The 173,588-nt window shown below is 62.0% G+C and carries 162 protein-coding genes and 1 pseudogene; 89 read left to right on the forward strand and 74 right to left on the reverse strand.

Features of this window, described 5'->3' with window-relative positions; translation table 11 throughout:
* From AC3WK8_RS14020 to bfr, 31 genes are all read left to right on the forward strand, one after another.
* Positions 1-465, forward strand: a 465-nt coding sequence (locus tag AC3WK8_RS14020) for an EF-Tu C-terminal domain-related protein (RefSeq protein WP_492574070.1), incomplete at its 5' end; no start/stop codon positions are given.
* Between the two features lie 140 nt (positions 466-605).
* Positions 606-917 (forward strand): 30S ribosomal protein S10, encoded by a 312-nt coding sequence (gene rpsJ, locus AC3WK8_RS14025; RefSeq protein ID WP_003186070.1) that lies wholly within the window; start codon positions 606-608, stop codon positions 915-917.
* 80 nt (positions 918-997) lie between these two features.
* Positions 998-1,633, forward strand: coding sequence for a 50S ribosomal protein L3 (gene rplC, locus AC3WK8_RS14030; protein ID WP_022641381.1), 636 nt, complete (start codon positions 998-1,000; stop codon positions 1,631-1,633).
* Positions 1,634-1,645: 12 nt separating this feature from the next.
* Positions 1,646-2,248, forward strand: a complete 603-nt coding sequence (gene rplD, locus AC3WK8_RS14035) for a 50S ribosomal protein L4 (protein ID WP_068577550.1) — start codon at positions 1,646-1,648, stop codon at positions 2,246-2,248.
* Positions 2,245-2,544: a 50S ribosomal protein L23 gene (gene rplW / locus AC3WK8_RS14040; protein WP_002555488.1), complete on the forward strand. Its 300-nt coding sequence runs from the start codon at positions 2,245-2,247 to the stop codon at positions 2,542-2,544. Before rplD ends, rplW begins: the two co-directional genes overlap by 4 nt.
* Positions 2,545-2,558: 14 nt before the next feature.
* The gene (rplB, locus tag AC3WK8_RS14045) at positions 2,559-3,383 is read left to right on the forward strand and encodes a 50S ribosomal protein L2 (protein ID WP_083456946.1); all 825 of its coding nucleotides are present in this window, start codon (positions 2,559-2,561) and stop codon (positions 3,381-3,383) included.
* A 16-nt stretch (positions 3,384-3,399) separates the two neighbouring features.
* Complete coding sequence (gene rpsS / locus AC3WK8_RS14050; protein WP_002555486.1) at positions 3,400-3,675, forward strand: 30S ribosomal protein S19; 276 nt, start codon at positions 3,400-3,402, stop codon at positions 3,673-3,675.
* Positions 3,676-3,688: 13 nt separating this feature from the next.
* Complete coding sequence (gene rplV / locus AC3WK8_RS14055; RefSeq protein ID WP_003304070.1) at positions 3,689-4,021, forward strand: 50S ribosomal protein L22; 333 nt, start codon at positions 3,689-3,691, stop codon at positions 4,019-4,021.
* A 13-nt stretch (positions 4,022-4,034) separates the two neighbouring features.
* The gene (gene rpsC, locus AC3WK8_RS14060) at positions 4,035-4,721 is read left to right on the forward strand and encodes a 30S ribosomal protein S3 (protein WP_007924192.1); all 687 of its coding nucleotides are present in this window, start codon (positions 4,035-4,037) and stop codon (positions 4,719-4,721) included.
* Between the two features lie 12 nt (positions 4,722-4,733).
* Positions 4,734-5,147 (forward strand): 50S ribosomal protein L16, encoded by a 414-nt coding sequence (gene rplP, locus AC3WK8_RS14065; protein ID WP_003228729.1) that lies wholly within the window; start codon positions 4,734-4,736, stop codon positions 5,145-5,147.
* The gene (gene rpmC, locus AC3WK8_RS14070) at positions 5,147-5,338 is read left to right on the forward strand and encodes a 50S ribosomal protein L29 (protein ID WP_002555481.1); all 192 of its coding nucleotides are present in this window, start codon (positions 5,147-5,149) and stop codon (positions 5,336-5,338) included. The genes rplP and rpmC overlap by 1 nt, the downstream gene beginning before the upstream one ends.
* A gap of 2 nt (positions 5,339-5,340) precedes the next feature.
* Positions 5,341-5,607 carry a 30S ribosomal protein S17 gene (gene rpsQ / locus AC3WK8_RS14075; RefSeq protein ID WP_003194644.1) on the forward strand — a complete coding sequence of 89 codons (267 nt, stop codon included), beginning with the start codon at positions 5,341-5,343 and terminating at the stop codon, positions 5,605-5,607.
* A 23-nt stretch (positions 5,608-5,630) separates the two neighbouring features.
* Positions 5,631-5,999, forward strand: coding sequence for a 50S ribosomal protein L14 (rplN, locus tag AC3WK8_RS14080; protein WP_002555479.1), 369 nt, complete (start codon positions 5,631-5,633; stop codon positions 5,997-5,999).
* An 11-nt stretch (positions 6,000-6,010) separates the two neighbouring features.
* Positions 6,011-6,325: a 50S ribosomal protein L24 gene (rplX, locus tag AC3WK8_RS14085; protein WP_010443924.1), complete on the forward strand. Its 315-nt coding sequence runs from the start codon at positions 6,011-6,013 to the stop codon at positions 6,323-6,325.
* Positions 6,326-6,345: 20 nt separating this feature from the next.
* Entirely contained in the window at positions 6,346-6,885 is a 540-nt protein-coding gene (rplE, locus tag AC3WK8_RS14090; protein ID WP_022641376.1) for a 50S ribosomal protein L5, read from the forward strand.
* Positions 6,886-6,898: 13 nt separating this feature from the next.
* Positions 6,899-7,204 carry a 30S ribosomal protein S14 gene (gene rpsN / locus AC3WK8_RS14095; RefSeq protein WP_022641375.1) on the forward strand — a complete coding sequence of 102 codons (306 nt, stop codon included), beginning with the start codon at positions 6,899-6,901 and terminating at the stop codon, positions 7,202-7,204.
* A 203-nt stretch (positions 7,205-7,407) separates the two neighbouring features.
* Positions 7,408-7,800: a 30S ribosomal protein S8 gene (gene rpsH, locus AC3WK8_RS14100; RefSeq protein ID WP_011063773.1), complete on the forward strand. Its 393-nt coding sequence runs from the start codon at positions 7,408-7,410 to the stop codon at positions 7,798-7,800.
* A gap of 12 nt (positions 7,801-7,812) precedes the next feature.
* Positions 7,813-8,346, forward strand: a complete 534-nt coding sequence (gene rplF / locus AC3WK8_RS14105) for a 50S ribosomal protein L6 (RefSeq protein WP_022641374.1) — start codon at positions 7,813-7,815, stop codon at positions 8,344-8,346.
* Between the two features lie 10 nt (positions 8,347-8,356).
* A complete protein-coding gene (rplR, locus tag AC3WK8_RS14110) occupies positions 8,357-8,707 on the forward strand; it encodes a 50S ribosomal protein L18 (protein WP_022641372.1) in 351 nt (116 codons plus the stop codon).
* Positions 8,708-8,710: 3 nt separating this feature from the next.
* Complete coding sequence (gene rpsE, locus AC3WK8_RS14115; protein ID WP_022641371.1) at positions 8,711-9,211, forward strand: 30S ribosomal protein S5; 501 nt, start codon at positions 8,711-8,713, stop codon at positions 9,209-9,211.
* Between the two features lie 2 nt (positions 9,212-9,213).
* The gene (gene rpmD, locus AC3WK8_RS14120) at positions 9,214-9,390 is read left to right on the forward strand and encodes a 50S ribosomal protein L30 (RefSeq protein WP_003176408.1); all 177 of its coding nucleotides are present in this window, start codon (positions 9,214-9,216) and stop codon (positions 9,388-9,390) included.
* A 3-nt stretch (positions 9,391-9,393) separates the two neighbouring features.
* Entirely contained in the window at positions 9,394-9,828 is a 435-nt protein-coding gene (rplO, locus tag AC3WK8_RS14125; protein ID WP_007924183.1) for a 50S ribosomal protein L15, read from the forward strand.
* Complete coding sequence (gene secY / locus AC3WK8_RS14130; protein WP_022641370.1) at positions 9,829-11,157, forward strand: preprotein translocase subunit SecY; 1,329 nt, start codon at positions 9,829-9,831, stop codon at positions 11,155-11,157. It abuts the gene before it with no gap.
* Positions 11,158-11,181: 24 nt separating this feature from the next.
* Entirely contained in the window at positions 11,182-11,298 is a 117-nt protein-coding gene (rpmJ, locus tag AC3WK8_RS14135) for a 50S ribosomal protein L36 (protein WP_002555468.1), read from the forward strand.
* A gap of 130 nt (positions 11,299-11,428) precedes the next feature.
* Complete coding sequence (gene rpsM / locus AC3WK8_RS14140) at positions 11,429-11,785, forward strand: 30S ribosomal protein S13 (RefSeq protein ID WP_022641369.1); 357 nt, start codon at positions 11,429-11,431, stop codon at positions 11,783-11,785.
* A gap of 30 nt (positions 11,786-11,815) precedes the next feature.
* The gene (gene rpsK, locus AC3WK8_RS14145) at positions 11,816-12,205 is read left to right on the forward strand and encodes a 30S ribosomal protein S11 (protein WP_007924177.1); all 390 of its coding nucleotides are present in this window, start codon (positions 11,816-11,818) and stop codon (positions 12,203-12,205) included.
* A gap of 18 nt (positions 12,206-12,223) precedes the next feature.
* Positions 12,224-12,844: a 30S ribosomal protein S4 gene (gene rpsD, locus AC3WK8_RS14150; RefSeq protein ID WP_011063772.1), complete on the forward strand. Its 621-nt coding sequence runs from the start codon at positions 12,224-12,226 to the stop codon at positions 12,842-12,844.
* A gap of 22 nt (positions 12,845-12,866) precedes the next feature.
* Complete coding sequence (locus AC3WK8_RS14155) at positions 12,867-13,868, forward strand: DNA-directed RNA polymerase subunit alpha (RefSeq protein ID WP_007970428.1); 1,002 nt, start codon at positions 12,867-12,869, stop codon at positions 13,866-13,868.
* A gap of 42 nt (positions 13,869-13,910) precedes the next feature.
* Positions 13,911-14,297 carry a 50S ribosomal protein L17 gene (rplQ, locus tag AC3WK8_RS14160; RefSeq protein WP_007955635.1) on the forward strand — a complete coding sequence of 129 codons (387 nt, stop codon included), beginning with the start codon at positions 13,911-13,913 and terminating at the stop codon, positions 14,295-14,297.
* Between the two features lie 175 nt (positions 14,298-14,472).
* The gene (locus AC3WK8_RS14165; RefSeq protein ID WP_103325225.1) at positions 14,473-15,921 is read left to right on the forward strand and encodes a catalase; all 1,449 of its coding nucleotides are present in this window, start codon (positions 14,473-14,475) and stop codon (positions 15,919-15,921) included.
* 155 nt (positions 15,922-16,076) lie between these two features.
* A complete protein-coding gene (bfr, locus tag AC3WK8_RS14170; protein WP_022641324.1) occupies positions 16,077-16,541 on the forward strand; it encodes a bacterioferritin in 465 nt (154 codons plus the stop codon).
* Positions 16,542-16,625: 84 nt separating this feature from the next.
* Here the strand turns inward: bfr and uvrA are convergent, their stop codons facing one another.
* Entirely contained in the window at positions 16,626-19,460 is a 2,835-nt protein-coding gene (gene uvrA / locus AC3WK8_RS14175; RefSeq protein WP_085596895.1) for an excinuclease ABC subunit UvrA, read from the reverse strand.
* Positions 19,461-19,637: 177 nt separating this feature from the next.
* On the opposite strand from uvrA, the gene AC3WK8_RS14180 reads away from it, so the two are divergent.
* The 3 genes from AC3WK8_RS14180 to AC3WK8_RS14190 all read left to right on the forward strand — a co-directional run bounded on the left by AC3WK8_RS14180 (position 19,638) and on the right by AC3WK8_RS14190 (position 22,115).
* The gene (locus AC3WK8_RS14180) at positions 19,638-21,032 is read left to right on the forward strand and encodes an MFS transporter (RefSeq protein ID WP_022641322.1); all 1,395 of its coding nucleotides are present in this window, start codon (positions 19,638-19,640) and stop codon (positions 21,030-21,032) included.
* A gap of 9 nt (positions 21,033-21,041) precedes the next feature.
* Positions 21,042-21,548 carry a single-stranded DNA-binding protein gene (locus AC3WK8_RS14185; protein WP_022641321.1) on the forward strand — a complete coding sequence of 169 codons (507 nt, stop codon included), beginning with the start codon at positions 21,042-21,044 and terminating at the stop codon, positions 21,546-21,548.
* Positions 21,549-21,773: 225 nt separating this feature from the next.
* Positions 21,774-22,115 (forward strand): hypothetical protein, encoded by a 342-nt coding sequence (locus tag AC3WK8_RS14190; protein WP_085596896.1) that lies wholly within the window; start codon positions 21,774-21,776, stop codon positions 22,113-22,115.
* Positions 22,116-22,348: 233 nt separating this feature from the next.
* Here AC3WK8_RS14190 and AC3WK8_RS14195 read toward each other — a convergent pair whose 3' ends face one another.
* From AC3WK8_RS14195 to AC3WK8_RS14255, 13 genes are all read right to left on the reverse strand, one after another.
* Positions 22,349-23,401: a hypothetical protein gene (locus tag AC3WK8_RS14195; RefSeq protein WP_103325224.1), complete on the reverse strand. Its 1,053-nt coding sequence runs from the start codon at positions 23,399-23,401 to the stop codon at positions 22,349-22,351.
* A 14-nt stretch (positions 23,402-23,415) separates the two neighbouring features.
* Positions 23,416-25,236, reverse strand: a complete 1,821-nt coding sequence (locus AC3WK8_RS14200; protein WP_103325223.1) for a hypothetical protein — start codon at positions 25,234-25,236, stop codon at positions 23,416-23,418.
* A 3-nt stretch (positions 25,237-25,239) separates the two neighbouring features.
* The gene (locus AC3WK8_RS14205; protein ID WP_103325221.1) at positions 25,240-26,532 is read right to left on the reverse strand and encodes a hypothetical protein; all 1,293 of its coding nucleotides are present in this window, start codon (positions 26,530-26,532) and stop codon (positions 25,240-25,242) included.
* A 13-nt stretch (positions 26,533-26,545) separates the two neighbouring features.
* Positions 26,546-27,490 (reverse strand): hypothetical protein, encoded by a 945-nt coding sequence (locus tag AC3WK8_RS14210; protein ID WP_103325220.1) that lies wholly within the window; start codon positions 27,488-27,490, stop codon positions 26,546-26,548.
* A gap of 74 nt (positions 27,491-27,564) precedes the next feature.
* Positions 27,565-29,991: a hypothetical protein gene (locus AC3WK8_RS14215; protein ID WP_103325218.1), complete on the reverse strand. Its 2,427-nt coding sequence runs from the start codon at positions 29,989-29,991 to the stop codon at positions 27,565-27,567.
* 10 nt (positions 29,992-30,001) lie between these two features.
* On the reverse strand, positions 30,002-31,177 hold the full coding sequence (locus AC3WK8_RS14220) for a hypothetical protein (protein ID WP_103325217.1): 1,176 nt from the start codon (positions 31,175-31,177) through the stop codon (positions 30,002-30,004).
* Entirely contained in the window at positions 31,156-32,601 is a 1,446-nt protein-coding gene (locus AC3WK8_RS14225) for an alkaline phosphatase family protein (RefSeq protein ID WP_103325215.1), read from the reverse strand. Before AC3WK8_RS14225 ends, AC3WK8_RS14220 begins: the two co-directional genes overlap by 22 nt.
* On the reverse strand, positions 32,591-33,829 hold the full coding sequence (gene eboE / locus AC3WK8_RS14230; RefSeq protein ID WP_103325214.1) for a metabolite traffic protein EboE: 1,239 nt from the start codon (positions 33,827-33,829) through the stop codon (positions 32,591-32,593). Before eboE ends, AC3WK8_RS14225 begins: the two co-directional genes overlap by 11 nt.
* Complete coding sequence (locus AC3WK8_RS14235; RefSeq protein WP_022641311.1) at positions 33,826-34,710, reverse strand: TatD family hydrolase; 885 nt, start codon at positions 34,708-34,710, stop codon at positions 33,826-33,828. The genes eboE and AC3WK8_RS14235 overlap by 4 nt, the downstream gene beginning before the upstream one ends.
* 49 nt (positions 34,711-34,759) lie before the next feature.
* Positions 34,760-35,524: an EboA domain-containing protein gene (locus AC3WK8_RS14240; RefSeq protein ID WP_085596905.1), complete on the reverse strand. Its 765-nt coding sequence runs from the start codon at positions 35,522-35,524 to the stop codon at positions 34,760-34,762.
* A complete protein-coding gene (locus AC3WK8_RS14245; protein ID WP_053134916.1) occupies positions 35,521-36,405 on the reverse strand; it encodes a UbiA family prenyltransferase in 885 nt (294 codons plus the stop codon). The genes AC3WK8_RS14240 and AC3WK8_RS14245 overlap by 4 nt, the downstream gene beginning before the upstream one ends.
* Positions 36,402-38,285, reverse strand: a complete 1,884-nt coding sequence (locus tag AC3WK8_RS14250) for a 3-dehydroquinate synthase (RefSeq protein WP_103325212.1) — start codon at positions 38,283-38,285, stop codon at positions 36,402-36,404. The genes AC3WK8_RS14245 and AC3WK8_RS14250 overlap by 4 nt, the downstream gene beginning before the upstream one ends.
* 583 nt (positions 38,286-38,868) lie before the next feature.
* A complete protein-coding gene (locus AC3WK8_RS14255) occupies positions 38,869-39,420 on the reverse strand; it encodes a cysteine hydrolase family protein (RefSeq protein ID WP_085596908.1) in 552 nt (183 codons plus the stop codon).
* Between the two features lie 158 nt (positions 39,421-39,578).
* Here AC3WK8_RS14255 and AC3WK8_RS14260 point away from each other — a divergent pair, with 158 nt between their 5' ends.
* Positions 39,579-40,505 carry a GlxA family transcriptional regulator gene (locus AC3WK8_RS14260; RefSeq protein ID WP_219738404.1) on the forward strand — a complete coding sequence of 309 codons (927 nt, stop codon included), beginning with the start codon at positions 39,579-39,581 and terminating at the stop codon, positions 40,503-40,505.
* A gap of 75 nt (positions 40,506-40,580) precedes the next feature.
* On the opposite strand, the gene AC3WK8_RS14265 is transcribed toward AC3WK8_RS14260, so the two are convergent.
* Positions 40,581-41,789, reverse strand: coding sequence for an MFS transporter (locus AC3WK8_RS14265; protein ID WP_085596910.1), 1,209 nt, complete (start codon positions 41,787-41,789; stop codon positions 40,581-40,583).
* A 200-nt stretch (positions 41,790-41,989) separates the two neighbouring features.
* Here AC3WK8_RS14265 and AC3WK8_RS14270 point away from each other — a divergent pair, with 200 nt between their 5' ends.
* A complete protein-coding gene (locus AC3WK8_RS14270; RefSeq protein WP_085597070.1) occupies positions 41,990-44,095 on the forward strand; it encodes a mechanosensitive ion channel family protein in 2,106 nt (701 codons plus the stop codon).
* 65 nt (positions 44,096-44,160) lie between these two features.
* Here the strand turns inward: AC3WK8_RS14270 and AC3WK8_RS14275 are convergent, their stop codons facing one another.
* Positions 44,161-48,450: a DEAD/DEAH box helicase gene (locus tag AC3WK8_RS14275; protein WP_207245061.1), complete on the reverse strand. Its 4,290-nt coding sequence runs from the start codon at positions 48,448-48,450 to the stop codon at positions 44,161-44,163.
* A 284-nt stretch (positions 48,451-48,734) separates the two neighbouring features.
* Between AC3WK8_RS14275 and AC3WK8_RS14280 the strand changes: the two genes are divergently transcribed.
* Positions 48,735-49,619, forward strand: coding sequence for a sugar nucleotide-binding protein (locus AC3WK8_RS14280; protein WP_085596912.1), 885 nt, complete (start codon positions 48,735-48,737; stop codon positions 49,617-49,619).
* Positions 49,612-50,541, forward strand: a complete 930-nt coding sequence (locus AC3WK8_RS14285; protein ID WP_022641300.1) for an NAD-dependent epimerase/dehydratase family protein — start codon at positions 49,612-49,614, stop codon at positions 50,539-50,541. Before AC3WK8_RS14280 ends, AC3WK8_RS14285 begins: the two co-directional genes overlap by 8 nt.
* 57 nt (positions 50,542-50,598) lie before the next feature.
* Here the strand turns inward: AC3WK8_RS14285 and AC3WK8_RS14290 are convergent, their stop codons facing one another.
* The 5 genes from AC3WK8_RS14290 to AC3WK8_RS14310 all read right to left on the reverse strand — a co-directional run bounded on the left by AC3WK8_RS14290 (position 50,599) and on the right by AC3WK8_RS14310 (position 54,665).
* Positions 50,599-51,297 carry an OmpW/AlkL family protein gene (locus AC3WK8_RS14290; RefSeq protein WP_085596913.1) on the reverse strand — a complete coding sequence of 233 codons (699 nt, stop codon included), beginning with the start codon at positions 51,295-51,297 and terminating at the stop codon, positions 50,599-50,601.
* A 174-nt stretch (positions 51,298-51,471) separates the two neighbouring features.
* Positions 51,472-52,005, reverse strand: a complete 534-nt coding sequence (locus AC3WK8_RS14295) for a DUF3299 domain-containing protein (protein ID WP_103325208.1) — start codon at positions 52,003-52,005, stop codon at positions 51,472-51,474.
* A 10-nt stretch (positions 52,006-52,015) separates the two neighbouring features.
* Positions 52,016-53,281: an ABC transporter permease gene (locus AC3WK8_RS14300; protein WP_103325206.1), complete on the reverse strand. Its 1,266-nt coding sequence runs from the start codon at positions 53,279-53,281 to the stop codon at positions 52,016-52,018.
* Between the two features lies 1 nt (position 53,282).
* On the reverse strand, positions 53,283-53,993 hold the full coding sequence (locus AC3WK8_RS14305; protein WP_053134898.1) for an ABC transporter ATP-binding protein: 711 nt from the start codon (positions 53,991-53,993) through the stop codon (positions 53,283-53,285).
* A gap of 72 nt (positions 53,994-54,065) precedes the next feature.
* On the reverse strand, positions 54,066-54,665 hold the full coding sequence (locus AC3WK8_RS14310) for a DUF2796 domain-containing protein (protein WP_085596917.1): 600 nt from the start codon (positions 54,663-54,665) through the stop codon (positions 54,066-54,068).
* 136 nt (positions 54,666-54,801) lie between these two features.
* On the opposite strand from AC3WK8_RS14310, the gene AC3WK8_RS14315 reads away from it, so the two are divergent.
* On the forward strand, positions 54,802-55,164 hold the full coding sequence (locus tag AC3WK8_RS14315) for a hypothetical protein (RefSeq protein WP_103325205.1): 363 nt from the start codon (positions 54,802-54,804) through the stop codon (positions 55,162-55,164).
* A gap of 57 nt (positions 55,165-55,221) precedes the next feature.
* On the opposite strand, the gene trxA is transcribed toward AC3WK8_RS14315, so the two are convergent.
* From trxA to AC3WK8_RS14330, 3 genes are read right to left on the reverse strand one after another with little or no spacing between them, the layout of a single operon-like run.
* Positions 55,222-56,094: a thioredoxin gene (gene trxA, locus AC3WK8_RS14320; RefSeq protein WP_085596919.1), complete on the reverse strand. Its 873-nt coding sequence runs from the start codon at positions 56,092-56,094 to the stop codon at positions 55,222-55,224.
* 31 nt (positions 56,095-56,125) lie between these two features.
* Entirely contained in the window at positions 56,126-56,836 is a 711-nt protein-coding gene (locus AC3WK8_RS14325) for a class I SAM-dependent methyltransferase (RefSeq protein WP_103325203.1), read from the reverse strand.
* Positions 56,833-57,291, reverse strand: coding sequence for a hypothetical protein (locus AC3WK8_RS14330; RefSeq protein ID WP_031320604.1), 459 nt, complete (start codon positions 57,289-57,291; stop codon positions 56,833-56,835). The genes AC3WK8_RS14325 and AC3WK8_RS14330 overlap by 4 nt, the downstream gene beginning before the upstream one ends.
* 129 nt (positions 57,292-57,420) lie before the next feature.
* Between AC3WK8_RS14330 and nrdR the strand changes: the two genes are divergently transcribed.
* From nrdR to AC3WK8_RS14390, 12 genes are all read left to right on the forward strand, one after another.
* Positions 57,421-57,885, forward strand: a complete 465-nt coding sequence (gene nrdR, locus AC3WK8_RS14335; protein WP_031320603.1) for a transcriptional regulator NrdR — start codon at positions 57,421-57,423, stop codon at positions 57,883-57,885.
* A complete protein-coding gene (gene ribD / locus AC3WK8_RS14340) occupies positions 57,882-59,015 on the forward strand; it encodes a bifunctional diaminohydroxyphosphoribosylaminopyrimidine deaminase/5-amino-6-(5-phosphoribosylamino)uracil reductase RibD (RefSeq protein WP_103325200.1) in 1,134 nt (377 codons plus the stop codon). Before nrdR ends, ribD begins: the two co-directional genes overlap by 4 nt.
* 47 nt (positions 59,016-59,062) lie before the next feature.
* Positions 59,063-59,725: a riboflavin synthase gene (locus AC3WK8_RS14345; RefSeq protein WP_103325198.1), complete on the forward strand. Its 663-nt coding sequence runs from the start codon at positions 59,063-59,065 to the stop codon at positions 59,723-59,725.
* A gap of 31 nt (positions 59,726-59,756) precedes the next feature.
* Positions 59,757-60,851 (forward strand): bifunctional 3,4-dihydroxy-2-butanone-4-phosphate synthase/GTP cyclohydrolase II, encoded by a 1,095-nt coding sequence (gene ribBA, locus AC3WK8_RS14350; RefSeq protein WP_022641272.1) that lies wholly within the window; start codon positions 59,757-59,759, stop codon positions 60,849-60,851.
* A 91-nt stretch (positions 60,852-60,942) separates the two neighbouring features.
* Entirely contained in the window at positions 60,943-61,419 is a 477-nt protein-coding gene (ribH, locus tag AC3WK8_RS14355) for a 6,7-dimethyl-8-ribityllumazine synthase (RefSeq protein ID WP_022641271.1), read from the forward strand.
* Positions 61,416-61,916, forward strand: coding sequence for a transcription antitermination factor NusB (gene nusB / locus AC3WK8_RS14360; RefSeq protein ID WP_022641270.1), 501 nt, complete (start codon positions 61,416-61,418; stop codon positions 61,914-61,916). The genes ribH and nusB overlap by 4 nt, the downstream gene beginning before the upstream one ends.
* Before the next feature lie 18 nt (positions 61,917-61,934).
* Positions 61,935-62,900 carry a thiamine-phosphate kinase gene (gene thiL / locus AC3WK8_RS14365; protein WP_103325196.1) on the forward strand — a complete coding sequence of 322 codons (966 nt, stop codon included), beginning with the start codon at positions 61,935-61,937 and terminating at the stop codon, positions 62,898-62,900.
* Entirely contained in the window at positions 62,897-63,400 is a 504-nt protein-coding gene (locus AC3WK8_RS14370; RefSeq protein WP_022641268.1) for a phosphatidylglycerophosphatase A family protein, read from the forward strand. Before thiL ends, AC3WK8_RS14370 begins: the two co-directional genes overlap by 4 nt.
* A gap of 10 nt (positions 63,401-63,410) precedes the next feature.
* The gene (locus AC3WK8_RS14375) at positions 63,411-64,166 is read left to right on the forward strand and encodes a substrate-binding periplasmic protein (protein WP_103325194.1); all 756 of its coding nucleotides are present in this window, start codon (positions 63,411-63,413) and stop codon (positions 64,164-64,166) included.
* Positions 64,167-64,279: 113 nt separating this feature from the next.
* Positions 64,280-64,897 carry a GTP cyclohydrolase II gene (gene ribA, locus AC3WK8_RS14380; RefSeq protein ID WP_022641266.1) on the forward strand — a complete coding sequence of 206 codons (618 nt, stop codon included), beginning with the start codon at positions 64,280-64,282 and terminating at the stop codon, positions 64,895-64,897.
* The gene (locus AC3WK8_RS14385) at positions 64,894-65,313 is read left to right on the forward strand and encodes an MFS transporter (protein ID WP_103325193.1); all 420 of its coding nucleotides are present in this window, start codon (positions 64,894-64,896) and stop codon (positions 65,311-65,313) included. Before ribA ends, AC3WK8_RS14385 begins: the two co-directional genes overlap by 4 nt.
* The gene (locus tag AC3WK8_RS14390) at positions 65,313-66,110 is read left to right on the forward strand and encodes a helical backbone metal receptor (RefSeq protein ID WP_103325191.1); all 798 of its coding nucleotides are present in this window, start codon (positions 65,313-65,315) and stop codon (positions 66,108-66,110) included. Before AC3WK8_RS14385 ends, AC3WK8_RS14390 begins: the two co-directional genes overlap by 1 nt.
* A gap of 7 nt (positions 66,111-66,117) precedes the next feature.
* Here the strand turns inward: AC3WK8_RS14390 and AC3WK8_RS14395 are convergent, their stop codons facing one another.
* The 4 genes from AC3WK8_RS14395 to AC3WK8_RS14410 form a co-directional block, all read right to left on the reverse strand.
* A complete protein-coding gene (locus tag AC3WK8_RS14395) occupies positions 66,118-68,010 on the reverse strand; it encodes a TonB-dependent receptor domain-containing protein (RefSeq protein ID WP_103325190.1) in 1,893 nt (630 codons plus the stop codon).
* Positions 68,011-68,116: 106 nt separating this feature from the next.
* Complete coding sequence (gene dxs, locus AC3WK8_RS14400; RefSeq protein WP_103325189.1) at positions 68,117-70,018, reverse strand: 1-deoxy-D-xylulose-5-phosphate synthase; 1,902 nt, start codon at positions 70,016-70,018, stop codon at positions 68,117-68,119.
* A 112-nt stretch (positions 70,019-70,130) separates the two neighbouring features.
* A complete protein-coding gene (locus AC3WK8_RS14405; RefSeq protein ID WP_022641261.1) occupies positions 70,131-71,018 on the reverse strand; it encodes a polyprenyl synthetase family protein in 888 nt (295 codons plus the stop codon).
* Complete coding sequence (locus tag AC3WK8_RS14410; protein WP_022641260.1) at positions 71,015-71,257, reverse strand: exodeoxyribonuclease VII small subunit; 243 nt, start codon at positions 71,255-71,257, stop codon at positions 71,015-71,017. The genes AC3WK8_RS14405 and AC3WK8_RS14410 overlap by 4 nt, the downstream gene beginning before the upstream one ends.
* Positions 71,258-71,693: 436 nt before the next feature.
* Between AC3WK8_RS14410 and AC3WK8_RS14415 the strand changes: the two genes are divergently transcribed.
* The 7 genes from AC3WK8_RS14415 (at position 71,694) to nirK (ending at position 83,256) form a co-directional block, all read left to right on the forward strand.
* Positions 71,694-72,485 (forward strand): YfaP family protein, encoded by a 792-nt coding sequence (locus tag AC3WK8_RS14415; protein ID WP_085596929.1) that lies wholly within the window; start codon positions 71,694-71,696, stop codon positions 72,483-72,485.
* A 37-nt stretch (positions 72,486-72,522) separates the two neighbouring features.
* Positions 72,523-74,235, forward strand: coding sequence for a DUF2138 domain-containing protein (locus tag AC3WK8_RS14420; protein ID WP_103325187.1), 1,713 nt, complete (start codon positions 72,523-72,525; stop codon positions 74,233-74,235).
* A complete protein-coding gene (locus AC3WK8_RS14425) occupies positions 74,220-74,879 on the forward strand; it encodes a DUF1175 domain-containing protein (protein ID WP_103325185.1) in 660 nt (219 codons plus the stop codon). The genes AC3WK8_RS14420 and AC3WK8_RS14425 overlap by 16 nt, the downstream gene beginning before the upstream one ends.
* 155 nt (positions 74,880-75,034) lie before the next feature.
* Positions 75,035-79,597 carry an alpha-2-macroglobulin family protein gene (locus AC3WK8_RS14430; protein ID WP_103325184.1) on the forward strand — a complete coding sequence of 1,521 codons (4,563 nt, stop codon included), beginning with the start codon at positions 75,035-75,037 and terminating at the stop codon, positions 79,595-79,597.
* A 1-nt stretch (position 79,598) separates the two neighbouring features.
* Positions 79,599-81,242 carry a DUF2300 domain-containing protein gene (locus tag AC3WK8_RS14435; protein ID WP_103325182.1) on the forward strand — a complete coding sequence of 548 codons (1,644 nt, stop codon included), beginning with the start codon at positions 79,599-79,601 and terminating at the stop codon, positions 81,240-81,242.
* A gap of 3 nt (positions 81,243-81,245) precedes the next feature.
* Positions 81,246-82,061 carry a YfaP family protein gene (locus tag AC3WK8_RS14440; RefSeq protein ID WP_103325181.1) on the forward strand — a complete coding sequence of 272 codons (816 nt, stop codon included), beginning with the start codon at positions 81,246-81,248 and terminating at the stop codon, positions 82,059-82,061.
* 103 nt (positions 82,062-82,164) lie between these two features.
* The gene (nirK, locus tag AC3WK8_RS14445; RefSeq protein WP_103325179.1) at positions 82,165-83,256 is read left to right on the forward strand and encodes a copper-containing nitrite reductase; all 1,092 of its coding nucleotides are present in this window, start codon (positions 82,165-82,167) and stop codon (positions 83,254-83,256) included.
* 60 nt (positions 83,257-83,316) lie between these two features.
* On the opposite strand, the gene AC3WK8_RS14450 is transcribed toward nirK, so the two are convergent.
* The 3 genes from AC3WK8_RS14450 to AC3WK8_RS14460 all read right to left on the reverse strand — a co-directional run bounded on the left by AC3WK8_RS14450 (position 83,317) and on the right by AC3WK8_RS14460 (position 85,356).
* Positions 83,317-84,399, reverse strand: a complete 1,083-nt coding sequence (locus tag AC3WK8_RS14450; RefSeq protein ID WP_085596936.1) for a dienelactone hydrolase family protein — start codon at positions 84,397-84,399, stop codon at positions 83,317-83,319.
* Between the two features lie 125 nt (positions 84,400-84,524).
* Positions 84,525-84,974 carry a DUF3828 domain-containing protein gene (locus AC3WK8_RS14455; protein WP_103325177.1) on the reverse strand — a complete coding sequence of 150 codons (450 nt, stop codon included), beginning with the start codon at positions 84,972-84,974 and terminating at the stop codon, positions 84,525-84,527.
* 10 nt (positions 84,975-84,984) lie between these two features.
* Positions 84,985-85,356, reverse strand: a complete 372-nt coding sequence (locus AC3WK8_RS14460; RefSeq protein ID WP_103325176.1) for a cytoplasmic protein — start codon at positions 85,354-85,356, stop codon at positions 84,985-84,987.
* 764 nt (positions 85,357-86,120) lie between these two features.
* On the opposite strand from AC3WK8_RS14460, the gene AC3WK8_RS14465 reads away from it, so the two are divergent.
* Both AC3WK8_RS14465 and AC3WK8_RS14470 read left to right on the forward strand, forming a co-directional pair.
* The gene (locus AC3WK8_RS14465; RefSeq protein WP_178088021.1) at positions 86,121-87,101 is read left to right on the forward strand and encodes a glycosyltransferase family 2 protein; all 981 of its coding nucleotides are present in this window, start codon (positions 86,121-86,123) and stop codon (positions 87,099-87,101) included.
* Between the two features lie 407 nt (positions 87,102-87,508).
* Positions 87,509-88,714, forward strand: a pseudogene (locus AC3WK8_RS14470) (ISL3 family transposase).
* 576 nt (positions 88,715-89,290) lie between these two features.
* Here the strand turns inward: AC3WK8_RS14470 and AC3WK8_RS14475 are convergent.
* From AC3WK8_RS14475 to exaC, 20 genes are all read right to left on the reverse strand, one after another.
* The gene (locus AC3WK8_RS14475; RefSeq protein WP_103325172.1) at positions 89,291-90,643 is read right to left on the reverse strand and encodes an ABC transporter ATP-binding protein; all 1,353 of its coding nucleotides are present in this window, start codon (positions 90,641-90,643) and stop codon (positions 89,291-89,293) included.
* Entirely contained in the window at positions 90,633-91,472 is an 840-nt protein-coding gene (locus AC3WK8_RS14480) for an ABC transporter permease (protein ID WP_103325229.1), read from the reverse strand. The genes AC3WK8_RS14475 and AC3WK8_RS14480 overlap by 11 nt, the downstream gene beginning before the upstream one ends.
* A 302-nt stretch (positions 91,473-91,774) precedes the next feature.
* Complete coding sequence (locus AC3WK8_RS14485; protein ID WP_103325170.1) at positions 91,775-93,202, reverse strand: hypothetical protein; 1,428 nt, start codon at positions 93,200-93,202, stop codon at positions 91,775-91,777.
* 28 nt (positions 93,203-93,230) lie between these two features.
* Positions 93,231-94,499 carry a glycosyl transferase gene (locus tag AC3WK8_RS14490; RefSeq protein WP_103325168.1) on the reverse strand — a complete coding sequence of 423 codons (1,269 nt, stop codon included), beginning with the start codon at positions 94,497-94,499 and terminating at the stop codon, positions 93,231-93,233.
* Positions 94,496-96,145: a glycosyltransferase gene (locus tag AC3WK8_RS14495; protein WP_178088020.1), complete on the reverse strand. Its 1,650-nt coding sequence runs from the start codon at positions 96,143-96,145 to the stop codon at positions 94,496-94,498. The genes AC3WK8_RS14490 and AC3WK8_RS14495 overlap by 4 nt, the downstream gene beginning before the upstream one ends.
* 55 nt (positions 96,146-96,200) lie before the next feature.
* Positions 96,201-97,955 carry a sulfotransferase family protein gene (locus AC3WK8_RS14500; RefSeq protein WP_146043262.1) on the reverse strand — a complete coding sequence of 585 codons (1,755 nt, stop codon included), beginning with the start codon at positions 97,953-97,955 and terminating at the stop codon, positions 96,201-96,203.
* A gap of 200 nt (positions 97,956-98,155) precedes the next feature.
* Positions 98,156-99,055 carry a glycosyltransferase family 2 protein gene (locus tag AC3WK8_RS14505; RefSeq protein WP_103325228.1) on the reverse strand — a complete coding sequence of 300 codons (900 nt, stop codon included), beginning with the start codon at positions 99,053-99,055 and terminating at the stop codon, positions 98,156-98,158.
* A gap of 2,525 nt (positions 99,056-101,580) precedes the next feature.
* The gene (gene cysC, locus AC3WK8_RS14510) at positions 101,581-103,488 is read right to left on the reverse strand and encodes an adenylyl-sulfate kinase (RefSeq protein WP_103325164.1); all 1,908 of its coding nucleotides are present in this window, start codon (positions 103,486-103,488) and stop codon (positions 101,581-101,583) included.
* 2 nt (positions 103,489-103,490) lie between these two features.
* The gene (locus tag AC3WK8_RS14515; protein WP_103325162.1) at positions 103,491-104,912 is read right to left on the reverse strand and encodes an FAD/NAD(P)-binding protein; all 1,422 of its coding nucleotides are present in this window, start codon (positions 104,910-104,912) and stop codon (positions 103,491-103,493) included.
* Positions 104,912-106,366 carry a sulfate adenylyltransferase subunit CysD gene (gene cysD, locus AC3WK8_RS14520; RefSeq protein WP_103325161.1) on the reverse strand — a complete coding sequence of 485 codons (1,455 nt, stop codon included), beginning with the start codon at positions 106,364-106,366 and terminating at the stop codon, positions 104,912-104,914. Before cysD ends, AC3WK8_RS14515 begins: the two co-directional genes overlap by 1 nt.
* Positions 106,367-106,891: 525 nt before the next feature.
* Positions 106,892-107,419, reverse strand: a complete 528-nt coding sequence (ppa, locus tag AC3WK8_RS14525; protein WP_103325159.1) for an inorganic diphosphatase — start codon at positions 107,417-107,419, stop codon at positions 106,892-106,894.
* Positions 107,420-107,590: 171 nt separating this feature from the next.
* On the reverse strand, positions 107,591-108,403 hold the full coding sequence (locus tag AC3WK8_RS14530; RefSeq protein WP_103325157.1) for a M90 family metallopeptidase: 813 nt from the start codon (positions 108,401-108,403) through the stop codon (positions 107,591-107,593).
* A 5-nt stretch (positions 108,404-108,408) separates the two neighbouring features.
* On the reverse strand, positions 108,409-109,065 hold the full coding sequence (locus AC3WK8_RS14535) for a DedA family protein (RefSeq protein ID WP_022641230.1): 657 nt from the start codon (positions 109,063-109,065) through the stop codon (positions 108,409-108,411).
* 371 nt (positions 109,066-109,436) lie between these two features.
* Positions 109,437-109,895 (reverse strand): GNAT family N-acetyltransferase, encoded by a 459-nt coding sequence (locus tag AC3WK8_RS14540; protein WP_031320590.1) that lies wholly within the window; start codon positions 109,893-109,895, stop codon positions 109,437-109,439.
* Positions 109,896-110,001: 106 nt separating this feature from the next.
* Positions 110,002-110,826, reverse strand: a complete 825-nt coding sequence (eutC, locus tag AC3WK8_RS14545; protein WP_022641228.1) for an ethanolamine ammonia-lyase subunit EutC — start codon at positions 110,824-110,826, stop codon at positions 110,002-110,004.
* A gap of 11 nt (positions 110,827-110,837) precedes the next feature.
* Positions 110,838-112,232, reverse strand: a complete 1,395-nt coding sequence (locus AC3WK8_RS14550) for an ethanolamine ammonia-lyase subunit EutB (protein WP_022641227.1) — start codon at positions 112,230-112,232, stop codon at positions 110,838-110,840.
* 51 nt (positions 112,233-112,283) lie between these two features.
* Positions 112,284-114,479 (reverse strand): ethanolamine ammonia-lyase, encoded by a 2,196-nt coding sequence (locus AC3WK8_RS14555; protein WP_103325156.1) that lies wholly within the window; start codon positions 114,477-114,479, stop codon positions 112,284-112,286.
* Positions 114,480-114,507: 28 nt separating this feature from the next.
* Positions 114,508-115,944: an ethanolamine ammonia-lyase reactivating factor EutA gene (locus AC3WK8_RS14560; protein ID WP_085596950.1), complete on the reverse strand. Its 1,437-nt coding sequence runs from the start codon at positions 115,942-115,944 to the stop codon at positions 114,508-114,510.
* Between the two features lie 25 nt (positions 115,945-115,969).
* Complete coding sequence (gene eutH / locus AC3WK8_RS14565; RefSeq protein ID WP_085596951.1) at positions 115,970-117,250, reverse strand: ethanolamine utilization protein EutH; 1,281 nt, start codon at positions 117,248-117,250, stop codon at positions 115,970-115,972.
* A 196-nt stretch (positions 117,251-117,446) separates the two neighbouring features.
* Positions 117,447-118,967, reverse strand: coding sequence for an acetaldehyde dehydrogenase ExaC (gene exaC / locus AC3WK8_RS14570; RefSeq protein WP_022641222.1), 1,521 nt, complete (start codon positions 118,965-118,967; stop codon positions 117,447-117,449).
* A 383-nt stretch (positions 118,968-119,350) separates the two neighbouring features.
* Here exaC and AC3WK8_RS14575 point away from each other — a divergent pair, with 383 nt between their 5' ends.
* From AC3WK8_RS14575 to AC3WK8_RS14590, 4 genes are all read left to right on the forward strand, one after another.
* Entirely contained in the window at positions 119,351-121,273 is a 1,923-nt protein-coding gene (locus AC3WK8_RS14575) for a sigma-54-dependent Fis family transcriptional regulator (RefSeq protein WP_085596952.1), read from the forward strand.
* A 118-nt stretch (positions 121,274-121,391) separates the two neighbouring features.
* Positions 121,392-122,741 carry a UDP-N-acetylmuramate:L-alanyl-gamma-D-glutamyl-meso-diaminopimelate ligase gene (gene mpl, locus AC3WK8_RS14580; RefSeq protein WP_022641220.1) on the forward strand — a complete coding sequence of 450 codons (1,350 nt, stop codon included), beginning with the start codon at positions 121,392-121,394 and terminating at the stop codon, positions 122,739-122,741.
* Entirely contained in the window at positions 122,738-123,370 is a 633-nt protein-coding gene (gene ubiX / locus AC3WK8_RS14585; protein ID WP_022641219.1) for a flavin prenyltransferase UbiX, read from the forward strand. The genes mpl and ubiX overlap by 4 nt, the downstream gene beginning before the upstream one ends.
* Positions 123,363-123,650 (forward strand): YceK/YidQ family lipoprotein, encoded by a 288-nt coding sequence (locus AC3WK8_RS14590; protein ID WP_103325155.1) that lies wholly within the window; start codon positions 123,363-123,365, stop codon positions 123,648-123,650. The genes ubiX and AC3WK8_RS14590 overlap by 8 nt, the downstream gene beginning before the upstream one ends.
* A 7-nt stretch (positions 123,651-123,657) precedes the next feature.
* On the opposite strand, the gene AC3WK8_RS14595 is transcribed toward AC3WK8_RS14590, so the two are convergent.
* The 3 genes from AC3WK8_RS14595 to AC3WK8_RS14605 form a co-directional block, all read right to left on the reverse strand.
* A complete protein-coding gene (locus AC3WK8_RS14595) occupies positions 123,658-124,299 on the reverse strand; it encodes an oxidoreductase (protein WP_103325227.1) in 642 nt (213 codons plus the stop codon).
* Between the two features lie 28 nt (positions 124,300-124,327).
* Entirely contained in the window at positions 124,328-126,046 is a 1,719-nt protein-coding gene (locus AC3WK8_RS14600; RefSeq protein ID WP_085596954.1) for a C13 family peptidase, read from the reverse strand.
* Between the two features lie 102 nt (positions 126,047-126,148).
* Positions 126,149-126,604 (reverse strand): MaoC family dehydratase, encoded by a 456-nt coding sequence (locus tag AC3WK8_RS14605; RefSeq protein WP_085596955.1) that lies wholly within the window; start codon positions 126,602-126,604, stop codon positions 126,149-126,151.
* Positions 126,605-126,782: 178 nt separating this feature from the next.
* Here AC3WK8_RS14605 and AC3WK8_RS14610 point away from each other — a divergent pair, with 178 nt between their 5' ends.
* The 3 genes from AC3WK8_RS14610 to AC3WK8_RS14620 are packed head-to-tail and all read left to right on the forward strand — an operon-like array spanning position 126,783 to position 128,459.
* Positions 126,783-127,145, forward strand: a complete 363-nt coding sequence (locus AC3WK8_RS14610) for a CidA/LrgA family protein (RefSeq protein WP_085596956.1) — start codon at positions 126,783-126,785, stop codon at positions 127,143-127,145.
* Positions 127,142-127,858, forward strand: coding sequence for an LrgB family protein (locus AC3WK8_RS14615; protein WP_103325153.1), 717 nt, complete (start codon positions 127,142-127,144; stop codon positions 127,856-127,858). The genes AC3WK8_RS14610 and AC3WK8_RS14615 overlap by 4 nt, the downstream gene beginning before the upstream one ends.
* Before the next feature lie 10 nt (positions 127,859-127,868).
* Positions 127,869-128,459 (forward strand): LON peptidase substrate-binding domain-containing protein, encoded by a 591-nt coding sequence (locus AC3WK8_RS14620; protein ID WP_103325151.1) that lies wholly within the window; start codon positions 127,869-127,871, stop codon positions 128,457-128,459.
* Between the two features lie 18 nt (positions 128,460-128,477).
* On the opposite strand, the gene AC3WK8_RS14625 is transcribed toward AC3WK8_RS14620, so the two are convergent.
* Entirely contained in the window at positions 128,478-129,794 is a 1,317-nt protein-coding gene (locus tag AC3WK8_RS14625) for a bifunctional DedA family/phosphatase PAP2 family protein (RefSeq protein WP_103325150.1), read from the reverse strand.
* Positions 129,795-129,833: 39 nt separating this feature from the next.
* Entirely contained in the window at positions 129,834-130,520 is a 687-nt protein-coding gene (locus tag AC3WK8_RS14630) for a DNA-3-methyladenine glycosylase (RefSeq protein ID WP_022641209.1), read from the reverse strand.
* Between the two features lie 165 nt (positions 130,521-130,685).
* Here AC3WK8_RS14630 and AC3WK8_RS14635 point away from each other — a divergent pair, with 165 nt between their 5' ends.
* The 13 genes from AC3WK8_RS14635 to AC3WK8_RS14695 all read left to right on the forward strand — a co-directional run bounded on the left by AC3WK8_RS14635 (position 130,686) and on the right by AC3WK8_RS14695 (position 143,106).
* Entirely contained in the window at positions 130,686-131,951 is a 1,266-nt protein-coding gene (locus AC3WK8_RS14635) for a glutamate-5-semialdehyde dehydrogenase (protein ID WP_103325148.1), read from the forward strand.
* Positions 131,951-132,595, forward strand: a complete 645-nt coding sequence (gene nadD / locus AC3WK8_RS14640) for a nicotinate-nucleotide adenylyltransferase (protein ID WP_022641207.1) — start codon at positions 131,951-131,953, stop codon at positions 132,593-132,595. Before AC3WK8_RS14635 ends, nadD begins: the two co-directional genes overlap by 1 nt.
* Before the next feature lie 60 nt (positions 132,596-132,655).
* Positions 132,656-133,078, forward strand: coding sequence for a ribosome silencing factor (gene rsfS / locus AC3WK8_RS14645; RefSeq protein WP_031320587.1), 423 nt, complete (start codon positions 132,656-132,658; stop codon positions 133,076-133,078).
* A 9-nt stretch (positions 133,079-133,087) separates the two neighbouring features.
* Positions 133,088-133,555 carry a 23S rRNA (pseudouridine(1915)-N(3))-methyltransferase RlmH gene (gene rlmH / locus AC3WK8_RS14650; protein ID WP_011063671.1) on the forward strand — a complete coding sequence of 156 codons (468 nt, stop codon included), beginning with the start codon at positions 133,088-133,090 and terminating at the stop codon, positions 133,553-133,555.
* A 13-nt stretch (positions 133,556-133,568) separates the two neighbouring features.
* Positions 133,569-135,464 carry a penicillin-binding protein 2 gene (gene mrdA, locus AC3WK8_RS14655; protein ID WP_103325146.1) on the forward strand — a complete coding sequence of 632 codons (1,896 nt, stop codon included), beginning with the start codon at positions 133,569-133,571 and terminating at the stop codon, positions 135,462-135,464.
* A gap of 31 nt (positions 135,465-135,495) precedes the next feature.
* On the forward strand, positions 135,496-136,599 hold the full coding sequence (rodA, locus tag AC3WK8_RS14660; RefSeq protein ID WP_085597071.1) for a rod shape-determining protein RodA: 1,104 nt from the start codon (positions 135,496-135,498) through the stop codon (positions 136,597-136,599).
* A 17-nt stretch (positions 136,600-136,616) separates the two neighbouring features.
* On the forward strand, positions 136,617-137,627 hold the full coding sequence (gene mltB, locus AC3WK8_RS14665) for a lytic murein transglycosylase B (protein WP_103325145.1): 1,011 nt from the start codon (positions 136,617-136,619) through the stop codon (positions 137,625-137,627).
* On the forward strand, positions 137,627-138,622 hold the full coding sequence (locus tag AC3WK8_RS14670; RefSeq protein WP_022641203.1) for a septal ring lytic transglycosylase RlpA family protein: 996 nt from the start codon (positions 137,627-137,629) through the stop codon (positions 138,620-138,622). The genes mltB and AC3WK8_RS14670 overlap by 1 nt, the downstream gene beginning before the upstream one ends.
* Positions 138,623-138,805: 183 nt before the next feature.
* Entirely contained in the window at positions 138,806-139,963 is a 1,158-nt protein-coding gene (locus tag AC3WK8_RS14675; protein WP_022641202.1) for a D-alanyl-D-alanine carboxypeptidase family protein, read from the forward strand.
* Between the two features lie 81 nt (positions 139,964-140,044).
* Positions 140,045-140,320, forward strand: a complete 276-nt coding sequence (locus AC3WK8_RS14680; RefSeq protein WP_025129297.1) for a DUF493 domain-containing protein — start codon at positions 140,045-140,047, stop codon at positions 140,318-140,320.
* A complete protein-coding gene (gene lipB / locus AC3WK8_RS14685) occupies positions 140,320-140,967 on the forward strand; it encodes a lipoyl(octanoyl) transferase LipB (RefSeq protein ID WP_022641200.1) in 648 nt (215 codons plus the stop codon). Before AC3WK8_RS14680 ends, lipB begins: the two co-directional genes overlap by 1 nt.
* A 1-nt stretch (position 140,968) precedes the next feature.
* Positions 140,969-141,994: a lipoyl synthase gene (gene lipA / locus AC3WK8_RS14690; protein WP_022641199.1), complete on the forward strand. Its 1,026-nt coding sequence runs from the start codon at positions 140,969-140,971 to the stop codon at positions 141,992-141,994.
* 164 nt (positions 141,995-142,158) lie between these two features.
* Positions 142,159-143,106: a S66 peptidase family protein gene (locus AC3WK8_RS14695; RefSeq protein ID WP_022641198.1), complete on the forward strand. Its 948-nt coding sequence runs from the start codon at positions 142,159-142,161 to the stop codon at positions 143,104-143,106.
* 42 nt (positions 143,107-143,148) lie between these two features.
* Here AC3WK8_RS14695 and AC3WK8_RS14700 read toward each other — a convergent pair whose 3' ends face one another.
* From AC3WK8_RS14700 to leuS, 5 genes are all read right to left on the reverse strand, one after another.
* Positions 143,149-144,471 carry a lytic murein transglycosylase gene (locus tag AC3WK8_RS14700; RefSeq protein WP_103325143.1) on the reverse strand — a complete coding sequence of 441 codons (1,323 nt, stop codon included), beginning with the start codon at positions 144,469-144,471 and terminating at the stop codon, positions 143,149-143,151.
* Positions 144,472-144,534: 63 nt separating this feature from the next.
* Positions 144,535-144,696 carry an alternative ribosome rescue factor ArfA gene (gene arfA, locus AC3WK8_RS14705; RefSeq protein ID WP_103325142.1) on the reverse strand — a complete coding sequence of 54 codons (162 nt, stop codon included), beginning with the start codon at positions 144,694-144,696 and terminating at the stop codon, positions 144,535-144,537.
* Between the two features lie 99 nt (positions 144,697-144,795).
* Positions 144,796-145,833, reverse strand: coding sequence for a DNA polymerase III subunit delta (gene holA, locus AC3WK8_RS14710; RefSeq protein ID WP_103325141.1), 1,038 nt, complete (start codon positions 145,831-145,833; stop codon positions 144,796-144,798).
* Positions 145,834-145,876: 43 nt separating this feature from the next.
* On the reverse strand, positions 145,877-146,482 hold the full coding sequence (locus tag AC3WK8_RS14715; RefSeq protein WP_022641194.1) for an LPS-assembly lipoprotein LptE: 606 nt from the start codon (positions 146,480-146,482) through the stop codon (positions 145,877-145,879).
* 88 nt (positions 146,483-146,570) lie between these two features.
* Positions 146,571-149,177 carry a leucine--tRNA ligase gene (leuS, locus tag AC3WK8_RS14720; protein ID WP_085596966.1) on the reverse strand — a complete coding sequence of 869 codons (2,607 nt, stop codon included), beginning with the start codon at positions 149,175-149,177 and terminating at the stop codon, positions 146,571-146,573.
* A gap of 260 nt (positions 149,178-149,437) precedes the next feature.
* Here leuS and AC3WK8_RS14725 point away from each other — a divergent pair, with 260 nt between their 5' ends.
* Positions 149,438-149,758 (forward strand): hypothetical protein, encoded by a 321-nt coding sequence (locus AC3WK8_RS14725; protein WP_103327043.1) that lies wholly within the window; start codon positions 149,438-149,440, stop codon positions 149,756-149,758.
* A 126-nt stretch (positions 149,759-149,884) separates the two neighbouring features.
* A complete protein-coding gene (locus tag AC3WK8_RS14730) occupies positions 149,885-150,646 on the forward strand; it encodes a YdcF family protein (RefSeq protein WP_103327040.1) in 762 nt (253 codons plus the stop codon).
* A gap of 31 nt (positions 150,647-150,677) precedes the next feature.
* Here AC3WK8_RS14730 and lnt read toward each other — a convergent pair whose 3' ends face one another.
* The 5 genes from lnt to miaB all read right to left on the reverse strand — a co-directional run bounded on the left by lnt (position 150,678) and on the right by miaB (position 156,226).
* The gene (gene lnt / locus AC3WK8_RS14735) at positions 150,678-152,213 is read right to left on the reverse strand and encodes an apolipoprotein N-acyltransferase (protein WP_404942592.1); all 1,536 of its coding nucleotides are present in this window, start codon (positions 152,211-152,213) and stop codon (positions 150,678-150,680) included.
* Positions 152,214-152,386: 173 nt separating this feature from the next.
* The gene (locus tag AC3WK8_RS14740; RefSeq protein ID WP_022641189.1) at positions 152,387-153,226 is read right to left on the reverse strand and encodes a CorC family transporter; all 840 of its coding nucleotides are present in this window, start codon (positions 153,224-153,226) and stop codon (positions 152,387-152,389) included.
* 41 nt (positions 153,227-153,267) lie between these two features.
* Entirely contained in the window at positions 153,268-153,726 is a 459-nt protein-coding gene (ybeY, locus tag AC3WK8_RS14745) for an rRNA maturation RNase YbeY (protein WP_103327039.1), read from the reverse strand.
* Complete coding sequence (locus tag AC3WK8_RS14750; RefSeq protein ID WP_103327037.1) at positions 153,719-154,738, reverse strand: PhoH family protein; 1,020 nt, start codon at positions 154,736-154,738, stop codon at positions 153,719-153,721. Before AC3WK8_RS14750 ends, ybeY begins: the two co-directional genes overlap by 8 nt.
* Positions 154,739-154,897: 159 nt before the next feature.
* Positions 154,898-156,226, reverse strand: a complete 1,329-nt coding sequence (gene miaB, locus AC3WK8_RS14755) for a tRNA (N6-isopentenyl adenosine(37)-C2)-methylthiotransferase MiaB (RefSeq protein ID WP_178088072.1) — start codon at positions 156,224-156,226, stop codon at positions 154,898-154,900.
* A gap of 134 nt (positions 156,227-156,360) precedes the next feature.
* Between miaB and AC3WK8_RS14760 the strand changes: the two genes are divergently transcribed.
* Positions 156,361-156,687, forward strand: a complete 327-nt coding sequence (locus AC3WK8_RS14760; protein ID WP_022641185.1) for a DUF1820 family protein — start codon at positions 156,361-156,363, stop codon at positions 156,685-156,687.
* A gap of 72 nt (positions 156,688-156,759) precedes the next feature.
* On the opposite strand, the gene AC3WK8_RS14765 is transcribed toward AC3WK8_RS14760, so the two are convergent.
* The 4 genes from AC3WK8_RS14765 to AC3WK8_RS14780 form a co-directional block, all read right to left on the reverse strand.
* Positions 156,760-157,314 carry a tetratricopeptide repeat protein gene (locus AC3WK8_RS14765; protein ID WP_022641184.1) on the reverse strand — a complete coding sequence of 185 codons (555 nt, stop codon included), beginning with the start codon at positions 157,312-157,314 and terminating at the stop codon, positions 156,760-156,762.
* 221 nt (positions 157,315-157,535) lie between these two features.
* Positions 157,536-158,819 carry a glutamate-1-semialdehyde 2,1-aminomutase gene (hemL, locus tag AC3WK8_RS14770; protein ID WP_022641183.1) on the reverse strand — a complete coding sequence of 428 codons (1,284 nt, stop codon included), beginning with the start codon at positions 158,817-158,819 and terminating at the stop codon, positions 157,536-157,538.
* Between the two features lie 20 nt (positions 158,820-158,839).
* Complete coding sequence (gene thiE, locus AC3WK8_RS14775) at positions 158,840-159,463, reverse strand: thiamine phosphate synthase (RefSeq protein ID WP_085596969.1); 624 nt, start codon at positions 159,461-159,463, stop codon at positions 158,840-158,842.
* A gap of 18 nt (positions 159,464-159,481) precedes the next feature.
* Entirely contained in the window at positions 159,482-160,279 is a 798-nt protein-coding gene (locus AC3WK8_RS14780) for a hydroxymethylpyrimidine/phosphomethylpyrimidine kinase (protein ID WP_031320583.1), read from the reverse strand.
* A gap of 291 nt (positions 160,280-160,570) precedes the next feature.
* Between AC3WK8_RS14780 and AC3WK8_RS14785 the strand changes: the two genes are divergently transcribed.
* From AC3WK8_RS14785 to AC3WK8_RS14800, 4 genes are all read left to right on the forward strand, one after another.
* Complete coding sequence (locus AC3WK8_RS14785) at positions 160,571-162,937, forward strand: hybrid sensor histidine kinase/response regulator (protein ID WP_103327034.1); 2,367 nt, start codon at positions 160,571-160,573, stop codon at positions 162,935-162,937.
* Between the two features lie 74 nt (positions 162,938-163,011).
* A complete protein-coding gene (locus tag AC3WK8_RS14790) occupies positions 163,012-164,664 on the forward strand; it encodes an acyl-CoA dehydrogenase family protein (RefSeq protein WP_103327033.1) in 1,653 nt (550 codons plus the stop codon).
* Positions 164,665-164,772: 108 nt separating this feature from the next.
* Positions 164,773-166,236 carry an AMP nucleosidase gene (gene amn, locus AC3WK8_RS14795; RefSeq protein ID WP_085597073.1) on the forward strand — a complete coding sequence of 488 codons (1,464 nt, stop codon included), beginning with the start codon at positions 164,773-164,775 and terminating at the stop codon, positions 166,234-166,236.
* Between the two features lie 146 nt (positions 166,237-166,382).
* Entirely contained in the window at positions 166,383-166,949 is a 567-nt protein-coding gene (locus tag AC3WK8_RS14800) for a pseudouridine synthase (protein ID WP_164485066.1), read from the forward strand.
* Here the strand turns inward: AC3WK8_RS14800 and AC3WK8_RS14805 are convergent.
* Together AC3WK8_RS14805 and AC3WK8_RS14810 are read right to left on the reverse strand one after the other, a co-directional pair.
* The gene (locus AC3WK8_RS14805) at positions 166,944-167,153 is read right to left on the reverse strand and encodes a DUF2788 domain-containing protein (protein WP_022641176.1); all 210 of its coding nucleotides are present in this window, start codon (positions 167,151-167,153) and stop codon (positions 166,944-166,946) included. The genes AC3WK8_RS14800 and AC3WK8_RS14805 overlap by 6 nt on opposite strands.
* Positions 167,154-167,277: 124 nt before the next feature.
* The gene (locus tag AC3WK8_RS14810) at positions 167,278-167,757 is read right to left on the reverse strand and encodes an Lrp/AsnC family transcriptional regulator (RefSeq protein ID WP_022641175.1); all 480 of its coding nucleotides are present in this window, start codon (positions 167,755-167,757) and stop codon (positions 167,278-167,280) included.
* 418 nt (positions 167,758-168,175) lie between these two features.
* On the opposite strand from AC3WK8_RS14810, the gene AC3WK8_RS14815 reads away from it, so the two are divergent.
* A complete protein-coding gene (locus AC3WK8_RS14815) occupies positions 168,176-169,243 on the forward strand; it encodes a DUF6515 family protein (protein ID WP_103327031.1) in 1,068 nt (355 codons plus the stop codon).
* Here the strand turns inward: AC3WK8_RS14815 and AC3WK8_RS14820 are convergent.
* A complete protein-coding gene (locus AC3WK8_RS14820) occupies positions 169,237-170,133 on the reverse strand; it encodes a cation diffusion facilitator family transporter (RefSeq protein WP_022641173.1) in 897 nt (298 codons plus the stop codon). The genes AC3WK8_RS14815 and AC3WK8_RS14820 overlap by 7 nt on opposite strands.
* Positions 170,134-170,155: 22 nt before the next feature.
* Positions 170,156-170,575 carry a hypothetical protein gene (locus AC3WK8_RS14825; protein WP_022641172.1) on the reverse strand — a complete coding sequence of 140 codons (420 nt, stop codon included), beginning with the start codon at positions 170,573-170,575 and terminating at the stop codon, positions 170,156-170,158.
* A 129-nt stretch (positions 170,576-170,704) separates the two neighbouring features.
* Between AC3WK8_RS14825 and hrpB the strand changes: the two genes are divergently transcribed.
* A complete protein-coding gene (hrpB, locus tag AC3WK8_RS14830; RefSeq protein WP_103327029.1) occupies positions 170,705-173,227 on the forward strand; it encodes an ATP-dependent helicase HrpB in 2,523 nt (840 codons plus the stop codon).
* Positions 173,228-173,588 lie beyond the last annotated feature (361 nt).

Genomic DNA, 173,588 nt, shown 5'->3' on the forward strand with positions numbered 1-173,588 from the left:
GAAGAAGTTGAGATCGTGGGTCTGCGCGATACTCAGAAAACTACCTGCACCGGCGTTGAAATGTTCCGCAAGCTGCTGGACGAAGGTCGTGCTGGTGAGAACTGCGGCGTTCTGCTGCGTGGCACCAAGCGTGACGACGTTGAGCGTGGCCAGGTTCTGGTTAAGCCAGGTACCGTTAAGCCGCACACCAAGTTCACTGCTGAAGTTTACGTTCTGAGCAAAGAAGAAGGCGGCCGTCATACTCCGTTCTTCAAAGGCTACCGTCCACAGTTCTACTTCCGTACTACTGACGTGACCGGTAACTGCGAGCTGCCAGAAGGCGTTGAAATGGTAATGCCAGGTGACAACATCCAGATGACTGTCACTCTGATCAAAACCATCGCGATGGAAGATGGTCTGCGTTTCGCTATCCGTGAAGGCGGTCGTACCGTCGGCGCTGGCGTCGTAGCCAAAGTCATCGAGTAATCGACGACTCATGAAAAAGCCCCCGCTTGCGGGGGCTTTTTTATTGGGTTGACACTCTGTGGGGCCGTCTATAGAATTGCGCCTCCTTTTAACGGGCGTATTGCGCCCGGTGGGAATAGCAGCCTGGAGTCTGAAATCCAATGCAAAATCAGCAAATCCGTATCAGGTTGAAGGCTTTCGACCATCGCCTGATCGACCAATCCACCCAGGAAATCGTGGAAACCGCGAAACGTACTGGTGCTCAAGTGCGTGGTCCAATTCCACTGCCTACTCGTAAAGAGCGGTTCACCGTTCTGGTCTCCCCGCACGTCAACAAAGACGCGCGTGACCAGTACGAGATCCGTACTCATAAGCGCGTGCTGGACATCGTTCAGCCAACGGATAAAACCGTTGATGCACTTATGAAGCTTGATCTTGCGGCAGGTGTGGAAGTGCAGATCAGCCTCGGCTAAGACTCGGTCTTGGTCGTGTAACGCTCTGAAATGGGCGGCCATAGCGGGTGAAAGCCCCGTACACTCATGAGGTTTACAACATGACTATTGGTGTAGTCGGTCGTAAGTGCGGTATGACCCGCATTTTCACCGAAGAAGGTGTCTCCATTCCGGTCACGGTCATCGAGATCGAGCCGAATCGTGTCACCCAGTTCAAAACTGAAGAAACCGATGGCTATCGTGCAGTGCAAGTCACTGTAGGTGAGCGTCGTGCTTCGCGCGTGACTGCTGCTCAGGCAGGTCACTTCGCTAAAGCAAATGTTGCTGCTGGTCGTGGCGTTTGGGAATTTCGTCTTGAAGAAGGCGAGTACCAAGCTGGCGATCTGATCAGCGCAGAAATCTTCGCAGCTGGCCAACTGGTAGATGTTACCGGTCAGTCGAAAGGTAAAGGCTTCGCCGGTACCATCAAGCGTTGGAATTTCCGCGGTCAAGATAACACCCACGGTAACTCCGTTTCCCACCGCGTCCCGGGCTCTATTGGCCAGTGCCAGACTCCTGGTCGTGTATTCAAGGGCAAGAAAATGTCCGGTCATATGGGCGCTGAGCGCGTGACCGTGCAGTCCCTCGAAGTAGTGCGCGTCGACGCTGAACGCAATCTGTTGTTGGTCAAGGGCGCTGTTCCTGGCGCTACTGGCGGCAACCTGGTTGTGCGTCCGGCGGCCAAGGCTCGCGGTTAAGGGGAAGCTGACATGCAATTAAATGTAAATGACGCTCAAGCGATCGAAGTTTCCGAACTGACATTTGGCGGCGAATTCAACGAGACGCTGGTTCACCAAGCAGTCGTGGCCTACATGGCTGGCGGCCGTCAGGGTAGCAAGCAGCAAAAGACCCGTTCCGACGTTTCTGGTGGCGGTAAGCGCCCATGGCGTCAGAAAGGTACTGGCCGTGCTCGTGCTGGTACTATCCGCAGCCCAATCTGGCGCGGCGGCGGCACCACTTTCGCAGCTCGTCCTCAAGATCACTCCCAGAAGCTGAACAAGAAGATGTATCGCGCAGCAATGCGCTCCATCCTTGCTGAGCTGGTGCGCACTGATCGTCTGGTCGTGGTTCAGGATTTCGCTGTCGAAACTCCGAAAACCAAAGATCTGCTGGGTAAGCTGAACGGCATGAGTCTGACCGACGTTCTGATCGTGTCTGACGCTGTTGATCAGAACCTGTACCTGGCTGCTCGTAACCTGCCTCACGTTGATGTTCGTGATGTGCAAGGTTCCGATCCAGTTAGTCTGATCGCATACGACAAAGTGTTGATCACTGTGTCGGCCGTGAAGAAATTCGAGGAGCTGCTGGGATGAACCAGGAACGCGTATTTAAAGTTCTGCTTGGCCCGCATGTTTCCGAGAAGGCTACGGTTCTGGCAGACAAGAAAGGCCAGTTCGTTTTCAAGGTTGCTACCGATGCAACCAAGCTGGAAATCAAGAAGGCCGTCGAAAGCCTGTTCAGCGTGAAAGTGGAACGCGTTACTACCCTGAACGTTCTGGGTAAGAGCAAGCGTACCGCACGTGGTCTGGGCAAGCGTAATGACTGGAAGAAGGCAGTTATCTCCCTTCAGCCAGGCCAAGATCTCGATTTCAGCAGCAGTGCTGAGTAAGGAAGGGGCGCATCATGGCAATCGTTAAATGCAAACCGACTTCCCCTGGCCGCCGTTTTGTGGTCAAGGTGGTCAACCAGGAGCTGCATAAAGGCGCTCCTCACGCACCGCTGATCGAGAAAAAATCGAAGTCTGGTGGTCGTAACAACAATGGTCGTATCACTACTCGTCACGTTGGTGGTGGTCATAAGCAGCATTATCGTCTGGTCGACTTCCGTCGCAACGACAAGGATGGCATCGCTGCCACCGTCGAGCGTATCGAATACGATCCAAACCGTACTGCTCACATCGCTCTGCTGTGCTACGCCGATGGCGAGCGTCGCTACATCATCGCCCCTAAAGGCGTGAGCGCTGGCGACCAGCTGATCGCAGGTGCCCTGGCACCGATCAAGCCGGGCAACTCTCTGCAGCTGCGTAACATTCCAGTTGGTAGCACCGTACACGGCATCGAACTGAAGCCAGGTAAAGGCGCGCAAATCGCTCGTTCGGCTGGTGCTTCGGCTCAGCTGGTCGCTCGTGAAGGTGTCTACGTGACCCTGCGTCTGCGTTCTGGTGAGATGCGTAAAGTGCTGGCTGAATGCCGTGCGACCCTGGGCGAAGTCTCGAACTCCGAGCATAGCCTGCGTTCGCTGGGTAAAGCTGGTGCCAAACGCTGGCGTGGCGTTCGCCCAACCGTTCGTGGTGTTGCCATGAACCCGGTTGACCACCCGCATGGTGGTGGTGAAGGTCGTACCTCCGGTGGTCGTCATCCGGTATCGCCATGGGGCTTCCCGACTAAGGGCGCGAAGACTCGTGGTAATAAGCGTACCGACAAAATGATCGTCCGTCGTCGCAAGTAAATAGAGGGATACGACAGTGCCACGTTCTCTGAAAAAAGGTCCTTTTATTGATCTTCACCTACTGAAGAAGATCGAAGTGGCGGCGGAAAAGAACGATCGCAAACCAGTTAAGACCTGGTCGCGCCGTTCCATGATCCTGCCGCAAATGGTCGGTCTGACCATTGCTGTGCATAACGGTCGTCAGCATGTTCCAGTTCTCGTGAACGAAGACATGGTCGGCCACAAACTGGGCGAGTTCGCCGGTACCCGTACATATCGCGGGCACGTGGCTGACAAGAAAGCCAAGCGTTAAGGGGTAAGGAACGATGGAAGTAGCCGCTAAGCTGTCGGGCGCTCGAATCTCCGCCCAGAAAGCCCGCTTGGTCGCCGACCAGATCCGCGGGAAGAAGGTGGGCGACGCGCTCAACCTGTTGGCTTTCAGCAGTAAGAAAGCCGCCGAGATCATGAAGAAAGTGCTGGAGTCGGCCGTAGCCAACGCCGAGCATAACGAAGGCGCAGACGTTGATGACCTGAAGGTCTCCACCGTTTTCGTCAACGAAGGGCGTTCGCTGAAGCGCATCATGCCACGTGCCAAAGGCCGTGCTGATCGCATCGTCAAGCGGTCTTGCCATATCACTGTCAAGGTTGCTGACAAGTAACGGAGTCGAAGAGATGGGTCAGAAAGTACATCCCATTGGCATTCGCCTGGGAATCGTCAAGGAGCACACCTCCGTCTGGTACGCAGACGGTCGGACTTATGCGGACTATTTGCTCGCAGATCTGAATGTGCGTGAGTATCTCCAAGACAAACTAAAAAGCGCGTCCGTAAGCCGTATCGATATCCATCGTCCGGCTCAAACTGCACGCATCACCATCCACACCGCTCGTCCCGGCATCGTGATCGGCAAGAAAGGTGAAGATGTTGAAAAACTGCGTCAGGACCTGACCAAGCAAATGGGTGTGCCTGTGCACATCAATATCGAAGAGATCCGCAAGCCGGAACTCGACGGTATGCTGGTTGCGCAGAGCGTAGCTCAGCAGCTGGAGCGTCGCGTAATGTTCCGTCGTGCCATGAAGCGCGCCGTACAGAACGCCATGCGCATTGGTGCCAAAGGCATCAAAATCCAAGTGAGCGGTCGTCTCGGCGGTGCTGAAATCGCACGTACTGAATGGTATCGCGAAGGTCGTGTGCCACTGCACACCCTCCGTGCCGATATCGACTATGCCACCTACGAAGCTCACACCACCTACGGTGTGATCGGTGTGAAGGTTTGGATCTTCAAAGGCGAAGTAATTGGTGGTCGCCAAGAAGAGCTGAAGCCGCAAGCACCAGCGCCTCGTAAAAAAGCTGCTAAGTAAGGGGTACGCCAAATGTTGCAACCAAAGCGTACGAAGTTCCGCAAGCAGATGACCGGCCACAACCGTGGTCTGGCACTGCGCGGTAGCAAGGTCAGCTTCGGCGAGTTCGCGCTGAAGTCTGTTGCTCGTGGTCGTCTCACCGCTCGTCAGATCGAGTCGGCACGTCGTGCCTTGACCCGTCACGTAAAACGTGGCGGCAAGATCTGGATCCGTGTATTCCCGGACAAGCCTATTTCCAAGAAGCCACTCGAAGTTCGGATGGGTAAAGGTAAGGGTAACGTCGAATACTGGGTTGCCCAGATTCAGCCAGGCAAAGTCCTGTATGAAATCGAGGGTGTTTCTGAAGAGCTGGCGCGTGAGGCTTTCGCCCTGGCTGCTGCAAAGCTGCCTCTCGCCACCTCCTTTGTTAAGCGGACGGTGATGTGATGAAAGCGAATGAACTTCGTGAAAAATCCGCACAGCAGCTGAACGAGCAACTGCTCGGCCTGCTGCGCGACCAGTTCAATCTGCGCATGCAGAAAGCAACTGGCCAGTTGGGGCAGTCTCATCTGCTCTCGCAAGTTAAGCGTGACATCGCTCGCGTGAAGACTGTGCTCAACCAGCAGGCAGGTAAGTAATCATGGCTGAAGCCGAAAAAACTGTCCGTACGCTGACTGGCCGTGTTGTCAGCGACAAGATGGACAAGACCATCACCGTTCTGATCGAGCGTCGCGTTAAGCACCCTATCTACGGTAAATACGTTAAGCGTTCGACTAAGCTGCACGCGCACGACGAAACCAACCAGTGCCACATCGGCGACAAGGTCACTATCCGTGAGACTCGTCCGATGGCCAAGACCAAGTCCTGGGCCCTGGTTGATGTTCTCGAACGCGCTGTGGAAGTCTAAGGGCTAGGGGTCGGAGAAATTATATGATTCAGACTCAATCCATGCTCGATGTGGCCGATAACAGCGGCGCTCGCCGCGTTATGTGCATCAAGGTGCTGGGTGGCTCCCATCGTCGTTACGCTGGTATCGGTGACATCATCAAGGTTACCGTCAAGGAAGCAATTCCTCGCGGTAAGGTGAAAAAAGGCCAAGTGATGACTGCTGTCGTAGTCCGCACTCGTCACGGCGTTCGCCGTGCAGATGGCTCGATCATCCGCTTTGATGGCAACGCTGCTGTTCTGCTGAACAACAAGCAAGAGCCGATCGGCACCCGTATCTTTGGGCCAGTGACCCGTGAACTTCGTACTGAGAAGTTCATGAAGATCGTCTCGCTCGCCCCAGAAGTGCTGTAAGGAGATCCGACATGCAAAAGATTCGTCGTGACGACGAGATCATCGTGATCGCCGGCAAAGACAAAGGTAAGCGCGGTAAGGTGCTTAAGGTTCTGGCTGACGACCGTCTGGTTGTAGGTGGCCTGAACCTGGTCAAGCGTCATACCAAGCCTAACCCGATGTCGGGCGTACAAGGCGGTATCGTCGAGAAAGAAGCGCCACTGCACGCTTCCAACGTTGCTATTTTCAACAGCGAAACCAACAAGGCTGACCGCGTTGGCTTCAAAGTAGAAGACGGCAAGAAAATTCGTGTCTTCAAGTCGACCCAAAAAGCGGTTGATGCTTGAACACTGCTAGGTAGAAGACCATGGCACGACTCCAAGAGATTTACCGGAAGGAAATCGCCCCGAAGCTTAAGGAAGAACTTAAGCTTTCGAACGTGATGGAAGTTCCGCGCGTTACCAAGATCACCCTGAACATGGGTCTGGGCGAAGCGATCGGCGACAAAAAAGTCATCGAGCACGCTGTTGCTGACCTGGAAAAGATCACCGGCCAGAAAGTCGTTGTGACTCACGCTCGTAAATCCATCGCTGGCTTCAAAGTCCGCGAAGGATGGCCGATCGGCGTCAAAGTGACCCTGCGCCGTGAGCGTATGTACGAGTTCCTGGATCGTCTGCTGTCGATCTCCCTGCCTCGGGTTCGCGACTTCCGCGGCCTGAATGCCAAGTCCTTCGATGGTCGTGGCAACTACAGCATGGGCGTGAAAGAGCAGATCATTTTCCCGGAAATCGATTACGACAAGATCGATGCTCTCCGCGGTCTGGACATTACCCTGACCACCACTGCCAAGAACGATGATGAAGGCCGCGCTCTGCTGCGTGCTTTCAAATTCCCGTTCCGCAACTGATTGGAGTAGGAAAATGGCCAAGAAGAGCATGAAGAACCGTGAGCTGAAGCGTCAGCTCACCGTTGCCAAGTACGCCGCCAAGCGTGCAGCGCTGAAAGCGATCATCGTGGATCTGAACGCAAGTCCAGAAGCCCGTTGGGAAGCTACCGTAGCTCTGCAGAAGCAACCACGTGACGCAAGCGCTTCGCGCATGCGTAACCGTTGCCGCCTGACCGGTCGTCCGCATGGCGTTTACCGCAAGTTCGGCCTGGGCCGTAACAAGCTGCGTGAAGCCGCAATGCGTGGTGACGTTCCAGGTCTGGTAAAAGCCAGCTGGTAATGGCTACAGGCTCATGGTGATGGGGATAAAATCCCGATCACCGGTGAGTTCGAGCATGAATCAAGCCCCTTTTGGGGCTTGATTCATTTCTGGGGTGTGTCTAGAATGACCGGCTCGCCTGAGCCCGTGTTTTTTGCCCAGGTTTCTTTGGCGAAAGCTGTAGCCGCAAGGCTAATTCTTTTTGTATCAGGAGCATCTAGCCCATGAGTATGCAGGACCCGTTAGCGGACATGCTAACTCGAATCCGTAATGCCCAGATGGCTGAAAAGTCCGTCGTGAGCATGCCGTCTTCCACTTTGAAGGTGGCTGTAGCAAAAGTCCTGAAGGACGAAGGTTACATTGCGGGTTATCAGATCAGCAGCGAAATCAAACCTCTGCTGTCCATCGAGCTGAAGTACTTCGAAGGCCGTCCGGTCATCGAGGAAGTGAAGCGCGTTAGCCGTCCAGGCCTGCGTCAGTACAAGTCCGTTGAAGAGCTGCCGAAAGTACGTGGCGGCCTTGGCGTGTCTATCGTCTCCACCAACAAAGGTGTGATGACTGATCGTGCTGCGCGCGCTGCCGGTGTCGGCGGCGAAGTTCTTTGCACTGTGTTCTAAGGGGGGATAAGCATGTCTCGCGTCGCTAAGAACCCCGTTAAGCTGCCAGCTGGCGTCGAAGTAAAATTCGCCGGCCAACAGCTTTCGGTGAAGGGTGCCAAGGGTACTCTCGAACTGAACGTACACGCCTCCGTTGAAATTGTTCAGGAAGCCGGTGAGCTGCGTTTTGCTGCTCGCAATGGCGACCAGCAAACTCGCGCAATGGCCGGTACTACTCGTGCACTGGTTAACAACATGGTCCAGGGCGTAAGCCAAGGCTTCGAGCGCAAGCTCCAGCTGGTCGGTGTTGGTTACAAGGCACAGGCAAAAGGCACAGTGCTGAACCTGGCCCTCGGCTTCTCGCATCCAGTGGATTACGAACTGCCGGCAGGCGTCACCGCTGAGACTCCTAGCCAGACCGATATCCTGATCAAGGGCATCGACAAGCAGCTGGTAGGTCAAGTGGCCGCTGAGATCCGCGACTTCCGTCCACCAGAGCCTTATAAAGGTAAAGGTGTGCGCTACGCGGACGAAGTCGTCCGTCGTAAAGAAGCCAAGAAGAAGTAGGGCATAGCAAATGACCGACAAAAAAGTTACTCGACTGCGTCGCGCTCGCAAAGCACGCCTGAAAATGCACGAACTCGAAGTCGTGCGTCTCTGCGTGTTCCGCTCTTCGCAGCACATCTACGCCCAGGTCATTTCGGCCGACGGCAACAAGGTCCTGGCAAGCGCCTCGACTTTGGATAAAGAACTGCGTGATGGCGCCACTGGCAACATCGACGCGGCTACTAAGGTTGGCCAGCTGGTCGCTACGCGTGCAAAAGCCGCTGGTGTCTCGCAAGTGGCTTTCGACCGTTCCGGCTTCAAGTACCACGGCCGCGTCAAGGCGCTGGCTGAGGCTGCTCGTGAAGCTGGGCTGGAGTTCTAAGTTATGTCCAATAACGACCAAAAGCGCGACGAAGGCTACATCGAGAAGCTGGTTCAAGTTAACCGCGTAGCCAAAACCGTAAAAGGTGGCCGTATCTTCACTTTCACCGCGTTGACCGTGGTTGGTGATGGTAAGGGCCGTGTTGGCTTCGGCCGTGGCAAGTCGCGTGAAGTGCCTGCTGCGATCCAGAAGGCAATGGAAGCTGCTCGTCGCAACATGATCCAAGTTGATCTGGACGGCACTACTCTGCAGTACGCAATGAAGTCTGCTCACGGCGCTTCCAAGGTGTACATGCAGCCTGCTTCTGAAGGTACCGGTATCATCGCTGGCGGCGCTATGCGTGCTGTCCTCGAGGTTGCTGGCGTTCAGAACGTTCTGGCCAAGTGCTACGGCTCGACTAACCCAGTAAACGTGGTTCACGCCACTTTCAAGGGTTTGAAGGCGATGCAGTCCCCTGAATCCATTGCCGCCAAGCGTGGCAAAAGCGTCCAGGAGATCATCTGATCATGGCTACCGTTAAAGTAACGCTGATCAAAAGCATGACCGGCCGTATCCCTAACCACAAACTGTGCGTTAAGGGTCTGGGCCTGCGTCGCATCGGTCACACTGTAGAAGTCCAGGATACTCCCGAGAATCGCGGGATGATCAACAAGGCTTACTACATGCTGCGTGTCGAGGGTTAATCGATGAAACTCAATGATCTGAGTCCAGCGCCGGGTTCCCGTCGCGAAAAGCATCGTCCGGGCCGTGGTATCGGTAGTGGTTTGGGTAAGACTGGTGGCCGTGGTCACAAAGGTCAGACTTCCCGCTCCGGTGGCACCATTGCTCCAGGCTTTGAAGGCGGTCAACAGCCGCTGCATCGTCGCCTGCCGAAGTTCGGTTTCGTTTCCCTGAAGGCCATGGATCGCGCAGAAGTGCGTCTGTCCGAACTGGCTAAAGTGGAAGGCGACATCGTCACCGTGCAGTCCCTGAAAGATGCCAACGTGATTAACCAGAACGTTCAGCGTGTGAAAATCATGCTGTCCGGTGAAGTTACTCGCGCTGTGACCATCAAGGGCATCGCAGCCACCAAAGGTGCGCGTGCGGCTATCGAAGCAGCTGGCGGCAAGTTCGAGGAATAAATGGCTAAGCAAGGTGCTCTCTCTGCGCTCGGCAAAGGCGGTATGTCTGAACTCTGGGCTCGTCTGCGTTTTCTGTTCATGGCGATTATCGTCTATCGGATAGGTGCGCACATCCCGGTTCCAGGTATCAACCCTGATCGACTCGCAGACCTGTTTCGACAGAATGAGGGGACCATTCTTAGCTTGTTCAACATGTTTTCCGGTGGTGCGCTGGAGCGCATGAGTATCTTTGCACTGGGGATCATGCCGTACATTTCGGCATCGATCATCATGCAGCTCATGACCGCTGTCAGCCCACAGCTGGAGCAGTTGAAGAAGGAAGGTGAAGCTGGCCGTCGCAAGATCAGCCAGTACACCCGCTACGGCACTGTCGTCCTTGCTCTGGTTCAGGCTATCGGCATGTCCGTTGGTCTGGCCGGGCAGGGCGTTGCGTTCACTGGTGACTTTGGCTTCCATTTCGTCGCGGTATCCACTTTCGTGGCTGGCGCGATGTTCATGATGTGGCTGGGTGAGCAGATTACTGAGCGTGGTGTTGGCAACGGTATCTCGATGTTGATTTTCGCAGGTATCGTCGCCGGTCTTCCGAGAGCGATCGGGCAGTCTTTCGAGTCTGCACGTCAGGGTGATATCAACATTTTCGCCTTGGTTGCGATCGGTTTGCTGGCAGTAGCGATCATCGGTTTTGTGGTGTTCATTGAGCGTGGTCAGCGTCGTATTGCTGTTCACTACGCGAAGCGTCAGCAGGGCCGTAAGGTGTTTGCTGCGCAGACCAGCCACTTGCCGCTGAAAGTGAATATGGCCGGTGTTATTCCTGCTATCTTCGCGAGCAGCATTTTGCTGTTTCCGGCTTCGTTGGGTGCCTGGTTCGGTCAGTCTGAAGGTATGGGCTGGTTGCAGGACATCTCGCAGTCGATCGCTCCTGGTCAGCCGTTGAATATTCTGCTGTTTAGTGCAGGGATTATTTTCTTCTGCTTCTTCTATACGGCGTTGATGTTCAATCCGAAAGACGTAGCGGAAAACCTGAAGAAGTCCGGTGCCTTTATTCCGGGCATCCGTCCAGGTGAGCAATCGGCACGCTACATTGATGGCGTTCTGACCCGCTTGACCATGTTCGGTGCTCTATATATGACGGCCGTCTGCCTGTTGCCACAGTTCCTGGTGGTTGCTGCAAACGTTCCGTTCTACCTTGGCGGGACCTCGTTGCTGATCGTGGTCGTGGTTGTTATGGACTTCATGTCACAAGTACAATCGCACCTCGTTTCCCACCAGTACGAATCCCTGATGAAGAAAGCCAACCTGAAGGGTTACGGCAGCGGCATGCTGCGCTAATCCATAAGGTTCGAGGAGTTGGTGATGAAAGTTCGTGCATCGGTGAAAAAGCTGTGCCGTAACTGCAAGATTATTCGCCGCGAAGGTGTTGTTCGAGTAATTTGCAGCGCGGAACCACGTCACAAGCAGCGCCAAGGCTGAGTGTGATTGTGCTTCAAGCCCGGCAGCTAGTGCGCTGCCGGGTTGATTATTTGTTATTACAGCGATATTATCTCGCGCCCTATTTCTTGGCTTCCGGGGCGTAGGTAGCTGTCAATTGGAGTCCCACTGAATGGCCCGTATTGCAGGCGTTAACATTCCAGATAACAAGCATACTGTTATCTCGCTGACCTACATCTATGGTGTTGGTCGCACTACTGCACACAAAATCTGTGCAGTGACTGGGGTCAACCCAGCTGCGAAGATCAAGGATCTGAGCGACGAGCAAATTGAACAGCTGCGTGGCGAAGTGGCGAAGTTCACCACTGAAGGTGACCTGCGTCGCGAAAACAACATGAAAATCAAACGCTTGATGGACCTGGGCTGCTATCGCGGTCTGCGCCATCGTCGTGGTCTGCCAGTACGCGGTCAGCGTACCAAGACCAACGCGCGTACTCGCAAAGGTCCGCGTAAGCCGATCCGCAAGTAATCGCACCAGCGAATCGACAGGAATTTAGTCATGGCAAAACCTGCTGCTCGTCCTCGTAAGAAAATCAAAAAGACAGTGGTTGATGGCATCGCCCATATCCACGCGTCTTTCAACAACACCATCGTGACCATCACCGACCGTCAGGGTAACGCTCTTTCTTGGGCAACCTCCGGTGGTTCGGGTTTCCGCGGTTCTCGTAAGTCCACTCCGTTCGCTGCTCAAGTAGCTGCTGAGCGTGCTGGCCAAGCTGCGCTGGAATATGGCCTGAAGAACCTCGACGTTAACGTCAAGGGCCCAGGTCCAGGTCGTGAATCCGCAGTTCGTGCTCTGAACGGCTGTGGCTACAAGATCGCCAGCATCACCGACGTGACGCCAATCCCGCACAACGGGTGCCGTCCGCCGAAGAAGCGCCGCGTGTAATCCAGGAGATTGTAAAGAATGGCTCGTTACATTGGTCCAAAATGCAAACTGGCTCGTCGCGAAGGCACCGATCTCTTCCTGAAGAGCGGTGTGCGCGCTATCGAATCCAAGTGCAACATCGAAGCAGCTCCTGGCATCCACGGCCAGCGTCGTGGTCGTCAATCCGACTACGGTACCCAGCTGCGTGAAAAGCAAAAAGTTCGTCGTATCTACGGCGTTCTGGAGCGTCAATTCAGCGGTTACTACAAACAAGCCGCCGGCAAGAAGGGCGCAACTGGTGAGAACCTGTTGCAGCTGCTGGAATGCCGTCTGGACAACGTTGTATACCGCATGGGCTTCGGTTCCACTCGTGCCGAATCCCGTCAGCTGGTATCGCACAAGTCGATCAGCGTAAACGGTCAGACCGTTAACGTTCCGTCCTACCAGGTTCGTGCTGGTGACGTGGTCGCTGTTCGCGAGAAAGCAAAAAACCAACTTCGCATTGTCCAAGCTCTCGATCTGTGTGCTCAACGTGGCCGCGTAGAATGGGTAGAAGTAGACACTGAGAAGAAGTCGGGCGTTTTCAAGAACGTTCCAGCTCGCAGTGATCTGTCCGCCGACATCAACGAAAGCCTGATTGTCGAGCTCTACTCCAAGTAAGGGCTAGAAAATAGGTGCATCCATGCAGATTTCGGTAAATGAGTTCCTGACACCCCGCCATATTGATGTGCAGGTTGTCAGTCCAACCCGCGCCAAGATCACCCTCGAGCCTCTCGAGCGTGGTTTTGGCCACACCCTGGGCAACGCGCTGCGCCGCATCCTGTTGTCCTCAATGCCCGGCTGTGCAGTAGTCGAGGCCGAGATTGACGGTGTGCTCCACGAGTACAGCGCCATCGAAGGTGTACAGGAAGACGTAATTGAAATCCTGTTGAACCTTAAAGGTCTGGCTATCAAGCTGCACGGCCGTGACGAAGTTACGCTGACCTTGTCGAAGAAGGGTTCGGGGGTGGTTACCGCTGCCGATATTCAGCTGGATCATGATGTCGAGATCGTTAATCCCGATCACGTAATCGCTAACCTGGCGTCTAACGGCGCTCTGAACATGAAGCTCGTAGTAGCTCGTGGTCGTGGTTATGAGCCGGCCGACTCGCGTCAAAGCGATGAAGATGAAAGCCGCAGCATTGGTCGCTTGCAGCTCGACTCTTCGTTCAGCCCGGTTCGCCGTATCGCATACGTGGTGGAAAACGCCCGTGTCGAGCAGCGTACCAACCTGGACAAGCTGGTTATTGATCTGGAAACCAACGGTACTCTGGACCCTGAAGAGGCAATCCGCCGTGCTGCAACCATCCTGCAACAGCAGTTGGCTGCGTTCGTCGACCTCAAAGGTGACAGTGAGCCAGTGGTAGTCGAGCAGGAAGACGAGATCGATCCGATCCTGCTTCGCCCGGTTGACGATCTGGAACTGACTGTACGTTCGGCTAACTGCCTTAAGGCGGAAAACATTTACTACATCGGCGACCTGATTCAGCGCACCGAAGTAGAACTGTTGAAGACTCCGAACCTGGGCAAGAAATCCCTGACTGAAATCAAGGATGTTCTGGCCTCCCGCGGTCTGTCCCTCGGCATGCGCCTCGATAACTGGCCGCCTGCAAGTCTTAAGAAGGACGACAAGGCGACTGCCTGATCGTCGTAATCACCGAACGTTGTGTTTGGTAAGGAATGAACCATGCGTCATCGTAAAAGTGGGCGTCACCTGAGCCGCACCAGCTCGCACCGCAAGGCCATGTTCCAGAACATGGCGGTGTCGCTGTTCGAGCACGAGCTGATCAAAACTACCCTGCCGAAAGCCAAAGAACTGCGCCGCGTTGCCGAGCCGCTGATCACTTTGGCCAAGACAGACAGCGTTGCTAACCGTCGTCTGGCATTCGACCGTACTCGTTCGAAGGCTATCGTTGGTAAGCTCTTCAACGACCTGGGCAAGCGTTACGCTACCCGTGAGGGCGGCTACCTGCGCATCCTCAAGTGCGGTTTCCGTGCTGGCGACAACGCTCCTATGGCGTACGTTGAACTGGTTGATCGTGCTGTCGGCGGCGAAGCTGTATCCGCTGAGTAAGACGTCAGTCTGAAACAAGGAACCGGGCCTAGTGCCCGGTTTTTTGTATGTCTATCAATTGTTAATTTCTATCGTTCTGCGAAATCCAATGCATTGGATCTTGTAATAATCATGGTCAATACTCTTTCTCAGCCGATTAGCCGGCAGTTCCCAGACAGACAGAGGAATATTGAGCATGAGCCAGACCAAAGTTCTTACGACCGCAAGTGGCGCTCCTGTCGCTGACAACCAGAATTCCCGCTCTGCTGGCCCTCGCGGTCCGCTGCTTCTCGACGATTTCCACCTGATCGAAAAGCTTGCCCATTTCAACCGCGAAAACATTCCTGAGCGCCGTGTGCACGCCAAGGGGTCGGGCGCCTATGGCACCTTCACGGTTTCCCGCGACATCACGCAGTACACCAACGCCAAGCTGTTCGAGTCGGTAGGCAAGAAAACCCCGACCTTCCTGCGCTTTTCCACTGTAGGTGGTGAGCGGGGCTCGGCCGATACCGAGCGTGACCCGCGTGGTTTTGCTCTGAAGTTCTATACCGAGGAAGGCAACTGGGACATCGTCGGTAACAACACTCCGGTGTTCTTCATTCGAGATCCGCTGAAGTTTCCGGACTTCATCCACACCCAGAAGCGCCTTCCTCAGAGCAACCTGAAGAGCGCTCAGGCAATGTGGGACTTCTGGTCGCACTCGCCAGAGGCTCTGCACCAGGTCACCATCCTGTTCTCCGACCGGGGTATCCCGGATGGCTACCGTCATATGCACGGTTTCGGCAGCCATACCTATAGCCTGATCAACGCGAAGGGCGAGCGGCACTGGGTCAAGTGGCACTACAAGACCAAGCAAGGGATCAAGAACCTGGCTCCGGCAGAGGCTGCTCGCTTGGCTGGCACCGATCCGGACTACGCCCAGCGTGACCTGTTCGATGCTATCGAGCGTGGTGACTTCCCGAAATGGAGCGTTTGCATCCAGATCATGACCGAGGCCCAGGCTGCAGCGCACTACGAGAATCCCTTCGATGTGACCAAGACCTGGTCGCAGAAGGAGTTTCCGTTGATGGAGGTGGGTGAACTGGAATTGAACCGCAACCCGCTTAACTACTTCGCCGAGGTCGAACAGGCGGCGTTTGGTCCAAGCAACATGGTTCCCGGTGTCGGCCTGTCGCCAGATCGCATGCTGCAGGGCCGGGTGTTTGCCTACGCCGATGCGCATCGCTATCGCGTTGGTACCAATCACCAGCAACTGCCGGTGAATGCGCCGCTGAGCCCGGTCAACAGCTACCAGCGCGATGGAGCGATGGCGTTTGGCACCAATGGTGGCGCAGCGCCGAATTACGAGCCGAACAGCTACAGTGACGCGCCGAAGCAAGCACCACGTTATGCAGAGCCAGCGCTGGCTCTGAGTGGCGCAGCCGATCGCTACGATCATCGTGAGGATACGGACTACTACAGCCACGCAGGCGCTCTGTTCCGTCTCATGGATGACGGGCAGAAGGCTTTGTTGATCAACAACATTGCTGGCGCCATGGCCGGCGTTACAGCCGATGTAGTGCAGCGTCAGTTGCAACACTTCTTCAAGGCTGATCAAGCCTATGGAGAAGGTGTTGCCAAAGCCTTGGGCGTATCGCTCAAGTAAGTCTAAATAAGAAGCAGAACCGCCCTCATTTGGGCGGTTTTTGCGTTATTTGTACTGCTTTTCTCGGATAATCTTCACTTTTCATGCTGTTTTTGAATGACCTGCGAGTCAGCTTGGTTCAAACTATCCACTTTCAAGCAGGGAGATGTAGGGCGATGCAAGGTCATCCCGACGTAATCGATTACCTCAACACGTTGCTGACGGGAGAACTGGCAGCACGCGACCAATATTTCATTCATTCGCGGATGTACGAAGACTGGGGCTTCACCAAGCTCTATGAGCGCATCAACCACGAAATGGAGGAAGAGGCACAACACGCTGATGCCTTGATCCGCCGCATCCTGATGCTCGAAGGCACGCCGCGCATGCGTCCTGACGACCTCGACACTGGCACCACTGTGCCGGACATGCTGGCCAGCGACCTGCGCCTGGAATACAAAGTGCGCGCTGCACTGTGCAAAGGCATTGAGTTGTGCGAACTGCACAAGGACTACATCAGCCGTGACATCCTGCGGGTCCAACTGGCGGACACCGAGGAAGACCACACCTACTGGCTGGAAAAGCAACTGGGTCTGATCAAGTCCATCGGCCTGGAGAACTATCTGCAATCGCAGTTCTGATCGCAGGCGGCGTTGGCCTTTGACGAACGCAAGAAATAGAAAAGCCCCTGGCGCCCTAAGGTGCCAGGGGCTTTTTCATGGGCCTCAGGCCCGGTCGCGGATCAGTAACGGCTTCAGATAGTGCCCGGTGTGGGACTGAGGCATCTCGGCCACCTGTTCCGGTGTACCCACCGCGATGATCTGGCCGCCTTTGGAACCACCTTCCGGACCTAGGTCCACCAGCCAGTCTGCGGTCTTGATCACATCCAGGTTGTGCTCGATCACCACCACGGTGTTGCCGTGGTCGCGCAGGCGGTGCAGGACATCCAGCAACTGCTGGATATCCGCGAAATGCAGGCCGGTGGTCGGTTCGTCGAGGATATACAAGGTCTTGCCGGTATCGCGCTTGGACAGCTCACGGGACAGCTTGACCCGCTGCGCCTCACCACCGGACAAGGTGGTGGCCGATTGCCCGAGCTTGATATAGGACAGGCCCACATCCATCAGGGTCTGCAGCTTGCGCGCCAGGGCTGGTACCGGATCGAAGAACTCCCGCGCTTCCTCGATGGTCATTTCCAGGACCTCGTGGATGCTCTTGCCCTTGTACTTGATCTCCAGGGTCTCGCGATTGTAGCGCTTGCTCTTGCACACATCGCAGGGCACGTAGATGTCCGGCAGGAAGTGCATCTCCACCTTGATCAGGCCATCGCCCTGGCACGCCTCGCAACGGCCGCCCTTGACGTTGAAGGAGAAGCGTCCAGGGCCGTAGCCGCGGGAGCGAGACTCCGGCACGCCAGCGAACAGCTCGCGGATCGGGGTGAACAACCCGGTGTAGGTGGCTGGGTTGGAACGGGGCGTGCGACCGATCGGGCTTTGGTCGATGTCCACCACCTTGTCCAGATGCTGCAGCCCATTGATGCTGTCGTGCGGTGCGGCTTCCAGGGTGGTGGCGCCGTTCAGGGCGGTGGCGCTCAGTGGGAACAGGGTGTTGTTGATCAGCGTCGACTTGCCCGAGCCGGATACCCCGGTGACGCAGGTCAGCAGGCCGATTGGAATCTCCAGGTCGACATTGCGCAGATTGTTGCCACGGGCGCCCTTGAGGGTCAGGGACAGCTTCTTGTTGCGCGGCGTGCGCTTGGCCGGGACCACGATCTTCACCCGCCCCGACAGGTACTTGCCGGTCAGGGAATCCGGGTGCTGCATGACCTCGGCCGCGGTGCCTTCGGCGACGATCTGGCCGCCATGCACTCCGGCTCCCGGGCCGATATCCACCACATAGTCGGCCAGGCGGATGGCGTCTTCGTCGTGTTCGACCACGATCACCGTGTTGCCGATATCCCTCAGATGCTTGAGGGTGCCCAGCAGGCGATCGTTGTCCCGCTGGTGCAGGCCGATGGATGGCTCGTCGAGGATGTACATCACCCCCACCAGGCCGGCGCCGATCTGGCTGGCCAGGCGGATACGCTGGGCCTCACCGCCGGACAGGGTATCGGCACTGCGGTCCAGGGTCAGGTAGTCGAGCCCGACATTGACCAGGAACTGCAGGCGCTCGCGGATTTCCTTGAGGATCTTGTCGGCGATCTCGCCACGGCGCCCGGTGAGCTTGATGGTACCGAAGTAATCGGTGGCATCGCCGATAGGCAGGCTGGTGACGGCCGGCAGGGTCTTTTCTCCGACCCACACATGCCTCGCCTCGCGACGCAGCCGCGTACCCCGGCAATCCGGGCAGGGCTGGGTGCTGAGGAACTTGGCCAGTTCCTCACGCACGGTGGCCGACTCGGTTTCGCGGTAGCGGCGCTCCAGGTTCGGTACGATGCCCTCGAACGGATGGGAGCGCTTGACGATGTCGCCTCGGTCGTTCAGGTACTTGAAGTCGACGTTCTGCGTGCCGCTGCCATTGAGGATGACCTTCTGCTGGTCGGCCGGCAGCTGGTTGAACGCAACCTCCAGGCTGAAACCATAGTGGGCGGCCAATGAGCCGAGCATCTGGAAATAATAGACGTTGCGCCGGTCCCAGCCGCGTATCGCGCCTTCGGCCAGGGTCAGTTCGCCATTGACCAGGCGCTTGATGTCGAAGAACTGCTTGACCCCCAGGCCATCGCAGGTCGGGCAGGCACCGGCCGGGTTGTTGAAGGAAAACAGCTTGGGTTCCAGCTCGCTGATGGCATGGCCGCAGATCGGACAGGCGAAGCGGGCGGAGAAGATCATTTCTTCCCCGGGCTCGTCGTCCATCGGCGCCACCAGGGCAATGCCGTCCGCCAGTTTCAGGGCCGTCTCGAAGGACTCGGCCAGGCGCTGCTGCAGGTCTGCCCGCACCTTGAAGCGGTCGACCACCACATCGATCGAATGCTTCTTCTGTTTATCCAGCTTCGGCAGCTCGTCCAGTTCGAACAGCTTGCCGTTGACCCGGGCGCGAACGAAGCCCTGGGCTCGCAGCTCCTCGAATACCGACAGGTGCTCACCCTTGCGCTCGCGGATCACCGGCGCCAGCAACATCAGCTTGCTGCCCTCGGGCTGGGACAGCACCAGGTCGACCATCTGGCTGACGGTCTGGGCTTCCAGCGGGATATCGTGGTCCGGGCAGCGCGGAGTACCGACGCGGGCATAGAGCAGGCGCAGGTAGTCGTAGATCTCGGTGATGGTGCCGACCGTCGAGCGCGGGTTGTGGGAAGTGGATTTCTGTTCGATGGAAATCGCCGGGGACAGTCCTTCGATGGTGTCCACATCGGGCTTTTCCATCATCGACAGGAATTGCCGGGCGTAGGCCGACAGCGACTCGACATAGCGGCGCTGGCCTTCGGCGTACAAGGTGTCGAAAGCCAGGGATGACTTGCCGGACCCAGACAGACCGGTGATGACGATCAACTTGTCCCGGGGCAGGGTCAGGTCGATGTTCTTCAGGTTGTGGGTGCGGGCCCCACGAATCAGAATCTTGTCCAAAAGAGGCCTCGATCGGCGGGCGTAAAGGCAGGAGTATAAAACTAAATACTGGATGGATGCACACTATCGGCGGCGGTTTTTCGATCGCCGGGAAGGGCTGCGCGGCAAAGCGTCGCCATATATCCCCTCAATCGATCGGACTGGTAGAATCGCCGCCGGTTCATACGAGGTTATTCCATGCACGATCCCCACAGCGAACGCATGAGTGGTGGCGAGACCCGCGCGGCAAGCGGCCTGGCCCTGGTGTTCGCCTTCCGTATGCTTGGCATGTTCATGGTGTTGCCAGTCCTGGCGACCTATGGAATGGATCTGGCGGGTGCCACCCCGGCCCTGATCGGCCTGGCGATCGGCGCGTACGGCCTGACCCAGGCGTTGTTCCAGATTCCCTTCGGCATCATTTCCGACCGCATCGGGCGGCGCCCCGTGATCTACCTGGGCCTGATCGTGTTCGCCCTGGGCAGCGTGCTGGCAGCCAACGCGGATTCCATCTGGGGCGTGATCGCCGGACGTATCCTGCAGGGCGCGGGAGCGATTTCCGCGGCGGTGATGGCGCTGTTGTCCGACTTGACCCGCGAGCAGCACCGGACCAAGGCCATGGCCATGATCGGCATGACCATCGGTCTGTCCTTCGCCGTGGCGATGGTGGTCGGCCCGCTGCTGACCCGTAGCTTCGGTCTTTCGGGGCTGTTCCTGGCCACCGGCGCCATGGCCCTGGTGGGTATCCTGATCATCGCCTTCATCGTGCCGCGTTCTACCGGCCCGCTGCAGCACCGCGAGTCTGGCGTGGCGCGCCAGGCCCTGGTTCCGACGCTCAAGCACCCCGACCTGTTGCGCCTGGACCTGGGCATTTTCGTGCTCCACGCGATGCTGATGTCGAGCTTCGTCGCATTGCCCCTGGCCCTGGTGGAAAAAGCCGGCTTGCCCAAGGAGCAGCATTGGTGGGTGTACCTGACCGCGCTGCTGATTTCGTTCTTCGCCATGATCCCGTTCATCATCTATGGCGAGAAGAAACGCAAAATGAAACGAGTTCTGCTGGGCGCGGTCAGTACGCTGCTGCTCACCGAGCTATTCTTCTGGGAGTTCGGCAACGGCTTGCAAGCGCTGGTGATTGGCACCGTGGTGTTCTTCACCGCTTTCAACCTGCTGGAGGCTTCCCTGCCATCGCTGATTAGCAAGGTCTCGCCGGCGGGCGGCAAGGGGACGGCGATGGGGGTGTACTCCACCAGCCAGTTCCTCGGTTCGGCATTGGGCGGCATCCTCGGCGGCTGGTTGTTCCAGCATGGCGGTTTGTCGGTTGTGTTCCTCGGATGCGCAGGTCTGGCTGCACTCTGGCTGGCCTTTGCTGTTACCATGCGCGAGCCCCCGTATGTGACGAGCCTGCGCTTGCCGTTATCGCCCGAAGCGATCCGCGAAGCCGGCCTGGTCGAGCGCCTGAAGGCTGTCGCAGGGGTAACAGATGCCGTGGTGGTGGCCGAGGAGGCTGCCATTTACATCAAATTGGACACCGAATTATTGGATCGCGCGACCCTCGAGCAGCTGGTCAATCCAGCGCCGTCGTCGCGCGAAGCCTAGGAGAACGTTATGGCCCGTGGGGTTAACAAAGTCATATTGGTCGGCACTTGCGGCCAGGATCCCGAAGTTCGCTACCTGCCTAACGGTAACGCCGTGACCAACCTGAGCCTGGCCACCAGCGAACAATGGACCGACAAGCAGACCGGCCAGAAGGTCGAGCGTACCGAGTGGCACCGTGTATCGATGTTCGGCAAGGTCGCCGAGATCGCCGGCGAATACCTGCGCAAGGGTTCCCAGGTGTACATCGAAGGCAAGCTGCAGACCCGCGAGTGGGAAAAAGACGGCATCAAGCGCTACACCACCGAGATCATCGTCGACATGCAGGGCACCATGCAGCTGCTGGGCGGCCGTCCTCAACAGGGCGACCAACAGGGCGGCGGCAACAACTACCAGCAGTCCGCACCTCGCCAGCAGGCACCACGTCCGCAACAGGCTCCGCAGCGTCCAGCGCCACAACAGCCTGCTCCGCAGCCGGCACCGGACTTCGACAGCTTCGATGACGATATTCCGTTCTAAGCTGCTCCCCGGAACTTCTCTCTGAAGTCTCCTGCGAAAACCCCCGCCTAGCGGGGGTTTTCATTTCTACCCGACGTACAACCCCCCGGTGCGTCGGCAAGCGCCCGGGGACATGAGCAAGACACCATGGATGGAGGTCTTGCATGAGGCGCTGCAAGCTGCTGACCGGAACTATCGTGGATGAGCCGCCAGGCCGCCATCCGGTGATAGGCGTGGATACCGGCATTGCGGGACACCAGGGGCGGTGACCGCTTCGTCGTCAGGGGCCTGGTGCGCAGCTTCTATCTGCTCCAGCTCGCGGCCTTGCTGAATGCCGTGGGGGCCCGTTGCGGGCAGTTGGCGATTGCCTGGTGGATCCTGCACAAGACGGGCGATGCGCTGCTGTTTTCCGCCTCCGTCGCCATTGCCACCTTCGCCGATGTCTTGTCCCGGGCCTTGTGCGGCTGGCTGGGCGATGAGTATGACCGCCAGCGCCTGCTGGCGTCATTCCCTTCGGTGTCCTGGTCGGTGGCGCATTCGCCGAGACGTTGGGCGCAAGCGCAGCCATGGCAGTGCTCGGCTTGCTGATCGTCCTGGCCGTGACGCCCTGCATGTTCTGCAGAGCGCTGGTCCGGGTGCTGGGCATGAACGATGATCGACTCAGGAATGCCTGCAATGACCTCTGCCCCAGGGCTTTTGCAGATTGACGCAGGGGGGCGCTGGCCCTCACCGCTCGAGCATCGCTGATGCGCTGTGCGCTGCGGTCCGCTGAAGGCAGCCGTAGCGCACAGCCAGTTCAGCCACTTTGGCCGACCGGGCTCTTACAGCGCCACCCGCCGCAGGCAGCCAGCCAGGGCCACCACCCGCTGGTCCGGCGTGGGAATCGCCCGGCCACTCAGGCCCATGCCCTCGCTAACCAGCACCGCGCCCTCGACACAACACAGGTTGGAGGGCGTATCCAGGCCACTGGCCAGAACCTGCACGCTGCGCTGTTGCAGGTCGCAGCGCAGCAGGCGCCCGCTGAAACGGGCGAATCCGCCGTGCAAGGCCTCGCCGGACCAGTCCGGCTGCAAGGGCTGCAACAGCCGGTCGCACAACTCCAGCACCAGGATCCGCCCTTGCGGGTCCAGGGCCAGCCCGGTGGGTAATTGCAGCCCGCGCACCAACACCTCGATCCGTCCGTTGTCGGGCCAGGCCCGGATCACCTGGCCGGCCTTGTCGGCGAACTCGATACCCAGGCGCGCCGGGTCGTGGCGCAGTTCGCCGGAAAACAGGCTGATCAGCACCGCCCCGCTCTGCGGCTCGTACACCAGGGTTACCGGCACGGCTTCCTGGCCCTGGTCCAGGTCGGGCAATTGCGCCAGGACCTGTTCGCCGTCATCGACGAACTCCACCAGTTGGTTGGTATCGGGCTTGACCGCCAGCCAGCTGCGACGCCCAGGGTGGTAGCACAGCGAGTTGAGGTTGCCGCGGCTGTGGAATACCGGTTCGGGCGGGCTGTATTGCAGGTCGACGAGCTTCGAGCCGGCGACATAGTCGGTCTGGCTGGCCAGGCAACGCCCGGCTCCCAGGGCGATGTCCGACAGGCCCATGATTTCATCGCGCAACATCCGCGACTGCATGTTCATCGAGCGAAAACCCTGGGCCAGTACCTCGGGGGGCAAGTACTCGCCGGGAGCTTGCGGGTTCGGGCGCAGGCGGCTGATGCGCCCACTGAAGGGCTGGTCTGCCAGCCCCGAGCCGGCTTCGGCCAGCAGCAGGCTGCCATCTTCCTGGAGGCAGACGCCACGAGGGTTGAGCAGGCCGTGGGCAACGATCTGGCTGGGCCGCAGTTGTTGTTCCGGCTGTGCGGGGATATGCAGGGCAACAGGCATGGGCGTCTTCTCCTTCAAGGCTGCCATGGGGTGCCGTTGAGCCAGGCGGTGAGCAACGCGCGCTGGCTCGGCGACATCGAGCGCACCACCGACATGTACAGCGTGGTGTTCTGGTAGTCGGGAGAGATCCGCGCGAGGATCGCCTGCTTGGCCCCCATTACCGCGTCGGGCTGGTTGAGCTGGATGTAGCGCGACATGGCCGGGAAGGCCAGGTAATGAAAGCGCAGCACGTTCTCGTACACCTGCTCCCAGGTGACCTGGCTGCCGGCCGGGATGCCGAAATCGGTGCGCGAGTATTTGCGGAAGTTGCTGTAGGTCGGATAGGTGGTGTCGTTGTTGATGATGTAGGTCAGCGTGGTGAAGCCGGCCAGGGCGCTGGAGTCGCTCTGCGGGCTGATGTTGAAGCTCACCGAGGACTGGCCAGCCGGTACCGTCAGCGAGTTCGGGAACTGCAGGAAATCCCAGTACTGCTTGCCCTGGTAAGTGTTGGTCGCCGCCGCCGCGATGCCGATCTGTATGTCCTTCGGCATCGGTCCTCCAAGATAGCGAGCTTGCAAGGTGACCTGGATGCTGCGGTCGTTGGGATCGAAGTAGCTGTTGCGCTGATCGGTGTAGACCCGGTAGGCAACCTCGCGGGCGGACATCGGTGGATTCTGGGTAGTTCCGGGGGCACTGACATTCAGGGGATTGTTCTGGACCTGCTGCAACTGGGTCATGTTCAGCGGTAGATCAAGAATGCCGCCGTACAGGTAGTAGTCGAACAGCATCGGATCGCTGGGTTGGTAGAGCGCCAGCGGCGTATTGCCAGCCGCGATGGTGATGGGACCGTAGTCGGCGTTCGGGCCGATGGGGCTGGTGATGTCGTCGCGCCGGGCCCTGAAGGTCTGCTTGGGGACCAGGTTGACCATGTCCAGGCTCAGCAGGCCATTGGCGACCTCGGCATAGGCGACGCTGCCGATGTTCTTGTCGGCATTGACCAGTTGCCGGCCCGGCGGGCAGATCTGCGGCTCGTTGGCATAGGCGGTGGCCAGTGTACCGATGACCCGGCCAATGCTCGGGTTGGGGCTGAACTGATTGGCCGCGTAGTCGGCGTTCAGTTGCGCGGTGGTCAAGGTCGGGCACATTTCGAACATCACGAAACGCAGGACCAGGCCGGTGGCGCGTGGATCCTCGATCAGCGCCTTGAGCCCGGGGCTGGCATGGTTGTAGCTGACGATGCTGCTCAGGGGGAACGTCAGCTGGAAGGTGCCGCTGCCATGGAAGGAGCCGGGCGAGTCCATGGTTCGCGGCAGCAGTACCCGGGTATTGACGTCGAAGCTGCTGCACACGCTGTCCCAGCGGATCAGCAGTTGGGGCGTGTCGCCATCGCCGATCTGCAGGCCACCGACGAAAATCTGCGTGGTGGTGGTCGCCGTCGGGTCCAGGTCGACCATCATCGGTCCCGAGTAGGGGCCTTGCCCTGTGCCGGGGACCAGGGAACCGAGCAGGTACACCGGTTGGCCGACCAGGTCGCCGCTGGGCTCGATGTTGCCCGGGGTGCCCTGGGAGCTGATCCGTGCATTCTGCAGGCTCACCACATGGTCGCCGTAGTGGTTCCAGCCGCCGGCGGTGTAGCGGCTCTGGGGACCGATCTCGGGGTCGGGAGCGTTGATCAGCGCATACAACTGGTCATCGCTATAGCCCTGCGCGGCGGGAGCCACCACCGAGTTCGTCAGGTCGAACAGATCCATCGTGCTGGTCGCGCCGGTGGGCAGGGTCGGCGAGTTGTTGGGCACGCTGACATCGGTGGAGATACCGCCCCAGAAGTTCAGCCGGGGTCCGTTCAATATGCTCATGGTCTAGTCCTTGGCCTGGTGGCTGGCGGTTGCTGGGGCTTGGGCGAAGCGGAACACGTAGGAGAAGTCACTCTTGCTGAAGCTGTTCAGCGGGGTCGCCATGGTGTGGCAGTTCATGCAGCTGCTACTGGGCTGGATATAGGCTTCCATGGTGACGTTGGCTGACAGCGATGGCGTCGGCGCGCCCAGCGGGTTGCCCGGGTTGTTGGGCTGCTGTGGGCGCTGGGTGGTGATCAGCTGGTAGTTCTTGAACACGCTGGATTGCACCGGCGGACTACTCTGGAACTGCCCGTTGACCTGCTGGGTGCCCGGGGTGATCGGGGTGTAGCGGTTCAGTGGGTCCGGGGTCTTGAAGCTGGCGCCGGGCTTGGGCTGGCACACCATGCCCGAGTTCACCGGTTGCCAGTTGCAGGGCGACTGGTTGACCTTGTTCGCCGGGGCCGAAGCATCGTAGTAGGAGTAGAAGACGCCGGCTGCCGGCTGATCCACCCACTGGTTCCCTTGCTGGACCTTGGGCGGCACGTTGTCGACCTGCTCGAAGGTCGACCACACCCACTGCGGGAAGCCATCCACCTTGGTGATGATGTGCAGGCCCACCAGTCCCAGGTTGGCGTCCATCACGCCAATGGGCTTGCCCTGGTCGTCGAACTTCGTGACCTGGGCCTGCATCGTCAGGTAGCGGCTGGTGTCGTCGCTGGCGGTCATGATGCGCCAGCTGGACTTGACCTCCGTGGCGTTGCTGGGGAACTTGATGCTCTTGGCCGCCTCGACGATATCGGCGTTGTAGAACTGGTTGTCGACGATGTAGCTGTAGGACACCTGGTTGGTGGCGATGTCGTAGTAGGTCGGGTTCTGGCGCTGGTCGATCAGCCAGCCACCCACGGCCTGCAGGTCCGATTGCACCACCTGGTTGTTCTTCACCGCGGCGATGTTGATCAGGCTCAGGCTCCGGGCTTTCGGCGGGGTATCCCAGGGGCCTGGGTCCTGGCCGTCAGGCAGGAAGGTCTCGGCGACGCTCTTGTAGCTCTGCCACACGGTATCGCCAGTGCTGCCCAGGGGCTTGCTGCAATCCGGGGTGCCACGTTGCCCGGCCAGGGCCGGCCAGTTCAAGGCGATGAACAGCTGCCAGCTGTATTGATCGAAGGCCTGCTGCGACGCCCCGGCCGCAGGGACCACCGGCAGCGGCGGGCACTGGCCGACGGTCTGCGAGGTCGCTGCCGTGGGCTGCAGGGCACTGGCCGGCAGGCTGGCCGCGACCAACAGCAGCAGCGCGGTGAAACGGCTCCAATGATTCATGAGGCGGCTCCTGTCACTGCGAAATGGGCGCGAGTTGGTTCCACTGCGGCCGTGCACCGTTCTTCAGCGATGGCGGTGGGGTGAAGAGCTGGCAGTCCGGCGGGTTGGACGGGCACATCTGCGCCACCTGGTCCCAGGTCTTGGCCGGGTCCGGCTTGGCGTTGCTCCAGTTGCGGTAGTTCTGGCTGACGATGGGGGCGTTGGCCACGCTGGCATCGCCGGAGAAGTAGAACGACTGCGGGTGCTGGTAGGCCGGCTGGCCCGGGCCGTCGCTGGTGGCCTGCTTGTTGAAGGCATAGCCGAACAGGATCGGTGGCTGGCCCTGGGGTTTGAGCTCCAGGGCATAGGCCAGCACGCTGCCGCCCAGGTTCTGGCTGCGGCTGGCGCTGTAGGGCAGGTGCTTGACGAAGTCCTGGCGCGGCGGATGGTTCATTGGCGAGAACATGCAGCAGGCCGGCATGTCCTTGGGGCGGTCCTCGGGGTAGGTGAGGAAGTAGGCCTTGTTGCCCAGGGAGACGAAGGAGCAGGTGTAGTTGTTGTCCTTGATCGGGAAGATCGGCAGACAGTACTTCTCGTAGTGCTCCATCATCGCCCCGGTGCCGTCGCCGTCGGCCGGTACATAGGTGTTGTCGTAGTAGCTGGTGCCCTGGGACACCGTGTAGTCGCTCGGTTGCAGGGTGCTGGGCGGGCTGCTGTAGGGCGGCTGGTTCTTCTCGTAGTTGTTGGTGACCCGGTACATGGTCCAGTCGCTGATCCAGGTCGCGGGGAACTGCGGGTCGGCCGGCTCACCGGCCTTGCGCTTGGCGATGCAGTTGTTGTTCAGGGCGGTGCAGCCCTTGGTGTTGTGCACGCCCATGTTGAAATACACGTTGTCGCCGTTCTGGTCGGCCAGTACCGCCTGGCTGGCGCAGAGCAAGGTGGCGGCTGCCAGCAGGTGCCTGAAGATACGGATTCGCATCGCAACGCTCCTTGGGATGGACCGGGCGCGCATCTCGCGCTCGGCATCCGTTCAGTGATGATCGTGATTGGGGCTCACGGGCACTCGGTGATGTTGAGCTTCTGGGGCGGGTATCCCTGTTTCACCAACTGGTTGGCCCAGGTTTCCAGCACCTTGCGCCGGCTTTGCGGCAGATCCCGGGTGATGGGCATCGCCAGGGTGCTTTCCTCCTGGTACTTCTGGCTGATCAGGCGGGTGAACTGCTCGATCGCCCCTTCGATGCGCTGCAGCGAGTCCAGCGGCATGAACTTGTTCATGATCGGGTACAGGTAGTAGAAGGGCCGGAGGATCCTGGGAAAGATGAACTGATTCCAGATCCGCACGTTGGAGTCGGTGTACTTGCACACCTGGTTCCAGGTCTCGACGAACTCCTCGAGCAGATTCGGTTCCTGCGGCAGCACCCGGATCGGTGCCAGGAAGTCGATGTAGGCGTCATTGACGTTGAAGCTGAACGACACCGGTTCATCCGCCAAGAAGAAGCGCAGGGTCGGGAAGCCAGGTGCTGTGCCTTTTACCGAGATCTGCGCCACCCCTTGGTCGTCGGTCTCGATCAGCGCCACGCTGTAGTTCACGTTGATGTTCGAACCATCCAAGGGGGTTTGCTGGGGCTGACCGCCGACGAGTTGCAGGCAGGCCTTCAAGGACAAGGCCGAGGGCTGGCCGAGGAACGCCTTGTAGGTGATCGGCACGGACTCTTGCTTCTTGGCCTTCGACAGGGCCTGGAGCCTGCGACCACGGCCCACGGCCAGAAGGTTGGCAGTAACCGGGCTGTTGACGAACCGCGGCAGGTTCTCGGTGTTTTGACTGCGATCCCCCGGAAAGTCATTGATCAGGGTGAAATCGACTTCATCGTTGGTGAACCCCAGGTAGTAGCTACTGGTGGTCGCGCTGAAGGCGTTGTTGTATTCGGCGACTCGCAGCCGGGTGCCCTTGGGCGCAGGCTTGCCGTTGCATTGCACCATGATCTTCAGGGTCAGCGGCTGGGGATCGCCGACATTGATGAAGCTGCCGCTTTCGATGACCTCGGCGGTCCAGGTCTGTTGCGCGGCGGCGACCAGTGTCGGGGAACTGCCCTGCAAGTGCAGCTCTAGCCGGCCTTCCTGCTTCAGCTGCTCCTGGGCCTGCGGGCTCAGCGGCAGGTCGAGCAGACCGGCCCGCTTGTCGTACTCGCTCTGGCGGTAATGCTCGAAACCGAAGCTGGCCAGGGTAATGGGCGTCGGGCTGTCCGTGGTGCGATAGACCACGTCGTAGCTGCCGACGTTGAACTTGCCGGGAACCGGGACCCCCTTGTTCGCCTCAACGATCGCTGGAGGCACCAGAGGATCGTCACCGACCGGAAAGAACGGAAAGGTATTGCCCAGGTCCAGGGACAGTACATCGCCGTTGGCCTGGGCGCTGATGACACCGAGGGTGACCGTCTGATCCCGGGTCGGCGGGTAGATGATCGAGTCGCCCGGAACCGCCTTGAAGAACGGGACCGGCTCCTTGGGAGCCAGGCGCAGCCCGGCCGGCGCCGTGGGGTATTCCTTGTCGGCGAACCACAGGCCCAGCGTACCGACGGTACGGCTATAGGCCGGGTTGTAGAAGATATCGGCCACGTTGTTCAGGCCCTTCTGGTACATGTCATGCATCGCCTGCAGGGCCGCTTCACTCTTGGAGTGGCTGTTCACCGGCGGGAAGTCGTTGAAGATGCCGTTCAGGTCGTAGAAGGTCAGGAAGGTGGTGAATCTGAACATCAGGCCCTGGGCGCCTTGTTTATTCATCTGCTCGAACAAGGTTTTCAACAGTACGGAATTACCGGCGTTCCATTGCAGGGTCTCTTTCGGGAAGCAGGTCTGCCAGGTGGTGGTCACGTAGTTCAGGCCACCAAAAGCCCCCCAGTTGAAGTTAAGGAAGCGGTCGAGCATGCGGTACTGGCGCGGCATGACCAGCCCGCACTGATCATCGCCGATGGTCATGTTGTCGAAATACAGCGCGGTAAAGGTGTTCTGCCAGGGGCTGATATCGACGAAGCGCGCGGGGGTCGGTTCGGTACCGCCGAAGGGGGCGCCATAGAACTGGTAGCCCTTGTCGATCAGCGCGTCGTTGGAAATATAGCTGTTGGCCTGGAACTCACCGCCAACGATGGTCGAGCGAATGTTCTTGTAGTCGACCGTGCCGCAGGAGTTATCGCCGAACAGGTCCCATTCGGCGGGAATCATCGGATAGCCCTTTGGACTGCCGTTACCGGGCACCTGCAGGACATAGTCCGGCACCTCCTCGTACTTCAGGCCCGTGATCATCCAGGGCAGCAGCTTGCTGCTGGCGTTGGCATCGTTGATGCCGAATTTGTTGAGAAACTTCCAGTTCATGCACATGTTCACCGCGTCGTACAGCGGGAATACGTCGTTGTTGTTGGCGGTTGGCGGGTTCCAGTACATGTGGCCGTTGAAGTAGATCCGTGGAAAGTTCAAGACGCTCATGAGCTGCTCCTTAGCGTTGCCATTGGGCGCGTTTCAGCGACCAGACATAGTCCAGTTTGTGGTAGCCATCGAAGTCGGAAGGCGGCAGTACGGCGGTGGGGTAGACGATGCCGTCGTTCTGCGGGATGGCGAAGTCGAAGAAGGTGTTTTTCTTGATGGCGGCGGTGTTATGGCAGGCCAGGCACGAGGAACTGCTCTGGAAGGCCGACTCCAACTGCGAGTTGGCCAGCAGCTTGGGCTCTGGATTATCGGGGTTGTACTGCACGCCAATGAGCTCGTAGCTGGCCAGCGTCGGGTTCTGCTGCTGGAACTGCGGATTCACCTTCTGGGCGGCCTCGGTCGGACCAGTGGTGTTGGTCATTGGCTGCGGCTTGGGCTGGTTGGTCACGGTGTAGTCGGGGTTGTGGCGGTTCTCGAAGGTGGTCCAGACCCAACCCTCGGTCAGCTTGTTGATCACATGCATGCCGCTGAGCCCGGCAAAACCTGTGTGGTAGTTGCCCATCTTGTCGATGTAGAAGCCCTGGGCGATGTAGTAGCCCTGGGTGGCGAGTTGCTGCTTGAAGGTGGCATCGCCACCGATCCACAGCCAGGAGGTCTTCAGTTCCCAGGCGGTGGCGGGAAACACCAGGTCGGTGGTCAGGGTGGAGAGGCCGTTACGGTTGTAGACCTTCTGATTGACGATGTAGTTGTAGGTCTGCTCGCCCATCAACAGGTGGAAGCGCACGGGCTGGCCAGCCTGCGCCGGTGGCGCCTTGTTGCCCATGTAGAGGGCCAGGCCGTCGACCTGCTGGATGCCGTTGTTGGTGCTGCCGTCACGGTCGTCGCCCAGGTTGAGGAACAGCCCGTTGGGGTCCATTCCGGGGATGCCACCGGCTGCCTGGGTCACCTCGACCGGAACGTTGGCAGGCATGTTGTACGGCAGGGGTGGTCCGCCGTTGCTGAGGTACACCTCGTTGGAGGGTTTGAAGGATTCCCAGAGCAGTTGTGAGCTCTTGGATGGATCGGGCTTGTTCAGGCATACGAACCAGTTCCAGGCCATGGTGTCCGGGTCTTGCTGGAAGGACTTGAAGGTGCCCTCCCGGTCACCCGCGAAATTGAGGAAGTCTTTGCATTCGAAAGTGCTGGCTGCCTGGGCTTGCGCGAGGCAACCCAGCATACCGAGCACTATAGGGATGGTTCGCCGCATGGAATCTCCTTGGCCTGAGCCGTATCGTCATAGGGGCGCCCTAGGAAATGCGCTAGGAGCAGGTGCTTTACCGCAGTGGCCGGTAACTGCTCCGGCAGTGGTAAATCACAATCGGTGATCAACAAGGGGCCGACCTGCTCGCTGCTCGGCAAGCGTCCATGGCTGCCGCGAATCAGTCCGGTGTCCAGGGGGATCAAGTCCATGTAGTAGCGAAAGCCGAGCTTCTTCTGCAGCAGGCGGCGCGCCACTCGCAGCTTGGGAAAGCGGATCGCCGGGTCGACGAACAGCTCCAGTGGGTCGTAGCCCGGCTTGCGGTGGATATCCACGGTGCGGGCGAAGTCCGGGGCCAGGCGGTCGTCCAGCCAGTAGTAGTAATCGAACCAGAAGCCCGGTGCGGCCACCGCCACCAGCTCGCCGCTGCGCGGATGGTCGAGCTGCCAGGCCCGCTGCTCGTGCTTGTCCAGCACCTGCTCGATGCCGGGCTGGCGTTGCAGCAGCGCCTTGACCCGGGCGATGTCTTGCGCACGGTGCACATACACGTGGGCAATCTGGTGGTCGGCCACCGCAAAGGCAGCGCTGGCGCCGGGGTCCAGCAGCTCCCAGGCCACCGAGTGGCGCACTTGCAACAGGCCCTGTTCGCGCAGGATGCGGTTGATGGAGATCGACTGCTGCACCGCCTCGATGCCGTATTCGGAGACCAGCATCACCGCCGCGTCCTGGGCCCGGGCGAAGTCCAGCAAACGCCCGACCTCATGGTCGATGGCCCGCACTTCGTCGGCGATGGACGGGTGCTCGGGCCCTACCCGTTGCAGGCTGTAGTCCAGGTGCGGCAGGTAGACCAGTTGCAGGTCGGGACGGGTGATCTGGAACTCGGCCATGGCGCAGTCGACGATCCAGCGGCTGGAGGCGATCCCGGCGGCCGGCCCCCAGAAACCCGGGAACGGAAACTCGCCGATCTGCTGCTCGACACGCTGGTGCAGGTCCGAAGGGGAGGAGTACAGGCCGAACAACTTGCGCCCGTCGGCCGGGTAGTGGGGGCGCGGGGTGATCGCGGCGTCCACCTCGGCGTACATGTTGAACCACCAGAACAACTGGCTGCAGCGCAGGCCGGGGATCTCCCGTTGCAGGGCTTGCCAGACCTTTTCGCCCTGGACCAGGGCGTTGGGTTGCAGCCAGAAGCGCACTTCGGCCTGGTCGCGAAAGTACCATCCGTTGCCGACGATACCGTGCCCCGAAGGGGGCAGGCCGGTGATGAACGAAGCTTGTACCGTCGAAGTCACCGCCGGGAAAACCGGGCGCAGCGTGGCCATCCGCGCCCTTTGCAACAAGGCGTTGATCCGTGGCGTGGCCGCTCCCAGCAGGCTGGGGGTCAGGCCCACCACGTTGATCAGCAGCAGCGGCTGGCGGGCGCGCTCAGTTGGCATGGGCGGGGCGCTCCAGGGGGCTGGATTGGACACGCAGCAGCTGGCGCTGGCGCAGTTGTCCCTCGACCCACTGCAATTCCGCGGCAATACCCCGCAGCAGCGCCTGCTGGCCATCCGGACGCAGGGTGTCGGGCAGCACGTTCCAGCTGTAGGTCTCGACCTCCAGCACCGGTTGGAAATGCGGATGCTCGGCGAGGAAGTCGAAGGTGCGCAGCAGGGCCTGCTGGCTGCCGTGAAGCTCGGCCAGCAGGAACTGCTCGCTGAACAGCGGCACATGGAAATGGATCCGCAGCTCCGGGCATTGTCCCAGTGCCGGCGCCGTTGCCTTTAGTGCAGCGGGCAGGTCGGCCCAGGCCAGCAGTTGCCCGCTGGCATCCCGGGCCTTGACCTGATGCAGGTAGGTGGCTTCGACGAAGTTGCCCAGGGCCTGCAGGACCTGCTCGCGGCGCCGGCGATCGGCGAATGGCAGCTGGCAGACCAGGGCGTTGGACAGCTGGATCTTGCCCACCGGTACCCGGGCCGCCAGCAGGCGTTCAAGGGCTTGGTAGCAGTCTTCGAACATCACCGCCTGGTGGCAGACATCGAAGCACAAGGCCAGGTAGCCGTGATGGGGATCGACGCTGCGCCAGTGCTTGAAGAAGGCGATGGCCTGCTCGGTATTCTCCAGCACGCAGTCCGGCTCCATCTCCAGGCACACCAGGATCCGCTTGCCGCTCTGGCGATGCAGGCTGGCCAGTTCGGCGGTCAGTTGCCGCAGTTGCTCCTCGGCCTGCTGTTGCTGGGCCGGGTCCCAGCTGGCGGCATAGCCCAGGGGCACGCTGGAGATCACCCCCTGGTGACAGTCCAGGGGCAGCGCGGCAGCCAGCAAATGGGCCAATTGCAGGCTGTATTCCAGGCGCGGCGGCTCGGCCCAGGTTGGCCGGTAGACCTCGGCCTTCACCACGCCCTCATGGAACTGGCCATAGGGGAAGCCATTGAGCGAGGTCAGGCGCAGCCCGCACTCGTGCAGCAGGTCGAGGAAGGCCTCGCGGGCCTCTGGCTGCTGCAACTGGGCGGCGGCCCGGGCGCTGATCCATAGGCCGCTGTCCTGGACCGCCAGCCCCCGCTGCCGGCGCACGCCCTGGAACTGTTCCTGGATCGACGCCCGCAGGGCCGCGAGGTCCGGCGCCGGGTGCACGTTGCCGCAATAGCCCAGTTGCGCAGCGCTCCAGCCGCTCCGGCTGCTCATTTGACCACCGGCTCCTGGCCCCGCAGGGCAGAGTTGTCTTGCCACTGGCGACGCTGGTCGATGGGCAGCGCAGTGCTGACCAACTGCTTGTCCAGTTGCCCGCTCTGGGCGAAGAAGTCCACCGGGTTGTGGAACAGCACCTGCTCCACCTGGGCTTCGCTGAAGCCGGCGGCAAGCATCGCCTGCCCGGTCTTGGGCACCTTGAGCGGGTCGCTGATGCCCCAGTCGGCGGCGCTGTTGACCACCATCTTCTCGGTGCCGTACTGCTGCAGCAGGGCCACCATGCGCTGCTCGGACATCTTGGTGTTGGGGTAGATGGAGTGCCCGCGCCAGCAGTCGCTGTCCAGCACCAGGGGCAGGGTCAGTTCGTTGAGGTGGTCGATGATCACCAGGTGTTCGGCGATCCCCACCTCGCGGATCACCGCCAGGGTGCGCTTGGTGCCGCCGATCTTGTCCCGGTGCGGGGTGTGCACCAGGACCGGCAGGTTGAATTGCCTGGCCAGTTCGAGCTGGGCAGCGAGAAAGCGATCCTCTTCGGGGGTGATGTCGTCGTAGCCGATCTCGCCGACGGCCACCACGCCGTCCTTGACCAGGTAGCGCGGCAGGATCTCCAGCACCTCGTTGGCCACCGACAGGTCGTTGGCCTCCTTGGGATTCAGGCCGATGGTGCAGAAATGGTGGATGCCGAACATGCTGGCGCGAAAACGCTCCCAGCCCAGCAGGGTGTCGAAGTAGTCGATGAAGCTGCCGACGCTGGTGCGCGCCTGGCCTTGCCAGAAGGCCGGCTCGATGACCGCGGTGATGCCGGCGGCGGCCATGTTCTGGTAGTCGTCGGTGGTGCGGCTGACCATATGGATATGCGGATCGAAATACTTGGCCATGGTGAATCCCTGAGGTAGTGGTGGAGGAAGCTCGATAGGTGCGGGCGCTTCAGGTGCCAGGCGGGAAATGCCCCAGCCAGTGCGCCGGCAGGCGCTGCTGCTGGCAGAAGCCGCGCAAGCGCTGGAGTTGGGCCGGGCTCAAGAGCTCGAAGGCGATGGCCCGGGGCAGGCTGTCGTTGACGCTGCGACCCGCGGCCAGTTGTTCTTCCATGTGCTCCAGGGCCAGCTGGTTGAGGTCGACGCTGCGCCGCTGTTCCAGGCCGGCGATGCGCCCGCAATCCAGGCCCATGCCCAGGGTCTTGAGCAGCAGCTGGTGGAAGGCCCGGCCTTGGTAGTGGCGGGCGACGAAGGGGTTGTCCAGGGCGATGGCGGCGAACACCTCGCGGTTGTTGGTGCGCCCCGCCTGCAGTGCCAGCTCCAGGCTGCGGCCCTGGTTGTCGAGGTCGTCCAGGACCTTGAGCAGCACGCATTTCTCCTGGTCGTCGCCCCACAGGAACAACTGGCGCAGCAGCGGCAGCTGTCCTGCGGCGCCTTGCTGTTCGAGCAGTTGTCCCAGCAGCACTGCACGGGCCAGTTGGGCCAGGTTCCAGCCCGGGGCTTGCGGCACCGGCGTATCGCCAAGCCGGCGCGGGCATTGGGCGCTGAGCAGTACCAGGGTATTGGCCGATGGCTGGCTGGCCAGTTGCTCCAGGGCTTGCCGCCACCAGTGGCGGGTGTCGCTGTGCAGTTGCTGCTCCAGCAACTGGCGGCGCTGGGCAAAGGCCTCATGGCGCATGGCCAGGGCTGGCGAGGAAGCGGTGACGTCCATGTTCATGTCGGCTTGATCCAGCGTTGAAGGTGGGGCAGCAGGAAGAACACCAGCACGCACAGCAGGCTGCCCAGCGGCTGGTGGGCCAGGGCCAGTACCAGGGCATCGAATAGCGGCAGGGCTGCCAGTCCTGCTCCGATGAAGGCACGGATCTGCCGCTGGCGCGGATTGGCCAGGTGGCGCTGGTAGTGCCAGCCCAGCCAGCCCAGCCACAGCAGCAGTACCAGCCAGAACGCGCTGTTGTCGGCATAGGCAGCCAGGGCCAGGGGGCTGAGCATCAGCAACAGCGGCAGGCGGCTGAGCAGCTGGTTGCGGTGTTCCAGGCGGGCCAGGTAGGTCAGGCCGGCGATGTAGATGCCCAGCAGCGCGGCGCACAGCCACAACGGCTGCGGCGGCATGGCCAGGCTGGCGGCGGCGGTCAGGTACAGGGCCGAGCGGCAGCCGCCCATCAGCCAGACGCTATGGGGGTACTTCTTGTGCAGCAGGTCGTAGGCCAGGATGAACAGCAGCAGCAACCCAGCGCTGGCCAGCAGCCAATGGGGCTGGGCGATCAAGTGGCTGAGGCCGAGCACCGCCAGGGCCGCCAGCGATAGCAGGGCGGCGGTGGCCAGGCTCACCTGGGTACTGCTGACCAGCCCCAGGACGATCGGCCGCGGGTTCTGGTGGCGGCGGTCCCAGTCGGCGTCGAGCAAGTCATTGAGCAGCATGCCCGCCAGGTACAGCGCCGACAGCGCCACCAGCAGCAAGGTCCAGACCAGCGGCGAGGGCGGGTCCAGGGTCGTCGCGCTGCTGGCCAGCAGGGCCGCGGCCGCGGCGTTGGTCCACACCGTCGGCAGGTTGGAGACTCGGCCCAGGGTCAGCCAGGTGGTCAGGGGCGACTGGCTCATTGCGCGCAGCCCTCGGTCCAGGCGAAGTCCGGGCCATGGCTGCCGGCCAGGCGCGCCAGGGCCTGCTCCATCAGCGGCAGTTCGATGTGATGCAGGTCGATGGACTGTCCCAGGCGCTTGAGCATCGGGATCGACAACTGGCCTCCCAGGTGCTGGCGGAACTCTTCCAGCCCTTGCAGCACCAGCGAGCGGCCCTGGGCATCCTTGAGGTTCAGCTCCGCGGGGCACAGGTTGAAGCCCAGGCGATCGAGCAATCGCAGCAGGCGCCGGGTCTCGGCATCACTCAGCAGGCCGCTGGCATTGGCGTAGAGCGCGTCCAGGGCCATGCCCACGGCCACCGCCTCGCCATGGCGCAAGCGGTGCTGGCTGAGATTCTCCAGCTTGTGGGCGGCCCAGTGGCCGTAGTCCAGCGGCCGGCCGTTGCCCCGCTCGAAAGGATCGCCGGCGCCGGTGATATGCCCCAGGTGCAGCTCGGCGCAGCGACGGATGGCGTAGCGGCTGGCGCTGTGCTCGAAACCGGCCAAGGCCTCGGCCTGTTCCTCCATCCACTGGAAGAACGGCGCGTCCTTGATCACCGCCACCTTCACCGCCTCGGCCAGCCCGGCGACCTGGTCGCGCGGTGAGAGGCTGAGCAGCAGCTGGAAGTCGTTGATCACCGCCGTGGCCGGGTAGAAGGCGCCCAGCAGGTTTTTCTGGGCGAAGGCATTGATGCCGTTCTTCACCCCGATGCCGGCATCGTTCTGCGCCAGCACCGTGGTAGGAATGCGGACCAGGCGCATGCCCCGGTGGAACGTGGCGCAGGCGTAGCCCACGGCATCGAGCACCGCCCCGCCACCCAGGGCCAGGACGTGGCAATGACGATCCAGGCCATGTTCGAGCATGTGCGCATACAGCTGTTGCAGCACGTCTGGGGTCTTGCACAGCTCTCCGGCCGGCACCGCGATCGGCGCGGCCTTCAGGTACAGCTCGGGGGCATGGGCGCTGAAGTAGTCGCCGATCTGCTGGGCCAATTGCGGGCAGCAGTGCAGCAGTTGTGCATCGGCGAAGACCAGCACCGTGGCGCGTGCGCCGCTCGTTTGCAGCAGTTGCTGGCGCAGGCAGGGATTGTCGACCTGGAACAGGTGGTCGCTGAAGAGCACCGGGTAGTGGTAGCTGACCTCGAAGCGCCCCTCCAGCACCTCAGGCTGGGCGATGCGGGGTTGCATGGGGCGTGGCTTGAACAGGCTGCGGGCGCCGAGGAACAGGCCCGGCAGCACCATGCTCGCGAGGATGGTCGCCAGCAGGGCGTTCTGTTCCACCAGCAGGCTGCCGATGGCGGCGTAGGCCAGGGCCAGGCCGGCATTGGCCAGGGTCGTGACCAGCAGGAACTGGCGCAGTGGGTAGCGTTGCATACCGGCGGCCAGTACCGAGGTTTCCGCCAGTACCGGAACTCCCCGCAGGCAGATTAGCGACCAGGTGCTGAGACGGTAGGCCATCTGCCCGGGCTGCCAGGTACGCAGGCCCAGCCAGCTGGACAGCAGGCGGAAGTAGCCGGCGCCCAGCCAATAGCCCAGTGCTGCGCCCAGGCACAGGCCGACGAAGATCACCAGGTAGCCGCCGATGGCACCCAGGGCGGCCACCGCCAGCAGTGCCACCAGGCTCGAAGGCACCGGCAGTAGTACATCCAGGGCCAGCAGCGCCACCAGCAACAGGGCGAGGCTGGTGCGTTGCACGGGATCGTCGGGGAGGAAGTTGCCCAGATGTTCGAGCAACTGCTGGATCTGCTCTTCGAACAGCAGGAAGCTGGCGATCACCAGGACCGAGAAGACCAGCAGTGAGAGCCAATAGTTTTCAGTTGTACCCTTCAACGAAAAGGCACGAGGCAACGAACTACGCTTCATCAAGCATCCCTCTTGATTGAAATGACCGATTCCATGTCGATAGTGCGAATTCGAGCGTTCGGGTAGTTGCTTCCTCGGCTGGTTTCTTATTGGTTTTCTAGCGGCTGAAGAGCACTTCAGTGGCGAGTAGCTATCAAGTTAGCCAAGGCCTTGGTTTTTGCAAGCAAGGCGAATGAACTGGCTCATAACGCAGTTTTATGGCTCGCAGGGAAACTATTCTGAAAAGATCTTAGGGTGGGTTTCGGCTAGCAGGGCCGGGGGTATTGATGAGAATGAAAGTTGAAGGTCTTCAAGCGATATCGATACTAACGATTAGCAGGCTATTGAATAGCTGGCTTGTTTTTAATTCAATTTAATTGAATCGTTTCATTGGTTCTTAAATTAATCACCTGTTTAATTAAACTTTTCGTTATTAATGAAACTCATTCTCACGATCGCTTTTAAATTGAACGCCAGCTTGATCTTCGTTAGTTGAACGAAAGCCCAGCCAGTGCTGCCGTCTAGTTGTGCTGGGCAGCCTCCGTGTACAGGTTGCCTGTTGAGCCAGCCAACCTGTGAACGCAGCGCTGGAGCTTCGGGAGTGTCAGGCTGAGGCCAGGAACTCATCGGTGGACAGGACGCTGGCATAGGCGAATGCCAGGGCCGCCATCACGGCGCTCTGCACCTGGGCCGCGGGCACCCGCCTGCCGTTGAACTCCAGGTCCAGGGTGGCGCAGGCGTCGTCGATCACCTGCACCGGGTAACCCAGGTCGGCGGCGGCCCGGGCGGTACCTTCCACGCACATGTGGCTCATGTTGCCGACGATCACCAGTTCCTCGATGCCTTGCTGCTGGAGGAGCGTTTGCAACTCGGTTTCGCGGAATGCGTTGACGTGGTGCTTGAGCACCACCGGCTCGTCGCCCTGGTTGCGAGCCTTGGCGTGCAATTGCGCACCTTCCGAGCCTGGTGTGAAGAACGGCGCGTCGGCGGAGGCGAATTCGTGGCGAATGTGCACCACCGGTGCGGCTTTCTGGCGAAAGGCCCGGATCAGCCGGGCGGCGTTGTCGGCAGCGGCTTCGACCCCCACCAGCGGCCATTTGCCCCCGGCGAAGTAGTCGTTCTGGATATCGATTACGATGAGTGCCTGTCTGGCCATGGGATTGTCTCCAAGTGAGTGTTCGACCTGGGGCCCAGTATCGGCTTGCGGCGGCGCTTCGAGGATTGGCCGCATCGACATAAACCGGGGGAAAACTGACAGTGGCTATTCAAGGTGCGGTCGCCGAGCTGGGCGTACTCCTTTATCCGGGCGTGCAGATGGCCGCGGTGCATGGCCTGACCGACCTGTTCGCGGTGGCCAACCGGGTAGCCGGCGAGCAGTCCGGCGGGCACCTGCCGTTGCTGCGGGTCAGCCATTGGCAGGTGGATGCCGAGCACGCTCCGAGCCGGGTGTACGACAGCCGGCAAGGTGCTGACGGCGGGTTGCAGGCACTGGTGATCCCACCGGCGCTGGCCGGTTTCTGCACCAGCCAGGTCTCTGCGCCCCTGGTCCACTGGTTGCGCCAGCAGCATGCCGCCGGGGCGACCCTGGGGGGCGTGTGCGTGGGTTCGATCGTGCTGGCCGAGAGCGGTTTGCTCGACGGGCGCAGCGCCACCACCCACTGGACCTCGGCCAAGGCCTTCGCCACCCGTTATCCACAGGTGCGGCTCGAGGCCGAGCAGCCCATAGTCGACGATGGCGACCTGATCACCACTGCCGGCCTCATGGCCTGGGCCGAGCTGGGGCTGCGCCTGGTGGACCGCTTGATGGGTCCGGGAGTGGCCAGGGCCACGGCACGCTTTCTGGTGATGGAGCACAGTGACAGCGCCAGCCAGTGCGGCAGCAATTTCGCCCCGATCCTCAGCCACGGCGATGCCGCGATCCTCAAGCTGCAGCACTGGTTGCAGGCCAATGGCGCGGTGGATGTATCGCTGGCGGCGATGGCGCAGCAGGCGGGCCTCGAAGAACGCACCCTGCTGCGGCGCTTCCGCGCGGCCACCGGGCTCAAGCCGACCCAGTACTGCCAGCACCTGCGGGTGGGCAAGGCGCGGGAAATGCTCGAGTTCACCAACGGCACCATCGACCACATCGCCTGGACCGTGGGCTATAAGGACCCGGCGACCTTTCGCAGCCTGTTCAAGAAGATCACCGGGCTTGCGCCCAGCGAGTATCGCAATCGCTTCGGCGCCGGCCGCACCCCCTGAGCTGCGGCCGGCTTGCCTTGGGCCTGAGTGCAGCCGGGCTGGGTGCCGGCTGCGCCCCGTTGCGCAAAACCTGCCTCAGTGACCCGTTGCGACCCGAGTGTTGCCGGTCGTTGCCGCGAAGGCCGGGTCCCGGCGGTCCAGGCGACCGCTGAGGGCGGTCAGGCCCAGGGCCACCAGCACCACCAGCGCACCGATCCAGGCGGTATGGATCAACCCCAGTTGGGCGACGATCAGGCCGCCGAGCCAGGCGCCACCAGCGATGCCCAGGTTGAACGCGGCGATGTTCAGGCCCGAGGCCACATCCACCGCCCGGGGCGTGTGATGTTCGGCCTGGCGAACCACATAGACCTGCAGGCCGGGCACGTTGCCGAAGGCCACCGCACCCCACAGCAGCACGGTGAGCAGCGCCAGCCATGGGTTGCCGGCAGTGAAGGTGAGCAACAGCAGGACGCTGGCCAGCAGGGCGAAGATGATCTTCAGCGCGCCGATCGGGCCGCGCCGGTCCGCCAGCTTGCCACCCCAGATGTTGCCCACCGCCACCGACACGCCGTACACCAGCAGCACCAGGCTCACGGTGCTGGCGCTGAAGCCGGAAATCTCCTGGAGGATCGGCGCCAGGAAAGTGAAGGCGATGAACGAGCCACCGTAGCCGACCGCAGTCATGGCGTAGACCAGCAGCAGGCGAGGCTGCTTGAGTACCTGCAACTGCTGCAGCAGCGACGCCGGGCGACTGTGGGCGATCTGCCCGGGGACGTACAGCAGGCTGCCGATGAAGGCGATCACACCGAGGGCGGCTACCGCGAGGAAGGTTTCCCGCCAGCCGAAATGCTGGCCGATGAAGGTCCCCAGGGGAACGCCGGTGACCAGGGCCACGGTCAGCCCGGTGAACATGATGGCGATCGCGCTGGCGGCTTTTTCCTTGGGCACCAGGCTGGTGGCGATGGTCGAGCCGATGGAGAAGAACACCCCGTGGGCCAGGCCGGTGACGATCCGTGCCAGCACCAGGGATTCATAGCCGGGCGCGGTCCAGGCCAAGAGATTGCCCAGGGTGAACAGCACCATCAGCGACAGCAGCAACAGTTTGCGCGGGACCTTGCCGCTCAGGGCGGTGAGTACCGGGGCACCGATGGCTACCCCGAGGGCGTAGAGGCTGACCAGCAGCCCGGCGGACGGCAAGCTGACCCCGAGGTCGGCACCGATGGTGGGTAACAAGCCGACGATGACGAATTCGGTCGTCCCGATGGCGAATGCGCTGAGGGTCAGCGCGAGCAAGGCAATGGGCATCACTGCGACTCCGGTTGAAGTTGAATGGCGCGCAGTGTCCGGTTTCGACTCGTGCAGAAAAATACGGATATCGGCACAACATACTTGTCGCCAGGTCAAGGATCGCGGTGAAGCAATGACCGCAGAAGGGTAATCCAGGCGAACTTGCCGGGCGTTTGCTGATCAGTTCCTTACAGACCCTGCTGAAGGAGCCCCGCGTTGTGTTGAATTTCAAGACCGCGATTCTGCTCGGGGTGCTGCTCTTGCTGGGCAGCCGCGAGCTGGATGCCGCCCCCGCGCCCACCGCCCCGGCCGAGGCTCCGGCCAAGCCGGAACTGCTGGTGGAGGGAGGGTTGCTGGGCGCCATCACTTCGAGCCTCGATGAGGTCCAGGACAAGCTCGACCTCAACCAGAACCTGCTCGATGCCTGGCGCCTGCGCGCCGATCGTGCGGCGGACGAGGTGGGGCGCCTGGTCAACCAGCCGTCGGACCGTTCCGGCTGGAGCGTGGCCGGGGACTTCCTGGTGCTGTCCGGCACCTGGCTCGGCAGCTTCATGCTGCTGACGCTGTCGGGAGGCTGGTTGCTCCGCCGTCTGGCGCGACAACGCTGGCTGCTGGCCCGCCCCCGTGGCCAGGCCTTGCTGGAATACCTCCTGCCCTACACCTTGCCGGCCCTGATCAGCTTGCCCCTGACGCTGTACGTCAGCCACTCGTTGTCCGGCTCCGTGGGGCGGGCCCTGGCCTTGTGCCTGGCCTACGCCACCAGCAGCGGCATCGTCTCCACCAGCGTGCTGCTGTGCCTGATCGTGCTGTTCAACGTGGGACACAAGCGCCCGGCGGTCCGGGTGATCCGCGACTATTGTCCCAAGCCATTATTTCTCATGGGCTTTCTGGCGGCCCTCAGCGATGCCCTGGCCAGCCCGCAGATCGCTCGCCAGCTGGGGGGCAACATCACCAGCAGCGTGGCGGTGATCACCGGATTGCTGGCGACGCTGATCTTCGCCGTGCTGGTGGTCCGCCTGCGCCGGCCGGTGGCGCAACTGATCCGCAATCGCCCGCTGTCCCAGCGTCTCGGGCAACCGGCGTTGCAGGAGTCGCTGCGGATCTTTTCCGGGCTCTGGTACTGGCCCATCCTGCTGATGGCGCTGGTCTCGGCGATCAACCTGATCGGCGCCGGCGAGGACAGCCAGGAAGCCCTGCGTTGTGCCTTGCTGACCACCGCCTTGCTGATCGCCACGGTCTTTCTCAGTACGCTGCTGCAGCACCTGTTCAAGTCCCGCAGTGCCCAGTCGATCCAGCGCAGCAGCGCCTACAAGGAGCGCTTGCTCAGCCTGTTGCATGCGCTTCTGCGCATCGTCATGGCCGTTGCCTTCATCGAGATCCTCGGGCGCATCTGGGGCATCTCGCTGTTCGAGTTCGCCCAGCGCAATACCGTGGGCCGGGCCATCAGCGATTCGCTGAGCAGCATCGGGCTGATCTTCCTGGTGACCTGGCTGCTATGGGTGGTGCTGGACACGGCGATCCAGGAGGCCTTGAAGCCGCCGGCCAACAAGCGCTCGGCACGCCAGCCCAGCACCCGGGTCAAGACCATCCTGCCGCTGCTGCGCAACGCGATAAAAATCATCCTGGTGGTGATCTGCGCGATCACCACCATGGCCAATGTCGGGATCAACGTCGCACCATTGCTGGCCGGTGCCGGGGTGGTCGGCCTGGCCATCGGCTTCGGCTCCCAGCAATTGGTGCAGGACGTGATCACCGGCCTGTTCATCATCATCGAGGACACCTTGTCCGTCGGTGACTGGGTGGTGCTGGATTCCGGCCATGCCGGGACCGTGGAGGGCCTGACCATCCGGACCCTGCGCCTGCGCGACGGCAAGGGCTTCGTGCATTCGGTGCCGTTCGGCCAGATCAAGGCGGTCACCAACCAGTCGCGGCAGTTCGCCTTCGCCTTCTTCTCGGTGCAGTTCACCTATGACTCGGATGTCGACAAGGCCATCGAGCTGATCCGCGAGGCCGGTCGCTCCATCAGCGACGACCCGTTCCTCAAGTACAGCCTGCAAGGCGGCCTGGACGTGTTCGGGGTGGACAAGATGGACCTCAACGGCGTGGTGCTGACGGCGCAGTTCCGTACGGTGTCCGGCGGCCAGTACGCGGTCACCCGGGCGTTCAACCAGCGCTTGAAGAAGCTTGTGGATAACTCCCCGTGGGTGCATTTCGCCCAGACTTATCCACAACAGGTGATGCTGCCGGCGCGGCGGCTCCATGAAGACGAGCCGGAGCAGGATGAGTCGGCGCTGCTGCTGCCCGAGTCGCCGCGCGCGCAGTGAAGTGCCCGGGCCGCGTGCCTGCTTGAGGGGGCTGGCAGCAGTGCTTGCGGGGCCGGCGGCTGCGGTTACAGGCGGTGCTGTACCAGTTTGTGGCGCAGGGCTTGGGCTTGCTCGGGAGGCAGTTGCAGCCAGATTTGCTGGACCCCGGCAATCTCGGCGGCGGCCGGCAGGCCATCGCGGTACACCAGGCGGTTGCCACCCAGGGCCGGGACCTTGGGGCCGGGCAGCAGGGTCCCGGCGAGGTTCAGCGGGTCCACCCCGCACACCGCCACCAGGCTGCCGTCGTGAGGGCGCCGGCGTACTTCGCGTAGCAGCGGGATGGCTTCCGGCAAGGCGAATTGTTCCCCGGCCAGGCCGCTGACGAAACGCCCGCCACGGATCTGCCCACGGGCCTCCAGGCGATGCAGGGTGCGCAGCAGTTCGCGCCAGCTGGGCAGCCAGTCGGCCTCGCGCTCCAGCAAACGCCAGAACACCACGCCATAACGGCGCAGCAGGGTCATGGCCACATGTTCCAGGGCGGCGCTCGGATCCTGGCTCACCGAGCGCCGGAGCAGGGCCCAGCGCCCGGCGTCGTCCATGCCGCCACTGAAGGCACCGCGCCCGCGTCGGCTACTTCGTTGTTGACGCTTGCTCGCCGGAGTGATCAGGGCACGCAGGCCGGCGAAGCTGTCGGCGTTCACCAGCCCGGCCCCCACCAGTTCCTGCAGCACGCTTTCCAGCTCGCTGCGCAGCAGGTGGCTTTCATGCAGCAGCTCATCGAAGAACAGCGCACCTTGCTGGCCCAGCAGGGCCTGGACCTTTTGCGCCTTGGCCGAAAGCTCGGCGCCGAGCGGGGTGGCCAGGCTGTTCCAGATGGGGGCCTGGGCCCGCGGCAGGAGCACGATCGGTGTACTGCGCAAGGCGCCGTTGGCCGGTTTGCCACTGGCGTTGATCCGGCTCCAGGCCACCTTGCCGCTGCGGCACAGCTCATCCAGCCAGTGGTTGGAGTAGTCCTTCAGGCGTGCCGGCAACAGGTCGCTGTCCCAGGCCGAGGCGGCCGCCGGATAACCTTCGAGCTGGCCAACCACCTCGGCCAGCATGGCGCTGCCCTGGCCCCGGGTGTCCGCTGACAGGCGCTGCCAGTCGAACAGGAAACGCATGAAATCCTGCAACGCCACAGGCTCGATTTCCCGGCGCAGGCGCTTGACCGTGTAGCGATGGATCCGTGCCAGCAGATGACGTTCGCACCACTGCTGCGCATCGCCTCCGGGGCTGAAGCGGCCGCGCAGCACGTAACCCTCGGTTTCGAGCCGGGCCAGGGCCCGGGCCACTTGCTCCTCGGACAGGCCCAGGGGCGTGGCGACCTGTTCCAGGGTCAGCGGCGCGAAACCGCTGAGCCGGGCGCGGATCACTTCCACCAAGGCATCCTCCGGCTCCCAGGCCGGGTCGAAACCCGCTATCGGCAGCAACGGCGGTTGCAGCGACGCTTGTGGATAAAGGGCCTGCAGGCAAGCGATGCGCTCCACCGCCAGCCACAACCGGGTGTTGCTGGGCGCCCGCAAGCAACAGGCGCGGCCCTGGATGGCCAATGCCTGCAACCACTCGATCCATTCCGGGTTGGCTTTCGCCTCGGCATCGCTGATGCAGGCCAGGCTCATCAGGGCCTCGTGCATTTCGTCGGTGCCGGCGGGAGTCGGCCAGGCTTCCTCGGCCACTGCGGTGATGGCGCCCGGGTCCAGGGCGCCCAGGTCGTCGCTGGCGGTAGGGTCGCTCCAGCGCCGGGCCAGCACCGCCTGGGTACGGCGCTCCTCCAGGGGCGCATCGTCGAGGAAGGTATAGGGCTTGGCGCTGAGGATCTCCGCCGCCAGTGGCGAGGGCGCCGGCAGGTCACGGCTGAGCAGGCGCACCTGGCCTTGTTCCATGCGCCGCAGCAGTTGCAGCCAGCCTGCGCTGTCCATGGCTTCGTGCAGGCAGTCGTCCAGGGTTTGCTCCACCAGCGGGTGATCGGGAATCTGCCGTTCGCCGGCGAGGTTCTCCAGGCAGGCGATCTGGTCGGGAAACACACTGGCGATCAGGTCTTCGCTCTTCATCCGCTGGATCTGCGGCGCCACTTTGCGTCCGCCGCTGTAGCGTGGCAGGGCCAGGGCCACCCCGGCATTCCAGCGCCAGCGCACGCCGAACAGCGGGGCATCGAGCAGGGCCTGGACCAGGATGTGCTCGGCGCTGTTGCTGTGCAGGTAGCGCCACACTTCATCCAGGGCGAAGCTGTGGCTGGTGGACAGCGACAAGACGATGGCGTCTTCGCTGGCCGCGGCCTGCAGCTCGAAATTGAAGGTGCGGCAGAAGCGTTTGCGCAGAGCCAGGCCCCAGGCGCGGTTGATGCGGCTGCCGAAGGGACTGTGGATGACGAGCTGGGTGCCGCCGGACTCATCGAAGAAGCGCTCCATGATCAAGGTGCCCTGGGACGGCAGGGCACCCAGGGCCTGGCGAGCCGGCGCCAGGTATTCCACCAGCTGTTCGGCGCAGGCCTGGCTCAGGCCCGGTTCCTCTCGCAGCCAGTCGATGGCCGCTTGCAGCTGGCCCGGGGCGGCGCCCAGCAATTGATCCAGGCGAGCCAGCAGGCGCGCCACGGCCGCCGACAATTCGGTGCTGCGCCCAGGTGCCTCGCCGAGCCAGAACGGCAGGCTCGGTGGCTGGCCGGGAGCGTCCTCGACCCGCACCTTGCCGGTTTCCACCCGTAGGATGCGGTAGGAGTTGTTGCCCAGCTGGAACACGTCGCCGGCATGGCTTTCCACGGCGAAGTCTTCGTTGACGCTGCCGATGTTCAGGCCCTGGGGCTCGAGCAGCACGCTGTAGTCGGCGTTGTCGGGAATGGTGCCGCCGCTGGTGACCGCAGTCAGCCTGGCGCCGCGGCGCCCGCGCAGGGTCCGGGCCTGGGCGTCGCGATGCAGGTAGGCGCTGCGCAGGCCCTGGCGGCCATTGAAGCCTTCGGCGAGCATCCGCAGCAGCGCCTGGTAGTGCTGCGAGTCGAGCCCGGCATAGGGGGTGGCGCGGCGCACCAACTCCAGCAGTGCTTCTTCCGACCACTCCTGGCAGCTGACTTCGGCGACGATCTGCTGGGCCAGCACATCCAGCGGCGCCCTGGGGATCGACAGGCTGTCCAGCTCGCCCCGGCGCACGCAATCGAGCAGGGCGGTGCACTCGATCAGGTCGTCGCGGGTCAGGGCGAACAAGCGGCCCTTGGGGGTGCCGCCAACCTGGTGCCCGGAACGCCCGACCCGTTGCAAAAAGGCCGAGATAGAGCCCGGCGAGCCGATCTGGCAGACCAGGTCGACGTCGCCGATGTCGATGCCCAGCTCCAGGGACGCGGTGGCCACCAGTACTTGCAACTCGCCGGCCTTGAGCCGCTGTTCGGCGGCCAGGCGTTGCTCCTTGGCCAGGCTGCCGTGGTGGGCGGCCACCGCCTGGCGTCCCAGGCGCTCGCTCAAGTAGCGGCTCAAGCGCTCGGCCAGGCGCCGAGTGTTGACGAATATCAGGGTGGTGCGATGGTCCCGGGCGAGGCTCGCCAGGCGGTCGTACACCAGGCCCCAGACATCGGTGGACATCACCGCCGATAACGGCACGGGCGGCACCTCGATGTCCAGGTCCCGGGGGCGGGAGTGGCCGATATCGACGATCTCGCAGGGTCGGTCGTGTCCGGCCAGGAAGCGCGATACCGCCTCGATGGGTTTCTGCGTGGCGGACAGGCCGATGCGGAGCAAGGGCGCGCTGCACAACGCCTGCAAGCGTTCCAGGCTCAGGGCCAGGTGGCTGCCGCGCTTGCTGCCGGCCAGGGCGTGGATTTCATCGACGATCACCGTCCGGGTGCTGGCCAGCATCCGACGTCCCGAGTCCGAGCCCAGCAGCACATAGAGCGATTCGGGAGTGGTGACGAGGATCTGCGGTGCGTTCCGGCGCATGGCGTTGCGCTCTTTCTGCGGGGTGTCGCCAGTGCGCACGGCAGTCCGGATGGTCAACTCCGGCAGGCCCATCAGGCGCAGCTGCTCGGTGATCCCGGCCAGGGGCTGCTGGAGGTTGACCTGGATATCGTTGCTCAGGGCCTTGAGCGGCGAGACATAGACCACCAGGGTGGCGTCCGGCAGCTCGCCACCTGCGGCCAGGCCCTGGCGCACCAGGTCGTCGAGAACGGCGAGAAAGGCCGTCAGGGTCTTGCCCGAGCCGGTGGGGGCGGCGATCAGCGTCGAGCGTCGCTGGGCGATCAACGGCCAGGCTTGGGCCTGGGCCGGGGTCACGGCGGCGAAGGTACGCTGGAACCAGGCCCGGACGGCTGGGTGGAAAGCGTCCAGTGGCAGGTTCGCGGATTCGGCAAGGTTCATGCCTGACGTTATGCGGCCGCCCGGGGCAACTTGCAAGCGCCCGCCTGGCGACTACCCGCGCCTTTTGTCCGATACGATGCCGGCCACTGCCTGGCCCGGGGGCTTGGCGGCAACCTGGCCTGCGCCAGTGGCGACGCTCGAGGGATGGGGGTTGCACTTTCTCAGTGACGCTTGCGCCACAAACCCGCAAAATGCAACGATTCCGGCAATTCCCGGCGGGCCTGGCTCCCCGGGAATTGACCAATCCAAACCAACGTTCCGAACACACTGGGCCTGCTGACTCTATGCGAATGCGCCTTATGTTACTGGGCGGCGGAAATGCCCTTGGGCAGGCGCTGATTCGCCTGGGTGCGGAGGAAGACATCGGCTTCCTCGCGCCCCGTCCGCCGCAAGACGGTTGGGACGCCGCGAGCCTCACGCAATTGCTCGACGACACCCGTCCGGATGCCTTGATCAACCTGGCTTACTACTTCGACTGGTTCCAGGCGGAATCGGTGAGCGAGACGCGCCTGGCTGGCCAGGAGCGGGCGGTCGAGCGACTGGCCGAACTCTGCCAGCACCACAACATCATCCTGGTGCAACCTTCGAGCTACCGGGTATTCGACGGCTCGCGGGCTACCGCCTACAGCGAGAAGGACGAGCCCGTCCCCCTGGGCCTGCATGGGCAGGCGTTGTGGCGAATCGAGCAAAGCGTGCGCGCCACTTGCCCGCAGCATGTGCTGCTGCGTTTCGGCTGGCTGCTCGATGACAGCGCCGAGGGCATTCTCGGGCGTTTCCTGGCCCGGGCCGAGTCGGCGCAGGAACTGCTCATGGCGGACGACCGCCGGGGGAACCCGACGCCAGTGGATGACGCCGCGAGGGTGATCATCTCGGTACTCAAGCAGCTCGATTGTGCTGCGCCGTTGTGGGGCACCTATCACTATGCCGGCCAGGAAGCGACCACGCCCCTGGCCCTGGGCCAGGCGGTGCTTGGCGAGGCGCGACAACTGCACCCGCTGGCCGTCGAGGCGCCCACCGCCCAGGCCCACGCGGCGTTCGCCGATGCCGCCGAAGAACCGCAGCATGCGGTCCTGGCCTGCAAGAAAATTCTTCACACTTTCGGGATCAAGCCGCGCGCCTGGCGTGCCGCGCTCCCGGCTTTACTGGATAGGTTCTATCGCCATGGCTGACGGCTTTGTATTGATCACCGGCGGTGCCGGTTTCATCGGTTCCAATCTGACCGATGCGCTGCTCGCCAAGGGCTACTCGGTGCGTGTGCTGGACGACTTGTCCACAGGCAAGCCAGCCAACCTGCCGCTGGATAATCCGCGTGTCGAGTTGATCGAGGGGGATGTCGCCGATGCCGTCCTGGTGAATCGGGTCATGCAGGGTTGCAGCGCCGTGGTCCACCTGGCGGCGGTGGCGTCGGTGCAGGCCTCGGTGGACGATCCGGTACAGACCCACCAGAGCAACTTCATCGGCACCCTGAACGTTTGCGAAGCCATGCGCCAGCAGGGCGTGAAACGGGTGTTGTTCGCTTCCAGCGCGGCGGTCTACGGCAATAATGGCGAAGGCCGGTCCATCGACGAAGATACGCCCAAGGCACCGCTCACCCCCTATGCCAGCGACAAGTTGGCCAGCGAACACTACCTGGATTTCTATCGGCGCCAACACGGCCTGGAGCCGGCGATCTTCCGCTTCTTCAATATCTTCGGTCCACGCCAGGATCCTTCGTCGCCGTACTCCGGGGTGATCAGCATATTCTGCGAGCGGGCCCAGAAGGGGCTGCCGATCACGGTATTCGGCGATGGCGAACAGACCCGGGACTTCGTCTATATCGGTGACCTGGTGGAGGTGCTGGTACAAGCCATCGAGGCTCCTCGACTGGAAGAGGGCGCGGTCAACGTTGGCTTGAACCAGGCGACCACGCTCAAGCAACTGCTGGCTGCCCTGGCCGAGGTTGTGGGCCCATTACCGCCCATCAGCCATGGTCCTGCCCGTTCCGGCGACATCCGTCATTCGCGGGCCAGCAACCAGCGTCTGTTGCAGCGCTTCAGCTTTCCCGAGCCCACGCCGATGAGTGTCGGCCTGGCCCGTCTGTTGGGTCGCTGACGTTTTCCGGAAACGAAAAAGGCGCCTCGAGGGCGCCTTTTTTCATGGAGCTTGGGCTTAGAACTTGTAGCCCAGGCCAACCATATAGACCATCGGGTCAACGTCGACGTTGACCTTGGCGCGGGTACCCTGGGCCACCGCGTTGTTGTCCACATAGGCACGGGTATCGATGTCGATGTAGCGCACCTGGGCGTTGATCATGATGTTGTCGGTCAGCATGTAGTCGGCACCGACCTGCCAGGCCAGGCCCCAGGAGTTCTTGGCCCGGAAGTTGTCGAAACCGGCCTCGCTGGCGCGGCTGCCAACGTGCTCGTCGTAGATCCAGGTGTAGTTGATACCGGCACCGACGTAGGGCTGGAACGCCGACTTGTTATCCAGCGGGTAGTACACCACGCTCAGGGTCGGTGGCAGGTGCTTGAGGGTGCCGAGCTTGCCGTTGGCCGGGGACAGGGCGGTGTTCTTGAGTTTCACGTCGTGTTCGAACGGAGTGGCGGCCAGCAGTTCGATACCGATGTTGTTGGTCACCATGTACGCGAAGTTCAGACCCAGCTGGGTATCGCTGCTCATGGTCGCCTTGCCGCCCAGGTTGGCGCCGGCCAGAGGACCGCGGTCGACCTTGACGTCGGAACTGTTGGCTTTGGGGTTGACGGTGATCGCACCGGCACGAACGATGATGTCGCCGGCGTCGTGGGCGTGGGCGAGCGGGGCGGCGAGTGCGAGCGCAACCAGGGAGGCGCTAAGCAGGGACTTATGCATGGGAGCTCCAAAGGACGATTCAAATTGGCTATGTCCAATGGTAAGGATCGTCAAGTTGACCACCTTGACTCAGCTCAATGAAATCGCGAACCCTCGCCCCGGCGCTGAACTATTCTTTTGCCCCGCACTCTTTTGCCATCGCTTTCCGGGTCGCAGGTTGCCTGTGATCGACGCTCACTCTTGCAGTTCGTAGACGTAGATCTTCTGCGCCGCCATCTGGTAACCGGCGTCCGCCAGCTCGCTGGTTGAAGGCTTGACCTGCATGTCGCCCTCGACCCAGTAGGGTTGGTAGAGCTCGTCGAGTTTTACCCCGACTTCGCTGGTGACATGGACGATCTGGTTCGACGGTGGCGGTGGTACGTGGATGCACGCGCCGAAATACGGCACCAGCAGGAAGTCTGTGGTGCGGCCTTCCTCGCTCACTTCCAGGGGCACGATGTAGCCGGGCAGGCGCACCGACTGGCCATCGAGGCTCTGGACCACCGGGGCATCGGGCAGCTCCTGCTTGGCCGCCGGCGCCGACTCCGCCGACAGCGCATCGCTCATCTGCGACAGGTCGTGCAGGGGCTTCATGTTCGGCACTTCGGCTGGTGCTCCGGCCGGGATCATTTCCAACCAGGTCAAGTCCCGCGCAGCTGCGGCCCAGGAGGCCGGGCTGGCCAGCAGCGACAGGACGAACAGGGAGTGAAGCAGGCGTTGGATCTTCATGGATCGATGCTCACAAACGGATCGACAGGCCATCGGCCAGGGATTGCCGGTAGGCCCGCCAGGCCGGCACGCTGCCCATCAGCAGCGCGGCGACCAGGATACCCCCGAGCAGCGTCCACTCATACGGGCTGGGCCAGGACAACGGCAAGTACAGGCCGTAGTTCGATTGCACGTAGCCCTGGGCCAGGGCGATGCCCAGGTAGAGTAGTGCCAGCCCGGCCATGACCCCCGCCAGGGCCAGGGCGAAGGCCTCCAGTACCAGCAGGGTCGCGATATGCCAGGGGCGGGCACCCACCGAACGCAGGATGGCCATTTCCCGACGGCGCTCGTTGAGGCTGGTGAGGATCGCCGTGAGCATGCCGATCAGGCCGGTGAGGACCACGAATAGCGAGACCACGAACAAGGCCTTCTCGGCAGTGCCCATCAGGCTCCAGAGCTCCTGCAGGGCTACCCCGGGGAGAATCGCCAGCATCGGTTCGTCGCGGAACTCATTGATCTGGCGCTGTAGGGCGAAGGTCGAGATCTTGCTGTTCAGGCCCAGCATGAAAGCGGTGATGGCCTGGGGCGTCAGGTCCATGTTGCGCGCCTGGTCGGCGCTGATCCGACCCGCGCCACGGGCCGGCACGCCGTTGTGCCAGTCGATGTGGATCGCCTCCATGCCACCCAGGCTGATGTGCAGGGTACGGTCCACCGGAGTGCCGGTGCGCTTGAGGATACCGACCACGGTGAAAGGCTTGTCATCGTGCTTGACCAGGCTGATGGCGGCCACGCCGTGGGCCAGCACCAGCTTGTCGCCCAGCTGGTAGTGCAGGGCATCGGCGACTTCCGCTCCCAGCACCACTTCGAACGGGTCGCTGGCGAAGGCCCGGCCCACGGCCAGTTGCAGGTTCTGCTGGTGGCCGTACTGGTAGTGCTGGAAGTAGGCCTCGGTGGTGCCCATCACCCGGTAGCCGCGATGGGAGTCGCCCAGGGAAATCGGGATCGCCCATTTCACCTTGGGATTGCTGGCGAAGTGCTCGAAGCTGTCCCAGCGGATGTTGTTGGTGGCGTTGCCGATCCGGAACACCGAATACAAGAGCAGGTTCACCGAGCCTGCGCGGGCGCCGACGATCAGGTCGGTGCCGCTGATGGTGCTGGCGAAGCTGGCGCGGGCTTCGGTGCGCACCCGTTCCACCGCCAATAGCAGGCAGACCGAAAGAGCGATGGCGAACACGGTGAGGAACGCGGTGAAGCGACGGTTAGCCAGGCTGGCAATGGCTAGGCGGAACAGATACATCTCAGACCTCGGCAGGCTTGGCGGCGCGATTGAGTTCGGCCAGCGACAGGTGACGATCGAACAGCGGCGCCAGGCTCTGGTCATGGCTGACGAACAGCAGGCTGGCACCGGCTTCGCGGCATTCGCTGAACAGCAACTGGATGAAGGCCTCGCGGGCGTCCTGGTCCAGCGCCGAAGTGGGTTCGTCGGCGATCACCAGCTCCGGTTGGCCGATCAATGCCCTGGCCGCCGCGACCCGCTGTTGCTGGCCGATGGACAACGAGTCGGCGCGGCGGCCGAGCAGGTCGGGGTCCTTCAGGCCCAGGTGGGCCAGCAGGGTCGCGGCAGCCTGGTCGACGCTACCGTGGCGCTGCACGGCGCGGCTGGCTCGCAGCTTGGAGAAATGACAGGGCAGCTCGACGTTCTCGCGTACCGAGAGGAAGGGCAGCAGGTTGAACTGCTGGAAGATGTAGCCGGTGTGGTCGACGCGAAAGCGATCGCGGGCACCGGCGGACAACTCGCCCAGCTCCTGGCCCAGCAGGCGGATACTGCCCTGGGTGGGTTTCTGCACCCCGCCCAGCAAGCCCAGCAGGGTGGTCTTGCCGCTGCCGCTGGGACCCTTGAGGAACAGGGTTTCACCGGTTTGCAAGGCGAAGGCGGGGATGTCCAGCAACTGGGGCTGGCCGGGCCAGTTGAAGCCCAGGTCGGACAGTTCGATGAGTGCTTGGGTCATGTCGGGCCGATGATCAGCGAATGAATGTCGGCTCCAGCCGTGTCCGGGCCACGGCTGGAGCAAGGCGTTGCCTCAGAACTTCAGGGTGGCGGCCTTGGCGGTGGCCTCGACCCCTTGCTGGCCGCTTGGCGAAATCAGTTGTACCTGGATTTTCTGGGTGGTGGGGAAAGTCTTGAAGACCTGCCCCAGGTCGAGGTTCTTCAAGGCCTCGGGCTTGGCACAGGCGAAGCGGTAGTGGGCGTGGATCTCACTGTGCTCATGGTGATGTTCATGGCCAGCGGCGCCTTCGTCGTCATCGTCATGGTCGGCCACGGCTGGCTGGTCGCCGAACAAGGGGCTCTCCAGTTCCTGGCTGGCCACGCTGCAGTTGGCGGCCTTGGGCAGGCTGAACAGTGCCAGGGGTTGTTCCAATTGCTTGCGGGCGGCGCTGATCTTGGCCTTGTCGGCGTCGCTGCCCGGAGCATGCTCGAAGCCCACCAGGTTCATCGCCGGGCTTTCCAGTTCCAGCTCCAGGGCCTGGCCGTCGAGCACCGCATTCAACCGGGCCACGCCATGTTCATGGGCGCCTAGGCTGCCGTGTTCATGCTCGTGTTCGTGGTCATGGGCTTGCGCGACCTGGGTAGCGGCCAGTGGCAACAGGGCGAACGGCAGGGCGAGTAGCAGGCGGCGCATGGCAAGTCTCCGGGACGCAAGTGAAATAAATGTTATGTAATCTTATAACGCTATCGGTGGCAGAGTTTGACCGCCCGCTTGGCGTTGCGCAAGACGCGTGGGAGCATGCTCGTCAGAAATTTTCGGGAGCACAGCGATGTTGCGGATTCGTGGAAGCATCGGCGACTTGCCGGTGGATTTGACCCTGGAGCTGGACACAGGTGACTGGGCCCAGTTGGCAGGACAGTTGGGCGCGCAGTTGCAGGCCGCCCAATCGGCCCAGCCAGCGTCCGCGGGAGTAGCCAGCAAACCGCCGAGCCAGGACGATACCTTGTGGCAGACCGCCCAGGACCTGCTGCGCCAGGCTGGCCAGCTCAGCGGGCCGGAGTTGCTGGAACAACTGGAGGGTCTGGCCGGTAGTGCGGCGGCGGGCAAGCGGTTGTTGGTGCGCCTGCGCCACTGCGCCCGGGTCAAGGTCGTCAGCGGCGCGGATACGCCGATCTACAGCTGGGTATCGTGAGGGGCTGAAGGCGGCCGGCCTGCCAAGCTGAGCCGTGGCAGTCCGGCCCCGGGGCGATCAGTACAGCGCGGCGAACAGCTTGCGCCGGTAGGTGGTCACCAATGGATGATCGTTGCCCAGCAGATCGAAGACTTGCAGCAAGGTCTTGTGGGCGATCCCTTCGTTGTAGCTGCGGTTGCGCATGAACAGCTTGAGCAGGGCGTCCAGGGCCGCCTCGTACTGCTGGCGGGACAGTTGCTGGATCGCCAGCTGGTACGCCGCCTCGTCGTCCTGGGGATCCTTGGCCAGGCGCGCCTTCAGGTCGGCGGCATCCGGCAGGGACGCCGCCTGCTTGAGGAAGGTGATCTGCGCCTTGGCGCCTGCCAGGGCCGCCTTGTGCTCATCGCTCTTGACCGCATCGAGCACGGTCTGGGCCTCGCCCAGTTCACCGCGCTCGGCCAGGCAACGGGCATAGAGGATCAGGGCCTTGGCATTGCTGTTGTCTTCGACCAGCAGGGCCTTGAGCGCCGCTTCGGCGTCACCGAAGCGACCTTCGCCGAACAGCGTCTCGGCCTGCTCCAGCGGATCGGCCGCAGAGGGTGGCGGCATCTGTACATGGGGCTCGAGCATGGCCCGGACCGCCGACTCCGGCTGGGCGCCGGCAAAGCCATCCACCGGCTGGCCATCCTTGAACAGCACCACGGTCGGCAGGCTGCGAATGCCGAAGCGGGCGACGATGTCCTGCTCGATATCGCAGTTGACCTTGGCCAGCAGCAGCTCGCCCTGATAGCTCTCGGCGATCTGCTGCAACATCGGCATCAGTGCCTTGCACGGCGCGCACCACTCGGCCCAGAAGTCCACCAGGACCGGCTTGTGGAAGGAGTTCTCGATCACCGACTGGTCGAAATCGGCGGTGCTGGCATCGAAGATGTACGGCGTGTCCTGACTCATGGGGTATCTCGAATAAGCGGGAATGGCGTCACTATAAAGCTTGCCCGGGGGAGATCGCCATCGCCGGCGCAGCCATGCTGGCGCTGGCGGGGCGCTGTGCGTGGTACAGGCTCACGTTGCGAAACTCCCAGGGTTCGGCCAGGTCGGGCAGGGTCAGGGCCTTGAGCATTTCCAGGCGCTGGTACGAGGGATGCTGGAAGTCCCTGACCCGTGAGTCTGCCACCAGGGCCTGCTGGCCGCGGCTGAGGAATGCGTCCAGCAGCGGCAGGTTGGCGCGGTCGTAGAGCACGTCGGCCACCAGGATCAGGTCGAAGCGATCGGCCTCGCTGAAGAAGTCGGCGCTGTAGCCCAATTTCACCCCATTGAGCTCGGCGTTGGCCCGGCAGGCGGCCAGGGCCAGTGGGTCGAGGTCGCAAGCCACCACCTCCAGCGCTCCGGCCCTGGCTGCGGCAATCGCCGCCACCCCGGAGCCCGCGCCGAAGTCCAGCACGCGCTTGCCCCGCACCCAGTGCGGATGCTCGGCCAGGTAGCGAGCCAGGGCCAGGCCACTGGCCCAGCAGAAGCTCCAGTAGGGCGGTTCGTGGAGGATGCGTCGGGTTTCTTCGGGGGTGAAGGCGCGGTCCATGTTGCGATCATCGATCAGCCACAGTCGCAGTTCGGTCTCGGGCAGTTCGCAGGCCACCAGTTGCGCGTCTCCCAGCAGTTCGCCAAGTGCCGCTTGCAGTTCGAGCGGTGGCGTCATGGGGCTTTGACGAATTGCAGTTGGCCCAGGGCCTGGGTGGTGGGTTGGTCGATGCGTTGTGCCGGCAGGTGCAGGATCAACTGCCCGGACTGGCTGGCGCGGCCGCGCAGTTCGACCCGGGCGCCCGCGGGGAAGGCCTCGGGGGCGAAGCGCAGGCGAAACGGCAGGACCCGGTCGGTGCCGGTCAGGTTGCTGCTGGCCAACAGGCGCTGGGGGCGTCCGCGTTCATCGATCACCAGCAGCGCCAGCTCGACATTGGCCCCTGCTGGTACGCCATTGAGGCTGCCGCTCAACTCCCGCTGGTAGGCTGGCAGGGGGCCGAGGTCCAGAGGTTCCTGGGTGTTCTGCACGGCCTGGGGCTTGGCGGGAGTGTTGGCCGCGGGCTTCGGCGCATCGCTGCTACAGGCGACCAGGAGGCTGACGAGGCTGAGCAAAACGAGCGGTCTGAGGGGCATTTGAAGCTCCAACGAGGCAGATTTCCATGTGCGAAACATAATAGTCGGTCTGTATACCGTAAAGGCTATGGCTTGTCTTGCCAGTGGGATGCGCTACCATGGCCCTCCCTTTTTTTGTTGCCTGCCACCATGCACTGTCCCTTCTGCGGTGCCAACGACACCAAGGTCATCGACTCGCGACTGGTCGCCGAGGGCGAACAGGTCCGTCGCCGGCGTGAATGCCTGGCCTGTGGTGAACGTTTCACCACTTTCGAAACCGCCGAACTGGTGATGCCGCGTCTGATCAAGACCGATGGCAGCCGCCAGCCCTTCGACGAAGACAAACTGCGCGCGGGTATGCAGCGCGCCCTGGAAAAACGCCCGGTGAGCGTCGAGCGCCTGGAAGCGGCGCTGGCGCACATCAAGCACAAGCTGCGGGCCACCGGCGAGCGCGAGGTGAAGTCGCTGGTCGTGGGTGAACTGGTGATGGGCGAGCTGCAAAAGCTCGATGAAGTCGCCTATATCCGCTTCGCTTCGGTCTACCGGCGCTTCCAGGACCTCGACGAGTTCCGCGAAGAGATCGACCGCCTCGCCCGCGAGCCGGCCAAGCAATGAGCCAGCCCGCGGAGCAGGCGGTACTCGACGCCCACTACATGGCTCGCGCGCTGGAGCTGGCACGCAAGGGCCACTACACCACTCATCCCAATCCCCGTGTCGGTTGCGTCATCGTGCGCGACGGCCAGGTGGTGGGCGAAGGCTGGCATGTGCGGGCCGGCGAGCCCCATGCCGAAGTGCATGCCCTGCGCGCGGCCGGGGACCAGGCCCGTGGCGCCACCGCCTACGTGACCCTGGAGCCCTGCAGTCATCACGGGCGTACGCCACCGTGCGCCGATGCCCTGGTCGGCGCCGGAGTGGCGCGGGTGGTCGCGGCGATGCAGGACCCCAATCCGCAAGTCGCCGGACGCGGCATGGGACGCCTGGCCGAGGCCGGCATCGTCGTGCATAGCGGAGTGCTGGAGGGCGAGGCGCGGGCGATCAACAAGGGTTTCCTCAAGCGCATGGAGCATGGCCTGCCTTATGTGCGGGTCAAGCTGGCGATGAGCCTCGACGGGCGTACCGCCATGGCCAGCGGCGAAAGCCAATGGATCACCGGCCCTGCCGCACGTTCGGCGGTGCAGCGCCTGCGGGCCGAGTCCAGCGTGGTGCTGACTGGCGCCGATACCGTGCTGGCCGATGGTGCCCGGCTGACGGTGCGTGCTGCCGAGTTGGGGCTGGACGCCGAGCAGACGGCCCTGGCCATGGGCCGGCCGCCGCTAAGGGTGCTGGTCGATGGGCGCCTGCGAGTGCCGCTGGGTGCGCCGTTCTTCAAGGCGGGTCCGGCCCTGGTGGCGACCTGTGTCGCGGTGGAGGAGCAATATGCCAACGGCCCCGAATGCCTGATCGTGCCCGGCGCCGATGGCCAGGTGGACCTGCGGCGCCTGCTCGAGGAACTGGCGGCCCGAGGTGTCAACGAAGTGCTGGTGGAAGCCGGGCCGCGCCTGGCCGGGGCCTTTGCCCGCCAGGGGCTGGTGGACGAGTACCAGATCTTCGTCGCCGGCAAGTTCCTTGGCTCCTCGGCCCGGCCCTTGCTCGACTGGCCGCTGGAGCAGATGAGCGAGGCTCCTATGCTCAAGATCATTGAAATGCGCGCGGTTGGCGATGACTGGCGAGTCACTGCCATTCCCGCCCCGTCAGCGAGCGTATAATTCCCGACTTTCGCCTACCCGGCGGCCCTGTTCTCGAGGAGGACTCCATGTTCACCGGCATCATCGAATCCATCGGCAGCATTCGCGCATTGACCCCAAAAGGCGGAGATGTGCGGGTCTATGTAGAAACCGGCAAGCTTGACCTGGCCGACGTCAAGCTGGGCGACAGCATCGCGGTGAACGGCGTCTGCCTGACCGCGGTGGAGTTGCCTGGCGACGGTTTCTGGGCCGATGTCAGCCGCGAGACCCTGGACTGCACCGCCTTCAACCAGTTGAAGGCCGGCAGCCGGGTCAACCTGGAGAAGGCCCTGACTCCGACCACTCGCCTGGGTGGCCACCTGGTCAGCGGTCACGTGGATGGCGTCGGCGAGGTGGTGGCGCGGGAGGAGAATGCCCGGGCCATCCAGTTCCGCATCCGTGCGCCCAAGGAGCTGGCCAAGTACATCGCCCACAAGGGCTCGATCACCGTCGACGGCACCAGTCTGACGGTCAACGCGGTGAACGGCGCCGAATTCGAGCTGACCATCGTGCCCCACACATTGGCCGAAACCATCATGGCCGACTACCGGCCAGGCCGTCAGGTCAACCTCGAGGTCGACCTGCTGGCGCGCTACCTGGAGCGCCTGCTGCTGGGCGACAAGGCCGCCGAGGCCACGGGCAGCACCATCACCGAAAGCTTCCTGGCCGCCAACGGCTATCTCAAATCCTGAACCTCAAATTTTGAAAGAAGGGGGGTGCCGAGTGGCGCTCAACAGCATCGAAGAACTGGTCGAAGACATCCGCCAAGGCAAGATGGTCATCCTCATGGATGACGAAGACCGCGAGAACGAAGGCGACGTGATCATGGCCGCCGAGTGCTGCAAGGCCGAACACATCAACTTCATGGCCAAGCACGCCCGTGGCTTGATCTGCATGCCCATGAGCCGCGAGCGTTGCGAGCTGCTCAAGTTGCCATTGATGTCGCCACGCAACGGTAGCGGCTTCGGCACCAAGTTCACCGTGTCCATCGAGGCCACCGAAGGCGTGACCACCGGCATCTCCGCTGCCGACCGCGCGCGCACCGTGCAAGCGGCGGCGGCCAAGGACGCCAAGGCCGAGGACATCGTCAGCCCGGGCCACATCTTCCCGCTGATGGCCCAGCCTGGCGGTACCCTGGCCCGCGCCGGCCACACCGAAGCGGCTTGCGACCTGGCGCGCATGGCCGGTTTCGAGCCTAGCGGGGTGATCTGCGAAGTGATGAACGACGACGGCACCATGTCTCGTCGCGCCGAACTGGAAGCCTTCGCCGCCGAGCACGACATCAAGATCGGCACCATCGCCGACCTGATCCACTATCGGATGATCCACGAACGTACCGTTCAGCGGATTGCCGAGCAGCCCCTGGACAGCGAACTGGGCCAGTTCAACCTGGTGACCTATCGTGATTCCGTGGAGGGCGACGTGCACATGGCCCTGACCCTGGGCGAGATCTGCGCCGAACAGCCGACCCTGGTGCGGGTGCACAACATGGATCCGCTGCGCGACCTGCTGATGGTCAAGCAACCCGGGCGCTGGAGCCTGCGGGCGGCCATGGCCACCGTGGCCGAGGCCGGTAGCGGCGTGGTGCTGCTGCTGGGCCATCCGCTGGATGGCGACGAGCTGCTGGCGCATATCCGCGAGACCGCCGAGCGCCAGCCGGTGAAGAAACAACCGACCACCTACAGCATCGTCGGTGCCGGTTCGCAGATCCTGCGTGACCTGGGCGTGCGCAAGATGCGCCTGATGAGTGCGCCGATGAAGTTCAACGCGATATCCGGTTTCGACCTGGAAGTTGTAGAATACGTGCCCTCCGAATAAAAGCCGGTCGTTGCCAGCTTGAAATTCGCGGTTCAAACATCACTCAGGAGCGTGTACTAGACACGCTCCAGCTCTTTAAGAGATTTGTCGAATGACCCTGAAGACCATCGAAGGTACCTTCATCGCCCCTAAAGGCCGCTATGCCCTGGTGGTCGGCCGCTTCAACAGCTTCGTCGTCGAAAGCCTGGTCAGCGGCGCGGTTGACGCCCTGGTCCGCCATGGCGTGAGCGAAAGCGACATCACCATCATCCGCGCTCCTGGCGCCTTCGAGATTCCCCTGGTGACCCAGAAGGTCGCGCAGAAGGGCGAGTACGCGGCGATCATCGCCCTGGGCGCGGTCATTCGTGGCGGCACCCCGCACTTCGAATACGTCGCTGGCGAATGCACCAAGGGCCTGGCCCAGGTGTCCATGGAGTTCGGCGTACCAGTGGCCTTCGGCGTACTGACTGTCGACTCGATCGAACAAGCCATCGAGCGTTCCGGCACCAAGGCCGGCAACAAAGGGGCTGAAGCTGCCTTGTCCGCCCTGGAAATGGTCAGCCTGCTGGCGCAGTTGGAGGCCAAGTGATTAGCGACGATAGCGATCGTTTCAACCCGCGCGATCCCAAGCCTGCCAACGCCGGCAAGCCATCCAAGAGCGCCAAGCGTCGCGAAGCCCGCCAGCTCGCGACCCAGGCGCTGTACCAATGGCACATGGCCAAGCACTCGCTGAACGAGATCGAAGCGCAGTTCCGGGTCGACAACGATTTCACCGACATCGACGGTGCGTACTTCCGGGAGATCCTGCACGGGGTCCCGGCCAGCAAGAACGAGATCGACAACGCCCTCGTACCTTGCCTGGACCTGGCCATCGACGAGCTGGACCCTGTGGAGCTGGCGGTCCTGCGCCTGTCCACCTGGGAGCTGCTCAAGCGTGTCGACGTGCCGTACCGCGTGGTGATCAACGAGGGTATCGAGTTGGCCAAGGTCTTCGGTTCCACCGATGGCCACAAGTTCGTCAACGGCGTCCTCGACAAGCTGGCCCCACGCCTGCGCGCAGCAGAAGTGAAGGCGTTCAAGCGCTGATCCGCGCTTGCAGCTGCCATGGGCGAGTTTGAACTGATCCGTAACTTCTTCGCTGCCGCGCCTTGTGCGCAGGGCGGCGAGGGCGTTGCCCTGGGGATCGGCGATGACTGTGCCCTGCTGGCGGTTGCTCCTGGTGAGCAGTTGGCGATTTCCACCGACACCCTGGTGGCGGGCGTGCATTTCGCCGATCCCTGCGAGCCGTTTCTTCTTGGCCAGCGCTCCCTGGCGGTGGCCGTCAGCGACCTGGCCGCCATGGGCGCCACGCCGCTGGCCTTCACCCTTGCCCTGACCCTGCCGACGGTGAGCGCCGACTGGCTCGCGGCCTATGCCCGTGGCCTGAATGCCATGGCCCAGGATTGCGCCGTGCGCCTGATCGGTGGCGACACCACCCGCGGCCCACTGACCCTGACCGTCACCGTATTCGGTCGCGTGCCCGCGGGCCAGGCCCTGACCCGCAGCGGTGCCCGGCCTGGCGACTTGCTGTGTGTCGGCGGCCCGCTGGGCAATGCTGCCGGCGCCTTGCCACTGGTGCTGGGCCAGCGCCGTGCCGAGCCCGAGGTGGCCGATCCGCTGCTGGCCCATTATTGGTCGCCGCAGCCACAACTGGCCCTGGGCCAGGCCCTGCGCGGCAAGGCCACGGCGGCCCTGGACATCTCCGATGGACTGCTCGCCGATTGTGGGCATATCGCCGCCGCCTCCGCAGTGAGGTTGCAGGTGGAGTTGGAGAAGCTGCCCCTGTCCAGGCCCCTGGTGGACTTTCTCGGCCTTGAGGGCGCGCGCGCCGCGGCCTTGAGTGGCGGCGACGACTATGTGCTGGCCTTCACCTTGCCTGCCGCAGAGCTGGCACCGCTGCAGGCAGCTGGCTGGCCGCTGCAGGTGGTGGGGCAGGTGCTGGCCGGGCAGGGCGTGGCGCTGCTGGATGCCGGCGGGCAGGACATCACCCCGGGCATCCGGGGCTACCAACACTTTCCGGAGACACCGTGACAGATCATCCCAAGCAGGTCCCGGCGGAATTCGTACCGCCGTCGGTCTGGCGCAATCCCTGGCACTTCCTCGCCTTCGGTTTCGGTTCGGGCACCATGCCCAAGGCCCCGGGCACCTGGGGTTCGCTGGTTGCGCTACCCTTTATCCCGTTGTGGCAGATGCTGCCGGACTGGGGCTACTGGCTGATGCTCGGTGTCACCATGCTGTTCGGCTTCTGGCTCTGCGGCAAGGTGGCCGACGACCTGCGTGTGCATGACCACGAGGGCATCGTCTGGGACGAGATGGTCGGGATGTGGATCACCCTGTGGCTGGTGCCCGAAGGCTGGCAATGGCTGCTGGCGGGGTTCCTGATGTTCCGCTTCTTCGACATCCTCAAGCCCTGGCCGATTCGCTGGGTCGACCGGCATGTCCACGGCGGCGTCGGCATCATGCTCGATGATATCCTGGCCGGCGTGTTCGCCTGGCTGGCGATGCAGGGGTTGGTGTGGTGCTTGGGCTGAGGGGCAAGGCATGGGTGTCTGTCGCGCGCTGCTGGTCGTACTGGTTGTCTGTAGCTGTGATGCCTGGGCCGGCGAGCCTTCCGTAGCGCCGGGTGTCATCCGCATCGCCAGCGAAGAGTGGAGCCAGTACAGCGAGGCCGATGGCCAGGGATTGTCCTGGGACATCCTGCGGGAGGTGTTCGAGCCCCAGGGAGTGGCGGTGGAACGCCACAGCATGCCCTATACCCGTTCGGTCGGGCTGGTGCAGCGTGGCGAGGTGGATGCCCAGGCCGGCGCCTATCGCAACGAGTCCCCGGGTGTGCTCTATCCGCGCTGGAACTACGACAACGACCACGTCTATGCCCTGGGCCTGGCCAGCAGTCCCGAGCTGACCCTGGCGAGCCTGGGCAACTACCGGCTGGTCTGGGTGCGCGGCTACAAGTACGAGGATTACCTGCCCAACGTCCGTCGCTACAACGAGATCCGCCGCCGGGTCGGCATCCTGCCGATGCTGCTCTACGGCCGTGCCGACTACTACATCGACGGCCAGACCGAGGTCGAGTATGTGCTCGGGCAGGCCGAGGATCCGAGCCGCTTCAGGTGCTCGCACCTGGCGGAACTGCCGTTGTACCTGGGGTTCGCCGACACGCCCCGGGGCCGCGCCCTGCTGGCCCTGTACGACCAGCGCATGGAGCAGTTGGTGAAGAGTGGCGGCTTGCGGCCCATCTTCCAGCACTGGAAGCAGCCTTATCCCTTTGATGGAAGCGCGCGGCCGGCGGTCCGTTGATCAAACTTATCGATCTTTATCCACGATAATTCAGCCTAAGCGCCCAGTGGAGGCTGCTGTTACAATGCCGCCTCTGCGAATCTCCAGTCCCCATACAGATCAGGAGCACGACAGTGCCCGTTGTTTTTGTTGCCGCTTCCAAGCTGCCCACCCCCTTTGCGCAATTCACCATGCACGGTTTCCTCGACGAAGCCACCGGTCGCGAGCACGTGGTGCTCAGCCTGGGCGATATCGCCGACGGCGCGCCGGTGCTCGGTCGCCTGCACTCCGAATGCCTGACCGGCGATGCCCTGTTCAGCCAGCGTTGCGACTGCGGCTCGCAGCTCGAAGCCGCCTTGCGGGCGATTGCCCGTGAAGGTCGCGGGGTACTGCTGTACCTGCGCCAGGAAGGTCGCGGCATCGGCCTGCTGAACAAGATCCGCGCCTATGAGCTGCAGGACGGCGGTGCCGATACCGTGGAGGCCAACGAGCGCCTGGGGTTCGCCGCCGACCAGCGCGACTACGCCATGTGCCTGCCGATGCTCGAGCATCTGGGCGTCAAGGCCCTGCGCCTGATGACCAACAACCCGCGCAAGGTCAAGGCCCTGACCGAGATGGGCATCCAGGTCGCCGAGCGCGTGCCGCTGCACACCGGCCACAACCCGCACAACAAGCTGTACCTGGCGACCAAGGCCAGCAAGCTCGACCATATGATGGGCAACGAGCACCAGGGCGAGGTCGACCGCGCGTGACCCGGGGCCAAGTGAGACGCCGCCTGGCCGTCAGCTGGTGGCAATACCTGGCGTTGGCGCTGCTGCCGCTGTTCGTGCTCAACGCTGTATTTGGCCAGGGCGAGCCGATCCTGCCGGTGCTGGCGATGCCATTCTTCATCGCGGGGGTGGCGTCGATGTTCGTCAGCCTGCGCTTTTTCGGCGCCTACAAGCACGGTTTGATCGCCACCCAGAAAGCCCTCGATACCCCGGAAGAACCAGCGGCCTGGATTGAGCTGGCGGCGCGGCGGCGCACCGCCTTGCTGGTGGCTGCATTGCCGGCCTGGATCGGTGCCCTGGCGGTATTCGTCGGCCTTGAGGCCGTGCCGCTGATGCTCCTGGCCTTGTCCACGGCGGTGTTGTTCTACCTCTACCGCATCCCGCGTCAGCTCGGTTGATGCAGCGTTGGCTGGCCGTCTTGCTGCTGGTTCTGTGCGGCCAGGCGCTGGCCGTCGAGCGGGTCGTCAGCCTGGCGCCATCGCTCTCGGAAATTGTCGTCGAACTGGGCGCCGCCGATCTGCTGGTGGGCGTGCTGGATGCCGGCGAGCGCCCGGCGCCACTCAAGGATCTGCCTTCGGTAGGGCGCTACGGCCAGCTGGACATCGAACGCTTGCTGAGCCTGCGGCCGGACTTGCTGCTGCTCTGGCCGGGCAGTGTCGGCCCGGCCCAGAAGGAGCAATTGGCGCGCCTGGGCATTCCCACCCTGGTTGCCGAACCCCATGACCTTGCGCAACTGACCGCCCAGGTCGCCGAGATCGGCCAGCGCCTGGGGCGAGCGCAAGCCGGACAGGCATTGGCGGCCCAGTTGGACCAGCAGCTTGCGCAACTGCGCCAGCGCTATCGCCGCGAGTCACCGCTACCGGTGTTCTACCAGGTCTGGGATCGTCCGCTGTACACGGTGGGTGGTGGCCAGATCATCAGCGACGCCCTGGCGGTCTGCGGGGCGCGCAATGTGTTTGCCGATCAACTGCTGCCGGCACCCCAGGTCAGCATCGAATCGGTGCTGCAGCGCAACCCGCAGGCGATCCTCGCCACGGCCCAGGGGCAATTGGATGCCTGGAAGGCCTGGCCGCAGATGGCCGCGGTCGAGCAGGGGCGCTTGTTGCTGGTGACGGACAAGGGGCTGGAGCGGCCCAGCGGGCAGATGGTCGGCGCAGTGGCCAAGCTGTGCGGCTTGATTGCGCCCGAGCGCTGAGCAAGCTTTACAGCTCAGGGGTCCAGGTCACGCCGAGCATCCAGGTGCGGCCTTCTTCGCGGTAGCCATAGTTGCTGCCCTGATGGCTGTAGAGCGCCCGTGAGTAGGACTTGTCGAAGACATTGTCGAGCTTCAGGTCCAGCTTGAGCTCCTGGTTGACTGCCCAACTGCTGCGCAGGCCGAACAAGCCATAGCCGCCAAGCCGTGCCTGCTTCTGTTCGAAGCGATTTTCACGGCTGCTGCTCACCAGTTGCCAGCTGGCGCCGAATGCCAGCCGCTCGAACTGACGGTCCAGATCCAGGTTCAGGGTGCGCTTGGCCCGGCGTGCTAGTTGTTCTCCGCTCTGGCAATTGCGTGGATCGATGATGGCGACGCCTGCGCTGGTCTGCCAGCCGAACCATTCCTGTTTCAGGGCCGTTTCCAGGCCATTGATCCGTGCCGAACCGATATTTTCTGGTCGCCGTGCACTGGTGTTGTAGATGATCGCGTCCTTGAGATCGATGCGATAAAGAGAAGCTTCCAGGCGGCTATCTGGGGTCAGTTGGCTACGCCACTGCAGTTCATAGCTCTTGGAGTGTTCTGGCTTGAGCTGTGGGTTGCTGCTGTTTGGGTAATACAGATCCGTGAAGGTCGGAGCCCGAAAGCCTTCGCTGTAGGACAACAGCAGGTCGTTGTCCGGGTTCACCGGCACGGTGAGGCTTCCGCTCCAGGTGTTCTGGCTGCCGAATTGCTGGTTACGGTCGTGGCGCAGGCCCAACTCCGTGGAGAAGTTGTCGCCACGGAAGCGGTGCTGGATGAACGCTGCACGATTCCAGCGGCTGTCCTCGCCGTAGGCCGCGCTGGTATTGAGCCGATCCTCATACCAATCGGCGCCGAGGATCAGGCTGTTGCGTTCGTCCAGACTCAGGTCGTTCTGCCAGTTCAGCGAGTCGCGATAGGTATTGAAGGTGCTGCGTTCCACGGTGAGCTTGTCGCGCTTGGCGTCACGATTCTCGGCATGGCCCAGTTCCAGGCGTGACTTCCAGCTGTCGTTGAGACGGGCGTCGATGAAGCTGCTGATGCTGCTGACCGTGAAATCGGTATAGGGCTGCTGTTGATAGGTATTGTTAGTGGCCATGTCGAAATAGCCGAAAGGGCTGTCGTACTGGCTGCGACCACGGTTATCCAGCAGGTTCAGCCCCACTTCCAGATCGTCGTCGAAGGCATGGCTCAAACTCAGGCTCAACGACTGGTTCCGATAGGCGTCATGGTCGTCGTCGCTGGGGTAGGACTCCCGGGTCGAATCGATCCCGGCGGTTTCATCCAGGCTGGCACCGAGGCTGAAGCGGGTCTGCTGGTCGCCGCCGGATAGCCCCAGGCTGCGTTGCCAGGTCTGGTTGCTGCCAAAGCCCAGGTGCATCCTGCCTTGCAGTCCCTGCTGGGTACCGCGCCGGGTGAAGATCTGGATCACCCCGCCAATGGCGTCGCTGCCGTAGATCGCCGAGCGTGAGCCGCGCAGCACTTCTACGCGTTCGATCTGCTCGACATTGATGAATTGCAGGTTGCTGTCACCGCTGGAGGAGCTACCGATGCGTTGGCCATCCACCAGGACCAGGCTTTGGGCCGAGTTGGTGCCGCGAATGAAAATGTTCGGCAGGGCGCCGCGCCCGCCACTCTGGGCAACCTGCACCCCGGGAACCCGTTGCAGCAGGTCGGTCAGGCTGGTGGGTTGCAGGCGATCGATATCTTCCCGGGTGAACACCGTGTTCGCCGCGCTGCTGTCGTTGCGCGCCTGTACCTGGCGGTTGGCGCTGATCAGGGTGTCCGGCAGCTTCAGGGCCTGATCGCGCTCGGTGGTAGCGGCCAGCAGTTCGCCGCCGGGCAGCAGGAACAGGGGCAGGGCGAGGCCGGAGAGTTTCATGGCTGCTCCTTAGGTGCGGCGCGGGTTCGGTCGCAGGATGTGCTGGGCTGCGGATGGGGAGAAGCTGGCGCCCGCGTGGCGGGCGCTCAGCAAGGGGCCCGACAGCTTACGCCAGGCCCAGCATTTGCAGGCGCTGGCGGATCGAGGCTTCGATGCCGGCTTCGTCGAGGCCGCACTCGGCGAGCATCTGCGCCGGCTTGGCATGCTCGACGTAGGTGTCCGGCAGGCCCAGGTGCAGGACCTGCTTGAGCAAGCCTTCCTGGGCCAGGAACTCGCTGACCGCACTGCCGGCGCCGCCCATGACGGCGTTTTCCTCGATGGTCACCAGCAGCTCGTGGCTACCGGCGATCTCGCGCACCAGGGCTTCGTCCAACGGCTTGACGAAGCGCATGTCGACCACCGTGGCGTCGAGCCTCTCGGCCACTTTCAACGCTTCGGCCATTTGCACGCCGAATACCAGCAGCGCTACTTGCTTGCCCTGGCGACGGACCAGGCCCTTGCCGATCTCGATCGGTTCCAGGTCCTTGTCGATCGGCGCATTGGGGCCGGTGCCGCGTGGGTAGCGCACCGCTGCCGGACCGTTGTACAGGTGGCCGGTGCTGAGCATCTTGCGCAGTTCGTTCTCGTCGCTCGGGGTCATCACCACCATGCCGGGAATGCAGCGCAGGTAGGACAAATCGAAGCTGCCGGCGTGGGTCGGGCCGTCTTCGCCCACCAGGCCGGCGCGGTCGATGGCGAACAGGACGTCGAGGTTCTGCACCGCGACGTCATGCACCAGCTGGTCGTAGCCGCGCTGCAGGAAGGTCGAGTAGATCGCCACCACCGGCTTGGCGCCTTCGCAGGCCATGCCGGCCGCCAGGGTCACGGCGTGCTGCTCGGCGATCGCCACGTCGAAGTAGCGCAGCGGGAAGCGTTCGCTGAAGGTCACCAGGTCCGAGCCTTCCTTCATGGCCGGAGTGATGCCCACCAGGCGCGAATCGGCGGCTGCCATGTCGCACAGCCATTCGCCGAACACGCCGGAATACTTCGGTCCGCTGGCTTTCTTCGGCGCACTGGCCGGAGCGTCCAGGGGCTCGAGCTTGGTGATGGCGTGGTAGCCGATGGGGTCGACTTCTGCCGGGGCGAAGCCCTTGCCCTTCTTGGTCACCACGTGCAGGAACTGCGGGCCCTTGAGGTCGCGCATGTTGCGCAGGGTGGCGATCAGGGTCGGCAGGTCGTGGCCGTCGATCGGGCCGATGTAGTTCCAGCCCAGCTCTTCGAACAAGGTGCCGGGGACCAGCATGCCCTTGGCGTACTCTTCGGTGCGGCGGGCGATTTCCCAGGCGCCGGGCAGGCGCGACAGCACTTTCTTGCTGCCTTCGCGCATGCTGGCGTAGGTACGGCTGGAGAGGATCTTGGCCAGGTAGTTGGACAGGCCGCCGACATTGCGCGAGATCGACATGTCGTTGTCGTTGAGGATCACCAGCATGTTGGCGTCCACTTCCGGCGCGTGGTTCAGGGCCTCGAAGGCCATGCCCGCGGTCAGGGCGCCGTCGCCGATCACCGCGATGGCCTTGCGCTCGCTGTTCTGCAGGCGGGCGGCGATGGCCATGCCCAGGGCGGCGCTGATGGAGGTGCTGGAGTGACCGACGCCGAAGGTGTCGTATTCGCTCTCCGAGCGCCGGGGGAAGGCCGCGAGGCCGTCTTTCTGGCGCAAGGTGCCCATCTGTTCGCGGCGACCGGTGAGGATCTTGTGCGGATACGCCTGGTGGCCCACGTCCCAAACCAGCCGGTCGTCCGGGGTATCGAAGACGTAGTGCAGGGCGATGGTCAGCTCGATGACGCCGAGGCCGGCACCGAAATGCCCACCGGTCTGGCCGACCGAATAGAGCAGTTCCAGGCGCAATTCATCGGCCAGGGTTTCCAGCTCGGCTTCGCCTAACCGGCGCAGGCCGTCCGGCGTCTGGGCACGATCGAGCAGCGGTGTGCTCGGGCGTTTGCGGGGAATCTCATGAAACGTCGTGGGCATCAGGCGAATCGTTATAGGTGTAGAAAGAGGCGGCAGTTTACCTTATGCATCGCAAGCTGCCCACGCAGAGCACCGAACTTGGCCGATATGCGGTCCTGTGGATCGCCGTCGGTCAGTTGCGGCGCGCAACGATATACCGGGCCAGTTCGCGCAAGGGTTCGGCTGCTGCGTCAAACGGCCGCAGCGCATGCAGCGCCTGGTCGCGCAGTTCCAGGGCATAGGCCTTGGCGGCTTCCAGGCCCAGCAATGCCGGGTAGGTCGGCTTGTCCCGGGCAATGTCGGCGCCCTGGCGCTTGCCCAGGGTCGCGGTATCGCTCTCGACGTCGAGAATGTCGTCCTGGACCTGGAATGCCAGGCCAATGGCCTGGGCATAGGCTTGCAAGGCCTTGAGTTCGTCTTTCTCGGCAAGACCGCTGGCCAGGGCGCCGAGGATGACGCTGGCCTCGATCAGGGCGCCGGTCTTGTGCCGGTGCATGTATTCCAGGGCCTTCTGGTCGAGCTTGAGCCCCACCGAGCCCAGGTCGATGGCCTGGCCGCCGACCATGCCCGCCGGGCCTGCGGCCTGGGCCAGGGTCGTGACCATGCGCAGGCGGATCTCGGCGTTGGCGTCGCTCAGGCGCGGGTCCAGCAGGGCACTGAAGGCCAGGCTCTGCAGGCCGTCGCCGGCGAGGATCGCGCAGGCTTCATCGAACGCCTTGTGGGTAGTGGGCTGGCCGCGACGCAGATCGTCATCGTCCATGGCTGGCAGGTCGTCGTGCACCAGGGAGTAGGCGTGGATCAGCTCCACCGCGCAGGCCGCGCCGTTGGCTTGTTCCGGCTTGCCCCCCAGGGCCTCGCAGGCGGCGTAGGCCAGTAGTGGGCGGACGCGCTTGCCGCCATTCATCACGCTATAGCGCATGGCCTCATAGAGGCGGGCCAGCTCGGGACTGGGGGCGTTGAACAGCGACTGTAGCGCCGCGTCGACGCGGGCCTGGCTGCTGGCCTGGTAGGTGGCGATCATTCTGGCTGTTCCGCATCGAAGGGCTGTTCCGCCAGCTCGCCATCGCGCTCCAGCAGTACCTGTACCTTCTGTTCGGCCTGGGCCAGGGCCGCCTGGCAATCACGGGTCAGGCCGATACCCTGTTCGAAGGCGGTCAACGAGTCTTCCAGCGACAGCTCGCCGTTCTCCAGACGCTCGACCAGGGTTTGCAGGTCGGCGAGGGATTGTTCGAAATCTAAGGCAGCTTTTTTGCGGGCCATGGCGGCTATCCCGGGTGACGTTAAACCGGCGCGACACTAGCAGACAGCGGGTTTTCGGGCAAATGAGAAGCGCCCGCTGAAGCTCTGGATCGCCAGTGCGCGTGCCATCAAAATTCGCCGGGGATCATCTGCGTTAAACCTTGCTGGCGGTGGCGCAACGGCAGCATAGACAGCAATGAGCGGGAGTGGCGCAGGACCTGCGGAATTGCTCCTGGCCTGCGGTTGGTGATGTCACTGTAATGGCACGAACGGCGCGGCCTCCAGGCCGATGCCTACTCCCTCGCAAAATCCCTTTTCCCCAATTGTGCAACACACGGCAAATCGATAATCTGCGCCCTTTCAACGCCCTATTATCGTCGGGCGACCTTCCGAATATTTCGCAGCCGCGCCGAGGATCTGGCGCCAGGGTTTTCCCATGCATGGCAGGACGCAATACATGCGCGCTCTATCCTTCCTCTTGTTGACCCTGCTGGTGTCCCCTGGTGCACGGGCCGAACCTTCGGCCCAATTGCAGGAGCCCCTGGGCGGCTGGCGCTACTCCGGCTTGCTCGACCGCACCGAACAGGACCGCGTGGCCTACCCGACACCGCCCATCGATCGTGGCATCCAGCGCAACCGCACCATGATCGAAGGCCAGCTCAAGGCCATTGGTCATATGCGCCAGCCCCACAGCCTGTCGGTCAACGGTAATCCGCTCAATCTCTACACCGACGAACAGGGGCGCTTCGGTCGTCCCTATGCCTTCGGTGCCGGCTCCAACAGCGTCGAAGTGCGCAGCTCCGAGGGCAAGTCACTCAAGCGCGTGCAGTTCTACGAGTCCAACCCGAACAAGACCCCGCCACGTATCCGCGTGGTGCTCGGCTGGGACGATCCCAAGGCCGAGCTGGACATGCATATCATCACGCCCGACGGCCAGCATGCATTCTTCGGCCATCCGGGCCTGACCAATGGCGGCGGCCTGGACCCGGACGGGGTCGACGGCCCGGGGCCGGAGATGTTCACCATGACCGCTCCGCTGCGCGGTACCTACCTGATCTATGTCAACTACTGGGGCAACTTCGGCAGTGGCGGCTACAACTTCGATGAACGCAGCAACCAGAACGAAGTGATCACCTCGCAGATCAACCTGATCCTTAACGAAAACACCGTCGATGAGAAACGCGAGACCTTCATCGTGCCCATGCGGGCCATCGGCGACCTGTTGCTGGTCAAGTCTTTCAACTATTGAACATCCCGCACCACGGATGAATTGGGCTTTGTGAATCATGAGCGAAAACACAGCATCCCCGGCGGCCGGCGTCCCCGGTAGCGAACAACCCGGCAGCCAGCGGCGCTGGCCGGCCCTGGTCATGGGCCTGTGCCTGGCGGCGGCCGTCGCCACCGGCGTGGGCTGCAAGCCCAAGACCTCGGTGGCCGAGCTGCCCGGCGACAAGCTGGGCCTGAGCCGCCCCGATGGCTTGCTGGAGACCCACTCCCTGGCGCAGTTGCCCAAGGACTTGCTGGCGGTGCCGTTCCTGCGTGAAACCCTGACCGAGGACTTCGTCTTCTATTACCAGACCCATGCCGACCGCCTGGGCCTGATCGGCAGCCTGCGGCGGATCATCTACGAGCATGACCTGAAGCTGCAGGACAACCTGATCGAGCAACTGCTCGACCAGCCGGCGGACATCGCCCTGTGGCGCGGCGTCGATGGCCGGCTCAAGGACTTCCTGCTGGTGATGGACCGTGGCGGCCTGGCCAAGCTGCTCGAGCCCCTGGCCAAGGCTGCCCTGGATGACAGCCAGTTGAGCAAGCTGGCCGAGCTCAAGGTCGGCGGCGATGCGGTAACCCTGTACCAGCTGAATTTCAACGCCAACAAGTCCCTGGCCTTCGCCTCCTTCGGCGACAAGCTGGTGGTGCTGTCCAATCCGACCCAGCTGTATGACCTGGCCTCTGGCGTCAGCGACGTGCACGGAGCGGTCTCCACCAAGGCCCTGGAAGCGCTGCTCAACGGCGACAAGCTGTTCCCCGAGGCCTTTGGCCTGGAGGCGCGCAAGCCCGAGGTGCAGCAGCGCCTGGCGGTCAACTCCAGCGTCCTGGCCATGGGTTACCAGCGCTTCATCCCCAACTTCGCCGGCCTGCGCTTCGACATGGACGACAAGGGCTGGCACAGCTACCTGGCCATGGCAGAACAAGAGGACCAGCCGGACTTCGACTTCAAGCCGATCTGGCAGGCCATGCCCATGGGCGCCAGCGCCTGCGTGGCGCTGCCCCTGGCGGCGCAGCAGCAGAAGCCGCTGCTGGTCAAGCTCGGCGCCGAGGAGTCGGTGGCCCAGGCCCTGACCGAACACATGTCCGGCAGCGCCGGGCTCTGCTGGTACGCCGACTCGCGGCTGTACACGCCGCTGCTGGTGGCCAGCCTCAAGGACAAGGACAGCGCCAAGCTCGACGCCGACCTGGGTAAGTTGTTCGGCTCCATGGTGGGCTCCCGCGAGAGCAAGGTGGCGCAGCGGATCTTCCCGGTGGTCGAGCAGCAGGACGGCAACGTGCACCAGTGGCAGCGCCAGGTCAGCTCGAACTTCGGGCCGTATCCGGCCAAGCAGGCCAAGGACCCGCAGGCCATCACCGGCCGCGCCTTCATGCAGGTCAGCCTGGCCCGCCATGGCTCGACCCTGGTGTTCTCCCTGGATGACAAGCTGGTGGGCAAGGCCCTGGGCACCCTGGACAAGCGCTTCCCGCCCCTGGCCGACGTGGCGCCGAAGAACGCCATGATGCCGATCTACCTGGGACCGCAGTCCCTGGCCCAGCTGATCCAGCAGGAAACCTTCGACAGCCTGCCCCAGGACATGGAGCCGGTGTTCAACAACGCCGCGCAGACCTACCTGGTGCCGAAGCTGCGCACCCTCGGTGGTTATGGCAAGTACGCCCTGACCCTGCCTGAGGGCAGCGAGCCCAACGGCCATTGGCAGTGGCTGCCGCTGCAATGGCAAGCGCTGTGAGAGCCTTGCGCCACGGCTTGAGCAGCCTTGGCCTGCTGGCCCTGTTGCTCAGCAGCGCAGTGGGCGCGACCACGGTCGCGCCGTTGGACGTGCAGCAGTCCCAGGTGTTTCGCGCCTGGTTCGTGCGCATCGCCCAGGAGCAGCTGAGCCAGGGCCCGAGCCCGCGCTGGTACCAGCAGGACTGCGCGGGGCTGGTGCGTTTCGCCGCCAATGAAGCGCTCAAGACCCATGACAGCAAATGGCTGCGGGCCAATGGTTTGTCCAATCGCTACCTGCCCCCGGAGCTGCAACTGAGCGAAGGCCAGCGCGCCCTGGCTCAGCAGTGGCAGCAGGGCGGCGGCAAGCTCGGCCCCTACGTCAATGCGATCAAGCTGATCCAGTTCAACAGCCATCTGGTGAGCCGCGACCTGGGCCAGGCGCGCCCCGGCGACCTGTTGTTCTTCGACCAGGGCGACGACCAGCACTTGATGATCTGGATGGGCCGCAACATCGCCTATCACACCGGCACCACCACCCCCACCGATAACGGCATGCGCTCGGCCAGCGTGCAGCAACTGATGACATGGAAGGACACCCGATGGATACCCGACCCCGCCAACCCCAACTTCATCGGCATCTTTCGCCTGAACTTCCTCTCCCAATGAGCGAATCCCGTGCAAGCTGCGTGAAGACTGCTGCGTTCGCCAATACTGCGTTGAAAACAGGCTCGGAATGCTCATTTACAGCCAGTAGACTGCGCTTGCTCGCCTGTTTTCGCCTTGTCTTGCCTTCACTCGCGACGTCTTCACGCGGCTTGCCTATGTCCCGTTTTCTGTTCCGCTTGACCCTGGCCTTGACCCTGGTGGCCCCCGTGTCCCTGGTCAACGCCGAAGACTCCGTACCCGCCAGCGATTACGCGGCAGTCGCCGGGGAGAGTTTCTTCCTGCTGTCCGACAGCAGTTTTGCCAGCGACGAGCAGGCCATGGTGCGCCTCGAGGCGCCGGGGCGTGATTACCGGCGCTTTCGCATGGAACCCTATGGCGGCGCGGATATCCGGGTCTACCGGATCAACCAGCCGCTGGACTTCCTCAAGCGCCAGAAAAACCTGCACCGAGTGGTCAGCGATGGCCAGTTCAAGGGCGAGGGGCTGTCCAACACCCTGGCCTACCTGTGGGACAACTGGTATCGCAAGTCGCGCCGGGTGATGCAGCGCGCCTTCTCCTATGAGTCGCGCAAGCAGGTAACCGAAGAGGTTCCGGAGCTGAAGGTCGGCAACTCGTTGCTGGCGCCGACGCCCTACGATGCCCAGCCGCAGTTCGGCCTGGTCCCGGGCTTGCCGCTGGTGACCCAGTTCCGCTACCCGCTGTGGCAGGCCAAGCCGATCCAGCCGCCAGCCGGGGTCAACCTGGCCGGGTCCTCCAGTGACTTCATCAACGTCGCACCGGGCAACGTCTACATTCCCCTTGGGCAGTTGAAGCCAGGCCTTTACCTGGTCGAAGCCCTGGTGGGCAAGTACCGCGCCACCACCATGGTGTTCGTCTCCAATACCGTAGCGGTGAGCAAGGTCGCCGGTGACGAGTTGCTGGTCTGGGCGGCGGGCAAGCACGAAGGCAACTCGGTACCCAAGGTCAACGTGCTGTGGACCGACGGCCTGGGCGTGATGAACAGCGGTGCTACCGATGAGCAGGGCCTGGTGCGCTTGAAACACGTCAGCCCCGAGCGCTCCTATGTGATCGGCGAGGACCAGGAAGGCGGGGTGTTCGTCTCCGAGAACTTCTACTACGACAGCGAAATCTACGACACCAAGCTCTATGCCTTCACCGATCGGCCGCTGTACCGCCCGGGCGACTGGGTCTCGCTGAAGGTCGTCGGGCGTGAGTTCAAGAATGCCCGGGACTCGGTGCTGCCCGGTGCCGGTACGGTGAATGTCAGCGTATTGGATGCTGCGGGCACCGCCCTGCAGAACCTGACCCTGAACCTGGATTCCAAGTCCGGCACCCAGGGGCGTTTCCAGCTCCCGGAAAATGCACTGGCGGGCGGTTATGAACTGCGCCTGCGCTACAAGGACCAGGTCTACAGCAGCGCCTTTCGCGTAGCCGAGTACATCAAGCCGCACTTCGAGATCGCCCTGAGCCTGGCCAAGTCGGACTTCAAGACCGGCGAGGCGGTGAAGGGCAACCTGGTACTGCTCTATCCCGATGGCAAGCCGGTGGCCAACGCACGCCTGCAACTGAGCCTGCGGTCCCAGCAGCTGTCTATGGTGGACAACGAGTTGCAGTACATGGGCCAGTTCCCGGTGGAACTGACCAGCACCGAGCTGACCACCGATTCCAAGGGCAGTGCCAGCCTCGACCTGCCGGCGGCGGACAAGCCCAGCCGCTACATGCTCACCGTATTCGCCAGTGACGGCGCGGCCTATCGGGTCAAGACCACCAAGGAAATCCTCATCGAGCGTGGCGCCGCGAGCTTCAGCCTCAGCGCCCCGCAACGCTTCAGCGCGGTGGGCGACAAGGTGCAGTTCAGCTACGCCAACCAGAACACCAGCGAGCAGAGCAAGAGCGTCTTGCCCAGCCGCTACAGCTGGGTGCGCATGGAAGACCAGAGCACTGGCGAAGGCAAGCTGGCCGCCGGCGACAGCGGTTTTGTCCTGGCCTTCGAGCGTCCCGGTACCTACAACCTGACCCTGCGCGACGAGCATGACCGGGTCGTGGGCGGTACCAGCCATTCGGTCACCGGCGAAGGGGTCAAGGCCGTGCCGGGTACCGTGGAGATCGTCCTCGACAAGCCCGAGTACAAGTCTGGCGACGAAGCCCTGGCGCTGATCACCTTCCCCGAGCCGATCAACGATGCGCTGCTGTCGCTGGAGCGTGACAAGGTCGAGGCCACCGCCTTGCTGTCCCAGGGGGGCGATTGGCTGAAAGTGGAAAAACTCAGCCCGACCCAGTACCGCGCCCGGGTGCAGGTCAAGGACAGCTTCGCGCCGAACCTGACCTTCTCCGTGCTCTACACCAAGGGTGGCGAATACAGCTTCCAGAACGCCGGGATCAAGGTGCTGACGCCGCAGATCGATGTGGCCATCCAGACCGACAAGGAAAAATACCAGCCGGGTGACACCGTCACCGTGGACCTGTCCACCCAGTTCGCCGGCAAGCCGGTACCGGCCCACCTGACGGTCAGCGTGGTGGACGAGATGGTCTATGCCCTGCAGCCGGAAGTGGCGCCGAGCATCGACCAGTTCTTCTACCACCCGCGGCGCAACAACGTGCGCACCAGCGCCAGCCTGTCGTTCATCAGCTACGACGTAGCCCTGCCGGGCAGTCCGACGGCGCCAGGCAAGGCCAACCGTAGCGAGCGTGGGGTCAAGGTGCTGGAGCGTCCGCGCCGTGAAGACGTCGACACCGCTGCCTGGCAGCCGGAGTTGGTCACCGACGGCAGCGGCAAGGCGCGCTTCACCTTCCGCATGCCCGACTCGCTGACCCGCTGGCGCATCACCGCCCGGGCCATCGCCGAGGATGGCCAGGTTGGCCAGAAGAAGCAGTTCGTGCGGTCCGAGAAGGCCCTGTACCTGAAGTGGAGCGGCCCGACCCGCTTCCGCAGCGGCGACAAGCCGGACCTTGGGGTCTTTGCGTTCAACCAGTCCGAGCAGCCGGTCAAGGCAGAACTGGTGGTGCATTACGCCGGTGAGTCCCAGCGCTTGCCGTTGACCCTCAACAGCGGCATCAACTATGTGGCCCTGCCGGCCATCGCTCCGGGCAATGGCGAGTGGAGCGCCGAGCTGGTGCAGGGCGGCAAGACCATGGACACCCTGGCCGTGCGCCTGGCCAGCAACGGAGCTGGCTGGCAGACCGTGCAAACCCAGAGCCTGGACGTGGTCACCAACAGCACGCCACTGGGCTTGCCGGCCGATGCCGGGGAGATTCGCCTGCGCCTGGATGACAGCCCGCAAGCGCTGTTCCGCGCCGCACTGGATGACCTGCTGGAATACCCCTACGGTGGTGTCGAGCAGACCGCCAGCCAGCTGTTGCCGCTGAGCGTCGCCTATCCGGCCCTGGCCAGCAATCCGCAGGTGCGTGATCGCTTGCGCCTGATGATGCAGAACAGTCGCTTGCGCCTGGTGCACATGGCCGGGCCGGAAGCGGCATTCACCTGGTGGGGCGAGGACGCCGATCCGGATGCCTTCCTCACCGCCTATGCCTATTACGCCGACTGGAACGCCAGCAAGGTGATGGACCTGAACCTGCCGCCGGAGCATTGGCAGCGAGTGCTTGAGGTCTATGCCAAGCAGGCTGGCAATACGCCGTTGCTGCAACGTGCGCTGATCCTGTCCTTCGCCCGCGAGATGAAGCTGCCGATCAATACCCTGGTCAGCGGCCTGATGGACGATCTGGCCAAGGCCGGCTCGGGACCGCAAGCCAGCATGCAGGACGACAGCGTCGACAGCCTGGTGATGGACAGCCCGGATTCGGCCCTGGGCCTGGCCAGTGCCCGGGTGCTGGCTGCGGCCCTGGCGCGGGACGCCAAGGTCACGCCACCGCCGGCGTTCGTAGCCCAGCTGGAAGCGGCGCAACAGCAGATGGAAATCAGCTCCCAGCCCTTCGCCCAGGCCTTGAGCCTGTCGCTCAAGCCGTTCGACCAGGGCGCGACGCGCGCCTTGCTGCAACGCCTGCTGCCGTCGCAGTCGACCCTGGAGCGGGCCCTGGCCCTGACCTGGCTGCAACGTAGCGTGGCCCAGTCGGCGCCGGCTACGAACCTCAACCCGGGGCAAGGCTGGCAACAGCGCCAGGGCGCCAGCGGCGAAAGCTACTGGCAATGGCAAGGCCCGCAGGTTCCTGCGGTGCTGACCCTGGACTCGGTGCCGGAGCGCCCGCTACGGGCCTCGGTGAGCTACCTGAGCAAGCAGGAAGCCGGCACGCCGGCACCGGTGAATATCTCTCGCCGCCTGCTGCGCCTGGTACCGGGGGACGAAGCCTTCACCTTCAAGCTGGAGCCGGTGGGCAACAAGCCGATCGCCAGCGACGGCCTGTACCTGGATGAAGTGGTCATCGCCAACGAAGGCAAGCGCCCGCTGCTGTACGGCATGCTGGATGTGCCGTTGCCGCCGGGCGCCGATGTCGAGCGCACCACCTGGGGTATCAAGCTGGCCGGTCCTGCGGGCAGTGAAGCCGCGTCGCTGGAGAAGGCCCGTGCCGAACCGGGGCAGATGAGCTACCGCGTGCCGCTGGATGCGCTGAACGACAGCAGCGAAGTGCGCCTGCGCCATCTGGTCCGCTTCTCCCAGAAGGGCCAGTTCAACTTGCCGCCGGCACGTTTCTACCAGGTCTATGCACCTGAGCATCAGGCCCAGGAGCGTACTCCGGCCTTGGGCCAGGTTTCGGTCAAGTAACATGCTGCGACGTTGGACCTGGCTGTGTTTGTGTTTGCTTCCTGGGCTGGCGACGGCCCAGGACGAACCTCTGCGCCTGGCCTGGAAAACCGCACCGGACAGCGAGCTGGTGAGCCTCTCCAGGACCCAGGTGCTGGCCCGCGAGCCGTTGCCCGAGAGCTTGCAAGCGCCCCTGGGCAGCGTCTGGAAACTGTTCGTCTACGCCTGGCTGGTGGACACCGGCGCCCAGGAACCGGCCTATGCCTGCCAGGGCAAGTCCAAGGAAGAGGTGTACTGCTGCACGGTCGGTAACAGCATCGCCCGCGACCAGGCCCTGGTGCGTTCCTGCGGCCTGTACTTCGAGCCCGCGCGCCTCAAGGTGTCGGCCAGTGACTGGCGCAGTTACTGGCAGGCGCGCCAGGCCCCGGGCTGGCTGCAGGATCTGCAGCAGTTGCAGCCACAGACTCGGGTTCCGGTGGCTGAACTGCTGCAAGTCCTGGCCAGCTTGCCGGCCCGGGATACCGCGCGCCGGGTATTGCTGGACGTGGTTCTCAACGCCGGTGATGGCACGGTGGTGGGGGCGCTCGGTGGGCGGCTGCGGGTCAAGACCTGGAGTTGGCTAGCCGAGCGCGACCCGCAATCGCGCGAGGGCGGTTTCGCCGGTTGGCTGACGGACGGCACGCCGTTGTGGGTCGGTGGCCGCGGTACTAGCCAGCGGGTCCTCAAGGAGCATGCCCAGGCCCTGGATCAGTTGTTGCCGGTCAACATGCCGCTGGACAAGGGCCGCTGCGTCGAGGTCAGCCTGTTTTCCCGCTATCCGCTCAAGGGCGTCAGCCAGAATGGCCAACCTGCCAGGCCCGGTGCCCTGCAAGGGGATTACCAGGTGGCGTTCGCCAATGGCAACCAGTTGGATATCCACAGCGCTGGCGAGTTGTTCCTGCAGCAGCAAGGGGCCGCGCAACGTTTGGTGGCGCGCCTGGATCGCGAAGAGTACGTGGCCCGGGTGCTGCAACGCGAAGCCAGCAGCGAGCCACGGGAGGCGGCCAAGGCCCTGGCCGTGGCGATCCGTACCTACCTGTTGCAGAACGCCGCTCGCAGCGGCGAGTGCCTGAGCATCGACGACAGCAGCAGCCGCCAGCGAGTCGCGCCGCGTCCGGCCACTGCCGAGGCCCGGGCCATTGCCGCCTGGACTGGCGACCTGGTGCTGGCTGGAACCCAGGTCACCTATCACTCCGACCTGCAGGCGCCAGACAAGTTGTCCTGGCAACAGGCGGTGGAGCAGGCCGGTTCAGGCCAGCGCTACGACGCTATCCTGCTGCACGCCTATCCGCGCGCCAGCCTCAGTCGTTGGGACAATCCGGTGGCCTCCTGCGAACCCCTGCCGGCGGCCCAGGAGTGGCTGCTGAAACAACGGCGGCGCTGGCGCCAGCCGCTGGAGCAGGAGGTCGGTTACAACGAAGTCAGTCAATTGGCGGTGTGCCGCCTGGGCTTCGGCCGGCCTTACGTCGATCGCGAGCGACAACGCATCTACGTACGTGGCGTGCTGTCCCTGCAGGACCGCCTCGACCTGACCCACGAATACCTGCACCTGGCCTTCGAAGCCCATCCCAATGGCCAGGATGAAAACTACATCGAAGGGCTCGCCCGTCATCTCTTACTGGAATAGGTCATGAAATTTCCTGCTTCCCCGGTGCTCCTGTTCCTTTGTGGAATGTTCAGCCTGCCTGTGGCCCTGGCCGACAGCGGCATCCAGCTCGACACTCCCAAAGGCGGTTGGCGTACCCGTGCCGACGACGGCGAACAGTATCGCCAGAGCGTCAACTACCCGGCTTCTTCGGTTAACACTCCACAAGGCCAGGCCGATACCGCGCGCATCCGTGGGCAGATCAAGGGGGCGCCCAAGTCTTCGCAGCCGGGCAAGCTGATCGTCAATGGCCTCAGCATGCCGCTCAAGGTGGACGAAGACGGCGGCTTCGACCGGCCCTATTCGTTCCCCAACGGCAGCAACAGCGTCGAGGTGCGCAGCCCCGACGGCCAGCAGCGCAAGCGTGTGCAGTTCCTCAACACCGGCGCTGGCGTCACGCCGCCCAAGCTGCGGGTGCTGTTGTCCTGGGACAGCGACAACACCGACCTGGACCTGCACCTGGTGACTCCGGATGGCGCCCATATCTGGTACGGCGATCGAGTGGCTCCCAATGGCGCGGCCCTGGACGTCGATGTGACCACCGGCTACGGGCCGGAGATCTTCTCCATGCCGGTACCGCTCAAGGGCCAGTACCTGGTGTATGTGAACTACTACGGTGGCGGCTATCGCACTGACGACGACGGTGACGGCGGCCAGGATAACGCCGTGCAGCCCCTGACCACCGCCCAGGTCACGGTGATCACCGAGGAAGGCACGCCGGACGAGAAGAGCGAGTCGTTCATCGTGCCGATGCGCGCCCCTGGCGAACTGACCCTGGTGCGCAGCTTCAGCTATCCGTGATCGGCGCCGGTCAACGGCTCATGGGTTTATTGCCCTGAGACAATACCGGCGCCCGGCGTTTGCCTTGCAATGAATCACCATTCGTCGGCAAGGAAACGCAAGCATGGGTGCTGTTCAATCGTGGTTGAAGTGGTGTGTGGTAGCTGGCGGTTGGGCTTCTGGCCTGGCGTTGGCAGCGGGTGCGGACGGTCTGCAACGGGTCAAGGTGGAGCTGGTGACGCCGCCCCAGGTGCATGCTCACGAGCAGGTGGTCAGCGGACCGCCCAAGGTGATGCAGTTCCACATGCGCGTCGAAGAGAAAAAGATGGTGGTGGATGACCAGGGCACCACGCTGCAAGCCATGACTTTCAATGGCTCCATGCCCGGCCCGACCCTGGTGGTGCACGAGGGCGACTACGTCGAGCTGACCCTGAGCAACCCGGCCAGCAACAGCATGCCCCATAACATCGATTTCCACGCGGCCACTGGCGCCCTGGGTGGTGCGGCGCTGACCCAGGTGACCCCGGGCCAGGAGGTGGTATTGCGCTTCAAGGCCGATCGCAGTGGCACCTTCGTCTACCACTGCGCTCCTTCGGGCATGGTGCCGTGGCATGTGGTTTCCGGCATGAGTGGCACCCTTATGGTGCTGCCGCGCGATGGCCTGAAAGACCCGGCTGGCAAGCCCCTGCATTACGACCGGGCCTATACCATCGGCGAGTTCGACCTCTACATTCCCAAGGACAAGGACGGGCATTACAAGGATTATCCGAACCTGGCCTCCAGCTACCCGGATACCCACGCGGTGATGCGCACCCTGACTCCGAGTCACGTGGTGTTCAACGGTCGGGTGGGCGCCCTGACCGGAGCCAACGCGCTGACCGCCAAGGTCGGCGAAAGCGTGCTGTTCATTCACTCGCAAGCCAATCGCGACAGCCGCCCGCATCTGATCGGCGGCCACGGCGACTGGGTCTGGACCACCGGCAAGTTCGCCAACGCCCCGCAACGCAACCTGGAAACCTGGTTCATCCCCGGTGGCTCTGCCCTGGCGGCGCTCTACACCTTCAAGCAGCCGGGCACCTATGTGTACCTCAGCCACAACCTGATCGAGGCCATGGATCTGGGGGCTCTGGCGCAGGTCAAGGTCGAGGGGCAGTGGGATGACGACCTGATGACCCAGGTCAAGGCGCCGGGGCCGATAGCGCAGGCCAAGCAATAGTTCTGGACGGGTGCTGCGCCGCAGGTTGAAGCCATGGACCCGCGGCGCCATGGACAATGCTCAGAGGTTGAGGATGAACTTCAGATAGCCCGGATACACTTGGCGCCAGTCGTCCTGGAAGCTGTGGCCCTGATCGTGTTCGTGGCTCTGCAACTGATTGCCAGGCTCCAGGGCCTGTTGCGTGGCGACTGTGAGCTTCTGATTGCTTTCGTGCTCCTTGGCGCCATGGACGATGACGATGCGCTTGTCCCGCGCTTTGGATTCGCCAAAGGGAATCCGGTAGCCGCCGGGTGACAACAATAGTGCGCCGCTGTACTGCTGTGGGTACTCGGCGATCAGGTGCGAGGCATGCTCGGCCCCCTGGGAGAAGCCCATCAGGGCAATTCGCGAGCGATCGATGCGGGTCTGCTTCTCCAGCTTCTTCAGGGCCGCACTGACGGCCTCCTGAGTCGGTGCTGCCGACTTTTGCTGCCACATGAATTGATGCTCATCGCGCTTGAGGGTGCCATTGATACCCACCAGAACCGCTTTTTCCCCCAGCAGGTCGGTACGCATATCGAGGTCGTCGCTGCCTTCGGTACCGAACCCCGACAACCAGACCAGCACTGGCCAGCCTGCGGCCGGCGCCTTGCCCTGGGGAATGCTGAAGGCCGCGAGGCCCGCATCCCTGGCCCTGGCCGGGTAGTTCTTCTCGGCGGCTTGCAGCAGCTTCTTGTAGGCCGGGTCTTGCTGAAGGCCTTGCAGTTCGTCGTCCTCCTTGAGGATCACCAACTGCCAGAAGCCGCGCTCGCGGGCCTGGTCGAGGTATTGGGCGGCGCGCTTGTTCTTGTCCATGGCGGCCAGGCTGCCGGCGGCCTGGTAGGAGGCGAAGGCATTCTTCGGGTCGAGACGAGCGGCGGTCAGGTAGTAAGCCAGGGCGCCGGCATAGTTGTCGTGCTGGCTTTTTTCATTGTCCCCGGCTTCGATGAAGTCTTCGGGACTGGCATCGTCCAGGTACAGGTTGGCCATACCCGCCAGGCCCTGCCAACGGCCCTTGGCAACGTCTTCCGATGCTTGCGCATGGGCGCCGATACTGGTCAGGCTGAGGATGGAGAATAGTGAGAGAAACGACAGTGGCAGGCGTACTGCGGCCGGCAACGACATGACTGGAAGTCCTTTTTCAGAGAGGAACGCCCCGGGAGCGGGCCCGGGGCGGCGCGCAGCTTAGCACGCCGTCCGATCTGTCTCGATCTTTGGCAAGAGCAGCCGAGGTGGCGCCGGCTACAGGCTCAGTCGCTTTGATCGGCAGTGGAAATCACTTCGTCGATCTTCCAGCAGCCCTTGTCCTTGACCATGCGCACATCGACGATCTGGGTGGTGTCCGGCGTGTTGCCCAAGGTCACTTGTTCCTTGGCGGTGGAACCCTGGATCTGCGGTTCGCTGACCTGGATCTGGGTCAGCCATTCATCCATGTAGTCCTGGGCCTTGAGGAAGTAGTCCTCTTCCAGGCCTTCGGGACTTGCCATCTGTTTCTTGATCTTGGCGATCAGCGACTCCGAGACGTACTTCTTCATTTCGGGGGCGTTGTCGGTGACTGGATCCTTGTCCTGGCTGTAGGTCTGCAGGTACCAGCTGTAGAACGCCTGGGTTACAGGTTTGGGCGAACTGGCGCAATCGGCCATGGCCAGCGGCTGGTGCAGGGCAATAGCCGCCAGCAGCGAGCAGAAGAGCATTCTCATGGGGAACCCCTTACGGATGACGGTAGATTTTGTATTCAGGCTTCTGTACCCGATAGGAGTGCCCCGGGTAGAAGCCGTGCAACTGCTTGAAGTCTGACACCCAAAGCTTGCCGTTGAACATCGCCATATGGCCGTGGGGATGGCCGGGAATGGGTTGGATGATCACCACGTCACCTGCCTGTGGCGCCTGGCCGGCAGGTTGTTCGACGAACCCCACCGCGGTCAGAGAAGGGCCGAAGTCCTTGGCCGAGTGCTTCCTGTGCAGGATTACGCCGCCACCGCCGGCTTCGATGGCCTGCCGGGTGTAGGCCGCACAACGCCCAGTGCTGCCAGCGTGGGCGTGAGAGTTCAAGTGACTGATGGCGGTTTCTTTATTCCACATTCCTTGTCATCCATAAGTGCTGGAAAGGGTGGATTTTATTTGATTTTGGTTGCGCCAGAAATATTGGTGACACGCCTTTCTGTAGGGTATTAGGAGTGGATCACAGTTATAGATCAGGCTTATGAAGACATGGAGGACGGTGGTGCTAGAGGCGGCGATGCAGCTTTTTTGTACAAGTGCGGTTCAGCCTAGGTGCAGTCCATGTAACTAGCCCTGGATACTCCTGACGCTTCATACATTCGTGAAATCCACCGAGAGCTCCATCATCCGGCATAGCATTCAGAGCAGAAAGAGAATTCATTCACGGGGGACGAAGGTGCATCTCAGTTTAGCTTTCGGGCAAGAATACTGTAGCTTTTTAGGTTCTCTTGCTCCATTTTAAGCGCGGAATTTTAAGCGCGAAGCCGTCTCTGCTCGCTTTCAACGTCGATGATAGAGCGCGCTGGCAGCGCTGAGGGGCGCCCGTTACGTACAGTTTTCAACCAATTATCCAAGGTTTTGAGCGAGATATGTAGCGGTCGGAGAGCTGCCATTCGACCATCTCTCTGCGAGAGTCATTGCTTGGCTTTGAAGTTGCTGGTGTAATTGCTACGGATTTGCTGTGGTATAGATGCCTACCAGATTGCAGTTAAAATATTGCTTCTTGGTGCCTGTCGCGAAGGAACAAGCCCAGTAAGTGGGCAGCCCTTCACAACGCACGAACATGTTAATCTCAGCACCAACTTTCGCATTGAGAATGGAGCACTCGCGTGTCTGATCCAGCTATGAAAATCGCAGTCCTAATTCCCAGTTACAAGGTAAAAAGCCATATATTGGAGGTTATCCAGCAAATCGGGCCGGAGGTTTCTAAAATCTATGTCGTTGACGACTGCTGCCCTGATAGATCTGGAGATTATGTCGTCGAGCATTGTGCCGATGCTCGGGTGACCGTATTGCGAAACTCAGTGAATCTGGGCGTTGGCGGTGCTGTTATGACTGGGTATAGAGCAGCCATTGCGGACGGTATGGACATCATCGTAAAAATTGATGGTGATGGGCAGATGGACCCTAGCCTGATCATCGATTTCGTCTCACCTATAATTTCCGGCAATGCTGACTACACCAAGGGTAACCGTTTTTTCAATCTGGAAAAAATTTCCGAAATGCCAAAAATTCGGATGTTTGGAAATGCGGTGCTATCCTTTATGACAAAGCTGTCCTCAGGTTACTGGGAGCTTTTTGATCCCACAAATGGCTATACCGCAATACACTGTGAGATTGCTAAGCAACTTCCGCTCGAAAAAATAAGCCAACGTTACTTCTTTGAAACTGACATGCTGTTTCGATTGAACACATTGGGTGGAGTGGTTGTTGATATTCCAATGGATGCCAAGTACGAAGACGAGGTCAGCAACCTAAGGGTCTCCAAAGTAATTGGAGAGTTTCTCGTAAAACACATTAGAAATTTCAGTAAGCGAATTTTCTATAACTACTACCTTCGTGGCATGTCGCTGGCCTCACTCGAGTTGCCACTGGGTTTGTTTCTGCTGACTTCAGGAACTATTTTTGGCTTCGCTCACTGGATTGAGTCGATGCAGGCTAACGTACCCACGCCTGCGGGCACCGTTATGCTTTCGGCACTTCCTGTCATTATTGGAATCCAGTTCTTGCTCGCCTTTATTGGCCACGATATTTCTTCATCACCGCGACGTCCTTTCCATATTCTGCGTAAGAAACATGCTCTGCCGAAAAAGGATAGTCATTGATGATTTGGTTGACAGCGCTTGCTTGTGTTGTCGGCCTCGCTACTGCTTAGATTTTATAAAACTAGTGCCGCGTCTCTGCGAAAGGTCGCGGCAACTAGTTTGATTCGATAGCCCTGCTTATTCTGTTTCTAGCTCTTGAACTGTATAGGAACTCTACGCTTGCATGGATCCGGGTGCTGTATGGAATTTAATTTTGTTAACAGCATATCTGATGGTGCGAGTATTTGTGCTGATGCCCGGTTTAACATGTTTAGTTTCAATGCTTCGTTGGGGTGGCATAGCTACTGTAAACGCAGCCATCACTAATATAAGGTTCTTCACGGAATCCCGGGAAACACAGAAACAAGAACGCCGATTTGATGGATGATGTTAGTGCGAACAAACACATCTAAAAAACCGGCGTTCTTATGCGCGATATTAATACGTTCCTTCCGTTTTGGGAGGGTTTTTCTGTGGCCGCCATCAAACCTGAGGGTAGCGCTTTACAGATCGATCTCGTCCCTCTGAGCACTCGATTTCCTATCTGCAGCGGTTGCAACGAGCCCAGCACAACCACCCATGAATACTGTCAGCGCTTCATCCGAGACCTGCCCATCCTTGGGTAACCGGTGCGGCTGAACGTCGAGCTCAGGCGAGTTGGATGTGGCGCCTGCGGCAAACGAATGGAGGGTGTCAGCTGGCTTGACCGCTACTCCCGGATGACACGCCGCTTGGCTGAAACCGTCATCCAGACCTGTCGACGACTGCCTACCTTGCATGTAGCTCAATTATTCGGATTGCACTGGGATAGCGTGCGATTACTGGAGCGACGGGCTCTGCAGAGGGAACTGGATGCACTGCCTGTAGCCCGCCCCCGGCGATTGGTCATGGACGAGTTTGCCCTGTTCAAAGGGCATCGCTACGCCAGCGTTGTGCTGGATGCCGATACCCGCCGGGTGCTCTGGGTCGGCGAAGGACGTAGTCGGGCCGCAATCAGGCCGTTCTTTGAAGAGCTGGGGCTTGAGGGTTGTGCGCGGATTGAAGCGGTCGCGATGGACATGAACACAGCCTTTGACTTGGAGGTGCGCCAGCACTGTCCTCAGGCACGGGTGGTCTACGACCTGTTTCATGTGGTGGCCAAATATGGGCGAGAAGTGATTGATCGAGTACGGGTCGATGAAGCCAACCGCCTGCGTCATGACAAGCCTGCACGCAAGGTCATCAAGCAAGCGCGATGGCTGCTGTTGCGAAACCCGGAGAATCTCAAGACCGCGGATCAACAGGTGCACTTACAGGATCTGCTGGCTGCCAATCAGCCGTTGATGACGGTTTATCTGATGAAGGCAGAGCTCAAAGCGCTGTGGTCGCCCACAACTGCTTGGGGCTGGCGATCAGCGTGGAAACAGTGGCTGCGTCTGGCCGATGAAAGCGCGATACCCGCTCTGAAGCAATTTGCCAAGCGTTTGCAGGGCTACTGGCGGGGCATCGTTAGCCGGGTGCGCTGGCCGATGCATACGGGTCAGTTGGAAGGGATCAACAATCGAATCAAGGTCATCAAGCGGATGGCGTACGGTTACCGGGATAGCGAATTCTTTTTCATGAAGATCAGGAGCATCTTTCCCGGTAATCCGTGAAGAACCTAATATAATGGCTTCGCAAGGGCACGCTTATCCAAAAAGCTTGATACAAGGAATGGGCTGTAGATATTTCGCACTCGACTGTGTTGAGTTGAAGATCTGAAATGAGCGAAGCGCTTAGAGTTAGTTAATACGTGTAGGCGGCTAATGAGCCTTTGTTGTAATCCATCGTACAATATTTTTAAGAAACTATGTTCAGGTGTCAGTTAGTGGCGCCTCGGTAAGGCCTTTATAAATTTACTGTTCATGTCGATAAGTCTTCGTGTCGATATACTGTATTTTTCAAAGTAAAGATAAAAGAAAATACATCAGTGAGATTGGTGTTGAAGGTGTAATCTCAGTAGTTTCTGCAGTGTACTGAATGTGCCTTTTCGGTCAGTATGGATGAACTCCAGGTCTCGATGAAAAGATGCTCGTGCATTGCCGCCATTAATCAGAAGAACTAAATATAATTGGTGGCGGCTGTATTTGAGAACTGCTCAGTCGTCTATTTAGAAGAATAAGGCGGTTCAAATTTTTTGATTTTTTCATTTGCCTTAATATCCGTGGTCTGAGGTGTTAATTTTTTTGGTTTTATATTTCGCTGCTTGTGATCGATATATCTGGAACGCACTTGAAGTCTATCACGCCGGTTGCTAATTGATCTTCAGTTGGCAGTACGCGAAATAGGCAGGCATCCAGCAAGCGATGCAGGTAAGTTTCCTCACCGTTTATTGTGCCAAGTACTCCGGCATTGAGGAAATAAGTGCCCATGTTAAGATTGCAATCAAAAGCAAACTCTAACTGGATGACGGAGCCTGCCGATACGTAGCTGATTGCGTCTTGGGAGCTTACGGCAGTTGCAGATCCACCCAGTTCGACACCTGCCAAGGTCTTTATCATCATCCCGAACCGTACGCTGGTAGCGGCAACAGAAAAATGGACTTTGTAAATATAACGATAAGTAAGCCCGCGCTTCAGGCAGTTAACAGGGTCGCCGGCGAGATTGACAATGTAGGGCGGTTGAATGACTGCGCCAATTGACTCATAGGACAGTTCACTTTGAGACTTAAGATGTGGATCGTAGAACTCATCTACTTCTTTCTTGGGCGCAAGCGCTACAGCTGATTCGGTAGGAGCATTTAAGGCGGACAGTGCCGCATCTCCTTCTGCACTAACTGCCGCACGGATGCTATCTAGCTTTTCAGAGGGGGCATAGAGCAGACGTTGATACTTTCCAATCACATTTTTTGGTGCGCCTTCGGTGAGCTTAATCCCCCGATCCAATAGTATTGCTCGATCACATAAATCAACAATTGTGCCGCCGGAGTGTGAGACAAATAAAATCGTAGCGCCTTTTGCTTTTATCGCTTCAATCCGCGCGAAGCATTTTCGTTGAAAAAGTTCGTCGCCTACAGATAATGCCTCATCCACAATTAAAATTTGTGGGTCAACATTAATTGCGACAGCAAATGCAAGGCGAACCATCATTCCGCTGGAATAGCTTTTGACCGGTTGGTCAATGAAGCTGCCAATATCGGCAAAGGCTTCTATTTCTGAAAATCGAGTGTCTGTCTCTTCGCGGGAAAGGCCTAGTACTGCAGCGTTCATGTAAACATTTTCACGTCCACTGAAATCAGGATTAAAACCTGAGCCCAACTCAAGTAAAGCAGCCACACGCCCTGCCGTTTGAACTTCGCCAGATGTAGGCGTCAGGGTGCCGCAAATAATCTGTAATAATGTTGATTTACCGCTCCCGTTACACCCAATAATGCCTACGGTCTCGCCTTTCCGTACGGAAAACGAAATGTCTCGTAATGCCCAGAACTCTCTAAAATACTGTTTTCGACGACCGTTGAACATCTGTAAGAAACGATCGCGGGGATTGTCATAGATATGGAAGCATTTGCCGATTTTATCGACCTTAATTGCTAGCTCAGAGCACATCAGAGAAACCTTTACGCATTTTCTGGAACAATACAAAGCCTGCCCAGAACACGATCATAGCTATCGCCATATATTTGCCCAATCCGATGAAGTCCGGAATCTTGCCCCAGATTAGAACATCACGTGCTTGTTCAATGATGAAGGTTAGTGGGTTAGCCATTATCAGCGGTTGAAACTCAACTGGTAGATTCTTGACAGGGAAGAATACTGGCGCGAGAAACATCATCATAGTAGTTATGATGGCAACAGTTTGTCCAACATCTCGCAAAAAGACCCCCAGCGCAGCTAGTAACCAGGCAAAGCCTAGCGCCAGAACCAAGAGCGGGAAAAGGACCAAGAGAAGGAACACAACGTGCCAATGCGGCCAATCAATCAGTAGCGTGTAGGCCACCAACCAGACCGCCAAACTCACCATCGCATGAAATAGTGCAGCGCAAGCGGTAACTATAGGCAAAATTTCAAGAGGAAATACGACTTTCTTTACGTAGTTAACGTTACCGACGATCAGCATGGGGGCTCGGTTAAGTATTTCCGCAAATAAACCATAAACAATCATGCCGACAAATAGCACCACTGCAAACATTGCCTTACTTTCTTCAGCTCCGTTTTCTGTAACTCCCCACCGAGAGCGGAATACTACCGAAAAAACAAAGGTATAAACTCCAAGCATCAATAATGGGTTGAGAAACGACCAGCCTAATCCAAGGAATGAACCTTTATAACGACCGATAACTTCGCGTCGAGTCATCTGCCATATCAGCTGACGGTGTATCCATAGATTGCGTAGAAGTACCCATAGAGAGATCGGTTGAGGCGCATGCGGGTTCATTGTCCGGTCCCTGTTTTTACCGATATGTTGCATAGAATATAAATAATAATCCACTCTCCTTGACCCAACTCAGCTCCGTCCACATTGAGAGCACAGCGGTTGGGCCTGCCCGGGACAATGTCAGATCGAACAAAATATCCTGAGTCGACTCGAATAAATCGACAAGAGGCAAGAATGGCGAGCGTTTAGCTATGCAGTACTTGCCACTTGGTACAGAGACTACTTCATCCGATCGTCTCTGCCTCAACGCCTATATAAAATATAAAGGAGAGATAGGGTCATCCATGCCTCCCCCCCTCTTCTCAGGTAGCTTTACTCCTTGCCGCTCCGAACAGCAGAATAAAACCAAGTGTCATGACTAGCGGGATGCCACCAAACAAGTACCTGAAGTCTGAGGCGATGGTCGTCGGTAGAAAAGATACATACAGAAGCAGTGTCGCTAGGGCAATCGTTGCTCCGATCAGCTTGATAGAAAGAGGCAAGACCGAACGTGCACCGACAGCCGCGATCACAACAAGCGAGCCCATCCAGAAAAAGTGACGATAAATTGGCCAGTTAAAAAATGATACTGCTATATCGTATACTTTTTGTGCCCTTTTTCCAGTACCAAGTGTAATTCCTACAGCTGCAAGGTAATCCGGATTACCGTCCACACCAATGAACACGGGGAGGGTTCCGTTAAGTCCACGCAATCCAATAAGAGTTGCAAAAGTGGTAGCCCGATGCTGAAGATAAGCACCAAAGTTTTGCTTCACCATTTCCCACCATTGATGCTTGAGCTCGTCGCTTGGTATGGAGGCCAACCAGTTATGTACGACTGGATTAAGATCTAGGAAATCAATTCTGCTTGGATCATAGGCAGACTTGATCGCAGCGAACTGCTCGTCGGTAACTGGGTATACAAGTTCGCCATAAGGACGACTAGTATCACTGATGATGCCGGCTAAATCGAATTGCATAATGTTGCGAAAGCCTACTGAGCTGGCGCGATCATCCGCACCTTTTACTGTGGAGTTGACTTTATTCTGAATGCCTGTAACGACACCCACGAACAGTGCAATGATGATAGACGCTGTGATAAGTTTTTTAGTTGGTTTAAACGAATAAACCGCAAAGATAATTGCTAGGACCAATATGGGCGCCATGAAGACACCTTGTTGGCGCGCTTGAAAACCAGCCCCCAGAAGAACCAGGGAGAGGCCGATACATCCGTAGCGGCGCAGCGGCGAGCCTATTGTGGCGGCAATCGCACATGCGCAGCCTGCTGTAAGTAAAGACGCAAACAACACGTCTTTCCATACGATTCCCACATAGATGAAAATGATTGGATTCATTATTAGCAGTAGACCTGCTACCACACGCCAGGTTGCAATATGAGCCAGCCCTCTAGCTGCGCGTATTTGCAGCATGGTTAACGCAATAATGGCAAAGGCACCATACAGCAGTATCGTGTTGAGCAATACGAGCAAGGCGGTGGAAATCTCTCCGCCTCCGAGCCAGTTGAGCAATGCCGACATGAAAGGCGGGCTCCAACTCACTGACTGTCCATTGTGGGCCTCGAAAAGCTGGATACTGGTATCCATAGATATTTGCCCTGGTGCATGAATAGCGATAGCTACACCGGCGAGCAGAAAAGTGAGCAGTATAATGAGTTTGCTGGCGTGCGCCGAACTAAGCGAGCCCAGCGTACTCGCAGCTTCGCTTCTCACTTGGTGATCAATCAATGACATTGCAAAAAACCCTGTTCAGCATTCAACATTACCGGGAAATACGCTTGACGATACCGGGTACGCCCTCTGTGCGCAGGACTTCCCAAGCACGCTTTACCAGCTGCGCCCCGTGGCTGGGATTGTCCATTACCTGGCCCAAGTGCGCGCGAACACGGCTCGCACTGAAAACCGGAGCGGTGCCTCCGGCTTGATAGCCCGGTGTCAATGCTGAAGTAACTCGTAGTATTTCCGCTGCTGAAAACTCAGAGTCAAACAAGGCTGGGAATTCCACTCGACCTTGGGAGTTCCACCAAGCCAGGTAGCCACCGCCTTCAGTTGCAAAAGGATCTGGGAACGCTTGTTGCAGATCGAGCCGTTCCCGATAGATGAGGCGCGCGCCTTTGGGAATGGCCGTACCGTCGGCAAAGCAAGCAAACGCCCACGGTACCTGACTTAGAGGGTCTTTGCTAAGGTTAGTAATAGTTTCCGAATACCATTTGATCAATGCATGGGCTGTTGGCTGGTTGGCGGCGTTTTTCCACGCCATAGTCCGGTGGGCGCCACTGTCGAATCCCGTGAAGTGGTAAAAGCCCAGAGGTTCGCCGTCAACCATTACGTTGTCTGGTAATTGGCCGGTGATCTGTCGTGTTGTTATGTTCCAAGGTGCGACGTTTAGGCGAGATGTTCGCAAGATGCATACACCTTCGAAAAACGCTGGTACGAGATCAATCCAACGTTGATCGGTAAACAATCCATTGTGGATCTCCGCACGGCAGAAGTAGTACAGTCGATCAGACCACCACCTTGCAAATTGCTTACCAATTTCCGTTGGGGCCACGGCGAGGAAGCCAAGGTTGTAAATACCGTGCTTCAAGCTGGATATTTCATTATCCATGATTGCTGCCAATGTCGGCTCGGGCGTAACTTGATGTGGTGTCAACGCGATATTTGAGTGCTCAATAGCATCCAGTACATCGTTCAGAGGCGAGAATAAGACTGTGTCAGGATCGAGGTAAATGACCCCTCCGCAGTCTGGACGTTCAAGCAGATGTGCCAACAGAAACGGTTTTATGGCTGTGGACAACTCTACAATGGTATGACAAAACGCCCAGCCATTAGCATTCGGAATATCTAGGCTACTGATGGGGTGGATCTCATCAAACGGCTCTGCGGAAAGATCAAGGCCAGCGGGCACTTCATCCGACAATGCTAAATGGACGACCCATTCTGGGTGATATTTTTTTATCGACTCGACCAATGCACGTACTTTGGGGATGTAGTTGCAGGCTGCGCTGGTATAAACATGTATTCTTTTCAAGAAATAACCTTAAGGCTCAAAGGGTGAAGAGAACGATTGAAAGCCAGAATATCCTCGAGCAAGCTCGGGCCATCTAGACGCTTTGCGATATAGCCGTTATCGAGACTGCGAACTAAGTCTGCTTGAGCACCCAAATCTAGGCTTATCAAGGGAAGTTTCATCGATAAAATTTCATGCGCAACGAAGGAAAAGGTCTCGGGACAAATTGACGGCAAAAAAGCAATGCTGATGCCATGCTTTTCAACTATTTTGGGTAGGTCATCCTGTACGTACGGGCCGGTTTCCTTCATTATCTCCGGAGGGTAGGGCACATCTATATTACCAACGATAACAATTCGCACTGGCGCATTTGCCTGGCGAATTGCCTCAGCCAGACCTTCCAGTACGCCCGCGCCTTTGTGGTGGGAAATAGATCCTATTACCCCGATCGTCAGGTGCTGCTGTGGTTGCTTAGGAAGACTGACTTCACGAAGTGGTTCAACATAGTGGGGAGAAAGCTTAGCGTGCGATCCCATTCCGGGGTAGGCGCGCTCAAGTAGCATAAGAGACGATTTTGAAAAACAGCGAACCTCGTCCGCAGTCTGTAAAAATTCTCCCCACATTTGTCGCCAGCGCACTATTGAGCGCTCACCGGCGAGGGATACAAATCCATCTGGATGATTAGTCAGACAGGTATTGCAGCGGGATATTGAGGGTATCCCGCAGTAATTTCCCGTGTCATCCAGTAAGAAGTGTGAAGGGCACACCAAAAAATACTCGTGAATGGCGACGACCAGTTTGGTCCCCGTTCGCTGCTTGAGCGACAGCATGAACTCTCGAAGACTCTGCGGTTGCGGGAACGAGACGGCGCAGTTGAAAAATATTTCCTGAAGGTCCGCATCTATTAGCAGCTCAATCAAAATATTCAAGTTAGACAGCTTGCATGAATAAGATCCGCTATGATCTCTCACTTCCACGAAAGCTTGCATCGAAGAAACACGAAAGCTCAGTAGAACCACGGTATCGCCGTCTGCTTTAAACTCACTAGCCACGCGCTCGCGGAACAGGTTGGCTCCACCACCCATTGAATGGTCGATCAGCAGACGACATCGGCGATTCCTTAGGCGTACTGCCAAGGCTGCCTCGTCTTGATTCATCAAAGACGGGTTTCGACCACGGTAATGTATGCACTTTCTCACCAAGGCCCTGATATTGCCTCGACGTAGGTAGGCCCAGGCGCGCTTGGCAAGATAGGTCCGTGCTGTTGCTTCCGCGCCGGGAGCCGAATCAAGAGTCGGCAACGTCAGTGCGTGGCGCCCTGTCGCGCCTGACTGCATCTCAAATATCAGTTCGAGATGTTCCGGTTCTTCCGCTCCCCAGCCGGCAATCACCATGAAGCCTGAGTTGGCCGCCTGCTCATTACCTGGAAATGCCCCTGCGACGTCTTCGCGCGCACGGCCTTGGGAAACGGCAACTCGCTCCACGCGCCCATGGGGGAAATACATAAGGAGGTGTGCTTGAATTATCGTGTGGTCATGATCCAGCGCCCATCCGAAACCGAACAGGCCATGGGTATGGCGAACGAAATGATCAAGTTGGCATATTAACGTCATCGACCTTATTTCTTCTTGGTTGAGACTCTGCACCCCGGGATCAACTGCATCCATGTATATTGGTTCCCCAATCGATTTATTACCACAATAATTTTGAAATCAGCCAAAACTACCTAAGCTTTGGCGTCTCTTGCTTCGATCCCGGATTAGGTGCTTTTACATCGTCGGAACCCAATATTTGTAAATTCGCCTGTTTCAGCTCTTCTTGCTGTTGCAGCACAACATGTTCGGCGTGAGCCAATGCATCACTGGTCAGGATCAGCTGAGCATCGAGCTTTTGCATCTCCGCCAAGCGTTCCAGGGCAAGGGCCTCGATCTCGATGAGACGCTTGAGTAATTCATCGTTGCGTTGAAACACTTGTTGGCGTTCATTTACTAGCTGCTCGGCATGAGCCAGCGCAGTACTGGTTTTTATTAACTGGGCATCCAGCATTTGCATGCGTTCCAAGCGTTGGACCGCGAGTGACTCAATGTCCCGAAACCGTGCCAGACATTCGTCTCTACGCTCAAGTGCTTCCTGCTGTTCGTGCACGATTCGCTCGGCGCTAGCCAATGCCGCGCTGGTTTCGGCCAGTTGGGAGTCCAGTTTTTGCATATGGCCCAGGCGCTCTACCGCTAACTGTTCAGCCTCTGAAAAGCGTGCATACACCTCGCTTTGAGAAGCGATGATGCTTTGTTGTTCCACTACGATCAATTCTGCACGAGTGAGCGCGCCGCTTGTTTGAGACAATTCAGCTTTGAGCTCCTCCATCTGCTGAAAATTTTCTTCGGCCAGCGATTCGTCTCCGCGAGGGCACGTACACTCATCGCTCCTATGCGCCAAATTATCCTGCAGGTTCTGCACAATCTGCTCTGCATGAGCTAGCGCATCGCTGGTCTGTATGAGTTGAGCGTCAAGCTTTTGCATTTCATCCAACCGGCTCAAGGCCAATTTTTCGGCTGCTTCCAATCCTTTGCTTAATGCAAGAATACGTGATTCCATGACCGTCAGCTGTCGATCATTTTTGTAGAAGCTTTGCACTGAAGTAAGTGTCGGAACGATATTACATTGATATTCCGAGACAATGCTCCTCCATTCGGCGCTTTCACGGAAAGCTCTGGGCGATACCCCTTTCTCTAATGCATCGTGCAAGCATGCATAAGCGTTTACCACCAATGCAGGAAGTCTTGCTTGAGGAGCCTGTGTGCCGTGGGATAGTGAGGGGGCGATAAAATCGCGGGCGAAGTGCGCTACTGCGTCTGGCGCTGGGATGACATCCAACCAGGCGGCCACATCAGCTATAAAATCGTCTGGTTGACTTAGCAAGTGATCGAATGCGAAAAATTTCATATCCTCCACGACATTCAGATAGTCCAAGGAGCCCAGCAGGTGGTTCATCCATAACCATGCAGCACGACTTTCACAGATGCCATCGCGCCGAGCTAGGGAGTGCGTGACCTCAGCAGGATTGCGCACCACCATCATCAATTTCGGCTGAATTCCCATCTGCGAAAATACTTGCCCCCAAAACGGTGCCAGCAAGCATGTTCTGGGATCCTTGAACCCCCAGGCAGGCGTGTTGCCAAACAGACCTTGCACCAACCCCATTGCTTCTTCGATAAATTGTTCCCATTGTGGGCCGTGCTCAAGTGAAGGTGGCAACGGTGAGTCCCAGCGCCGATCATATGAGGCGAGCAGCTTATCGTTGAATTCGACGATCTGACGTTCTTCGAAATAGCCTTTAGGGTTCCACTCGTCGCCTTTGAATAATGAGCTCCCCATAACTAAGCCTAGCTGTTCTAAGCCGGCTGCTATGGCGCTGGTGCCACTACGATGCATACCCAGCACGATAACTACATTTTTTTTTGCATCAACTGGATACATTATCAAAAACTCTATTTTTTTGATGTTTTGACAAAAGATAAAAACGTCTCTTTGATAGTCTTGAACAACCTGTCGCGGCTTTGAAATTATCCCTCCAAGACGCATTATGCTGACAAGGCAAAATGTGAGTGGATACGGGAAAAGGTATGTATAGCTGCCTATTGCATTGGCAGGCCCAGTTCCCTTGAAAACCCCCAGATTTATATTTTTTTCATGACGGTAGCGAGAATGAGTCCGAAATTTCCCAGCAATGTTTGCCTGTAAAGCCCTGCCAGCCAAATCCCAGAAATCCTACGAAGGATTTTTTGCTTGCGTGCGCGCTTAAAGTGAGCAAGCGTCATCTGGTTGTCGCTGGACAGCCGGTGATGCATGGTGTCCAGCGCCTGTATATTTTGTTCATTCCACTCATGAAAGCGTCCTTGGAAGACCATTCGTAAACGAATCAGCCTTGCAAGCCACCCGGAGTTGTTGCCGACCACGTTTTCAGTATGCTGTCGATATTTCATTTTTGGCTCAGGATCGTAGTGAACAACTCCTCCAGCTCCAGTGATCAGTTGATACAGCCACCAGTCGTGAGCGGGTATTTTCAAATCGGCCCCGGCCTCGCACAGAAGCGTACGAGCGGCTTGATTGAAAACCATCGTGTTACCCCCGGCGATGCTTTGAACCAGCGCATTGCAGAAGCTTGGCGCGAGCCGAAAATGGGGTGAGTACCCAAGATGAGTACCGGTCTCCCCAACTAATTCGGTGCGGCCACAATAGAGGGCTGGCCTATGAGCGGGCACGGTCTGCAGCCAAGCCAGAGCTGCTTCCAACTTATCGTCATTCCAGATGTCATCCTGATCCGCCCACGCCAAAAAATCGGCATCACTATGGGCTTGAGACGTCAGGGAGAGAAAGTTGGCGGCGAAACCCCTTTTGGGGCCCTCCAGTATCATTAATCTGTTGTGGCCCCAACGATTACGGTAACCCTCCAAGACTTTGGAGGTCCCGTCCAGAGATCCATCATCGGAGACCATTAAGGACCAATTGGAATGAGTCTGCCGCTCAAACGAGTCGAGTTGCTCGGCCAGAAATGGCTCCCCATTGTAAGTGCACATCAGCACCACAACTTTGGCTCCGTGAGGATCAGGCGATTGCAGGCGAGGAGGGCTACATACTGTAATAATAGACACGAATACCCCGTTGCAACGAACTGAACACCCTGTAGGAAACAGGAGTATAGACCCTTATAAAACGAGAAGTATTACAGCAATTTTCGGCAGGTACAATCCGGCTCTTTGTTTCAATGGTTAGCCAGCCAACAATGCTTGTCTGCGTTGAGGCCAAGCGCTGGGCTGCATTGAGGGGCATGCTTGCAGCGATGGGAAAATGCCTAATACCAGCACTCAGCACTGCTGGCACTGGTGGCGCTTTAGTGACAGAGGGCCACTACGTCTAAGCGGTTTTTTCATGAGGGCCATTAGATCGCCGCGGAATAAAGCACGAAAGCAGAGCTCTTGGATAAATCAATACCTTTATAGAAAGGCGGAACCTTTAAAGCCAGCGACTTGTTCGAACACGAATAACAGGAAAACTTAAGCTTTATCACTCCTTAAGTAAACTCTGAGGAAGAGGCACTGCTTTGGCCGGGTCCCCAGAATTCCTGTCACGGATTTTTCTTAATGGGATAGGGGCCTTCGCGAGTACGTCGGTAAGTGAAAGCTGGCCTGTAGGAGGCACTTCTGATGGTCAAGGTGTGGTTTGGAGGAGGGAGTGGTCGCTTTGATCCAGTCCAGATAGCTTGGGGGCATGCGGTCGTTCGATTAAAGCGATCCAGCGTTGGAGGCGGCGTTATACATGATCGTGATCTTACGTCAGTATTCTGGGGAGAGTCTTGATTATGCCTCCGACGAAACCGTTACCATAAATTGTTACTACCTGCTGAAAAAAACATAAATTTTTTCGGAACTTTTCGTGCGCTCCGCGGCTTGTCGTTGCCCTAGAGCGCCACTCTCATTATCACGTTGAACCATTGGTCAAGTTAGACTAGCGATTCGGACGGTAAGCACGATCAGGAAACTCGCTCAAAGTGGAGCGGTAACCGGTATTACTTCTATGCTAAGCACATCTCGGTGCCTATGTTGAATCAGTGCGCAGGATTGTCGCGGGCTATGGTGGGTTTTGCCATTCAATATAGGGTCATGTTGACGTTTACATACCTACTTCTCGTTGTGGATGATAGCTCTAGCTGGGCGGGGTTTTGCCAGGTTCGCGCTCCTGCAACCTCAGGACCTATTCAGTTTTCCTCAGAGCCCTGTTTGTCGCTCATTCTGATTAGCCGGTTTGGCTGTAGTGCTGTGTTTAGGTGTTTGATTTAGATCAGATTTCTCGGCGCAGAAAATATAGAGCTTAGTCAGCTCCAATCATCTATTTTGCATCTTTATTGAGTTAATTTATCTGTGGCGAGCGGCAGTGGTGAGGATTTGCTTACCGAAATTTTTCATCTGAGCTGGTTGAAGGTTTGCGGCTTTCTACTTAGCGGTTCGTTGTTGGGGAAGCACCATTGGGCATACGAGTTTTATCTTCGTGCGGGCTGCACGGGCTTTCAGGTTGTTTACGGGGTTAGTGAATCTTAATGTTTTGCTTAGCATGTCGGTTGTCTTGGCAGTCGCAAGCGCATCGCAGCTACTTGGCAGGCTGGACTGTTGTCGGCGCACGGCGCGTTAACTGATAGACTTCCCCGTTAAAGCGCGCGATCGACTTGTTGCGCTGTATATGGTCCAGGTGCTCGGACAGCGAAGCCCGTGGAATTGCGGGAGAAACTTCAGCATAAGTAGTATTGAGTGCGCCGCCCGAAGATCAGTCGCTGTGTTTGGTTGTGGATAAGTTCGAGTTGTACAAAGGTTATCTCTATATCAGACTGAGTTTAGATTCTGATACACGGAAATGGTTTTGAGTCGATGTGGGGTAAGAGGGAGCAGTGGATAAATTTTTTCAAGGAGTGCGGTGGGGGAGGAGCTAAGTTTGGAGCTTGTGGTGAAGGAAGTTAATGCTTTCTTTGACCTGGGGGCGGTAGCATCGCTACAAAGTTTTACGATTTAAGATCTTTTTCAGGTGAAATCTAAACATGGTTGATAAACTATTTTCGGGTACTCGATGACAAGGCTCGAGGGGCTCATGACAAGCCTTTGAGGGCGTGTCTAGTGCAATCGATGGTAATTGCCGAATAGACCGCTGGGTTCGAAAAAAGGACCAAGCACAATGTCCACTTGCAGAGTTTTATGGCCTTCGGTCAGTCGTTAATAACGGTATGTTTTATGCAGGCATAACTCAAAAGCTGGGGTAATGCTGAGTACTGCAGAAATTTGATTTTTTGTGAGGAAGCAACGGATGTTTTTTATGCGTGACTGCACATTTCCCGTGTTGACAAAACTTTGCAGGGGAAGTGGCGAAAAATCGTTAGTCGAATTTCTCGCTCAGTATTTGTGAGAGAGCTTGGAGGTTCTAATAGTTCGAACGAATATAGTTGGGGCGATGAATGGTGATTGGCAATAGGTTGGCTCATTTATTGGCGGTAAGGACGCCTTTCTAGTGATCCATTAATAGTTAAAATTCTTGCTTTTGAGTTTTGTCGATTTATAGTCTACCTTAGTTGTGCCAAGTAATTTATCAGTATTGATAAGGCTTCTTCCGGTTCGCTCTGGTTGCCGCTGATTAAAATTGTGGGGTTAAGTGGCGTTTCATAAGGGCTGCTTATTCCTGTCATGTTGGGTAATTGTCCATTGCGAGCTTTCTTGTATAGTCCTTTAGGGTCTCGCTGTTCGCAAACTTGAAGTGGAGTGTCGACAAAAACTTCAATAAAGTTTTCTTCGCCGATTAATTGTCGTGCCATTTCACGCTCTGCCCTGAAAGGACTAATGAAGGCTGTCATCACAATTATCCCTGCATCCATCATCAACTTGGCTACCTCCGCAACGCGGCGGATGTTTTCCACGCGGTCAGCGTCGGTGAAACCCAAGTCCTTGTTTAGACCTTGGCGCACATTGTCACCGTCCAGGATGTAGGTGCGCTTACCTTGGGCGTGAAGCTCCTGCTCCAGGGTGTTGGCGATGGTGGATTTGCCGGAGCCCGACAGACCTGTGAACCAGATGACCTTGCCCTTGTGGTCATTGAGTCGTTCACGGTCCTGGCGAGTGATGCTCAAAGCCTGGCGATGTACGTTCTGCGCCCGGCGCAGATCATGGCGGATCATGCCAGCGGCCACGGTTGCATGGCTAAAGGTATCGACCAAGATGAACCCTCCCAATACCTGAGATTCGGTATAGGGGCTGAATACCAGCGGCTTGCTCAGTGCCAGGGTGGCCACGGCAATATCATTGAGGCCCAACTGGCGACATGCCTCCCGGGAATGCGTATCCACATTCATCTTGTACTTCAGAGTAGTGATGCTGGCGGTGGTCCATTGGGTAGCCAGTTTCAACTCGTAGGTCCTGCCGATGAGTCCAGCGTCATCGACCATCCAGACCAGGGTGGCCTCGAACTGATCGCTCATAGGCAATGGCTGGTCTGCCAGCGCGAGCACATCTCCTCGCGAGGCCTTCACATCCTGGTCCAGCACCAGTGTCACGGGATCCCCGGCCATCGCCTTGGGCAGGTCGCCATCGGCGGTGACGAGTCGAGCGACCTTGGCGGCCCTTCCAGAAGCGGTGACTCGTATCTCGTCACCAGGGGCCAGTTCGCCGGATACCAGGCTGCCACTGAGGCCGCAGAAACCGCTATCGGGGTTGTTGAGCCACTGCACAGGGAATATCACCCTGGCGCTGTTGCCACGCTGAACTTCGAGGGTTTCGAGGCAGCCGATCAGGGTCGGCCCTGAGTACCAGGGGGTGCGAGCCGACCTGGTGGTGAGGTTGTCGCCTTTCAGGGCCGAGATGGGAATGGCTGTGACGCTGGTGAACCCCAAGGCTGACGCAGTTGCCTGGAACTCATCCTGGATGGCATCGAATGCTCGCTGGCCATCTCTGACCAAGTCCATCTTGTTGATCGCCAGGACCACGTGGCGAATCCCCAGCGCCGATAGCAAGCAGGCATGCCGACGAGTCTGTGTACGCATGCCTTGCACTGCATCGACCACCAGTACCGCGACATCCGAGGTCGAGGCCCCGGTCACCATGTTGCGGCTATAGCTCTCATGGCCGGGGGTGTCCGCCACGATGAAAGCGCGGCGCGAGGTGGAGAAGAAACGGTAGGTCACGTCGATGGTCGTGCCCTGTTTTCTTTCGGCGGCAAGACCGTCGACCAGCAAGGCATAGTTGATGTCCTTGGTCTGGCTGCCATGGAGCTGGCTATCGGCACGCAAGCTGTCGGCTTCATCTTCCGTAACCTGGTGCAGTTCCCACAGCAGCCGCCCTACCAGGGTGCTCTTGCCATCGCCCTGGCTTCCACAGGTGATCAGGCGCAGGGAGTCTTGGTGCTGATTGGGGGCGTCGACGACAGGCGCCGGTCGAACGGTGTCCCGGGACTGGGAGGGGTGAAGGGCGGTTTCTGGCATGATCAGACGAGCTCAGCATGAGTGGGGAGCACAGGGTGTATAGCCAGTTGCCTAGCCAGGTATTGTGCGAGTCGTTGTGTATGCCCTCGAAGCTCCGGCACCGCAATGGCTTCCCAGTGCTGCGCTTTGAGCATAGGGCCTACGTACCACAGCCCTGGGGTGGCCCGGCCGCTGGAACAGGTGGGTTGATAGTGGTCATCGATCAGCACGCCCAGGTTGTTGGCGTCGGGGACCAGCAATCCATCCCGGGCCAGTTGCTGTAGCAGGGGGCTGGAATGAGAGCCAATGGACATCCGTGGGCCGGTGCAGTTGATGATCGCGGCGACCTCCAGGGATAGTTCCCGAGGCTGGCAGCGAGCCCTGAACTGCACTTGTAGCATTCCCTGGCTGGTGGCTCGCACATCTGTGAGGCGGCCACCCAGGACCTGCACATCGTCGCTTTCTTGCAGAGCTTGCAGTCGATCTGCCGAGAGTGGTGCCAGGCGATGACGGTGGATGTCCCAGAAGGCCATGCCATGGCGCAGGAAGCGCTGGCGTTCGACCAGGGGCATGGCTTGCCATAGGCGCGGTGTATGGGGGCGGAGCTGGTTGAGCACGTCACGCCAATCGCAGCCTGCCAATGCCTTCCGGGCTATTTCCTTGCGCAGTTCCCGCAGCAGAGTACGTACGCGCAGCGGCGTTTCACCGAGGTAGGCAGGGTACTGGCTGGCGGGCGGAGGAACAGGATTGAGCCGGTGAGCATGGGGTAGCAAGCCGTGGCGGGACAGCATCCATATCCTGCGGTGTTGCCCCTGCAGGGTCAGTTGGAACAGCGCGTCCACAGCCGTATGGCCGGTGCCCAGGATCAGAATGGGGGCATCCCCGGGTAGCTGGCTCATACGCTGGAAATCCCAGGGCTCGATCACTTTCTCGAACTCCTTGGGCGGCAAGGGTAGCGGAAAGCCCGGTACCTGGTGTCCGAGGGCCAGGACTACATGCTGCGCAGCCAGGTAGCGACCGGAGGCCAGTTGGACTGTAAAGCCGGCTCGGTTTGGCTGGCTCTGGAGCGCACAAACCTGGTCCTGTACGAAACTGAGCCGCTCAGCCGCGGCGCTCATGGCCCGCTGCAGGTTCAACTGCAGGTAGCGTCCGTAAAGCCGGCGGGAAACGAAGCTGCCGACGTTGATCGAGGGGTCGATCTGCTGGCAAAAGTCCACGAAGTGCGATGGTTCGTCGGCAAATGCGCTCATGTTGCCGGCCGGTACGTTCAACAACAGATTGTCATCGTTGCCACGATAGGCCAGGCCGCGGCCTGGTGTGCTGGCCGGGTCGATCAGGGTGATGGCGACAGCCTGGTCGGCGGTGGCGCGCAGTAGGTGGATGGCCGTTAGCGTACCGCTGAATCCACCGCCCACGATCAGTATCGAAGTCGAGTTATCCGTCATCAGAAGTAGCCCTCGCGCTTTTTCTTTTCCATGGAGTCGATGTTGTCGGTGTCGATCTTTCGGGTGTGTCGTTCGGATCTCGAGTTGTGCATCAGTTCCTGGATAACGGCCTGTACTGTCTGCGCATCCGATTCCTGGGCGCCGGTGAGCGGATAGCAGCCCAAGGAGCGAAAGCGCACTGTCCTGATCTGGATCTTTTCGTCCGGTAGCAGGCGGCAGCGCCCGTCATCCACCATCATGATCATCTCCGGGCGCATCACCACGGGGCGTGGTTTGGCGAAGTACAAGGGGGCAACATCGATGTTCTCTTGCTGGATGTACCGCCAGATATCTAATTCGGTCCAGTTGGACAGCGGAAACACCCGGATGCTTGTGCCGGATGCCTGGCGGCTGTTGTAGAGACTCCATAGCTCGGGGCGCTGGGCCTGGGGATCCCAATGGTGAGAGGCCGGGCGTGGCGAGAATATGCGCTCTTTGGCTCGTGATTTTTCTTCGTCGCGCCTAGCGCCGCCCAGCACTACATCGAATCGATAGTGATCCAGGGCTCGTTTCAGGCCTTCGGTCTTGGTGATCTGGGTATGCAGGGCCGAGCCATGGTCGAACGGATTGATGTGTTTCTCGAGTGCTTGTGGATTGGTGTACACCAAGAGTTCCATGCCGCTCTCTTGGGCGACGGAATCCCGGAACAGATACAGCTCCTGGAATTTCCAGAGGGTATCGATGTGCAGCAAGGGCAGTGGTGGTGTCGATGGATAGAATGCCTTGCGTACCAGATGCAGCATGACATCGCTGTCCTTGCCGGCGGAGTAGAGCAGTACCGGGTTTTTTGCCTCGGCCACGGCTTCGCGGATGATGTAGATGCTTTCGGCTTCCAGGCGTTTGAGCCATGGCACATGGGCAAGCTCCGCACTGCGTTCAGCGTTGTGCTGCTTCGGTGGGAGCACTCCTTGATAGGCAGGTAGGCAGAACTGGATGTTCTGACTGCTAGCCATTGCCCGGGTCGCACCGACCAGTGCGCCGTGAGGGAAAACGGCGATGGGTTTGTCGACGTGGTGCTGAAGGGCAACGAGGGCCTTGTGGATGGCCTCGCTACCTGTCCCGGGCAACGGTACCCAGAATCGTGCGCCACGGGCGTCATTGGCATGCAGCACTGGCCGCCCGTTGGAGAAGCTGTCGATCTGGGCGAACAGTACGCGATCACGGCGCTTACGTGCCTGGTCGATGGCCCAGGCCAGCACCAGCGGATTCGCCGGGCGATCATGCTCATCGCGCAGATCGTGTTCCGATAAAGCTGCGGGCAGCAGGTCGAGGCTATGCAGGCGGCGTTCTGCAGTGCGCTTGGTGTCCGCTTCGCCCAGGCCCTTTAGGTGAGCGAAGGCCAACTCGGTATCCCAGACTCGCATGCTGTCCAGGCCCATCAATTCAGGCAGGGCTTCTGTCGCAATTTGCGTCATTCTGTTTTTTGCCTGTGCTAATTTCTTTGTCATTAGACTTAAGCAGATTTTTTATCATGTAAAGCAAAAATGCGACAAAAACGACAGGCTGTACTCGTTCCATAGGAGGTTGGAGAAGTACTTGTTCGGCGGGGAGGCGGAGCGAGGTTTTCCAGGCATTAAAAAGCCGGCTTGTGGCCGGCTTCTCGAGGGCTGGCTTGGCTTATTTTTGGTAAACCGCACCAGCCTGCAAAACGTACACCCAGCTCTTGCGGCTGGCTGTGGGACTGGCGGGAAAATCATCCGCCTCGTCGGGCGATCTGGCCATGGGGGCCGATGCGCAAAGGTGGGGCGCAGCATACGCATATTCATCTGGAATTCCCAGCGTAAAGCGCGAGCCAGAGGCCTGAAACAGAAAAATATCTTCCCTGGGACCCCAGGCACGCAAGGATGCGGCCTGCCAGCCAGGTTTCTGTCACCCATGAAAAAGCCCCGATCACTCGGGGCTTTTCTTGAGGCGTGTCGCTCGAAGCTTGTAGCTGCTTCTTAGCCCTTGTAGGCGGCAACCGACTTCTGGATCTCGGCGCGGGCGGCGTCAGCGTTGCCCCAGCCATCGATCTTCACCCACTTGCCTTTCTCCAGATCCTTATAGTTCTCGAAGAAGTGCTTGATCTGCTCCAGCAGCAGCGCTGGCAGGTCGGTGTATTCCTTCACGTCGATGTACAGCTGGGACAGTTTGTCGTGAGGAACGGCGATCACCTTGGCGTCGCCGCCGCCATCGTCGGTCATGTTCAGGATGCCGACCGGACGAGCACGGATCACCGAACCCGGGGCGACCGGATAGGGAGTCACGACCAGCACGTCCAGGGGGTCGCCGTCGTCGGCCAGGGTGTTAGGGATGAAACCGTAGTTGGCCGGGTAGAACATCGGGGTGGCCATGAAACGGTCAACGAACAGGCAGTCGCTGTCTTTGTCGATTTCGTATTTGATCGGCGCGTGGTTGGCCGGGATTTCGATCGCGACGTAGATGTCGTTCGGCAGGTCCTTGCCCGCTGGAATCTTGCTGTAGCTCATTGGGCGTTGCCCCCGTTGATTGACCAAAAAGTGGCGCAGATTATAGACACACTGCGCTATCTATGCCACGTGCCAAGGGTCGTAGAACCTTGGTCGCGTCGCCCAGCAGGCGAGCCTGGCATGGCCTGTCGCAGTGCCTTCGGATGAATGACGTAACTGCCTGGCAAGACATCAGTGCTGCGCTTGATAGACCGGATCGTGGGCCTGAAGTTGCTGCAACCTCGCCAGTGGGTCTTGCCGGTAGAACAACCGTAGCTGTTCATAGACCTTTGGATAGGCCGCTACCAGCAAATCCGGAGCGCTGAAGAAATACTCGCTGGTCACCGCGAAGAATTCCGCGGGGTTCTCTGCTGCGTAGGGATCGATGGCTGTCTCGGTATCCGGGGCCTCGTCCAGCTGGCGATTGAGATCGTCGTAGGCGGCCTGCATGACCTGGGCCCAGTCGCTGATGCGCATGTCCCCGTGCAGCGGTGGCAGGCCGTTGGCGTCGCCGTTGAGCATGTCCAGCTTGTGGGCCAGCTCATGGATCACCAGGTTGTAGGCCTCCCAGCCACCGCTGGCCAGGACCCCGGGCCACGCCAGGATGACCGGCCCTTGTTGCCAGGCTTCGCCGCTGTGTTCGCCGTCCCATTCGTGCTCGATGCCACTGGCATCGCGATGGCGCTGGGGGCTTTTGAAGTCGTCGGGGTAGAGGATGATTTCGTGGAAACCCTGGTACCAGTTCAGGTCGCCCAGGTGCAGCAACGGCAGTTGGGCCTGGGCGGCCAGCAACAGGCGCTGTTCCTGGTGCAGCTCGACTCCTGGCAGGGCTGTCAGGTGCTTGTCGTCCAGGAACAGCACGCTGGCTTCGCGCAACCACTGGTCCTCGGCGGTGCTGATGCCGTCGAGGAAGGGCAATTGCTGGCGGACCTGCTGCCAGGTCCGGTCGCTGACCGGATGCCTGGCCAGCCGGCGTTTACGGCGCCAGGCACTCAAGGACCACATGCCGCTCAGCGGCTCCCGGCTTTTTCAGCGCCACGCCCGAAACGGCTGCGCAGCACGCCGATGATCATCGGCACCAGGGACAGCAGGATGATCGCCACCACCAGCAGCGACAGGTTCTTCTTGATGAACGGCACGTTGCCGAAGAAGTAGCCCAGGGTCACCAGGCCACCGACCCATAGGATGGTGCCCGCCACGCTGAAAGCGAAGAAACGCGGGTAGGGCATTCTCGCCACGCCGGCCACGAAAGGTGCGAAAGTCCGGATGATGGGCAGGAAGCGCGCCAGGGTCACGGTCTTGCCACCGTGTTTTTCATAGAAATCGTGGGTTTTCTGCAGGTAGTCGCGGCGGAAGATCTTCGAGTCGGGGTTGCTGAACAAGCGTTCTCCAGCCGTTCGTCCGATCACATAGTTGGTGCTGTCACCCAGGATCGCCGCCAGCATCAGCAGCCCGCCCAGTAGCACCGGGTCCATGCCGCCACCGGCAGCCACCGCGCCGGCGATGAACAGCAGCGAATCCCCCGGCAGGAAGGGGGTCACCACCAGGCCGGTCTCGCAGAAGATCACCAGGAACAGGATGGCGTAGATCCAGGGCCCGTAGTTGGTCACCAGCATGTCGAGATAGACGTCGAGATGGAGGATTAGGTCGATCGGGTTGAAATCCATTGAAGCACCTGTGGTGATGGCCTGGCTCGGCAGGCCTGTGCGATTGCTATGAGAAAAGGGCTATGAAGGGATGCGACTTTTCTTGAGGGCGGAAAGGCCGGCATTATAAAGGCTGGCAGGTGAAATGCGTGTTCAGATTGTAGCGGCACATGTCGATCGCAACCTGTCGGCACGCTGACAGGCTCCGCGGTCTGGGACCGGGGACGAATGCCGATCAGTTAAGGAGAGGGTAGGAGCGAGGCCTGCCCGCGATGGACTTCAGGGCGCTGCGTTTATCCAGTCGATACGCGCTACCGTTAACGAGCATCGACCGGCTGCTCCCACAGAGGATCATCTCGCTCAACTGGCTGGCATCAGGCCCGGGGCCGCTCTCAGTCTTCGCTTATGGGCAGGATGTAGTTCTTGAACTCCGTGTCCTCGCGAAATCCCATGGACTCATAGGTCTTGCGCGCCACTTCGTTGTCGCTGCTGGTGGAGACCCGCATGCGCACGGCATTGGTTTCCTTGGCCATCTTCTTGGCGGTGCGCATCAGGTTGTCGGCCACCAGTTGGCGGCGGGCATCCTCGGCGACGTAGATGTCATTGAGGATCCAGACACGCTTGAGGGACAGGGACGAGAAGCTCGGATAGAGCTGGCAGAAGCCCAGCAACTTGCTGCTGTCGTCATCGGCCAGGGCCAGGTAGATCACCGATTCCTTGCGCCGCAGGCGCTTTTCCAGGAACGCCCGGGAAGAGTCCGGGTAAGGCAGGGCGCCATAGAACTCGCGGTACTTGACGAATAGCGGGGTCAACAGATCCAGGTGCTCGAGGGTTGCTTGAGTAATCCGCATGATGGCTCTCAACTTCAAGTGGATGTGACGGCACAGATTGGAGAACTCGGGCAGCCGCGTTGCGATGCTGCCCAAAGCGGTTAAAAAGCGCAATCGTCTTGCAAAATCACACTTGGGGCGGGCCCAGGAGGAAGTTGCCCTTCATGTCCGCGGGCGAGTCGCTGTCCAGGGTCTGGACCTGCGCCTCGTCCTTGAGGTTCACCCCCGACAATTGCCGGCGGCAGGCTTCGCGCATCAGGTACAACAGCCGATGGGCGGCCATGCCGTAGCTCAGGCCCTCCAGGCGTACGTTGGAGATGCAGTTGCGGTAGGCATCGGTGAGCCCGACCTTCGGTTGGTAGGTGAAATATAGCCCCAGACTGTCGGGAGAGCTGAGCCCGGGGCGTTCGCCGATCAGGATGACCGTCATCTTGGCGCCCAGCAGCTGGCCGATTTCATCGGCCACCGCCACCCGGCCCTGTTCCACCAGGATCACCGGCGACAGCGACCAGCCTTCGGCGGCGGTCTGTTCTTCCATGCGCGCCAGGAACGGCAGGGTATGGCGATGCACGGCCAGCGCCGACAAGCCATCGGCCACCACGACCGCCAGGTCGACCCCGCCAGGGTGGGCCTGGGCGTATTCGCGCAGGGCCTGGGCCGACTCGTCGCTGAGCCGGCGGCCCAGGTCCGGGCGTTGCAGGTAGCTGTGGCGATCGGTGGCGGCGCTGTGCAGCAGCAGGCTGTCGCGGCCCCGCTCGGCCAGCTGGGCGCTGAGTCCGGCATGGTCGAACGGCAGGTGCACGGCATCCCGGGCCTGGGCATGGGCGAACTGGAAATCCAGCTGGGCGCCAGTGGGCAGGCTGGTGCCGGTGCGGCCCAGGGCGATGCGCGCCGGAGTCAGGCGGCGCAGTTCCAGCCAGGGGTTTTGCGAGTCGCTCGGGTGTTTTTGCATGAGCCTGTTCCTTATCCCAACTGGGCCAGTGCCTGGCGGAAGGCCGGAGGCAGGTTGTTGCCGAAATGCACCTTGCCGTCGGCCTGGGTGAAGATCCCGGTCCGCGCCAGCCACTGCTCGAATTCGGGCGCGGGCTTCAGGCCCAGGGTCTGGCGGGCGTAGAGGGCGTCGTGGAAGGACGTGGTCTGGTAGTTGAGCATGATGTCGTCGGAGCCCGGGATGCCCATGATGAAGTTGATCCCGGCCACCCCCAGCAGGGTCAGCAGGTTGTCCATGTCGTCCTGGTCGGCCTCGGCGTGGTTGGTGTAGCAGATGTCGCAACCCATGGGCACGCCCAGCAGCTTGCCGCAGAAGTGATCCTCCAGGCCGGCGCGGATGATCTGCTTGCCGTTGTACAGGTACTCCGGCCCGATGAAACCGACCACGGTGTTCACCAGGAACGGCTTGAAGTGCCGCGCCACGGCGTAGGCGCGGGTTTCGCAGGTCTGCTGGTCGACGCCGAAGTGGGCGTTGGCCGACAGCGCGCTGCCCTGGCCGGTCTCGAAGTACATCAGGTTCTGCCCCAGGGTGCCGCGGTTCAGGCTCAGCCCCGCTTCGTAGCCTTCCTTGAGGATGTTGAGGTTGATGCCGAAGCTGGCGTTGGCCGCTTCGGTGCCGGCGATCGACTGGAATACCAGGTCCAGGGGCACGCCACGGTTGATCGCCTCGATGGAGGTGGTGACGTGGGTCAGCACGCAGGCCTGGGTGGGAATCTCGTAGCGCTGGATGATGGCGTCGAGCATCTCCAGCATGGCGCAGATCGAGGCGATGCTGTCGGTGGCCGGGTTGATGCCGATCATGGCGTCGCCGTTGCCGTACAGCAGGCCGTCGAGAATGCTCGCGGCGATGCCGGCCGGTTCGTCGGTGGGGTGGTTGGGCTGCAGGCGGGTGGACAGGCGCCCGCGCAGGCCCAGGGTGCCGCGGAACTTGGTCACCACGCGGATTTTCTGCGCCACCAGCACCAGGTCTTGCAGGCGCATGATCTTCGATACCGCCGCGGCCATTTCCGGGGTCAGGCCCGGGGCCAGGTCGCGCAGGCTCTGCTCGTCGGCGGCGTCACTGAGCAGCCAGTCGCGAAAACCACCGACGGTCAGGTGGCTGACCGGGGCGAAGGCCGCCTTGTCGTGGCTGTCGATGATCAGTCGGGTGACTTCGTCGGACTCGTAGGGAATCAGCACCTCCTCGAGGAAGTGCTTGAGGGGGATGTCCGCCAGGGTCATCTGGGCGGCCACCCGCTCGCCGTCGTTGAGGGCGGCGACCCCGGCCAGGAAATCCCCGGAACGCGCGGGGCTGGCCTTGGCCATGACTTCCTTGAGGCTGTCGAAGCGATAGGTCTGAGAACCTACGCTGTGGGAAAATTGGGCCATCTCAGTCTCCGTTTCAACGATGTAGGGGCGTTGCCGAATGCTGGCGGATCATCAGGATGCCACCTTCTTCAGCAGGTTTTCCAGACGGTTGCCGGCAGCCCGGTGCTGCAGGATGGCGAAGGCCTTCTCCGCCACCAGGCTGCCGCCTTCCAGCGGCGGCAGGCCGCCGCTGTAGATGTTCGAGATCACGGTGTATTCGTAGCCGATCTGCGGGTTGCCGCTGAACTGCGCCGCCGCGCGCCGGGCCTGTTCGTCCGGCAAGCGATAGCCCAGATAGGCGGACATGCTGCGCGAGGCCAGGGCATCGCCGCCGGGACGTTCGCCGATCAAGACAATGATCAGCTGCGGTTGCAGCGCCTCGCCCACCGATTCCGCCAGCTTGACCCGGCCATAGGGCGCCAGTATCGGCTGGCCGACGCGCAGTTCACGGCTGCGCAGGCCATCCATCAGCACGGGCAATAGTTCGGGAATGTTGTGGTGGATGGCCTCGGCGCTGAGACCATCGGAAATCACGATCTGCACGTCGTTGTATTCCGGTTGCAGCTGGCGCAGTACCTCTTCGGTCAGGCGCGCGCCCAGTTCCGGGTCTTGCAGGTGGGCCAGCTTGTCCGGGGCGGCGGTGCGCAGCTCGCGCAGGGGAATCTCGCCGAACTCGGCTGGACGCAGGTCGACGTAGATCGCCTCCCGGGCTACCGCCAGGTTGGCCCGCACGATGCGCGAGACGTTGTTGGCCGGGCGCGGCCCGGCATTGTCGAAGCCGTAGGTGGCCGGGGTGGACTCCAGCAGGCGCTGGAAGTCGATGTCCGACTCGCAGAAGATCCGCGGGTTGCCCCAGTTCGGCCCGCGCTCGACGTTGCCATGGGCATCCTCCTGGAAGATCCCCTTGCCCAGGGCCCAGCGCAGGTACTCCGGAGCCGGTGCCAGGTCGTGGACTTCGCGCAGGGTCTGGTTGTCGTGGGCGCTGGTGTCGAAGTAGGCCAGCATGCGGTCGGTGCTCAGGTACACGTCCATGAAGAAGTTGGCGCCGGCCGCGGTCAGCAGCTCGGTGGCCATCTGCTGGCCTTCCAGGGTCACCTGGGAGTGCAAGGTGTAGCAGGGCGCCATGCCCATGGGCAGGCCCAGCAGCTTGCCCATGAACTGGTCCTGCAGGCAGGCGTAGGTCATCTCGAAATTGTCGAGGTGGGTTTCCGGGCCGATGAAACCGGTGACGTTGTTGACCATGTACGGGCGGTAGCGCCGGGCCAGGCCGTAGCACAGCGCTTCGCAGGTGGTCATGTCGATGCCTTCGTGCTTGCCGTAGGTCAGCTCGCTGCCCTGGCCGGTCTCGAAGTACATGAAGTTTTCCGCCACGTCCCTGAGTGGGCCCCGCTCGGCCATGGCCTGCCAGGCCTGGTCGAGCAGTTGCACGGTGACGTCGAACTCGTCGGTCAGGGTGCGCTCGGTGCCCGCCAGGCTCTGGAACATGATTTCCACCGGCGCGCCCTGGTCCAGGCAGGCCAGTTGGGTCTTGATGTGCGACAGCACGCAGATCTGCGTCGGCGCTCCGGTTTCCCGGCGCAATTTGTCCAGGTGGCGCAGGGTGGCGCTGATGTTGTCCACGGTGTCGATGGCCGGGTTGAGGCCGATCAGCGCGTCGCCCGAGCCCATGCTCAGCCCGGTGTACACCAGCAGGGTGATGCCGCTGAGGTTGTCGGTGGGGTGGTTGGGCTGCAAGCGCGACGACAGGGTGCCAGGCAGGCCCACCAGGGTCCGGGCCTTGGCGGCCGCACCGCTCTTTAGCTTCTTGGACAGCAGGATCAGCTCGTGCACGTCCAGGAGCTTGGCCAGGGCGGCGACCATCACCCCGGTCAGGCCCGTGCCGATGCGGCGGATCTGCGTGCCGTGGCTGCGCAGCAGGCGGTCCTTGAGGGCGCCCAGGGTCAGCCCGGATATCTCGGCGAACACCTGGTGGTCGATGTCGTAGTTGACCTGCATCACGCTGTCGATACGGCCATGGCGATCGGTGAGAGGGTGCTCGAAGTAGTGGCCCAGGGTCAGCTCCGAGAGCACCTTGCGGGCCGCTTCTCGGGTGATTTCGTCGGCCGCTGCGAGGCCAGCCACGCGGTCCCCGGCCTTCCTGATGTCGGCGGCGCCGAGCACCGCCTTGAGGCTGGCGAAGTGGATCTCGCGATCCAGGACCCGGGTGCCGTAGCTGCGCTCGGTGGGTATCTCGGGCAGGCGGATGTGCTGGAGTTCGGTGAGTGGCATGGCAGGACTCTCCTTGGTTCGCATCGCCTCAGTGCACGCCGTAGAAGGCGACGGGCACGATGTGCTGATGGGGTTTTCCCAGGTTGATGAAGTGCGCCGAGCGCTCGCGTACCTCGTCGATGACGATCAGGTTGCAGGCACTGCGCCCCCAGTCAGTGGCGTAGTTGCCCAGGACCTTGCCGATGTTGCTTTCCAGCAGCAGCACCAGTGGCCACTGCGGCTCCGGGGCCGCGGCTTGCAGGGCTTGGGCCAGGCGCGTGCCCAGCTGGCGGACCTGCTCCAGCCGGGGAACCTGGCCGTCATCGAGCAATTGCAGGCAGGCGCCGTCGCGGCTGCCCAGGGCCAGGCCCAGGGCGTCGCGCAGTTGGCGCTCGCTGGCATCGATGGGCAGGCGCGCGACGATGGGCAGGTCCTTGAGCGGCAGCACTTGTGGTCGTGGCAAGAACAGGGTGCTGCCGGAAATCTCGGTGTTGTGCAGGGTCAGGCCATAGACCGTGGCTCGCCCGCGGTTTTCCGGCAGCAGTCGGGTGGCGTCCCCCACCAGTCGGGGCTGGCGAGCGATGGCCAGGGCCAGGTCGATACCCAGGTCGCCATAGAAGGTGGTGCCGGGCAGCGTTTCGCCTTGCAGGTGGCGATAGAGCAGCTCGCCGACGCCGCCGGAAAAGGTCAACGCGGCGCTTGCATGGCCTTGGGGCAAGAGCAGCGGCAATTGCTCGACCAGCCGGCCCAGCGGTCCTGTGAAGAACGCCCGGTCGCCTTCGGCGATGGCCAGCAGCGCCGCGACGTACCAGGCGAGAACGGCGTCCCGCTCCAGGGGCATGAGCTCCTGGCCGGATTCCCTGGCGATGCCCAGGTGCTGGAGCAGGGCCCGGCCGAACGCCGAGAGTTCCCTGAGCCGATAGCTACCGGGGTGGAATTGCAAGTGCCGGGCGCCGATGAAGTGGCAACCGCTGGCCAGGACGTTGCCATCCAGGCCCCAGGCGGCATTGGTGGTACCGCCGCCGATATCCAGGTTGAGCAGTGGCTGCTGGCGATGGAAACGGCTCAGGGCCGAACAGCTGCCCATGAAGGCCAGCCAGGATTCCAGGCCGCCGTCGTCGGCCCGGGTCACCAGGGCGTTGCCGAGCAGCTGTCCTACCTGGTGCGCCAGGGCCTGGGCATTGTGCCGCCGGGCGGCCAGGCCGGTGATGATCACTCCGCCGGAAAACAGCTGTTGCGGGCGGACTCCGGCCTGTTCCAGCCAGCCTTCGATCAAGTCGCCGATGGCCCCGGTGTCGATGATGTCGTCCTTGAACGGCGTGAACACCGGGTCGCCGCGAAACAGCACGCGGGGTTCATTGAGGGCCATGCGTCCGGTGACGCAATGGCTGCTGAGGCTGGCCTGGGCGATCAGCGCGCTGCTGGTGGTGGAGCCGAAGTCCAGCCCCAGCAGCAATACCGGTGCGCCGCCCGTGATGGCTGGCATGCAGGCGTTCCTTGTCGTGCCGGGCTCAGGCTGTGGCCTTTTGCCCGGGCCCTACTGGCGCTTCCTGCACGCTATCGCCCAGGTACTCGCCCTCGGCGATGATCCCGGCCGCACGGTCCTGGGCTTCCAGTTGCAGGGCCTTGGGCACCGACAGCCAGTAGGCCAGGCCCACCGCGACGAAACCGGCGCTGAGCTTGCCGATCAGCACCGGCAGGATGATGGTCGGCTGGAAGTTGGCGGTGAAGGATAGGTGGTCGCCCAGCAGGAAGGCCGCGCAGACACCGAAGGCGATGTTGACCACCTTGTCCTTTGGCGGCATGTAGCGCACCAGGCGGAACATCGCCAGGATGTTGGCAATGGTGGCCAGCATGCCGGCGCTGCCCACGGCGCTCAGGCCGACCTTGCCGCCCAGGCTCTCCAGGGGTTTGCCCAGGTACTTGCGCAGCAGGTAGACCATGGGGAAGGCCCCGGCCAGCATGATGCCGATGTAGCCGGCGGTTTCCAGCGCGCGGGTCTGGTCCTCGGCGTCGGCGATGATCGGGTGGAAGCCCCAGCTGCCGAAGACCGTGGTGAACACGCCGGTGAAGTGCTGGACGATCGACGCCACCAGCACCAGCTTGATCACTGCGTCCAGGGTCCGGCCGAAGATGATGAAGCCCTTGATCATCAGGTCCGGCAGGAACCGCAGGCCCAGGGCCAGGGCCACGACGAAGATCAGGATCGGCAGCAGGTTGGCGAACAGGCCGCCCACGGCCAGGGCCAGTTGGTAGCTGGCCTCGGAGTTGGTGCTGACCAGCTCGCGGACCATCGGGTTGCTGAAGGCCAGGATCAGGCTGGCCACCATCACTCCGACCGGGATGGTCAGGATGCCGGACATGATCCCCAGGGCCATGTACTTGTGGTCGCGCTTGTCGAGCATCGCCAGGCCCATGGGGATCGAGAAGACGATGGTGGCGCCACCCATGAAGCCGGTGATCAATGCCATCACCAGCGCTTCCTTGCTGGCCGCCAGGGCCGAGGCCAGGTGGTAGCCGCCCATGTCCGAGGCGATGATCATGGTCGCCGCCAAGGCCGGGTCGGCGCCCAGGGATTCGAAGAAGGGTCCGAAGACCGATTCGATCAATACGGTGAGATAGGGGATGGAAGCCATGATCCCCGCCGCCGGCACGAAGATGTAGCCCGTGGCGTGGATGCCTTCCATGAACTCCTTGCCCAGCCCGCGATCGCTGTCATAGATGGCAGCGAGGGCGCCGAGCACGGCACAGAGCATGATGAGGTAGAGCACGTAGTTGCCGATCTGGTCCATTGCTTTGCTCCCTTGTCTTATTGTTTTTCAAGGCTCTTGTTCAAGCCCGGGGCTGTGCGCGCGAGGTCGTTGACTCAGAACTTCCGACAGCAGCGTCCCGTCCGGCAAGCCAGTGGCACCGGACCACGAAGGTGTAGATGTGCGGCAGGGCCGCGAAAAAACCTCCCGGCGACCTTGGGGTCGCCGGGAGGGTCGATCAGAAGAAGCCCAGCGGATTGATGTCGTAGCTCACCAGCAGGTTCTTGGTCTGCTGGTAGTGGTCGAGCATCATCTTGTGGGTCTCGCGGCCCACGCCGGATTTCTTGTAGCCACCGAACGCGGCGTGCGCCGGGTACAGGTGGTAGCAGTTGGTCCACACGCGGCCGGCCTTGATCCCACGGCCCATGCGGTAGGCGCGGTTGATGTCGCGGGTCCAGACCCCGGCCCCCAGGCCGAACTCGGTGTCGTTGGCGATCGCCAGGGCCTCGGCTTCGTCCTTGAAGGTGGTGATGCTCACCACTGGCCCGAAGATTTCTTCCTGGAACACGCGCATCTTGTTGGTGCCCTTGAGCAGGGTCGGCTGGATGTAGTAGCCGGTTGCCAGGTCGCCTTCGAGTTTCTCCACCTTGCCGCCGGTGAGCAGCTGCGCACCTTCGTTCTTGGCGATGTCGAGGTAGGACAGGATCTTGTCGAATTGCTGTTCGGAAGCCTGGGCGCCGACCATGGTGTCGGTGTCCAGCGGGTCGCCACGCTTGATCTGCTCGATCTTCTTCATCACCGCCTGCATGAATTCGTCGTAGATCGACTCCTGCACCAGGGCGCGGGATGGGCAGGTGCAGACTTCACCCTGGTTGAAGAACGCCAGCACCAGGCCTTCGGCGGCCTTCTCGATGAACTTCGGCTCGGCCTGCATGATGTCTTCGAAGAAGATGTTCGGCGACTTGCCGCCCAGTTCCACGGTGGACGGGATGATGTTCTCGGCGGCGCATTTCATGATGTGCGAGCCCACCGGGGTCGAGCCGGTGAAGGCGATCTTGGCGATGCGCTTGCTGGTGGCCAGGGCCTCGCCGGCTTCGCGGCCGAAACCTTGCACCACGTTGAGCACGCCTTTTGGCAGCAGGTCGCCGATCACTTCCATGAGCACGGTGATGCCCAGCGGAGTCTGCTCGGCGGGCTTGAGCACCACGCAGTTGCCGGCGGCCAGGGCCGGGGCCAGCTTCCAGGCGGCCATCAGGATCGGGAAGTTCCACGGGATGATCTGGCCGACCACGCCCAGTGGTTCATGGATGTGGTAGGCCACGGTGTTGCCGTCGATCTCGGCGGCGCTGCCTTCCTGGGCCCGCAGGCAGCCAGCGAAGTAGCGGAAATGGTCGGCGGCCAGGGGGATGTCGGCGTTCAGGGTCTCGCGTACGGCCTTGCCGTTGTCCCAGGTTTCGGTGATGGCCAGCAGTTCGAGGTTCTGCTCGATACGGTCGGCGATCTTCAGCAGGATCAGCGAGCGGGCCTGGACCGAGGTCGCGCCCCAGGCATCGGCGGCGGCATGGGCGGCGTCCAGGGCTTTATCGATGTCTTCGGCAGTGGAGCGCGGGAATTCGGCGATCGGCTTGCCGTTCACCGGCGAGGTGTTGGTGAAGTACTGGCCTTTGATGGGCGCGACGAATTCGCCGTTGATGTAGTTGCCGTACTTGCTCTTGAACGAAACGATAGCGCCTTCAGTACCGGGGTGTGCGTAACGCATGGGGTATCTCCTGGCTTTTATGCTTATGGGGGAGGACGCGCTTTAGCGCATGGCAAGCGTAGAGCAAAGCCCGGGCCAGTGTGCTCCATGCCAGGTGAATCAAGGCCTTGCGACAACAGGTCGCAGCCCCTGGACCTGGGCTGTGGCAAATCTGGCGCAGTATCGAGTGACAGTTTGTAACCCTGATGGCACAACCTGTGACTTGTGGGGCAAGCCGACGTTGCAATGCGGTCACGGCTGGAGGATGCTGATTCGCGTGTCGAATCCTGTCGGACAAATCCGCTGAATCCTCGGAGTTTTTGTCGGCTGGCAGCGATTCTCGAACTTTCGGCGGCTACAGGATGGCGCCCGCGCGTGACAGCACAGCAGGAGAACAATAAGAAATGCACAGCAGCAATCATCTGACCCGCCATGCCCAGCAAGTGCTGACGGTCGCCCGGGGCAAGGCCCATCTGCAGGGACCTGGCAGCGATCCATCCATCGCCCGTTCCTGGCTGCGCTGCCTGGAGGATTATCACCTCGACCCGGCACTGGCCATGGCGCCGACGGTGCTCGAGCACGGCCGCTTGCTGGAGAGCCGCGAGCGCCTGCGCGATGTGCTGCAGATCGCCGGCACGGAAATGGCCAACCTGCACCAGCAGTTGTCCGGTGCCGGCCACGCGGTGCTGCTGACCGATGCCCGCGGGGTCATCCTCAACTGCATCACCGCTCCCAGCGAGCGCAAGATCTTCGAGCATGCTGGCCTGTGGCTCGGCGCCGACTGGAGCGAGGCCCGCGAGGGCACCAACGGTATCGGTACCTGCCTGGTGGAACGCCAGTCGCTGACCATCCACCAGGACGAGCATTTCCGTGGCCGGCACACCGGCCTGACCTGCTCCGCCAGCCCGGTGTTCGATCCCCATGGCGAGTTGCTGGCGGTACTGGACGTGTCTTCGGCCCGCCAGGATGTTTCCCGCCAGAGCCAGTTCCACACCATGGCCATGGTCAATCTCTCGGCGAAGATGATCGAGAGCTGTTACTTCCTGCGTTACTTCGAAAACCAGTGGTTGCTGCGCTTTCACTTGCAGGCCGAGTCGGTGGGGCTGTTCAGCGAGGGGCTGCTGGCGTTCGACGGCGAAGGGCGGATCTGCGCGGTGAACCAGAGTGCCCTGAACCTGCTGGGGCATATTCGCGGTGGCCTGCTGGGCAAGCCCGTGGAGAGTTTTTTCGATTGTTCCCTGGATGAGCTGTTCGCTCGTGCCAGCCTCAATGCCAGCGCCAGCTGGCCATTGCGAACCCGGGACGGACGGCGTTTGTTCGCCTTGTTGCGCGGTGCCCCGCAGCCCGTCACGCCACCCTTGTTGCGCGCGCCGCTGGAAGTGCTCCAGCCCCGCGCCCCGGGGATCTGCCTGGGGGACGCTGGCCTGCAGAACGATTTTCGCCGGGCTTCGCGGGTGTTCGAGCGTGATGTGCCGCTGCTGATCAATGGCGAGACCGGCTCCGGCAAGGAGGCGTTCGCCAAGGCCGTGCACCAGGGCAGCGTCCGGGCGGACAAGGCCTTTGTCGCCCTCAACTGCGCGGCGATCCCGGAAAGCCTGATCGAGAGCGAACTGTTCGGCTACCGCGGCGGCAGCTTCACCGGGGCGCGCAAGGAAGGCATGCGCGGCAAGCTGCAGCAGGCCGACGGCGGCACCTTGTTCCTGGATGAGATCGGCGACATGCCGCTGGCCTTGCAGACCCGCTTGCTGCGGGTCCTGGAGGATCGGCTGGTGGTGCCCATCGGTGGCGAGCCGCAACCGGTCAATGTGCGCATCATCAGTGCCACTCACCGCGACCTGCAGGAGCGGGTGCGCGATGGCAGCTTCCGCGAAGACTTGTACTACCGGCTCAATGGCCTGGAGATCGCCCTGCCGGCATTGCGTGAACGCAGTGACAAATCCCAGTTGCTGGACTTCCTCCTGGCCGAAGAGGCGGGCACGCAGCCAGTGGGCCTGGACGAGCCTGCACGCCAGGCGCTGTTGGGCTATTCATGGCCGGGCAACGTACGACAGCTGCGCAATGTGCTGCGGACCCTGGCGGCCTTGTGCGAAGACGGTCGGATCGGCATCGACGACTTGCCGGCGATGATTCGCCAGGGCAGCCGCCTGGCTCCGGCGAGCGAAGCGCTCCAGGCGCAGCCGGAGCGCCCCCTGGACGACGCCGAGCGCCAGGCGCTGCTGGCGGCACTGGAGCAGCAGCGCTGGCACATGACCCATACCGCCGAGCAACTGGGGGTCAGTCGCAACACCTTGTATCGCAAGCTGCGCAAGCACGGCATTTCGCGCTGAGTCCAGGCACGTCCATCGCCTGCCGTGGCCCAGGCCGCGGCGGCATCTCCCCGTCAGCTAAAGGGTGCGATTTGCAGCCCTCTAGGCTACCCTGCGCCGATGTTTTATGAGGTCGACTATGCACATCCATATTCTCGGTATCTGCGGCACTTTCATGGGGTCGATGGCGGTTCTGGCCAAAGAGCTCGGCCACCACGTCACCGGCTCCGACGCCAACGTCTATCCGCCGATGAGCACCCAGCTGCAAGCCCAGGGCATCGAGCTGACCCAGGGTTATGACCCGGCCCAGCTGGACCCGGCGCCGGACCTGGTGGTGATCGGCAACGCCATGTCCCGGGGCAACCCGGCGGTGGAATATGTGTTGAACAAGGGCTTGCCCTATGTGTCCGGCCCGCAATGGCTGGCGGACCATGTGCTGCAAGGGCGTTGGGTCCTGGCGGTGGCCGGTACCCACGGCAAGACCACCACCAGCAGCATGCTGGCCTGGGTGCTGGAGCATGCCGGGATGAGCCCGGGCTTTTTGATCGGCGGCGTGCCGCAGAATTTCGCGGTTTCGGCGCGCCTGGGCGGTACGCCGTTCTTCGTGATCGAGGCCGATGAGTACGACAGCGCCTTCTTCGACAAGCGCTCGAAATTCGTCCATTACCGTCCGCGCACTGCCATCCTCAACAACCTCGAATTCGACCATGCGGATATCTTCCCGGACTTGGCGGCCATCGAGCGGCAGTTCCACCATCTGGTACGGACCATCCCCAGCGAAGGCCTGGTGATCCACCCCACCACCGAACCCGCCTTGCAGCGAGTGATCGAGATGGGTTGCTGGACCCCGGTGCAGACCACCGGCGCCGGTGGTCAATGGCAGGTCAAGCTGCGCAGCGAAGACGGTTCGGCCTTCGAGGTGTTGTTCGAGGGTGTGAGCCAAGGCGTGGTCGAGTGGGAACTGACCGGCCAGCACAACGTCGCCAACGCCTTGGCGACCCTGGCCGCGGCTCGTCATGTGGGCGTGGTGCCGGCCATGGGCATCGCTGCGCTGAGTGCCTTCAAGAGCGTGAAGCGGCGCATGGAGAAAGTCGCCGAGGTGCAAGGGGTGACCATCTACGATGACTTCGCCCACCACCCGACCGCCATCGCCACCACCCTGGATGGCTTGCGCAAGCGCGTCGGCGAGGCGCCGGTGATCGCCATCATCGAGCCGCGCTCCAACTCCATGAAGCTCGGTGCCCACCGTGACGGCCTGCCGGAAAGCGTCAACCAGGCCGACCAGGTGATCTGGTACGCGCCGCCCAACCTGGGTTGGGACCTGGCGGCCACTGCGGCCCAGTGCACGGTGCCCTCGATCGTCAGCGATTCGCTGGACGGCATCATCGAGCGAGTGAAGAGCCAGGCCAAGCCCGGGACCCAGGTGGTGATCATGAGCAACGGCGGCTTCGGCGGCCTGCACGGCAAGCTGGCCGAGGCGCTGCAATGAACAACGGCCCGGAACGCATCACCCTGGCCATGACCGGGGCGTCCGGCGCCCAATATGGCCTGCGCCTGCTCGACTGCCTGGTCCGCGAGGACCGGGAAGTGCATTTCCTGATCTCCAAGGCCGCGCAGTTGGTGATGGCCACCGAGACCGACGTGACCTTGCCGGCCAAGCCGCAACTGATGCAGGCCTTCCTCACCGAATACACAGGGGCGGCGGCGGGGCAGATCCGGGTCTACGGCAAGGAAGACTGGATGTCGCCGGTGGCCTCTGGCTCCGGCTCGCCCGCGGCGATGGTGGTGGTGCCGTGTTCTACCGGCACCCTGTCGGCGATCGCCACCGGGGCCTGCAACAACCTGATCGAGCGGGCTGCGGATGTTACCCTCAAGGAGCGTCGGCAATTGATCCTGGTGCCGCGCGAGGCGCCGTACTCCAGTATTCACCTGGAGCACATGCTCAAGCTGTCAAACCTGGGCGTGACCATCCTGCCGGCGTCGCCGGGCTTCTATCACCAGCCGCAGACCATCGATGACCTGGTGGATTTCGTCGTGGCGCGGATTCTCAACCTGCTGAATATTCCCCAGGACATGCTGCCCCGCTGGGGCGAACATCACTTGAGCAGTGATGAGTAAAGCCCTGCTGCTGTTGCTGGCCGCCCTGCAGTTGGGCGGCTGCGCCACGGCCCGTACCCTGGATGCGGCGAAGCCCGGGGCGCCGGTGGTATACGCCGGAACGCGCCTGGACTTGTATGCAATGCAGGGCGGTTGCTGCCCGGGGGATCGCTTCGGCGCCCAGGCTCCCGGTTACCCGGGGCTGGACCTGCCGGCCAGCGCCTTGCTCGATACCCTGCTGCTGCCGTTGTCAGTGCTGACGGCCCTGGGGGTGGGGTTTCGCGCCACGGGCGGTTTGTAGCGCGAGGTCATTTACCCAGTTTGCGCAGCTCGTCGGACTCCACCACCCGGGTGCCGCTTTGTTCTTCCAGGGCCAGGCGCCACATGGCTCGCGCTAGCTGGCAGGCCTCGATGCCGTGGTACTTGCCGGGAATCAGTCGCGACAGCGGACCGGCCAGTTGTTCGCCCAGGCGTGGTTCGACCCGGTCGCCCAGCAATAGGGAAGGTCGGCAGATAGTCAGTTGCGGCCAACCCTGGCGCTTCAGGGCTTCTTCCATCTCGCCCTTGACCCGGTTGTAGAAGATCGACGACTTGGGGTCCGCGCCCAGGGCGCTGACCACTACCAGGTGCCGTGCGCCCATTTCCAGGGCGCGCTTGCCGAACGCTACGACCAGTTCCAGGTCGACGGCGCGGAAGGCCGCCTCGGAGCCGGCGCGCTTGATGGTGGTGCCCAGGCAGCAAAAGGCGATCTCCACCTTGCCGCTCAACTGGGGTAGGAGCACAGCAGGGTCGCCTACCGGGTTTTCCAGTCGCGGGTGCTGGCTCAGCGGGCGTCTGCTGGGGGCCAGGACGCGGCTGATGGTGGGCTCGCTGAGCAGGCGATCGAGCAGTTGCTCTCCGGTCAGGCCAGAGGCGCCGGCCAGCAGGATGTGCTGAGGCGTCAGGTACATGGTCATTCCCCCTTGATACAGTTTCAGCTTAGTAGCTCTGCGCTTCCTTGTTGCTGATAGAGACACTCTGCAGCGCTTTTCGTGCCTGCTGCTTGCGCAGTTGCTGCCAGTGGGCGAGTACTCCCTTGGGCGCCCAGATCTGTGGTTCGGAGGGTTCGAAGTTCTCGGTCTGCTCACGTTCGGCCACGGTCGCCTTGGCCAGCAGGAAGGCGTGCTCCAGATCGTCGGTCTGGTTCAGGGCCTGGGCGAACAGCGCGTCGCCGAAGTAGGTGAAGTCGGCTTCCTCGGAACAGCCGAAGGACACCCGGTCGGCCCGGGAGGCGGTCATGACCAGGGTTCGCTCATCCTTGAGGGCTGGAATGAAGCCACCGGAATAGCAGGCCGAGATGACGACGATCTTGTCGCGATTCTTCAGCGGTGCCAGGGCGCTGGCCAGCTCGTCGGCAGGCAGGTCCGCCAGTTCCAGGCGTGGTTGGTCCAGGACCAGCTCATGTTCGCTGGTGCCGTGGCTGGTGAGGTAGATGAACACCAGGTCCTCGGGGCCGCTGCGTTCGGCCAGGACCTGGGCGGCACGGCGCAGGTTTTCCCTGGTAGCCATGGGGCGGGTCATCATCTGGTCGCGGTGGTTGACCAGGCGAACCTGGCCCAGGGCGCCGAAGCGGCTGGTGAGCATGTTGCTGACGTAGTCGGCCTCGCGCAGGAATACGCTCTGCTTGCCATCGCCGGCGAGCGTCAGGCTGTAGAGCTCGATGGCCGGGGTGGAGGCGGGCACGGCATCGAGGGCCTCCCGGAGCAAGCCGCCCTGGGCCAGCAGGGCGCCTTCAAGCGGGTCGGGGAGCAGCTTGCCCTCGGCGTCGCGAACTCGCAGGCCGTTGTTCCAGGTCCCGCTTTGCACGCTGCCGTCCCGCAGTACCAGTACCCCGCGGCCCTGGTAGTTGTCGCTGTCGAAGCCACCGATGTAGAAGCTGCCGTCGGTGAGGTTCAGGCGGCCTTCGCCGCTGAAGCGCCAGTCGCTGAAGGTGCCGATGTAATGGCTGCCGTCGGCGCCGATCAGCTCGCCCTTGCCGCCCAGGGCGCCCTCCTTGAACTGGCCGATCCAGACATCGCCATCGGAGTTTTCGTAGCGGCCCTTGCCGTTGAGCTGGTTGTGCTTGAAGCCACCGACGTAGATATCGCCTTCGGCGCTGTTGAAGGTGCCATTGCCCTCCAGTTGACCATCGACGAAGTGGCCGCTGAACTGGTTGCCGCTGGAGTCGCTGCGCTGGCCCTCGCCATTGGGTTTGCCCTTGGCGAACTGACCCTGGTACTGGCTGCCGTCCTCGAGCTCCAGGCGGCCCAGGCCCGAGTAAAGGTCGGCCTTGAACTCGCCCCGGTAGGTCATGCCGTCTTCCTTGAGGGTGCCTTCGCCATCCCGGCGCCCCAGCTTGAAGCCGCCACTGTAGTTGCTGTCCTTGGTGGTCAGGGTGCCCTGGCCGTGGAACAGCCCCTGCTGGAACTGGCCGCGATAGACCTCGCCATTGCTGCCGTGCCATTCGCCCTGGCCGTGCCACTGGCCCTTGTCGAACTGGCCGGCGTACCAGCTGCCGTTGGGATAGTCGATGCGCCCCTGGCCCTGCAGCAGGCCGTCCATCAGGTCGCCCCGGTAGCGGCCGCCATCCGGCAGGCGGGCATCGGGCGGCAACAGCGATTCGCCGTCACCGCAAGCGCTGAGCAGGAGGGTCATGACCAGGGGTACAAGTGGGCGCATAACGGGTTCCGGATGATTAGGGGTCCGAGTATGCCGTAGCGGTGTGCCTTGTATATAGAGAGACCGAGCGAAACAGCGTGAGCTGTTTCGCATCGAGAGGTATCAGACAAAGCAGAGCGACAAGGGCTCGGCGATGTAGGCGGGTTTTTCCTGGCCGTCGATCTCCAGGGTGGCGGTGACCTTGAGCAGCCATTGGCCGGGTTTCTTCTCGGTGACGTCGGTCAGGTCGACCTTGAGTCGCACCTGGGAATTTACCGCCACCGGCTGGATGAAGCGCACGCTGTCCAGGCCATAGTTGACCGCCATCTTCAGGCCCTTTGGCAGCACCAGGATGTCTTCCATCAGCTTGGGGATCAGCGACAGGGTCAGGAACCCATGGGCGATGGTGCCGCCGAACGGAGTCTGTGCGGCCTTGACCGGGTCCACGTGGATGAACTGGAAGTCACCGGTGGCCTCGGCAAACAGGTTGATACGCTCCTGGTCGATGGTGAGCCATGCGGAACGTCCCAGTTCCTTCCCAACGTAGTCCTTGAGCTCTGCAGCAGGAACATAGGGCATTGACACTCTCCTTGGGTTCAACGGTTTTAGTGATCGATAGGGTGTTTTTCGCTCCGGAATCTCCACTGTAGATCATCATGGCGATCCGGCCCGGGTAAACGTCCATGCTTTTGGCGAATGCCGGTTCATAGCGCCTGCGTGCTTATAATGCGCCACGGTATCTGGCTGGAGAGGCGGTATGTTGCTACGGGGTTTGACATGGCTGGTGCTGTTCCAGCTGCTCGGGACGGCGCTCAATCACTTGCTGTTGCCCGTGCTTCCCGGTCCGATCATCGGCCTGTTGCTGCTCCTGGTGTTCCTGATCATCCGCGGTGAGGTGGGCGAGCCGTTGAGCCAGGCCGCCGGCAGCCTGTTGCGCTACCTGCCGCTGCTGCTGGTGCCGCCCGCCGTTGGGGTGATGGTCTATGCCCGGGATATCGCCGCGGATTTCTGGGCCATCGTCGGTGCACTGGTCTTGTCGCTGGTGCTGTCCATGGCCTTCGCCGGTGTGCTGATGCAGCGCCTGGTCAAGCGCCAGGCGCGCCGGGAGGATGACCAATGACCTTCGACTGGCAGGGGGCCTGGGCGGCGGTGATCCACCATCCGCTGTTCGGCATCGGCATCACCCTGGGGGCCTATCAACTGGTGCTGGCGGCCTTCGAGAAGACCCGCTGGATATTCCTGCAACCGGTGCTGGTGTCCATGCTGCTGGTGATCGGCGTCCTGGTCGGTTGTGGCCTGAGCTACACCGAGTATCGCAAGAGCACCGAGATCCTGAGCATCCTGCTGGGACCGGCCACCGTGGCCCTGGCGGTGCCGCTGTATCTAAACCTGCGACGCATCCGCCAATTGCTCTGGCCGATCTTTACTACGCTGGTGTTGGGCGGAGTCCTGGCCACCAGCCTGGGAGTGCTGCTGGGCTGGTGGTTCGGTGCCGAGCACATGATCCTCATGACCATGGCGCCCAAGTCGGTGACGTCACCGATCGCCATGCTGGTGGCCGAGCAGATCGGCGGCGTGGCGGCGCTGGCGGCGGTGTTCGTGCTGATCACCGGGGTGCTGGGGGCGATCTTCGGCCCGGCGCTGCTGGATCGCCTGGGGGTCGAAGCGCCGGAGGCGCGGGGCATGGCCCTGGGCATGACGGCCCATGCAGTGGGCACTTCGGTGGCCCTGCAGGAAAGCGAGGAGTGTGGCGCCTTCGCGGCGCTGGCGATGAGTCTGATGGGCGTGGCCACGGCGGTCCTGCTGCCGCTGGCGGTGTCGTTGCTGGTTTGAGGATGGTGGCATGAGTCTGGCGTTGTTCCCCCTGAATACCGTGTTGTTTCCCGAGTGCATCCTCGACCTGCAGATCTTCGAGGCGCGCTACCTGGACATGATCGGTCGCTGTATGAAGCAGGGCAGCGGTTTCGGTGTGGTGTGCATCCTGGAGGGCGAGGAAACCGGCCTTGCGCCCCAGGGATATGCTCGGGTGGGCTGCGAGGCGCTGATCACCGACTTCCACCAGCAGGACAACGGCCTGCTGGGAATCCGCGTCAGGGGCGGGCGGCGCTTTCGCGTGCTGGACAGCGAGGTGCAGAAGGACCAGCTGACGGTGGCCCGGGTGCAATGGCTGGAGGAGGCGACGGAGCAGCCGCTGCGGGACGACGATGCCGACCTGGTGGCGCTGCTCAAGGCCTTGGCCGAACACCCCATGGTCGAGGCCCTGGAAATGGGTGCCGAGGCGGCCGGGCAACTGTCACTGGCCAACCAGCTGGCCTATCTGCTGCCCTTTACCGAGCTGGACAAGATCGACCTGCTGCAACTGGACGATCCGCAGCAGCGTCTGGACGCGATCCAGCAGTTGCTGGACGAGCTGCAGGGCGAGCTCTTCGCCTGAGCCGCCGCGCAGCCCGCCTCAATAGGCGTAGCGCAGCAGCGCCTGTGGCAGGTGCCGCATCGACATGAAGACACACAGCAGGACCATCACCGGCAGTACCAGCCACCAGGCCTTGGCCGGCATCGGCTTGAGCGGGGCCTGCCACTGGCAAAGGGTCAGGCTCGCGGCACAGACGCAGGTCGCCAGCATGGCTCCGGCGAGAATATCGGTAGGCCAGTGGGCCCCCAGGTAGACCCGCGACATCGCGATCGACAGCGCCGGCAGGCAGCCCAGCAGCAGCCAGGTCAGGCGCATCCGCGGCGGTTGGCCACGTCCAGCCAGTACGGCCAGGGTCAGGAACAGCGCGAAGGATCCGGAAGAATGCCCACTGGGCATGCTGAAGCTGGTCAGCGGCTCGGTCAGCACCTCGGGACGCACTCGGGCGAAGAACCATTTGCTGGCGGTATTGGCCAGCGCAGTGCACAGCAGCGTGGCGCCGGCGAATACCGCCTGGCGCCACTGGCGCAGCAGCACCAGCAGCAGGGTCAGGACCGCACTGATGACGAACATGGCGCGGAACTCACCGATCTGGGTGACCATCACCATGACCTTGTCCAGCGCCGGGTCACGATGTTCCTGTACCAGGGCGATCAGTCCCTGGTCGAACTGGGCCAGGTGGGGATAGCCGATGAACAGCCCGATCAGCAAGGCCAGGCCCAGGCCGGACATCAGCAGGGTTGCCCGGCGGTGGCGGCGCAGGCTGCTGTTGACGCTCAGCCCGATCAACACCGCGAGGCTGCCGATGACTACCCCGGCCTGGGGCCAGAAGCCTTCGGGCAGCGGCAGGCGAATGGCTGCGCCAGTGGCCCAGCCCGGCAACAGGTAGGCCACCGACCAACCCGCCGCGGCCAGCAGGCTGACGGCGAAGAAGCGCGGGAACGGCATGTCGAACATGCCCGCCACCATCGGCAGCATCGGGCGCAGGGGGCCGATGAAGCGCCCGACCAACAGGCTGGCGATGCCATAGCGCTGGAAGTAGGCCTCCGCGCCAGTGATCCATTCAGGATGCTGGCGCAGGCCCGGCAGGCGCCGGATGCTCTGGTGGAAGCGCCGGCCCAAAAGGTAGGAGATCACATCGCCGAGGACCCCGGCGGTAAAGCCCAGCGCTAAGGTCTCGCCCAGCGACAGGGCACCGTTGCCGGCCAGTACGGCAATGGCGAACAGCAGCACCGTACCGGGGACGATCAGGCCGGCGATGGCCAGGCATTCCACGAAGGCGACGATGAATACCGCGGCGGCCAGCCACTGCGGATTGGTGCTCAGCCAGGCGGTCACGCTGTCGAGCCATGGGCCCATAGGTTCAACTCCATTTCAGTGTCAGGCAGGGCCGGCGGATCAGCCGAGGATGAGGTAGTCGCGCCCTTCGACCTGGCCTCGGCGCAGTGGGTTCCGAGTGCAGCAGGGGGCGTAGGCGGCATCGACGAAGCGATACATCAGGTGTTCGTCGCGCCCGTGGGGAATACCCAGGCGGGTGGTCTGGATGATCTTGGGCACGGCGTTGCCGGCGTCTTCGACAAAAAGGATTTCGTGATCGAAGCGTTTCGCATCCCAGACCGGGACTTTCAGGCCCAGGGCCTTGCATAGCAGGGTCTGGCCGGCGCAGAGCTTTTGCGCGGGGCGAGGCTGGCCGCTGGCGTCCGGGTTGTTCAGTTGCATCTGTTGCAGGCTGGCAGGGCCTGAAACCTCGTCGACCCAGGGATAGGCGGACTTGATCAGCACCGCATTGCCGGGGCCCTGGGCGCTGAAGTTCAGCGAGTCACCGCCCCGGGCGTAATACATATAGATGTGGCCACCATCCAGAAACAACGCCTTACGTTTTTCCGTGAAGCCGAGGGAGGCATGGCTGCCTTTTTCCTCGCAGTAATAGGCTTCAGTCTCGATAATGCGCGCTGAGAGCCACAGGTCCCCGACTTTATGGCGGATCACCTTGCCCAGCAGCTCACGGGCCAGGAGCTGAGCGTCACGGTCGAAAAAGCTGTCAGGCAGGGCTTTGGGCAGTTTCGCAGAGGTCAGGATGGACATGATGGTGAAGGGTAATGGCCAGGAAAGTGCCGGAATGATAACAACTTCAGGCTTAATTCAGGCTGAACCAGCAGTATTTCGACCATCCGCCCGTGACCGCTGTCCGTGGGCCGGCGCGACAGCTATAATCAGCCGCTTTCCTCTTTGCCAAGACCACACCAGACCATGACTGAGTCCGTTCTTGACTACATGACCCGTTTGGGTCGCGCTGCCCGCCAAGCTTCCCGGGTCATCGCCCGCGCCACCACCGTGCAGAAGAACCGCGCGCTGCTGGCGGCTGCCGATGCGCTGGACGCCGCGCGACCGGAACTGACCGCGGCCAACGAGCAGGACCTGGCCAGCGGCCGGGCCAATGGTCTGGAACCGGCGCTGCTGGATCGCCTGGCACTCACCCCCGCCCGTATCGACGAGATGATCGAAGGCCTGCGTCAGGTGGCCAAGCTGCCTGACCCCATCGGTGAAATCCGCGATATGCGCTACCTGCCCTCGGGCATCCAGGTGGGCAAGATGCGGGTGCCCCTGGGCGTGATCGGCATCATCTACGAGTCGCGTCCCAACGTGACCATCGACGCCGCGGCCCTGTGCCTCAAGTCCGGCAACGCCACCATCCTGCGTGGCGGTTCAGAAGCCATTCATTCCAACCGCGCCATCGCCACGTGCATCCAGCAAGGATTGGCGGCGGCCGACCTGCCGGCCCACGTGGTGCAAGTGGTGGAGACCACCGACCGCGCCGCGGTGGGCGCGCTGATCACCATGCCCGAGTTCGTCGACGTGATCGTGCCCCGTGGCGGCAAGAGCCTGATCGAGCGGGTCAGCCGTGATGCCCGGGTGCCGGTGATCAAGCACCTGGATGGCGTCTGCCACGTATTCATCGATGTCGCCGCGGACCTGGACAAGGCCATCCGCATCGCCGACAACGCCAAGACCCAGCGCTATGCCCCGTGCAACACCATGGAGACCCTGCTGGTCCATGCCGGTATCGCCGGGCGCGTACTGCCGCCGCTGGCCGCGATCTATCGCGACAAGGGTGTCGAGTTGCGTGGCTGCGAGCAGACCCGGGCGATCCTCGGGGGCGATGTGCTGGAGGCCAGCGAAGAAGACTGGCGTACCGAGTACACCGCGCCGATCCTCTCGATCCGCGTGGTGGACGGCCTGGAGCAGGCCATCGAACACATCAATGCCTACGGCTCGCACCATACCGATTCCATCGTCACCGAGAACTTCAGTGACGCCCGGCGCTTCCTCAACGAAGTGGATTCCAGCTCGGTCATGGTCAATGCCTCGACGCGCTTCGCCGACGGTTTCGAATACGGCCTGGGCGCGGAGATCGGCATCTCCACCGACAAGCTGCACGCCCGTGGGCCGGTAGGCCTGGAAGGCCTGACCAGCGAGAAGTACGTGGTCTTCGGCGACGGTCACGTGCGTACTTGATGGGCAAACGTATCGGCCTGCTGGGCGGCACCTTCGATCCAGTGCATATCGGCCACCTGCGTGGCGCACTGGAAGTGGCCGAATCCATGCGACTCGACGAGTTGCGCCTGACACCCAGTGCCAGGCCGCCTCATCGGGATACACCGCAGGTGTCGGCGCTCGATCGTCTGGCGATGGTCGAGCGTGCGGTGGCGGGCGTTTCACCCCTGGTGGTGGACGACCGTGAGCTGAAACGGGACAAACCGTCCTACACCATAGACACCCTGGAGCAGATGCGCGCCGAACTGGCCGCGGACGACCAGTTGTTCCTGCTGTTGGGCTGGGACGCTTTCTGCGGCCTGCCCACCTGGCATCGCTGGGAAGAACTGCTCCAGCACTGCCACATCCTGGTGCTGCAACGCCCGGATGCCGACAGTGAGCCGCCGGATGCCCTGCGCAACCTGCTGGCGGCCCGCTCGGTGAGCGACCCGCTGGCCCTGCAAGGGCCGGGGGGACACATTGCATTCGTCTGGCAGACACCGCTCGCGGTGTCTGCCACCCAGATCCGTCAACTGCTGGCCAGCGGTAAGTCGGTACGTTTCCTGGTGCCTGACGCGGTCCTGGCCTATATCGATGCTCACGGACTGTACCGTGTGCCGAACTGAAGGAAGGCTGCCGGCCCATGCCGTGCGGCGTTCCATACATACGAGCTGAACGAGTTTTATATGACTAACCAAGTAATGAAAGGCGAAGATCTGGTCAAGGTGGCTGTCGCCGCGCTGGAAGACGTCAAGGCCCAGGACATCCTGGTGATCGATGTGCGCGACAAGCAGAGCATCACCGACTACATGGTGATCGCCACCGGTACCTCCAACCGCCAGATCGGCGCGATGCTGGAAAAGGTCCGCGAGATGGTCAAGGCCCAGGGCGTGCGTCCGCTGGGTGAAGAAGGCAAGGGCGACAGCGACTGGGTGCTGCTGGACCTGGACGAAGTGATCGTCCACATGATGACCGCCTCGGCCCGCCAGTTCTACGACCTGGAGCGCCTGTGGCAGGGCGCCGAGCAGAGCCGCGCGGCCGATGGCAAGCACCACAGCCCGGAAAACACCCACGAGCATTTCGCCAAGCTCAACAAAGACCAGCAATAAGGGACGGCTGTGCGCCTGCGTCTGATCGCTGTCGGTTCACGCATGCCCAAGTGGGTGGAAGAGGGTTGGCATGAGTATGCCAAGCGTCTGCCATCCGAGCTGGCGCTGGAACTGGTGGAAATACCGCTCAACACCCGGGGCAAGAATGCCGACGTGGCCCGCTTCATCCGTCAGGAAGGCGAGGCCATGCTGGCCAAGGTCGGGCATAACGAACGCATCGTGACCCTCGAGGTGCACGGCAAGCCCTGGAGCACCGAGCAGTTGGCGGTGGAGCTGGACCGCTGGCGCCTGGACTCGCGTACCGTGAACTTCATGGTCGGCGGCCCGGAAGGGTTGGCGCCGGAAGTCTGCGCGCGGGCGGACCAGCGCTGGTCTCTGTCGCCCCTTACCTTGCCGCACCCGTTGGTGCGGATCCTCATCGGCGAACAGCTGTATCGCGCCTGGACCGTGCTGTCCGGCCACCCTTACCACAAGTAGCCTGCGCCCCCCCATGTCCCAGCCGATCCGTATCAAGGACCATGAAAAAGACGCCCGCCTGGTGCGTAACCGGGTGGTGTTCGGCGCCATCCTGGTGGTCAGCCTGATCGGCGTGCTGATCGCCCGGCTGTATTACCTGCAGGTGATCCAGTACGAGATTCACTCCACGCTTTCGGAGAGCAACCGGGTTCACGTCCAGTCCATCCCTCCGAGCCGGGGCTTGATCTACGACCGTAATGGCGTGGTGGTGGCCGACAACCGGCCCAGCTTCAGCCTGAGCATGACCCGCGAGCGCTCCGGCGACTGGCGGCAGGTTCTCGACGTGATAGTCGAGGTGCTGGAACTGACGCCGGAAGACCGGGTGCTGTTCGAGAAGCGGGTCAAGCAGGGGCGGCGGGCGTTCGAGCCGGTGCCGATCCTGTTCGAGTTGACGGAAGAGCAGATCGCTCGTATCGCGGTGAACCAGTTCCGCCTGCCTGGCGTGGAGGTGGTGGCCCAGTTGGTCCGGCATTATCCCCAGAGTGCGCATTTCGCCCACTCCGTAGGTTATGTGGGACGGATCAACGAAAAAGAACAGAAGTCCCTGGATCGGGTGAACTACAGCGGCACCCACCACATCGGCAAGACTGGCATCGAACGCTTCTACGAGGACGACCTGCATGGCCAGGTGGGCTACGAGGAAGTCGAGACCAATGCCCGTGGCCGTGTGCTGCGGGTGCTCAAGCGCACCGACCCGATTCCCGGCAAGGACATCATCCTGAGCCTGGATATCAAGCTGCAGGAGGCTGCGGAGGCGGCCCTGGGCGGTCGACGCGGCGCGGTGGTGGCCCTGGACCCCAACACCGGCGAAGTGTTGGCGATGGTCAGCCAGCCGAGTTTCGATCCCAACCTGTTCGTCACCGGGATCAGCTTCAAGGCTTATGCCGAGCTGCGTGATTCCATCGACCGGCCACTGTTCAACCGAGTGTTGCGCGGGTTGTATCCACCGGGTTCGACCATCAAGCCGGCGGTAGCCATTGCCGGGCTCGACGCGGGAGTGGTGACGGCCACGAGCCGGGTCTACGACCCGGGCTACTACCAGTTGCCAAACTATGACCACAAGTACCGCAACTGGAACCGCACCGGCGACGGTTACGTCGACCTGGACACGGCGATCATGCGGTCCAACGATACCTATTTCTATGATCTGGCCCACAAGCTGGGGATCGACCGGCTCTCGGCCTACATGGGCAAGTTCGGCATCGGCCAGAAGGTTTCCCTGGATATGTTCGAGGAGTCGCCAGGGCTGATGCCGACCCGTGAGTGGAAGCGTGCGACCCGGCGCCAGGCCTGGTTCCCGGGGGAAACCCTGATCCTCGGGATCGGCCAGGGCTATATGCAATCGACGCCCCTGCAACTGGCCCAGGCCACCGCCCTGGTGGCCAGCAAGGGGCGCTGGAACCGGCCGCACCTGGCCAAGAGCATCGAGGGCGCACGGCCGGTGGACCACAACCCGATGCCGGACATCGTGCTGCGTGATCCGGCGGACTGGATGCGGGTCAACCACGGTATGCAGCAGGTGATGCACGGCCCCCGGGGTACTGCGCGCAAGGCGGCGGTCGGCTCGCCCTACCGGATTGCCGGCAAGAGTGGTACCGCCCAGGTGGTGGCGATCAAGCAGGGCGAAAAATACGACCGCTCCAAGGTCCAGGAGCGCCATCGCGACCATGCCTTGTTCGTTGGTTTTGCCCCGGCCGAGAACCCCAGGATAGTGGTGTCGGTGATGGTGGAGAACGGTGAGTCGGGCTCCGGCGTCGCCGCCCCTGTAGTGCGCCAGGTCATGGATGCCTGGCTCCTGGGCCCGGATGGCCAGCTCAAGCCAGAGTTCGCCAGCCCTACCATTACGGAGGCTACGGCCCGTGAAGAGTAATTTCGACCGCATTCTCTCCAGCGAGGACGTGATGCGGCGTCGGGCGACGCTGTTGCAGCGCCTGCATATCGATGGTCCCTTGCTGATCCTGCTGCTGACCCTGGCGGCCGGCAGCCTGTTCGTCCTGTATTCGGCCAGTGGCAAGAGCTGGGACCTATTGGCCAAGCAGGCCACTTCGTTCGGCATCGGCCTGGTGTCGATGATCATCATCGCCCAGTTCGAGCCGCGCTTCATGGCCCGCTGGGTGCCGCTTGGCTATGTGTTCGGCGTGGTTTTGCTGGTGGTAGTGGACGTGATGGGCCACAACGCCATGGGCGCGACCCGCTGGATCAACGTCCCCGGGGTGATCCGCTTCCAGCCCTCGGAGTTCATGAAGATCATCATGCCGGCGACCATCGCCTGGTACTTGTCCAAGCGCACCTTGCCGCCGCACCTCAAGCATGTGGGCATCAGCCTGGTACTGATCGGTATTCCATTCATGCTGATCGTGCGCCAGCCGGACCTGGGCACGGCCCTGCTGATCCTGGCCGGCGGCACCTTCGTGCTGTTCATGGGCGGGTTGCGCTGGCGCTGGATCATCAGTGTGCTGGCGGCGGCTGTGCCGGTGGCGGTGGCCATGTGGATGTTCATCATGCATGACTACCAGAAACAGCGGATCCTGACGTTCCTCGATCCGGAAAGCGACCCCCTGGGGACCGGCTGGAACATCATCCAGTCCAAGGCCGCCATCGGCTCCGGCGGGGTGTTCGGCAAGGGCTGGCTGCTGGGTACCCAATCGCACCTGGACTTTTTGCCGGAAAGCCACACCGACTTCATCATCGCGGTCATGGGCGAGGAGTTCGGCCTGGTGGGCATCTGCGCGCTGCTGCTGATCTACCTCTTGTTGATCGGGCGCGGGCTGGTGATCACGGCCCAGGCCCAGACGCTGTTCGGCAAGTTGCTGGCAGGCAGCCTGACCATGACGTTTTTTGTTTACGTTTTCGTCAACATCGGTATGGTCAGTGGCTTGTTGCCGGTGGTGGGGGTGCCGTTGCCCTTCATTAGCTACGGAGGAACTTCGCTGGTGACGCTACTGTCAGCGTTTGGGGTTTTGATGTCGATCCATACCCATCGCAAGTGGATCGCGCAGGTTTGAATAAGGTGAACAACTCAATGCAAGTAATGCGTGGCTGGGCCGCTCGGTACGCTCTATGGGTCGGTCTGGCGAGCATCCTGGGGGCCGCGGAGCCTGCTTCGGCTGGTGCCTACGAAGGCTCGCCCCAGGTCGCCGAATTCGTCGGGGAAATGACCCGGGACTACGGTTTCGCCGGAGAGCAGTTGATGGGCGTGTTCCGCGAAGCCGAGCGCAAGCAGGCGATCCTCGATGCCATTTCGCGGCCTGCCGAACGGGTCAAGCAATGGAAGGAATATCGCCCGATGTTCATCACCGATGCGCGTATCGCTCGTGGCGTGGACTTCTGGCGCCAGCACGAGGCGGTCCTGGCCCGTGCCGAGCAGGAATATGGGGTCCCGGCCCAGGTCATCGTGTCGATCATCGGCGTGGAGACCTTTTTTGGCCGCAATACCGGCAATTACCGGGTGATCGACGCCCTTTCCACCTTGGGCTTCGATTATCCGCCGCGTGCCGAATTCTTCCGCAAGGAGCTGCGCGAGTTCCTGTTGCTGGCCCGTGAAGAGCAGCTCGATCCCCTGAGCCTCAAGGGCTCCTATGCCGGAGCCATGGGGCTGCCGCAGTTCATGCCCAGCAGCTTCCGCGCCTACGCCGTGGACTTCGACGGCGATGGGCACATCAATATCTGGACCAATCCGGACGATGCCATCGGCAGCGTCGCCAGTTACTTCAAGCGCCATGGCTGGGTAGCTGGCGAGCCGGTGGTCAGCCGTGCCGATGTGCGCGGGGACCGGGTGGACGAGGGGCTGACCAGCGGTATCGAGCCGACCAAGACCGTCGGGGAGTTGCGAGCCCTGGGCTGGTCGAGTCATGATGCGCTGCGCGACGATATGCCGGTTACCGCTTTCCGCCTGGAAGGTGATAACGGTCCGGAATACTGGATGGGGCTGAAGAATTTCTACGCGATCACTCGTTATAACCGCAGCGTGATGTATGCCATGGCCGTACATCAGCTGTCTGAACAGCTGGTCCAAGCACGGGGCGTCAAGTAATGCTGGCAATGCCAATCCGCAACCCCTTGAAGCTGCTGGCTTTTGCCGCGTTGGCGCTGTCGCTGGCCAGTTGCTCGACGAGCCGCTCGCCGCAGCCCAAATCCTCCAATGCCGTGCGTTCGATGCCGGGCCTGGATGTCAATCGCGCCCACAAGGATGGCGCGCCCTGGTGGGATGTCGACGTATCGCGCATTCCCGATGCGACGCCGACCCTGCATACCGGTCCGTACAAGGCCAACCCTTATACGGTGCTGGGCAAGACCTACTTTCCCATCCAGGAGTCCAGGAACTACGTGGCTTCGGGCACGGCTTCCTGGTACGGCACCAAGTTCCATGGCCAGAACACCGCCAATGGCGAGGTCTATGATCTGTACGGCATGAGTGCCGCACACAAGACCCTGCCGTTGCCCAGCTATGTGCGGGTGACCAACCTGGACAACAACCGCAGCGTGATCCTGCGGGTCAACGATCGTGGTCCGTTCTATTCCGACCGGATCATCGACCTGTCCTATGCCGCGGCGAAGAAACTCGGTTATGCCGAAACCGGTACCGCCCGGGTCAAGGTCGAGGGCATCGATCCGCAGCAATGGTGGGCCCAGCGTGGCCGTCCGGCGCCTTTGATGCTCAATGAGCCGCAAGTGGCGCAGAATAGCGCGCCGGTGGTTACCAGCTCGGCCGGTACCGTCGAACAGTGGACGCCTCCGCCGCAGCAGCATGCGGCTGCCGTGGTCCCGGTGCAGGTCAAGAACACCGCAGCCTCCGGTCAGTACCTGCAGGTGGGCGCCTTCGCCAACCCGGACGCTGCCGAACTGTTGAGGTCGAAACTGAGCTCGATGGTGAGCGCTCCGGTGTTCATCAGTTCCATCGTACGCAATCAGCAGACGCTGCATCGGGTACGCCTTGGGCCGTTCGGTTCGCCGGACGAAACCCAGCAAGCGCAGAACAGCGTGCGCCTGGCCAACCTGGGCCAGGCGAGCGTGGTCACTGCGGAATAGCGACATCTAGATTGAGGGTCCGCTTGCGACATCGGGGGGCGGATCCGGGTTGTTGGCTCGCCGAACAACAAAAGCCCGGCAAGGGTCGTGAGTGAACAACGCACACGCGACAACCCTTCAGAAGGTTGTCTGAAATAGTTTTGCCCCCAGGGGCAAGTTTCCATTAGCAACTTCGAGAGACGGATGAACATCACCACCTTTGCCAAACGCCTGTGCCTGCTTCTACCGCTGATCATCACACCCGCCGCCTGGGCGGTCGAGGTGATGCCGTCACCACCGCAGCTGGCCGCCAAGTCCTACGTGCTCATGGATGCCAGCAGCGGAAACGTGCTGGTGGAGAACAATGGTGACCAGCGCCTGCCGCCGGCCAGCCTCACCAAGCTGATGACCGCCTACATCGCCACCCTGGAAATCCGCCGTGGCCAGATCGGCGAGAACGACCCGGTGACCGTCAGCGAAAACGCCTGGCGCACTGGCGGTTCGCGGATGTTCATCAAGGTGGGGTCGCAGGTGTCCGTCAGCGACCTGCTGCACGGCATCATCATCCAGTCGGGCAACGATGCCAGCGTGGCGATTTCCGAGCACATCGCCGGTAGCGAAGACGCCTTCGCCGACATGATGAACAAGACCGCCGGCGACCTGGGCATGAGCAACAGCCACTTCATGAACCCCACCGGCCTGCCGAACCCCGAGCATTACTCGTCGGCCCATGACATGGCGCTGTTGGCACGCGCGATCATTCATGAAGATCCGGCCCACTATGCGATCTACTCGCAGAAGGAGTTCTTCTGGAACGGCATCAAGCAGCCTAACCGCAACCTGTTGCTGTGGCGTGACAAGACCGTCGATGGCCTCAAGACCGGGCATACCGACGAAGCGGGCTACTGCATGGTGTCCTCGGCGGTACGTGATGGCATGCGCCTGATTGCCGTGGTGTTCGGCACCAACAGCGAGCAGGCCCGGGCTGCCGAGACCCAGAAACTGCTGACCTATGGCTTCCGTTTCTTCGAAACCCAGACCTTCTACCAGAAGGGCACCGAACTGGCCCAGGCGCCGGTATGGAAGGGCACCACGCATCAGGTCAAGGCTGGCCTGGCCCAGGACCTGACCATGACCATGCCCAAGGGCCAGCTGAAGAAGCTGGCAGCCAGCATGACCATGAACCCGCAACTGGTCGCGCCGATCGCCAAGGGCGACGTGATCGGTAAAGTCGAAGTGAAACTGGACGACAAGGTGGTGCACAGCGCCGACCTGATCGCCCTGGAAGCAGTCGACGAAGGTGGTATCTTCCGTCGCATGTGGGATAGCATCCGTCTATTCTTCTACGGCTTGTTCAACTGATATTGTCGACCCACGTGGCCCTCGCTCCCAAGCGGAGCGGGGGCCATGTCCGTCGCCACGGCTTACGAGGCCGTTATTGCCATGACAGACACTGACGTTAAGTCGCACAAGATTGAGTTTCCCGTCGATGACTATCCGATCAAGGTGATCGGTGACACGGTCGTCGGCTTCAAGGACACCGTGATCGAGATCCTTGCCAAGTACGCCACCCTGGACATCAAGTCCCTGGCCGAGCGCCAGAGCAGCAATGGCAAGTACACCACGGTGCAACTGCACATCACCGCCACTGGTGAAGACCAACTGCGTGATATCAATAGTGCCCTGCGCGCTACCGGTGTCGTCCACATGGTGCTGTGATGCCACAGACGCTGGGCTTTCGTGAGCTTGGCCTGAGGGCCTACGAGCCGGTCTGGCAGGCCATGCAGCGCTTTACCAACGAACGCGGGACCGATGCACCGGACGAGGTCTGGCTGGTGCAGCATCCTCCGGTCTTTACCCAGGGGCAGGCCGGCAAGGCCGAGCATCTGCTGGTGCCGGGGGATATCCCGGTGGTGCAGGCCGATCGTGGTGGCCAGGTGACCTATCATGGTCCGGGCCAGCTGGTGGCCTATTTGCTGCTGGACGTGCGCAGGCTGGGTTTCGGCGTGCGTGAACTGGTCAGCCGCATGGAGCAATGCCTGGTGGAGTTGCTGGCCAGCTACGGCGTGCCGGCGGCGGCCAAGCCCGATGCACCGGGTGTCTACGTCGATGGAGCGAAAATCGCTTCCCTGGGCCTGCGTATCCGTCATGGATGCTCCTTTCACGGTCTGGCCTTGAACGTGGATATGGATTTGCAGCCGTTTCGACGGATTAACCCCTGTGGTTATGCCGGTCTGGCGATGACCCAGCTGAGCGACCATGCAGGGCCGATTGAATTTGCCGAGGTAAGTGCCCGGCTGCGTGCGCAGCTCGTCAAACACCTCGACTACGCTGAGCAGACGACCCTAACGGGCGGAATCGACTGATATGACTACTGCGCAACAAGACGCTGTTCAAACCCTGATCCCGACGCTGGATGTTTCTGAGCGGCCAGCCCGCGCGAAAGTTGAAACCGGCGTCAAGTTGCGCGGTGCGGAAAAGGTCGCGCGTATCCCGGTGAAGATCATCCCGACCACCGAGCTGCCGAAGAAGCCCGACTGGATCCGCGTACGTATCCCGGTATCCCCGGAAGTCGACCGGATCAAGCAACTGCTGCGCAAGCACAAGCTGCATAGCGTCTGCGAAGAGGCTTCCTGCCCGAACCTGGGCGAGTGCTTCTCCGGCGGCACCGCGACCTTCATGATCATGGGCGACATCTGCACCCGCCGTTGCCCGTTCTGCGACGTGGGCCATGGTCGTCCCAAGCCCCTGGACGTGGATGAGCCGATGAACCTGGCGGTGGCCATCGCCGACCTGCGCCTGAAGTACGTGGTGATCACCTCGGTGGACCGCGACGACCTGCGCGACGGTGGCGCCCAGCACTTTGCCGATTGCATCCGTGAAATCCGCAAGCTCTCGCCGAACGTACAGTTGGAAACCCTGGTTCCCGACTACCGTGGCCGCATGGACATTGCCCTGGAAATCACCGCGGCGACTCCACCGGACGTGTTCAACCACAACCTGGAAACCGTGCCACGCCTGTACAAGGCCGCCCGCCCGGGTTCCGACTACCAGTGGTCGCTGACCCTGCTGCAGAAGTTCAAGCAGCTGGTACCCCATGTGCCGACAAAATCCGGCTTGATGCTGGGCCTGGGTGAGACCGACGACGAAGTCATCGAAGTGATGAAGCGCATGCGCGAGCATGACATCGACATGCTGACCCTTGGCCAGTACCTGCAGCCGTCGCGTAACCACCTGCCGGTGCAGCGTTTCGTGCATCCGGACACCTTCGCCTGGTTCGCCGAGGAAGGCTACCGGATGGGCTTCAAGAACGTGGCCTCCGGCCCGCTGGTACGTTCCTCGTACCACGCCGACGAACAAGCGAAGCTGGCCAAGGAAGGTCTGGTTTCCTGATTCACCAAGCCCGCAGGAGCTGGCTCCTGCGGGCGTTCCCGCCGACTCCCTCGAGTCCCATCGCCTGCCCTTGGGCTTTGTGCTCCTCGCGGACTATTTCCCCCTTCTGTTTCGCGGCATTCATGGCTACTGTGCTCCAGTGAATTCGCACAGGGAGAATCCGTATGCCCATCCAACCGACCGCCGCCCTCCATGCCCACCTGCCCGTGCCGGCGCTGGCGGCCGAAGGCGTCATCGGTCTTATCGCTCCGGCCGGCCCGGCCGCGCTGGACACCGCCAAGGCCTTCCAGTGGATGCGCTCCAGGGGTTACGACTTGCGCATCTTCCCCGGGGTGGGGCAGCAGGACGGCTATCTGGCCGGCAGTGATGAGGTGCGTCTGCAAGACCTGCATGACGCTTTCGCCGATTCCGAGGTGGACGCCATCCTGTGCTTGCGCGGGGGCTATGGCAGTCCTCGATTGCTGGACAAGATCGACTTCGACCTGTTGCGGCGCAATCCCAAGCCCTTCGTCGGCTACAGCGACATCACCGCTTTGCATCTGGCGATCAATCGTTATGCCGGGTTCGTGAGTTTTCACGGACCTTTGCTCAACGCCGACCTGCTGGCAGCCAAGCAGGCTCCCACTGAGGCGTCGTTCTTCAATCTGTTGCGCGGGCAGGTCAGGGCCGGCAGCCCGTTGCCCCATCCCGTGGCATTTCCCTTGACCACCGTCGAGCCAGGTATCGCACAGGGCGCGCTGCTGGGGGGGAACCTGTCGATCATCGCCAGCACCCTGGGCACGCCCTATGACATCGTCGCCGACGGCATCATCTTGTTCATCGAGGACGTCAACGAACCGCTGTATCGCATCGATCGCCTGCTCAATCACCTGCGGCTGGCGGGCAAGCTCGACAAGTTGCGGGGTGTGTTGGTGGGGGATGTGGCCGGAGTGGATTTCACTGCGCTATGTGACTTGCTCAAGCGCACCTTCGAGCCGTTGCGGATTCCGGTGCTGGCCGGCTGGCGCAGCGGTCATTGCGACCCCAACCTGACCTTGCCCATGGGGGCGCTGGTCAGGCTGGATGCCGGAGCCAGGGAGCTGACCCTGGCCCAGGATGTAGTCTTCAAATAACCGGCTGGCGGAACAGCGAGCTTTCCTGTTGCGAATTGCGGCTCAACGACTGCGCAGGCTGTCCAGCAGCTTGCGGGTCGGGTAGCCGTCCGCCGGCCAACCCAGGGTCTGCTGGGCGCTGCGGATGGCCTTGCGGGTGTTGGCGCCGATGATGCCGTCGGGGTTGCCGGCATCGTAGTTGTTGGCGTTGAGCTGGGTCTGCAGGTCGATACGTTCGCTGCGACTCAAGGGCAGTTCGTCCTTGGGCCAGTCGCCGCTGATCAGTCCGGCACCGCTGAAACGCTCGGATAACAGGTTCACCGCCAACGCATAGGATGAGGAATTGTTGTATTTGAGCACGGCCCGGAAGTTATCCAGGATCAGGAACGCCGGCCCCCGATAACCCGCTGGCAGCAGCAGGGACGCGGACAGTTGCTCGGAGCCGTAGGGCAATGCCTTGCCGTTGGCTGGATTCATCCCCAGGCGCATCCACTCGGCCACGCTCTTGCGCGTGCTGGCATCGGCCAGGGCGTAGTCGAAACCACTGTTGAGCTGGACTTCCAGGCCCCAGGGCTGGCCTTTCTGCCAGCCCGAGCTTTGCAGGTAGTGCGCCGTCGAGGCCAGGGCATCGGCCGGGCTGTTCCAGATATCCCGGCGGCCGTCACCGTCGAAATCCACGGCATGGGTGTTGTAGGTGGTCGGGATGAACTGGGTCTGGCCCATGGCCCCGGCCCAGGAACCGAGCATCTTCTCGGGCTGGATATCGCCATGCTGGATGATCTGCAATGCGGCGATCAGCTGGCTGTTGGCGAAGGCCGGGCGTCGGCCCTCATAGGCCAGGGTCGCCAGCGAGCGGATCACCGACTTGTTGCCCTGGAAATCGCCGAAGTTGCTTTCCATACCCCAGACGGCCACGAGCGCCTGGCGATCCACGCCGTAGCGCTGTTCGATACGTTGCAGGATATCGCCATACTGGTTCAGCAGGGCCTGGCCCTTGCGTACGCGTATGGGGGATAGGGCGCCGTCCAGGTATTCCCATACCGGGCGGGTGAACTCTGGCTGGCTGCGATCGGCCTTGATCACGCTCATGTCCGGAGTGACGCCGGCGAAGGCGCGGTCGAACACATCGGCACGGATACCGGCATTCAGCGCTTCAGCGCGAAAGGCACTCAGCCACTGTTCGAAGCTCTGGGTCGGTTGGATATCCAGGTTATCGACCACCAGGGGGGCGACGGTCGCTGGTGCGGCAATGGGGGCCGACTGGAGGGCGGGCAACGGTTGGGCGTCGGCGGCGGTGGGCTTTTCCGCGCAGGCGACGAGCAGAATCAGGCTGGAGGCAGCGATCAGTTGGCGTAGGTGCCAACGACGGGAAATACAAAAGGGCATGCACAGGTCCAGAGAGAATGACAATCAGGTGCAGACCTTATCATGCCTGTGGGGTCCAGGGCTTCAGGCGGCCAGAAAGTAAGAAGCCTCCCAGCTTTTGGACTGGAAGGCTTCGCGGCGGTAGCTGCCTTTGCCCTTGGCCGGGCGTTCCTGGCGGCAACGGAACAGTGGCTGGGCAATGATGGATTTGGCCTTGTTGGGGCCATGCTTGGATGGCTTGCTCATGCTCGATACTCGCTTTATGGGGAGAGGTGCAACGGCGCGCATCATCGGCCAGCTGGGCACTGCTGTCCAGTACCCATGATCTTTTCCCGTATTGCGGACTTACTCGGCAGGCAGGGGCAGGCGTTGGCCGGCCATCAGCAGTGACAGGCGGCTCAGGCTGCTCCAGGCGGAACCGCTGGCCTGGCCCTTGATCTGTGCGTCGATAGGCTGGGCATCCAGCAGCAATTGGCTCCAGCGCTGGGCGGAATAGCGTTGCAGGGCCTTGCTCATCAGCGGCTTGCGCTTGTCCCAGACAGGCGGGCGGGCTTGGCTGAAAACCTTGTCCAAGGGGATTCCCTGGCCGAATTGCTGGGCCAGGTTGGCCAGTAGCCGTAGCTCCCGGGACAGGGCCCAGAGGATCACCGGAGGCTCGACCCCTTCGCCCTTGAGCCCTTCGAGCATGCGCAAGGCATGCGCCGCTTCCCCGTTGAGGATGGCGTCGACCAGGCCGAATACGTCGAAGCGGGCACTGTCGGCCACGGCCGCCTGTACCGTTTCGACAGTGACCTGTCCTCCCTCGGCCATCAACTTGAGCTTTTCGATTTCCTGGGCGGCAGCCAGCAGATTGCCCTCGACCCGAGCCGCGATCAGCTCCACGGCGTCCTGGTTGGCGGACATCCCGGCCTGGGACAGGCGCTGGCGAATCCACTGTGGCAGCTGGTTGGCGTCCACTGGCCAGATCTGCACGAACTGGGTCTGGGCGCCTTCCACCAGGGCCTTGCCCCATTTGGTTTTCTGCGCGCTACCGTCGAGCTTGGGCAGGCTGATCAACAGCACGGTGTCTTCGGCCGGGCGCGAGCAGTATTCGATCAGGGCAGCAGCACCTTTGTCCCCGGGCTTGCCCGAAGGCAGGCGCAGTTCCAGCAGGCGCTTCTGCGCGAAGAGCGACATGCTGGCGCCAGCCAGCAACAGGCTGCCCCAGTCGAAATTGGCATCGGCGCTGAACACCTGGCGTTCGTCGTAGCCCTGCTGGCGTGCCGCGATGCGTATGGCATCGGCGGCTTCCTGGCAGAGCAGGGGATCGTCGCCGCTGATCACGTAGACCGGGGCGAGGGAACCTTGCAGGTGTTTACCGAGTTGGGCGGGGGCGAGTTTCATAGATGCGGGTCGGTGGGGGGGGCGCCGGAGCGCCCCACAAGGCTTACTGGTTCGGAAGTTCCATAGGGGACTGTTGCGGAGTTTCGGCTTCGGCCTTGCGTGCTGCTTCCAGGGCGTCGGCATCGGCCTTGGCCTTGGCTTCGGCAGTAGCCTGCAATTGTGCCAGCTGTTCCGGGCTCAGCAGTTGCAGGCGGATTATCATGCGCTGGACCAGGTCGCGGCGCATTTCCTGATAGGTCTGAGCCGATTCCTGACCGGAGCCGGTGATGTTGTTGCCGTCATGAACGAAGACTTTCTGCACCTCCAGCTTGTCGTTCAGCAGGTGCAAGTTGTCATGGGTCAGGATTTCATATTCCAGCTTGGTGCTGATTTCATACTCGGCAGAGTTGCCGCCGCCGGTGTAGCTGAGGGTGCGCTGGGAGTTCGACTCGCGCTGCAAGACCAGCTTGTAGGGCGCTCCGGCATGAACGCGGACACCACTGCTTTCCAGTTGTTGCTGCAGCAGTTTCACCGTCGCGCCGTAGGCGTCCCGGGCGCTGAGGTCGAGTTCCTTGATGCTCAATTCCTGGGTGCCAGTACCGCGCAGTTGAAAGCCGCAGGCGCTCAATACCAGAGCCAGGCCCATCACCAGCAGGTTACGTTTGATCATGTATTGCTCCCCTTGAAACCATATGGGCCAACCCTGTGGCCCTGAAGGTCTTGTTCGGCGCCCGGTTCCCACCGGACGCCTGATCCAATTAGCTGGCGACGATGTTGACCAGTTTGCCCGGTACCACGATGACCTTGCGGATGGTCAGCCCCTCGGTGAAGCGCAGTACGTTTTCGTTGCTGCGGGCGGCGGCTTCGACTTCCTCGCGGCTGGCGCTGGCTGGCATCTCGATCTGGCCACGCAGCTTGCCGTTGACCTGCACTACCAGTTGCAGGCTGTCCTGCACCAGGGCGCTTTCGTCCACGGTCGGCCAGGTGGCATCGATGACTGCACCGTCATGGCCCAGTTGGTTCCACAGTTCATGGCTGATATGCGGAGTGATCGGAGCCAGCAGCAAGGTGACGGCCTCCAGGCCCTCCTGCAACAGGGCGCGGTCCTGTTCACTGGTTTGTGGCGCTTTTTCCAGCACGTTCATCACGGTCATCACTTGGGCGATGGCGGTGTTGAACTTGTGGAACTGGCCCACGTCGGTGCTGGCCTGTTTGATGGCTGAGTGGATGGCGCGGCGGATCACCTTCTGCTCGTCGCTCAGGGTGGTGACATCCAGTTTGCCCGGCAGGCCCTGGGCTACGTGAGCCTGGGCCAGGCGCCAGACGCGGCGCAGGAAACGGCTGGCACCTTCGACGCCGGAGTCGGACCATTCCAGGCTCATGTCGGGCGGCGAGGCGAACATCATGAACAGGCGGCAGGTATCGGCGCCGTACTGCTCGATCATCGATTGTGGATCGACGCCGTTGTTCTTCGACTTCGACATCTTCTCGGTGCCGCCGATCTCCACCGGCAGGCCGTCGGTCTTCAGGCGCGCGCCAATGATCTTGGCCTTGGCATCGCGCTCGACTTCGACGTCAGCCGGGTTGAACCAGTCCTTGCCGCCGTTGCTGGCGACACGGTAGTAGGTCTCGGCGACCACCATGCCCTGGGTCAGCAGGTTCTTGAACGGCTCGTTGGAGGTGACCAGGCCTTCATCGCGCATCAGCTTGTGGAAGAAGCGCGCGTACAGCAGGTGCAGGATCGCGTGTTCGATACCGCCAATGTACTGGTCCACCGGCAGCCAGTGGTTGGCGGCTTTCGGATCGACCATGCCACCTTCGTAGTTCGGCGAGGCGTAGCGGGCGAAGTACCAGGACGACTCGACGAAGGTGTCCATGGTGTCGGTTTCGCGCTTGGCCGCAGTGCCGCATTTCGGGCAAGTGCACTCGTAGAATTCCGGCATGCGCGCCAGTGGCGAACCGGCGCCGTCGGGCACCACGTCTTCGGGCAGCTTGACCGGCAGTTGGTCTTCCGGCACCGGTACATCGCCACAGGATGGGCAATGGATGATCGGGATCGGGCAGCCCCAGTAGCGCTGGCGGCTGATGCCCCAGTCGCGCAGGCGGAACTGGGTGCGCGACTTGCCCAGTTCCTTGCGGATCAGCGCAGCTTCGATGGCGTCGAAGGCGCCAGCGAAGTCCAGGCCGTCGAACTCGCCGGAGTTGATCAGTTGGCCGTGTTCGCCATAGGCGGCCTGCCATTCGCCACTGACTTCATCGCCGGCGCTGGTGCGCACCACGGCTTTCATCGGCAGGTTGTACTTGTGGGCGAACTCGAAGTCGCGCTCGTCGTGGGCCGGCACGGCCATCACCGCGCCATCGCCGTAGTGCATCAGCACGTAGTTGGCGACCCACACTGGCAGCTTCTCGCCGGTCAGCGGGTGTTCGACGAACAGGGAAGTGGGCATGCCCTTCTTCTCCTGGGTGGCCATGTCGGCCTCGGCGACGCTGCCGCTCTTGCATTCGTCGATGAACGCCTGCAGTGCTGCATCGCCCTGGGCGGCCTGGGTCGCCAGCGGATGTTCGGCGGCGACGGCCACGTAGGTGGCGCCCATCAGGGTGTCGGGACGGGTGGTGAAGACTTTCAGCGCGCCGGCCTGGCCGATGCTCGCCTGGTCATAGGGGAACTGCACTTCCATGCCGCGGGACTTGCCGATCCAGTTGCGCTGCATGGTCTTGACCTGCTCGGGCCAGCCCGGCAGCTCGTCGAGGCTTTCCAGCAGCTCGTCGGCGTAGTCGGTGATGCGGAAGTAGTACATCGGGATTTCGCGCTTCTCGATCAGCGCGCCCGAGCGCCAGCCACGGCCGTCGATGACCTGTTCGTTGGCCAGTACGGTCTGGTCCGCCGGGTCCCAGTTCACGGTGCCGTTCTTGCGGTAGATCACGCCTTTCTCGAACAGGCGAGTGAACAGCCACTGTTCCCAGCGGTAGTAGTCCGGCTTGCAGGTAGTAACCTCGCGCGACCAGTCCACCGCCAGGCCCAGGCTACGCAGCTGGCTCTTCATGTAGGCGATGTTTTCGTAGGTCCACTTGGCCGGTGCGACGTTGTTCTTCATCGCGGCGTTTTCCGCCGGCATGCCGAAGGCGTCCCAACCCATGGGTTGCAGGACGTTCTTGCCTTGCATGCGCTGGTAGCGGGAGATGACGTCGCCGATGGTGTAGTTGCGCACGTGCCCCATGTGTAGCTTGCCGCTCGGGTACGGGAACATCGATAGGCAGTAGTAAGTGTCCTTGCCTGGCTGTTCGCTGACTTCAAACGACTTTTGCTCATCCCAGAAGGACTGGGCGGCGGCTTCTATATCACGGGGCAGGTATTGTTCGTGCATGGCTACTTTATGTACTGGATAAGGGTGGCCTAATCCTCTTCAACGCAACTCGGGTAGTGACGGCGCCAAACATGGCGTTTGCAGTTCCCGGTGGAGCTGGAAGTGGAGTTACAGGAAGCGCCGTAGCATACATGACCGCGCTCTGCCTAGGGAAACCCTGATTGCGCGCAAGGGCCGTTGGTCGCGGCGGCGCGTGGCCTGCGGCTGCCCGGCTAAGCTCAAAAAGGGGAGTGAGTCTTATTCTTCTATGAGGTGAACGGATGCTTGAATTGCAGCGCAAGGCAACGGGACCGGAGGTGTACGAGCGGCTGCTGAATCGACTGGCTCTGGCCCTGGATGCAGCGAGAACCGCAGATCGGCTGCGCGATGAACGCTCCGTCGAATTGGAGCTGCGGGGGTTGAGCCCTGCCGAACTGGAATTGATCCGGGCCTACCTGGCCCATAACCGGCGTGAGATGCCGGTCGATGTATCGAGCAATCTGCAACATCAGGAGGCGTCTCGTTCGGCCAAGATCATCTGGCTGAAGGACAAGGCCCCCGTCCGGGGTTCGGTGAAGGTACGGTCTCGGCAGTTCAAGTAGGTTCCAGGCCCCCGGAGCGGGGCGAAAGAGGTCGTTGCCGAGGACCTCGAAAGCGAAAATCACCGGCGTCGGTTGTTGCCGGATAACCATCCCTTTAGGCTTCGGGCATCTTTTTGGAGATGTCCGATGCCTTTTCGCTATTTCATCAAACAGTTATTGCTGCCGCCCGGCATCCTCCTGCTGTTGCTGCTATTCGCCTGGATGTTGCGTCGTTCCAGGCCGCGTCTCGCCCGCTGCTATTTCTTTCTCGGCCTGGGTGGTTTCTGGCTGATGAGTTTGCCGGTGATGGTGGAGTGGGGCGCCCGTGGGCTCGAGCAATTGCCACCCCTGCCACAGGAACAGTGGGCCAGGTTGGCCGAGCAGGCCGATGCCATTGTGGTCCTGGGGTCGGGGCGCGAGCGTGGCGATCCGGCTTGGGGCGCTGACCAGCCCACTGGCGTGGGCCTGGAGCGCGAGCGCTATGCCGCCCGGCTGGCCAAGGCTTCCGGCCTGCCCGTGCTGACCAGTGGTGGCCTGCATTACGGCACGCCGCCAAGCGAGGCCGCGTTGATGGCTGATTCACTGCGCGACGATTTCGGAGTGACGGTGCGCTGGCAGGAAGATCGCAGCCGCACCACCTGGGAGAATGCGCAGTTCAGTGCCGAGGTCCTGTTGCCCAAGGGCATCAAGCGCGTGGTAGTGGTGACCCAGGCCTGGCACATGCCGCGTTCGGTCTGGAGCTTCGAACGTGCAGGATTCGTGGTGGTGCCGGCGCCGGTGGGGTTCCTGGGGATGGACAACGCCCGTCCGCTGGGTGGCTGGATGCCGGAGTTCAAGTCCATCTGGCAGAGCGGGCAGTTGCTAAATGAGGCGGTGGGCCAGGTGGGGTATCGCTTGTTCTATCGCTGAGTGCCGGCTCCCGGGGGAGCCGGCGCGGGGTTCAGACGGTCTTGGCGATCCGGCTGGCGAGCAGTGCCCAGCCCAGCAGCAGGGTGCAGAGTACTACCAGAGGCCAGGAGCGCCATTGCAGGTAGGGCGTCAGGTTGTGCATGGGCACTACTTCGCCATACAGGATGCCGCGCTCGAACTGGGGGATCTGCACGGTGATCTTGCCGAACGGGTCGATCAGTCCGGTGACGCCGTTGTTGGTGGCGCGGATCATCCAGCGGCCGGCCTCCAGGGCGCGCATCTGGGCCATCTGCAGGTGCTGCAGGGGGCCGATGGACGTGCCGAACCAGGTGTCGTTGCTGATGGTCAGCAGCAGGTCGCTGCGGGCCGAGAGACTGGCGGCGAACTCGGGGTAGACCACCTCATAGCAAATGAAGGGCGCGACCTGGTAGCCCTTGGCTTGCAGCAAGGGTTGGTCGGCCGGGCCGCGGGCGAAGTCGGACATGGGCAGGTCGAAGAAGTCGATCAGGCCCCGCAGCAGGTCCTGTAGCGGTACATATTCGCCAAAGGGCACCAGCTTCTGCTTCAGGTAGGTGCCGTCGCCCTCGCCGGTTACGGTGATGCCGTTGAAGTAGCGCTTCTCGTGGTGCACCAGCTGGCGCACCGGTACTCCGGTGATCAGCGCGGAATGACGATCGGCGGCGAAGTTGCCCATCATCGACAGATAGCCTTCGGCCGACTCCTTGAGCACTGGAACCGCTGTTTCCGGCCATACCAGCAGGTCCACGCGCTTGCTGGCCAGGCTCATGTCGCGGTACAGGCCCAGTTGCGCATTGAGTTGGGCGGGGTCCCATTTCATGCTCTGTTCGATATTGCCCTGGATGGCCGCAACCGACAGCGGCTCCCCCGCTGGGCTGGTCCAGGCATGGCCCTTGAGTGCCAGGCCGGCTACCCAGGGGGCCGCCAGCAGTACCAGCCCTGCTGCGATGAAACCCTTGCGACCGTTGCCGATCAGGCGTGGCAGGTTGTAGAGCAGGGCAGCGGTCAAGGCCAGGGCGAAGGAAATCAGCCAGATGCCGCCTAGCGGCGCGAGCCCGGCCAGGGGGCCGTCCAGCTGGCTATAGCCGGAATAGAGCCACGGGAAGCCGGTGAGGAACCAGCCTCGGAAGGCTTCCTGGCCCAGCCACAGGGCGGCGAACGCCAGGGCATCGGCCAGTGGCGCTTCGTTGCGTCGTAGCCAGCGGGCCCAGAGCCACGCGGGCAGGGCGAAGAACCAGGCGATGGCGGCGATGAAGGCCAGCATCAGCAAGCCTGCAAGCAGGACCGAGGCGCCACCGTAGGTGTGGATGCTGACGTAGATCCAGCTGGTGCCAGCGCCGAACAGGCCGAAACCGAAGCACCAGCCCCGGCCCAGGGCCTGGCGCGGCGTCAGTTGCCGCAGGCCGGCGTAGAACAGGCCGACGGCCAGCAACGCCAGGGGCCAGATGTCGTAGGGGGCCAGGGCCAGGGTGGTGATGGCGCCAGCCGCGACGGCCACCAGGTTGCCGGGCCAGCCGGGTTGAAGCGAGCGCTGCAAGAAGCGTTTCATCAGCTCTTTCCTGTATCGCACCGGGCAGGGCGCGAGGAGATTGTTCGGGTTGATTCAGCTGAGCGTCGAATCACGCAGCGCTTCGCCGCTGGCCCCTGCGCAGGCTCCTTGCCGGCTGCCGATCGGTCGGCGGCCAGGCAAGGTTCCAGTGGGAGGGGCGAGACGTCCAGTTCTCAGCGAGAGACGGGGGTCAGGCGCAGCAGGTGGATCCGCCGGCTGTCGGCATTGAGCACGCGGAAGCGATAGGCACCGATTTCAGTGATTTCGTTGCGTTTTGGCAAGTGGCCAAACGCACTCATCACCAGCCCGCCGACAGTATCGAACTCGTCGTCGGAGAAGTCGCTGTCGAAGAACTGGTTGAAGTTCTCGATCGGCGTCAGCGCCTTGATCAGGAAGTCACCACTGGGCAGCGGCTTGATGTAGCTGTCTTCCTCGACGTCGTGCTCGTCCTCGATATCGCCGACGATCTGTTCCAGCACGTCCTCGATGGTCACCAGGCCCGCTACACCGCCGTATTCGTCGATGACGATGGCCATGTGGTTATGGTTGGCGCGGAACTCGCGCAACAGCACGTTCAGGCGCTTGGACTCCGGCACGAAGGTGGCCGGGCGCAGCAGGTCCTTGATATTGAAGCTGTCGCCGTTCTCCTTGAGGATCAGGGGCAACAGATCCTTGGCCAGGAGGACGCCCATCACGTCGTCATGGCTTTCACCGATCACCGGATAACGCGAATGTGCGGAATCGATGACTGCGGGCAGGAATTCCCGGGGGGTCTGGGTCGCCTTGATGCTGATCATCTGCGAGCGCGGGACCATGATGTCCCGGACTTGCAGGTCAGCGACCTGGATGGCGCCTTCGACGATGGCCAGCGCTTCGCTGTCCAGCAATTTGTTCTGATGGGCTTCGCGCAGCAGCTCCAGCAGCTCCTGGCGGTTTTTCGGCTCATGGGCAAAAGCCTGGGTCAGTTTGCCCAGCCATGACTTTTGCCCGTTGCTCGATCGATCTTCGCTCATAGCGATTGCTCTGAATCCTTAGGTTGTTACAAGTGTGTTGTTCAGCTTTCGTCGTCTGCATAAGGGTCGGGATGACCCAGTTCTGCAAGCAATGTACGTTCCAGGGCTTCCATTTCCTCGGCTTCGTCGTCATCTATATGGTCGTAGCCCAGCAGATGCAAGCAGCCGTGAATCACCAGGTGGGCCCAGTGGGCCTCGAGCGCCTTGCCTTGCTCGGCCGCTTCCCGTTCGACCACCGGGATGCAGATCACCAGGTCTCCCAGCAGCGGGATGTCCAGCAGCTCATCCGGCACTTCCGCAGGAAATGACAGCACATTGGTGGCGTAATCTTTATGACGCCAGGTGTGGTTCAGCTCGCGGCCTTCGGTTTCGTCGACTAGGCGGATGGTCAGTTCGGAGTCGGCGGTGCGCTGGCGCAGGGCCAGCTCGCACCATTGGCGGAACTGTTGGTCGCTGGGGGCCGGCTGTTGGCTGGCGCGCTGCAGATCGAGCTCAAGCATCGTGGCGGCTGCCCCTGTCGGCGGCGGCCTTGGCGGCTTCGTCGGCATTGTGCTGCTCGAAGCGCTCGTAGGCTTCGACGATGCGCTGCACCAGGGGGTGGCGCACCACGTCCTTGGGCATGAAGTGCGTGAAGCTGATGCCCGGGACATCGCCCAGCACCTTGATCACGTGGGCCAGGCCGGACTTGGTGCCCTTGGGCAGGTCGACCTGGGTGATGTCGCCGGTGATCACCGCCGTGGAGCCGAAGCCGATCCGGGTAAGGAACATCTTCATCTGTTCCACGGTGGTGTTCTGGCTTTCGTCGAGGATGATGAAGCTGTTGTTCAAGGTCCGGCCACGCATGTAGGCCAAGGGCGCGATCTCGATGACCTGGCGCTCGATCAGCTTGGCCACATGCTCGAAGCCGAGCATTTCATACAGCGCGTCGTACAGCGGACGCAGGTACGGGTCGATCTTCTGTGCCAGGTCGCCAGGCAGGAAACCCAGTTTTTCGCCGGCTTCCACCGCCGGGCGCACCAACAGGATGCGCCGCACTTGTTCGCGCTCCAGGGCGTCCACCGCGCAGGCTACCGCCAGGTAGGTCTTGCCGGTACCGGCCGGGCCGATGCCGAAGTTGATGTCGTTGGCGAGGATTTCCTTGACGTAGCGCTGCTGGTTCAGGCCGCGCGGCCGGATCATGCCCTTGCGGGTGCGCAGGGCGACAGCAGCGTCGGCCACCGAGGGATTGTCGAGCTGTTCCACGGCGGATTCCTGGAGGAACAGGTGCACCAGGTCCGGCGATAGCTCGGTACCCTTGGTTTCCCGGTAGAGACGGCGCAGGAGGTTTTCCGCGGAGGTGGTGTGCTTGGGTTCGCCGATCAGTTCGAACTGATTGCCGCGGTTGCGGATCTCGATCGCCAGGCGCTGCTCGATCAAGCGCAAATGCTCGTCGAACTGCCCGCACAGATTGGCGAAGCGGCGAGCCTCGAAGGGCTCGAGGATGAAACGATGAGGTTCTATGGGTGCGTTCAAGGTCGTTTTTAGCCGCCCAACGGCAATTAAGATGAATTCAAGGATAACGCCAGCAGCCTGGGTGCGAAAGCTCTTATGAGGAGCGATGACTGCCGGTGTTTCTCCAGGTCTCTGGCCCGGTCGGCAGGCTGGCTTGCGCCCAGGCCGGTTTCCTCGCCCCTACGCCAGCAACGAGCCACGCAGCGAGTGGGGCTGCGCGGAGTCGATGTACACGTCGGCGAACTGGCCGATCAAGGTCGGATCGTCGCAGCGGAAGTTGACGATCCGGTTGTTCTCGGTCCGTCCTTGCAGCTCTCCAGGGTCTTTCTTGGAGTAGTCGGTCACCAGGATGCGCTGGGTCGAGCCGACCATCTGTCGGCTGATTTCGAAACCTTGCTGGTTCAACCGGTGCTGCAGGGCGTTCAGGCGTTCTTTCTTCAGCGCTTCCGGGGTGTCGTCCGCAAGGTCCGCGGCCGGGGTTCCGGGGCGCTGGCTGTAGACGAAGGAGTAGGAGAAGTCGAACCCCACGTCCTCGATCAGCTTCATGGTCTGCTGGAAGTCTTTCTCCGTTTCCCCGGGGAAACCGACGATGAAGTCCGAGCTGATGCAGATCCCCGGTACCGCCGCGCGCAGCTTGCGCAACTTGGATTTGTACTCCAGGGCGGTGTGGTTGCGCTTCATCGCGGCCAGGATGCGGTCCGAGCCCGACTGGACCGGCAGGTGCAGGTGCTTCACCAGTTCGGGGACTTCGGCGTGGGCCTGGATCAGGCTGTCGGAGAACTCCAGCGGGTGCGAGGTGGTGTAGCGGATCCGCTCGATGCCATCGACGGCCGCGACCACGCGGATCAGCTCGGCCAGGTCCGCAGTACGCCCTTCGTGGGTCTGGCCACGGTAGCCGTTGACGTTCTGGCCCAGCAGGGTGACCTCGCGGACGCCGTTTTCCGCCAGGTGGATGATCTCGGCGATCACATCATCGAACGGCCGGCTGACTTCTTCGCCACGGGTGTAGGGGACGACGCAGAAGGTGCAGTACTTGCTGCAGCCTTCCATCACCGAGACATAGGCGCTGGGGCCGTCGATGCGCGGCTCGGGCAGGTGGTCGAACTTCTCGATCTCGGGGAACGAGACATCCACCTGCGGCAGTTTGGTGGTTCGGGCGATGTCGATCATTTCCGGCAAGCGGTGCAGGGTCTGCGGGCCGAAGACCACGTCGACATAAGGTGCCCGGTCGCGGATGGCCGCGCCTTCCTGGCTGGCCACGCAGCCGCCCACGGCGATCACCATTTCCGGGTTGGCCAGCTTCAGCTCGCGCCAGCGCCCCAGTTGGGAGTAGACCCGGTCCTGGGCCCGTTCGCGGATGGAGCAGGTGTTGAGCAGGATGACGTCCGCGTCTTCGGCGCGCGCCGTGACTTCCAGGGCCTGGTTTTCACCCAGCAGATCCACCATGCGCGAGCTGTCGTACTCGTTCATCTGGCAACCGTGGGTTTCGATGTAAAGCTTTTTGGCCATGGACCTAGGTCTCAGGTGATTCAAAGAACCGCGCATTATAGGGTCCATGCCCCCAGGTTCCTAGCATTGCGCGTCGGGTAGCTATGCTATAGTTCGCGCCCCATTTTTCTCCCCCGACCTGTTGTCCGTCCGCCATGACCAAACGTGAAGCTCCAATCTACAAGGTGATTTTCCTCAACCAGGGCCAGGTGTTCGAGATGTACGCCAAGCAGATCTATCAGAGCGATCTGTGGGGATTCCTGGAAGTCGAGGAATTCGTCTTTGGCGAGCGCACGCAAGTGGTGGTCGATCCTAGCGAAGAGAAGCTCAAGGCCCAGTTCGAAGGCGTGGTACGCAGCTTTGTGCCCATGCATTCGATCGTGCGCATCGACGAGGTGGAGCGCCTGGGAACGCCGAAGATCAGCGAAGCCCGTGGCGTGGGCAATGTCATGCCGTTCCCGATGCCGATGCCCGAGAAGTAACGTCGTTCGATGATTGCTGGCCGTTCCCGGTGAGCGGCGGCCGTCTTGCTGGCCAATGGCTGGCCGAGGCGGTCAAGGCAGGGGCGAGAAGGGCGAGCGGCCGTCGGCGCTCTGCAGTTCCAGCAGGTATTTACGGAAGATCTGTCCCAGCACCTGGGTGGCGACTTCCAGCTCGTCGCGCTGCATGTGCTCGGCGACTTCATCGGCGGTATCCAGGGCGTCTTCGGCGCCATTGACCGCAGCCATCTTCAGCACGATATAGGCCTGGACGTTGTTGGCCGGTACGCCTTCGCCGTGGAAGAACATGGTGCCGAGCTTGAACTGCGCCTGGGCGTGGCCTTGCAGGGAGGCTTTCTCGAAGTAGCTCAGGGCCAGGTTGAGGTCGCGTGGTACGCCCTTGCCCTCGTAGTAGAACTCGCCCAACTCGTATTGCGCCTGGGCATCCCCTTCGTCGGCGGCCTTCTGGCACGCGGTAAGAGCCTCGGCCTGTTCCTGTGCCTGGGGATCGAGGGTGCAGCGACCCAGCGCTGGGATCAACAACGAGTTGCCGCCTGCTTGTGCGTGCGCGAGCAGGGGTTGAAGGAGCAACAGGCAGCCCAGTGTCAGGGCGCGGCCGGTGCGGTTCATGGGAATCGACTTACCTCTGAGGGGCGCGCGGCCCAGCGTGGGGCCCAATAAGCGCGCATTATGAAATAAGCAGGGCCCACCTTACAAAGTCTTTACTCGTTTTTCTGCCGCATGGGCGCGATATTCGCCGCTTTCGCCAGTATTTTCCCGGTCGGCGGGAGCAAAGTCCGCATAAAGGGCGTGACGGACGCTGTGGGTCGCAGCGTCCGCCGGCCGAGGCATCACTTCAGGGCAGCGAAGGCACGTTCCGCGGCATCCAGGGTCAGCTTCAGCTCGGTGTCGCCGTGGGCGATCGAGGTGAAGCCGGCTTCGAAGGCGCTTGGCGCGAGGTAGACGCCGCCTTCGAGCATCAGGTGGAAGAAGCGCTTGAACAGGTTGGCATCGCTGGCCATCACGTCGTCGAAAGTGACGATGTCGTCGGCGCCGCTGAAGTACAGGCCGAACATGCCGCCCGCCTGGGTAGTGACGAACGGGATGCCGGCGGCATCGGCGCGTTGCTGCAGGCCTTCGAGCAGGCGGCTGGTGTAGTCGCTCAGCTCGGCATGGAAGCCCGGGCGGCTGATCAAGCGCAGGGTGGTCAGGCCGGCCGCCATGGCCAGAGGGTTACCGGACAGGGTGCCTGCCTGGTACACCGGGCCCAGCGGGGCGATGCAGCCCATGATCTCGCGCTTGCCACCGAAGCAGCCCACCGGCATACCGCCACCGACGATCTTGCCGAAGGTCGACAGGTCCGGGGTCACGCCATAGTGGGCCTGGGCGCCGCCGAGGGCGACCCGGAAGCCGGTCATCACTTCGTCGAAGATCAGCACCACGCCGTGTTTGTCGCACTGCTCGCGCAGGCCTTCGAGGAAGCCCGGCGCCGGCGGTACGCAGTTCATGTTGCCGGCCACCGGTTCGACGATGATGCAGGCCACGGTCTGGCCGACTTCGGCCAGGGTCTTCTCGACGGCGGCGATGTCGTTGAACGGCAGGGTCAGGGTGTGCTTGGCGAAGTCGGCCGGGACCCCGGCCGAGCTTGGTACGCCCTGGGTCAGCAAGCCGGAGCCGGCCTTGACCAGCAGGCTGTCGGAGTGGCCGTGGTAGCAGCCTTCGAACTTGATGATGGCGTCACGGCCGGTGTAGCCACGGGCCAGGCGGATGGCACTCATGGTGGCTTCGGTGCCGGAGCTGACCATGCGCACCATCTCCATGGACGGCACGATGGAGCACACCAGGTCGGCCATCTCGGTCTCCATGGCGGTCGGCGCGCCGTAGGACAGGCCGTGTTCCAGCTGCTTGCGTACGGCGTCCAGCACTTGCGGGTGGCTGTGGCCGAGGATCATCGGGCCCCAGGAGCCGACATAGTCGACATAGCGCTTGTCATCTTCATCGGTGACGTAGGCGCCTTCGGCATGCTTGAAGAACAACGGAGTGCCGCCCACGCTGCGGAAAGCGCGGACCGGTGAGTTCACGCCACCGGGGATGTGTTTCTGGGCGTTGGCGAACAATGTTTCGGAACGAGACATGGCAGGGCTCTCAAAAAATATCAAAGATCGAACAGGGCGTTGAAGGCGCGGGCGCGACGGGTCACCTGTTCGGCGCTATCGGCACCGAACAGCCCGTGGACCACGGCCAGCAGGTCGGCGCCATGGCCGACCAGCGGTGCTGCGTTATCCAGGGTGATACCGCCGATCACGCAGATCGGCAGTTGCAGGCTGGCCCGGGCCTGGTCCAGCAACTCGAGGTTGGCGGTGGGCGCGCCGGGCTTGGTGCTGGAGTTGAAGAAGCGGCCGAAGGCAACGTAGCTGGCGCCCTCGCGCGCGGCTTGCTCGGCCAGTGCCAGCTGGCTGTGGCAGGTGGAGCCGATGATCGCCTGGCGCCCCAGCAGGGCCCGGGCCGGGGTCAGCGGGCCGTCGGTCTGGCCCAGGTGTACGCCAGCGCCGATGCGCGCCGCCAGCTCGGCGTCGTCGTTGATGATCAGCTGGGTCTTGTAGCGCTCGCACAGGCCGAGCAGGGCTTCGGCCTCCCGCAGGCGACGGGCCTGGTCGTCGCTCTTGTCGCGGTACTGCAACAGGGTGACGCCGCCATCGAGCGCTGCCTCCACGTATTCCAGGAACTTGCCAGCCAACAGCTGGCTATCGGTGATGGCATACAGACCACGTAGTTTCATAGGGCGAGCCTCATGGCATTACGAGCAGAAATCCAGCGGCAAGCGGCGTGGGACGAACTGCCCGCGCCCCAGTTGTTCGGCGTCGCGCAGGGTCCGCCAGGTGTAGTCCAGGGCCGTTTTCACGGCGCTGGCCAGGTGCTCGCCCTGGGCCAGGCGGCCGGCGAGGGCGCTGGCCAGGGTGCAACCGGAACCGTGGTAGCTACCGGGCAGGCGCTGGCAGGTATAGGTTTCACGCAGGCCGTCGCGGCTGTACAGGCGGTTGTGCACTTCGTGCTCGTCGCCATGGCCGCCGGTGATCAGCAGGTGCTTGATGTAGGGCAAAAGTTTTTCGGCGCATTGGTCGGCGGTGCCTTCGGGCAGTTCCGCCAGGATCCGGGCTTCGGGGAGGTTGGGGGTGGCGATGGTCGCCAGGGGCAGCAAGCGTTCGCGCATGGCGTAGCCCACTTCATCCTTGCCCAGCCGTCCGCCACCGCCGGCGCGCAGCACCGGGTCGCAGACCAGGGGCAGGTGCGGATGCGCCTGGAGCAGCTCGACCACGGTGTCGACCATTTCCAGGGAGCCGAGCATGCCCAGCTTGACCGCGGCCACGGTGGAATCGTTGAGTACGGCATTGGCCTGGGCCAGTACCCACTCGCGATCCAGGACGCGGAAATCGCTGACGTTGACCGTATCTTGCACGGTCAGGGCGGTTACAGCCGGAGCTGCGTGACAACCCTGGGCCAGCAGGGCTTCGATATCTGCCTGCAAGCCGGCGCCGCCACTGGGGTCGTGGCCGGAGAGACAGAGGACAACGGGGCGGGAGCTGTAGGTATTCATGGGCGGCGAGCTTACCACCAAACGCTTTTTTGCGCGGCGCCTGGCGCGGAATGATCCACGGAGCTGTTTTCCTGCCGACAATCCTGACCGAAGCAACAGCTCTAGCTCGCTGGATTGCGCTGAAAGGCCCGTTCTAGAGCCTTTAGACTAAAGTTCTCGATAGTGTTCAATGGCCATCAGAGGCTATGCTAGAGTGGTTTCAATCCAATAACAGGTCATGCTGGTTGACGTCTTCTCAAAGGGAAATGGGGGGCTTCCTGACGCAACCGGACAAGCCACGCCGGGGCTTTAATGCGCTATTTGCTGATGTTGCTGTTGAGCCTGCCGATGCTGGCTGGTGCCGTCGAGTTCGACGAGTTCACCCAACGCCTGCCCTTGGGGCGGGTGATGCAAGTCCTCGAGGACACAAGTGGCCAGGCGACGATCGCCGATGTCAGTTCCGCAGCCCTGGCCGGAGCCTTCAAGGCCCACGACCAGGATACGCTCAATGCCGGCTACTCGCGCTCGGCATTCTGGCTGCGGATCGACCTGGACTACCGCCCCGCCAACCCCGCCGCGCAACGCAGCTGGCTGCTGGAATTGGCCTATCCGCCCCTGGATCGCCTGGACCTGTACGTCCCCGATGAAAGCGGCGGTTATCGGTTAGCCGGGCGTACCGGTGACGCCTTGCCCTTCAGCAGCCGGCAGATCCACCAGAACAACTACCTGTTCAGCCTGAATTTCTCGCCCCACGAGCACAAGACCGTCTACCTGCGCCTTTCCAGCGAAGGGTCGATCCAGGCACCGGTGAGCCTCTGGTCCGGCACCGCCTACCTGGAGGCCCAGCCCGCCCGCTTGTATGTACTGGGGCTGATCTACGGGGTGTTGCTGGGCATGCTGGTGTACAACCTGTTCATCTACCTCAGCGTCCGCGACACCAGCTACCTCTACTACATCGTCTATATCGCTTCGTTCGGCCTGTACCAGCTTTCGGTCAATGGCGCCGCGGTAGAGTACTTCTGGCCCGACAACCCCTGGTGGGCCAACGCCGCGACCCCCTTCTTCATCGGCTCGGCCGGCCTGTTCGGCAGCCAGTTCGCCCGCAGCTTCCTGCAGACCGCCCGCCACAGTCCCTGGGTCGACCGTGTCCTGTTGGCGCTGATGGCCTTCGGGGCCGTGGTCATGGCCCTCTCGCTGATGACCAGCTACGCCCTGGCGCTGCGCCTGGCCACCACCCTGGCCCTGGTCTTCACCGTGGTCATCTATGTCGCGGGGATCGTCGCCTGGTGCCGTGGCCTGCGGGTGGCGCGCTATTTCATCATTGCCTGGTCGGCCTTCCTGTTCGGCGGAGTGATCAACACCCTGATGGTGCTCGGCTACCTGCCCAACGTGTTCCTGACCATGTACGCCAGCCAGATCGGCTCGGCGATCGAGGTGGCACTGCTGTCCCTGGCCCTGGCCGACCGGATCAACTCGATGCGCGAACAGCAGGCCCGGACCCTGCAGGACGCCGGGCAGAAGCTGGAGGTGCTGAACCAGCAACTGGCCCATAGCAATCGGCTCAAGGATGAATTCCTGGCCACCCTGACCCACGAACTGCGCACCCCGATGAATGGCGTCATCGGCTCCCTGGAACTGATGCAGACCCTGGAGCTGGATCCGGAGCTGGAGCAGTACCAGCAGACCGCCGCCGGCTCCGCCCGGGACATGATGCGCATGGTCAACGGCATCCTCACTCTTACCGAATTGCAGGCCGGCAAGCTCACGGCACAAAGCCAGCCGTTCAGCCTGCGTTCGTTGCTGAGCGCCTTGCAGGCCCAGTTCGGCGCTAGCGCAGCGAGCAAGTCGTTGTCGTTCCGGGTCGACCTGGGCGTGGGTATCCCCGATCGCTTGCTGGGGGATCGCTGCAAGCTCAGCCATTGCCTGGAATGCCTGCTGGAGAACGCGGTCAAGTTCACCTCTGGCGGCGGCGTGATATTGCGCGTGGTCAGCAGGGCCGCCCCGGCTGGGCGGGTGAACCTGATCTTCGAGGTGATCGACAGCGGCATCGGCTTCGTCAACCTGGACGAAGCCACCCTGTACCAGCGTTTCTTCCAGCTCGATGGTTCCATGACCCGCGAATACGGTGGCCTGGGTATCGGCCTGGCGATCTGCCGGCAGCTGGTGGAACTGCTCGGCGGGCAGCTTACCCATGAATCCACACCAGGCCAGGGCAGCTGCTTCCGCCTGCATGTGGCGCTCGACTCCCAGGAACCGGTGGCCCGTTCGTCGGTCGTTGGTTCGCGGCGCCTGCCCGAGGATTGCAGCGTGCTGCTAGTGGACGACAACGACGTCAACCAGCTGGTGCTGCGGGGCATGCTGCTCAAGCTGGGGTACCGGGTACGCACTGTCGCCAGTCCCACCGATGCCTTGCAGGCGTTGGGGCGCGAGGCCATCAGCGCGGTGCTGCTGGACGGTGATATCAATACCGCCCAGGTCGGAGCGTTCCGCCTCCAGGCCCAGGCTTTGCCGGGGTATGCCCGTTTGCCGATCCTGCTGGCCTGCGTTCCCGGTACAGAGGGCTGCATCGGTGGTTCCGGGACCGATTACCTGGGAAAACCGGTGAAATTCGAAGAACTGCAAGCCGTGCTGGCCAGGTGGGTGCTGCGGGAAGAACAAGGCGAAAGCGCCGATATTTAGGCGGATATGCCACTTTGAACGGAGGGAGGCGGGTGCTTAACTGGGGTCTTGGCACACCCTGAAGGAGCCCCGTGATGAACCTCCACCAGTTCGCTGAAACCCACGAAGTCACCAACCAGCCACCATCCCTGGATGGCACCAACCTCTATCGGATCGACCTGCCACTGCAGCAATGGATGCGTCGGTTCGATGCTGGCTGGGCCGAGTCCCGGGTCGATGCCTATGGTGCCCTGGCCGGCGGGCCGTTGATGGAAGCGGGGTTCCTGGCCAATCAGAACAAGCCGGTGTTCAACAGCCATGACCGCTTCGGCCACCGGATCGACCTGGTGGAGTTCCACCCGGCCTACCACCAGTTGATGCAGGCGGCGATCGAAGGCGGCCTCACGTCCTTGCCCTGGACCCATCCCCAGCCTGGCGCCCATGTGGCGCGGGCCGCCATGACCTACCTGCACAGCCAGGCCGAGGCCGGCAGCGGTTGCCCGCTGACCATGACCTTCGCCTGCGTGCCGGCCCTGAAGTTGCAGCCGGATATCGCCGAGCAGTGGCTGCCCAAGATCCTCGCCACCGAGTACGACCCGCGTAATGTCGGCATGCAGCACAAGGCCGGGTTGACCATCGGCATGGCCATGACCGAGAAACAGGGCGGCACCGATGTGCGCGCCAACACCACCCGGGCCTATCCGGTGGGGGCCACGGGGCCGGGGCAGGCCTATGAGCTGGTGGGGCACAAGTGGTTCTGTTCGGCGCCGATGTGCGATGCCTTCCTCACCCTGGCCCAGACCGACAAGGGCCTGACCTGCTTCCTGCTGCCCCGGCATCGTCCCGACGACAGCCGTAACCAGTTCTACATCCAGCGCTTGAAGAACAAGCTGGGCAACCAGTCCAACGCCTCCAGCGAAGTGGAGTTCCGTGGCGCCCTGGCCTGGATGGTCGGCGAGGAAGGGCGGGGCGTGCCGACCATCATCGAGATGGTGGCCATGACGCGCTTCGACTGCATGGTGGGTTCCAGCTCGCTGATGCGCCAGGCGCTGACCCAGGCCAGCCACCATTGTGCCCATCGCAGCGTCGGTGGCCGGGTGCTCGGCGAGCAGCCGCTGATGCAGAACGTGCTGGCCGACCTGGCCCTGGAGAGCGAGGCGGCCCTGGCCCTGAGCATGCGCATGGGCCGGGCCCTGGATCACCAGGACGATGCCCAGGAAGCGAAGTTCTCGCGCCTGGTGACGGCGGTGGGCAAGTATTGGATCTGCAAGCGGGCCCCGGCCATGATCAACGAAGCCGCCGAATGCATGGGTGGCGCCGGTTATGTCGAGGACAGCATCCTGCCGCGGCTGTACCGCGAGGCGCCGGTGAACTCCACCTGGGAAGGCTCCGGCAACGTCCAGTGCCTGGATGTGCTACGGGCCCTGTCGAAAGAGCCGGGCGTGCTCGATGCGCTGTTCGCCGAGCTGGGCGATGGCCATGGCGACCGGCGCCTGGCCGGCCATATCGCTGGATTGAAGGAGAGCTTCAAGGACACCGATGATATCCAGTACCGTGCTCGCCAGCTGACCGAGGACATTGCCCTGGGGTTGCAGGCCAAGCTGCTGCTGGAGGCCGGCAACCAGGTGGTCGCCGACGCCTTCATCGCCAGTCGCCTGGGGGGCCAGTCCGGTCGGGCCTACGGCACTCTGCCGCGGGGGCTGGATGTGGCCGCCATCGTCGCTCGCTCGACGCCACAAGGCTTCTGAGGGGCTCCAGGGCCGGCTTGCCGGTCCTGGCTGCGATGCCACTGTTTCCGTGGGGCGAGGTTGCAGGCAAGATGGACGCCTGCAAGATCAGAACACAGGGTGCTCATCGTGACCGAAGCTTTTATTGTCGTTCAATCCGCCGAACAAGCCGTGGATCGGCTGGCTGCTCTGCACGAGCGGGCCACCACCGCGCTGAGCCAGGCGCTCAAGCGTTACCTCAAGGACCGCATCGAACCGGATGCCGAGCAGCGAGCGTTGTTCCGTTATCCCGAGCTGCGCCTGACCTATCACTGCCAGGGCGAAGTGCCACAGACCACCCGGGCCTACGCCAAGGTCCAGCTGCCAGGCACCTACAGCGTTACCGTCACCCATCCCGCGGCCTTCCGCAATTACCTGCTCGAGCAGTTGGAGCCACTGATGCACGATTTCACCGTGACGGTGGAAGTGGGTGTCAGCGAGCAGAACATTCCTTATCCCTATGTCGTCGAGCAGGGCGATGAACTGGCCGGCTCCGGCGTAACCGCCGCGGCCCTGGCCCGGGTTTTCCCGAGCACCGACCTGTCGGCCGCCACCGATGGCATCGCCGACGGCCTGTACAACTGGGAAAACGCCAATCCGCTGCCGCTGGCGCTGTTCGACGCCGCGCGGGTGGATTTCTCCCTGCGCCGCCTGGTGCACTACACCGGCAGCGACTGGCGCCATGTGCAGCCGTGGATCCTGCTGACCAACTACCATCGCTACGTCGACCAGTTCATCGTCCATGGCCTTGAGCAACTGCGCAACGATCCGCGCTTCGTGCGCATGGTGCTGCCGGGCAACGTGATCATCGAGAAGGGCATGGACCACGGCGAGGCCTCGGCCATTGCCGCCGGCGTGGTCTGGCATCGCTACCAGATGCCGGCCTATCACCTGCAGGCCAGCGATGGCCACGGCGTGACCCTGGTGAACATCGGCGTCGGCCCGTCCAATGCCAAGAACATCACCGACCACCTGGCCGTGCTGCGTCCGCACTGCTGGCTGATGATCGGCCACTGTGGCGGCCTGCGGCAGTCCCAGACCATCGGTGACTATGTACTGGCCCACGCCTACATGCGCCGCGACGGTATCCTCGACCGCGTGGTGCCGCCGAACATCCCGATCCCGGCCCTGGCCGAGGTCCAGCTGGCGCTGCAAGAAGCGGCGGCCAACGTCACCGGGGAGAAGGGCGAGCAACTGAAGAAGCGCCTGCGCACCGGCACCGTGCTGACCTACGACGACCGCAACTGGGAGTTGCGCTGGGCCGAGGAGCGGCCGCTGATCAACCTGTCCCGGGCCGTGGCGGTGGACATGGAAAGCGGCACCATCGCTGCCCAGGGTTATCGCCTGCGGGTGCCCTACGGCACCTTGCTGTGCGTTTCGGACAAGCCCCTGCATAGCGAGATCAAGCTGCCGGGTTCGGCCAACGCCTTCTACGAGCGGGCGGTCAGCCAGCACCTGAAGATCGGTATCGAGGCCGTGGACCTGCTGCGCAGCGAACTCAACTCCCTGCACTCGCGCAAACTGCGCAGCTTCGACGAGCCGCCGTTCCGCTGACACCTCGCCCCATGGTCATTTGGCGATCAGGCCACTAGCATTGTCGGTCCTGATCGCCAGATGTTCCCTAGCTCATGTCCCGTCCGTCCCGTCCCGCTTCCCGTCGCCCTGGCGCGAAGCCGTTTTCCGCATCCCCCGCCAAGCGCGTGGCCAAGGCGCCGCCTGCCGAGCCACGGTTGATCCTGTTCAACAAGCCGTTCGATGTGCTAACCCAGTTCAGCGACGGTGAAGGCCGGGCGACGCTCAAGGATTTCATCGCCATCCCCGGGGTCTATCCCGCCGGGCGCCTGGACCGCGACAGCGAGGGGCTGTTGCTGCTGACCAACGACGGCCAGTTGCAGGCGCGCATCGCCGATCCCAAGCACAAGCTGGCCAAGACCTATTGGGTGCAGGTGGAAGGCGAGCCCAGCGCCGAGCAGTTGCAGCGCTTGTGCGACGGTGTGGAGCTTAACGACGGCATGACCTTGCCGGCCCAGGCTCGCCAACTCGAAGAGCCGCAATTGTGGCCGCGCAATCCACCGGTGCGCTTTCGCAAGAGCGTGCCGACCAGTTGGCTGGAGCTGGTGATCCGTGAAGGGCGCAATCGCCAGGTGCGACGCATGACGGCCGCCGTGGGTTTGCCGACCTTGCGCCTGGTACGGGTGCGGATCGGTGACTGGACCCTGGATGGGCTGGACCAAGGCCAGTGGAAGGAAGTGCCGGCGCGGCTATAGGGCGCCGGTCTCGATCAGGCCGATCACCACGCTCTTGATGATGAAGGCGGCCACGCCCAGGCCCAGGACGAAGAACAGGATGAACGAGCCGAAGCGCCCGGCCTTGGATTTCTTGGCCAGGTCCCAGACGATGAAACCCATGAAAATGATCAGGATGCTGACCAGGCCGGTCATCATCCACTCTTCGAATACTGCCGGATCCATCGAACATCTCCAGTGCGCGCAGGACAAAAAAAGCCGGGCGAGTATACGCCAAGCGTTCCGGCCCGGGCATTGATCTGCGTGCGTTACGTCGCCACAGCCCGGGACCGCATGGCGGCTTGCCGGATCAGTTGCGCAGGTGGGTCAGCGGCAGTTCGGTGCTGTTGAGTACCTGGTTGAGCACGAAGCTGGAGCGGACGCTGGTCACGCCTTCGATCCGGGTCAGGTGGCCCAGCAGCAGCTTCTGGTAATGGTCCATGTCCGGTACTACCACCTTGAGTTGGTAGTCGGCATCCATCCCGGTCACCAGGCTGCACTCGAGCACCTGGGGCAGATTGCGGATCGCCGCCTCGAAGTTCTCGAAGCGCTCCGGAGTGTGGCGATCCATGCCGATCAACACATAGGCGGTCAGGCTCAGGCCGAGCATCTTGCGATCCAGCAGCGCGACCTGGCGGGAGATGTAGCCGTCGTCTTCCAGCTGCTTGACCCGGCGCGAGCAAGGCGAGGGCGACAGGCCGATGCGTTCGGCCAATTCCTGGTTGGAGATGCGGGCGTCGCGTTGCAATTCCGCCAAAATGCTCAGGTCATAGCGGTCCAGTTTGCTCATCGTTCAGGCCTTTGTCTTAACTATTGCGTTGAATTATCTATCTCGGGTTAAAAATTGCGCAAGAGCTGTTTGGCAAAGCAATCTTCGCAATCCTCTGTCGCGAGGCGAGGCCTATTCTTATCACCAGAATCACTGCCCGGACATAGAGTCCACTGCGGCCCGCCGAATCAGGCCTGCCGCGGCCGCCAACCCCACAGGGTTGGGCAGGCCCCCGGGCTGCACCCTGTCCAGAAGACGGAGTGAGGTGAGCCGGTGCCACAAGCGCCGAGCACGGACAAAATCTCAAGGGGTGGCCGACGGGCCGCCCTTTTTTATTGCCTGCGAAATAAGTTTCGTGACTGATAATCTCTAGCAGAACCGCCCTGGGCTTTTGCCAGTCTTATGTTCAGGTTCCCCCCAATTCGCAGTGAGGAATAGCATGAAGTCGCGCATCTGGCGTATGGCAGGTGTTGGTGTGTTGTGCGTGAGCGTCAGCGCGCAAGTGTTCGCCGATGAGCGAGACGAGAGGCGCCCTCCCCAGCAGGGGGAGCAGGCCGGGGGACAGCGCGAACATGCTCCTGAAGGCCGCAGGGAAAGCAACCAGGGCCATCCGGCGTACCAGCAGCCGGCCCCGCAGCAACCGCGGATGCAGAACGAAATCATCCGTGGCGACAACAGCCGCCAGTTCGAGCGCAGCCCTCAACATCAGGATGGGCAGTGGCAGGAACGGCCTCGCCACGAAGCCGAGCAGCAGGGGCGGCCAGCGCCACAACCGGCCGCGAACCTGCCGATCCAGCCGCGTCCGGATACCGTGCGCCAGACCCAGGAACCGCAACGCGGTTATTACCAGGACATCCCCCGGCGCAACGATTACAACCCGCATTGGCAGGCCGGCAATCCTGGCTGGCGTCCAGACAATCGCCACCCCAATGACAATCGCTGGCCGGGTCGTCCTGACGGTCGTGGCAACGGTTGGGGTCCGGGTCCGCAATACCGCCCGGGTTATGTGATCGATCGTTTCCCCGAGCGCAACTTTCGCGTGCCCTATCGTGGCCACGACTACTTCTTCTCGGGTGGCTACTGGTATCGCCCCCAGGGCAGCCGCTATGTGGTGGTGACCCCGCCCTATGGCATCCGCGTGGGCTACCTGCCCGATTACGCGCGGGAAGTGTGGATCGGCAGCGCGCTGTTCTTCCTTGCCGCCGGTGCCTACTACACCTATGAAGCCAACACCCAGCAATACGTGGTGGTGGAGCCGCCGGCAGGCGTTGTGCCGCCTGCGCCGCAACCGGTTGGCAACGGCTATGACGTGCTGGCCTATCCGGTCAACGGCCAGCCGCCGCAGCAGGTCGATCAGGACCGCTACGACTGTTATCGCTGGGCAGTGCAGCAGAGTGGTTTCGATCCGGCCAGCGTGACTTACCAGCCGGCGCCCGAAGTGGTCCAGGCCTATCGCCAGGCCCAGGGCAATTGCCTGAGCTCACGGGGCTACCAGGTGACCTACTGAGCCCTGGCGGCCCTGACTACCTCCTGCGGGTCGGCGTGCACCAGCACTTCGGCCCGCGGATAGGCCGCGTGGATCGCATCGGCGGCCTGGTCGCTGATGCCGTGGGCCACCCTCAGGGTCAGGTCGCCGGGTAGCTCCAGGTGCAGCTGGACGAACCAGCGGCTGCCGGAAATCCGTGTCCGCAGGTCATGGGCGCCCAATACTCCGGGGACCGCGCAGGCCAGCTCCAGCATGTGCTGGCTGACCTCGGTCGGCAGTTCCTCGTCCATCAGTACCGAGAAGCTTTCCCGGGCGATCTGGATCGCGCTCCAGAGGATGTACACGGCGATCCCCAGGCCGAACCAGGCATCCACCTGCTGCCAGCCGAAGGCCGCCAGGGCCAGGGCCAGGAGGATGCTGCCGTTGAGCATCAGGTCGGAGCGATAGTGCAGCGAGTCGGCGCGCACCGCATTGGAGCCGGTGGCCCGGATCACCCGATGCTGCAACACCAGCAAGGCGCTGGTCAGCACTAGCGACAATACGATCACCCCGATGCTCAGCCAGGGCGCCCCGACCGGTTCCGGGTGATGCAGGCGCTCGACCGCCTGGAAGGCGATCAGTACCGCGCTGCCCGCGATGAACAGCGCCTGGGCCATGCCGGCCAGGGACTCGGCCTTGCCGTGGCCGTAGCGATGGTCGTCGTCCGCCGGACGCAGGGCGTAGTGCACCGCCAGCAGGTTGAGCAGCGAGGTGAAGCCGTCGAGCACCGAGTCGGTCAGGCCCGCGAGCATGCTCACCGAGCCGCTGAGCCACCAGGCCACGGCCTTGGTCAGGATCAGGATGCCGGCCACGGTGACCGAGGCGCGGGTGGCGAGGCGCAGGAGGCGAGCGTGTTCCGGGCTACCGATCATGGGGTTTCCTTGTGCGGCGGGTTCAAGCGGCTGGCTGCAGTCCGTACAGGGCCAGTTGTTGCACGCTGCCCTTGTGCTGGATCAGGCGTGGGTCGTCCAGCGGGAAGTGGCCCCCCAGCTCCTGCTCGAGGATGGCCTGCAACTTGCGCTTGTCGACTGTACCGTCGGCGCCGATGGCCTGCTGGAGTTTCTCCGGTGCGACCTGTGCGGTCTTGCCCGGCTCCAGGTAGATGGCGCCAGTGGCGAAGTCGACGCCGAAGGCGATCAGCCCCGGGATCACGTAGAACAGCAGGCCCACGGCATCCAGCGCCACGATCACCGGGTCGATCTTGCCGTCGATCTGGCCGCGCCGGTCGGGGAAGAAGATCGAGCCGCAGGCGGTGAGCTGGGTCAGCAGGGTGGTCACCAGGATGCCGCCGATGACACGGTGGGGAATACGCATGGATATCTCCTAACAGGCATGAAGGCCCGGACAAATGGTGCGGGGGGCAAGTCTCGTCGATCAGCACTCAGACCATGATCAGCCCCGGGCAGTTCGCCGTTATACTCGCGCCTCTGTTTTGGAGCCAGCATGAAATCCTTGCCGATCGATGAAGTTTTGCCTGCACTGCGTGACGCCTTGGCGACACGCCACGAAGCGGTGCTCGAAGCCCCGCCCGGCGCCGGCAAGACCACCCGCGTGCCCTTGGCGTTGCTGGACCAGGATTGGCTGGCCGGGCAAACCATCCTGATGCTCGAGCCCCGGCGCCTGGCCGCCCGTGCCGCCGCCGAGCGCCTGGCCAGCGAGCTGGGGGAAAAAGTCGGGGAAACCGTGGGCTATCGCATCCGCCTGGACAGCAAGGTCGGCCCGCGTACCCGTATCGAAGTGGTCACCGAAGGCATTCTCACCCGGCGCCTGCAGGACGACCCGGCCCTGGAGGGGGTCGGCCTGCTGATCTTCGACGAGTTCCACGAACGCAGCCTGGATGCCGACCTGGCCCTGGCCCTGAGCCTCAATGGCCGCGAACTGTTCCGTGACGAGCAACCGCTGAAGATCCTGCTGATGTCGGCGACCCTGGAGGGCGAGCGCCTGTCGGCGCTGCTGGACGATGCGCCGATCCTGCGCAGCGAGGGGCGCATGTTCCCGGTGGCCCAGCGCTGGGGCCGGCCGTTCCAGCCTGGTGAGTTCATCGAGCCGCGGGTGGTGCAGGTGGTCCTGGAGGCGGTCCATGACGAGAGCGGCAGCCTGCTGGTGTTCCTCCCGGGCCAGGCGGAGATTCGCCGGGTGCACCAGCAATTGAGCGAGGCCTTGGGCGAGCGTGACGAGATCCTGCTGTGCCCGTTGCACGGCGAACTGGAGCTTGCCGCCCAGCGCGCCGCCATCGATCCGGCGCCGCCGGGCAAGCGCAAGGTGGTGCTGGCCACCAACATCGCCGAGACCAGCCTGACCATCGACGGCGTGCGGGTAGTGGTGGATGCCGGGCTGGCGCGGGTGCCGCGCTTCGATCCCGGCAGCGGCATGACCCGCCTCGATACCCAGCGCATCTCCCGGGCCAGCGCCACCCAGCGTGCCGGTCGCGCCGGGCGCCTGGAACCGGGGGTGTGCTACCGGCTGTGGTCGGCGGACCAGCAAGAACAACTGGCCGCCCATGCCAGCCCGGAGATCCTCCAGGCCGATCTGGCCGGCCTGGCGTTGCAACTGGCGCGCTGGGGCGTGACGCCGGGCCAGTTGGCCTGGCTGGATGTGCCGCCCGCTGCGGCCTATGCCCAGGCCCAGGACCTGTTGATGCGCCTGGGCGCGCTCGACGGGGAAGGCAAGCTGACCCGCCACGGCCAGGCCATGGCCGAGTTGCCGGCCCACCCGCGCATCGCCCATCTGTTGCTGCGCGGCCAATCCCTGGGACTGGCGCCGATGGCTTGCGATGTCGCGGCCTTGCTCGGGGAACGTGACATCCTGCGGGGCGCCGACGCCGACCTGCACAGCCGCCTGGTGCTGCTCTCGGGTGAGGCGCGAGCTGCCCGTGGCGCCCAGGGTGGCGTGCAGCGGGCCCGACAACTGGCGCGCCAATACCGCGGCTACCTGCGCGGCCAAGCCGATGCGGCGGTGGCCGATCCCGAGCATCCACGCTGGCTCGGTGCCTTGCTGGCCCTGGCCTATCCCGACCGGGTGGCCCAGCAACGGCGCCCGGGTGGCGCCGAGTACCGCCTGGCCAATGGCCGTGCGGCCCAGTTCAGCGAGCCCGACAACCTGATGAAGCAGCCCTGGCTGGTGATCGCCGACCTGGGTAGTCGCCAGGGCCAGCGTGAGGAGCGGATCTACCTCGCTGCGGATTTCGATCCAGCGCTGTTCGAAACGGTGCTGGCCGAGCAGGTGCGTAACGTCGACCAGTTGGACTGGGACGAGCGTGAAGGCCTGTTGCGGGCAGAAAGACAACGCAAGGTGGGCGAACTGGTGCTCAGCCGCGAGCCGCTGCCGGGCCTGGATGAAAGCGCCCGCTGCCTGGCCCTGGTCCAGCTGGTGCGGCGCAAGGGCCTGGAACTGTTGCCCTGGACCGCCGAGCTGCGCCAGTGGCAGGCCCGGGTGGCCCTGTTGCGCCAGCTGGAACTGGCCGCCAAGGCTGAAAGCCAGTGGCCGGATGTCAGCGATGCGGCCTTGCTTGAGGGGCTGGAACACTGGTTGGCGCCGTACCTGGGCAAGGTCTCGCGCCTGGCCCACTTCGCCAACCTGGACCTGGCCGGCATCCTGCTTGGCTTGCTGCCCTGGCCCTTGCCCCAGCGCCTGGACGAGCTGGCCCCGCAGCACCTGAAGGTGCCATCCGGCTCGTCGATCCGCCTGGACTACAGCGAGCAGCCGCCGATCCTCGCGGTGCGCCTGCAAGAGCTGTTCGGCCTGGCCGAAACCCCACGCATCGCCGGTGGCCACCAAGCGGTCAAGTTGCACCTGCTGTCCCCCGCCCGCCGCCCGGTGCAGGTGACCCAGGACCTGGCGAGCTTCTGGCGCAGCACCTACGCGGAGGTCAAGAAGGACCTCAAGGGCCGTTATCCCAAGCACTACTGGCCGGATGATCCGCTGATCGCCGAGGCCACCGCCCGGGCCAAGCCCAGGGGTACTTAGCAGGCCGTTGAAAAACTACCTGCGTTGCCATCGCCTACGTTTTGCAACGGCCTGTTAGGTGCATCAACGATCCTGCTCGGGACCGTTGTTGTCCCGAGCAGGATCGTTTTGCCTGCGCCTTCTCTCGCCACTGCCAGTTTCGTTCCCCTTGAGGGGGGCGGCCCGGTCTGCCTGGACTTGAGTACTTGGGCGGCTCGTTTTCGAGCGATGCCCACGGCGGGGGCGCCTGGTCTCGATCCACGCTTGAAAGCATCTGGAAAACGCTTCCGAATCGCCGCAACCAAGGTTGGGGATGGCCGAACTGCAATAAAAATTGATGGATATTTCATGTTTATTTTTTGTTATTTAAAGATCATTTAAT

This window comes from Pseudomonas sp. FW507-12TSA, assembly GCF_058781435.1.

Excerpts from the sequence above, each read along its gene's own strand:
- rpsJ (WP_003186070.1), top strand. The coding sequence starts at position 606 with ATGCAAAATCAGCAAATCCGTATCAGGTTGAAGGCTTTCGACCATCGC.
- rplC (WP_022641381.1), top strand. The coding sequence starts at position 998 with ATGACTATTGGTGTAGTCGGTCGTAAGTGCGGTATGACCCGCATTTTC.
- rplD (WP_068577550.1), top strand. The coding sequence starts at position 1,646 with ATGCAATTAAATGTAAATGACGCTCAAGCGATCGAAGTTTCCGAACTG.
- rplW (WP_002555488.1), top strand. The coding sequence starts at position 2,245 with ATGAACCAGGAACGCGTATTTAAAGTTCTGCTTGGCCCGCATGTTTCC.
- rplB (WP_083456946.1), top strand. The coding sequence starts at position 2,559 with ATGGCAATCGTTAAATGCAAACCGACTTCCCCTGGCCGCCGTTTTGTG.
- rplV (WP_003304070.1), top strand. The coding sequence starts at position 3,689 with ATGGAAGTAGCCGCTAAGCTGTCGGGCGCTCGAATCTCCGCCCAGAAA.
- rpsC (WP_007924192.1), top strand. The coding sequence starts at position 4,035 with ATGGGTCAGAAAGTACATCCCATTGGCATTCGCCTGGGAATCGTCAAG.
- rplP (WP_003228729.1), top strand. The coding sequence starts at position 4,734 with ATGTTGCAACCAAAGCGTACGAAGTTCCGCAAGCAGATGACCGGCCAC.
- rpmC (WP_002555481.1), top strand. The coding sequence starts at position 5,147 with ATGAAAGCGAATGAACTTCGTGAAAAATCCGCACAGCAGCTGAACGAG.
- rpsQ (WP_003194644.1), top strand. The coding sequence starts at position 5,341 with ATGGCTGAAGCCGAAAAAACTGTCCGTACGCTGACTGGCCGTGTTGTC.
- rplN (WP_002555479.1), top strand. The coding sequence starts at position 5,631 with ATGATTCAGACTCAATCCATGCTCGATGTGGCCGATAACAGCGGCGCT.
- rplX (WP_010443924.1), top strand. The coding sequence starts at position 6,011 with ATGCAAAAGATTCGTCGTGACGACGAGATCATCGTGATCGCCGGCAAA.
- rplE (WP_022641376.1), top strand. The coding sequence starts at position 6,346 with ATGGCACGACTCCAAGAGATTTACCGGAAGGAAATCGCCCCGAAGCTT.
- rpsN (WP_022641375.1), top strand. The coding sequence starts at position 6,899 with ATGGCCAAGAAGAGCATGAAGAACCGTGAGCTGAAGCGTCAGCTCACC.
- rpsH (WP_011063773.1), top strand. The coding sequence starts at position 7,408 with ATGAGTATGCAGGACCCGTTAGCGGACATGCTAACTCGAATCCGTAAT.
- rplF (WP_022641374.1), top strand. The coding sequence starts at position 7,813 with ATGTCTCGCGTCGCTAAGAACCCCGTTAAGCTGCCAGCTGGCGTCGAA.
- rplR (WP_022641372.1), top strand. The coding sequence starts at position 8,357 with ATGACCGACAAAAAAGTTACTCGACTGCGTCGCGCTCGCAAAGCACGC.
- rpsE (WP_022641371.1), top strand. The coding sequence starts at position 8,711 with ATGTCCAATAACGACCAAAAGCGCGACGAAGGCTACATCGAGAAGCTG.
- rpmD (WP_003176408.1), top strand. The coding sequence starts at position 9,214 with ATGGCTACCGTTAAAGTAACGCTGATCAAAAGCATGACCGGCCGTATC.
- rplO (WP_007924183.1), top strand. The coding sequence starts at position 9,394 with ATGAAACTCAATGATCTGAGTCCAGCGCCGGGTTCCCGTCGCGAAAAG.
- secY (WP_022641370.1), top strand. The coding sequence starts at position 9,829 with ATGGCTAAGCAAGGTGCTCTCTCTGCGCTCGGCAAAGGCGGTATGTCT.
- rpmJ (WP_002555468.1), top strand. The coding sequence starts at position 11,182 with ATGAAAGTTCGTGCATCGGTGAAAAAGCTGTGCCGTAACTGCAAGATT.
- rpsM (WP_022641369.1), top strand. The coding sequence starts at position 11,429 with ATGGCCCGTATTGCAGGCGTTAACATTCCAGATAACAAGCATACTGTT.
- rpsK (WP_007924177.1), top strand. The coding sequence starts at position 11,816 with ATGGCAAAACCTGCTGCTCGTCCTCGTAAGAAAATCAAAAAGACAGTG.
- rpsD (WP_011063772.1), top strand. The coding sequence starts at position 12,224 with ATGGCTCGTTACATTGGTCCAAAATGCAAACTGGCTCGTCGCGAAGGC.
- AC3WK8_RS14155 (WP_007970428.1), top strand. The coding sequence starts at position 12,867 with ATGCAGATTTCGGTAAATGAGTTCCTGACACCCCGCCATATTGATGTG.
- rplQ (WP_007955635.1), top strand. The coding sequence starts at position 13,911 with ATGCGTCATCGTAAAAGTGGGCGTCACCTGAGCCGCACCAGCTCGCAC.
- AC3WK8_RS14165 (WP_103325225.1), top strand. The coding sequence starts at position 14,473 with ATGAGCCAGACCAAAGTTCTTACGACCGCAAGTGGCGCTCCTGTCGCT.
- bfr (WP_022641324.1), top strand. The coding sequence starts at position 16,077 with ATGCAAGGTCATCCCGACGTAATCGATTACCTCAACACGTTGCTGACG.
- AC3WK8_RS14180 (WP_022641322.1), top strand. The coding sequence starts at position 19,638 with ATGCACGATCCCCACAGCGAACGCATGAGTGGTGGCGAGACCCGCGCG.
- AC3WK8_RS14185 (WP_022641321.1), top strand. The coding sequence starts at position 21,042 with ATGGCCCGTGGGGTTAACAAAGTCATATTGGTCGGCACTTGCGGCCAG.
- AC3WK8_RS14195 (WP_103325224.1), bottom strand. The coding sequence starts at position 23,401 with ATGCCTGTTGCCCTGCATATCCCCGCACAGCCGGAACAACAACTGCGG.
- AC3WK8_RS14200 (WP_103325223.1), bottom strand. The coding sequence starts at position 25,236 with ATGAGCATATTGAACGGACCCCGGCTGAACTTCTGGGGCGGTATCTCC.
- AC3WK8_RS14205 (WP_103325221.1), bottom strand. The coding sequence starts at position 26,532 with ATGAATCATTGGAGCCGTTTCACCGCGCTGCTGCTGTTGGTCGCGGCC.
- AC3WK8_RS14210 (WP_103325220.1), bottom strand. The coding sequence starts at position 27,490 with ATGCGAATCCGTATCTTCAGGCACCTGCTGGCAGCCGCCACCTTGCTC.
- AC3WK8_RS14215 (WP_103325218.1), bottom strand. The coding sequence starts at position 29,991 with ATGAGCGTCTTGAACTTTCCACGGATCTACTTCAACGGCCACATGTAC.
- AC3WK8_RS14220 (WP_103325217.1), bottom strand. The coding sequence starts at position 31,177 with ATGCGGCGAACCATCCCTATAGTGCTCGGTATGCTGGGTTGCCTCGCG.
- AC3WK8_RS14225 (WP_103325215.1), bottom strand. The coding sequence starts at position 32,601 with ATGCCAACTGAGCGCGCCCGCCAGCCGCTGCTGCTGATCAACGTGGTG.
- eboE (WP_103325214.1), bottom strand. The coding sequence starts at position 33,829 with ATGAGCAGCCGGAGCGGCTGGAGCGCTGCGCAACTGGGCTATTGCGGC.
- AC3WK8_RS14235 (WP_022641311.1), bottom strand. The coding sequence starts at position 34,710 with ATGGCCAAGTATTTCGATCCGCATATCCATATGGTCAGCCGCACCACC.
- AC3WK8_RS14240 (WP_085596905.1), bottom strand. The coding sequence starts at position 35,524 with ATGAACATGGACGTCACCGCTTCCTCGCCAGCCCTGGCCATGCGCCAT.
- AC3WK8_RS14245 (WP_053134916.1), bottom strand. The coding sequence starts at position 36,405 with ATGAGCCAGTCGCCCCTGACCACCTGGCTGACCCTGGGCCGAGTCTCC.
- AC3WK8_RS14250 (WP_103325212.1), bottom strand. The coding sequence starts at position 38,285 with ATGAAGCGTAGTTCGTTGCCTCGTGCCTTTTCGTTGAAGGGTACAACT.
- AC3WK8_RS14255 (WP_085596908.1), bottom strand. The coding sequence starts at position 39,420 with ATGGCCAGACAGGCACTCATCGTAATCGATATCCAGAACGACTACTTC.
- AC3WK8_RS14260 (WP_219738404.1), top strand. The coding sequence starts at position 39,579 with ATGGCCGCGGTGCATGGCCTGACCGACCTGTTCGCGGTGGCCAACCGG.
- AC3WK8_RS14265 (WP_085596910.1), bottom strand. The coding sequence starts at position 41,789 with ATGCCCATTGCCTTGCTCGCGCTGACCCTCAGCGCATTCGCCATCGGG.
- AC3WK8_RS14275 (WP_207245061.1), bottom strand. The coding sequence starts at position 48,450 with ATGAACCTTGCCGAATCCGCGAACCTGCCACTGGACGCTTTCCACCCA.
- AC3WK8_RS14280 (WP_085596912.1), top strand. The coding sequence starts at position 48,735 with ATGCGAATGCGCCTTATGTTACTGGGCGGCGGAAATGCCCTTGGGCAG.
- AC3WK8_RS14285 (WP_022641300.1), top strand. The coding sequence starts at position 49,612 with ATGGCTGACGGCTTTGTATTGATCACCGGCGGTGCCGGTTTCATCGGT.
- AC3WK8_RS14290 (WP_085596913.1), bottom strand. The coding sequence starts at position 51,297 with ATGCATAAGTCCCTGCTTAGCGCCTCCCTGGTTGCGCTCGCACTCGCC.
- AC3WK8_RS14295 (WP_103325208.1), bottom strand. The coding sequence starts at position 52,005 with ATGAAGATCCAACGCCTGCTTCACTCCCTGTTCGTCCTGTCGCTGCTG.
- AC3WK8_RS14300 (WP_103325206.1), bottom strand. The coding sequence starts at position 53,281 with ATGTATCTGTTCCGCCTAGCCATTGCCAGCCTGGCTAACCGTCGCTTC.
- AC3WK8_RS14305 (WP_053134898.1), bottom strand. The coding sequence starts at position 53,993 with ATGACCCAAGCACTCATCGAACTGTCCGACCTGGGCTTCAACTGGCCC.
- AC3WK8_RS14310 (WP_085596917.1), bottom strand. The coding sequence starts at position 54,665 with ATGCGCCGCCTGCTACTCGCCCTGCCGTTCGCCCTGTTGCCACTGGCC.
- AC3WK8_RS14315 (WP_103325205.1), top strand. The coding sequence starts at position 54,802 with ATGTTGCGGATTCGTGGAAGCATCGGCGACTTGCCGGTGGATTTGACC.
- trxA (WP_085596919.1), bottom strand. The coding sequence starts at position 56,094 with ATGAGTCAGGACACGCCGTACATCTTCGATGCCAGCACCGCCGATTTC.
- AC3WK8_RS14325 (WP_103325203.1), bottom strand. The coding sequence starts at position 56,836 with ATGACGCCACCGCTCGAACTGCAAGCGGCACTTGGCGAACTGCTGGGA.
- AC3WK8_RS14330 (WP_031320604.1), bottom strand. The coding sequence starts at position 57,291 with ATGCCCCTCAGACCGCTCGTTTTGCTCAGCCTCGTCAGCCTCCTGGTC.
- nrdR (WP_031320603.1), top strand. The coding sequence starts at position 57,421 with ATGCACTGTCCCTTCTGCGGTGCCAACGACACCAAGGTCATCGACTCG.
- ribD (WP_103325200.1), top strand. The coding sequence starts at position 57,882 with ATGAGCCAGCCCGCGGAGCAGGCGGTACTCGACGCCCACTACATGGCT.
- AC3WK8_RS14345 (WP_103325198.1), top strand. The coding sequence starts at position 59,063 with ATGTTCACCGGCATCATCGAATCCATCGGCAGCATTCGCGCATTGACC.
- ribH (WP_022641271.1), top strand. The coding sequence starts at position 60,943 with ATGACCCTGAAGACCATCGAAGGTACCTTCATCGCCCCTAAAGGCCGC.
- thiL (WP_103325196.1), top strand. The coding sequence starts at position 61,935 with ATGGGCGAGTTTGAACTGATCCGTAACTTCTTCGCTGCCGCGCCTTGT.
- AC3WK8_RS14375 (WP_103325194.1), top strand. The coding sequence starts at position 63,411 with ATGGGTGTCTGTCGCGCGCTGCTGGTCGTACTGGTTGTCTGTAGCTGT.
- AC3WK8_RS14390 (WP_103325191.1), top strand. The coding sequence starts at position 65,313 with ATGCAGCGTTGGCTGGCCGTCTTGCTGCTGGTTCTGTGCGGCCAGGCG.
- AC3WK8_RS14395 (WP_103325190.1), bottom strand. The coding sequence starts at position 68,010 with ATGAAACTCTCCGGCCTCGCCCTGCCCCTGTTCCTGCTGCCCGGCGGC.
- dxs (WP_103325189.1), bottom strand. The coding sequence starts at position 70,018 with ATGCCCACGACGTTTCATGAGATTCCCCGCAAACGCCCGAGCACACCG.
- AC3WK8_RS14405 (WP_022641261.1), bottom strand. The coding sequence starts at position 71,018 with ATGATCGCCACCTACCAGGCCAGCAGCCAGGCCCGCGTCGACGCGGCG.
- AC3WK8_RS14410 (WP_022641260.1), bottom strand. The coding sequence starts at position 71,257 with ATGGCCCGCAAAAAAGCTGCCTTAGATTTCGAACAATCCCTCGCCGAC.
- AC3WK8_RS14415 (WP_085596929.1), top strand. The coding sequence starts at position 71,694 with ATGCGCGCTCTATCCTTCCTCTTGTTGACCCTGCTGGTGTCCCCTGGT.
- AC3WK8_RS14420 (WP_103325187.1), top strand. The coding sequence starts at position 72,523 with ATGAGCGAAAACACAGCATCCCCGGCGGCCGGCGTCCCCGGTAGCGAA.
- AC3WK8_RS14425 (WP_103325185.1), top strand. The coding sequence starts at position 74,220 with ATGGCAAGCGCTGTGAGAGCCTTGCGCCACGGCTTGAGCAGCCTTGGC.
- AC3WK8_RS14430 (WP_103325184.1), top strand. The coding sequence starts at position 75,035 with ATGTCCCGTTTTCTGTTCCGCTTGACCCTGGCCTTGACCCTGGTGGCC.
- AC3WK8_RS14435 (WP_103325182.1), top strand. The coding sequence starts at position 79,599 with ATGCTGCGACGTTGGACCTGGCTGTGTTTGTGTTTGCTTCCTGGGCTG.
- AC3WK8_RS14440 (WP_103325181.1), top strand. The coding sequence starts at position 81,246 with ATGAAATTTCCTGCTTCCCCGGTGCTCCTGTTCCTTTGTGGAATGTTC.
- nirK (WP_103325179.1), top strand. The coding sequence starts at position 82,165 with ATGGGTGCTGTTCAATCGTGGTTGAAGTGGTGTGTGGTAGCTGGCGGT.
- AC3WK8_RS14450 (WP_085596936.1), bottom strand. The coding sequence starts at position 84,399 with ATGTCGTTGCCGGCCGCAGTACGCCTGCCACTGTCGTTTCTCTCACTA.
- AC3WK8_RS14455 (WP_103325177.1), bottom strand. The coding sequence starts at position 84,974 with ATGAGAATGCTCTTCTGCTCGCTGCTGGCGGCTATTGCCCTGCACCAG.
- AC3WK8_RS14460 (WP_103325176.1), bottom strand. The coding sequence starts at position 85,356 with ATGTGGAATAAAGAAACCGCCATCAGTCACTTGAACTCTCACGCCCAC.
- AC3WK8_RS14465 (WP_178088021.1), top strand. The coding sequence starts at position 86,121 with ATGAAAATCGCAGTCCTAATTCCCAGTTACAAGGTAAAAAGCCATATA.
- AC3WK8_RS14475 (WP_103325172.1), bottom strand. The coding sequence starts at position 90,643 with ATGTGCTCTGAGCTAGCAATTAAGGTCGATAAAATCGGCAAATGCTTC.
- AC3WK8_RS14480 (WP_103325229.1), bottom strand. The coding sequence starts at position 91,472 with ATGAACCCGCATGCGCCTCAACCGATCTCTCTATGGGTACTTCTACGC.
- AC3WK8_RS14485 (WP_103325170.1), bottom strand. The coding sequence starts at position 93,202 with ATGTCATTGATTGATCACCAAGTGAGAAGCGAAGCTGCGAGTACGCTG.
- AC3WK8_RS14495 (WP_178088020.1), bottom strand. The coding sequence starts at position 96,145 with ATGGATGCAGTTGATCCCGGGGTGCAGAGTCTCAACCAAGAAGAAATA.
- AC3WK8_RS14500 (WP_146043262.1), bottom strand. The coding sequence starts at position 97,955 with ATGTATCCAGTTGATGCAAAAAAAAATGTAGTTATCGTGCTGGGTATG.
- AC3WK8_RS14505 (WP_103325228.1), bottom strand. The coding sequence starts at position 99,055 with ATGTGCACTTACAATGGGGAGCCATTTCTGGCCGAGCAACTCGACTCG.
- cysC (WP_103325164.1), bottom strand. The coding sequence starts at position 103,488 with ATGCCAGAAACCGCCCTTCACCCCTCCCAGTCCCGGGACACCGTTCGA.
- AC3WK8_RS14515 (WP_103325162.1), bottom strand. The coding sequence starts at position 104,912 with ATGACGGATAACTCGACTTCGATACTGATCGTGGGCGGTGGATTCAGC.
- cysD (WP_103325161.1), bottom strand. The coding sequence starts at position 106,366 with ATGACGCAAATTGCGACAGAAGCCCTGCCTGAATTGATGGGCCTGGAC.
- ppa (WP_103325159.1), bottom strand. The coding sequence starts at position 107,419 with ATGAGCTACAGCAAGATTCCAGCGGGCAAGGACCTGCCGAACGACATC.
- AC3WK8_RS14530 (WP_103325157.1), bottom strand. The coding sequence starts at position 108,403 with ATGTGGTCCTTGAGTGCCTGGCGCCGTAAACGCCGGCTGGCCAGGCAT.
- AC3WK8_RS14535 (WP_022641230.1), bottom strand. The coding sequence starts at position 109,065 with ATGGATTTCAACCCGATCGACCTAATCCTCCATCTCGACGTCTATCTC.
- AC3WK8_RS14540 (WP_031320590.1), bottom strand. The coding sequence starts at position 109,895 with ATGCGGATTACTCAAGCAACCCTCGAGCACCTGGATCTGTTGACCCCG.
- eutC (WP_022641228.1), bottom strand. The coding sequence starts at position 110,826 with ATGCAAAAACACCCGAGCGACTCGCAAAACCCCTGGCTGGAACTGCGC.
- AC3WK8_RS14550 (WP_022641227.1), bottom strand. The coding sequence starts at position 112,232 with ATGGCCCAATTTTCCCACAGCGTAGGTTCTCAGACCTATCGCTTCGAC.
- AC3WK8_RS14555 (WP_103325156.1), bottom strand. The coding sequence starts at position 114,479 with ATGCCACTCACCGAACTCCAGCACATCCGCCTGCCCGAGATACCCACC.
- AC3WK8_RS14560 (WP_085596950.1), bottom strand. The coding sequence starts at position 115,944 with ATGCCAGCCATCACGGGCGGCGCACCGGTATTGCTGCTGGGGCTGGAC.
- eutH (WP_085596951.1), bottom strand. The coding sequence starts at position 117,250 with ATGGACCAGATCGGCAACTACGTGCTCTACCTCATCATGCTCTGTGCC.
- exaC (WP_022641222.1), bottom strand. The coding sequence starts at position 118,967 with ATGCGTTACGCACACCCCGGTACTGAAGGCGCTATCGTTTCGTTCAAG.
- AC3WK8_RS14575 (WP_085596952.1), top strand. The coding sequence starts at position 119,351 with ATGCACAGCAGCAATCATCTGACCCGCCATGCCCAGCAAGTGCTGACG.
- mpl (WP_022641220.1), top strand. The coding sequence starts at position 121,392 with ATGCACATCCATATTCTCGGTATCTGCGGCACTTTCATGGGGTCGATG.
- ubiX (WP_022641219.1), top strand. The coding sequence starts at position 122,738 with ATGAACAACGGCCCGGAACGCATCACCCTGGCCATGACCGGGGCGTCC.
- AC3WK8_RS14590 (WP_103325155.1), top strand. The coding sequence starts at position 123,363 with ATGAGTAAAGCCCTGCTGCTGTTGCTGGCCGCCCTGCAGTTGGGCGGC.
- AC3WK8_RS14595 (WP_103325227.1), bottom strand. The coding sequence starts at position 124,299 with ATGTACCTGACGCCTCAGCACATCCTGCTGGCCGGCGCCTCTGGCCTG.
- AC3WK8_RS14600 (WP_085596954.1), bottom strand. The coding sequence starts at position 126,046 with ATGCGCCCACTTGTACCCCTGGTCATGACCCTCCTGCTCAGCGCTTGC.
- AC3WK8_RS14605 (WP_085596955.1), bottom strand. The coding sequence starts at position 126,604 with ATGCCCTATGTTCCTGCTGCAGAGCTCAAGGACTACGTTGGGAAGGAA.
- AC3WK8_RS14610 (WP_085596956.1), top strand. The coding sequence starts at position 126,783 with ATGTTGCTACGGGGTTTGACATGGCTGGTGCTGTTCCAGCTGCTCGGG.
- AC3WK8_RS14615 (WP_103325153.1), top strand. The coding sequence starts at position 127,142 with ATGACCTTCGACTGGCAGGGGGCCTGGGCGGCGGTGATCCACCATCCG.
- AC3WK8_RS14620 (WP_103325151.1), top strand. The coding sequence starts at position 127,869 with ATGAGTCTGGCGTTGTTCCCCCTGAATACCGTGTTGTTTCCCGAGTGC.
- AC3WK8_RS14625 (WP_103325150.1), bottom strand. The coding sequence starts at position 129,794 with ATGGGCCCATGGCTCGACAGCGTGACCGCCTGGCTGAGCACCAATCCG.
- AC3WK8_RS14630 (WP_022641209.1), bottom strand. The coding sequence starts at position 130,520 with ATGTCCATCCTGACCTCTGCGAAACTGCCCAAAGCCCTGCCTGACAGC.
- AC3WK8_RS14635 (WP_103325148.1), top strand. The coding sequence starts at position 130,686 with ATGACTGAGTCCGTTCTTGACTACATGACCCGTTTGGGTCGCGCTGCC.
- nadD (WP_022641207.1), top strand. The coding sequence starts at position 131,951 with ATGGGCAAACGTATCGGCCTGCTGGGCGGCACCTTCGATCCAGTGCAT.
- rsfS (WP_031320587.1), top strand. The coding sequence starts at position 132,656 with ATGACTAACCAAGTAATGAAAGGCGAAGATCTGGTCAAGGTGGCTGTC.
- mrdA (WP_103325146.1), top strand. The coding sequence starts at position 133,569 with ATGTCCCAGCCGATCCGTATCAAGGACCATGAAAAAGACGCCCGCCTG.
- rodA (WP_085597071.1), top strand. The coding sequence starts at position 135,496 with ATGCGGCGTCGGGCGACGCTGTTGCAGCGCCTGCATATCGATGGTCCC.
- mltB (WP_103325145.1), top strand. The coding sequence starts at position 136,617 with ATGCAAGTAATGCGTGGCTGGGCCGCTCGGTACGCTCTATGGGTCGGT.
- AC3WK8_RS14670 (WP_022641203.1), top strand. The coding sequence starts at position 137,627 with ATGCTGGCAATGCCAATCCGCAACCCCTTGAAGCTGCTGGCTTTTGCC.
- AC3WK8_RS14675 (WP_022641202.1), top strand. The coding sequence starts at position 138,806 with ATGAACATCACCACCTTTGCCAAACGCCTGTGCCTGCTTCTACCGCTG.
- AC3WK8_RS14680 (WP_025129297.1), top strand. The coding sequence starts at position 140,045 with ATGACAGACACTGACGTTAAGTCGCACAAGATTGAGTTTCCCGTCGAT.
- lipB (WP_022641200.1), top strand. The coding sequence starts at position 140,320 with ATGCCACAGACGCTGGGCTTTCGTGAGCTTGGCCTGAGGGCCTACGAG.
- lipA (WP_022641199.1), top strand. The coding sequence starts at position 140,969 with ATGACTACTGCGCAACAAGACGCTGTTCAAACCCTGATCCCGACGCTG.
- AC3WK8_RS14695 (WP_022641198.1), top strand. The coding sequence starts at position 142,159 with ATGCCCATCCAACCGACCGCCGCCCTCCATGCCCACCTGCCCGTGCCG.
- AC3WK8_RS14700 (WP_103325143.1), bottom strand. The coding sequence starts at position 144,471 with ATGCCCTTTTGTATTTCCCGTCGTTGGCACCTACGCCAACTGATCGCT.
- arfA (WP_103325142.1), bottom strand. The coding sequence starts at position 144,696 with ATGAGCAAGCCATCCAAGCATGGCCCCAACAAGGCCAAATCCATCATT.
- holA (WP_103325141.1), bottom strand. The coding sequence starts at position 145,833 with ATGAAACTCGCCCCCGCCCAACTCGGTAAACACCTGCAAGGTTCCCTC.
- AC3WK8_RS14715 (WP_022641194.1), bottom strand. The coding sequence starts at position 146,482 with ATGATCAAACGTAACCTGCTGGTGATGGGCCTGGCTCTGGTATTGAGC.
- leuS (WP_085596966.1), bottom strand. The coding sequence starts at position 149,177 with ATGCACGAACAATACCTGCCCCGTGATATAGAAGCCGCCGCCCAGTCC.
- AC3WK8_RS14725 (WP_103327043.1), top strand. The coding sequence starts at position 149,438 with ATGCTTGAATTGCAGCGCAAGGCAACGGGACCGGAGGTGTACGAGCGG.
- AC3WK8_RS14730 (WP_103327040.1), top strand. The coding sequence starts at position 149,885 with ATGCCTTTTCGCTATTTCATCAAACAGTTATTGCTGCCGCCCGGCATC.
- lnt (WP_404942592.1), bottom strand. The coding sequence starts at position 152,213 with ATGAAACGCTTCTTGCAGCGCTCGCTTCAACCCGGCTGGCCCGGCAAC.
- AC3WK8_RS14740 (WP_022641189.1), bottom strand. The coding sequence starts at position 153,226 with ATGAGCGAAGATCGATCGAGCAACGGGCAAAAGTCATGGCTGGGCAAA.
- ybeY (WP_103327039.1), bottom strand. The coding sequence starts at position 153,726 with ATGCTTGAGCTCGATCTGCAGCGCGCCAGCCAACAGCCGGCCCCCAGC.
- miaB (WP_178088072.1), bottom strand. The coding sequence starts at position 156,226 with ATGGCCAAAAAGCTTTACATCGAAACCCACGGTTGCCAGATGAACGAG.
- AC3WK8_RS14760 (WP_022641185.1), top strand. The coding sequence starts at position 156,361 with ATGACCAAACGTGAAGCTCCAATCTACAAGGTGATTTTCCTCAACCAG.
- AC3WK8_RS14765 (WP_022641184.1), bottom strand. The coding sequence starts at position 157,314 with ATGAACCGCACCGGCCGCGCCCTGACACTGGGCTGCCTGTTGCTCCTT.
- hemL (WP_022641183.1), bottom strand. The coding sequence starts at position 158,819 with ATGTCTCGTTCCGAAACATTGTTCGCCAACGCCCAGAAACACATCCCC.
- thiE (WP_085596969.1), bottom strand. The coding sequence starts at position 159,463 with ATGAAACTACGTGGTCTGTATGCCATCACCGATAGCCAGCTGTTGGCT.
- AC3WK8_RS14780 (WP_031320583.1), bottom strand. The coding sequence starts at position 160,279 with ATGAATACCTACAGCTCCCGCCCCGTTGTCCTCTGTCTCTCCGGCCAC.
- AC3WK8_RS14785 (WP_103327034.1), top strand. The coding sequence starts at position 160,571 with ATGCGCTATTTGCTGATGTTGCTGTTGAGCCTGCCGATGCTGGCTGGT.
- AC3WK8_RS14790 (WP_103327033.1), top strand. The coding sequence starts at position 163,012 with ATGAACCTCCACCAGTTCGCTGAAACCCACGAAGTCACCAACCAGCCA.
- AC3WK8_RS14805 (WP_022641176.1), bottom strand. The coding sequence starts at position 167,153 with ATGGATCCGGCAGTATTCGAAGAGTGGATGATGACCGGCCTGGTCAGC.
- AC3WK8_RS14810 (WP_022641175.1), bottom strand. The coding sequence starts at position 167,757 with ATGAGCAAACTGGACCGCTATGACCTGAGCATTTTGGCGGAATTGCAA.
- AC3WK8_RS14815 (WP_103327031.1), top strand. The coding sequence starts at position 168,176 with ATGAAGTCGCGCATCTGGCGTATGGCAGGTGTTGGTGTGTTGTGCGTG.
- AC3WK8_RS14820 (WP_022641173.1), bottom strand. The coding sequence starts at position 170,133 with ATGATCGGTAGCCCGGAACACGCTCGCCTCCTGCGCCTCGCCACCCGC.
- AC3WK8_RS14825 (WP_022641172.1), bottom strand. The coding sequence starts at position 170,575 with ATGCGTATTCCCCACCGTGTCATCGGCGGCATCCTGGTGACCACCCTG.
- hrpB (WP_103327029.1), top strand. The coding sequence starts at position 170,705 with ATGAAATCCTTGCCGATCGATGAAGTTTTGCCTGCACTGCGTGACGCC.